At 44.1% G+C, this 209229-nt stretch carries 173 protein-coding genes, 3 tRNA genes, 1 pseudogene and 2 riboswitches; of the genes and pseudogenes, 101 read left to right on the forward strand and 76 right to left on the reverse strand.

The window, feature by feature from the left end; all coding sequences use genetic code 11:
- Window positions 1-84 precede the first annotated feature (84 nt).
- Entirely contained in the window at window positions 85-1263 is a 1179-nt protein-coding gene (locus FOR85_RS05535; RefSeq protein ID WP_306767969.1) for a sugar transporter, read from the forward strand.
- Window positions 1264-1380: 117 nt separating this feature from the next.
- Here the strand turns inward: FOR85_RS05535 and arfB are convergent, their stop codons facing one another.
- Window positions 1381-1794 (reverse strand): alternative ribosome rescue aminoacyl-tRNA hydrolase ArfB, encoded by a 414-nt coding sequence (gene arfB, locus FOR85_RS05540; RefSeq protein ID WP_144297062.1) that lies wholly within the window; start codon window positions 1792-1794, stop codon window positions 1381-1383.
- A gap of 330 nt (window positions 1795-2124) precedes the next feature.
- On the opposite strand from arfB, the gene uvrA reads away from it, so the two are divergent.
- Entirely contained in the window at window positions 2125-4692 is a 2568-nt protein-coding gene (gene uvrA, locus FOR85_RS05545) for an excinuclease ABC subunit UvrA (protein ID WP_144297063.1), read from the forward strand.
- Window positions 4693-4841: 149 nt separating this feature from the next.
- On the opposite strand, the gene FOR85_RS05550 is transcribed toward uvrA, so the two are convergent.
- The 4 genes from FOR85_RS05550 to FOR85_RS05565 are packed head-to-tail and all read right to left on the reverse strand — an operon-like array spanning window position 4842 to window position 9316.
- On the reverse strand, window positions 4842-5606 hold the full coding sequence (locus tag FOR85_RS05550; protein WP_223808527.1) for an SDR family oxidoreductase: 765 nt from the start codon (window positions 5604-5606) through the stop codon (window positions 4842-4844).
- Window positions 5607-5648: 42 nt separating this feature from the next.
- Complete coding sequence (locus FOR85_RS05555; RefSeq protein WP_144297064.1) at window positions 5649-6431, reverse strand: SDR family NAD(P)-dependent oxidoreductase; 783 nt, start codon at window positions 6429-6431, stop codon at window positions 5649-5651.
- A gap of 3 nt (window positions 6432-6434) precedes the next feature.
- Window positions 6435-7454: an NADP-dependent oxidoreductase gene (locus FOR85_RS05560; protein WP_144297065.1), complete on the reverse strand. Its 1020-nt coding sequence runs from the start codon at window positions 7452-7454 to the stop codon at window positions 6435-6437.
- A 56-nt stretch (window positions 7455-7510) separates the two neighbouring features.
- Complete coding sequence (locus FOR85_RS05565) at window positions 7511-9316, reverse strand: acyl-CoA dehydrogenase (RefSeq protein WP_144297066.1); 1806 nt, start codon at window positions 9314-9316, stop codon at window positions 7511-7513.
- A 201-nt stretch (window positions 9317-9517) separates the two neighbouring features.
- Between FOR85_RS05565 and FOR85_RS05570 the strand changes: the two genes are divergently transcribed.
- Window positions 9518-10540, forward strand: a complete 1023-nt coding sequence (locus tag FOR85_RS05570; protein WP_144297067.1) for a GlxA family transcriptional regulator — start codon at window positions 9518-9520, stop codon at window positions 10538-10540.
- A gap of 54 nt (window positions 10541-10594) precedes the next feature.
- Here the strand turns inward: FOR85_RS05570 and FOR85_RS05575 are convergent, their stop codons facing one another.
- Window positions 10595-11824 (reverse strand): LD-carboxypeptidase, encoded by a 1230-nt coding sequence (locus tag FOR85_RS05575; RefSeq protein WP_144297068.1) that lies wholly within the window; start codon window positions 11822-11824, stop codon window positions 10595-10597.
- Between the two features lie 259 nt (window positions 11825-12083).
- Here FOR85_RS05575 and FOR85_RS12965 point away from each other — a divergent pair, with 259 nt between their 5' ends.
- The gene (locus FOR85_RS12965; protein ID WP_144297069.1) at window positions 12084-12536 is read left to right on the forward strand and encodes a YkvA family protein; all 453 of its coding nucleotides are present in this window, start codon (window positions 12084-12086) and stop codon (window positions 12534-12536) included.
- A gap of 117 nt (window positions 12537-12653) precedes the next feature.
- On the opposite strand, the gene FOR85_RS05585 is transcribed toward FOR85_RS12965, so the two are convergent.
- Window positions 12654-12959 (reverse strand): hypothetical protein, encoded by a 306-nt coding sequence (locus FOR85_RS05585; protein ID WP_144297070.1) that lies wholly within the window; start codon window positions 12957-12959, stop codon window positions 12654-12656.
- A 57-nt stretch (window positions 12960-13016) separates the two neighbouring features.
- Entirely contained in the window at window positions 13017-13574 is a 558-nt protein-coding gene (locus tag FOR85_RS05590) for a hypothetical protein (RefSeq protein WP_144297071.1), read from the reverse strand.
- A gap of 286 nt (window positions 13575-13860) precedes the next feature.
- On the opposite strand from FOR85_RS05590, the gene dnaQ reads away from it, so the two are divergent.
- The 10 genes from dnaQ (at window position 13861) to FOR85_RS05635 (ending at window position 23294) form a co-directional block, all read left to right on the forward strand.
- Window positions 13861-15465, forward strand: coding sequence for a DNA polymerase III subunit epsilon (dnaQ, locus tag FOR85_RS05595; RefSeq protein ID WP_144297072.1), 1605 nt, complete (start codon window positions 13861-13863; stop codon window positions 15463-15465).
- Window positions 15466-15645: 180 nt separating this feature from the next.
- The gene (locus FOR85_RS05600) at window positions 15646-17328 is read left to right on the forward strand and encodes a hypothetical protein (protein ID WP_144297073.1); all 1683 of its coding nucleotides are present in this window, start codon (window positions 15646-15648) and stop codon (window positions 17326-17328) included.
- A 125-nt stretch (window positions 17329-17453) separates the two neighbouring features.
- Entirely contained in the window at window positions 17454-18512 is a 1059-nt protein-coding gene (gene nudC, locus FOR85_RS05605) for an NAD(+) diphosphatase (protein WP_144297074.1), read from the forward strand.
- A 121-nt stretch (window positions 18513-18633) separates the two neighbouring features.
- Window positions 18634-19485, forward strand: a complete 852-nt coding sequence (locus FOR85_RS05610) for an RnfABCDGE type electron transport complex subunit B (RefSeq protein WP_144297075.1) — start codon at window positions 18634-18636, stop codon at window positions 19483-19485.
- 65 nt (window positions 19486-19550) lie between these two features.
- Window positions 19551-20246: an endonuclease III gene (gene nth, locus FOR85_RS05615; protein WP_144297076.1), complete on the forward strand. Its 696-nt coding sequence runs from the start codon at window positions 19551-19553 to the stop codon at window positions 20244-20246.
- A 79-nt stretch (window positions 20247-20325) separates the two neighbouring features.
- Window positions 20326-20706 (forward strand): DJ-1/PfpI family protein, encoded by a 381-nt coding sequence (locus FOR85_RS12770; protein WP_223808528.1) that lies wholly within the window; start codon window positions 20326-20328, stop codon window positions 20704-20706.
- The gene (locus FOR85_RS12775) at window positions 20707-20922 is read left to right on the forward strand and encodes a hypothetical protein (RefSeq protein WP_223808529.1); all 216 of its coding nucleotides are present in this window, start codon (window positions 20707-20709) and stop codon (window positions 20920-20922) included. It begins immediately after the preceding gene.
- A gap of 144 nt (window positions 20923-21066) precedes the next feature.
- Window positions 21067-22233, forward strand: coding sequence for a methionine adenosyltransferase (gene metK, locus FOR85_RS05625; protein WP_144297077.1), 1167 nt, complete (start codon window positions 21067-21069; stop codon window positions 22231-22233).
- Between the two features lie 216 nt (window positions 22234-22449).
- Window positions 22450-22746 (forward strand): DUF3144 domain-containing protein, encoded by a 297-nt coding sequence (locus FOR85_RS05630; protein ID WP_102077162.1) that lies wholly within the window; start codon window positions 22450-22452, stop codon window positions 22744-22746.
- Window positions 22747-22964: 218 nt separating this feature from the next.
- Window positions 22965-23294, forward strand: coding sequence for a hypothetical protein (locus FOR85_RS05635; protein WP_144297078.1), 330 nt, complete (start codon window positions 22965-22967; stop codon window positions 23292-23294).
- A gap of 355 nt (window positions 23295-23649) precedes the next feature.
- Here FOR85_RS05635 and FOR85_RS05640 read toward each other — a convergent pair whose 3' ends face one another.
- From FOR85_RS05640 to FOR85_RS05670, 7 genes are all read right to left on the reverse strand, one after another.
- A complete protein-coding gene (locus FOR85_RS05640) occupies window positions 23650-25245 on the reverse strand; it encodes a BCCT family transporter (protein WP_223808530.1) in 1596 nt (531 codons plus the stop codon).
- A gap of 105 nt (window positions 25246-25350) precedes the next feature.
- Window positions 25351-26604: a PQQ-dependent sugar dehydrogenase gene (locus FOR85_RS05645; protein WP_144297080.1), complete on the reverse strand. Its 1254-nt coding sequence runs from the start codon at window positions 26602-26604 to the stop codon at window positions 25351-25353.
- A 189-nt stretch (window positions 26605-26793) separates the two neighbouring features.
- Window positions 26794-29391, reverse strand: a complete 2598-nt coding sequence (gene clpB, locus FOR85_RS05650; RefSeq protein WP_144297081.1) for an ATP-dependent chaperone ClpB — start codon at window positions 29389-29391, stop codon at window positions 26794-26796.
- 389 nt (window positions 29392-29780) lie between these two features.
- Window positions 29781-30344: a murein L,D-transpeptidase family protein gene (locus FOR85_RS05655; protein ID WP_144297082.1), complete on the reverse strand. Its 564-nt coding sequence runs from the start codon at window positions 30342-30344 to the stop codon at window positions 29781-29783.
- 131 nt (window positions 30345-30475) lie between these two features.
- Window positions 30476-31267 carry an SDR family NAD(P)-dependent oxidoreductase gene (locus tag FOR85_RS05660; protein WP_144297083.1) on the reverse strand — a complete coding sequence of 264 codons (792 nt, stop codon included), beginning with the start codon at window positions 31265-31267 and terminating at the stop codon, window positions 30476-30478.
- Window positions 31268-31490: 223 nt separating this feature from the next.
- Window positions 31491-33215, reverse strand: coding sequence for an AMP-binding protein (locus FOR85_RS05665; protein WP_144297084.1), 1725 nt, complete (start codon window positions 33213-33215; stop codon window positions 31491-31493).
- 209 nt (window positions 33216-33424) lie between these two features.
- Window positions 33425-33709, reverse strand: a complete 285-nt coding sequence (locus FOR85_RS05670) for a hypothetical protein (RefSeq protein WP_223808531.1) — start codon at window positions 33707-33709, stop codon at window positions 33425-33427.
- Window position 33710: 1 nt separating this feature from the next.
- Here FOR85_RS05670 and FOR85_RS05675 point away from each other — a divergent pair, with 1 nt between their 5' ends.
- Window positions 33711-34100, forward strand: a complete 390-nt coding sequence (locus tag FOR85_RS05675; RefSeq protein ID WP_223808532.1) for a GNAT family N-acetyltransferase — start codon at window positions 33711-33713, stop codon at window positions 34098-34100.
- Window positions 34101-34223: 123 nt separating this feature from the next.
- Here the strand turns inward: FOR85_RS05675 and FOR85_RS05680 are convergent, their stop codons facing one another.
- From FOR85_RS05680 to FOR85_RS05690, 3 genes are all read right to left on the reverse strand, one after another.
- Complete coding sequence (locus tag FOR85_RS05680) at window positions 34224-34508, reverse strand: pyrimidine/purine nucleoside phosphorylase (RefSeq protein WP_144297086.1); 285 nt, start codon at window positions 34506-34508, stop codon at window positions 34224-34226.
- A 212-nt stretch (window positions 34509-34720) separates the two neighbouring features.
- A protein-coding gene (gene prfB, locus FOR85_RS05685) for a peptide chain release factor 2 (protein WP_144297087.1) occupies window positions 34721-35816 on the reverse strand; the annotation gives its coding sequence in 2 pieces (ribosomal slippage) (window positions 34721-35743 and window positions 35745-35816; 1095 coding nt in all).
- 116 nt (window positions 35817-35932) lie between these two features.
- On the reverse strand, window positions 35933-36634 hold the full coding sequence (locus FOR85_RS05690) for an HAD family phosphatase (RefSeq protein ID WP_144297088.1): 702 nt from the start codon (window positions 36632-36634) through the stop codon (window positions 35933-35935).
- Between the two features lie 195 nt (window positions 36635-36829).
- Here FOR85_RS05690 and FOR85_RS05695 point away from each other — a divergent pair, with 195 nt between their 5' ends.
- Window positions 36830-37276: a hypothetical protein gene (locus FOR85_RS05695; protein WP_144297089.1), complete on the forward strand. Its 447-nt coding sequence runs from the start codon at window positions 36830-36832 to the stop codon at window positions 37274-37276.
- 19 nt (window positions 37277-37295) lie between these two features.
- Here the strand turns inward: FOR85_RS05695 and FOR85_RS05700 are convergent, their stop codons facing one another.
- Complete coding sequence (locus FOR85_RS05700) at window positions 37296-37832, reverse strand: gamma carbonic anhydrase family protein (protein ID WP_144297203.1); 537 nt, start codon at window positions 37830-37832, stop codon at window positions 37296-37298.
- A gap of 242 nt (window positions 37833-38074) precedes the next feature.
- On the opposite strand from FOR85_RS05700, the gene FOR85_RS05705 reads away from it, so the two are divergent.
- The 8 genes from FOR85_RS05705 (at window position 38075) to FOR85_RS05740 (ending at window position 49916) form a co-directional block, all read left to right on the forward strand.
- Complete coding sequence (locus FOR85_RS05705) at window positions 38075-38623, forward strand: phosphatase PAP2 family protein (RefSeq protein WP_144297090.1); 549 nt, start codon at window positions 38075-38077, stop codon at window positions 38621-38623.
- Between the two features lie 329 nt (window positions 38624-38952).
- The gene (gene carA, locus FOR85_RS05710; RefSeq protein ID WP_144297091.1) at window positions 38953-40185 is read left to right on the forward strand and encodes a glutamine-hydrolyzing carbamoyl-phosphate synthase small subunit; all 1233 of its coding nucleotides are present in this window, start codon (window positions 38953-38955) and stop codon (window positions 40183-40185) included.
- Window positions 40186-40347: 162 nt separating this feature from the next.
- Entirely contained in the window at window positions 40348-43602 is a 3255-nt protein-coding gene (gene carB / locus FOR85_RS05715) for a carbamoyl-phosphate synthase large subunit (RefSeq protein WP_144297092.1), read from the forward strand.
- 375 nt (window positions 43603-43977) lie between these two features.
- Window positions 43978-44454 carry a transcription elongation factor GreA gene (gene greA / locus FOR85_RS05720; RefSeq protein WP_144297093.1) on the forward strand — a complete coding sequence of 159 codons (477 nt, stop codon included), beginning with the start codon at window positions 43978-43980 and terminating at the stop codon, window positions 44452-44454.
- Window positions 44455-44948: 494 nt separating this feature from the next.
- The gene (locus FOR85_RS05725) at window positions 44949-45899 is read left to right on the forward strand and encodes a hypothetical protein (RefSeq protein WP_223808533.1); all 951 of its coding nucleotides are present in this window, start codon (window positions 44949-44951) and stop codon (window positions 45897-45899) included.
- A 230-nt stretch (window positions 45900-46129) separates the two neighbouring features.
- The gene (locus FOR85_RS05730) at window positions 46130-47398 is read left to right on the forward strand and encodes a putative DNA modification/repair radical SAM protein (RefSeq protein ID WP_144297094.1); all 1269 of its coding nucleotides are present in this window, start codon (window positions 46130-46132) and stop codon (window positions 47396-47398) included.
- Between the two features lie 57 nt (window positions 47399-47455).
- Window positions 47456-48328 (forward strand): TIGR03915 family putative DNA repair protein, encoded by an 873-nt coding sequence (locus FOR85_RS05735; protein ID WP_144297095.1) that lies wholly within the window; start codon window positions 47456-47458, stop codon window positions 48326-48328.
- 169 nt (window positions 48329-48497) lie between these two features.
- The gene (locus tag FOR85_RS05740) at window positions 48498-49916 is read left to right on the forward strand and encodes a glycosyltransferase (RefSeq protein WP_223808534.1); all 1419 of its coding nucleotides are present in this window, start codon (window positions 48498-48500) and stop codon (window positions 49914-49916) included.
- Window positions 49917-50036: 120 nt separating this feature from the next.
- Here the strand turns inward: FOR85_RS05740 and FOR85_RS05745 are convergent, their stop codons facing one another.
- The 3 genes from FOR85_RS05745 to FOR85_RS05755 all read right to left on the reverse strand — a co-directional run bounded on the left by FOR85_RS05745 (window position 50037) and on the right by FOR85_RS05755 (window position 54727).
- On the reverse strand, window positions 50037-51476 hold the full coding sequence (locus tag FOR85_RS05745) for an APC family permease (protein ID WP_144297096.1): 1440 nt from the start codon (window positions 51474-51476) through the stop codon (window positions 50037-50039).
- 344 nt (window positions 51477-51820) lie between these two features.
- Window positions 51821-53080 carry a 4-aminobutyrate--2-oxoglutarate transaminase gene (gabT, locus tag FOR85_RS05750; protein ID WP_144297097.1) on the reverse strand — a complete coding sequence of 420 codons (1260 nt, stop codon included), beginning with the start codon at window positions 53078-53080 and terminating at the stop codon, window positions 51821-51823.
- 174 nt (window positions 53081-53254) lie between these two features.
- Window positions 53255-54727, reverse strand: a complete 1473-nt coding sequence (locus FOR85_RS05755; RefSeq protein WP_144297098.1) for an NAD-dependent succinate-semialdehyde dehydrogenase — start codon at window positions 54725-54727, stop codon at window positions 53255-53257.
- A gap of 274 nt (window positions 54728-55001) precedes the next feature.
- On the opposite strand from FOR85_RS05755, the gene FOR85_RS05760 reads away from it, so the two are divergent.
- Window positions 55002-55766 (forward strand): IclR family transcriptional regulator, encoded by a 765-nt coding sequence (locus FOR85_RS05760; RefSeq protein WP_144297099.1) that lies wholly within the window; start codon window positions 55002-55004, stop codon window positions 55764-55766.
- Here the strand turns inward: FOR85_RS05760 and FOR85_RS05765 are convergent.
- Window positions 55763-56962, reverse strand: a complete 1200-nt coding sequence (locus FOR85_RS05765) for a CaiB/BaiF CoA-transferase family protein (protein WP_223808535.1) — start codon at window positions 56960-56962, stop codon at window positions 55763-55765. The genes FOR85_RS05760 and FOR85_RS05765 overlap by 4 nt on opposite strands.
- Before the next feature lie 171 nt (window positions 56963-57133).
- Window positions 57134-58318 carry an acyl-CoA dehydrogenase gene (locus FOR85_RS05770; RefSeq protein ID WP_144297100.1) on the reverse strand — a complete coding sequence of 395 codons (1185 nt, stop codon included), beginning with the start codon at window positions 58316-58318 and terminating at the stop codon, window positions 57134-57136.
- Window positions 58319-58492: 174 nt separating this feature from the next.
- Here FOR85_RS05770 and FOR85_RS05775 point away from each other — a divergent pair, with 174 nt between their 5' ends.
- The gene (locus FOR85_RS05775) at window positions 58493-59320 is read left to right on the forward strand and encodes an IclR family transcriptional regulator (RefSeq protein WP_144297101.1); all 828 of its coding nucleotides are present in this window, start codon (window positions 58493-58495) and stop codon (window positions 59318-59320) included.
- A 158-nt stretch (window positions 59321-59478) separates the two neighbouring features.
- Here FOR85_RS05775 and FOR85_RS05780 read toward each other — a convergent pair whose 3' ends face one another.
- A complete protein-coding gene (locus tag FOR85_RS05780) occupies window positions 59479-60237 on the reverse strand; it encodes a hypothetical protein (protein WP_144297102.1) in 759 nt (252 codons plus the stop codon).
- Window positions 60238-60323: 86 nt separating this feature from the next.
- The gene (locus FOR85_RS05785; protein ID WP_144297103.1) at window positions 60324-60776 is read right to left on the reverse strand and encodes a hypothetical protein; all 453 of its coding nucleotides are present in this window, start codon (window positions 60774-60776) and stop codon (window positions 60324-60326) included.
- A 146-nt stretch (window positions 60777-60922) separates the two neighbouring features.
- On the opposite strand from FOR85_RS05785, the gene FOR85_RS05790 reads away from it, so the two are divergent.
- Window positions 60923-61381 (forward strand): DIP1984 family protein, encoded by a 459-nt coding sequence (locus FOR85_RS05790; protein ID WP_144297104.1) that lies wholly within the window; start codon window positions 60923-60925, stop codon window positions 61379-61381.
- A gap of 43 nt (window positions 61382-61424) precedes the next feature.
- On the opposite strand, the gene FOR85_RS12630 is transcribed toward FOR85_RS05790, so the two are convergent.
- Window positions 61425-61577 (reverse strand): hypothetical protein, encoded by a 153-nt coding sequence (locus tag FOR85_RS12630; protein WP_190295508.1) that lies wholly within the window; start codon window positions 61575-61577, stop codon window positions 61425-61427.
- A gap of 523 nt (window positions 61578-62100) precedes the next feature.
- Between FOR85_RS12630 and FOR85_RS05795 the strand changes: the two genes are divergently transcribed.
- Both FOR85_RS05795 and FOR85_RS05800 read left to right on the forward strand, forming a co-directional pair.
- On the forward strand, window positions 62101-63903 hold the full coding sequence (locus FOR85_RS05795; protein WP_144297105.1) for an FMN-binding glutamate synthase family protein: 1803 nt from the start codon (window positions 62101-62103) through the stop codon (window positions 63901-63903).
- A gap of 56 nt (window positions 63904-63959) precedes the next feature.
- Window positions 63960-64802: a phosphodiester glycosidase family protein gene (locus FOR85_RS05800; RefSeq protein ID WP_144297106.1), complete on the forward strand. Its 843-nt coding sequence runs from the start codon at window positions 63960-63962 to the stop codon at window positions 64800-64802.
- Between the two features lie 130 nt (window positions 64803-64932).
- Here FOR85_RS05800 and FOR85_RS05805 read toward each other — a convergent pair whose 3' ends face one another.
- The 4 genes from FOR85_RS05805 to FOR85_RS05820 form a co-directional block, all read right to left on the reverse strand.
- Window positions 64933-66156: a VWA domain-containing protein gene (locus FOR85_RS05805; RefSeq protein ID WP_144297107.1), complete on the reverse strand. Its 1224-nt coding sequence runs from the start codon at window positions 66154-66156 to the stop codon at window positions 64933-64935.
- A gap of 81 nt (window positions 66157-66237) precedes the next feature.
- Window positions 66238-67101: a MoxR family ATPase gene (locus FOR85_RS05810; RefSeq protein ID WP_144297108.1), complete on the reverse strand. Its 864-nt coding sequence runs from the start codon at window positions 67099-67101 to the stop codon at window positions 66238-66240.
- Between the two features lie 258 nt (window positions 67102-67359).
- Complete coding sequence (locus FOR85_RS05815; protein ID WP_144297109.1) at window positions 67360-67977, reverse strand: hypothetical protein; 618 nt, start codon at window positions 67975-67977, stop codon at window positions 67360-67362.
- A 251-nt stretch (window positions 67978-68228) separates the two neighbouring features.
- Window positions 68229-68549, reverse strand: a complete 321-nt coding sequence (locus tag FOR85_RS05820) for a YcgL domain-containing protein (protein WP_102076631.1) — start codon at window positions 68547-68549, stop codon at window positions 68229-68231.
- A 236-nt stretch (window positions 68550-68785) separates the two neighbouring features.
- A riboswitch (glycine riboswitch) is annotated at window positions 68786-68922 on the forward strand.
- Window positions 68923-68974: 52 nt separating this feature from the next.
- A riboswitch (glycine riboswitch) is annotated at window positions 68975-69133 on the forward strand.
- Window positions 69134-69315: 182 nt separating this feature from the next.
- Here FOR85_RS05820 and gcvT point away from each other — a divergent pair.
- The 4 genes from gcvT (at window position 69316) to gcvP (ending at window position 74939) form a co-directional block, all read left to right on the forward strand.
- Window positions 69316-70503 carry a glycine cleavage system aminomethyltransferase GcvT gene (gene gcvT / locus FOR85_RS05825; RefSeq protein WP_144297110.1) on the forward strand — a complete coding sequence of 396 codons (1188 nt, stop codon included), beginning with the start codon at window positions 69316-69318 and terminating at the stop codon, window positions 70501-70503.
- Between the two features lie 69 nt (window positions 70504-70572).
- A complete protein-coding gene (gcvH, locus tag FOR85_RS05830; RefSeq protein ID WP_144297111.1) occupies window positions 70573-70953 on the forward strand; it encodes a glycine cleavage system protein GcvH in 381 nt (126 codons plus the stop codon).
- A gap of 259 nt (window positions 70954-71212) precedes the next feature.
- The gene (locus FOR85_RS05835) at window positions 71213-71971 is read left to right on the forward strand and encodes a nitroreductase family protein (protein ID WP_144297112.1); all 759 of its coding nucleotides are present in this window, start codon (window positions 71213-71215) and stop codon (window positions 71969-71971) included.
- Window positions 71972-72041: 70 nt separating this feature from the next.
- Window positions 72042-74939 carry an aminomethyl-transferring glycine dehydrogenase gene (gene gcvP / locus FOR85_RS05840; protein ID WP_144297113.1) on the forward strand — a complete coding sequence of 966 codons (2898 nt, stop codon included), beginning with the start codon at window positions 72042-72044 and terminating at the stop codon, window positions 74937-74939.
- Window positions 74940-75051: 112 nt separating this feature from the next.
- On the opposite strand, the gene FOR85_RS05845 is transcribed toward gcvP, so the two are convergent.
- On the reverse strand, window positions 75052-75417 hold the full coding sequence (locus FOR85_RS05845; RefSeq protein WP_144297114.1) for a hypothetical protein: 366 nt from the start codon (window positions 75415-75417) through the stop codon (window positions 75052-75054).
- A gap of 215 nt (window positions 75418-75632) precedes the next feature.
- On the opposite strand from FOR85_RS05845, the gene FOR85_RS05850 reads away from it, so the two are divergent.
- On the forward strand, window positions 75633-76355 hold the full coding sequence (locus FOR85_RS05850) for a triacylglycerol lipase (RefSeq protein ID WP_223808536.1): 723 nt from the start codon (window positions 75633-75635) through the stop codon (window positions 76353-76355).
- A 17-nt stretch (window positions 76356-76372) separates the two neighbouring features.
- Here the strand turns inward: FOR85_RS05850 and FOR85_RS05855 are convergent, their stop codons facing one another.
- The 4 genes from FOR85_RS05855 to FOR85_RS05870 all read right to left on the reverse strand — a co-directional run bounded on the left by FOR85_RS05855 (window position 76373) and on the right by FOR85_RS05870 (window position 80283).
- The gene (locus FOR85_RS05855; protein ID WP_144297115.1) at window positions 76373-77701 is read right to left on the reverse strand and encodes an HRDC domain-containing protein; all 1329 of its coding nucleotides are present in this window, start codon (window positions 77699-77701) and stop codon (window positions 76373-76375) included.
- A 142-nt stretch (window positions 77702-77843) separates the two neighbouring features.
- A complete protein-coding gene (recR, locus tag FOR85_RS05860) occupies window positions 77844-78437 on the reverse strand; it encodes a recombination mediator RecR (protein ID WP_144297116.1) in 594 nt (197 codons plus the stop codon).
- A 121-nt stretch (window positions 78438-78558) separates the two neighbouring features.
- A complete protein-coding gene (locus FOR85_RS05865) occupies window positions 78559-78888 on the reverse strand; it encodes a YbaB/EbfC family nucleoid-associated protein (protein WP_068404078.1) in 330 nt (109 codons plus the stop codon).
- Window positions 78889-78978: 90 nt separating this feature from the next.
- Window positions 78979-80283 carry an O-succinylhomoserine sulfhydrylase gene (locus tag FOR85_RS05870; RefSeq protein WP_190295509.1) on the reverse strand — a complete coding sequence of 435 codons (1305 nt, stop codon included), beginning with the start codon at window positions 80281-80283 and terminating at the stop codon, window positions 78979-78981.
- A 511-nt stretch (window positions 80284-80794) separates the two neighbouring features.
- Between FOR85_RS05870 and FOR85_RS05875 the strand changes: the two genes are divergently transcribed.
- The 3 genes from FOR85_RS05875 (at window position 80795) to dusA (ending at window position 85097) form a co-directional block, all read left to right on the forward strand.
- A complete protein-coding gene (locus FOR85_RS05875) occupies window positions 80795-82465 on the forward strand; it encodes a phospholipase D family protein (protein WP_144297117.1) in 1671 nt (556 codons plus the stop codon).
- Between the two features lie 91 nt (window positions 82466-82556).
- Complete coding sequence (locus tag FOR85_RS05880) at window positions 82557-83858, forward strand: MFS transporter (protein ID WP_144297118.1); 1302 nt, start codon at window positions 82557-82559, stop codon at window positions 83856-83858.
- Between the two features lie 267 nt (window positions 83859-84125).
- On the forward strand, window positions 84126-85097 hold the full coding sequence (gene dusA / locus FOR85_RS05885; RefSeq protein WP_144297119.1) for a tRNA dihydrouridine(20/20a) synthase DusA: 972 nt from the start codon (window positions 84126-84128) through the stop codon (window positions 85095-85097).
- A gap of 98 nt (window positions 85098-85195) precedes the next feature.
- Here the strand turns inward: dusA and FOR85_RS05890 are convergent, their stop codons facing one another.
- From FOR85_RS05890 to FOR85_RS05905, 4 genes are all read right to left on the reverse strand, one after another.
- The gene (locus tag FOR85_RS05890) at window positions 85196-85984 is read right to left on the reverse strand and encodes a CPBP family intramembrane glutamic endopeptidase (RefSeq protein ID WP_223808537.1); all 789 of its coding nucleotides are present in this window, start codon (window positions 85982-85984) and stop codon (window positions 85196-85198) included.
- Window positions 85985-86058: 74 nt separating this feature from the next.
- On the reverse strand, window positions 86059-86946 hold the full coding sequence (locus tag FOR85_RS05895) for an alpha/beta fold hydrolase (RefSeq protein ID WP_144297120.1): 888 nt from the start codon (window positions 86944-86946) through the stop codon (window positions 86059-86061).
- A 126-nt stretch (window positions 86947-87072) separates the two neighbouring features.
- Window positions 87073-88128, reverse strand: a complete 1056-nt coding sequence (gene sppA / locus FOR85_RS05900; RefSeq protein ID WP_144297121.1) for a signal peptide peptidase SppA — start codon at window positions 88126-88128, stop codon at window positions 87073-87075.
- Between the two features lie 258 nt (window positions 88129-88386).
- Window positions 88387-91437, reverse strand: coding sequence for a ComEC/Rec2 family competence protein (locus FOR85_RS05905; protein ID WP_144297122.1), 3051 nt, complete (start codon window positions 91435-91437; stop codon window positions 88387-88389).
- Between the two features lie 287 nt (window positions 91438-91724).
- Between FOR85_RS05905 and FOR85_RS05910 the strand changes: the two genes are divergently transcribed.
- The gene (locus FOR85_RS05910) at window positions 91725-92303 is read left to right on the forward strand and encodes a DUF2062 domain-containing protein (protein ID WP_223808538.1); all 579 of its coding nucleotides are present in this window, start codon (window positions 91725-91727) and stop codon (window positions 92301-92303) included.
- A 109-nt stretch (window positions 92304-92412) separates the two neighbouring features.
- Here the strand turns inward: FOR85_RS05910 and FOR85_RS05915 are convergent, their stop codons facing one another.
- The 3 genes from FOR85_RS05915 to FOR85_RS05925 form a co-directional block, all read right to left on the reverse strand.
- Window positions 92413-92730: a hypothetical protein gene (locus FOR85_RS05915; RefSeq protein WP_144297123.1), complete on the reverse strand. Its 318-nt coding sequence runs from the start codon at window positions 92728-92730 to the stop codon at window positions 92413-92415.
- Between the two features lie 198 nt (window positions 92731-92928).
- Window positions 92929-93609 carry a lipoprotein-releasing ABC transporter ATP-binding protein LolD gene (gene lolD, locus FOR85_RS05920; protein ID WP_144297124.1) on the reverse strand — a complete coding sequence of 227 codons (681 nt, stop codon included), beginning with the start codon at window positions 93607-93609 and terminating at the stop codon, window positions 92929-92931.
- Window positions 93610-93660: 51 nt separating this feature from the next.
- Window positions 93661-94896 carry a lipoprotein-releasing ABC transporter permease subunit gene (locus tag FOR85_RS05925; RefSeq protein ID WP_144297125.1) on the reverse strand — a complete coding sequence of 412 codons (1236 nt, stop codon included), beginning with the start codon at window positions 94894-94896 and terminating at the stop codon, window positions 93661-93663.
- Window positions 94897-95357: 461 nt separating this feature from the next.
- On the opposite strand from FOR85_RS05925, the gene FOR85_RS05930 reads away from it, so the two are divergent.
- The gene (locus tag FOR85_RS05930) at window positions 95358-96338 is read left to right on the forward strand and encodes a hypothetical protein (protein WP_144297126.1); all 981 of its coding nucleotides are present in this window, start codon (window positions 95358-95360) and stop codon (window positions 96336-96338) included.
- A 107-nt stretch (window positions 96339-96445) separates the two neighbouring features.
- Here FOR85_RS05930 and FOR85_RS05935 read toward each other — a convergent pair whose 3' ends face one another.
- Complete coding sequence (locus FOR85_RS05935) at window positions 96446-96835, reverse strand: SCP2 sterol-binding domain-containing protein (RefSeq protein WP_068408139.1); 390 nt, start codon at window positions 96833-96835, stop codon at window positions 96446-96448.
- Window positions 96836-97684: 849 nt separating this feature from the next.
- Between FOR85_RS05935 and ccoN the strand changes: the two genes are divergently transcribed.
- The 6 genes from ccoN to FOR85_RS05965 all read left to right on the forward strand — a co-directional run bounded on the left by ccoN (window position 97685) and on the right by FOR85_RS05965 (window position 103840).
- Window positions 97685-99166 (forward strand): cytochrome-c oxidase, cbb3-type subunit I, encoded by a 1482-nt coding sequence (ccoN, locus tag FOR85_RS05940; protein ID WP_144297127.1) that lies wholly within the window; start codon window positions 97685-97687, stop codon window positions 99164-99166.
- A gap of 9 nt (window positions 99167-99175) precedes the next feature.
- Window positions 99176-99814, forward strand: coding sequence for a cytochrome-c oxidase, cbb3-type subunit II (gene ccoO, locus FOR85_RS05945; protein WP_144297128.1), 639 nt, complete (start codon window positions 99176-99178; stop codon window positions 99812-99814).
- A complete protein-coding gene (locus FOR85_RS05950) occupies window positions 99814-99996 on the forward strand; it encodes a cbb3-type cytochrome c oxidase subunit 3 (protein WP_144297129.1) in 183 nt (60 codons plus the stop codon). The genes ccoO and FOR85_RS05950 overlap by 1 nt, the downstream gene beginning before the upstream one ends.
- A complete protein-coding gene (gene ccoP / locus FOR85_RS05955; RefSeq protein ID WP_144297130.1) occupies window positions 99993-101138 on the forward strand; it encodes a cytochrome-c oxidase, cbb3-type subunit III in 1146 nt (381 codons plus the stop codon). The genes FOR85_RS05950 and ccoP overlap by 4 nt, the downstream gene beginning before the upstream one ends.
- A 509-nt stretch (window positions 101139-101647) precedes the next feature.
- Entirely contained in the window at window positions 101648-103060 is a 1413-nt protein-coding gene (gene ccoG, locus FOR85_RS05960; protein ID WP_144297131.1) for a cytochrome c oxidase accessory protein CcoG, read from the forward strand.
- Between the two features lie 198 nt (window positions 103061-103258).
- Complete coding sequence (locus FOR85_RS05965; RefSeq protein WP_144297132.1) at window positions 103259-103840, forward strand: FixH family protein; 582 nt, start codon at window positions 103259-103261, stop codon at window positions 103838-103840.
- A gap of 234 nt (window positions 103841-104074) precedes the next feature.
- Here FOR85_RS05965 and ttcA read toward each other — a convergent pair whose 3' ends face one another.
- Window positions 104075-105274 (reverse strand): tRNA 2-thiocytidine(32) synthetase TtcA, encoded by a 1200-nt coding sequence (ttcA, locus tag FOR85_RS05970; RefSeq protein WP_144297133.1) that lies wholly within the window; start codon window positions 105272-105274, stop codon window positions 104075-104077.
- A gap of 273 nt (window positions 105275-105547) precedes the next feature.
- Between ttcA and queC the strand changes: the two genes are divergently transcribed.
- The 8 genes from queC (at window position 105548) to FOR85_RS06010 (ending at window position 115434) form a co-directional block, all read left to right on the forward strand.
- Window positions 105548-106387 carry a 7-cyano-7-deazaguanine synthase QueC gene (gene queC, locus FOR85_RS05975; RefSeq protein ID WP_144297134.1) on the forward strand — a complete coding sequence of 280 codons (840 nt, stop codon included), beginning with the start codon at window positions 105548-105550 and terminating at the stop codon, window positions 106385-106387.
- Window positions 106388-106728: 341 nt separating this feature from the next.
- Window positions 106729-107058 carry a hypothetical protein gene (locus FOR85_RS05980; RefSeq protein ID WP_144297135.1) on the forward strand — a complete coding sequence of 110 codons (330 nt, stop codon included), beginning with the start codon at window positions 106729-106731 and terminating at the stop codon, window positions 107056-107058.
- 171 nt (window positions 107059-107229) lie between these two features.
- Complete coding sequence (locus FOR85_RS05985) at window positions 107230-107727, forward strand: peroxiredoxin (RefSeq protein ID WP_180952531.1); 498 nt, start codon at window positions 107230-107232, stop codon at window positions 107725-107727.
- 73 nt (window positions 107728-107800) lie between these two features.
- Window positions 107801-109297: a dihydrolipoyl dehydrogenase gene (locus FOR85_RS05990; protein WP_144297136.1), complete on the forward strand. Its 1497-nt coding sequence runs from the start codon at window positions 107801-107803 to the stop codon at window positions 109295-109297.
- A 224-nt stretch (window positions 109298-109521) separates the two neighbouring features.
- Window positions 109522-110709 (forward strand): mechanosensitive ion channel family protein, encoded by a 1188-nt coding sequence (locus FOR85_RS05995; protein ID WP_223808539.1) that lies wholly within the window; start codon window positions 109522-109524, stop codon window positions 110707-110709.
- Between the two features lie 204 nt (window positions 110710-110913).
- Window positions 110914-113220, forward strand: coding sequence for a bifunctional 23S rRNA (guanine(2069)-N(7))-methyltransferase RlmK/23S rRNA (guanine(2445)-N(2))-methyltransferase RlmL (rlmKL, locus tag FOR85_RS06000; RefSeq protein WP_144297138.1), 2307 nt, complete (start codon window positions 110914-110916; stop codon window positions 113218-113220).
- 297 nt (window positions 113221-113517) lie between these two features.
- Window positions 113518-114093, forward strand: coding sequence for a TerD family protein (locus tag FOR85_RS06005; protein ID WP_144297139.1), 576 nt, complete (start codon window positions 113518-113520; stop codon window positions 114091-114093).
- Between the two features lie 279 nt (window positions 114094-114372).
- Window positions 114373-115434 (forward strand): DUF475 domain-containing protein, encoded by a 1062-nt coding sequence (locus FOR85_RS06010; protein ID WP_144297140.1) that lies wholly within the window; start codon window positions 114373-114375, stop codon window positions 115432-115434.
- Between the two features lie 161 nt (window positions 115435-115595).
- Here FOR85_RS06010 and FOR85_RS06015 read toward each other — a convergent pair whose 3' ends face one another.
- A complete protein-coding gene (locus FOR85_RS06015; protein WP_068408071.1) occupies window positions 115596-116255 on the reverse strand; it encodes a 7-cyano-7-deazaguanine/7-aminomethyl-7-deazaguanine transporter in 660 nt (219 codons plus the stop codon).
- A 327-nt stretch (window positions 116256-116582) separates the two neighbouring features.
- On the opposite strand from FOR85_RS06015, the gene FOR85_RS06020 reads away from it, so the two are divergent.
- The 3 genes from FOR85_RS06020 to FOR85_RS06030 all read left to right on the forward strand — a co-directional run bounded on the left by FOR85_RS06020 (window position 116583) and on the right by FOR85_RS06030 (window position 118831).
- A complete protein-coding gene (locus FOR85_RS06020) occupies window positions 116583-117158 on the forward strand; it encodes a TerD family protein (RefSeq protein ID WP_068408073.1) in 576 nt (191 codons plus the stop codon).
- Between the two features lie 184 nt (window positions 117159-117342).
- On the forward strand, window positions 117343-118095 hold the full coding sequence (locus FOR85_RS06025; protein ID WP_068408074.1) for a TIGR00266 family protein: 753 nt from the start codon (window positions 117343-117345) through the stop codon (window positions 118093-118095).
- A 127-nt stretch (window positions 118096-118222) separates the two neighbouring features.
- Window positions 118223-118831 (forward strand): TerD family protein, encoded by a 609-nt coding sequence (locus FOR85_RS06030; protein ID WP_144297141.1) that lies wholly within the window; start codon window positions 118223-118225, stop codon window positions 118829-118831.
- A gap of 106 nt (window positions 118832-118937) precedes the next feature.
- On the opposite strand, the gene FOR85_RS06035 is transcribed toward FOR85_RS06030, so the two are convergent.
- Window positions 118938-120191 carry a TerD family protein gene (locus tag FOR85_RS06035; RefSeq protein ID WP_144297142.1) on the reverse strand — a complete coding sequence of 418 codons (1254 nt, stop codon included), beginning with the start codon at window positions 120189-120191 and terminating at the stop codon, window positions 118938-118940.
- Window positions 120192-120491: 300 nt separating this feature from the next.
- Between FOR85_RS06035 and FOR85_RS06040 the strand changes: the two genes are divergently transcribed.
- From FOR85_RS06040 to FOR85_RS06060, 5 genes are all read left to right on the forward strand, one after another.
- Window positions 120492-121655, forward strand: coding sequence for an ATP-grasp domain-containing protein (locus FOR85_RS06040; RefSeq protein WP_144297143.1), 1164 nt, complete (start codon window positions 120492-120494; stop codon window positions 121653-121655).
- 43 nt (window positions 121656-121698) lie between these two features.
- Complete coding sequence (locus FOR85_RS06045) at window positions 121699-123003, forward strand: phosphoribosyltransferase domain-containing protein (protein WP_144297144.1); 1305 nt, start codon at window positions 121699-121701, stop codon at window positions 123001-123003.
- A gap of 121 nt (window positions 123004-123124) precedes the next feature.
- Window positions 123125-123943 (forward strand): HAD hydrolase family protein, encoded by an 819-nt coding sequence (locus tag FOR85_RS06050; RefSeq protein ID WP_144297145.1) that lies wholly within the window; start codon window positions 123125-123127, stop codon window positions 123941-123943.
- A 61-nt stretch (window positions 123944-124004) separates the two neighbouring features.
- Window positions 124005-125204 (forward strand): cysteine protease StiP domain-containing protein, encoded by a 1200-nt coding sequence (locus FOR85_RS06055; RefSeq protein WP_144297146.1) that lies wholly within the window; start codon window positions 124005-124007, stop codon window positions 125202-125204.
- Between the two features lie 149 nt (window positions 125205-125353).
- Window positions 125354-126430 (forward strand): HpcH/HpaI aldolase/citrate lyase family protein, encoded by a 1077-nt coding sequence (locus FOR85_RS06060; RefSeq protein ID WP_144297147.1) that lies wholly within the window; start codon window positions 125354-125356, stop codon window positions 126428-126430.
- Between the two features lie 165 nt (window positions 126431-126595).
- Here the strand turns inward: FOR85_RS06060 and FOR85_RS06065 are convergent, their stop codons facing one another.
- Window positions 126596-127408 carry an alpha/beta fold hydrolase gene (locus FOR85_RS06065; RefSeq protein ID WP_144297148.1) on the reverse strand — a complete coding sequence of 271 codons (813 nt, stop codon included), beginning with the start codon at window positions 127406-127408 and terminating at the stop codon, window positions 126596-126598.
- Window positions 127409-127736: 328 nt separating this feature from the next.
- On the opposite strand from FOR85_RS06065, the gene FOR85_RS06070 reads away from it, so the two are divergent.
- Complete coding sequence (locus tag FOR85_RS06070) at window positions 127737-128534, forward strand: enoyl-CoA hydratase/isomerase family protein (RefSeq protein WP_144297149.1); 798 nt, start codon at window positions 127737-127739, stop codon at window positions 128532-128534.
- Between the two features lie 97 nt (window positions 128535-128631).
- On the opposite strand, the gene FOR85_RS06075 is transcribed toward FOR85_RS06070, so the two are convergent.
- On the reverse strand, window positions 128632-129078 hold the full coding sequence (locus FOR85_RS06075) for a PACE efflux transporter (RefSeq protein ID WP_190295510.1): 447 nt from the start codon (window positions 129076-129078) through the stop codon (window positions 128632-128634).
- A 230-nt stretch (window positions 129079-129308) separates the two neighbouring features.
- The gene (gene acnB, locus FOR85_RS06080; protein WP_144297150.1) at window positions 129309-131912 is read right to left on the reverse strand and encodes a bifunctional aconitate hydratase 2/2-methylisocitrate dehydratase; all 2604 of its coding nucleotides are present in this window, start codon (window positions 131910-131912) and stop codon (window positions 129309-129311) included.
- A 335-nt stretch (window positions 131913-132247) separates the two neighbouring features.
- On the opposite strand from acnB, the gene FOR85_RS06085 reads away from it, so the two are divergent.
- The gene (locus FOR85_RS06085) at window positions 132248-132643 is read left to right on the forward strand and encodes a carboxymuconolactone decarboxylase family protein (RefSeq protein ID WP_144297151.1); all 396 of its coding nucleotides are present in this window, start codon (window positions 132248-132250) and stop codon (window positions 132641-132643) included.
- A 196-nt stretch (window positions 132644-132839) separates the two neighbouring features.
- The gene (gene lipA, locus FOR85_RS06090) at window positions 132840-133883 is read left to right on the forward strand and encodes a lipoyl synthase (protein WP_144297152.1); all 1044 of its coding nucleotides are present in this window, start codon (window positions 132840-132842) and stop codon (window positions 133881-133883) included.
- 118 nt (window positions 133884-134001) lie between these two features.
- Here lipA and FOR85_RS06095 read toward each other — a convergent pair whose 3' ends face one another.
- From FOR85_RS06095 to FOR85_RS06105, 3 genes are read right to left on the reverse strand one after another with little or no spacing between them, the layout of a single operon-like run.
- Entirely contained in the window at window positions 134002-136083 is a 2082-nt protein-coding gene (locus FOR85_RS06095) for a TRAP transporter permease (RefSeq protein WP_223808540.1), read from the reverse strand.
- Window positions 136055-136600, reverse strand: coding sequence for a DUF1850 domain-containing protein (locus tag FOR85_RS06100; RefSeq protein ID WP_144297153.1), 546 nt, complete (start codon window positions 136598-136600; stop codon window positions 136055-136057). Before FOR85_RS06100 ends, FOR85_RS06095 begins: the two co-directional genes overlap by 29 nt.
- Window positions 136578-137594, reverse strand: a complete 1017-nt coding sequence (locus FOR85_RS06105; RefSeq protein ID WP_373681942.1) for a TAXI family TRAP transporter solute-binding subunit — start codon at window positions 137592-137594, stop codon at window positions 136578-136580. The genes FOR85_RS06100 and FOR85_RS06105 overlap by 23 nt, the downstream gene beginning before the upstream one ends.
- Before the next feature lie 701 nt (window positions 137595-138295).
- On the opposite strand from FOR85_RS06105, the gene FOR85_RS06110 reads away from it, so the two are divergent.
- Both FOR85_RS06110 and FOR85_RS06115 read left to right on the forward strand, forming a co-directional pair.
- The gene (locus FOR85_RS06110) at window positions 138296-138682 is read left to right on the forward strand and encodes a hypothetical protein (RefSeq protein ID WP_144297155.1); all 387 of its coding nucleotides are present in this window, start codon (window positions 138296-138298) and stop codon (window positions 138680-138682) included.
- 159 nt (window positions 138683-138841) lie between these two features.
- Window positions 138842-140524 carry an alkaline phosphatase gene (locus FOR85_RS06115; protein WP_144297156.1) on the forward strand — a complete coding sequence of 561 codons (1683 nt, stop codon included), beginning with the start codon at window positions 138842-138844 and terminating at the stop codon, window positions 140522-140524.
- A 146-nt stretch (window positions 140525-140670) separates the two neighbouring features.
- On the opposite strand, the gene FOR85_RS06120 is transcribed toward FOR85_RS06115, so the two are convergent.
- From FOR85_RS06120 to uvrB, 3 genes are all read right to left on the reverse strand, one after another.
- Window positions 140671-141048: a hypothetical protein gene (locus tag FOR85_RS06120; protein ID WP_144297157.1), complete on the reverse strand. Its 378-nt coding sequence runs from the start codon at window positions 141046-141048 to the stop codon at window positions 140671-140673.
- Between the two features lie 238 nt (window positions 141049-141286).
- Window positions 141287-142357 carry a histidinol-phosphate transaminase gene (locus FOR85_RS06125; protein WP_223808541.1) on the reverse strand — a complete coding sequence of 357 codons (1071 nt, stop codon included), beginning with the start codon at window positions 142355-142357 and terminating at the stop codon, window positions 141287-141289.
- A 225-nt stretch (window positions 142358-142582) separates the two neighbouring features.
- Window positions 142583-144694: an excinuclease ABC subunit UvrB gene (uvrB, locus tag FOR85_RS06130; RefSeq protein ID WP_144297158.1), complete on the reverse strand. Its 2112-nt coding sequence runs from the start codon at window positions 144692-144694 to the stop codon at window positions 142583-142585.
- 424 nt (window positions 144695-145118) lie between these two features.
- On the opposite strand from uvrB, the gene dps reads away from it, so the two are divergent.
- Window positions 145119-145604 (forward strand): DNA starvation/stationary phase protection protein Dps, encoded by a 486-nt coding sequence (dps, locus tag FOR85_RS06135; protein ID WP_068406213.1) that lies wholly within the window; start codon window positions 145119-145121, stop codon window positions 145602-145604.
- Between the two features lie 259 nt (window positions 145605-145863).
- Here dps and FOR85_RS06140 read toward each other — a convergent pair whose 3' ends face one another.
- The 3 genes from FOR85_RS06140 to FOR85_RS06150 all read right to left on the reverse strand — a co-directional run bounded on the left by FOR85_RS06140 (window position 145864) and on the right by FOR85_RS06150 (window position 148553).
- Window positions 145864-146553 carry a DUF2059 domain-containing protein gene (locus FOR85_RS06140; RefSeq protein ID WP_144297159.1) on the reverse strand — a complete coding sequence of 230 codons (690 nt, stop codon included), beginning with the start codon at window positions 146551-146553 and terminating at the stop codon, window positions 145864-145866.
- Window positions 146554-146605: 52 nt separating this feature from the next.
- Window positions 146606-147760: a cation diffusion facilitator family transporter gene (locus tag FOR85_RS06145; protein ID WP_144297160.1), complete on the reverse strand. Its 1155-nt coding sequence runs from the start codon at window positions 147758-147760 to the stop codon at window positions 146606-146608.
- A 184-nt stretch (window positions 147761-147944) separates the two neighbouring features.
- Window positions 147945-148553 carry an acyl-CoA thioesterase gene (locus FOR85_RS06150; RefSeq protein ID WP_144297161.1) on the reverse strand — a complete coding sequence of 203 codons (609 nt, stop codon included), beginning with the start codon at window positions 148551-148553 and terminating at the stop codon, window positions 147945-147947.
- A gap of 329 nt (window positions 148554-148882) precedes the next feature.
- Here FOR85_RS06150 and FOR85_RS06155 point away from each other — a divergent pair.
- The 8 genes from FOR85_RS06155 (at window position 148883) to FOR85_RS06190 (ending at window position 156813) form a co-directional block, all read left to right on the forward strand.
- A tRNA-Asn gene (locus FOR85_RS06155) sits at window positions 148883-148958 on the forward strand.
- A gap of 369 nt (window positions 148959-149327) precedes the next feature.
- The gene (locus FOR85_RS06160) at window positions 149328-151079 is read left to right on the forward strand and encodes an amidohydrolase (RefSeq protein WP_223808542.1); all 1752 of its coding nucleotides are present in this window, start codon (window positions 149328-149330) and stop codon (window positions 151077-151079) included.
- A gap of 111 nt (window positions 151080-151190) precedes the next feature.
- On the forward strand, window positions 151191-152129 hold the full coding sequence (locus tag FOR85_RS06165; RefSeq protein ID WP_144297162.1) for an alpha/beta hydrolase: 939 nt from the start codon (window positions 151191-151193) through the stop codon (window positions 152127-152129).
- A gap of 74 nt (window positions 152130-152203) precedes the next feature.
- The gene (gene dapD, locus FOR85_RS06170) at window positions 152204-153025 is read left to right on the forward strand and encodes a 2,3,4,5-tetrahydropyridine-2,6-dicarboxylate N-succinyltransferase (protein ID WP_144297163.1); all 822 of its coding nucleotides are present in this window, start codon (window positions 152204-152206) and stop codon (window positions 153023-153025) included.
- 246 nt (window positions 153026-153271) lie between these two features.
- A complete protein-coding gene (gene queE, locus FOR85_RS06175) occupies window positions 153272-154012 on the forward strand; it encodes a 7-carboxy-7-deazaguanine synthase QueE (protein ID WP_144297164.1) in 741 nt (246 codons plus the stop codon).
- A 219-nt stretch (window positions 154013-154231) separates the two neighbouring features.
- Complete coding sequence (locus tag FOR85_RS06180) at window positions 154232-155410, forward strand: multidrug resistance efflux transporter family protein (RefSeq protein ID WP_144297165.1); 1179 nt, start codon at window positions 154232-154234, stop codon at window positions 155408-155410.
- 14 nt (window positions 155411-155424) lie between these two features.
- Entirely contained in the window at window positions 155425-156060 is a 636-nt protein-coding gene (locus tag FOR85_RS06185) for a trimeric intracellular cation channel family protein (protein ID WP_144297166.1), read from the forward strand.
- A 90-nt stretch (window positions 156061-156150) separates the two neighbouring features.
- The gene (locus tag FOR85_RS06190; RefSeq protein WP_144297167.1) at window positions 156151-156813 is read left to right on the forward strand and encodes a trimeric intracellular cation channel family protein; all 663 of its coding nucleotides are present in this window, start codon (window positions 156151-156153) and stop codon (window positions 156811-156813) included.
- An 18-nt stretch (window positions 156814-156831) separates the two neighbouring features.
- Here the strand turns inward: FOR85_RS06190 and recJ are convergent, their stop codons facing one another.
- Window positions 156832-158667 (reverse strand): single-stranded-DNA-specific exonuclease RecJ, encoded by a 1836-nt coding sequence (recJ, locus tag FOR85_RS06195; protein WP_144297168.1) that lies wholly within the window; start codon window positions 158665-158667, stop codon window positions 156832-156834.
- Window positions 158668-159056: 389 nt separating this feature from the next.
- Here recJ and FOR85_RS06200 point away from each other — a divergent pair, with 389 nt between their 5' ends.
- Window positions 159057-159572: a hypothetical protein gene (locus tag FOR85_RS06200; RefSeq protein WP_144297169.1), complete on the forward strand. Its 516-nt coding sequence runs from the start codon at window positions 159057-159059 to the stop codon at window positions 159570-159572.
- Window positions 159573-159724: 152 nt separating this feature from the next.
- Here the strand turns inward: FOR85_RS06200 and FOR85_RS06205 are convergent, their stop codons facing one another.
- The 4 genes from FOR85_RS06205 to FOR85_RS06220 form a co-directional block, all read right to left on the reverse strand.
- Window positions 159725-160738 carry a hypothetical protein gene (locus FOR85_RS06205; protein WP_144297170.1) on the reverse strand — a complete coding sequence of 338 codons (1014 nt, stop codon included), beginning with the start codon at window positions 160736-160738 and terminating at the stop codon, window positions 159725-159727.
- 245 nt (window positions 160739-160983) lie between these two features.
- Window positions 160984-163263, reverse strand: a complete 2280-nt coding sequence (locus FOR85_RS06210; RefSeq protein WP_144297171.1) for a nitric-oxide reductase large subunit — start codon at window positions 163261-163263, stop codon at window positions 160984-160986.
- Window positions 163264-163794: 531 nt separating this feature from the next.
- Window positions 163795-164718, reverse strand: a complete 924-nt coding sequence (locus tag FOR85_RS06215) for a CoA ester lyase (RefSeq protein WP_144297172.1) — start codon at window positions 164716-164718, stop codon at window positions 163795-163797.
- A 109-nt stretch (window positions 164719-164827) separates the two neighbouring features.
- On the reverse strand, window positions 164828-165235 hold the full coding sequence (locus FOR85_RS06220) for a DUF1971 domain-containing protein (protein WP_144297173.1): 408 nt from the start codon (window positions 165233-165235) through the stop codon (window positions 164828-164830).
- Between the two features lie 321 nt (window positions 165236-165556).
- Between FOR85_RS06220 and FOR85_RS06225 the strand changes: the two genes are divergently transcribed.
- Window positions 165557-167035: an MFS transporter gene (locus FOR85_RS06225; protein WP_144297174.1), complete on the forward strand. Its 1479-nt coding sequence runs from the start codon at window positions 165557-165559 to the stop codon at window positions 167033-167035.
- A gap of 132 nt (window positions 167036-167167) precedes the next feature.
- On the opposite strand, the gene FOR85_RS06230 is transcribed toward FOR85_RS06225, so the two are convergent.
- The 4 genes from FOR85_RS06230 to FOR85_RS06240 all read right to left on the reverse strand — a co-directional run bounded on the left by FOR85_RS06230 (window position 167168) and on the right by FOR85_RS06240 (window position 171427).
- Window positions 167168-168118 carry a cytochrome P450 gene (locus FOR85_RS06230; protein ID WP_223808543.1) on the reverse strand — a complete coding sequence of 317 codons (951 nt, stop codon included), beginning with the start codon at window positions 168116-168118 and terminating at the stop codon, window positions 167168-167170.
- A 29-nt stretch (window positions 168119-168147) separates the two neighbouring features.
- Complete coding sequence (locus tag FOR85_RS12780) at window positions 168148-168417, reverse strand: hypothetical protein (protein WP_223808544.1); 270 nt, start codon at window positions 168415-168417, stop codon at window positions 168148-168150.
- 165 nt (window positions 168418-168582) lie between these two features.
- The gene (narL, locus tag FOR85_RS06235) at window positions 168583-169242 is read right to left on the reverse strand and encodes a two-component system response regulator NarL (RefSeq protein WP_144297175.1); all 660 of its coding nucleotides are present in this window, start codon (window positions 169240-169242) and stop codon (window positions 168583-168585) included.
- 133 nt (window positions 169243-169375) lie between these two features.
- Window positions 169376-171427 carry a histidine kinase gene (locus tag FOR85_RS06240; RefSeq protein ID WP_144297176.1) on the reverse strand — a complete coding sequence of 684 codons (2052 nt, stop codon included), beginning with the start codon at window positions 171425-171427 and terminating at the stop codon, window positions 169376-169378.
- Window positions 171428-171715: 288 nt separating this feature from the next.
- Here FOR85_RS06240 and FOR85_RS06245 point away from each other — a divergent pair, with 288 nt between their 5' ends.
- From FOR85_RS06245 to modB, 16 genes are all read left to right on the forward strand, one after another.
- Window positions 171716-173095, forward strand: a complete 1380-nt coding sequence (locus FOR85_RS06245) for a NarK family nitrate/nitrite MFS transporter (RefSeq protein WP_144297177.1) — start codon at window positions 171716-171718, stop codon at window positions 173093-173095.
- 385 nt (window positions 173096-173480) lie between these two features.
- The gene (locus FOR85_RS06250) at window positions 173481-177239 is read left to right on the forward strand and encodes a nitrate reductase subunit alpha (protein ID WP_144297178.1); all 3759 of its coding nucleotides are present in this window, start codon (window positions 173481-173483) and stop codon (window positions 177237-177239) included.
- Window positions 177240-177312: 73 nt separating this feature from the next.
- Window positions 177313-178851, forward strand: coding sequence for a nitrate reductase subunit beta (gene narH / locus FOR85_RS06255; protein WP_144297179.1), 1539 nt, complete (start codon window positions 177313-177315; stop codon window positions 178849-178851).
- Between the two features lie 46 nt (window positions 178852-178897).
- On the forward strand, window positions 178898-179707 hold the full coding sequence (narJ, locus tag FOR85_RS06260; RefSeq protein WP_223808545.1) for a nitrate reductase molybdenum cofactor assembly chaperone: 810 nt from the start codon (window positions 178898-178900) through the stop codon (window positions 179705-179707).
- A 14-nt stretch (window positions 179708-179721) separates the two neighbouring features.
- Window positions 179722-180447: a respiratory nitrate reductase subunit gamma gene (narI, locus tag FOR85_RS06265; RefSeq protein WP_144297181.1), complete on the forward strand. Its 726-nt coding sequence runs from the start codon at window positions 179722-179724 to the stop codon at window positions 180445-180447.
- A gap of 216 nt (window positions 180448-180663) precedes the next feature.
- Complete coding sequence (locus FOR85_RS06270; RefSeq protein ID WP_144297182.1) at window positions 180664-181845, forward strand: globin domain-containing protein; 1182 nt, start codon at window positions 180664-180666, stop codon at window positions 181843-181845.
- 422 nt (window positions 181846-182267) lie between these two features.
- A complete protein-coding gene (locus FOR85_RS06275) occupies window positions 182268-183167 on the forward strand; it encodes a peptidylprolyl isomerase (RefSeq protein WP_373681943.1) in 900 nt (299 codons plus the stop codon).
- Between the two features lie 206 nt (window positions 183168-183373).
- On the forward strand, window positions 183374-184669 hold the full coding sequence (gene glp, locus FOR85_RS06280; protein WP_144297184.1) for a gephyrin-like molybdotransferase Glp: 1296 nt from the start codon (window positions 183374-183376) through the stop codon (window positions 184667-184669).
- 272 nt (window positions 184670-184941) lie between these two features.
- Entirely contained in the window at window positions 184942-186045 is a 1104-nt protein-coding gene (moaA, locus tag FOR85_RS06285) for a GTP 3',8-cyclase MoaA (protein ID WP_144297185.1), read from the forward strand.
- 67 nt (window positions 186046-186112) lie between these two features.
- Window positions 186113-186643 (forward strand): molybdenum cofactor biosynthesis protein B, encoded by a 531-nt coding sequence (gene moaB / locus FOR85_RS06290; protein ID WP_089555991.1) that lies wholly within the window; start codon window positions 186113-186115, stop codon window positions 186641-186643.
- 3 nt (window positions 186644-186646) lie between these two features.
- The gene (locus FOR85_RS06295) at window positions 186647-187387 is read left to right on the forward strand and encodes a molybdenum cofactor guanylyltransferase (protein WP_144297186.1); all 741 of its coding nucleotides are present in this window, start codon (window positions 186647-186649) and stop codon (window positions 187385-187387) included.
- 78 nt (window positions 187388-187465) lie between these two features.
- A complete protein-coding gene (gene moaC, locus FOR85_RS06300) occupies window positions 187466-187987 on the forward strand; it encodes a cyclic pyranopterin monophosphate synthase MoaC (protein WP_144297187.1) in 522 nt (173 codons plus the stop codon).
- A 79-nt stretch (window positions 187988-188066) separates the two neighbouring features.
- On the forward strand, window positions 188067-188357 hold the full coding sequence (locus FOR85_RS06305; RefSeq protein ID WP_144297188.1) for a MoaD/ThiS family protein: 291 nt from the start codon (window positions 188067-188069) through the stop codon (window positions 188355-188357).
- 134 nt (window positions 188358-188491) lie between these two features.
- Complete coding sequence (locus tag FOR85_RS06310) at window positions 188492-188983, forward strand: molybdenum cofactor biosynthesis protein MoaE (protein ID WP_102077822.1); 492 nt, start codon at window positions 188492-188494, stop codon at window positions 188981-188983.
- Between the two features lie 173 nt (window positions 188984-189156).
- Window positions 189157-190062 carry a molybdate ABC transporter substrate-binding protein gene (gene modA / locus FOR85_RS06315; RefSeq protein ID WP_144297189.1) on the forward strand — a complete coding sequence of 302 codons (906 nt, stop codon included), beginning with the start codon at window positions 189157-189159 and terminating at the stop codon, window positions 190060-190062.
- Window positions 190063-190272: 210 nt separating this feature from the next.
- Entirely contained in the window at window positions 190273-190974 is a 702-nt protein-coding gene (modB, locus tag FOR85_RS06320) for a molybdate ABC transporter permease subunit (RefSeq protein WP_144297190.1), read from the forward strand.
- Between the two features lie 49 nt (window positions 190975-191023).
- Here modB and FOR85_RS06325 read toward each other — a convergent pair whose 3' ends face one another.
- The 5 genes from FOR85_RS06325 to FOR85_RS06345 all read right to left on the reverse strand — a co-directional run bounded on the left by FOR85_RS06325 (window position 191024) and on the right by FOR85_RS06345 (window position 194378).
- Window positions 191024-192040, reverse strand: a complete 1017-nt coding sequence (locus FOR85_RS06325; protein WP_144297191.1) for a D-cysteine desulfhydrase family protein — start codon at window positions 192038-192040, stop codon at window positions 191024-191026.
- Between the two features lie 189 nt (window positions 192041-192229).
- Window positions 192230-192306, reverse strand: a tRNA-Asp gene (locus FOR85_RS06330).
- Window positions 192307-192357: 51 nt separating this feature from the next.
- A tRNA-Val gene (locus tag FOR85_RS06335) sits at window positions 192358-192433 on the reverse strand.
- Window positions 192434-192592: 159 nt separating this feature from the next.
- On the reverse strand, window positions 192593-193018 hold the full coding sequence (locus tag FOR85_RS06340; protein WP_144297192.1) for a glutathione peroxidase: 426 nt from the start codon (window positions 193016-193018) through the stop codon (window positions 192593-192595).
- 52 nt (window positions 193019-193070) lie between these two features.
- Complete coding sequence (locus FOR85_RS06345; protein ID WP_144297193.1) at window positions 193071-194378, reverse strand: RNA-guided endonuclease TnpB family protein; 1308 nt, start codon at window positions 194376-194378, stop codon at window positions 193071-193073.
- 437 nt (window positions 194379-194815) lie between these two features.
- Here FOR85_RS06345 and FOR85_RS06350 point away from each other — a divergent pair, with 437 nt between their 5' ends.
- Window positions 194816-195697 carry an IS982 family transposase gene (locus FOR85_RS06350; RefSeq protein WP_144297194.1) on the forward strand — a complete coding sequence of 294 codons (882 nt, stop codon included), beginning with the start codon at window positions 194816-194818 and terminating at the stop codon, window positions 195695-195697.
- Window positions 195698-195738: 41 nt separating this feature from the next.
- Window positions 195739-195906: pseudogene (locus FOR85_RS06355) on the forward strand (transposase); the annotation flags it as partial.
- 254 nt (window positions 195907-196160) lie between these two features.
- Here the strand turns inward: FOR85_RS06355 and msrB are convergent.
- Window positions 196161-196583, reverse strand: coding sequence for a peptide-methionine (R)-S-oxide reductase MsrB (gene msrB / locus FOR85_RS06360; protein WP_144297195.1), 423 nt, complete (start codon window positions 196581-196583; stop codon window positions 196161-196163).
- Between the two features lie 424 nt (window positions 196584-197007).
- Between msrB and FOR85_RS06365 the strand changes: the two genes are divergently transcribed.
- Window positions 197008-198639 carry an aminotransferase class I/II-fold pyridoxal phosphate-dependent enzyme gene (locus FOR85_RS06365; protein WP_144297196.1) on the forward strand — a complete coding sequence of 544 codons (1632 nt, stop codon included), beginning with the start codon at window positions 197008-197010 and terminating at the stop codon, window positions 198637-198639.
- Window positions 198640-198738: 99 nt separating this feature from the next.
- Here FOR85_RS06365 and FOR85_RS06370 read toward each other — a convergent pair whose 3' ends face one another.
- Both FOR85_RS06370 and FOR85_RS06375 read right to left on the reverse strand, forming a co-directional pair.
- Window positions 198739-200346: an inorganic phosphate transporter gene (locus tag FOR85_RS06370; protein ID WP_144297197.1), complete on the reverse strand. Its 1608-nt coding sequence runs from the start codon at window positions 200344-200346 to the stop codon at window positions 198739-198741.
- Window positions 200347-200998: 652 nt separating this feature from the next.
- On the reverse strand, window positions 200999-202651 hold the full coding sequence (locus FOR85_RS06375; protein ID WP_144297198.1) for an ATPase: 1653 nt from the start codon (window positions 202649-202651) through the stop codon (window positions 200999-201001).
- A 282-nt stretch (window positions 202652-202933) separates the two neighbouring features.
- Between FOR85_RS06375 and FOR85_RS06380 the strand changes: the two genes are divergently transcribed.
- The 5 genes from FOR85_RS06380 (at window position 202934) to FOR85_RS06400 (ending at window position 209188) form a co-directional block, all read left to right on the forward strand.
- A complete protein-coding gene (locus tag FOR85_RS06380; protein WP_144297199.1) occupies window positions 202934-203644 on the forward strand; it encodes a hypothetical protein in 711 nt (236 codons plus the stop codon).
- 412 nt (window positions 203645-204056) lie between these two features.
- Entirely contained in the window at window positions 204057-204905 is an 849-nt protein-coding gene (ubiE, locus tag FOR85_RS06385) for a bifunctional demethylmenaquinone methyltransferase/2-methoxy-6-polyprenyl-1,4-benzoquinol methylase UbiE (protein ID WP_373681944.1), read from the forward strand.
- A 230-nt stretch (window positions 204906-205135) separates the two neighbouring features.
- On the forward strand, window positions 205136-205831 hold the full coding sequence (locus FOR85_RS06390) for an SCP2 domain-containing protein (protein ID WP_144297200.1): 696 nt from the start codon (window positions 205136-205138) through the stop codon (window positions 205829-205831).
- A gap of 90 nt (window positions 205832-205921) precedes the next feature.
- A complete protein-coding gene (locus FOR85_RS06395) occupies window positions 205922-207580 on the forward strand; it encodes an AarF/ABC1/UbiB kinase family protein (protein WP_144297201.1) in 1659 nt (552 codons plus the stop codon).
- 180 nt (window positions 207581-207760) lie between these two features.
- A complete protein-coding gene (locus tag FOR85_RS06400; protein WP_144297202.1) occupies window positions 207761-209188 on the forward strand; it encodes an FAD-binding oxidoreductase in 1428 nt (475 codons plus the stop codon).
- Window positions 209189-209229 lie beyond the last annotated feature (41 nt).

Here is a 209229-nt window from a genome sequence, read left to right on the forward strand (position 1 = left end):
TTTTATGCCATTTTTCTTTAAACTGGGACTGTGACAGTCGGGGCAGCTGATATCTATTTGTGTCTTCATAACCTCAAATATATCATCTTGCTTCGGCTGTCACTCTCCTTTATTACCTCAGCATACTTTCTGATACACCACCTTATTATGAATACCACCGAATTTGTCCCCGTTGCCCTATTAAGCGACATCGCCCATGATTTTTCTATTACCACGGCTGAGACTGGCTGGATGTTGACGCTATATGCGTGGATTGTCGCGGCGATGTCATTGCCATTGATGCTGCTCACCAGCCGTTTTGAGCGTAAAAGCTTACTTTTGGGCTTGTTTGTGGTGTTTATTGTCAGCCACGTCTTATCCGTATTTGCGTGGAGCTTTGAGGTATTGCTGATTAGCCGCGTGGGTATTGCGCTATCACACGCGATATTTTGGTCCATCACCGCCGCGATTGCGATACGCGTAGCACCGGAAGGTAAAAAAGCACTGGCGCTTAGTGTGCTTGCGACCGGTACTTCATTGGCGATGGTACTTGGTGTGCCATTAGGGCGCTTGGTCGGTCAATGGTTTGGCTGGCGAGCGACCTTTGGCGGTATTGGCGTGATTGCTTTTATCGTCTTTATCTTGCAAGCAAGGCTATTACCAACGTTACCCAGTATGTTTGAAGGCTCGTTTAGAAAAATTCCAGAATTGCTTAAGAATCCGTTATTGGTCTGTTTGTATTTGCTGATTTTATTAGTCTTTACCGCTCACTATACCGCTTATTCTTATATCGAACCTTTTATGCGCCAAGTCGGTGCTATTAGTGAAAATTCAGCTACTTTTATACTGCTCCTGTTTGGTATCGCTGGGATTGCGGGCAGTGTGATTTTTAGCCGTTGGGGTGATCGTTTTAATACCAGATTGATGCTGATATCGATCATATTAATGCTGCTATCTATGCTGGTACTATTGTTTGCCGTGACTTCTATCTGGGCGCTGAGTTTCATTGCATTACTGTGGGGCGCGGCGCTGATGCTGCTGATTATCTCTATGCAAGCCAAAGTCATTATGGTTGATGTCACTGCCCAAGACATGTTGATGTCGATGTTCTCAGGGATTATTAACTTAGGCATTGGCGCAGGTGCGCTATTCGGTGGTTATGCAGTGACGCATATTTCCATATCAAGTGTCGGCTATGTCGGCGCCGCTATCGCTGGTGTGTCGCTGCTCTTGATGTTATTTATGATAAAGCGCTTTCCCGAATTAAGCAGAAGACTTGGTTAATTAGAAGGCTTGGATAGCTAAAAACTTGATAGTAAATAAGCATAAAAAATGCCAGCCACTTAAATGGGCTGGCATTTTGCTGTTTGCTTTATTAAAAATACCGAGTAAGCCGTTTATTTAATAATCCACTTTACCGCGCAAGGCTTTTGTTTTGCCGCGCTGGGTTTTTTCATCAACGCGTTTACGTTTGGCATTTCTACTCGGTTTGGTCGGCCTGCGAGTTTTATTGACATGAGTGGCTTTGGTAATAAAGCTTTGCAGCCGCTCAAGCGCATCAATTCGATTACGTTCTTGGGTACGAAACTGCTGCGCCTTAATAATAAGTACGCCTTCTTTAGTCATTCGGCTGTCTTTACTGTCCAATAAGCGCTGCTTGATAACATCGCTCAAGCTTGAAGCATGAATATCAAAACGCAGATGAATCGCAGAGGACACTTTATTGACGTTTTGCCCGCCTGCCCCTTGCGCGCGTATGGCGCTAATGTCCACTTCGCTGTCATTCAGACTGATATTATTGCTGATAAAAATCATAAAACACTTTTATAAATGATTAATAGATAAGGTTAATGATAAAGCATTCGCAGTTAACACGCTACTTGCCCGCTTAATAGCGGTCAAAACGTCATATTTTTTAACCTCTATAATCCGCAATTTGTCGGGTAAACCTTATAAATGTTATCGTTTGACGTTGCTGTGTCTATCCTCTGTCTATAAAGCGTAAGCCTGCGCAGGGTTTTGATTTTAAGGTGATAGGATGACGTTAAGCAGACACGATATTAAAAGAACACCGTATTAAATAAATACGGTATTGTTGAATCAAAGCGTTGACGAGCTGATTTTAGTCAAAGGAATAAGCGTTGTATGACAACCAATAATAAGAAATCTAATCATAAAAAATCTAACACTTCTCTCAAAACTCACAACCTTACCGCTGATGAAAGCATTCAAGTCAGGGGCGCGCGGGTGCACAATCTCAAAAATGTCGATGTGGATTTACCGCGTAATGCGTTGGTCGTTTTTACCGGTATATCAGGCTCAGGCAAGTCATCACTGGCATTTGGTACCTTGTTTGCTGAGTCGCAACGCCGCTACCTTGATTCGGTATCGCCTTATGCACGGCGCTTGATTGACCAAGCTGGCGAGCCTGATGTCGATTCGATAGAAGGCTTGCCGCCCGCCGTCGCCCTGCAACAGCAGCGCGGTACGCCGTCGGTACGTTCATCAGTTGGTAGCGTGACGACGATTTCAAATGGTCTGCGTATGTTGTACTCGCGAGCGGGCGAATACCCTGCTGGGCAAGATATGCTGTATGCTGATGCTTTTTCGCCAAATACGCCAGAAGGTGCTTGCCCTACTTGCTCAGGTATTGGCCGCGTGTTTGAGGTCACAGAAGATTTGCTCGTACCTGACAAGACGAAAACCATTAGAGAACGCGCCATTGTTGCTTGGCCACCAGCGTGGCAAGGGCAAAATCTGAGCCGGATATTGACGACACTTGGCTACGATATCGACAAACCTTGGAACACGTTATCCAAGGAAACCCGCGATTGGATTTTATTTACCGATGAAACCCCAGAAGTGCCAGTTTACCCAGAGTACAATCTCGAGCAAGTACGCGAGGCGATTAAAAAAGGCGAAAAAACCAATTATAAAGGCACCTATGCCAGCGCAAAAAATTTCGTCTTACATTCTTTTGCTACGACCCAAAGTCCACGTACCAAAAAACGCGTGGCGCAGTTTATGCAAATTTCAGAATGTCCAAGCTGCCATGGCAAAAAACTCAAAAAAGAGTCGCTGTCGGTTAAATTTTCGGGGCTTGATATTGGCGAATTGTCTCAATTAACCTTGACTGAACTGGCGCTAAAACTTAACGACGCTGCCAATAAAAAACTCAGCGATGATATGCCCGACCGTGAAAAAGCCATCGTCGCCAAGCGTATTTCCAGCGATATTTTATCGCGTGTAGAAGCGTTAACCAGACTTGGGCTAGGTTACTTATCGCTTGAACGTACCACGCCTACCCTATCGCCCGGTGAGCTACAGCGCCTAAGACTTGGCACCCAAATTCGCTCTAAGCTATTTGGCGTAGTTTATGTACTCGATGAACCGTCCGCTGGCCTGCATCCTGCCGATACTCAGGCGCTATTAGGCGCTCTAGATGAACTGGTAGCGGCGGGTAATTCATTATTTATTGTCGAGCATGATGTCAGCGTCATTCGCCACGCCGATTGGATCGTCGATGTCGGACCAAAAGCAGGCAGTCATGGCGGTGAAATCATCTATAGCGGCCCTGTCGCAGGCTTGCGAGATATCTCTGATTCTTATACAGGGCAATATCTCTTTAGTAAAGACACAGCAACTCAAAAGTTAAAAACCGAGCAACCAAGACAACCTACTCATTGGCTAAAACTTGCCAATATCGAGCGTAATAATTTACAAGGGTTAGAAGTGGCATTTCCTTTAGGGGTATTAACCACAGTAACGGGCGTTTCAGGTTCGGGAAAATCGAGTTTAGTCAGTCAAGCGTTGGTTGAATTGGTCTACAATGCGCTTGGGCAAAAAACCGTGATTGAAGCGCCCACCGATGAAGCGGCTTTACTGGAGCAAGAACAAGAAACGCCAATAGGTGGAGAGATAGTCAGTGGTATGGAATATATAAAACGCTTAGTCACTGTTGACCAAAAAGCCATCGGGCGCACACCGCGCTCAAATCTGGCCACTTATACTGGACTGTTTGACCATGTGCGCAAATTATTTGCCACCACCAAAGAAGCAAAAGCAAGGCACTATGATGCTGGACGCTTCTCATTTAACGTAAAAAAAGGCCGTTGCCCAAATTGCGAAGGCGTCGGTTTTGTCAGCGTTGAGCTGCTATTTCTGCCGAGTGTTTACTCGCCTTGCCAAGTGTGCCATGGTCAGCGCTACAATAACGAAACCTTAGAAATTACTTATCAAGGTAAAAATATCGCCGAAGTGCTTGATTTAACAGTTGAAGCCGCTGCTGAATTTTTCATTGATGATGCCCCAATTATGCGCGCCTTAGATGCCTTGCTAAAAGTTGGGCTTGGCTATCTACGGCTTGGGCAACCAGCGACCGAGTTGTCTGGTGGCGAAGCACAGCGTATCAAACTTGCTACCGAACTGCAGCGTACCCAGCGCGGCGATACGCTGTATGTGCTCGACGAACCAACGACTGGCTTAGACCCTTCTGATGTCGCGCTGCTGATGGCACAGTTAAATGGGCTGGTCGCAACTGGTAATACGGTGATTATGGTTGAGCACGATATGCAAGTCGCTAGCAACAGCGATTGGATTATCGATATGGGCCCGGGTGCTGGCGATGAAGGTGGGCTTATTGTCGCAGAAGGCACACCTAAAGAGGTGGCGAAATCCAAAAAAAGTCGCACTGCACCTTTTTTATTGACTTAGTATTAATATAGTAATGCAAGAAGTAAAATGGCTGAATAAAAATATCAGTATAAAAACATCGGTATAAAAAAACCGCATCACTATGAAAGTCATGCGGTTTTCTATTTTTAAACATTAATGATTTCGACGCTTTAAACATGCATTGCTAACTAAGCAAGCATGCCACCATCGACAACCACGGTTGCGCCCGTCGTATAGCTTGAGGCGTCAGACACAAGATACAATACCGTGCCCGCCATCTCATCAGGATTAGCCACGCGCCCTAACGGAATCGCATGTAGCGCCATCTTTAAGACTTTATCATTGGTCGTTAACGCCGAGGCAAACTTAGTATCGGTTAACCCTGGCAGCAGCGCATTAACGCGAATGTTTAATGGACCACATTCTTTGGCAAAGGCTTTGGTCATGCTAATCACCGCAGCTTTAGTGATTGAGTAAATACCTTGCTTGTCACCTGCGACCAACCCATTGACCGAAGCGGTGTTTAAAATCACCCCGCCGCCCTGCTCGCGCATCATCTTACCGGCAGCCGTCGACATAAAGAAATAACCGCGAATATTGACTTCAACGGTCTTATCAAAAGCCGCTAGATCCGTATCTAAGATATGCCCATAATAAGGGTTTGCCGCGGCGTTATTGACCAAGATATCAATTTGACCAAATTCGCTTTTGATATGCTCAAAAATTGCCTCAATCTGATCCATATCGCCCACATGACAAGCAAAGGCGCTGGCTTTGTGACCATCAGCGACAATGCTATCGGCGACCGCTTGGCACGCGTCAATTTTTCGGCTAGAGACAATCACATGCGCGCCTCTTGACGCTAGTAAACGGGCAATAGATTCGCCAATACCGCGGCTCGCACCCGTAACCAAAGCAATCTTACCTGTTAAATCAAATAAGTCTTTCATCATTATTCCTTATATTTTTAAATATTTTAATAAATACTTTTGATGTTAAGCCAACATGCCGCCATCAAGGGTAAAGGCATGACCATTCATAAAGCTACTTTCATCACTCGCCAGCCATGCAATGGCGCCAGATACTTCATCGACATCTCCCAAACGGCGCATTGGGCTGGCTTTGATGGTGGCTTGCTGGGCGCGCTCGTCCATTTTCGCCATGGTATTACGGACCATCGGCGTATCGATAAAGCTTGGGCAAACGGCGTTAAAACGAATATTGACGCGGGCGTATTCATGAGCAGCGGATTTGGTCAGTCCCATGACGCCATGTTTCGCAGCGCTATAAGCTGACAGTAGCGGCGCTGAACGTAAACCAGCAATCGAGGCCACATTAATCACATGACCACCGCCATTAGGTGCCATGCAAGCAACAGCAGCGCGCATACAATGCCAGACGCCTTTTAGGTTAACGGCAATATTACGGTCAAAGTCCTCGTCACTTAGCTCATGCATCGGCGCCGGTTTATGGTCAATACCGGCATTATTTATCACCACATCAAGGCCGCCAAGCGTTTCCATAGCAAAAGCAAAGAGCGCGCGCACTTCATCACCACTACTCACGTCAACCTTTTTAAAGACGATACTATTGCCCGCGGCTTGCCCTTGCTGAGCAACCGCCTCCCCAAGCGCTTCTGCCAAATCACCAATCACCACTTTCGTACCGCGACTGGCGAGCAGTAGCGCACTTGCCGCACCAATACCAGACGCACCGCCGGTGATTAAAATACGTTTACCAGTGACGTCTGATGCAATTCCATTTGTATTCAATGTCATAATTTATCCCTCTACCTTAAGTACCAGTTTACCGAAGTTTTCACCTTTAAAGAGCATCATCAGGGTATCTGGGAACGTCTCGATACCTTTGACGATATGGTCTTTTACTTTAATGTCGCCTGACCCAATCCAGCCAGCAATATCTTTCATCGCCGTCGGATACTCTTTAATATTATCAAAGACGACGATGCCTTCCATACGCGCACGATTGACCAATAATGACAGATAATTTGATGGCCCTTTGACTTCTGTGGTGGTGTTATATTGGCTAATCGCACCGCAAATGACGATACGCGCATGCAGATTAATTTGCGTGAGTACGTCATTTAAAATATCGCCGCCCACATTGTCAAAGAAGACATCGACGCCGTTTGGACAGGTTTCTTTTAACGCTTTTTTTACATTTTCATTCTTATAGTCGATTGCCGCATCAAAACCCAGCTCATCGACTAAAAATTTACATTTATCACTACCACCAGCGATACCCACAACGCGGCAGCCTTTGAGTTTGGCAATTTGCCCAACTAAGCTACCAACCGCGCCCGCAGCGCCAGAAATAACCACAGTCTCGCCAGCTTTTGGTGCGCCGGTTTTTAATAAGCCAAAATAGCCCGTCATACCCGGCATACCGAGCACGCCCAAGTAATAAGACAATGGCGCAAGGCTTGGATCGACTTTATGTAGCCCTGTACCATCGCTGACTGCATACGACTGCACGCCGTTATGACCTACGACATAATCGCCAACAGCAAACTTCTCATGCTTACTTTCAATGACTTTACCCACCGTTCCTGCACGCATTACCTCGCCAATCTGTACGGGCGGTATATAAGATTTTGCATCGTTTAGCCAACCACGCATTGCAGGATCCATCGAAATATATTCAATTTTTATCAGCAGCTCACCATCTGAGATAGTCGGCAGTTCTGTCTCGGTATATTCCCACGTATCAGCGTCTGGTGCGCCCACAGGTCTTGCTTTTAAGCGCCACTGCTTATTGATCTGTTTGTTATCAGCTGCCATTATTTATTCCTTTAACGTTGTATTTATTATTCATACCAAACACGATGCAAAATTGATTAAAACCATTCTACTTGCATATCGGTACAGACCGCATTGTCATTATTTAGCAGCTCAATATCGCGCTTGATTAACGGCAATTCCCAATCAATAAAGTATTTTGCTGCTTGGATTTTTCCATGATAGAAGTTTTGCTTATCGACGTCGGCCGTATCATTTAATAGTTGCTCAGCTTTGCTGGCTTGGCGAATCCAAATCCAACTGACCACGATGGAGGCAAAGATATTCATCAAGGCCTGCGCATTACCCGTCAGCGTCATGGCTTTTTCCGTTTGTAGAATTTTGCTTAAATGCACGAGCACTTCATGTAAATGACCCATATAAGGCATCAACTTACCTGCCAGTTTTGCGCTCTCTGGCGTACTAATGCTTTCTATGTCTTGGGTGATTTCACGCTTGATAATTTGAATACCAAGCCCTTTGTTTTGCCATAACTTACGGAATGACAAATCTAGTGCCTGTACGCCATTTGTGCCTTCATGAATGGGATTAAGACGGTTATCACGCCAAAACTGCTCGGCTTGATACTCACGCGTATAGCCTGCGCCGCCCAATACTTGAATGCCTAAATCATTGGCTTTGGGGCCGTATTCAGATGGCCATGCTTTTAGTACTGGCGTCAGCAGGTCTAGCAACTCTGTCAATTCATTTTTTAACGTGGCATCTTCACAGGTGTTGATACGGTCAATCAGATTTGAGCCATATAGACAGAGTGAAATACCGCCCTCGCTATAGGCTTTTTGCGCAAGCAACATACGTTTGACATCACCATGCTGAATGATTGCGGTTGCTGCATCTTCAGGTTTATTATTGGGCGCAATTCTGCCTTGCGTTCTGTTTTTGGCATAATCGAGCGAATATTGATAACCGCGATAGCCAATCATCGCTGCACCAAAACCAACTGCAATGCGCGCTTCGTTCATCATTTTAAACATATAGCGCAGCCCAAAATGCTCTTCACCGATCAAATAGCCGTGACACTCGCCTGCATCACCAAAACTCAGTGCCGTAGAAGTCGCACCGCGATAGCCAAGCTTATGAATAAGACCCGTTAAATGGACGTCATTACGCTCGCCGACTGATAAGTCATCGTTTAAACGATACTTGGGTACGGCAAACAAAGAAATCCCTTTGACGCCAGCAGGACCGCCCGGTACTTTGGCTAAAACCAAATGCACGATGTTATCAGACAACTCATGATCGCCCGCTGAGATATAAATCTTGCTGCCTTTGATACGGTATGATCCGTCTTCTTGTTTAACGGCGGTGGTTTTGATATCGGCAAGTGACGAGCCTGCATGTGGCTCAGTCAATGCCATGGTGCCTGTGAATTCACCCGTTAGCATACGCGGCATAAAGGCATTTTTAATCTCATCACTGGCGAAATGAGAAATGACATTAATCGCCGCCGTGGTCAAAAATGGGTAAGCGGTGGTCGATGGGTTGGCCGCCATAAAATAGCCTGCTACCGCCGTCATCACGGTTTCGGGTAATTGCATGCCACCATCGTCAAAGCTATAACGACCCGCGATAAAACCCGACTCGCGAAAGGCGTCAAAAGCGACTTTGACATCGTCTATCATGCTGACTTTTTTGCCATCAAACTGCGGCTCGTTTTTATCGGCGACATGGTTATGCGGCAAAAATAGCTGAGTGGCGATTTTATTGGCGGTGTCGAGTACCGCATCAAAAGTTTCGCGGCTGTGTTCTGCAAACTTTGGATGCTCGGTTAAATGCTCAACCCCCAATACATCGTAGAGTTGGAACGGTAATTCAAAGTCATTGATAAGCGTATCGGCTGCCATAGTCATTTCCCTATTATGATAATGATAAATAAGCGGTGATGAATAATTGATGCATTGATATTAATCTAATTTAACGCTTTACCGTATTGTCATTTATGACATAATTATGGTCAAATAAGACAAAACTGATAGACAAATTTGGGAAAAACTGCTAATAAACTGACATTTTAAATACGTCTTTTCATAGGAAAATAAGCACTTATGCCCTACTTCAAACCCTTTAAAGTCATCATCGTTGGCTTCGATGGCGTGCTTGGCAGCGCTTTGACAGGCGCATTAGATTTATTTTCGTTTACCGGAGTGAGTTGGCAGCGGTTTTTGGATGAAGAAGTAGAACCAAGATTTAATGTGCAAATTGCCAGTCTTGGCGGCGTTGATATCAGATGTAGCAACCGCTTAATCATGCAAGCGCATAGCGATATTCAGGAAGTCACAGAGTGCGACTTACTATTAATTCCAACCATTGGCGATTCCATCGATAAAGTCTTGAGCCAAAATAACGCTCTAATTCCGCATATCAAGCGACTGGCAAATACCAAAGCCGATATCGCTAGTAACTGTAGCGGCGCGTTCTTTTTAGCAAAAGCAGGCTTGCTCGATGGCAAAGTAGCTACCACCCATTGGGGTTATGCCAGTAAGTTTAAGGCAGATTTTCCACTGGTTGATTTGCAAGAAAACCAATTTGTCACGCAATCAAAAAGCCAGTCAAAAGAACAATCGGGCAATATATTTTGTGCGGCAGGCGGTAGCGCCTTTTATGACTTGGGATTATTGTTAATCGAGCGTTATTGCGGGCGTGAAATTTCTACCCAAGTGGCAAAAACTCAGATTATTGATAGTAAACGCGGTAATCAAAACAGCTATACCAATGTGACATTGCATAAACCGCATGCGGACCAATTGGTTCAGCAAGTACAAGAGTTTATTGAGGAAAACTTCAAACAACCCATTCAAGTTAGCGGTTTGGCAGCGATGGTCAATATCACCCCGCGCACACTGAATAGACGCTTTCAATCCTGCGTGGCGATGCGCCCGATTGAGTATATTCAAGCAGTGCGCATTGAGCAGGCAAAGCGTTTATTAGAATTGGGCGATGTGACGATTAAGTCACTCGCGGAGCAAGTCGGCTATGATGATATCTCATCATTTACGCGGCTGTTTAAACGCGCGACTGAGCTGACCCCAAAAGAATATCAGGATAAATTTTCACGACTGGCGATTTAAAACCTTTCATACTTAGCTGACACTTTATTCCTATTTATAAGGTTTTTCTGACTGCTAAACGTTTTGCCACAACCCTTCGACATGAATCGCATCAGCTTTAATCGTTGGATAGTCGCTAAACATCAATTGATAGCCGCCCGCAGTATTTGTGCTTATCTGACACGTGGCTCCCAGTGGAAAGCTGTGTTTTTGGGCAATATGACCAAAGCGCATGCCGCTATAAATCGGCAATCCTGTCAGCTGATGCAATTGACGAATCACGGTGGCGACATCATAACGCTTATCATAACTGTCCTCACCGCTACCCGATAACGCACCAAATACAATCGCTTGCTGACCTTTAAACACCCTTGCCAAATACAAATCATATAGCATGCGCTCGATGCGGTAAGCTTGCTCGCCGACGTCTTCTAAAAATACGATACCATCTTTGATCCGTGGCAAATACTCACTACCTGCCAACGCCGATACTACGCTGAGATTGCCGCCCCAAATGGTGCCGGTTAGCGTTTTAGGTTCAGTGTTTGTCAAAATACTGGGTAAATTTACACTGGTTAAAGACGCATCTGCTATATTAATCGTCAAATTAGAATTGGTTAATGCTTCTACGAATTGGCGACAGCTGACTTGATCCGGTTTGGTTTTGCCAAACTCGCTATAAAGCATTGGCGCCGCAAGCGAGCTCATGCTACCTTTTGCCAGTAGCGCACACTGGATCGCCGTCACATCGCTAAAGCCCGCCAGTATCGTACCGCGCTCCTTCATAATACGCCCAAGCGTTGACCAATCCACCATTGGTAATACTCGCACTGCACCGTAGCCACCACGTACCCCAAGTAGCAGTTTAGGTGCTTTTATCGCACCCGTAGCGATGTTTTGCAAATCACTGGCACGCTGCGAATCCGTACCCGCAAAGCGCAAATACTGCCGTTTGGTAATTGCCGGATTATCCACTTTAAAACCCGCGCAGGCTAAACGCTCTAACGCCAACTCATTACGTTCGTCACTACCACCGACATTAGAGCTAGCAAAAAGCCGCGTTTCAATCGTTGGGACGATACATCTTGCTGGCGCTGGTTGTGCCTCACCTTTAAAAGACAAATGCTCATCTGAAAACGCTGTTGGTAAATCATCCTTGGTAAGCTGCGTACCGCTATCTTGCTCAATAGCATTTGTAGCCAACGCCCGAGTGATATTTTGCGTCGCTAGAAGCCCTGCTCCGGCACCAATACCAACGTGACATAAAAACTGGCGACGATTGAGCTCGGATGAAATCTTAGTCATGATGCTACCTTTTTTACCGTTAAATCGCTGCTTATCCTAGCAACCATTACTGAAACAAAGCGCGTATTATAACGCAGGTTGGGATACTATTTAGTACTCGAGCAGTATAGAACGCTTAAGTCAGGAGCATTTGGCATTTTAATAGACAACAAAACGATACAGAGTTACTTACCGTGTTATTTGGCTACAGACCCGACTCTTGCTATAGTAAAAACGCGTTGAACAATAAACAATAATGATAGATAAAAGGATTACAAAGATGGCTGACCAAGAAAGCGCAAAAGAAAAAGACAATAAAAGTCTGATGGATAGTATTAAAATCATCTTGGGTAAAGAAGATAAGCTCAATGACCAACTCGAAAAAGAAAAAGGTCTTGAGAGTTATGCTAAGGACTTGCTCCTGCTGATGAGCTTAGTCAAGGACTACTATAAAGGCAACTATCGCAATATCCCTTATAAAACCATTTCAGCAGCCGTGGTTGGACTGCTTTACGTGATCAACCCTATCGATATCATTCCTGACTTTATCCCCTTTATCGGTCATATCGATGACGTCTTGGTACTCAGATTTTGTCTAAAACTTGTAGAAAAGGATTTGGCAAAATACAAAAGCTGGAAAAATGAGCAAACAGCGTCGAAAGACGCAACTTCAAAGCATAGCGATAAAAAGTTAGAGGATAAAAGTAAACGCTTAAAGAAAACAGATAAATAATCTGGTAAGCAATCCCATAAAAAACACGGTCAATGACGCATGCACTGACCGAGTTTTTTATAGACCTAAAATAGAAAATTTTAAATGTATTTAAGCACTCAGCTTTTTAATTTTTTATTAATCAGGCACATCATAGCTTGGCTTTTCCGGGTTTAGACCAAACGAGTAGACAAAGGTGCCTATAAGGCTATTAATGATAATAAATGGCAAATCAATGGCCACATGGCCGAGTAAATAGCGGCCGATGAGCCACGACACAATCAGCATAATTATGAAAAATGCACCGAGATATCCTAAGATAGTTGGATGTTTGAGATGATAAGGCTGCTCAGGTTTTGGCTGTTTATCGAGAATATAGGTTCTTACTGCCCAACCGGCCGCGTAACAAAATCCACCCAACACCACATAACTAAAAAAATTCATATTGCCCGACTCTGATTAGAGGGTTGTTTATCATAAATACTGCTTTATAAAGGCCAATTACATACCGTCATTGACGTTATCAATAACGATATTGGCGTGAGGATTGGCTAAAATATCGGTATTAACGTCATCACATTCGACGCGATAAATGGTATTGGCACCGCGATAAATGTAAGACAAGTACTCACTATCTAGTAGCGGATCGATATTGGCATAAACAGGCTTCACATGCGCCAACACCAGCACTCTGTCTGGACGACCAATCACCGCATCGACATTATCAGGGTCGATAGAAAAATACGTCGGGATATCACTTTTTGCAAGCACTTCTAACGGTTCAGCGTCATCCCAAACGCGCTTAGCGCTAGCAGGCTCTTTCATTTGCATGACCCAACCGCCGCCCTGTTGGCTAACTTTTATTTGCGCCGGCTCATCATGACTGACCGTATAGCAGCCTGCAAATATGGATAAATCCGCTGGCACCTCAGCTTTTTTGGCATCAGCTGGCGTATTACTGTCATTACAGGCACTCAAAAACAGCGCGCTACTTGCGACCAGAGCAACCATTAAAGACGTTAATTTTTTATTCAAAACACTCGAGCTTACGGACATCATCGATTTATCCTGCATTGGTACATAAAAGCTTATATTGTGCATATTGCGCTAAGGTATGTCCGCACAATCACTGCTATTTTAACAGAAAACGGCAACGTTACCGCTATGATATGTGCTTTTGCCCTTTTATGCTTTTTATTCCTAGCAGTATCTGATAGATAAGCGAGATTAGATAAGCAAGATTTGCTATACTCAACCCTAAAATAGACGGTGCTAGCTTGCGTAAAGATAACGCTAGAAACCCCCTTTGCTCGATGTTTATTACTTATTAGGCTCATACTTTTTTATGTCAGAAAATTCTATTTCAGCGCGTTCATTTAATACGAGCAATCCGCTTGCTGCCAAAGCAAATACGACGGTTGCCTATACCGACGGCGCTTGTAAAGGCAATCCAGGTGCTGGCGGCTGGGGCGCGCACTTAATATTTAGCGATGGGCAGACGCAGGATTTGTATGGCGGTGAACAAGTAACCACCAATAATCGTATGGAGCTGATGGGTGCGATACAAGCATTGACCCATAGCCCGCGTGAGCAAATCCTTGAGATTTGGACAGACTCAAGCTATGTGAAAAAGGGTATCACCGAATGGATTGAAGGCTGGAAAAAACGCGGCTGGAAAACGGCCAGCAAAAAACCGGTCGCCAATCAAGACCTTTGGCAGCAATTAGATGCGCTATGCCAGCAGCGCGATGTCGCTTGGCACTGGGTGAAAGGTCACGCCGGACACGCGGGTAATGAAAAAGCTGACGAGCTAGCAAACTTGGGCGTGACGTCTAGCAGTGAAGATTTGAAAACCGCTAGCTTGCAAGATTCTGCTAAAAAAAAAGACCGACTGATGACTGATAACAAGCAGAGTCCGAGCAATGATTGGTTAAAGTTTGACCCATTAGGCTTTGATATGATGGATGATGAGCTTGATGAGTCGCTATTAGATGGTCAAAATCTTACTGGCGATATGGTAAATACAATAACAAATACAATGGCAAACACAGATATGTTAGTGGAAGAGAATCACAATCCGTACAATGCTAGCGAACCCATGAGACACACCGATATGCCAGATATAAATACCAATATGGATACTGAAGTAGAAACTAAAACGGAAGCTCGCATAGACACGGACACACCGACATTCGATGGTGACACTAGCCGAGCCAATCCGTATTTTATACCCCTGCTACCCAAACCTATCCACCGCCATGAATCTGACCGCCAGCTCATTATGGATACGGAGACCACCGGTCTTGACCCTATGAAGGGCGACCGCATTATTGAGGTCGGTATCGTAGAGTTAGTCGGGCGTAAATTTACTGGGGAGAAACTGCACGTCTACATCAATCCGCAGCGCGGAATGGATGAGGAGGTGATTCGTATTCACGGAATCTCTGAAGCGTTTTTAACCGATAAACCGACCTTTGATCAAGTGGCTCAAGCGCTTTATGACTTTATGGACGGTGCCGAAATCATCGCTCATAACGCTACCTTTGATATGAACTTCTTAAATATGGAGTTTGCCAAAGTTGGCATGCACGACTTTGCCGAGCGCGTACGAGTGACCGACTCTTTGATGATGGCAAAACAGCAATATCCGGGGCAAAAAAATACCCTAGATGCTCTGGTTCGTCGCTTAGATGTCGGTAAACAAGACCGTACTTTCCACGGCGCATTACTTGACTCGGAGATTTTGGCGGAAGTTTATCTGGCGATGACCGGTGGGCAAGTCACGCTGGCGATTGAGGAAGATACCCAAGCCGATGGCGGGCATACTGCCCATGCAAACTTTGCCGATTTGGCGGCTTTATTGCTCGAGTCAAGCAGTAATGAGAGCGCCAATCAAGGCTGGTATGCGTCGCTTGCGGACGATTATCCTGCGCTTAAAGATAAAATGTAACCCGTGAAGCATAAGTCATTAAAACGGTTTTTTATATGAACATAACGCCTTATACTGACCGTTAAGTAAGTAAATCTTGATTGTTATGCCGATAAGCGTTAAAACCTTATTTATAGACATTTTCAAATGCTCATCTAAACCTTTGCTATTTTCATCAGTACGTCATGGAAAAAAACAACTATGAATCCTTCTACACAAATGAAATTAACCGCCCCGACCTTGAGTGTGACTGATTTTAACCTACCATCGCTGCATTTATTGCACGATGAGATTAAGGTTATTTTAAAAGATACTGAAATTCATTTGGGCGAATTTAATGATGATGATAGCCAAGCGCCTTTATTGTTAGACTCTATTATTGTCCTAAAACAGCTGTCTTGTATTTTTCAGCTGATATCTTTGGTCGGGGCAGAAGTGCTCAATAACGCCATCGTCAATGGCTTGCAAAAACTTTATGACAGCCGTGATAATAATGATAATGCTTTGATTATGGATTTATCAGAAGCCATTATGACGCTTGATCGTTATATTGAGTTTATTTTGCTGACCGAATCGGTAGAGCCGACTTTACTCCTGCCTATCATCAATAGACTCAACGCTCATGGGCAAGCAGCACCGATCGATGCCGATTATTTTGCCGCGTTTGGTCATAGCAGCGTCATTATCGCTAATCCTGAAAACAACTTTCAACCGCTTAACGAGCTCAATCTTGATAGCGAATTATTAACTTATGCTTATCGTAGTGGACTTGGCGTTGCCTTATTAAATCAAGACGGTAAGGTAAGTGAGGATGAGCAGCAAAAGCTCGATGCGATGTCGGCAGCGTGCGCCTTGATAGCAGCAAATACCAACAGCCTGTTTTGGCAAGCAGCCACCGCTGCCGTTACGGATATTGCCAGCATTTTGCCGCTAAGCTTAAGCCAAAAACACACGCTTATTTATTTAGAGCAGCAGTTTCAAAGCTATCTGCCAGTAATGGACACGCGCTTTGCGCACTTGGTCAGCTTTGCCTGCCAGCGCGATACCAAAGAGGCACAAACGCTGCGTGAACTATATGCCGCCAATCAATTGGAAGACTCACAGCGCAAACAAATGGCGCAGTTCCTATTTGGACCCAATCGTGCTTTAACCGATACCTTAAACACCATTATTCAAGCGCAAATCAACACCATCAAAGAAAATGTCGATATCTACGCACGCGGTGATTCTATCAACCCTGTCGATATGCAAACCTCGCAAATCACCGAGCAACTGACTGAGCTGCGTTCAGCTTTTCAGTTATTGGGTCTGGCAAATGCTGCAAACAGTCTCAATGCTGCCGCAGAAGCGGTGAAAAAATGGCGCGCGCCTACGCCAGAAGATTTTGACCATTTATTACTCGCTTTGATGCACGCAGAAAACGCCACTATCGCCATGGCAGAGATGCATACCCCTGGGGCAATCTATTTACCTTTGAATAATCCGCATATATCATTGCATCAGCTGAATACTGCCTATGATACCCTGATACAAGAAAGTCGTACGGCGATTGCCAGCGCCGAACAAGCCATCACCGATTATTTGGCTGAGCCTGAGCGCGATGTATTAAATATTCAAAATATTCCTGAAATGCTGCGCCAAGTGTCAGGTGCAGTGCGCTTTTTACAGCTGCCAACGCCCGCCAGTATGCTTAGCCAATTGGCAAGTTATTTGCAGCAGCGTATCGGCAACGGCGCCCGCTTAGATGATGGTACTTTGGCTTATATTGCTGATGTCATTATGGCCGTTGACCATCATTTAGATGGCTTTGAAAACAATCGCCCAGTCAGTAAGCAAGCGTTAGATGTTGGGCAACAAAGCTTAAGCCAACTGCTTGCGGCATAATTTTAGCGTACTAAATAAGTAGATTAGATAGCTTACTTATTTAGTTATCATCTAACTGCTTATTTTAAACAGACTCCTACCCAAACGGATAAGAGTCTGTCTTTGATTGTTTGGAAACTGAACCTATGAGCCACGCCTTTATACTTCGTGACGAGACGATTTTATGTCGTCAAACGCCTCATGGCTGGTGGCCTATGCAGGTTGAGTTACCACAGTCTGATATCGATAACCCAGCGTTAAACACTCATGACACTCATAGCACGCAGCGAGCCTATCAAGTTGGCCGAGTGACACTATTTGAAAGCTTAGCGCCGACTCATTGGCTACCTAATGATGATAGCCGTCAAAACAAAAACAGCTTGACTGCTTTTGAAAGCGAAACTGCTAATACATTTACTACTAATGCTTTTACGTCAAAAGCTACCTTAGCAATGACTTATGATTATGCGATAGCAAATCATGTTACGTTGCCTAAAATTTTAGAAAATGCTGAGTTAGAAAGTCGCGGTTTAACAAGCAATAATAAAGAAAAAAATACTTTAGGTAATGACGAGTGTGCTTTTATTGCGTATCGCCTGCTTATTACACAGCTGCCATTTGCCTTATCTGACCAACTTAGCCAAGCCATACAGCTGCTTCGCTGGCAAGCAGACACACGGTTTTGTAGTCGCTGCGCAGCTCCTGTTGTCCATGCCAACCACGGTGAGCGCGCGATGGTCTGTCCTGTTTGCCGCTTACGTCAGTATCCACGTGTGCAGCCGTGTATCATCACCGCTATTACCCGACCCAATCCACAAACGGGTGCCATGCAAATTTTATTAGCGCACCATCATCGTTATGGGCAACAAAAAACTCCTCAACAAGCGCTACAATATGGTTTGATTGCCGGTTTTGTAGAGGTCGGTGAAAGTTTAGAGCATGCGGTGGTACGCGAAGTGGCAGAAGAGGTAAATATTAGTCTCAAAGACATTCGCTATGTCAGCAGTCAACCTTGGCCATTTCCGTCCAATTTGATGCTCGGCTTTCGGGCGGCGTATGCGGGTGGAGATATCGTCATACAAGAAGACGAGCTGTCACATGCCGATTTTTTTGACCTGACAAATTTACCAAAAATACCGTTTAAAGGTAGTATTGCCTATGCGCTGATTGCACAAATTGCTCATGAACAAGGCATCTCGCTCTAATCGATATTTAATTTGTAAGACCAAGATGTCTTTTATTAAATATCAATGCCCTTAATAAATAACGCCATTACCCTATTTTTTCATATTAGCACTTAGTACTAATATAAAGGTTTTACATTAAATGCAAAGCACTACCAGTAACAACAGCAATCTTATCCGTCTCGCCAATTTGCCTATCTTGTTCGATAGCTTGGACCTAGAGCGCTTGCCTACCGCAACCCAAGCAAAGATTGCGCGTATTGATGCCTGCCTACCGCAAACCCAATGCGGGCTTTGTGACCATGCCGATGGCTGCTTGCCGTACGCGGTGGCGATTGTTATTGATAATGAGCCTTATAATAAATGTGTGCCCGGCGGTCAGCCGGTGACCGATGCGATTGCGCAAATCATCAATCAAGATAGTAGCGATACACAACCACTTAACGCTGAGCCGTCAAAATGGCCGATAGATGTAAGCTCGCAGCGTCCAGTAGAAGTGCGCGCGGTGATTCGAGAAGATGATTGTATTGGCTGTACCAAATGTATCCCCGCCTGCCCTGTTGACGCCATCGTCGGGACTGGCAAGCATATGCATACTATTTTTACGGACTTATGCACGGGCTGTGAGCTATGTATCGCGCCCTGCCCAGTTGATTGCATAGACTTAGTCACCGTTGAGCGTACCCAATCGACAGCTGAACGCACGCTTGAACAAGAGGATTTGCGCCAACGTTATCATACGCATTTAAGACGCGTTAGTAAGCAGCTAGCGGATAGCAGCAATAGCAAGCCGGTGGTCAGCATGGTAGAAGCCAAGCTAAATAATGCCGCCAGTCAATCGTTAAATATCAGCGAAGAACAAGCAAAAAATACCATTGCCGCAGCTAAACTACGCAGTAAAATCAAGAAGTTAGAAAAGCAGCTGAGCGTACGGCCTAATGAGAGCAAACAGACGGAGCTTGAAGCATTACAAACTGAGCTTGCCCAACTTTAATAACCCATCTCTAATTTTGAATAACCAATGAATAAAATAATGAATAAAACAGTGCTAACAATGCCATGAGTAAAACCGTTAAACATAAAACTGCCGATACGCCGCCATCGAGGCGCATGCCCAATCGTGATGTGCGGCCGTTTTTTGAGAAACTGGCAGCGACGATTGATGAGCCAGTGACTGAGCTCAATTATAACAGCAACTTTGAGCTGCTTATCGCCGTCATATTATCGGCGCAGGCGACCGATGTCAGCGTCAATATCGCCACCAACCAGCTTTATCCGGTTGCCAATACGCCTGAGTCTATTTTGGCATTAGGCGAAGAAGGACTGAAAGCGTATATTAAGAATATCGGTTTATATAACGCCAAAGCCAAAAACGTTATTAAAACTTGCCGTGACTTGATTGAGAAGTTTGATAGCACCGTTCCTGATAACCGTAAAGATTTAGAATCTCTAGCAGGTGTCGGGCGTAAGACGGCAAACGTGGTGTTAAATACCGCCTTTGGACAGCCGACGATGGCGGTCGATACCCATATCTTTCGCGTCGGCAATCGTACAGGACTTGCCACGGGTAAAAACGTCTTAATCGTTGAAAAGAAACTGGTCGAACGTATCCCAGACGACTTTATCGTAGATGCGCATCATTATTTGATTTTGCATGGGCGCTATACTTGTCAAGCTCGCACGCCAAAATGCGGTGCTTGCCCGGTTTATGATGAGTGTATGTTTAAAGACAAAGCCAAATTTGTAGAGCTTTAAAGGCTTTGAGCACCTTAAAGATTTTCAAACATCTCCTTTCTAAATACTTCGCCTTAATACTTTAATTTAAGGAAGCAGAATGCAGACCTTGACCGCACTCGTATTTGACGACTTCGAAACTTTAGACTTATTTGGGCCTATTGAGCTATTTGGTAGCTTACCTAACGAGTTTCGCATTCAGTTTGCGTCAATGAAAGGTGGTATCATTCATAACCATCATGGTGTTGCCTTGCAAACTGTCGCAGTAGCAGAGTTAGCTCATCAAACGAATATACTATTGGTCGTCGGCGGTAAAGGTACACGTCCACTGATTAATGATAGTCATTTTTTGCAGACCTTGACCATGCTCGCTGACAATGCCGACTGGGTACTTAGCGTCTGTACAGGTAGCGCTCTATTGGCGAAGGCAGGTGTTTTGGACCATAAACGAGCGACGTCGAACAAGCGTGCTTGGCAATAGGTGACCGAACAATCAGATCAGGTGGATTGGATAAAGCAGGCGCGCTGGGTCGTAGATGGCAAGTTTTACACTTCTTCAGGCGTCACAGCTGGCATGGATATGGCGCTCGGCTTTATTGCTGACAGACAAGGTCGCGATAACGCAAAAGAAGTTGCTGTCTATACAGAATACTGTTGGCAAGAAGATAGCCGCCTCGATGATTTCTACAATAGTTAGGCGTCATGGCTGACACTAGAGTTTTAGCTCGATTCACGTTAAAATACCATAATTTTTTGATTCACTTTTACCTTCTATTTTCCGTTAACATTTAATAATGACTGAGTTTATATATTACAGTCCCTGCAATTAAGCGATCCCATTATGCGCGAATACAACTTATTTACCTCAGAATCTGTGAGCGAAGGTCACCCTGATAAAATGGCTGACCAAATATCAGATGCTATTCTTGATGCCATTTTACGTGAAGACCTTCATGCCCGCGTTGCCTGCGAAACCTTGGTTAAAACAGGTGCGGTGATCTTGGCAGGCGAAGTGACCACGACTGCCAATATCGACGTTGAGCGTATCGTCCGTGATACGGTAAATGGCATTGGCTATCATCACTCAGACTTGGGTTTTGATGGTGAGACGTGTGCCGTTATTAATATGCTCGGTAAGCAGTCGCCAGAAATCGCTCAAGGGGTCGATCGTAGCAGCCCTGAAGAACAAGGTGCAGGCGACCAAGGCTTGATGTTTGGTTATGCCAGCAATGAGACTGAAGTATTGATGCCCGCGCCTATCGAATATGCGCATCGCTTGATGGAGCGTCAATCTGAGCTGCGCCGCGCTGGTGAATTGCCTTGGCTACGTCCCGATGCCAAAGCACAAGTGACCCTCAAATACGACGGTAATAAACCGATTGCCATTGATGCCGTGGTGTTATCAACGCAGCATGATCCAAGCATCTCGCAAACCGATTTGCAAGAAGCAGTCATGGAATCGATTATCAAACAAGTATTGCCGGCGGACTTATTGCACGCTGGTACGCGCTATCATATCAACCCAACTGGCAAATTTGTCATTGGCGGCCCTGTTGGCGATGCTGGTGTGACTGGCCGTAAAATTATCGTCGATACTTACGGCGGTATGGCGCGTCATGGTGGCGGTGCCTTTAGTGGTAAAGATCCTTCAAAAGTCGATCGCAGCGCTGCCTATGCAGTACGTTATGTGGCCAAAAACATCGTCGCTGCCGGCATTGCCGATCGCTGTGAAGTACAAGTCAGCTACGCGATTGGCGTTGCTGAACCGACTTCGATTTCAATTAATACTTTTGGTACTAATAAAATCAGTAACGATGAAATCATCAGCTTGATTCGTAAACATTTTGACCTACGTCCTTATGGTATTACGCGTATGCTCAATTTATTGCAGCCGATGTATCAGCAAACCGCAACTTTTGGACATTTTGGTCGCCAAGGCTCTGAAACTGCTTTTACGTGGGAAAAAACGGACAAAGCGGAAATCTTAAAAGCCGATGCAGGTTTATAAGACTGTTCACTTGTTTCCATTTTTTAGATGTATTCGGTCTTCATACTTATCAAGTTTAAAGACCGTCATGATATATTCAAATTTACTTACCATTCTTAGGAGTCGCTTATGTCTCAAGACAATATGCCAGACAATGCTCAAAATGACGCGCTAAACGACGCTTTAAATAATAGCCAAAATGACGAAATTGATACCACTCTTGAAATCACTCCTGAAATGCAAGCGTTCTATCAACGTGCTGACGAAATCATTGGCGTCGCCAATAGTCAACTGGGCCCTAACGCTCACTCAGGCCAAGTTGGCGCGTCATTGCTGTATGCAGCAGCGCGTTATAGTGCGTCAGTTGCCTCGATTGGCTTTGTAAAAGGCGATGATTTTGCTAAAGAAAAAGACGATATCGTTGAGTTTTATACCAAACAATATCGCCAAATGTTAAGCGACAACTTGACTGATTACGCACAAAACTTTGATAAATATGTGCAGCTTAATAAAGAGGATAAACCTGCGCAGTAAGTTTATAAAAGCTCTAAGTTTATAAAAGCTCAGTCAAGAAACGTATAAGAATTAATATCAAAAGCCCAAGCCTTCGTAGCTTGGGTTTTTTGTTACTCTAATAATATGCTTATTAAATATCAGCGACGAATTAAAAAACGAATAGCACATTTGCTTTTTGTTTGAAACTGGCGTTTAATGCAAAAATAAATGATAAAAACGATATAAGGATATTTATTATGCGCGCGCTCTCTACTTTCAAACTTACAGTCACCATAAGCTTTATGCTAGCTTTAGCAGGTTGTAACAATATTAGTTCTAACTCAAACCCGATGCCTGATAGCACGCCCATTCAGCCGCCCGCCTCTAACACCAGTCAACCCCCAAAAGGCCTTGTAGCACAGTGTCCAACCTTTGACCCTGCAAAAACCATGTGTACAGCGCAATACGATCCGGTCTGCGTAAAAACGCAAGTCGGCTCAGTGATAAGCTATCGTACGGCGGGCAATGCTTGCTCAGCTTGTAGCACTCCTGAAGCCGTCAGCTATGTCAAAGGTGAATGTTTATAGTGACAGTGTGGCTGTAAAATTGTCGTTGTGAAAATTACCAGTTTAAAACCTATAAATTATTAAATGTCCATAAAAAATCCTAAGACAACGATGCATCTTAGGATTTTAAATGACAATTATTATATTGTGTTTTTAAGTAAAACCAACGGCAGCTAACTACATTATTGGTTTAATAAAAATGATTTTAAAGCCGATATTTTTAGAACCGCTAATAGTAGGTTCTCTTTAAATCAATCAGTGCGACTGGGATGAATTTTGCGTAGCCTCTGTGATAGCGGCAAGCAAGGAAAATTATACCAGTTGCACGTGCTAACTCACGTATCTATTGATTTCAAACCGACTATACGCAGCTTAATTAATCACCTTTAACAATTTTAGGCGGACCTTTTAATAAGTCCTCATCGACAAACTCACTGGCCGAATTATGGTCAGCTGACTCATCGGTAATATAACGCTGCTGATTGCGATATAAGATAAGTCGGTCGCGGCTCATACCGCGCAGTAACGCATACATCATCACAAAGATGACCAACGCAAAAGGTAGACCTGCCACAATAGCCGCCGCTTGAAGGGCATCTAAACCGCCCGCTGCCAATAATATGGCAGCAATCAAACCTTGCATCAGCGCCCAAAACAAACGCTGGATTTTGGGTGGATTGGTATCACCGCCCGCCGTCAGCATATCGATGACAAAACTGGCTGAGTCTGATGAGGTCACAAACCAAAGGACAATCATCACCACAATTAATAAGGTAATCGGTTTGGTCAATGGATAATATTCAACCAGCTTAAAGATGGCACTACCGTAATCGGCTTGCACTGCCGCGACCAATCCTGGGCTAACTACCTCAGGATTCATGCCGGCGAGCAGCTCCATCTGTATCGCCACACCGCCAAAAGTCGTAAACCAAAAAAACAAAATCGTCATCGGAATCAGCAGCACGCCAAATACAAACTCACGAATGGTACGTCCACGGCTGATACGCGCAATAAAAACACCGACAAATGGCGACCAGCTGACCCACCATGCCCAATAAAATATTGTCCACGCGCTTTGCCAATCGGTATTACTATAGGCTTCGCTCCACGTCGACAACGTGACAATGTTTGCCAAGTAGTTGCCTACGTTTTCTATAAAACTGTCAAAGATAAATAGCGTCGGGCCTAAAATTACCATAAACGCCAATAAAATACCGGTCAGCCCCATATTAATATCACTAAGACGTTTTATGCCTTTATCAAGACCGAGCATCAGTGAACCACAAGCTAATGAGGTCACAAAAGCAATGATAATAAACTGTATCGTTAAAGTAGAGGGAATACCAAATAATCCCTCAAGGCCCGCGTTAATTTGCATAACGCCAAGACCTAAAGAGGTCACCACCCCAAACATCGTCCCAAACACGGCTAAGACATCGACCGTATGCCCCCATTTACCATAAATCCTTTGTCCAAGAATAGGATAAAGGGTTGAGCGTATCGATAATGGCAGGCCACGGCGAAAATGGAAATACGCGAGCGACAGCGCAACGATAGTATAAATCGCCCATGCATGCAGCCCCCAATGCAAAAACGACAGATTCATCGCTTGTTTTGCCGACTCAAGGGTTTCTGCTTCCCCAAGCGGCGGTGCCATAAAATGATATAAAGGCTCAGCCGTCCCCCAATACACCAGTCCAATCCCGATGCCCGCCGAAAACAACATTGCAATCCATGAAAATAAGCTATATTGCGGTCGCTCCGTCTGTTTGCCTAGACGTATATCACCGTAGCGACTGGCAGTCAGATAAATACAGAATACCAATGCCATATTGAATAAGATGATAAACAACCAGCGGAATTTTTCGGCGATAAAGGCCTGTAAGAAGCTAAAAAGTGTTGCTGCCGTTTCAGAAAATAACGAACCAAAGATAATAAAACCGACGATTAAGACACTTGAGGTAATAAACACCGGTTTATTTACCTTTGGAAAGGGTCCAAGTTTACTTACTTTATAAGGGCGACTAGACTCTTTTATTAGTAATATGACTCGCAGTCTAATTAGTTATTTAAATGGCTATCGAGGTAGTAATTGCAGCAGCCTACCTTTATCGCCATCTTCTAATAACCACACTTGCCCATCGACAGTTAACACACTACGAATTCGTTCACCCATATCATAGCGGTAGCGTTCGGCAGCGCCGTTATTGTCAGCAAACTTAACCACGATAAGCGCTTTTGATGACAAGCCGCTGATAAGGGCATTACCTTGCCACGCTGGAAAATCATTATATTTACCAGTCTGATAAATGCTCATCGACGACGGTGATATTACAGGCGTCCACGATATTTTTGGCGCGACGAAATCAGGGCGCGTATCATGATCAGGGATATCCGTCCCGGAATAATTGCGTCCGTTCGAGACCACGGGCCAGCCGTAATTATTGCCTTTTTCTATCAGATTAAATTCGTCACCACCGCGCGGCCCCATTTCATGCGCCCACAGCCTACCTTTATCATCGAACGCCATACCAAGTATGTTACGATGACCAATCGTCCAAAATTGGGTAGCAATATCGCTGCCATTTTGTGCAAATGGATTATCGGCTGGCACTGAACCATCAGGATGTAATCTGATAATTTTACCCAAATTCACACTCATATCTTGTGCTGGTGTTTTTTCTTGGCGCTCGCCTGAACTGATATATAAATATTTTCCGTCAGGTGAAAAAAGCAAGCGATGGCTATAATGTCCTTGTCCTTTTAGTTTCGGGGTTTGCTCCCAGATGGGCGTTATGGCTTGCAAGCGTGGCGCGTCAGTATCTAAGCCCGTTAATGTGGCTTTGATAACTTTTGCCCCAAATTTATTACTGTCGCTTCCTGTGCCCGCCTCGACATAGCTGATATAGATATTATTAGAAGTAGCAAAATCCGGCGCAAGAATGATATCGCCAAGGCCGCCCTGCCCGCCATACGCTACTTTTGGCACACCATTAACGCTTGTCTTGACACCTGTTGCCGTATCAACAATGAATAACTCGCCTGTCTTTTGGGTGACAAGTAATTTAGGGGGCTCATTATTAACGGTAGGTAATGCTGTCATTGCCCAAGGCTCATCAAACGTAGCAGTTTTTTTGGTGATAAAGGTGGGCTTTTCGGTACTTGCTAGCGATTCACTAGCAGAGGCTTGTCCTTCTCTATAGTCTGTCAGGTCTTCATGGGTATTGACGGCAGTTTGATTGGAGCAAGCGGGAGCACTAAACAGCAGTGCGCTGATCATTATCGGTAACATTAATGGCGTGCTTAGGTGCTGCATACTGATGATCGTCATTTTGTCGTCTCCGTAACTGTTGATGTCTTATTCCTAGTGTTTAGTTTTTAGTGCTTAGTTTATTTATAACATAGTCAAAGCACCCAAACCGTAAATAATAATAGCGCACAAAAAAACCCCTTACCTGCCTGTAGAAAAAATAGGCAAGTAAGAGGTTAGTTTTAAAACACGGTCAGTTAGGGTTAGATATTAATTCATGCTACGTTTCTCAAACACCAACTTATCATCTGCGCCGACATCGACTTTGATGATATCTCCTGCGCCAAAATCACCAGCCAATAGCTTCAATGACAATGGGTTTTCAATTTCCTGCTGGATCGCACGTTTGAGTGGGCGTGCGCCATAGACAGGATCATAACCAATAGCAACTAGTTTGTTCATCGCATCGGCTGACAGCTCGATATCCATCTCACGCTCTTGGAGACGCTGACGTAGACGCTGCAACTGAATGTCAGCAATACCTGACATCTGCGACATGCCAAGCGGATGGAATACCACAATCTCGTCGATACGGTTGACAAACTCTGGGCGGAAATGCTGCCCAACTGATTCCATCACCTCAGCTTTGATGTCTTCGTAACTTTCACCGACCATCTCTTGGATTTTGTGTGAGCCTAAGTTACTGGTCATCACAATCACCGTGTTTTTGAAGTCCACCACGCGGCCTTGTGAGTCCGTTAAGCGTCCATCGTCTAACACTTGTAGCAAGATATTAAACACATCAGGATGCGCTTTTTCGACCTCATCAAACAGTATCACGCTATAAGGCTTACGGCGTACCGCTTCGGTCAAGGTGCCGCCTTCTTCATAACCGACATAGCCTGGAGGCGCGCCCACTAAGCGGCTGACGCTGTGTTTCTCCATATACTCACTCATGTCGATACGGATGATGGCATCCTCACTATCAAACAAGAAGTTGGCCAGTGATTTGGTCAGCTCAGTTTTACCAACCCCCGTAGGCCCTAAAAATAAGAACGAACCCAATGGGCGGTTGGGATCAGACAACCCAGCTCGGCTACGGCGCACAGCGTTGGCGACTGCTTTGACCGCTTCATCTTGACCGATGACGCGCTCATGCAGCTTCTCTTCCATCGCCAGCATCTTGTCACGCTCGCCTTGCAGCATTTTGCTGACAGGAATACCCGTCGCGGCTGCCACCACCTCTGCGATCTCGTTGTCCGTGACTTTGTTACGTAGCAGTTTGGCACCGCCATTATCACCTGCCAGCTCTTTTTGCTCGGCCAAATCAGACTCAGTAATGCGACGCTCTAGCTGCGGAATCGTTTCATACTGCAGCTTACTCATGGTCTCGTAATCACCTTCACGACTGGCTTTGTCATAGGCAATACGCGCTTTATCCAGCTCGTCTTTTAGCTGCTGACTGCCTTTGACCAAGGCTTTTTCTGCTTGCCAAATCTCATTAAGGTCAGCGTACTCTTTTTCTAGCTCTTCAATTTGTGCATCGAGCACTTTACGCTCGGCTTGCGCACCAGCGTCTTCTTCATTTTTGAGCACTTCGCGCTGCATTTTCAACTGAATCAAGCGACTATCAAGCTTACCTAAGGCTTCAGGCTTGCTGTCCATCTCCATACGTAAACGACTGGCCGCTTCATCAATCAAGTCAATCGCTTTATCTGGCAGCTTGCGATCGGTAATATAACGATGGCTCATCCGCGCAGCAGCAATAATCGCGCTGTCTTGGATATCAACACCGTGATGCAGCTCATAACGCTCTTTTAGACCACGTAAAATCGCAATGGTGTCTTCGACTGTTGGCTCATCGACCAGTACCTTTTGAAAACGACGCTCAAGAGCCGCATCTTTTTCGATGTACTGGCGATACTCATCAAGAGTTGTCGCACCGACACAGTGTAACTCACCACGCGCAAGCGCAGGCTTTAGCATATTACCGGCATCCATCGCACCATCGGCTTTACCAGCACCTACTAAAGTATGCAACTCATCGATAAATAAGATGACATTGCCTTCTTGCTTTGATAAATCGCTAAGTACCGCTTTGAGTCGCTCTTCAAACTCACCACGGAATTTTGCCCCCGCAATCAATGAGCCCAAATCTAACGACAACACTTCTTTGCGGCGTAGTCCTTCTGGTACGTCACCATTGATGATTTTTTGTGCTAGGCCTTCGACGATGGCTGTCTTACCGACACCCGGTTCACCGATGAGCACGGGGTTGTTTTTGGTGCGGCGCGAGAGCACCTGAATGGTACGACGAATCTCTTCATCGCGACCAATCACAGGGTCAAGCTTACCAAGTTCCGCCTGTTCAGTTAAGTTAATGGTATATTTATTCAGCGCATCACGCTGATCTTCAGCATTTTGATTATTCACGGTTTCATCACCACGCAATTGTTCAATCACTGTTTTTAGTTTGCTCGCTGTTACGCCAGCACTCTCAAATATCTTTTTGGTTTCGCCTTGTTCAGCGAGTGCCAACATCACCCATTCAGTCGCGATAAAATCATCGCCTTCTTTTTGTGCTTGACGATCTGCCAAGTTCAAAATTTTAACCGAATTCGGGTTTAAATTAACGTCACCTGTTGGCTCACTAATCGTTGCTTGATTGTCAAGCGCTTTTGCCACGCCATTTTTTAATGCTGGAATAGACGCGCCGGCTTGCTGACAGATAGATAAGTTAGACTCATCTTGTAGCAATACGGCCAGCAAATGCACAGGGTCAATCCCAGTGTGGTCGCGACCTAGCGCCAAACTTTGGGCTTCTTGAATCGCTGATTGCAATTTTTGGGTAAATTTCTCGAATCTCATAGTGTGTCCTTTAATCATTAATAGTCGTTTGTATCTGCTAGTCGCTGCGGCTTTTTATAAGTATTAAGATGCCGTAAGCTTTTCGTTGTTATCTATATAAGGTTTGTTGAGTAATATTTCAATGTCATTTTAACTATTGTCAATAGTATTTATTGACTTGTTGGTATCGACCTATGCAGCACATATATGAGCAAAGGTAAAATCTGCAAAAAAAATTAAACCTTATTCATAACAATGATATCACGTTAAAGTATTAATAGGCACATTTATAAGAGATTTCAAGAGAGATTAGTAAAGAAAAATTAGGAAGTTTTGAGGCTGTACGGACACAGAGAAATATATTTTAGCGGACGACTAAAACAGTTAAATGCGGGAGATTAACAAACTATTTATTCTACAATTTCGATCGGTGTACCAACATTTACCGCAGCTATGATTTCATCCATCTCATCATTGGTCACGGCTATACAGCCTTCCGTCCAATCGCGTTGCTGGTTCAGTAGACCCAATGCCCCAAAACCATTTTTTTGCCCATGAATCATGATATCACCGCCAGCACTGACACCTCGCGATTTGGCTCGGGCTTTATCGGTAGTATTGGGGTAGCTTACGTGAATAGAGCGATAGAATTTAGATTTTTCATTTTTATAATCGAGTGTATAGCTGCCAACAGGGGTACGCTGGTCGCCTTGTTGTTGCTTATGTCCAATAGGATTACCACCGAGCGCAATATGATAAGATTTAATCACCTTATCATCACTTAGTAGCTGCAGGGTACGAGCAGATTTATCGACAAAGACTTTATCAATCACAATACTTGTAGGCAAGGCTTGCTTGTTCTCTGAATTACTCTCAGCAGCAACGGCACTCGTGCTAGTCATGATAGCGAAGCTAATACCCATGACAATAAATAACCAAGGTGAATATTTACTATTTATATTGAAAAAAGACATAGCTTTTGCTTCTTAAAGGTAAGCGTTCATTGATAAAATCATCTTTAATAAGATAGCAAAAGACTATGCCAAGTTTATGCGAACGTTATAAATTAAACTTAAATTTGCTGCAATCAAAATCTAAAATCACTTTACACCATACGAATTGCACCATCTAGGCGAATCACTTCACCATTTAGGTAAGCATTATCAATAATGTGCGTGACCAATTTAGCAAACTCACTAGGGTTGCCCAAACGCTTCGGATAAGGCACGCCTGCTTCCAACTGCTCGCGCGCTTTTTCAGGGATGGTCTCCATCATCGGCGTGGCAAACACACCAGGAGCAATCGTCATGACGCGAATACCGTGACGTGCCAGCTCACGCGCTAGCGGTAAAGTCAGGCCAACGACGCCCGCTTTTGATGATGAATAGCTTGCTTGCCCTACTTGCCCATCAAAAGCAGCGATAGAGGCAGTATTGATAATGATGCCATTATCAGCATTCTTCTCATTAGCGCTTTCTGTATTGTCAATATTAGCAACCCGCTTAGCAATACTGGCCGCCACCAAACGCGCGACGTTAAAAGAACCCACGAGGTTGATATTAACCCCGCGACTAAAAGCATCAAGATCCGCTGGATTGTTTTCACGATCAAGCAGCTTTTGTACGACAGCGATACCTGCACAGTTAATGGAACCTTGCAGACCGCCAAATTCTTTTTCCGCCACTTCAACAGCCGCTTGCACCTCATCGCCACTGGTCACATCACAACGTGCAAAGCGTACATTATCACCCAACTCATTAACCAAAGCTTGCCCAATTGACTCGTTCAAATCAGCAATGACGACCTTGCCGCCTTGAGCGACGATAGCGCGAACCACTGACTCACCTAAACCTGACGCACCGCCGGTAACCAAAAAACTGTGTTGTTCCATTTGCATAATTATTCCTTTAATCGAGGTTTTTACTGGTATTTTTTAAGCTAACCATAATGAATTCACTGTAAAATAGATACAGTGCGACTGGGATGAATTTTTCGTAGCCTCTGCGGTAGTAGCAAGCAAGGAAAATTTATACCAGTCGCACATAACTATTAGCGTAACGATGTTATCTTGAATGGACTATACTTTATTGTCTTAAACGGCTATCGAAATCTCCAATAATCTATGCCGCAGACAAACTGCGCAGCAAGAAACGCTGGATTTTACCGCTTGGCGTTTTTGGTAATTCCGCGACAAATTCAACCTCACGCGGATACGCATGAGTTGAAAGACGTCTGCGAACCAAATCTTGAATTTCCTTGGCAATCTCATCTGTCCCTTTAATGCCTTCTTTTAGCACCACATAAGACTTAATCGTATGACCGCGCACTTCATCTGGCACGCCAACGGCGGCGGATTCTGCCACTGCCTCATGCTCAAGCACGGTATTCTCCACATCTGTCGGCCCTACGCGGTAACCTGCCGTTATAATAATGTCATCATCACGCCCAGAGAACCAATAGCTGCCGTCACTATGGCGCTCGACCACATCGCCAGTCAAATAGTAATCATCCACAAAGGCGTCTTTTTCATTCCAGCTATAACCGCAGAAATAAAACGCAGGCGATTGGCTAACCACTACGGCAAGCTGTCCTTGTTCACCATCAGTCAATACTTGCATGTCATCATCCAATACGACGAGTGTGTGACCCGGTAGCGCCATGCCCATCGAACCAGTAGGACATTCATGTGCTAATGCATGGTGCGCACAGCAGGTCATACCCGTCTCTGTTTGACCATATTGGTCCTTTACTTGGCAGTTCAAATACGTCTCGACCCAGTTGACGACTTCAGTATTTAAAGTTTCGCCCGCTGAGTTGGCACAGCGCAGTGCTAAACGTGCGCTAGCATCGTCATGTGATTTCTCAAACACACCGCTCGATTTCATCATCCGAAACGCCGTTGGCGAAGAGGCCAAATTGGTAATCTTATGACGTACCATAAAATCGTGGGCATTGGCAGCATCAAAGCCCGCCTCGTTAAAGTAAGTCGTGACGCCCATCAGTAAAGGCCCCGTAATCGCGTAATATAGCCCATATGCCCAGCCGGGATCGGCCATATTCCAGTAGTTATCATCAGCGCGCAAATCAATCGCATAGCGCATATACAGATAAAAAGCAGATAACGCTGATAACGGCACACTGACGCCCTTTGATTTACCGACCGTACCTGAGGTAAACATTTGCAAAAACGGCGCATCTTCATTGAGAAAAACAGCCTCTAGCGTTTGCGGCTGGGTCGCCATCATCTGAGCATAATTATCATCAGCCCATTTGCTTTCACTATCAGCTTGCGCATTATTCTGACTGCCCACCATGACCATTTTGGTCTGCTCGGCTAAGTCTTCGAATTTACTGCGGTTATCAATATTGGTAAAAACCACTTTGGTATTGGCTTTATCCATGCGGTATTTAATCGAATCATAGCCAAAAGCGGTAAATAGCGGTTGATAGACTGCGCCAATCCGCCAAGTCGCTAGTACGATGGTGAGCAGCTCAGGGGTACGCGGTAGCATGGTCGCCACTTGGTCGCCGACTTGTACGCCGTAGGATGTTAATAAATTGGCCACTTGCGCACTGGCTTTATCAAGCTCTGCAAAAGTCATGCGCGTCACATTACCAGCGGTATCTTCATGCACTAAGGCTAGATTATCGCCGCGCCCGTCACGCACATGACGACCACAGCAAGCCATATAAGCATTTAAACGGTCATCTAAATGCTCGCCATAGATTTCTGCCAATAACGCATTCATATCAAAATTATGATAGTAATCGTTGTAGCTCGTTGGTGTGTGGGTAGTATCTTTAGTAGAGTTTGCGGACGAATGATTGGAAGATGTGGTGTTCATAAGCTAATCCTTTAGCAATAGAGAGTCGCTGACGATAGACGATATCAGCACTTTATTAGAAGTCAAACAGTCCTATCCTAGTCACTATTTGCTCTTATGTTTTGCGCATATAAAAATACGTATACTCTATTAGTAACGCATTTTAATATTTATATCAATACATAACGTATCATTTTCAGAAATCAATAGGAGTTTTGCTAAAAATAGATTTATTGGATAGCATTTAAAAAGCCTAGCAGCGCTTTCTCTTCGCAGCTTTGATATTGTTTGGTACGGCCACGGCGTGCTTGTTTATAACACTCAAAAAACTGCCCTGCTAAAAAGCGCTCGATAATAATAGGATTGATATAAGACGCTCGGCAAACAGCAGGCGTATTGCCAAGCTCTTCTGCGACTTCTTTGACCATATCAACGACCAGCTGCTGGCGCTCATTGCTATTAGGCTCACTGGCTAATATTTCTCTGCCATTCGAGCTCTGCAGCTCATCGTACAAATTGTGGCAAAATTATTTAACCTTTTATGAAACTCGTCTGCCGCCAAGTACCACAGAAAAGACATGGCACAACCTACTTGAAAGCGATGTGCCGATTTATGGTTTTGGCGCTTGGCAGGATGAAATGCTAGTCGGTATCACGCATGTGGTACTACATCCCAATACTTGGAATACGACAGAATGTTGTTACTTAGAAGATTTATACGTTAGTGATGCGGTTCGCGGGCAAGGCGTTGGACGCGCACTGATTGAACAGGTGTATGAATTTGCCAATAACAAAAACTGCAACCGTGTTTATTGGACGACGCAAGAAGACAATGCGACGGCACGCAATCTCTATGATGTAATCGCTACTCAAACTGACATGGTGCAATATCGCAAAGACTTATAACTTTGATTGGCTCTATGTTGTCAGTCTACTATCTTTAAATTTATTCAGAATAATACGCACAAAAAAACGCCAAGCGTTAAGCACTTGGCGTTTTTTTACGACACAAATCTAAACTAAAAATGATTATTTACCATAAGTACATAAATAAGCACTTTCAACGTCTACTTTTACTTGAAACTTCTGGTTGGCTTCAACGGTAAATTGCTCGCCTGCATTAAAGGTTTGCCACTCATTACTTTCTGGCAACTTCACCGTCAATGCACCACTCACCACACTCATGGTTTCAAATTCGCTGGTGCCAAATTCATACTCGCCAATTTCCATCACGCCAACAGTAGCTGGCAGAGTTGCCGTTTGAAAGGCGATAGAAGTCACTTTATTATCAAAATAGTTATTAACGCTTGGCATAATTTTCCTTAAGTCGTTTCGTTTAAAGTCTGATTAGTGATTAAATAGCAGTAATAGGCTATCTATAACAGCATAGCAATTTAATAAAGAACACTCGGCTCTGTTGTTCGTAAACTCTCAAAGTCGCTCGTTTATCTTTATTAAATCGCCTTTATAATAGGCTATTGCTGTTCCTTTTATGTATAGCAGTCGATAGTATTTATGGACTAAATTTACAGCCCAGCTTTTAAGCTTGCTACAATAAATTGATCGAGGTCACCATCGAGTACCGCGCCAGTATTAAAGGTTTCAACACCAGTACGCAAGTCTTTGATACGCGAGTCATCGAGTACATAAGAGCGGATTTGACTGCCCCAACCGACATCAGATTTATTATCCTCGACCGCTTGCTGGCTCTCCATACGTTTTTGCATCTCAAGCTCATACAACTTGGCGCGGAGCATTTTCATCGCCGTCGCTCTGTTTCCATGTTGGCTACGCTCGTTCTGACACGTGACCACCACGCCACTTGGCTCGTGAGTAATACGCACCGCAGAATCGGTGGTGTTCACGTGCTGACCACCCGCGCCTGATGAGCGGTAAGTATCGATACGCAAATCGGCTGGATTGATATCAATTTCAACGTTGTCATCGATTTCAGGCGATACAAAAACGGCGGCAAAGGAAGTATGACGACCATTATTACTATCAAATGGTGACTTACGCACTAAGCGATGCACGCCAATTTCGGTACGTAACCAACCAAAGGCATAATCGCCTTTAATCTCAATCGTCGCTGACTTAATGCCAGCGACACTACCTGACGATACTTCGATAACTTCGACTTTAAAGCCATGAGATTCGGCCCAGCGCGTGTACATCCGCAGCAGCATTTCTGCCCAATCTTGCGCTTCGGTGCCACCACTACCCGACTGGATATCCAAGTAGCAATTGTTCGGATCCATCTCACCGCTAAACATCCGGCGGAACTCTAAATCCGCAACGCGTTTCTCCGCATTGTCGAGCTCTGCTTGCACATCAGCAAGCAAGGATTCGTCTTCTGCTTCTACTGCTAAATCAAGCATGGCAGCGGCATCTGCTAAAGTCGTTTCAAGCGAAACCACCACGTCGATGACGCCATCAAGCTGGCTTTTTTCTTTATTAATCTTGGTCGCGCGCTCTGGGTCGTTCCACAGCTCAGGGTTTTCCAACTCTAAATTGACTTCCTCTAAGCGTTCTTGCTTACCGTCGAAGTCAAAGATACCTCCGAAGGTCCTGTCCACGCTCAGATAAATCTTTGATACGTTCTTGATACGGATTGATTTCCATAAAGTTTCCTGTCTTTTTAAATAAATATTTTACTGATATGGCGCTATTTTAAATGAGATTGATGCTAAATAGTTGGCTAATTAATACTGCCTTTATATTAAATAGCTATAGACCAGCTAAATCGTCCAATCTTCTACTGCCCAGCGATGGGCAAGCGCGTGCGCATGTAGCGCATCATCGGGTGACACGCAGATAGCCACATCCGCCCATTCGAGTAATGGGATGTCATTTTTGGAATCTGAATAGGCATAAGTTTTATCAAAAGTGATACCCGCTAATTGCTTTTTATTAAGCCACTTGTCTAGATGGTAGATTTTACCTTCTTTAAAATTGGGCTTATCGGTTAATTTACCGGTATAACGCTCGTTTTGTATCTCAAGTGGCGTCGAAAGCACATTGGCGTCTTCAATACCGAAACGCTTAGCAATCGCCGACACTACAAAATCATTGGTGGCAGAAATAATCACCACGTCGTGACCCTGCTCAACGTGATGACAGAGCGCCTCCATGGCTTTTGGGCGAATATGCGGCTCGATTTCCGTTTTAATATAGTCTTCGCGTAGCTCATGTAATCTGTCCATCGGTAAGCTACTCAAAAATTGCGCGACAAATTCATTGTATTCGGTCGCATCGAGCGTACCTTCGATATAATCTTGATAAAACTTTTGATTGGCGGTGCGATATTCAGCTTCGTCAACCAGATTATGCTTGACGATATACTCGCCCCATAGGTAATCGCTATCGACATCGAGTAACGTATGGTCTAAATCAAAAAGTGCCAACTCTTTTGGAGCTTGTCCCGCTTGTGTTGCCTGCATAATGGAGCCTTGTTTTTATTAATTAAAGGAATGATTTTTTGACTATAAAATATGTTAGAAAATTATTGGATATAAAACGTGTTGCATCATGCGCTATAAGTCTACTGTTTACTAAACATAATTATGCTAACTTATTTACTTTAATATCTCATTACCTTATCTTTAATCTGCTTGATAATAACAATAGAGAACTGTATGAAAGCGCCTGATGATAAAACTGCTTTGTCCAACCGACCGCGACGTCCTGCCCGCTCCATCAGAGAAATCAGGCGACGGCAGTTAGGCAAAAGCTATCAATCGCCTTTAGAGCGTCTACTTTATGCGCTGTTAAACGCTCTGTTATATGGTTTTGGCGGCTTACTTATCGACCTTGCCATCGTTGTTATTCGCTCCATCGTCGGTATGGGCAATGGCGAGATATTCTGGCTATTCACGCCGTTTATGCTAGTTTTGGGGGCGTTAACGGGTTTTATTGTCGGTAAAAGCGCCGGCGCTGAAAGCGTCAATGCTTTAAATATCGATGATACGAGTAATAATCATTACCTTAATGACCACTCTATACGCCATGATATCTTCCGCGGACTGATTATCGGTATTATCATTTTTGCCGTTATTTGGCTTATCATGATGCTAATGGCATAAAATTCCGCTTTCTGATGCCTCAATCAGGCATCGCTATTTCTGTTAGGCCGGTTTTAAATTTCTGACAGCGCTCCGCATAATGCATAGCTGATAGCTTTAACATTGCCGCTTGCTCATCGCTTAAGGTTTTGACCACTTTTGCCGGCGCGCCCATCACCAGCGAATTATCCGGTATCTCTTTACCTTCGGTGACCAAGGCTTTGGCACCAATGATACAGTTTTTACCGATTTTGGCATTATTCAATACCACTGCGCCAATACCAATCAAGCTATTATCACCAACTTCGCAGCCATGCAGCATCGCTAAATGGCCAATGGTGACGTAATCGCCGATTTTAACTTCAATCCCTGCATCGGTATGAATGACGCTGTTTTCTTGCACATTACTATAATCACCGATATGAATGCGCTCGTTGTCACCGCGGATCACCGCGCCAAACCAGACGTTGGCCTTATGACCCAAATACACATCGCCTATCACCTGTGCGGTATCAGCAACCCAACCATTAAATGGTACGGCAAACTCTGGCGTTTTGTCTAAATATTGATAAATCATCATCCATCCTTAGTGGTTATTTTTATACAAGTTTATATATGGTAAAAAGCGTGCCACAAATAAATGTGACTTAAAGCATGATAGTTGTAAAGAAAGATAAAAACTTTATAGTATAATGCTACCGCCAATCAATAGAGCAATTAGAATTTAGAATAAAGCCGTATGCCATTTATCCCTATAAAATAACTATAGAATTTTATAGAGACAATCAACGCTCACCAACCTTTTTTAGGATCGCAGTGATGATCAGCAAAAAATACGCCCCTATCGTTTTATTATCGACCAGCTTGATGGCTGCCATCCCTGCCCACGCTGACAGTAGCACTACTAGTAAGGTAGGCGATGTACTGGCCTTTGCCATTCCAGCTGCTGCTTACGGTAGCACTTATTATATGGATGATAAAGAGGGTCGTCAGCAATTTTACTATTCATTTGCGACCAACGTTGCTACGACGCAAGTCCTAAAGTCGATGATAGACAAAGAGCGACCCAATGGCCGTGATGAGGATTCCTTCCCTTCTGGCCATACCTCGATGGCGTTTCAGGGTGCCAGCTTTATCCATAAACGCTATGGCTTAGAATATAGCATTCCTGCGTATATTGGCGCAGGTTTCGTGGCTTATAGTCGTGTTGAAGCCGATGAGCATGATGTGGCCGACGTGGTGGCAGGGGCAGCATTAGGAATTGCCAGTAGTATGTATTTAACCAAAAGCTATTATGACGACCAAGTGCACATCGCCACCAATTTAGCACCCGACTATTATGGGGTATCGGTGCATTATAATTTTTAATAGCACTTATTTATCCCATTTGAAAGCACTAAATACAGACATTAGAAATAACAGAAGAGATAAGATGCTAGCCCTTAACGCAAAACTCTAGTATAATGCGCAAAATCTGTGCCAAAGCGAGCGGACATGATGCAAGTTACTCATTCACCCTTAGTGAATCCTGTACCTTTTCATCTATGATGTCTTCTCGCTTTTTTGTGGAAAAAATTTGGCTTCAGCCCTTTTTTATGTGTATTTAGCAGTATTTAAATACCTCTAAAAAGCCATTTTAGAACAAAATTTTTATCATAAAACATCACGGCACTCACCCATAACAGCGGAGGCAACCCTTGAATTCATCGGCAGAAATACAAGCAATTTTGGCACTAGCAGACGGTACTATTTTTCGCGGTTTGAGTATCGGTAGTCTTGGTCATCGTGTCGGTGAGGTGGTATTTAATACAGCCATGACAGGGTACCAAGAAATTCTAACTGACCCAAGTTACGCGCGCCAGCTGGTCACGCTTACCTATCCGCACATCGGCAATACTGGCACCAACGCTGAAGATGTCGAATCTGGTAATGGCCATCAAGTATGGGCTGAAGGGCTTATCATTCGTGACGCGACGATGGTCACTTCAAACTTCCGTAACTCAGAGTCATTGACGGATTATTTACAGAACCATGATACGGTCGCCATTGCTGATATCGATACCCGCCAGTTGACGCGCTTATTACGTGATAAAGGTGCACAAAACGGTTGTATCATGACCGCTTCTAACGGCGCAACGATTAGCAGCGAAGATGAGCAGCAAGCGATTAAATTGGCGCAAGAATTCGCTGGTATCGAAGGCATGGACTTGGCAAGAGAATGCTGTACGCCGAAGACGTTTGAATGGACAGCAGGCAGCTGGGATTTGTCAGACACCCTACTCAACCGCGATATACCGGGCAGCCATGATAGCGGTACGGGCGGCTTTTTTAAACAGCTTGGCACCCATATTGACTCAAAATACAACGTTGTCGCCTACGATTTTGGTAGCAAAACCAATATCCTACGTATGCTCGTAGACCGCGGTTGTCATGTGACCGTTGTCCCCGCACAAACGCCTATTGCAGATGTGTTAGCAATGAATCCTGACGGTATCTTCTTATCAAATGGCCCTGGCGACCCAGCGGCTTGTGATTACGCTATCGATGCGGTCCGTCATATCATTGAAGAAACCGACATTCCAACCTTTGGTATCTGCTTAGGTCATCAGCTCATTGGTCTTGCCAGCGGTGCCAACACTATCAAAATGAAAACCGGTCATCACGGTGCCAACCATCCAGTACAAGACTTGGCCACTGGTACGGTGATGATTACCAGTCAAAACCATGGTTTTGCCGTTGATGAAGACACCTTGCCTGATAACGTTAAATCTACCCATCGCTCATTATTTGATGGTACCAACCAAGGGATTGAGCTGACCAATAAGCCGGTCTTTAGTTTTCAAGGTCACCCAGAAGCCAGCCCTGGTCCACATGATGCTGCGCCACTGTTTGATAGGTTTGCGGATATGATGGCAGCGGCAAAAGCGTAACTTATCAATAGTTAACCGCAAACAGAGAATAAATATAAGTATAAAGCTTGAAGCACAGATGGTGGTTCAAGCTGCACCCTAGCAGACACGATAAGTATTATCGAATATACCGTTAAAATACAGATTACTCAAAATATCACCCAAACGAAGGTAGCCCTAACTATGCCAAAACGTACCGACATAAAAAGCATTCTTATCATTGGCGCAGGCCCTATCGTCATCGGCCAAGCGTGTGAGTTCGACTACTCAGGCGCGCAGGCGTGTAAAGCGCTAAAAGAAGAAGGCTACCGCGTCATCTTGGTCAATTCAAACCCTGCAACCATCATGACTGACCCTGTCATGGCTGATGCGACGTACATCGAGCCGATCACGTGGCAGACGGTTGAGCAAATCATTGCTAAAGAGCGTCCGGATGCTATTTTACCAACGATGGGCGGACAGACAGCGCTAAACTGTGCTTTAGACCTAGACAAACATGGCGTCTTGACCAAATACAACTGTGAATTGATTGGCGCGACCAAAGACTCAATCGAAATGGCAGAAGACCGCAACTTATTTGATAAAGCCATGAAGCGTATCGGCCTTGAGTGCCCGCGCGCTGAAACCGCTGAAACCATGGAAGAAGCCTTTGCAACCCAAGAAAAAATGGGCTATCCGTGCATCATTCGTCCGTCATTCACCATGGGCGGTTCAGGCGGCGGTATTGCGTACAATCGCGACGAATTTATCGAGATTTGTGAGCGCGGTTTTGACTTATCACCAAACCATCAACTACTTATCGATGAGTCTCTCATCGGTTGGAAAGAATATGAGATGGAAGTGGTTCGTGATAAAAACGACAACTGCATCATCATTTGTGCGATTGAGAACTTTGACCCAATGGGCGTTCATACCGGCGACTCAATCACAGTCGCCCCAGCACAAACTTTAACCGACAAAGAATACCAAATCATGCGTAATGCTTCATTAGCCGTACTGCGTGAAATCGGTGTGGAAACAGGCGGCTCAAACGTCCAGTTCGGTATCAACCCTGACACGGGTCGTATGGTCGTCATCGAGATGAACCCGCGTGTCTCACGCTCATCGGCATTGGCATCAAAAGCAACCGGCTTCCCGATTGCTAAAATCGCTGCCAAATTGGCGATTGGTTATACCCTAGATGAATTGCAAAATGACATCACAGGCGGCAAAACGCCAGCGAGCTTTGAGCCGGCGCTCGATTATGTTGTGACCAAAATACCTCGCTTTAACTTTGAGAAATTCCCACAAGCCGACAGTGTGTTATCAACCCAGATGAAATCGGTTGGTGAAGTGATGGCAATCGGTCGCAACTTCCAAGAATCGATGCAAAAAGCCCTGCGCGGCATGGAAACCGGCAATGATGGTTTTGATGAGCAAATCGACTTAGCAAAAGTCAGTATTGAAAAAGCCCGTAGCGAGATTAACAATCGCTTAACCATTCCAACACCTGAGCGCATTTATTATCTTGCCGATGCTTTCCGTATCGGTATGAGCGTCGATGAAGTGTTTAATTTAACCAAAATCGATCCATGGTTTTTGGTACAAATTGAAGACATTGTTAAAACCGAAGCACAAGTTAAAGCCTTAGGCTTTGGCGGTTTAACTGAGCAAAACCTGCGTAGTTTTAAGCGTAAAGGCTTATCAGATTTGCGTTTGGCAAAATTGCTTGGCGTCTCACAAAAGCAGCTACGCAAAAAGCGTTGGGATTTAAACGTTTATCCAGTATATAAACGCGTCGATACCTGTGCAGCAGAATTTGCCACCAGCACCGCTTATATGTACTCAACGTACGACAGCGAATGTGAAGCCAATCCAACGGATAACAAGAAAATCATGGTTATCGGTGGCGGCCCAAACCGTATCGGTCAAGGTATCGAGTTTGACTATTGCTGCGTCCATGCGGCACTTGCGATGCGCGAAGACGGCTACGAGACCATCATGGTCAACTGTAACCCTGAAACCGTTTCGACCGATTATGACACCTCTGACCGTCTGTATTTTGAGCCAATCACGCTTGAAGATGTACTTGAAATCGTCCGTATCGAAAATCCAGACGGCGTGATTGTGCAATTTGGCGGTCAAACCCCATTAAAACTGGCGCGTGCGCTTGAAGCTGCTGGCGTCAAAATCATCGGTACCAGTCCTGATGCGATCGACCGCGCTGAAGACCGCGAACGCTTTCAGCATATGATTCAGCAATTGAACCTTGTGCAACCAACCAATGCGTTAGCGACAAGCTTAGAAGATGGTTTGGTCAAAGCCAAAGACGTTGGCTACCCACTAGTAGTCCGCCCATCTTATGTACTCGGTGGTCGCGCGATGGAAATCGTCTATAATGAAGATGAGCTCAAACATTACTTGCGTACGGCTGTTCAAGCGTCAAACGAAGCGCCTGTACTCCTTGACCGCTTCTTAGATGATGCCATCGAAGTCGATGTTGACTGTGTCTGCGACGGCACTGACGTGGTGATTGGCGGTATCATGCAGCATATCGAACAAGCTGGCGTGCACTCTGGTGACTCGGCTTGCTCATTGCCGCCTTACTCATTATCAGATGAGCTTTGCGATAAAATGCGCGCGCAAACGGTTGCGATGGCAAAAGAGCTTGGCGTCGTCGGTTTGATGAACGTTCAGTTCGCGGTAAAAGGCGAAACGGTTTACATTCTAGAGGTGAACCCACGTGCAGCCCGTACCGTACCTTTCGTATCTAAATGTATCGGTACGTCATTAGCACAAGTCGCGGCGCGCTGTATGGCTGGTACGTCATTGAAAGATCAAGGTTTTACCACTGAAATCGTCCCAGCATTTTATGCGGTCAAAGAAGCGGTATTCCCATTTGCTAAATTCCCGGGTGTTGACCCAATCTTGAGCCCCGAGATGAAATCAACCGGTGAAGTGATGGGTGTGGGTAAAACCTTTGGCGAAGCATTCTACAAAGCGGTTATCGGTAGTAATGAGCGCCTGCCAGGTCTACCAACTGAGGGCGAAACCAAAACTGTCTTTATCTCGGTGCGTGATAGCGATAAAGAACAAGTCACTCCTATCGCTCGCCAGCTTCTAGATTTTGGCTTTAACATTGTTGCCACCACTGGTACGCAAAAAGTACTGGCGGAAAACGGTATTGAATGTAAGCAAATTAACAAAGTCACCGAAGGTCGCCCACATATCGTCGATGCCTTGAAAAATGGCAAAATTGACCTTATTATCAATACTACTGAAGGCAAACAGGCGCAAGAGGATTCATTCTCTATCCGCCGCAGTGCCCTACAAGGTAAAGTATTTTATGTCACGACATTAGGCGCGGCAGATGCAGTTTGTAAATCTTATGCGATTGACCTACCGTTTGATGTGTATAAGCTACAAGATTTGCATGAACAAGCAAAGACTATCGCTTAGCACTATTGACTTGGTAGTATAATTTCAGTAGATTAAGCATCATAGTGACGTTTATTTAAAAGCGTTGGCAAAAATTATGTCTGGTTTTTATACGACTATAGTACTTAAAAAAATTGTACTTTAGAAAAATAAATTTTTTAAAAGATAAACCTAAAAAGCATAGTGGCTGAACTGCGACTATGCTTTTTATTACGTCAGGTTAAGGCGTCTTTTCGGTAAGTGTATCCGTACTGATAGTTAATCGCTAAGTGTGCAGTTACTTACGACGCAGCCTCAACCTCATTCTTTTTATATTACATACTCATTGCAACAACACTGACACCATCTCACTATTCACTAGGAGATGGTGTGGTGTTATTGGTTTAAGGAAAAAACATGCAACGTTATCCCATGACTCCACAAGGACATGCGGCGCTAGAAGCCGAACTAAAACAGTTAAAAAGTGTCGACCGTCCACGTATTACAGCGGCCATCGCTGAGGCGCGCGAACACGGCGACTTAAAAGAAAACGCTGAATACCATGCCGCTCGCGAACAACAAGGTTTTTGCGAAGCGCGTATACGTGATATCGAAGCCAAGCTTGGCGCTGCACAGGTCATCGACCCTACTACGCTACCAAATGATGGCCGAGTGGTATTTGGCGTGAGTGTGGTCATTGAAAATATGGATACCGAAGAAGAAAAACAATACAAAATCGTTGGTGATGACGAAGCTGACTTTAAAGCTGGCAAAATCTCAGTCAACTCGCCGATTGCGCGTGGTTTGATTGGCAAGTCTGAAGGCGACGAAGTCCGTATCGAAACGCCCAAAGGCATAGTCGAGTATGAAATCATGAAAGTGATTTACGATTAATCTTGCTTATTTTGTAGATAAATAGATCACCTTAAAAAAGCTTTTGATAACAAAAGCTTTTTTTGTAGATAGGTATAGTTAATTAGATATAAAAACGATACAACTTTTCATTGAACGATTTGATAGCGACGTATCTAATTTATTTGTATTCAACTATATATTTTTAGTGCAACTTATAGATGCAAAAAATAGTACACAACGTCATTATTAATAAAATATTAGTTACACAATGCAGCTTTTTTACTCAATTCTTTTTAGCGCATAATTGTTCACACATTAAGTGCTAAGCATTTGACTAAAATAATGATGGAATGATAGCAAGTGTTGGCTATCATAAGTACCTTTGCCCTCGTTATTTGACATGGTTTACATGCTCATTTGACGAGGGTTTTTTCTTATATAAGCGTTGTTTTTCTCAACCTTGTTTTTTTAAATTTTATTTTTTTGCTACTTCATTAGCGGCTTTATTTACTGCTACTTTAAAGGAATCTATTATGACCACGCCAATCAATACGCCAGCATTTCAGGCTACGAATAAAAAAGCGCTTAAACATGCCTTCATTAAAAAAAACACTATTCCTACAGCCATATCAATGGTCTTAGCGGGTAGTTTTCTGACGCTAACTGCTGCCCAAGCTGCACCTGAAGTAACGGTCGTACCATCTGTGAGCAACAGCACCACAGTGGTCGAAAGTTACTCAGACGGCAAAACAGCGGTTATCACTGCGACGCCAAATGGCATTACCATGCAAGATGGTATGCCGTTTTACAGTACACAAGTGAGCAATGTGCCCCGTTATGTGGTTCGCTCAGGCGCTAATACTGTCGTTACTCAAGGCAATGCCACGGTCACGAGCGTACCTGTGACAAACCAAGTCACCAATCAAACCAGCAGAGTTGACGTCATAGCGGTTCCAACGACCAGCGTGACCGAAGTCTTGCCGGTGACGCCGGTGACCCAGTTGCCCGTCATCAATGCACCAACGACTACTATCGTCACTAACCAACCGGCAACGACGCAAATCGTTTCTACCTCTTTAGATACTTTGCAATTAACCCCAACTTTTAGCACGCCTGATGTGGTTAATGCTCAAACCAAAGTCATGAAAATATTAAAAAATAAAGATGGTCGTGAAGTGGCCGTACCCGCCAATCATATCGCGCCTGGTGACGTCATCGAATATCACACCACTTATACCAATACCACCGCGCAGCCTGTTACCGATATCAATGCCATGGTTTCTCTGCCAAATGGCGTGCAATTAGTGTCACTAAACAGTCCGTTACCAACGCTTGCCACCATGGGCGGCGATAGCTATCAAACTATTCAGCAAGTAGGCAATACTGTGGTTGTAAAAGAAAACTATTCTGGTCTTAAGTGGAACTTGGTTGACCTAAGTCCAAATGCTGCTCAGACCGTCGTTATACGAGCTAAAGTTCAGTAATGACTATCTCATAAAACATCATATTTTACTAAATAATTACTTTAAAGCCTTGCAAACGCGGGGCTTTTGTCATCTTAAAGAAGTATGAATACCAACTATTCTTGTTAATATTTTTAGTGTTCTAGCGACACTAGTTGTCGTCTTGTTTATATAATTATCCTACCTTTACAATGACTTAAGCTTAATTTTGCTAAAATACATACCTATAAATGATTTGGTAAATAGCGCTTATGGCAACCATCAATTATGAACGCCTGCAAGGCAAGCTCAATATCTTAGCAGACGCTGCTAAGTATGATGTCTCTTGCTCATCCTCCGCTGGTACGCGCAAAAACCAAGGCGGTGGTCTTGGTGATGCCTCCGCAACGGGTATTTGCCACAGCTATACCGAAGATGGTCGCTGCGTCAGCCTCCTTAAAATCCTTTTGACTAATCACTGCATCTACGATTGCGCTTATTGTACCTCGCGTAAGAGCAATGACACGCCGCGCGCCGCTTTTAGTGTCGAGGAAGTTGTTGATTTGACCATGCAATTTTATCGTCGTAATTATATTGAAGGGCTTTTTCTCAGCTCAGGTATCTTTAAAAGCGGCGATTATACGATGGAGCGCTTGGTCGAGGTCGCCAAGATACTGCGGACACGTGAGCGCTTTAATGGCTATATTCACCTTAAGACTATTCCGGGCGCGTCAAAAGAATTGCTACTAGAAGCGGGATTGTATGCCGATCGCCTTAGCGTCAATATTGAGATTCCAACCAAATCAGGATTGGCTTTGCTCGCTCCAGAGAAGTCGCATGATGAATTAAAAGCGCCAATGGAAACGGTTAAAACTGAAATTATCACCATCAAAGAGAGCCGTAAAACCCATAAAAAAACGCCTAAATTTGTGCCAGCGGGTCAGACCAGTCAGATGATTGTTGGCGCCAGCAATGAGACCGATTTGCAAGTCATACAGCTATCGAGCCATTTTTATCAGCAATATGATTTAAAACGTGTTTATTACTCAGGTTACGTGCCGATGTTGTCCGATAGTCGTCTGCCAGCGATTGGGACGCCTGTACCGATGATACGTGAAAACCGTCTGTATCAAGCGGATTGGCTGATGCGTTTTTATGGTTTTGGTGCGCACGAAATCGTTGAGCCTGACTCGCCGTTCTTAGATTTGGACTGTGATCCAAAGCTGGCTTGGGCAATCCGCCATCGTGAGCACTTTCCCGTTAATATACAAACCGCCACTTACGAGATGATTGTGCGCATTCCCGGTATCGGTACTAAGACCGCTAAGAAGATAGTCAAAGCGCGTAAGTTTAATCAGTTGACGCTTTATCATTTAAAAAAAATGGGCGCGGCGGTCAATCGCGCTAAGTACTTTATCGCAACAACGGGTAAAAACGAGCATTTGGCGCATTTAACGCGTGATAATTTCCGTCAATATGTACTGGCGCAAACGCAAACCAAATATAAAGATCAGCGCAATGGTCAATTGGCGCTGTTTTAATCAACATGGTTTTAGTCGGCATAGTTTTAATTGTCACTATTTTAAATGGAAACATAAATGTCACAGCTGACGCAAAGTCAAGATTACATTGTCGGTCACTTAACACCCAGTATTGTGCTTTATGAGCCCAGTTTTGAAGGTTGGCTCAGTGCCGTCTTTTATGTCTATACCAATAAGTTACAGGACGATGAATCCCTACAACTAATTGCTCACGACTGCTATATACCATCGTTGATTGCACAGGCAACAAGCGTAGCAACGGATGCAGACAACGCCGAACGTGTACTAACCAAGCTGCATAAACTCTTAGGTCGCTCAGGTATGCGCAATATCCTCTGGGGATTTTTATCAGAAAAAGCTCATATCGGCACCACTTTATTTCAAGTAATCAAATACGCCATTGACTACCCTAGCCGCCATATTATGGAAGATTTGGGTAACCTAAATGTTTTAGAATTGGTACAAACCGTCAAATCGGTCGGCCGAGAAAAACACCGCATGGAAGCCTTTGTGCGCTTTGAGCATACCACTGACGATATCTACTTTGCCCGCGTTGAGCCTGATTTTAATGTACTGCCTTTGATTGGTGAGCATTTTCGTCAGCGCTACCAAGACCAGCATTGGGCGATTTATGATGTGGCGCGCGGCTATGGCATTTATTATGACAAAAGTAAAAGCACGCCGTCGCGCCCTGCTGCCCTGCAAACCATCACTAACCTAGATGATGCGGTACTGCGTAATCCTGCCAGCATTCATAGTAAGGACGAACAGCGTTATCAAAAGTTTTGGCAAGGCTACTTTACTAATGTCAATATCAAGGAGCGTAAAAACCCACGGCTACATAAGCAATATCTGCCGCAGCGCTATTGGAAATATCTTAGTGAAAAGCAAGTGCTACCAAATGCTGAGCATTTACAAAAACGTCGCTAGTTTAGTAACGTTACCTATTGCCAACTGCTTATTCTTAGCTAAAAAACTCTTACTCTCAGCTAAAAAAGTATGGCAAATTTGACCTTATCTTTTTATCTTGGTGGTTGAGTTTTCGGCACTTTTAACTGACAATAGCAGCTTGATATCCTATTTGGTGACCGACGCTATTATGAAAGTTATGCGCTTACTGTCGTCCTTAAAGCATGATGAATCCGAGCGCGGCATTTTTCATCTGGGTCGCGCTTTGGTTAAAAATGGTCATACTTCCATTATCATTGCCAGCGCCGATGAAGAAAATGACTTGGTCAAACGCCTAAAGCGCGATGGTAATATTTACCATCAGCTGTATATGAATAAGAAATCTTGGCTGTCGCTGCTACAAGTCGCCCCGCTGCGCCGCCTGATTGAAAAATACGATCCTGATGTCATTCATGTGCATTCGCGCACCCCTGCATGGATATTGCATTTGGCCTTGCGCCGCGCCCGCCTCAAGCGTCGTCCCAAACTGGTCTCGACCATGTACGGTTTTTATCCGATTAATAAGTACTCGCAAGCGCTGCTCGATGTCGATACCATCATCACGGTCTCCGATAGCGTCACCAATTATTTAAAAAAAGGCCTACGCCGTGAGGAGCTAGAGCCTAAAGTTATTAAGCGCATCTACCGCGGTGTCGATACGCGCCGTTATCCGTATCGACACAACCCTTCTGTGTATTGGCTGCGGCATACGTTTGCCGAATACCCTGAACTTGAACATAAAAAATGGCTGGTTTTTCCGACCATTATTGGCAATGAATATGGGCAGGAATGGCTGATTGATATCTTGGGTAATCTGCAAGAACAATTTCCCAATATTCACGTCATTATTATGGACGATGATTACCGCGAAGGTGATGTGGCGCATGAAGATTTTCGCCAACGCAGCAATACGCTTGGACTGTCTGAGCGCATAACTTACGTCGGCAGCAAACGTAATGACATGCGCGAATGGCTGTCGGCGGCCAATATCGTCATGGCGTTGGCCAACGAGCCAGAATCGATTGGCATCAATGCCCTGCAAGCAATTCACTTAGGTACGCCAGTCATTGGCTGGGATCAAGCGGCCTTTAGCGAGATACTACAGCCACTTTATCCGCAAGGATTGGTCAAAAAATACAACGCCAAAGCGCTCTGTAAAGCGGTGCGCAACCAGCTAGAGAGTGTCACCCGTCCTGAGATGACCAATAAATTCACCATGCGTGAGATGATTGAACAAACCCTACTCGTCTATCAAGAGTTATATGACCAATCGCTTGCAGAAGAACAAGCGCAGGCGGATGCAGCGGCGATTAAAAAAATTAAGAAAAGTCTGAAACCAATGACAAAACCTTTTGATAAACCTTCTGATCGTTTAGTCAATCAAGAGCCTGCGCTACCCATTACTCTCAAAAAGGATAAAATAATAGCGCAAGATAACGCGGTTATGAAATCTGATAAAGAAGTTGTGCAACATAAAGACAGTATCACTTTAAAGGATAAAAAACTGGATAATGCCTCTTTAGATAAGCACGCTTTAAAGAATGATGCGTTAGATAATAAACCGTTATAAAATGCCAATCTCGCTAACGGTTTGGTGCAAGATTATTGGTTGATAAGATTGATGCTGTGAATATGTAAAGAAAGCCTAACGCTTACGCTAGGCTTTCTTTATTTTGAACAAATCTTATTTTTATTTAGGCGGATTATCTTTCAACCATAGCTGATTGACGATTTTTAACTCGCGTAGCTCTTCTGCCATAATAGCTTCACTGATGCCTGGATATTTGACGACGGCATAGCTATAAAGACCGATACCAAGCGCTGTCCAACCAAAGAAAATCCACCACTCGATAGCGCTCAGCGCTGACGGCATGCCCGGCATATATAAGATGAGCAAGCCAATGCCCAGTACGATGGTAAACATACCGACCAATTTACCCGCTGGCACTCTAAACGGGCGCACCATATCTGGCTCACGGTAGCGCAAGACTAAGAAAGAGATGGCGACACAGGTATAAGCAATCACGATACCAAAACCACCAGCATCAACAATCCATACTAGCATCTTACGACCAAATAATGGCGCAAGCGTCGCTAGACCACCAATCAATAAAATGGCGTTTTTTGGCGTCTTATACTTCGGATGTAGCTTACCCAAAAATGCAGGCAACATATGGGCTTTTGACATGGCATAAAGTAAGCGACTGCCACCGATTAAAAACGCGTTCCAACTCGATAAAATGCCTAATACACCGCCAATGACTAGTAAAATACCCGCCCATTTGCCATGCCACGCATTGGTCATCGCGTCAGCGGTCGCCAAGGTTGAGCCTTGTGCTTGAATGAGCGGCAAAGTGCGACCGACACTCCATGCTACGCCGACATACCACATCACCGCAATAATAATAGAGACAATCAAAAACTTACCGATATTAGGACGGGTCAGATCAATCTCTTCGGCCGCTTGCGGAATCACGTCAAAACCAACAAACATAAACGGCACCATGACAATCACCGTCATCATACCGCCGATACCACCGATAAAGGCAGGCGCTTGCACAGCGGTTGAATTTGCAGGATTGTAAATTACCGCACCAATAAACAATAACGTACCGACAAATAAAATACCGAGTACGGCTGTTTTTTGGAACCAAGCGCTGACTTCCATGCCGCGAATATTAAGCCAAGTGACGATGATTGAGCCTAGCATACCGACGCCAACCCACGTGGCATAAACGTCCCAGCCCGCTATCGTCCACAGATAGCCTTGGTTGTAATTGGGAATAAAATACTCGACCACCGTTGGCAGGGCGACCGCTTCAAACGCCACCACCGAAAAATACCCAAATAAAATGCTCCATGAGCAGATAAAGGAGATATTTACCCCCAGCGCTCGATGCGTATAAGTATGCTCGCCGCCTGTAATCGGCATAGAAGCGGCCAGCTCAGCATACGTCACACCGATTAGTATCACGGCCAAACCGCCTATCAAAAACGCCAGCATTGCGCCCCACGTTCCTGCAGACAAAATCCAACCGCCAGCCAAGACTACCCAGCCCCAGCCAACCATAGCACCGAATGCTAAGGCAATAATATCTAGCGTCCCTAACGATTTTTTTAATTCAGACATAACCTACTCCTTGTCTGTGTGTCATCCGTGTGAACCTTTGATGGTTACACTATCTTTTGTTTAGCGGGATAGTACCCTTCATAATTATCATATATCCCTTTTTGTCCATGCCGTCGTTTGTATCTTGCTTAATAGGCAAACGACAAAAACAGCAACGGCGTCTTGACTTGCAAGACGCCGTTAGAAAAAATGTACTCAAAGCGAGTGCCATCATGGGCAATCTTGCTGTATAGACCTAACCCTACCAACCAAGAACACCGCTTGATTGACAAGGGTACATCACACCATACAGGATTCAATCGTAAGCCAAGGTAGATGACCACCGATTGAGTTAAAAACATAAACTAGGCGGTTAAGATATTTTTGATGATATCTAGGCCTTCTTGGAGTACTTCATCTTCGACTGTCAGCGGCACCATCACACGGATGGCATTGCCGTACATGCCGCAAGAGGCAAGCAGCAAGCCTTGCTCAAAGGCTTTGGCTTTTAGATCAGCAGTTGCTGCGGCATCCGGCTTGCCATCTCTGTCGATTAGCTCAAACGCTAACATCGCGCCTTTATGGCGAATATGACCGATGCTGCTTAGGTTCAAATCTTTTAAAAATGCTTCGATTTTGTCACCAATCTCGATACTGCGCTCAAGCAGATTTTCTTCTTCAATCACTTCCATGACAGCAAGCGCAGCCACACAAGCCAATGGGTTACCAGAATACGTACCGCCCAAACCGCCGACTTGCGCGGCGTCCATGATATCAGCGCGACCGATAACGGCAGAAATAGGATAGCCACCCGCTAAGCTTTTAGCACTGGTCATCAGATCCGGCTCAACGCCCAATTGCTCAGACGCAAACAAGGTACCGGTACGAGCAAAACCACACTGGACTTCATCAAAAATCAGCACGATACCATGCTCATCGCAAATCTCGCGCAGCGCTTTGGCAAACGATGGTGTCACTTGATGGAAACCGCCCTCGCCTTGTACGGGCTCAATAATCATCGCCGCCACTTCACTTGGATCGATGTCCGCTTGGAAAATCATCTCAAGGCTATGCAATGCTTGTGCCTCGGTAACGTTTAGCTCTTCTGCTGGAAATAACGCATGGAACACAGGACCTGGCATCGGACCAAAGTTCTTTTTGTATGGCAATACTTTACCCGTTAGGCTCATGCACATTAGCGTACGACCATGCCAACCACCAACGAAAGAGATGACACCCGGACGACCGGTTTTTGCACGGGCAATTTTGATACAGTTTTCGACCGCTTCTGCGCCCGTAGTCAAGAACAGGGCTTTTTTCGGACCGCTGATAGGCGCTTTTTCGCAAAGCTTTTCAGCAAGCTCGACGTAGCATTCATAGTTAACCATTTGCGCGGCAGTATGGGTAAATTTGTCTAGCTGCTCGTGCACACGCTGGGTGATTTTTGGATGGCTGTGACCGGTATTCAGTACTGAGATACCACCGACAAAGTCAATATAACGATTGCCTTCGATATCCCACACTTCTGAGTTTTTTGCTTTTTCGGCAAAAATAGGAAAGGCAATGCCAAGGCCTGTTGGCAAAACAGCTTTACGGCGCGCAAGTAATGATTGATTGGTAGTCATAAGAATATCCTTTTCTTTTTTCTTTACGTAGATGCCAATGATGGTATGGCGGTTTATAAAATAAGCCGTGGCTAAATTTAGGATTTATGCTATTGAATCCCGTTAAATGCTAGGTGAAAATCTATAAAAAACAAATGGTTAAAATATAAAACAGCTAACCATTAGCTTTAACTATTAACTAATATCAGAGCACCAATATTTGGTCACGACATATTCTTCAATGCCGTATTTTGAGCCTTCACGGCCAAAGCCTGATTGCTTAACGCCGCCAAATGGTGCGACTTCGGTAGAGATAAGCCCAGTATTATGACCGATGATGCCGTACTCTAAACCTTCAGTGACACGCCATGACCGTGCATAGCTGCCGCTGTAAAAATATGCAGCCAAACCATAAATGGTATCGTTGGCTTGACGAATGACATCGGCTTCATCTTTAAAGGTAAAGATAGTAGCGATAGGACCAAATATTTCCTCAGAAGCGATATCCATGTCACTGCTGATATCGGTAATCACGGTTGGGTTATAAGACAGCTCTGATGCGCCGTTGGTGCTACCGCCTGTGATAAGGGTTGCGCCTTTATCTAGCGCGTCTTTGAGCAGCGCTTGAACTTTATCCAACGCTTTTTTGTTAATTAAAGGACCAATATCCACGCCTTCATCCATGCCGTTACCGACATTAAGCTCAGCGACTTTTTTCACAAAGACGTCGAGGAATTTGTCTTTGATACTATCTTGCACGTAGACACGGTTGGCACAAACACAGGTTTGACCCGCGTTACGATACTTAGACGCAATTAAGCCTTCAGCAGCTTTTTCAAGATCGGCATCATCAAAGACGATAAATGGCGCATTGCCACCGAGCTCTAATGACAGTTTTTTGATGGTTGGGGCACATTGTGCCATCAAGATTCGACCGACTTCAGTAGAGCCAGTAAATGACAGTTTATGAATGCGTGGATCGCCGGTTAGAATATCGCCGATGGTTGAAGATTTGCCCGTGACGACTTGAATAACGCCTGCTGGAATACCGGCTTGCTCAGCCAATACCGCTAATGCCAATGCAGAAAATGGCGTTTCGGTCGCAGGTTTGATAATCATGGTACAGCCTGCCGCTAGTGCAGGAGCTGCTTTACGGGTAATCATCGCTGCTGGAAAGTTCCAAGGCGTGATGGCCGCGCAAACACCGACCGGCTGTTTTAAGATGACATGGCGCAATTGGGTTTGATTGGCAGGGATAACATCGCCGTATACGCGCTTACCTTCTTCAGCAAACCAGCGGATAAAGCTATTGGCATAACCAACTTCCCCGCGTGATTCGGTTAAAGGCTTGCCTTGCTCGGCGGTCATAATGATGGCCAAATCTTCTTTATTGGCATCGATAAGGTCGGCCCACTTTTGCAGTAGTTCCGCACGCTCTTTGGCTGTTTTGGCCGCCCACGTGATTTGCGCCTCATGAGAAGCAGCAACCGCGTCATTGACATCATCGGTCGTCAGGCTTGGCACGTTACCGATAATATCTCCGCTAAAAGGATTGCTCACCTCAAGAGTAGTAGCATCGCTGGAATCAAGCCAACCGTCTTTGATAAAGCACTGCTGTTTGAGTAGGTCTGGGTTTGATAGTTGTAGCGTATTTGACTGTTGTGACATGTTGACACTCCTTGTCAGTGTTATTTTGCAAATAAGGTTTGCAGATTTATAGTGATAAACGAATAGCTAAAAATAGGAATGAAAATAAAAGGTTATGACTTAAATAATTATTGATAACTTGTTATTTGTTCAATATAATGAACATGTATTCTATATATGAGACATCATTATAAGAATGATAATCCCCTATTTGCAACCTTTATTATCAATTTTGTGCTGATTTATCATTTTATTTTGCTACTCCCTTAATTTTATCGTCTTTTATAGGTTTCTTATGAGCACCACTGCCGTTCCTGCTTTGGACAAAACTTTTCAGATTTTAGATTTAATAACTGACAGCGCCCAACCTTTAACGGCGGCGCATATTGCAAAAGCGCTTAACCTGCCTCGTAGCTCAACCCACAATATTTTGCAAAGTTTATTAGCCAAACATGTCATCTATAAAGACAGCGACAGCCGCTTTCATTTGGGCTCGTATTTGATGTATTGGGCGGGCAAATATGAGCAGCAGCAAGGCGTCATCCAGCTATTCAAAGACCTTATTGTCCAGTATCCTATTCTACTTCAGCATACCGTTACCTTATCCAAGCTCGATTTTGGTGAAGTGGTGTTTTTGGCTTGTCATGAAGCGCCGGCGCCGCTTGGCTTTACCTTTCGCGCTGGTGTGCGCGTACCGGCAGTATTCTCTGCCACTGGTAAAGCCATGCTTTCCACCTTTTCTATGGACAGCATAAAATCCATTTATGCCAGCGGTTTCCCTACGCCTATTACCAAATATGGTGTCGATAATTTTGCAGATTTATCCACCGAGCTGACGGCTATTAAAAACAGTCGTATCTCACTTGATGATGGGCAACTGCGCGAAGGTATGTATTGCTTAGGTACTTATATTCGTAACGCTTCAGGTAATGCGATTGCCGGTATGGCAGTCAGCTTTTTGCAAGCAGAATATGAATCCAAGCGAGCTGAGGTCAGTGCGGTACTGATTGAATTGGCAGAGCAAATTGAGCAGCGTTTGGGTTTTAAGGACGAGCATTAAACAATTCCATCGGCTTTAAGCTTGGCAATCATCTCGCTGTCATAGCCCAAATCAGCAAGTGTGCTATCGGTATGTTCGCTCAATTGCGGTGGCGGCGACCGATAAGTAATCGGTGAGGCGGATAATTTAATCGGGCTACCTAGTGCTCGAACAGGGCTACCTTGCGCAGCAAAATCAACCACCATCTCACGTGCCAGCGCTTGTGGCATCGCCAATGCCTCAGCGATATTATGAATCGCCCCGCACGGAATACCTGCTTTATCTAACACCTCTAACCAATAGCTGCGCGGTTGCTCGGCAAACTGCTTGCTCAGCTCATCACAAAGTAGTTCACGATTGGCAACGCGCTGTGGATTGGTCATAAAGCGTTCGTCCGTATTCCAATCAACGCCCAATACGTTACAAAGCTTGGCAAACTGACTGTCGTTACCGCAGGCTAAGATAAAGTGCGCGTCACCCTCCCCAGCAAACACTTGGTAAGGGACGATATTGGGATGCTGGTTACCAAGTCTCGGCGGGATTTTGTCGGATGCCAAATAATTCATACCGACGTTGGCCAGCATCGCAAGCGCGCTATCAAGCAATGCCACATCGACATGCTGCCCAAGTCCGGTATTTTGACGGGCTAATAGAGCGGCTTGAATGCCAATGGTCAGCTGTAACCCTGCAAACAAATCAACGACTGCCACGCCTACCTTATGCGGTTCGCCATCGCTTGGACCGGTGATGCTCATCAGCCCTGATAGACCTTGAATAATATAGTCATAACCGGGACGCTTGGCATCAGGCCCTGTCTGGCCAAAACCAGTCAACGACGCGTAAATCAAGCGCGGATTGTCTTGTTTTAGACTGTCGTAATCTAAGCCGTATTTTTTTAGTCCGCCAACCTTAAAGTTTTCAACGACAATATCGCTGCTAGCGACAAGCTGTTTGATAATGGTTTGTCCGGCAGGTGTGGTGATATCGACGGTGAGGGATTTTTTATTGCGGTTAATAGTGGCGTAATAAGCAGAAGTGTCATCGCTGAATTTTGGCGGCGCCCAATGCCGCGTTTCATCTCCAATATGCGGACGTTCGACCTTGATGACTTCAGCGCCCAAATCTGCAAGTACTTGGGTACAAGAAGGACCGGCCAATACTCTCGATAAGTCGAGCACCTTAATACCGTGCAATGCACCTTTTGCCATATCCGTCATAATAATCCCTTATTGTGTCGCGTATTTTTTGATTTTTTGATGATAAAATTGTTCTTCATCATTTAATGGCCAAGCAGTTAAATGATGAAAAACAACTGAAAAACGTACGCTACTGTTTAAAATCTGCTTATAGGAAGCCAAACAGTAGCGCACGTAATTAGCTAATAACGCTTAATAAAACGCTTGAATACCCGTCTGCGCACGACCTAGGATAAGCGCATGAATATCATGTGTACCTTCGTAGGTGTTGACCGCTTCTAAGTTCATGACGTGACGGATAATATGGAACTCATCCGAGATGCCGTTGCCGCCGTGCATATCACGCGCAACACGCGCGATATCGAGCGCCTTACCGCAGTTATTACGTTTAATGAGTGAAATCATCTCAGGCGCGGCATTGTCTTCATCCATCAGACGACCGACGCGTAACGCCGCTTGTAAACCTAAAGCGATTTCCGTCTGCATATTGGCAAGCTTCAATTGCACAAGCTGGGTTGCGGCAAGTGGACGACCAAATTGCTTACGGTCTAGCGTGTATTGACGCGCCGCTTTCCAGCAAAATTCAGCCGCGCCCATTGCGCCCCATGCAATACCATAACGGGCTTTATTTAAGCAACCAAATGGCCCTTTTAGACCACGGATATCTGGGAAAGCATTGGCCTCAGGGACAAATACCTTGTCCATGACGATCTCACCAGTCACTGAAGCACGTAGTGAAAACTTACCTTCAATCTTCGGCGCTGATAAGCCTTTCATGCCTTTATCTAAAACAAAACCGCGAATCTCATCGGCGTCGTCTTTTGCCCAAACGACAAATACATCAGCGATAGGACTGTTGGTAATCCACATCTTATTACCCGTCAGCTCATAACCGCCATCAACTGCGCGCGCACGGGTCGACATCGAGGCCGGATCTGAGCCTGAATCTGGTTCCGTCAGACCAAAACAGCCGACATACTCGCCAGTGGCAAGCTTCGGTAGATACTTTTCTCTTTGCTCTTCGGTGCCATATGCCCAAATAGGATGCATGACTAAACTCGACTGCACGCTCATCGCCGAACGATAACCTGAATCCACCGCTTCGACCTCTTTGGCAATCAGACCGTAGGCAACACTTGATAAACCGGCACAGCCATAACCTTCAATCGTTACGCCAAGTAAACCCATCTCACCCATTTGACGCATGATATTACGATCAAAGTTCTCGTTACGATTGGCCTCTAAAATGCCAGGCATCAGCTCTTTTTGAAAAAACTGACGGGCGCTGTCCGTGACCATGCGCTCTTCATCAGTTAATTGGTCGCGTAATAAAAACGGATCTTCCCAATCGAAACTTGGACGCTTAGATGTTGCCATGTAGAACTCCTTGTTATCAGTCTTCCTGACCGATGAGTAGTGATTAATGAGTAAATCGTTTGTATAAATGATTGACTTGTTAATTCTGCTGTGCGAAACTTAGTTTCATAATTAAATCTATTTAAGCAAAGTTTTATGACGCTGTAAACCTTTATCAAAAAAAATGAGCATAAAATGACAGAGAATATATCGGCAGCTCTGCCACTACTCGATCGAATGACCACTATTCTTGAGCAAAGTAAGGACGATAACGATAGGCAGTTTGTCACCGCACTGGGCCGTGGACTGACTTTATTGGCAGCCTTTGAGCAGCATGAGCAGCTTAGCCATCAGCAATTGTGCCAGATGACCGCCTTGCCAAAAGCCACTATTACTCGGCTTATTCATACCTTGATGACGCTTGGGTTTTTACGTATAACCGAGCACGGACAATATCAGCTGGGCAGTAGCGCGGTGCGATTAAGTGCCACCGCGTGGAGTCGACATGACATGGTGGCAACTGCTGAACCATTGCTGCGGCAATTTGCAAGTAGCAATGAGGTATCGGTGAATTTGGCAACCGAAGTCGAAGGAGAAATGCGCTATCACGCTTGCTGTCGTAGCCCTGCTCGCCTGTCGGTCAATTTGCAAGTCGGCTCAGCCGTGCCTGTCGCCCGCACTGCCATTGGTCGCGCTTTTTATGCAGCGAGCTCGCCAGCGAGAAAGGCGGTGATTCGTAGTAATCTACAAGAGCATTTATCTAAAGAAGAGTATGACCGCGCGCAATCTGCGTTAACCGAGGCGACAGAGCATTATGCAAAATACGGCTATACGGTATCAGATGGTGAGTTTTCTACCGATATATTGGCAGTTGCTGTTGGCGTCTTTGACATCGCAACTGGGCAGTATGCATATTCACTCAATGCCAGTGTGCCAAGTGCCAATTGGCAAGCGGAAGAATATGCAGCAATGATTGTGCCGAAATTGCAGGTGTTGGCTGAAAGGGTTGGCAATGGGGTTTAGAAAAGCTGAGTGGATTTATTTATTTTTTAGCGGCGTATAAAGGTGTTGGTAATGCGATGAGACACAAAATGATTTGGTGGAAGTGCTATATAGTTTTCGGCATATAAAAACAATCTAATACAATTAAAATACTATAGATCTATCATTTAATAACTAATTCAATTTAGATCGATCACATCATAAACATTGTAAGTCGTTTGAGCGATAGGTTTTAAATCTGAATCAAATTGATAAAAGCGCACATCGTAACTACCTACTTGCCAACCATCAGTCGGGACAAAGCTTACCCAATTATGATCACTACTTGCTGAGATGTTTTTCTTTTCAAACAAGAGAACTTGTCCCGTTTGGTTATTTATCCATTTGACGAAGACGTATTTATCAGCAGGTACCTGACCACGGGTATCAAGATGCGCGTATATTTTCGCAAACTTAGTGACTTGGTTGGTATCGGCACTTACTTCTGGCATAAAGTAATCAAAACTTACTTTAGCAGTGCCAACTAGTTTTTGATTATCGTTTGGGTTATAAAGCTCTTCAATAGCACGTTCTGCAAATCGTCTTTTATCCTGAATAACATCAATTGAATCAACTGTCATAAATTTATTTATATATTGTTCAAGCGCATAATCAGGCATATTGTTTATAATTGCTTTGGCTTGCTCCTCAGAGTAATCATTAAGAATGATTTTACTACTATCGCTCTTATTAATTATTTTCTGCGGTAATGTACCAATATCCATATCATTCTGATCGCCATAATTATCAGCTAACTGACTAAATTGCGTTTCTTGATATATTGCTTTATTAGTAAATGCAGTATCCATTTGTTGCTTACTCATCGCAATATATGTGACAAAGACACCGAACAAAAATGAGAACAGAATAGTAGAAAATGTAAAGACGGTATTTTTCATAGAAACAATTACTTAAGCGCAAATGATAAGTATAAAAAAGGCACAACAGAATGGTTGCACCTTTTTATGAGCTACAAACTGACAGATTAACGACAACTAAATTTGTAGCCATTTAAAGTAATGCTACCGCCAGCTTTGATATTGTCACCTATACTAGCTCCACCACTAGCTGAACAATTTAAATTATATCTTTTGCCTTGGCTATTATTGAAGCTAGAAATAGGAATTAAACAAGCGCTACCCTTTTTACCATATACATTGACACCTTCTGTTTCACAAGGATTGGTAACAGAAGGATCAATAGGATTTGCTGGGTTGGCATTGGTAGCAATTAGCTTACAGTTAGCGGTGCAGGTTTTGTCATCGTCGCATAAACTATAAGCTTCTCTAGTAGAGCAGGTATACCTGTTACCACTTACCAAGGTCTTATTACCAATAAAACCCTGATTACTTGCATCTGACGAGCTATCACTATCACCGCCACAGGCTGATAAAAACAGTGCAGAACAAATGACAAATGAACTAAAAATATTTTTCAATTTACATTCCTTATAAAAAGTATAGGGCTAGAATTATGTTGATTATACTTCTAAACTTTTTCAAATTGAACTTCATTATGAAATTAATTTTTGATATCAATAATAAGTAAGAGTTAAAAACCTATAATAAATAAGAGAGAATAACCATGAAACTCGCCGAAGCCCTCCTCATCCGTAGCGATATGCAAAAAAAGCTCGCCCAAATTAAAGGGCGTATTCGTAGCAATGTCAAAGTCCAAGAAGGCGATACGCCAAACGAAGACCCAAACGCGCTGATGATTGAAGCCAGTCAAGTCATTACTGAATTATCGGCTTTGATTGAACGTATTCACCGAACTAACGCTGTCGCTCAGTCCAATGAAGGTCGATCGATGCTGACACTATTGATCGAACGTGATACCTTAGAGATGCGCCATAAGCTATTGATTGAGGCCATTGAAGCCACTGATACCGAGGTTGACCGTTATAGCCCTCGCGAGATTAAATGGCATATCATGGTTTCGGTTGCCGGTTTACAAAAACAAGCCGACGACATCGCGATGAAGCTGCGCAAAATTAATATTTTCATTCAAGCCAATAACTGGCAAATTGACCTTGTAGAATAAGTATTTTTAAACCATTGATATGAGAATTTTCTGTCCGTTTTATTTATTTAACAATACTATTCGATAATAAACGGATAGACTGCCCCTTTGGAACCGACTGGGCGAGTGTCAGACCCCAAACCGCCACAGCAGGGGGTTGAAAACATACTGTAGTGGCTGCTACGCGTTGCGGGCAAACGCTTTTTTTACCATTCATGCCCTGCACCCGTCACAACCCACAAGGCACTATTTAGACCTTACTACCAGACACTGACAGTCGGTTTCAATCTTATTTTTAATGCTTTTCGTTATTGCCATTGAGTGCCTTTTCCTTATCTTCGTAGCCAAATCATCAGCAGAAAATCATTTGAAATAATCAATCAGAGCCGATTACATCTAAAAACTGTTATAGTAGAATCACTTTAAAATTGATACAGTGCGACTGGGATGAATTTTTCGTAGCCTCTGTGATAACAGCAAGCAAGGAAAATTTATACCAGTCGCACATAGCTATAACGTATCGCTTTTATTTTGCACTGACTATATTTCGAGCGCAAAATTAGCACTCTGTTACCCAATTAAACCATCGCAGTGATATCATATGTGTATGATGTACGCGATAAATTTAAGCATTTAATCCATTCTTAATAACCATGTTTATGACATGGTTATTTTGTTATGGATACTTTGTTTTTTATCATTGCGTTTTTATTATTTACGTAACACTGTTGAGTATCGTTATGCCCCAATCTCGTACCAATCTAAACCCAAAACCCAAACAGGATTCTCCTTATTTAGTTGGCGTCATGTTGCGCTACAGTACTTTTGCCGCTGCGACCCTGCTGTTTATAGCAGGGCTGTTATTGATGAATTGGTGGCTGATTATTCTTGGCGGATTGGGTGTGGGTTTGGGGATTTATGATGTCATACAGGCAAAGCATGCCATCTTAAGAAACTATCCAGTCGCCGGGCATATTCGCTATGTGCTTGAAGATTTTCGCCCTGAAATTCGCCAGTATTTATTAGAAAATGACAAAGAACAAGTGCCGTTTTCACGCCAGCAGCGCGCACTGGTGTATCAACGAGCCAAAAACGTCAGTGATACCAATGCTTTTGGTACGCTTGATAATTTATACGCGCACGGTAAAGAATGGTTTTTGCAATCAGCGGTCAGCCAACCGTTAGAAAATAAAGACTTTCGTATTATCGTGGGCGGTGAGCGCTGTCAACAGCCGTATGATATGTCGGTATTTAATATCTCAGCGATGAGCTTTGGGAGTTTATCGGCCAATGCCATTATGGCGCTTAATCAAGGCGCTAAATTGGGCGGCTTTACTCATGATACTGGCGAAGGCGCCATCAGCCCTTATCATCGTAAGTTTGGTGGCGATTTAATCTGGGAGCTGGGCACCGGTTATTTTGGCTGCCGTGATGAGCTTGGCAATTTTGATCCGCAGTCCTTTGCCGAACAGGCAACCGATCCGCAAGTAAAAATGATTGAGATTAAACTCTCACAAGGTGCAAAACCTGGTCAAGGCGGCGTACTGCCAGCAGAAAAAATCACGCAAGAGATTGCCGATACGCGCCACGTACCGATGGGCAAAGACTGCGTGTCGCCCTCGTCACACAGTGCTTTTAGCACGCCGCGCGAGTTGGTGACTTTTTGGCAGCAGCTGCGTGATTTATCAGGTGGCAAGCCCGTCGGCTTTAAGCTGTGTGTCGGTCAGCCGTGGCAGTTTATGGCAATCGTAAAAGCCATGATAGAGGTGGACAATTACCCTGACTTTATCATCATTGACGGCGCAGAAGGCGGTACAGGTGCAGCGCCCGTTGAATTTATGGACAACGTCGGTATGCCGATGGTTGAAGGCTTTATGCTCGTGCATAATACTTTGGTTGGTGCGGGTATTCGCGATAAGATTAAGCTTGGCGTTAGTGGTAAAATCGTCTCAGGCTTTGATATTGCGCGTATGATTGCGTTGGGTGCTGACTGGTGTAACTCGGCGCGCGGCTTTATGTTTGCCGTTGGTTGTATCCAATCGCGCTCATGTCATACCAACACTTGCCCGACTGGCGTTGCTACCCAAGACCCGTATCGCCAAAAAGCTCTTGATGTACCAAGTAAAGCTGAGCGCGTGGCAAGTTTTCATAAAAATACGCTAAAATCACTTGCCAGTATCGTTGGTGCGGTTGGTCTTCAGCATCCAAGCCAATTACAGCCGTATCATATCGCCCGCCGTTTAGACGATGGCCAGATTAAGCTGTTATCGAAGTTTTTTTACTTTGCCGACCAAGGCGCCCTGCTTGAGGAAAATGCTCGCGCCGACGTCTTTAACCAAATGTGGGTGATGGCAAATCCTGATAGCTTCCTTGCCAATAACGATGCGCTGATTGCTTATAACAAAGACTCGCGTGATAAAGGTAAAGAAACCAATGCCCCAACCACCCAGCACCCCGATGATTCGGTAGATCTCATCGATGGTGGTCTGTTAATTGGTAACGTCAATAATACTTTCCGCGAAATTCCGCCATTAGACGACTAAGGATTATGGCGTTTTTTAGACCATCTAACGTTATCCTATAAAAAGATAAGTCATCGATGCCAAGTTCTATATTTAGGTTTCCTTACTCATTGTTGGCGGCAGCGCTGGTTGCATTAAGCATCAGCGCTTGCCAGCCGACAGAAGATAATAACCATGACGCGATAAGTAGTGATGGCAAAAATTGGTCATGTCAGGCGCAAAACACGCCCTTTGCCTATAGCGTTTGCCGTATTGATGCAAAGGCGCTGACCGACACGCGTTATTCATTACAGCTATTTTGGCAACAGAGCGATAGCAATGCTGATAACAACCAGCCGCTACTGACTTTTGATGCTTTACTAGCGGCGCTACCTTCTAACCAAACCCTTAACTTTGCCATGAATGCTGGCATGTATAATGAAAATTATGCGCCGATTGGCTATACGGTTATCGAAGGTAAAGAGCTGCGCGCATTAAATATCAAAGAAGGCGGCGGCAACTTTCATCTGTTGCCCAACGGCGTCATGTGGTGGGATAAATCTGGCAAAGTACAGATTACCGAAAGCAAAACGCTAGACAGCCAGCTCAAAAATGGCAATACGCAGCCTTGGTATGCGACGCAATCGGGTCCTATGTTAGTCATCAATAATGAGATTCACCCGCAGTTTAAGCCTAACAGCACTTCGCTTAAGCTACGTAATGGCGCAGGTGTTTGCAGTGATGGCAGCATACAATTTGTCAATAGCGAGGCGCCGGTGAGCTTTTATCAATTTGCCGCGCTGTTTAAAGATGAATTAAGCTGCCCAAATGCCTTATTTTTAGATGGCGGTATCGCTTCGGCACTCTACGCACCGACTATTGATAAGCACGATAAAAAAGACATGGGCGTGATGATTGGGCTGATAGAAACGAAAAATTAGAAACAAAGAATTAGCAAAGCAAGAGTAAAAACAGAAATTAGAAATGAAAAAATAGCCGCTATATTTTATAACGGCTATTTTTATGCGTGTTTACAAAATAAATAAAGCAAATGATTCTTACAACTGTCCCTTAGCGCGCCAGATAATTGGTCATCTCTTCCACACCATGTAAGGTCATCGGATACATTTTATTGTTGAAGATTTTTTTAATCTCAACGATGGTTTGGGTGTAATTCCAATACGCAGGATTTTCAGGATTGAGCCAAGCGACTTTATCAAAATGCGCCAGTACCCGTTTTAGCCAGACGATGCCCGCCTCATTATTCATATATTCGACACTACCGCCAACCGTCATCAGCTCATACGGCGACATCGACGCATCCCCGACAAATATCACCCGATATTCGCGACCATAGGTATTGAGCAGCTCATAAGTCGGCATCGGAGCGCTGTGGCGACGATTATTGTCTTTCCAGACATAATCATATAAGCAGTTATGAAAGTAAAAAAACTCTAAGGTTTTAAACTCATTTTTAGCCGCAGAAAACAACTTTTCCAATGCTTCGACGTGAACATCCATACTGCCACCAACATCAAATAGCATCAGCACTTTGACGCGGTTGCGGCGCTCAGCTTGCATATGAATATCGAGCACACCTTTTTTGGCGGTACGCTTAATGGTTTCGTGAATATCTAGCTCATCGGCGCTGCCGGTACGGGCAAACTGACGCAAGTTGCGCAGTGCCATTTGGATTTGGCGCGTGCCAAGCTGATTGTCATCATCGAGATTGCGATATTTACGCTGCTCCCACACTTTGGCAGCGCTGCGTTTACGTGACTCACCGCCGACGCGCACGCCTTCTGGATGGTCGCCATAGGCACCAAATGGTGACGTGCCGCCAGTGCCGACCCATTTACTGCCACCTTGATGACGCTCTTTTTGCTCTTTAAGACGCTCTTCAAGCGCTTTCATCAGCTCTTCAAGCGAGCCGTATTTTTTCAGCAAGCGCCGCTGCTCTTCGGTCAGATTTTTTGGATCAAGCTTTAAATCTAGCCACTCTTTCGGAATATCCGTCAACTTTGCGAGCAGCTCATCCATATCAAGACTATCGACGCCCTCAAAATAATCTGCCATAGCACGGTCAAATTTATCAAAGTGACGCTCGTCTTTGACCATACAAAGCCGAATCAGTCGATACATATCCTCGCGACTGGCAAAAGTAGATAGCTCTGGGTTTTCAGGATGCGGCTGCATCATCAGCCCTTGATCTAAGGCCGCGTTTAGGTCAAGCAGCTCACGCGTACTGACTGGCACGCCGTAGGTCCGCAGGGTATAGAACAATTTGATAAACATAAAAGTCGCATCACTTATTGGCTGATAGAGTTACGAGTTGGACTGCTTCATTAGCGTCAATTATGACAAACGAGCTATCGCTTAACGACGCATCATATTGGCAAAACGCTGCAATAAACTCACATCGGCTTCGTTTTTCAGCAGCGCACCATATAGCGGCGGAATAGACTTTTCCCCGCGTAAGTTTTCTTCCAGCTCGTTTTGTGCCATATCATCAGCGAGCAATAACGTTAACCAATCGACCAATTCTGAGGTTGATGGTGGCTTTTTAAGTCCTTGGATGTTACGCAGTTTATAAAAAATATCGAGCGCATCATTGACGAGTTTTTCTTGGATATTCGGGAAATGCACCTCAATGATTCGGCGCATGGTATCTTCTTCTGGGAAATCGATATAATGGAAGAAACAGCGGCGCAAAAACGCATCTGGCAGCTCTTTTTCATTATTTGAGGTGATGATAACCACCGGACGCTGCTCAGCAGTGATGGTCTCGCCCGTTTCATAAACGTAGAAAGACATTTTATCGAGCTCATGCAGTAAGTCGTTTGGAAACTCGATATCGGCCTTATCAATCTCATCAATCAATAACACACTGCGCTCACTGCTCGTAAAGGCTTCCCACAGTTTACCAGGCTTGATATAGTTGCCAATCTCATACACCTTGTCGTCGCCCAATTGCGAATCACGCAAGCGCGATACGGCATCGTACTCATACAGCCCTTGCTCAGCTTTAGTGGTCGATTTAATGTGCCACGTAATCAGCGGCATCCCTAAACTCTCCGCCACTTCTTCAGCCAGTAACGTTTTACCCGTACCCGGCTCGCCCTTAATAAGTAGCGGCTTTTGTAACGTCATTGCCGCATTAACGGCCAGCTGCAAATCATCGGTAGCAATGTAGTTTTGCGTACCGGTAAAGCTTTTTTTCGTTTTATCAGTCGTGCTCATAATACATTCTCAGTTATTAGAAAAAGTTATTAAAATCAGTTATTGTTATCCGTTAAATATAGTAGAAAGCTTAGAGAAAGTCGTTAGCAGATACCTAATTATTTAGATTAGCACAGTGCCATTAATTGCCAAAGTACTCATGCGTTCGTAGTTATCATTGACTGGCTGTACAGCCGATAAATGAGTATAAAAAAAGACACGCAGGGTGTCTTTTGTCTAATAAATATCTACAGCAAAAAGCTTTATTACTCATATCTATTATTTGCGGTCTTTCTTTAAGCTAACCTCAGCTTTAGGCTTACTTAATTCAGTCCTAGCCAATTCAGGTTTAGACGACAATGCTGAATGGTCAAACGACTCTGATAAACCCGCGTCGTCTGCTAAATAATTACCAGTAGTCAATTGGGCAGTCGCTTGCGCATCATCCGCCGTACGGCTGCGAGCTTTATCTAAGCTCGACTCAAACGCGCCGCGAATCAGTTGCCAGACAAAACCCACAAACAAGCCCACGACCAACACCACTAAAATCGGCAGCATATTGGCTATCGCGCCAGCCGTATCTTTCATCATAATCGCATAAACGACACTGATACTCGCCGGCGCAATCACACTAGGATCACCAAGCGCCGTACCAGGCGCGAGCAAGACGGCAAACAATATCATCCAACTCATACCACCAAGCGGGCGCGGCAAAATACGAGCAACCAACAACCAGAGTATCAAAACGATAATGACGCCGCCAAGATACGCATACATAGGTAAGTCTGCGGGTGGCACATCTTTGACCAGTTGCCCCCACCAAATCGTAATCTCACCGAGGATATCACTGATAGCGCCTATCGGTAAGCTGTCTATAATGCCTTTTAACCAATCCATGCGTGTTTCTTTACCTGCGTTTATTACCTGCGGCGCGTAAAGCGTCAAGCGGTATAGGGTAAGTTTTGTCAGACTAACAGTGCGACAAAATACATAATCATCAACTGCACTTAATTATGCGTGTCTAATGGCGATTAGTTTATCATGACTTGCTAGCAAAATGCATGAGCGCAAATGTTTCGTCGCTTTTTTGATGCATTTAAGCGAAGTTTCTTAATTTTAAAAAAAGTTTCTTAATTTTAAAAAACCTGTTAATCGTAGATATTATCCTGCGCTTCACGAGCGCGTAGCTCCGCTTGACGGCGCATGACATCTTGCGGCGGCAACTGCACGAAATACCCTTGCGACTTTAGTTTTGTCAGCACTTCTTCTTTGTCAACGCGCGCCAATTTTGGCGTGCTCGCCAAGTCTAAATGCATGACAAACTGACTACGCCCTAAGCTTGCCCGAAACTCTTTTGGCAGTACACCAAGCCAGTCTTTAATCTCATCGGTATCATCAGGATAATCAGGGCGAGCAATGTAAACATACATATCGTCGTGTTTGGGAAATTTATAAATATCGCAATGCATAAAAACAACCTATCAGAAACTATCGCCATAGATTAGCATATTTGCGGCTGCAATCAGTAGTCGCTTTACGTTTTGCTATGGTAAATCACTGTAAAGTCCGCTAATTTAATAACCTTTTACACATGCTATTTATTCATAAATTTGTCAGCGCTGCTGCTAAAAAGTTGTTTTTAACAACATTATCGACTTTAATGCGGCAGATGGCTTGTAAAAACAGCCTGAACCTTTCATAATAAAAGCGTTTTTCAGGAGAGAGTCTTGGGCATGATATTAAGTGCGCTTATATTTACGAGCTGCGCTAATCACTGCTTGATGACCACCGAAGGCGCATACACCCTGCCAATCGCTCAGGTAAAAGGACTGAAAAACATATGTCATAACTGTTTTACTGCTATCACAACTGCATAGCATTCCAAAACATAAGACATAACAAATCTGGAGAGCGGTAAGGACGGACGACGCCTTACCCACCGAAGGGGAGAAAATGCGACATCATTTGCTTGGGCTTTTTAAGGCTTTGGCTTTAAAAAATCACAATAATGGTTCGTGTTGAAAATCTCAGGTTACAGGACAGATAGGGCTTTTGCTTAAACCGACGTTTGGCGTCTGTTTGGCTGATTGTTCTATTTTTTTGTACGGCCCTTGGTTGCACTGCTTGCGCCCTGCAAGATTGCTACTCACTACTATGATAATGCACATCTGCCCTGCTACTTTGATATTTTACACCTGATTATCAAGTGCTGCTGATGTTCCATAAGGATTTGTTATGACCGACACTCACAATACCAATTCTCACAATACCAGCGCTTCCGCCCCTAAACGCACGCCCCTTTACCAGTCGCACCTTGATAGCGACGGCAAACTGGTGGATTTCTCTGGTTGGGAATTGCCAATCCATTATGGTTCACAAATCGAAGAACATGAAGCTGTGCGTACCGATGCCGGTATGTTTGATGTCTCGCACATGGTCGTTGTTGATGTTAAAGGCTCTGATACCAAAGCATGGTTGCAAAAGCTCCTTGCCAATGATGTCGATAAATTAAAAACCGTCGGTAAAGCACTTTACTCTCCGATGCTCAATGAGCAAGGCGGTATCATTGACGATTTAATCGTTTATCTGATGAATGAAGACGCCACCGAATATCGTATCGTGTCAAATGCGGCTACTCGTGATAAAGACATGGCACAGTTTAATAAAGTTGCCGAAGGTTTTGAGGTTGCTTTAACGGAACGTGATGACTTAGCTATGCTCGCGGTCCAAGGCCCGAATGCCGTTGCAAAACTGGCAGAAGTCAAACCGAGTTGGGCAGATACACTGGCCGCCCTTAAGCCTTTCGTTGGTGCTGATTTAACCGATATCGAATGCAAAGATTGGTTTGTGGCGCGTACTGGCTATACAGGCGAAGACGGCGTTGAAGTGATCATGCATGGCGATGATGCACCAGCATTTTTTGAGCAATTAAAAGCCAATGGCGTTAAACCTGCTGGTCTTGGCGCGCGTGATACCTTGCGTATGGAAGCGGGCATGAACTTGTATGGTCATGATATGGACGACAACGTTAGCCCTTACGAGTGCAACATGGGCTGGACACTGGCGCTAAAAGACGAGCGCGACTTTATCGGCCGTGAAGCCTTAGTAAATAAGCGTCAACAAGCAAAAGATGACAACAGTGCCATGAAGCAAGTCGGTTTGCTATTGACGACGCGTGGTGTGTTGCGTGAAGGCATGACCGTGACCATCAATCAAGGCACGGATAATGAACAAACGGGTCTTATTACCAGTGGCACTTTCTCCCCTAGCCTAAAAAATTCGATTGCTATTGCCCGTGTGCCTGCCAGCTTATCAGATGACGATAGCGTTCAAGTCGATTTGCGCGGCAAAGGTAAGTTTGTCGATGTACGTGTCCTTAACCTACCGTTTGTCCGTAATGGCAAGCAGCAGTTTGACTCGTAGTCATTATAAATTCTATTATTAGCTTTCACTATTTTTGTTAACCATCCTCTATCACTTAGGAGAGAGACCATGAGCAATATCCCAGCAGAACTAAAATACATCGCCAGCCACGAGTGGCTACGCCTAGAAGACGACGGTACGATTACAGTTGGTATCACTGACCATGCTCAAGACCTATTGGGTGACGTGGTGTTTGTTGAATTACCAGACGTTGGCGATATCATCGCCGTTGATGACGAAATCTCAGTCGTAGAATCAGTAAAAGCGGCCTCTGACGTTTACGCGCCTCTCTCAGGTGAAGTCGTTGCCATCAACGAAGCATTAGAAGATGATCCAGAAATCATCAACTCTGACCCATACGGTGAAGGTTGGTTCTTTAGAATGAAGCCTGACAATATCGCTGACTACGAAGCGCTGCTAACTGCTGATGAGTACGAAAACGAGCTGTAATAGTAAGCTAATAGGCGCTAATTAATTAAGCTATCGCTATTTTTAATATTAAAAACACAACTTGTTATGACAGATATTGGCGTCAGCTGGTATCTGTGCGCTTTTTCTTAACATACTTAGCCTTAGGGCTTAATTTAGCATTTGCAATCGCCCGCTCATTTTTGGGCCGTACTCATTGAGCAAAGAATATTAACCACGCACTTCAAGTATCTCGACACACAAACCTGACCACGCACTCAATCCCAGCATGGATTTTCATATGACCCCTGATACTAATAAGCAAACCATTATTGCGACGCCCGATCATACCCCGCAACTGCAAGCGTTTCGCGATGTGGTTGAATCACGCCGATCTGTGCGTCGTTTTACCGATACCAAGATACCAGATGACGTTTTAGCAGATTGCTTACGTTTGGCTATGCTCGCGCCAAACTCGAGTAATCTGCAGCCGTGGGAATTTTATGTGATTGACGATGCTGACAATCGCAAACGCGCGGTAAAGAATTGCATGAATCAAAACGCGGCAAAAACCGCCGCACGCTTAATTGCGGTCGTTGCGCGTACCGATATCTGGCAGGATCATGCTAAGCAAATATTGCGTGAATACCCTGACACGCCCGTGCCCAAAAAAGTCAAAGACTACTACACCAAAGTCGTGGCTATGGATTTCTTACGCGGACCAGTCAACGTAATATCAGCGGCCAAATGGGGCGCAACGCAAGTCGTCAGACGCATAAAAGGTCCGATTAAATCGCCTTATTATACCTTTGAAGACACCAAAAACTGGGCAACCAACAATACTGCTCTTGCAGCCGAAAACTTAATGCTTGCTTTACGCGCGCACGGTTTTGATAGCTGTCCGATGGGCGGCTTTGATGAGCCTGCGATGAAACGCTTATTAAATTTAAGCGACGATCACCATATCATTATGATGATTGGTGCCGGTGAGCGCGCTGATAATGGCGTCTACAACACCCAGTTCCGCTTTGACCAAACTCAATTTGTCCATTACGTCTAAACCGTAAACCGTTATTATTTATTCGTTATTTTAGCCATCTCCTTTATCATCCCTTTTATCAAGGACTGTTATGACTATCTCTCAAAACCCAACGTTTGATACCTTTCAAGGTTTATTCAACGAAGCTGAATTTGTCTATCGTCATTTAGGCTCAAATGATGCCAAACAAGCCGACCTATTAAATGCCGTTGGTTATCAAGATATGGCAAGCTTTATCAATGATACCGTGCCTGAACCTGTGCGCTTGCATAAAGAGCTAGATTTGCCTGTGGCCATGAGTGAACACGCCGCGCTTGCTAAACTACGTACCATGGCAGACGATATCACGGTTAATAAGAGCTATATTGGTCAAGGTTACTCGCCTGTGCGTATGCCAGCAGTGATTCAGCGCAACGTCCTTGAAAATCCAGGTTGGTACACTGCTTACACGCCTTATCAAGCAGAAATCGCCCAAGGTCGCCTAGAAGCACTGCTTAACTTCCAGCAAGTTTGTATTGATTTAACAGGTTTGGAGATGGCTGGCGCGTCATTACTTGACGAAGCAACGGCTGCGGCAGAAGCGATGGCCATGTCGAAGCGTGTGAGCAAAAGCAAATCAAACCAGTTTTTTGTGGATGAGCGTATCTATCCGCAAACCTTAGATGTCATCAATACTCGTGCCAAATATTTTGGTTGGGAAGTGGTGGTTGGTGATTTCGAACTGGCTAAATCAGGTGATTATTTCGGTGCTATCTTCCAATACGTCGGTGTTGAAGGCGATGTAAAAGACTTAACCGATGTTATTGCGGCGGTAAAGAAAAACAAAACTTATGTGAGCGTTGTCAGTGACATCATGAGCTTGGTGCTATTAAAGTCACCAGCCGATATGGGCGCAGACGTAGCACTCGGTAGCACTCAGCGTTTTGGTATTCCGATGGGTTTTGGTGGTCCACACGCCGCCTACTTTGCCTTCTCGGATAAAGCCAAGCGTTCAGCACCTGGTCGTATCATTGGTGTCTCTAAAGACTCACAAGGCAATACCGCCTTACGTATGGCACTGCAAACCCGCGAGCAGCATATCCGCCGCGAAAAAGCCAACTCAAACATCTGTACCTCACAAGTATTACTTGCCAATCTAGCTGGTATGTATGCCGTTTATCATGGTCCAAATGGCGTTAAGCGTATCGCCACTCGTATCCATGCGTTTGCGACTGCCTTTGCTGATGTTATTAAAGGCGCTAACGATAGCAATCTAAACGTCGTCCATGATCAATTCTTTGACAGTGTCGTCGTTGATTGTGGTTCAGAAAAAATGGCAACGCAGATTTTTGAAAACGCCGACAATATTGGCTACAACTTATGGCGTCTTGGCGACACCAAATTAAGTGTTGCCTTTAGTGAGACTAGCGATGCGCAAGATTTTAATGTCTTAACGCAACTATTTGTCAGTAAAGCTCATGACTTGCCAACAGAAGCTCGCGTGTCACTCGATGGCGCTCACTTGCGTAGCGATGACATCTTGACCCATCCAGTCTTTAACTCGCATCATACCGAACATGAAATGCTGCGCTACTTAAAATCGCTTGAAGACAAAGATTTGGCGATGAACCGTAGCATGATTTCACTCGGTAGCTGTACCATGAAATTGAATGCGACCAGTGAGATGCTACCGATTACGTGGCCTGAATTTGCCAATGTGCATCCATTTGCGCCACGCGGTCAAGTGACTGGTTACATTGCAATGATTGATAGCTTGCAAGAGCAACTCAAAGCCATCACAGGTTTTGATGAAGTGTCTATGCAGCCTAACTCTGGCGCTTCAGGCGAATACGCTGGTCTCTTAGCAATCCGTCGTTACCATGAGTCATTGGGCGAAACGGACCGTGATGTTTGCCTAATTCCAATGTCAGCGCACGGTACCAACCCTGCTACCGCCATGATGATGGGCATGCAAGTCGTCGTGGTGAAAACCGATGAAAACGGTAACGTAGATATCGATGACTTGACCGCCAAATGTGAAGAGCACAGCGCGCGTTTAGGTGCCTTGATGATTACTTATCCATCGACACATGGCGTATTTGAAGAAGGCATTCGTCATATTTGTGATTTGATTCATAAGCATGGCGGCCAAGTCTATATGGATGGCGCCAACATGAACGCACAGGTCGGCATGATGCAGCCTGCTGATGTCGGTGCAGACGTACTGCATATGAACTTGCACAAAACTTTCTGCATTCCACATGGCGGCGGCGGTCCTGGCATGGGCCCTATTGGCATGAAAGCACACTTAGCACCATACATGGCCAACCATACGTTGAGCCCTGTACATAATGCGCAAAATGATTGCTCAGCGGTATCAGCAGCACCTTATGGTTCAGCGAGTATCTTACCTATCTCATGGATGTACATCGCGATGATGGGCCGTGATGGTCTGCTAAAAGCCACTGAGCTTGCATTATTAAATGCCAACTATGTTGCCAGCCAGCTGAAAGACCACTACCCTGTTCTTTATACGGGTAAAAATGGCCGCGTCGCTCACGAATGTATCATCGATATTCGTCCATTGAAGGAAGAAACTGGCATCAGTGAAAGCGATATTGCTAAGCGCTTGATGGATTATGGTTTCCACTCACCAACGATGAGTTTCCCAGTTGCAGGCACCTTGATGATTGAGCCTACTGAATCTGAATCGAAAGAAGAGTTAGATCGTTTTATCAGCGCGCTACAATCTATCAAAGCTGAAGCGATGAAAGCCAAAGCTGGCGACGATGGTTGGACATTAGAAGACAATCCACTGGTCAATGCACCGCACACTGCGGCGATGATTACTAGCAGCCAATGGTCACATCCGTACAGCCGTGATACCGCTGCATTCCCACTGCCTTACATCCGCACCCATAAGTTCTGGCCGAGTGTGGCACGTGTTGATGATGCTTACGGCGACAAGAACCTCATGTGTTCTTGCCCAAGTATCGAAAACTATATGTAGTTTTCAAACAACTATAAACAGTTAATATAAAAACAAACCTCCAAGTCAGTAGCCGATCTGGAGGTTTTTATTTTGCCTATAAATTGTCAACGTTTTTCGCTGTTGCTTAGGCCTAACTACCCAACCAACCTTTATCTAAACCACATTCTATCCAGCTCACTTTTACCTGATCTGTAATGTTAGCATTAGGATAAGTAAATGCCCCGCCACCAAGATAAAGCTCATCGCCAATCTTATAGGGTTTTCCTTCAAACAACAGAATCTTTTTATCTACATCCCACGAAAATGAATCATCCGCTAATACCAATAAATATGTATTGTCTTTCGTCGTTAGCTCTTTACTATCCCTAGTCAAAGCAAGACAGTTATTAACAACTGTTAAATATCCAGATACCATAGCTGTAAACCGACCGTTATATTTAGTTGGTGACCAAGTAGCAATTTGCAGAGGTGACTCAACTACTAACGGTTGGCTCACTATTGGTACGCTTGCCAGAACAGACACAGGCTTTTCTAACTCTTGACTAACGCATCCTGATAGCGATAGGACCGCGGATATTAAGAAAAAACGCCCTAGATAATTTGACAACCTTTACCCCTAAAGAGTTAATATAAAAGAACCTGTCTGCCCGTTTATTTTAGTAAACAAGCGTCGGTGATAGATCTTATGATATTACTGATTTGGATATTTTTATGCAACAAAAAGATATGCAACAAAAAGCTTCGAGACAAAAAAGCCGCGTCATTCTGATTCATGGTCTGCATCAAACCGCTTGGATTATGCGGCCATTAGCCAAACGCTTGCAAGTAGCAGGGTTTGATACCCACCAATATGGCTATCGCAGTATGCGTGATGGCATCAAAACCAATAGCGCCCGCCTAAATGACTGGCTAGAAAACCATCATCATCCAGACCAACCGATAGATTTGGTCGGTCATAGTTTGGGTGGTTTAATTATTCGTGATTTCGTTAATGAATATCCACAATGGCAAATTGGGCGCTGCGTAACGCTCGGGACACCGCATTTAGGTAGTGTTTGTGCAGATTATATTTGGCGCTTATCCCCAGTGGTAGTGGGGCGTTCGTACGTCGATGCGCTAGATGGAACCGTCGCGCCCTTACCGGAGCATATTACCTTAGGCGTGATTGCCGGTAATCGTCCTTATGGCTTAGGGCAGTTATTTTTGCAGTATCATAATCGCAAACTTTGTAAGACAAATAATATGCCATCAGCAGAACATCTACTACACGATGGCACAGTATATATAGAAGAGACTAAAATAGAGGCAGCCACTGATCATATTGTCTTGCCCGTCTCGCATACTGGCATGCTGGTCGATAAAACAGTGGCCGCACAAACCAAGTATTTTTTACAACATGGACAGTTTAACCATAGCGAGCTTAAACACTTATAAACGCTATTCTTTATCGCTTAGCGAACATTGATACCCATACCCTGCTGCAACTCGATTTTATGTTCCTCAATCACTGGAATCAAGGTTTGCATCACCCACTCATTGCGCCAACCTTTTAAACCTTCTGGTAATTCGCTTAAATCTTTATCAAAGGCAATTACTTCATAGAGCTGCGCGAGCCATTTTTTACGCATCAAGACATTAGCAGGCACACCGATTTTTTCTGCTTGCGCATCGATTGCTTGTTGCACTGCTTTTGATAAGACTTTGTTTTTGGAGCGATACGGTGGCAGTAGACAATCCGGATGCTCAGCAGGATGCAGGTTTTTGGCTTCTTTAATGACCTTGAGCAACTCTTCACCATAGAGGCGTAACATGCTACGGTGCATCGTGGTTTTGTGCGCAAGCTCGCGCATACTGCTTGGTTTTTCTGTAATAATCTCACGTACCGCTTGTTTTTTTATCACAAAGGTACGCGGCTGATTGGTCGCGCGTGCTAGCTCCTCGCGCCATGTTGCCACTGCTTGCAATATCGCCATCTGCTCAGAGGTATAACGATAATCTGCCATCGTTAGATACATCTCATCATCGGCTACATGCTGCGCGTCATATAAATCACTGGCATAAAGCTGACAATCTGCCCATACATATTCAAACAGCCCTTGTTTTTTTAGCTCATATTCAAGGCTTAGATAAAGCGCTGGCAAAAAACGCACGTCATCTATCGCATACTGCTCTTGCTCATCTGATAGCGGACGCTGTAGCCAGTCCGACTGACTTTGTTCTTTATCGATATGCATATCTAATTGGTCATCAAGCGCCTGCTGATAGCCCATTTGCAATTGGCCAGTTAAATATGACAGGGCAATTTGCGTATCAAAAATATTGGTCAACGGCGGGCAGTCAGACAATAGATAAAAAATCCCCAAATCTTCACCGCAGGCATGCCAAGTCGCCACGTCTACTTTAGCCAACGCTTCCCATAGCTCGGCCAATTGCAACTGCGGCGCATCTAGTAAATACACATGATTGCCAGTATTCAGCTGCACCAGTGCCAAGCGCGGATAGTAGGTATCGCGCTTGATAAATTCAGTATCTAACGCCACCCGACCGCAAGTTGCCAACGCTTCGATAACTTCAGCCAAATCATCCTGCTTACGTACCCAGGTAACAGCCGCGTCATCGGCAGCATCTAACAAGGCATCGATATCAGGCTCGGGTGGCAAATCTGTGGGCGCTACCTCGTCATTGACTGATGGTTTTGATAGCTCATCATCAGTAGCAGTATTATCTAAGCGGTTTGATTGGTTAGAAGTAGTTAAAGCTGTTGAAACATGGTTTGACACGGGCAGATACCTGCTGAAATAGAAGAAAATAAAACGCTAAACCGCGCCTTAATACAATGAAAAAAGAACTATAACAATATCATAAAATCAGATGAACAAAATTTTGTTTTAAAAAAGCAGTAATACCAAAGAGACAGAAATACTACAAAAATGAGCGATTTTGCATGGCTTGCCCAAGGGTCATACTATCAAGGTACTCAAGCTCGCCGCCCATCGGTACGCCTTGCGCCAAGCGGGTGACTTTATTGACATGACGACCAACCGCCTCACTGATAAAGTGTGCCGTCGTTTGACCTTCGACCGTCGTACCAGTCGCTAAAATTAGCTCTTCAACCGGCTCTTGCTTCACCCGCCAGACCAGCTGATCGATATTTAGATCATCGGCGCTGATACCGTCTATGGGCGATAAATGCCCGCCCAACACAAAATAACGCCCACGATAGCCTGCGGTTTGCTCGATAGCCATCACATCGGCGGCGGTTTCGACCACGCATAACAAGCCATCATCACGCCGTGGATCTTGGCATAATGGACAAACTGCCTCGTCGCTAAAACTATGGCAGCGCTGGCATTCGACAATATCACGCATCGCCTCATCAAGTGCTTGCGCGAGCGCCATGCCTTGGGGGCGTTTTTTGGTAAGCAAATGCAATGCCATACGTTGGGCACTTTTTTGCCCCACGCCCGGCAAAATACGTAGCTGTTTGACCAGCTGATCAAATTTGGCTGTCAGCAAAGTAACTTCCTTTATTTAACTTAATTTATAAATCGTAGCTATAAAAATGGGGTCGTATCGTGTCGATAACAACCCCATTTTTGTGGTCAATCAGCAGTTTTTAGCGCTTATAATTCGCTATTTAGAACAGACCTTGCATACCTGGTGGTAAGCCCATACCTGAGGTCGCACCAGCCATTGTTTCTTCATACAGCTCATCCGCTTGACGCACCGCATCATTGATGGCAGCAGCGATTAGGTCTTCAATCATATCTGGCTCGTCTTCCAATAAACTTGGATCAATGGTCAAACGCTTAACGACGTGGCGACCAGTCATAGTGACTTTAACCAGACCACTGCCCGCTTCGGCTTGCACTTCTTTATTGGCCAATTCTTTTTTAGCGTTTTCAACGTTTGCTTCGACTTTCTTTTGCATCGTTTGTGCTTGTTGCATCAATGCTTGAATATTCATAGTTGCCTCTTTTATTTTGTCTTAATGCGTATCATTATAAAACGTGATTCATCACTAAATCTGATGTTAATGGCGATTATACCTTGATCTTTACAAACTGTCTAAACCACGCGCCAAATCTTTGATGATATCTTCCACATCTTCTAAGCCTACTGACAGACGGATGAGACTATCATTAACGCCTGCTTCTGCGCGCGCCTCAGGCGTCAAGCGAAAATGGGTAGTGGTCGCGGGATGGGTAATGGTGGTTTTAGCATCGCCCAAATTATTGGTGATAGAGACCATTTGCGTTGAATCAATCACATGCCACGCTGCGGCTTTTGAATCAGTACCCTTTGAATTAGGGCTAGTCGACGATTTAACTTCAAAACCCATGATAGCACCATAGCCACCTTTCATATGATGTTGGCGCGTTGCCAATTCATGAGCAGGATGGTCGCTTAATCCTGAAAAGTGCACGGTGCTGACGTTAGGATGATTGACCAAAAATTCTGCTATTTGATTGGCATTTCGACAATGCGCTTGCATACGTAATTTCAGCGTTTCAAGCCCTTTAGTAAAGACCCATGCGTTAAATGGGCTCATACTGATACCACCTGAACGAACCACAGTAAACGCCTCTTGCATCAGCTTATCGCTACCGACTAAAGCGCCGCCCAATACCCGACCTTGACCGTCTAAATATTTGGTTGCAGAGTGAATGACCACATCCGCGCCCAAATCTAATGGGCGCTGCAAGGCTGGTGTGGCAAAGCAATTATCAACGACCAATAAGATATCATTGGCTTTACACAGCTCGCTCAGATAGCCGATATCACAAATTTGTGCAAGCGGATTGCTCGGGCTTTCACAATAAATAACCTTGGTATTTGGCCGCACAGCTTTTGCCCAAGCGTCATTATCGAAGCAATCGACATAGCTGACTTCAACGCCAAACTTTGCCATATAGTTATTAAACAAACCAATCGATGAGCCAAATAATTGATTGGCGGCGAGCAAATGATCGCCAGCTTTAAGATACGCCAAACACATGGTCAAAATCGCGCCCATACCTGAGGCTGTCGCCACCGCACGCTCGCCGTTTTCGAGCGCCGCCAAACGCCGCTCAAAGGTGCGCACGCTCGGATTGGTATGGCGCGAGTAAACGTTACCCGTTTTGCTACCATTAAAATGCGCGGCAGCGTCCACCGCTGATTCATAGACATAAGAGCTTGTGGTAAAAATAGCCTCTGAATGCTCGCCTTCATCAGTGCGATGCTGCCCTGCTCGTACGGCGATGGTTTGCATGCCATAATCGAGTTCTAGATTGAGCGCGTCATCGCGCCAGTTAGGGTCTACTTTATTTGTCTCTGTTTTATTTGCATTGCTATCATCATGCATTTGCGACTGGCTCATAAATTTTCCATTGCACTGGTTATTATTAAACATACGGCTTATTTTGACTATAAACAGCATTTGTTCGCGTTATCATAGCATGGCAACTTATTCCAAACAGCTGGTTTCAAAGGCTTGCTAAATATTATTTTTGAATACTAGAGGTTTAGCACTTAGTATTAGGTTTAGCACTTAGTGTTCAGAAATTATTATTAAATATTTAGAATTAACTATTAACGACTTAATACTAAAAACACCGATGCATTTATAAGGATAAGATGCAAGCGCAGACGATGACTAGACGATGTGGTTATCATGACCAAATAACGTGCCGTATCTAACAAAAATAACGTATTTATAATAGGCACAGATGACAACAGCTGCTAAGCTTAGCCGCGCTTTGAATATTGCTTTGAGCGATATTATGATCCGCTTCATAATCAGTGCTATCATCGGTAAAAACAGCAAGCAAAGTTAAGTCCATTATTCACCAGTATATCATTACATTCAGGCTCATTAAGGTATCTCATTTATGTCGATGTTTAGTATAGAACCAAGCAACTTAGCGCTGAGTCTAACACTGGGACTCACCTTAAGTCTTAGTGGCTGCCAAACTTTACCAAAGCAGCCGCATTTGCCTGAAAGCCAAGCTTTATCCGCGCGTATCGACCCTTTATATCAACAAGAGGGTCGCGAGCAAAATAGCAATCAGAAAGACGGCCAACAAAACAGCCAAACTACCAATACAAAAACGGATAGCACTGACTTAGTCGCCGCTATCAGTGAACAGAACGAGATTCACCCTGATTTATCGGGTTATCATCCGATTGTGACAGGTGCCAACGCTTTTGCTTCACGCAGTATTTTGACCAGCATGGCCACGCGTAATATCGACGCCCAATATTATATCTGGCACGATGACCAAGCTGGACAACTGATGCTAAAAGACTTATGGGACGCGGCCGAGCGCGGCGTCATCGTTCGTTTGTTGTTGGATGACTTTAATAATAGCGCCAAATTTGATCAGCATTTATTACGTTTTGCCAGCCACCCAAATATCGCTGTACGTATTATCAACCCATTGATGTACCGCAAATTTCAAACCTTAAACTTCGTGACAGGTCTACCGCGCATCAATCGGCGCATGCACAATAAAAGCATGACCTTTGATAAGCAAATCACCATTATTGGTGGGCGTAATATTGGTGATGAATACCTAAGCAATGACAAAAACAGCCAATTTGCCGATTTAGACGTTTTGCTCATCGGTAAAGTAGTCGCTGACATTGACAATAGCTTTGCCAGTTACTGGTCAGCGCCAATTTCATTTGATATCCAAACCCTTGCCACCCTTGATAAAGGTGAAACCACGGATTTTTTGGAAGGTTTGGACAAACTCAGAGCTGATGAAAAAAACAACAGTAAGAGCAGCTTAGACGTCTATAAAACCGCTATCGAAGATTCCTCTATTGATAGTGACTTAATCAATAAGCGCGTGCCCTTTCGCTGGACTGACATGCAGTTTTTAAGCGATGACGTCGGCAAATTGACCAAGACTGTCCCAGCCAATACCAATTTGGTACATCAGCTGCGTACTTTATTGGGCAGTCCAACCAAACGCCTGACGATTATCTCATCCTATTTTGTCCCCACCAAAGACGGGGTCAATACACTGGTCGAGCTGGCAGAAGCTGGTATTGATATTAAGATCTTAACCAATTCCTTTGACGCCACTGATGTGACCGCGGTGCATTCTGGCTACAGTCAATGGCGCCCAAGCTTATTGCGAGCTGGGGTAAAAATCTACGAGCTAAAATCAACCGCTTCTGAAGAAAAACGCGAAAACAAGCTTTGGAAAGCGCGCAGTCAATCGTCTACCAGCCTGCATGCCAAGACTTTTGCCGTTGACGACTACCAAGTATTTATTGGCTCATATAATGTCGATCCGCGCTCCGCCAATATTAATACCGAGATGGGCGTCATTATCAATGACGAGGAGCTGGCAAAACAATTACATAGTGCGCTCAGCGATGAATTATTGGGTCAAGCCTATGAAGTTAAGTTGTTAGAAAATGGCAGCTTGCAATGGCATACCGTAGAAGCTGGTGAAAAGGTTGTTTACGATTCAGAGCCGCGCGTCGATATTAGTGATCATGTTTGGTTGACCATCATGTCATGGCTACCGATTGATTGGTTGTTATAGATAGCCAATACTTTTATCGCACGACTGTTATTTCATACGCTTTATTTACCCATTTTAATAAACCCCTCTTTATGTGGATGCGTGATCTATTATGCCTTCTCGTTCTCAATATGCTCTGATGTCTTCTAAAGATAGAAATGCTGTGCTTTTTATCTGCTTTAGCAGCGCAGTCGCGTTCTTTGATTTTTTGATTTACTTATATCTTGCTGATATCATAGCCGCTGCCTTTTTCCCTGCTAATACCAGCGCGGCGATGGCAAAAATACAAGGGCTTGGGCTATTTGCGATTGGGTATTTGGCACGTCCGTTTGGCGGGGTTATTTTTGGGCGCTTTGGTGATATCAGTGGACGAAAATCGATATTATTAATGAGTATTTTGGTGACCGCTGCAAGCTTGTTGGCGATGGCCTGCTTGCCAACCTATGCGCAATGGGGTATGGCTGCGCCTGCTTTATTCATTATTTTACGCCTAATACAAGGGATGGCGTTTGGGCTTTTTGTGCCGCTGGCTTGGGTTTTTGTGTCAGAGCATGTACCGCGCCAATATTTGTCAGTCGCCTGTAGTTATGTGACGGCAAGCTTTTTTGTCGGTGTACTATTTTCCAACGCCTTTTTTCTTTGGCTAACCAACTCCATGACCACCGAGCAACTGGCCGCTTATGGCTGGCGGGTACCATTTTTTATGGCGGCCATCCTAAGCGTGCTGCCTTTATTGGCATGGCGCTGGATAGATGAATCGCCATTTTTTATCGCCATGAAGGCTGCAAAGCCGCGTGATTATATTGCCAGACCCTTTATCCTGCTCTTTAAGCACTGTAAGCATTCTATCTTTATCGGCTTGCTACTCACCTTTATCATAGCCAGTATCACCACCGTTATCATTCTACTCCTACCCGATTTAATTGAGCTGCGTTTTACTTTGGATAATGATTTATTTGGCTTTTCACACAGTTTAGGCATCGTATTTATGATTTTCGGCTGTGTGTTTTACGGAATCATATCCAACCATCAAAACTTTGGTAAAGTATTGGCCATTGGTTCTATCTTGTTGATTGCGCAGATGTTTGCATTCTTTTATCATCTACAAGCAAGTGGCGATTACATTCTTATCATGTATGCGCTGTTAGGGTTTTGTGCGGGTATTGTGGGCATGGTTCCGGCCATTTTGGTACAATTATTTCCCACCAACGTGCGCCTGACAGGTATGGCACTTTGTTATAATGTTGCTTATGGGATTGTCGGAGTGTTGGTGCCTTTTGGGCTTGGTTACGCCACTTCATATATCAGCTTTTCGCCTGCGCTATACATTGCCTTTGTAGGCTTTATCGGCATTATCATGGGCATTTATTTTTATAATTTGCCTGAATTCAAAAAAATTGATGAAGTGATTTAGAGAATAATTACTGAGCTTTTCCCTATTTTTGCTTTGTTATTGATTTTCCTATTATTTAACTTATATAGATAGAATAATCAAAAAGCGTCATGAAAATAACACTCATGGCGCTTTATCTATTCTCCTTTTAAACACATTTAAAAATGCACGTAAAAGTAAGGTCGGTTCGCAATAAAATTGGCAAATTGATGAATATCGACGTGAGACTGGTATAACGATTTTAAAACGACCTACTATATGCATGCATAATAACGAGGCTTTACCCTAATGGCTGATATGACCAACAAACGACTCTCTGTTGCGCCCATGATCGACTGGACAACGACAGATTATCGCTACTTTGCACGGCTGTTTAATCCGCATGTTTATCTTTATACCGAGATGATTAGTACTGGTGCGCTGCTCTATGGCAATCGCGCGCGGCATCTGCGCTTTGATACGCTTGAGCATCCACTGGTGCTACAGCTTGGCGGTGCCGATAGTAGCGAGATGGCCCAATGTGCCCAATTTGCGCAGCAGCATGGCTACGATGAGGTCAATATCAACGTCGGTTGCCCCTCTGATCGCGTCCAGCACAATAAAATTGGCGCCTGCCTCATGGCAGAGCCGCAGACGGTTGCTGATTTGGTCAAGCACATGCAGGCAGCGGTCGATATTCCGGTGACCGTTAAACATCGTATTGGTATCGACGATTTTGATAGTTATGAGTTTATGGTAGATTTTGTCGAAAAAGTCGCAGCGGCAGGTTGTACACGCTTTATTGTTCATGCCCGTACGGCGTGGCTACAGGGCTTGAGCCCGAAGCAAAATCGCGAAATACCGCCACTGCGTTATAATGATGTTTACCGTCTCAAACAAGACTTTCCAACGCTTGATATAGAAATTAACGGCGGTATCGAAACAGTTGCCGATATTAAAACGCATTTACAGCATGTCGACGGGGTGATGATTGGACGAGCGTTTTATCACAATCCGTACCTACTGGCAGAAGCCAACAGTTTATGGGGCGCGCCGATTACTAAGCGCTCGGATATTTTAGCGCAATTGTACCCTTATCTAGAAAAACAAAGCGCTAAAGGTGAAGCACTACCAACGATGACGCGGCATTATTTAGGGTTGTTTCAAGGCTTAACAGGTGCGCGCAAGTGGCGACAGGCATTGAGCGGTAAACCGCAGCTAACGATAGACGATATTAAACGAGCCGCTGAAGAAGTCTTAGCCTTAAATCCAGATGCCTAGTCATCAATCACTATAAACATAAAATAACAGCTAATGGGTGCATAGCTAGTTGATAAAGACATTCATCAATTAGCTATTTGACGTTTATATATAAACCTTTAACTAATTTCCGCTAAATACTGCGCCATCGCGGCGCCATTATTAACAACATGTAACAGCATCGGTAATACTAGCGAGCCTGATTTGATACGCGCATAGCAAAATATCAATGCCAATACCACAATGGTGCCGATTTCATAAATACCATATTGCAAGTGAATCACCGCAAATATCACGCTGGTCACTAGGCTTGCGACTATTGCGCCGCGATGCTCTGCGTTGGCTACGTTTGAGAACTGCTCAGCAATAGCCGACCATAATAATCCACGAAATATAAGCTCTTCATAAATCGGCGCGACAATCACCATGGCAAATATCAATAACCAGACTGAGCTGACAGACTGATATAAAGGGTCGACGAAGACCAACGGTGATTCATTGAGCAGGTAAGTTAACGCTTGACTGCCAATCATAAATATCAGCAATAACCCTAACATACCGATGCCAACCGACCATGAAAATGGCTGTAGCGCCAGATACTTCCTTACATTGCCGCCTCTCACCCGAATCAATAAAGCGCTGACTGCCACCAGTAATACACAGCCGATAATGATAGAAAGACTGACCACGGTGCCATCATTGCTGCCGAAAAAGAAAATATCACCCATAGTGGCATTCTTAGTAGCGGGCAATACCATTTTGCCGGCGATATAGACGCCGATTAATTGACTGATAAAGAAAGTCACTACCATGCCTATCACTAACAACAACGCACCCAAGCGTGAAAATAGCGGCGCAGGTTTAGACACTGTGGTCTTAATAGATGCGGTGGTCGCTTTTTTTAGCATAAATCGTCACTCAAAAAAGTGTGCTAGCTGCTCACATTACATTTATCCTAACCTCTAGGATTCACAACCATCGTTTATTTTGGCAACTGCTTTTTGATAAGCTCAAGCACTTGACGCGCCACCGACTCTGGGTGCTCAAGCGGGAACATATGTCCGCCAGTGTGGGTTTCATAATCGATATTCAGGCGTGATTTGATTTGCTGCGGGAAGCGGCGCTTAAGAAAGATACTGCCTTCACCAATGATGAGCGTCACTGGCGGTTTAGGTGCACGGTTTGGGGTCAGCCAATACCATGACGGATTGGTACGAAACACCTCAACTTCACTGGCTTTAGGGATTGCCAGTGTGACTTTGCCGTCCGCACGCTCATGTAAACCATGCTCGATATAGCCTTGAAAACTACGCTCATCGAAATCTTTAAAAAAGCCTTTATGACGCAGCTTATCATAGGCCTCTTCGCGGCTATCCCAAACATCACGGCGATGCTTAGACACGCCCGCTGGCGAGAGCTTATCCATCAAGCGATTATTCATCAGCGGTAATCTATCGGCGTTTTTTGCCAAATGCCACAGCAGGCTTACTTTGCCATAAATCCACGGTGGATCCATCAGCACCGCTTGCGCAAATATCTCCGGCGCACGGTATAACGCCTGCATAGTACACATGGCACCAAGCGAATGCCCAACGCCTACTAACTGACTCACCCCATGCTGCTCACACGTGCGTTTAACGCTATCAATAATCTGCTGGGTCAGGCTTTGCCAATGGTTATCTACTGGATAATCGGGCGTATTACCCAGCATAGGGATATATTCAATGGTAAAAAATTCAGCAAGCGGGGCAAAAAACGGCGCATAAACGGCGCTTGGCATACCATTGGCATGGGCAAAATGAATGACAGGTTTTTGGGTTATCTTAGACTTGGGTAGTGACGCAAAGGTCTGTGGATTAATGGCACTCATGACAAGTTCTCAGTAATTTAAATAGCTGTTTATTATAATAATCGAAATTTATATACAATTAAGGCTGAGCATAATCATATACTCAGCCTTAACAATCATACACATTAAATCTAAAATATAAAGCGCTTAGCGCATCTGCGCTTGACTCTCTTCTTGTGGTAACACGTCAAGCTTGATACTTGAACCAAGACCGGCGCCTAACTTAACGGCAAAGCGATCCATAAACAAGCTAAATGGGTCGGTTGGCGTATAATTAACGACGTTATCAAGCTTCAGCTTCTTCTCTAAAGTCGAAATACTGCCCTTTTTGTCAGCTAAGCCAAGCTCAATCGACTGCTCACCGGTCCAAAATAGCCCTGAAAACAGTTTATTTTCCTCAGGATTTTTTAGACGATCGCCGCGACCTTCTTTGACTGCATTGATAAAGTGCTTATGAGTATTGTCCAAAACTTTTTCGACGTGCTGCTCTTCATAGTCAGTGAGCGGACGTGACAAGCTTAAAATATCTTTATACTCGCCTGCGGTAATGGTGCGGTCTTTAACGCCAAATTTATCCATTAAGCCTTCGATATTATAGCTTGGCATAATTACGCCAATCGAACCGACTAAGCTTGATGGATTGACATAAATCTCATCCGCAGCTGAAGCGATATAATAAGCGCCCGAAGCACCCATATCACCAATCACAGCGTAGAGTTTTTTATCAGGATATTCTTGACGCAAATCCATCATCGTCTGCCAGATTTCATCAGACTGTACGGGTGAGCCGCCGGGTGAGTTGATATCAAGCGCCACGGCTTTGGCATTACTGTTTTCAAAAGCGCGAGTTAAGGCCTCATTAACATCGTAAGCATTGGCGACATCACCACTACTAATCGTTCCTTGGATTTCAACCACCGCCAAATGCGGCTTACTGGTATCCACGCCTTCAAGCCCGGACGGTGTTTTGGTACTACAACCGCGACCAATGGTCAAAAATATCAATAAAATATAACCAAAGGTTAATAACTTAAAGAAAATACTCCAGCGACGGGCGCGGCGCTGCTCAACCACACTGGCTAATAACGTATTTTCAAGCAGTCGCCACTCTTGTCCGCTCGGCTGATTTTGCTGCTGCATCGGCGTTGGCTGGTTGGCCGAGTTGTCAGGACGTTTGTTAGGGTCTGGTGGCCAGTTGGGCATATAACTTCCTAAGTCAGAAACAATGTAAAATGATAAAAGAGAGAACTAAAAACTTGATATAGCAAAAGCGTGATAGCTATTTTTACTTGTATCAATGCTTTTATAGCGCTTTGATAAAGTTGAATAAGCTACTAAGTATGGTGGCATTTCGCTCATGGTTCAATAGCAGAACTGTGAAATAGCTTGATATTATAAAGGCGACAGGTTATAGGAGCGAGGTATTTTATAAGGATAATACCAATAAGTCAGATTATAAGGTTAATCCTTACTATCGGCCTCAAAAGCTAGAGCGGCATCTAGTGGCTTATTATCATAAGTGATTATCTCATGGATTTGTTGCTGAGTTATTACCTCAGTAGAGATATGCGAGGCACTATGTCCAAGCCATGTTGTGCTGTTTATGACATTACCTAAGGTGTTGTTTAATGAGTTTTTTAAAGTGTCATTTTTAGCATTCGGTTCAATCGCACATAATAACGCCCACATTTGCCACACGCGCGGATGGGTATCGACATTTAAAATCAAACGTGATTGAGCATTTTTTGTATGAGAAGGTGGCGCTTTGTTATCGGACTGAAGTGTTTGTACTTTAGTAGCTAATGATTTGAGCGGGTCAGCAGCATTATAACTGACAATTTGAATAGGTAATCGACTGTCAAGTTCAAGCGTACAGTCCCAGACACTGGCATCGTTTATTTTGCTCCAACCTGTGATAGCTTGCAACGTTAAATCACCATTGGCGAGTTGCCAGGTTTTACCTTGCTCACAAGCTTGGGCACTGATGGTTGCCTGAGTTTTATTTTTACCAGATTGACTGGTCAGTTGATAAGCGCGCTGGAGCTCGGGCCAACGCTCACTACGCCCGGCTTGCCAATACTGAGCGGTTGGGAGACGTTGACTTAACTCAGCGACGGTCATTGGTAGCAGCTCAGAGTCGTTTGGCTTATAGATGGTCGGCTGCAATGACTGACGGTTGTTATTTGTTAATGTCGCTAAAGATGTCGTCAAGGCCGCGCTACTGCTTTGGACTACCATACCTTCTAGACGCTTGATAGATAAGCTGCGTAGTTGTTGCTCTAATGTCGCAGATAGCTTGTCAGCGGTTAGCGTGCTTGGCATCGTACGAGTATCATAAGGCCTATGATCGGCTAAAATTAACCAGCTAACGTTTGTCTTATTATCTTCATTATTTAGCACAGGGTATTGTAGCACCGCCGCGCTTAAATATTGGTCGCCCGTTGGCAGAATATAGAGAGTCGGAGTCATGGTTAACGACTGCTGATTGGCGTATACCGTCATAACCAGTAGCGTTAACGGTGCTAGCGCGAGCCAACGACTGATAAGGCCGCGCGCTAATAGCCACGGCAACATCGCCAATAATACCATCAGCAAAATTGCTATATTCACTGGCGTATAAAGCCATGCCCCTGAGAATATCGGTAACGCCGTTAGCGACGTGATAAGCTCGTGTAAATGAGCGACGAGAGCAATCACCAGTGCCCAAATAGTATCAGCTAGCGCAGGCGAGATAAGATAGCACAGCCCAGCCAGTAAATTTAGCGGTACAATCACCCAACCAAATAATCCAATAGCAAATAAATTAACGATAAGCCCTAACAGTGATGCCTTACCGAATAACAATAAGGTTATGGGTAATAGCGCAATAAATAGCCAAAACTGTAACTTAAACAACCTTTTAAACCCTAGCCATAAGCGTTGAATTATCTTCGCATTTTTATTGTCATTAGAGTTCGTGGTCGTTAAGCTTGCAGACTCTGCTTGACTCCATGCTACTGAACTATCTTCGTACTTTAATAGCAGCGCTACCGCTATAAAGGACAGCCAATAACCAGCCTGCCACAGTACATACGGGTCGAACCATGCCATCAGTATCGCCAGCGCCAACAATATACGCATGGTACTAATTGGCAGTAGCGTTGAGCGTATCAAACCTATGGCTAATAACATCCACGCGGTACGCGCAGCAGGTACATCAAACCCAGTAAATAAGGCATAAATAAAAGCCGCGCTCATCATAACCCACCAGCGCAATTGCCAGCGCGGGATATGACGATAGAGAGAGGGGTAAAAACGATTCAACAGTAAGACTGCCAATCCCGCTAACACAATCGCTAAAAATAAAACATGCGTTCCTGAGATGGCCAATAAATGAGAAATACCTGCCAGCTGATATAAATCTTTGGTAGCGCGATTGATTAAACTGCGATCACCGGTCAGTAAGCTTAAAGTCACTGCTTTTGCTTGCTGCTCTGCGGGAGTTTGCCCTGCCCAATCTTGATAAAAATGCTGACGTAGTTGCCAACGTCCTTGGTCGATAGCGGTACGCAAACGGTATAGATAAGAATCTTCCGCTTTAGACAATGCTGCTGAGTCATTAAACGGAATAGTTGAGGTACTGGTCGCTAATATCGTGGCAACCCCATCGATATGTCGCCCTCGCAACCACCGATAACTATCAAATCCCGTTGGATTGTTCAACGCTTGCTCAGAGTTAGCAAGCGGCGCTAGCGTCAAAGTCATCAATAACTGATCACCTGGCTGCAAATCATTTAAGTCTATAGTCTGCGATTTATTGTCAGTACTTTTTTTAGAAGGTTTTTTAGAGAAAGATTTTTTTGGATAAGCATTTAGCAGTATACGATATTGTTTATTTTCGAAATATTCGAGATTATCTCCGTTTAAGTTATTTTCTTTATTGCTTAGGCTATTATTAAAATATTCTCTGTAATTCACACTCAGTTTGTCCAAATTCTGCGACGTTAGCTCGGACAGTAAAGGCGATATATGGCTAATGGTAGCAACCTGCCGATAGCCACTATTACTTGCGTCATCATAGACACTGTCACTGATGCCTTCGATGCTCACCAACGCTTGCACGCGCACAGTTTGTTTGATGGCATTACTTTGCGCCTGTTGCTGATTTATCAAAGCGAGCAGCCCACTACCAGTAATCAGCGCTAACGCTAATACTGTCGTTAATAAATAATGAGCAAATTTATAGAGTAATGGTGATGTAGAAGATGGGGTTTTAGCAGAATTTTGAACAGCAAGATTTTGAGCAGAGGAATTTTTAGAAACCCCTTTTTTAGCGTCAATCGAAGGTGCAAGCGCAATGTAACGCTGATTAATAAATAGCAGAACAATGGTCAAAGCCATTAATAATAACGGCAAGATAGAAGATGGGCTGAGGTCTGGTAATAAGGAGCCAATAGGCAGCGGAATAGTATCCGCGACGGCCAAAACCCCCATCATAACGATGATTATCAAGCTACCAATTAACCAGTACACCAGCGCTCCTCGCTTGCTTGATAGCTCGTCCATTGCATATAATTTGCATGATGGATAATGACCGTTCTAAACATTGAACCAACCACCAAGTGCGCAAACCGTCAAGCGATGGCATTTATGTGGCTATTACCCTATACTTACCAGAAATATTGCAATAGTGATTATTCAACATTATCTAGCCGCTTTTCTGATAACATTTATAGCTATATTTTTTATTAATAATATCACTGTATATCCGCCCATCAATATGATTGAGCGGGCTGAAGATAACATGTAAAGGCGATTCTGTGCCAAACAAACGTCTAAAAGACCTACTCCCTACCCCTGAAAAAATCTTAGAAAGTCGCTCATTAAAACTATTTGCGCCGCAGCTTGCCGACCCGCGTTTATGGCATTTTAATCGCCATAGTTTAAATAAAGCGGTTTATATCGGCGTGCTCAGCGCATTTTTCCCGTTGCCAGGACAGATGTTGCTGGCGTTAATCGGCGCGCTTATTTTTCGTGCCAATGTGCCGATGGCGCTTGGTCTGACTTGGATTACTAACCCGCTGACGACCCTGCCGGTGTTTTATGCTGGCTACTATATCGGTGCCAAAATCCTTGATGTGCCGATGATAAGCTTGCGCATTATCGGTCGCATGATTTCAGATTTTACCTTATGGATTATCTCTGATGGCGCCAATCCTTTTATTACTTATAAAGGTACGGTATCTATCGCCGCTTTTTGTCTAGGGCTAACAATTTTAGCGGTCATCAGTAGTATTGTCTGCGGACTGGCGTTTAAAGCCATCTGGCGCTATAAAACTGTCACCAGCTGGCAAAAACGTCAGAAAGACTCTGCTGAAAAAACCAGCAAGCATGAATAGCCTTAATTATTAATAATCGATCTTGTCGCGTCAGTCATCTTATAAAAATAGCAGCATTCTATAAAGTTGGAAATATCTTATAAAATCATTACCCAATTCATAAGCGACCTTATAACTCGCCTTCTTCCTCTTTATGCTTGTCGATAGCGTTTTTAACATTATCAGCCAGATTATTATCCATCACAAAGATATCTATCACCTTCTCATCTTTTAGCAGCGTATAACGTTTTCCCGTGGCGCTATCTTGCGCCTTTAAATCGTAATCTGCACCCGCTAAGGTAATTGAGTCAAAAACCGGCGTCAGCAAGTCTATTTGTGCTTGTTTATCAATGGTGTCAAACAGCGTCGGATCCATATAAGGCTTTAGTGGCTCATTCCCTTCTTCAGCACTGCCAAACGCTTCAATCGGATCATCATTTTTATCCATTTCATTATTCCTTATTTAGCATTTTAGTTATGATTTTATCTACTTGTTAAGGCTGCTAGATACAGTCTGTTTTTTTCGTCGTTTTTATCAGTAATTTTTATAGTCAGTAACTTTTATAAAAAAGTTAACCGTATCATGCTGCTGTTCAGTAACAGCAGTTCTACAGTTTATTGAAAAAAAGTATTAAAAATGACGCCTTTAGTAATCTTCCCAATGCCCATTACGGAGTAGGAGCTGACGGTCAGCAAGGCCTGCCAAACTACGGTCATGCGTCACCATCAATAGCGCCGTTTGCATGGTGCTTTGTAGCTCGGATAACAGCCCAAACACACTTTGGGCGTTGTCATAATCTAAGTTACCAGTCGGCTCATCGGCCAGAATAAGTGATGGTTTGGTCACAAGCGCGCGAGCAATCGCCACACGTTGACGCTCACCGCCTGATAGCTCACCGGGTCTGTGGGCCAAACGATGCTCCAAACCGACACTTTTTAAAATATCTATCGCTTGTTGACGTGCCTCGGTCGTCGATACTTTTGGGCGCATCAGTAGCGGCATAGCAACGTTTTCAACCGCGGTAAATTCGGCTAACAAATGATGAAACTGATAAATAAACCCCAAGTGCTTATTACGCATCGCCCCGCGCTCGGTCTCATTCATACTATTTAATAGCTGCCCATGTAGCCAAACCTCCCCGCTACTGGGGGTATCAAGTCCGCCGAGTAAATGCAGCAAGGTACTTTTTCCCGAACCACTGGTACCAACAATCGCAATGCGCTCACCGGCATTGACGGTCAAATCCAGACCGGTCAATACTTGCGTGCTCACCGCCCCTTCATCATAAATTTTATTAATATTGGTCGCTTTTAAAATTTCAGACATGGTACTTCCTTTGTTTTATTTATCATAGCATTGACGATTGACGCCTGTAGATTACTCGTAACGCAACGTTTGCGCAGGCTGAATTTTCGCTGCTCGGCGCGCTGGATAAATGGTCGCCAAGAAGCTCAGTATAAATGACGCACTGGTAATCAGCACTACATCGGCCAAACGCAGCTGCGATGGCAGATAATTTACAAAGTAAGCATCAAACAAATTGAGGCCAAAGGTTTGATTGATAAAGCCCAAAATATCACTGACGGTCAGGGCAAAGATAACACCAAGTATCGTGCCCGCAATGGTACCAATAAAGCCAATAACGATGCCCTGTACCATAAACACATGGGTAATCAGACGCGGTGAAGCGCCAAAGGTTTTTAAAATAGCAATGTCTGCTTTTTTGTCAGTGACTAGCATCACCAAACTTGAAACGATATTGAAAGCGGCTACAAGGATAATTAAAAACAGCAGCAAGCCAACCATGGCTTTTTCCATTTGGATGGCACCAAATAAGTTGCCGTGCGTTTGCGTCCAATCGCTAGGATAAAGCTTGTCAGGCGCAATAGCAGCGGCTTTTTGGGCCGCCATCGGTGCGTTAAAGATATCATCAAGCTTCATACGTATGCCCTGCGCGCCCTCTGGTAGACGCAGTAATTTTGCCGCATCGCCCATCGGAATAAACGCCATCAAACTGTCCACTTCGGGACTGATGGTAAAAATACCTGTCAACGTAAAACGCTTAAAGCGCGGTATCACACCTGCTGGCGATGGCGACGCTTCTGGCAGCACCAAGGTCACTTTATCGCCTAAGCGCAGCCCCAACGATTGCACCATCTCTTCACCAAGGACAATACTGAACTCACCGTTTTGCAGCGTATCAATACTGCCTTCTACCATGTGCTCGTTGATGATAGAAACGTTTTTCTCATACTCTGGATCGACGCCGGTGACCATAATCCCAGCCACTTGACCGTTGGAGGTCAGCATACCTTGCAGCTGAATAAAGGGTGCGACGGCAGCAACTTCGGGATCTTCTTTAATTTTATCGGCCACCTCTTTCCAATCACCGATAATCTCGGTTGAAATTACCGTCGCTTGTGGCACCATACCCAAAATACGCGTTTTGAGCTCGCGATCAAAACCATTCATGACCGATAGCACCGTAATCAGTACCGCCACGCCAAGCGTCAGTCCAATCATTGAAATCAGCGATATAAAGGAAATAAAACCATTACTACGCTCTGCTCGGGTGTACCGTAAGCCGATAAATAACGCTAAAGGACGAAACATATTCAAACTCTTTATCTTATCTACGTGCGACTTTATTTATGTTATAAAATCCAATGCAGCAACCGCCTTTTAGTATGACACTCACTAAGGCTGTTGCCGCAAAAACATATCAATCGAACAAAAAACAGGGGATTATGAGCAGCAAAATACCGCTGTCAAAAGGGAGCTAGTTTGACACAATTTGACTTATATGTGCCAGTCATTAGCGCAAACTGCCGGTATTTTTTAATAAAAATTCAACTTTTCATATTATTTTTCGCGAGGGGCTTGCTATTAGTTGCGTCTATACCTATATATTGTATGCTAAGGACAATTGTCATTAACCCCTCATTGTTGTTTGTTGCCTCTTTACTGACGACATTGCTGGTTATCATAAACCAATCCGCTCATATATTGGATAATGGTCAGCAATCACAGTTTTAGACCCAAACCTCATGGCTGACTTAAGTTTGAGTATATTCATGACCATTAATTATCAATATAAAAACATCCAATCTCCCACCAAAATCACCTTAACTGACGAGCAATCTGCCGGTCACGCCGATCATTGGCGGATTTTGACCGATGACATGAGTCAAGACGTGCCAGAATGGCTACAAAAGATGATTGAAAAAGCGGCGATGCCAAAAGGGCTCAACAGCAATGTCAGCGCTAAAGACAGCTGCTTATTGCTATCTGAAGACCAGCCTTGTCATATCAATCAAGTGCTGGCGATGAAAGACGGCAAGCCTGAATGCTTTATTAATGCTTACCCTTGTGTCGATAGCCCTTATGGTTTGATGTGCAAAATCGAGCGCATGATTGTCAATGACAACACTCACGATGCGGTCTTACGCTTACGCACCGCTGATGGCAGCATTATTTATGCTTTCGACCAGCTATATACCGCTAACCGCCATTTATATCAGCAAGATACCGCCTATTATGTGAACTTTAGTGCGTGGGCGCATGAGATTAAGCTGAGTGAACAAGACGAAGTGATTATGGTCGAAGACCAAGAAGCCATTCGCTACCATCGCGCTTTTAACGACATCGTCGCCGCTAATGATGGAAAAATGCCTGACGATTTACAAGAGCAAATCAAAGCATGGCAGCCTCAAACCAAAGAACAAATGGCGCCCGTCGAGATTAATCTCGGTCATATGTGCGCATATTTGTTCGGCGATACCATAGGGCAAGAAGATGAAGCGTGGTGTCAAGGTCAGGTGCTTGGTAAGCAAGAAACACTATTTAATGGTCAGACCATTATCTTATTTGATGTGGTGGTACTGCGAGAGCAAGATGCAGATCCTTTTGTCATTCGTATCGGCGCACCTAAAACCGAAGCCACCGCTGCTATTGAAGTGCATGACTATGTACAGGCCAATATTTGGTTACAAGCGGCGATTTACAAAGAAAATCAAAAACCACAAACAACTGCGCAACAATCAAAAGCCAGTTAATTTAGAAGTTACTTTACTGTTAAATTCTCCGACGAAAAAGCCCTTAATGTGAATTAAGGGCTTTTTTTATGCTAAACGTTATTGATACAAAAATGAAAAACAAGTCATTAAGCTAAGGTAGTCATTGACTTGATATTACTATAAAGCTCTTTTTGCTCAGCACTTGGACGCGCGGTTTGTACTGCCATCAATTGTGACATATCACCTTCGACACGAATTTTACCGGCCATAAAAGCGCCCATGATTTCATTGGTATCAAAGTTGGTAATGATAGATTGCAGCAGGCTACGATCCAACAATAAGGTTGTGGTTGCCTTATCATTCAGACCGCGATGCAGTAAGCCGTCAGCAAAGCTTGCTTCGATATCTTGCTCCGTATCGGTAACTTTTAAGTTCACCACCATATTAGCAAGCGCTGGTGGTAAATTTAATTCACCGGCTTCTTGACCCATTTTCTCAACTTGCTCAAACCATTCGTCTGTCAAAAAAACTGCCATATTATTATCCTTAATACCTATTACTTATGAGGTTATTTATGAAGGTAGGCTTGTGCCAGCATACGGCTAAGCCTAACCACTATTTAAAAGTTCAAAATATTCGTTAATATCAGTATAAAGCACTTGGTTAGCGATAATACAAGGCGTCATTATAAGGTGCGATTCGATGATAAGTAAAACTTATTTATAGCGCAAATGCTGCTATTGTTACAAAACCACCGCTTAATTGTATTTTTTGCGCCAAAAAGCACTATCTTTTTTCACCCCTAGAATAGTAGGGAAATTGGGTATAAAATAGGTGTATAACGCTGAAAGATTATATCGTTCATAACTATTTTTACCAAAGAGTTTGTATTTTGGCGCATAGTTCTGATGATATTTGATTAGGTTTGCGTTACAATACCCTTAAACAGAGTCGGGAGTTTTAACTAAACATTACGTAAACATGGTTTTTGTCAGCCGCCGCTAGCATACATCTACGGTCAGTAAGCTTTAGGACCTTATGGATATTGGTATCTATCTTCATTGGTACAGCGTTTTTAGTAATAATTAAGATAAATACTTTGCCTCATTAGATGTTTGATGCTCAAAACGGCGCATCTGCTTATTTATTTTGACAGGTTGTTAACAATCCTACTATCGAGCAGCTACAAACCTTTGGCGTCAATACGCTTTGGTCTTTAATACCCGCTGCTATTAAGCGCAAGCTTAGACAGATAGGTGATAATCTAAGGATAATAGGCAGACCAAAAACAGCATGTACCGCTAAGTTCATCTAAGAGATAGCTCTAGATGGTGCGGAGCGTTAGTTAATTCTGTTGATAATTCGGGCTGTAAAGGAATCATCCAATGAGTTTACAAAACACAGCAGTCGCCCCAGTGGACCGTGAGTACGAAATTACTATCGTAAGATTCTTTACGATAATGGCCGTGATATGGGGCATCGTCGGCATGAGTATTGGTGTGTTCATTGCTTCACAGTTAGCATGGCCAGCACTCAACTTTGACATTCCATGGCTGACGTTTAGTCGTTTAAGACCGCTACATACTAACGCGGTCATTTTTGCGTTCGGTGGCTGTGCCCTGTTCGCAACGTCTTACTATATTGTTCAGCGTACCTGTAAAACGCGCCTATTTGCACCGTACTTAGCTTGGTTTACCTTTTGGGGTTGGCAAGCGGTTATCGTAGCAGCCGTTATTACCCTTCCTTTAGGTTTAACATCAACCAAGGAATACGCTGAGCTTGAGTGGCCTATCGATATTTTGATTGCATTGGTATGGATCTCTTATGCCATCGTTTTCTTCGGTACGCTAATCAAACGTAAAACCTCACATATTTATGTGGCTAACTGGTTCTTTGCAGCTTTTATTATTACGATTGCACTACTACATATCGTAAACAGCATGGCGATTCCTGTTAGCGCGTTCAAATCTTACTCGCTGTTTGGCGGTGCAACTGATGCCATGGTGCAGTGGTGGTACGGACATAACGCGGTAGGTTTTTATCTAACGGCAGCGTTCCTTGGAATGATGTATTACTTCGTTCCAGTACAGATTGGTCGTCCTATTTATTCTTACCGTTTGTCTATCGTTCACTTTTGGGCATTGATTGCTTCATATATGTGGGCTGGTGGTCACCATTTGCATTATTCAGCGCTTCCAGATTGGACGCAGTCTCTAGCAATGGTATTCTCAATCATCCTATTTGCGCCATCTTGGGGCGGTATGATTAACGGTGTCCTAACGCTATCAGGCAGTTGGGATAAGCTGCGTACCGATCCGATCATTCGCTTTATGATTGTGGCATTGTCGTTCTATGCAATGTCAACGTTTGAAGGTCCGATGATGTCTATTAAGACCGTCAACGCGTTATCGCATAACACGGACTGGACAGTCGGTCACGTACACTCAGGTGCGCTTGGCTGGGTTGGTATGATTACCATTGGTTCGCTATATGTATTGTTACCACGTATCTATAACAAACCAAAAATGTATTCTATTAGCTTAATCACCACGCATTTCTGGTTAGCAACAGCGGGTACTATCTTCTATATCGTTTCTATGTGGATTTCAGGTATCGGCCAAGGCATGATGTGGCTTGCGACCAATCCAGATGGTACGTTGGTATATAGCTTCGTTGATACCGTTGAGTTCTCACATTTCCCATATATTGGTCGTGCTTTTGGTGGCCTATTGTATGTATCGGGTATGTTTGTTATGGCATATAACGTTTATAAAACACTTAAAATGCCAGAAGGTAAGCCTGTAGATATCGCTGACCCAACGGATCATGAACCTAGTGTTGATAAACCTTCGGCAGCTAACGTATAAGGAGCGATCATGTCTGGTACACCGCATGAAATTATTGAAAAAAATACAGGCTTATTGGTCATCTTTATTGTTATCGCAATCAGCTTTGCAACTTTGGTAGAAATCGTACCACTGATTTATGATAACAAAAGCCCTGAAGAAGGCGGGGTAAATGCTCCCCTGCCTGCTATGGAGCCTTGGACAGCGCTTGAGTTTGAAGGGCGTGATATTTATATTCGTGAAGGTTGTCACGTCTGTCACACTCAAATGATTCGCCCATTACGTGCTGAAGTTGAGCGTTATGGACCGTACTCACGCGCTGCTGAGTCAACATGGGATCATCCCTTCTTATGGGGATCAAAACGTACTGGACCTGACCTGGCACGTGTTGGTCAGCGCTACTCTGAAGAGTGGCAAAAGCAGCATCTGATAGACCCGCAATCACTCGTTCCTGAATCAGTGATGCCAGGTTTCCCTTGGCTTGCAACCAACGAAGTCAATGGGTCAAACGTTCAAACGAAAATGCGTCTATTCCGCGATCGCTTCGGTGTTCCTTATACTGAAGAAGATATCGAAGGAGCTCCCGATGCTGTTCTTGGTGCCACTGAGCTTGACGCTCTTGTTGCCTATCTACAACAGTTAGGCACCGCGATGGAAGGACAGCGCTAATGGGTATTGGTGAATTACAAACAATTGCGACCGTTTCTGCCTTCATTGCGTTTATAGGTGTTGCATGGTGGGCGTATTCGCCAAAAAACAAAAAACGCTTCGAAGAAGATGCACAACTTGCGCTTGATGACGAGGATATTAAGTCTCTGTCTGAAGAGCAGCGCAATAAGGATAAACGATGACATTTTTTTGGAGTTCTTGGATCACCATACTAAGTATTATGTGTTGGGCGGGTATCCTCGGCGTCTTACTAATGGTGTTGAAGTACAAGCCAGAAGTAGAAGAAGACGGTACTACTGGGCACACTTACGACGGTATTCAAGAATACGATAAGCCACTGCCTAAATGGTGGTTGGTAATATTTTTTGGCTCAATCATTTGGGGTGCTGCATACTGGGTATTTTTCCCAGCTATTCAACCAGCAAACTGGGACGGCATCGCAACGGTAGAAGTCGATGGCGAGACTGTACCTTGGTCGTCAAAAAATGAGTTATATAGTGAACTTGAAAGTAATAACAAGGTGTTTACCGATAACTTTGAGCAAAACATTTTGGCCAAAGCAGATGCTAGCGGTGCGACTAAAACGCTAGCAACGCTGTCTGAGATGCAAGCAACCCTGCGTCATAGTGAGAAGCCACCAGCAGAGCTACAGGCTCAAATCGACGAGAAAGTGGCCGAGTTGGCACCTTATGTCGAAAAGCTGGCTGAAAACCCGAATGCATTGAAGGTTGGTAGTCGCTTGTTCTTACAGAATTGTGCTGTCTGTCACGGCTCTAATGCGAAAGGTGCGCTAGGCTATCCTAATTTGACCGACAATGACTGGTTATATGGCGGTGAAGCTTCACATATCCTAACGACGCTACATAATGGTCGTGTTGGTGGTATGACAGCTTGGCGTGACCAACTTGGCGAAGATGGTGTGCGGGCAGCGGCTGAATATGTCTTGTCAATCTCTGGTAACCAACCAGGTTATGAGCTTGACCAAGCTAAAGTTGCTCAAGGTGAAGTGATATTCAATGAGCCTACCAACTGTGTGCTGTGTCATGGTAATGATGCTAAAGGTATGATTTCTACTGGCGCACCAGATTTGACTGATAATATTTGGTTGTATGGTGGTGATCGTGAAAGTATCCGCGAAACCTTGCGTTATGGTCGTGCTGGCGTCATGCCTGAATGGCAGACTAAACTAGGTAATGAGCGTATTATGCTACTTGCTGCTTATGTTTATTCTCTATCAGACAGAACGCCTCAGCCTGCTAAAGCGCAGCCTGTTTCTGCCGCTGCACCAAAAGCAGCCACACCTGAAACGGCAGTTGCAAACTAAGCACATTTAGTCAGTTGTATATCGTAAATAAGTAGTGTTTGACAAAGGGAGGACTGTGATTGCAGTTCTCCCTTTTTAGTTATTTATCAGCTTTATGTTTTATTAATAAACTCTGTCTACGAGCAACTCGCAAAATCAAACTGCCGATAGATTTAATACGTTTTATGCTCTATCACCACTGGTTTTAATATTTATCAAGCTTAATAATGATACGCACTTCGTCTATCAATAAGTCGCAGATAAGTATTGCTTTTTAGCATTCTCACCCCATTTATAGTAGGGAAACTGCTAAAATAGTAATCTATTAGAAACACTATAGAATCATCTATTTAAGCATATTTTAATCCTTTATTTACAATCGCTCATTTGGTAGCAAGTTTGGATACTTTTTTTGGTATGAGACTTGCTACTTACTGACATTGATAACATCGCACATCCATATACCCAGGTATTAAAGGTATTTGTTCATCATGCCAGCAGACTGATTCTTTTTTTAAAGAGGCACGTTTATGTCAGCACAACCATCCAATAAAATTCCTGTCGTTGAGGTGGATCTTAACGCCAATAAAAAACGCGTTCACCCTAGGTTTATCACTGGATTTTACCAAAATATCCGCGTGATTAGCATGTATGCGTTATTGGCATTATTTTTGATTTTACCGTGGATAAGGTATAACGGCAGGCAAGCTATCTGGTTCGATGTGCCGTCGCAGCATTATTATATTTTTGGTATGACGTTTCTGACACAGGACTTTTACTTTCTTGCCGTCTTTGCGCTTATTGCGGCTTTTGCGCTATTTATGGTGACGGTATATGCAGGGCGGGTTTGGTGTGGTTATGCCTGTCCGCAAACCATCTGGACGCATATGTTCCAATACGTTGAAAAAATAGTCATCGGCGATCGCAATAAACGTATCAAGTTTGATAAAGAACCTATGAATGCTAAAAAAGTCTTCAAGCGTTTTTTAATCTACTTTATTTGGTTTGTATTTTCGATGATTACGGCGATGACGTTTGTCAGTTATGTATCAGGGACAGAAGCTCTATATGGTAGTTGGCAAATGTTAGGGGGTGTTATCCCCTTCCCTGAGTGGTCAACGTGGATATGGGTATCGATATTTATTTTCGCTTTTTCAACTTACGTCAATGCAGGCTATATGCGCGAGCAGATGTGTATCCAAATCTGTCCGTATGGCCGTTTCCAAAGCGTGATGTTTGATAAAGATACCTTGATTGTTTCTTATGATTATGAGCGCGGTGAACCTCGCGGCGCCCGTAAAAAAGGCACCCATCCTGAGAATTTAGGCGACTGTATTGACTGTACGATGTGTGTGCAAGTATGCCCAACAGGTATCGATATTCGTGATGGTTTGCAGGTTGCCTGTATTCAGTGTGCCGCCTGTGTCGATGCTTGTAATGATGTAATGGATAAAGTTGGCTACCCACGTGGCTTGATTCGTTATACTACAGAACGGCAATTGGTCGAAAAAGAGCCAAGCCGTGTATTGCGCCCGCGCTTTTTTGCTTATTTAACCTTGCTTGCGGTACTTTGTGGCGGTGTGGTTTATGCATTGACAGACCGCGTACCGTTAGAGATTGATATTCGCCGTGACCGTAATCAGTTGTCGTCATTGAACCAACAAGGCATGATTGAAAACAGCTATATCGTTAAATTGACCAACAAAACCCAAAGTGCGCACACTTATAAAATAAGCCTTGAGCCACAAGAAGGCTTGAGCTTAGGCGTACGCTTCAACGATGTGCCATTAGAAGCAGGCGAAAGCTTTGATATGCCAGTCAGTATTTATGGCGACCCTGAGGTGATTGAGTTTGGTCAAACGCCGATTACTTTAACAGTAGCCAGCGAAGACGGTAAGTATAATGTGAGTAAACAAAATATCTTTACCACGCAAGGGCAGTAATTATTGAGTATGTAGTTGCTTTTATCTATTCATCCGCTCGTTAGTGGTGCTTGGTCAAAGGCTAATCATCACTGACTGGCAGCTGAAGTATTTATCATTAAACTGGCTGCTCTGAGCCGTCGGTTTATTTTTTGATAGCGTTTATAATAAGCTGACAAACCGCACTTTATAAACGAATATCTGATTAATAGGTATGTTATGTCTAGTCCAACACCGAACTTTAAGCATCAAGACAGCCAACCATGGTACAAAAACTATATGGTGGTTATCTTTGTCATTGGCATGCCAGCTTTTGTAGTAATCGCTTGCATTTGGTTTGTTTATTATTCTTATCAAATCCGTGATAGCGTGGTACGCGACGATTGGTATATGGATGGCAAAACCCTATATCATGACGTCTCACGCGACAAGCTCACCTATGATTTAGATTTACATGGCAAGATGCAGTTTGCCGATAATGGCGATGTCGTTTTTTATCTCAATTATCCTGAGCAAAGTTTGCAGTCTGGTAAATTATTAAACGGTGAGCCTTTAACCTATCCTGACTCTTTAGAGTTGTCTATCTCGCACGCCACCGACATTAAAAAAGACCGCGATGCGGTACTCAAACATCAAGAAGGTAACAAGTACACGGCGCAAGTCGATTTGGATGACGTAAAAGGCAAATATTATTTGCAAGTCAGTTATGATGGAAAGAATGATTGGCGTATGCAGGATGTGGCAAAATTACCACGCCCTGAGGTGAGTTTTAACCCTCTACCCGTTTTTGCCAAAAGTTAATTGTTAAGGTTAAATAAATACAAAAAAAACCAGCCATTAGTGAATAATGCGCTGGTTTTTTTTGGTGGTAATTTTATAAAAACATAGTGAGTAAAAAATAATATCGATACATCACGCACTGTTGATATCAGTTTTTCTTGCTTGCTGTGCCTGCGCAGACAGAGGCCACAAAAAATTGATATCAGCAATACCGTCGCGTTTTTAGGATATTTTGACTATAGCTATCTATATGATTTAAATCACCGGATTAATCGTGGGGATTTTTTGCGTGGTACGGCTAGTTTTTGCCATGCTATCGGTGCTTTCTGCCTGCTGATCATGGTCGTGGTCGTGGTTGTGATGACTGGCAAACTTCGGATTAAAAACTTGAGTTTTTGGCGCTACTGGTAAACCAATCTCAGCCAAACTGTCGGTCTGCCCTGCTTGGATATTATCGCCTTCAAATAAGCGCTCATTGTCATCGCGCTCTATGTTTAAAGTTTCAAAGTCAAACAACTCGCGATCGGCCAATTGTGACGGCGCGACGTTTTGCATCGCTTTAAAAATAGACGCCAAACGCTGTGGATGGGCGTTATCCCATTCGCGTAGCATATCATTGATAATTGCGCGTTGCAGATTGGTTTGGCTGCCGCATAGATTACACGGAATAATCGGAAATTCTTTTAAACGTGCGTATTCAATGATGTCTTTTTCTTCAACGTAAGCAAGCGGACGAATCAGTAAGTTTTGCTTATCATCGCTTAGCAGTTTTGGCGGCATGGATTTCAGCGCGCCGCCGTGGAATAAATTTAAAAAGAACGTCGCGAGCATATCATCGCGGTGATGACCAAGGGCGATTTTGGTGGCGCCGATTTGTTTGGCAAAACCATATAGCGAACCGCGACGCAGGCGTGAGCAGGCTGAGCAGTACGTTTTACCTTCTGGCACCACGCTTTTGACGATACTATAGGTATCTTTTTCTAAAATATAATGGGCAATACCTTGCTCATTCAAATAAGCGGGCAAAATATCTTCGGGATAACCGGGCTGCTTTTGGTCAAGATTTACCGCAACGATATCAAAGCTAATCGGGGCAATGCGCTTGAGCAGCAATAAAATATCGAGCAACGTATAGCTGTCTTTACCGCCTGAAACGCAAACCATGACCACATCGCCATCTTCAATCATATTAAAATCGCGAATCGCCCATGATACTTGGCGACGTAGCTTTTTTTGTAGCTTGCGAAATTCTGCCGTTTCAGTCGGTAAAATTTGCGTAGAGGATGTTTGCTCAGCGGTATTATTACTTATAGCCGCGCCAGCAATGTCGTCATACCCCATACTATCAGTATCTTCAGCATCACTATCCCAGCCAGTATCGGTAGAACTGGTTTTCGAAGAGGCTTCATCAAACTGGGAAGGGATTTTAGGCGTAAACAAGGTCGCGACGGTCATAAGGTACTCAATATCTTTACAAAGTTAATTTTACTACAAAGCAATTAGCAATATTTTTCAGCAGGTGGGCTTTAAAAGCAGCGATTATAACAAATTTTGCTAACAGATTGAAAAGTCGCACAAAATTAGTGGCTTTTTGTGCCCATTTTTATCGCAACTTATGCGCAATTAAACATATCTTCAGAGTTATGTAATAATGCCACCTTAGTTAAAACAGCCATTTCTCAGAAACTCAAATTTTTCAAATTTCTTAAACCAACAATAGACAATACTATGACTCAAATAACTGCGCCAACCTCCTCTCCCAGTCTCAAAGACAATGCTGATTTAGCAGCACTACATAAAAGCCAAAATGCCGTGGTGCTGCTATCAGGCGGGCTTGATTCCGTGACGTGTTTGTATTGGGCAAAGGCGCGCTATGCGTCTGTGACGGCGGTCAGTTTTAACTATGGTCAACGCCACAATAGCGAGCTTATCGCTGCCAAAACCATTGCAAAGACTGCCAATGTTAACCATCGCATTATTGATATCGATATCGCCCAGCTTGGTGGCTCCTCACTCACCGACCACAGCATGACTGTCCCTGATGGCGATACTGATAAATTCCCGAGTAACGATAGCGATGGCAGTGATGTCAATAATATCGATAACGTTGATAACGTCGATAACGTTGATAACGTTGATAATGACGCCATTCCAAATACCTATGTGCCGGCGCGTAATACCATATTTTTATCTTATGCTTTGGCAGTCGCTGAAGTCACTGATGCCAACCATATCGTCATCGGCGTCAGTTCAGTCGATTATTCTGGCTACCCTGATTGTCGTCCAGAATATATCGCTGCCTTCGAACACATGGCAAACCTCGCCACCAAAGCCGGCGTTACTGGTCATCATTTATCCATTCAAACGCCGTTGCAGCATTTAAGTAAAGCCAAAACCATTGAGCTCGGTTTAGCGCTCGGGGTCGATTATGGACAGACGATTTCTTGTTATCAGGCAGATGCCAATGGTCTTGCTTGCGGTATTTGCGACAGCTGCGTCCTACGTCGCCAAGGATTTGCCCAAGCTGGGGTTGCTGATCCAACGCGTTACCAGTCTAATGAGTCTTAATAAACCTTTGGAAATATTCTGTTAAGTATTTGAAAATGGCGCTATTATTGTCTTGGCGCGGCCGCTCATTAAACATTTGCGCAACATTTGCTTGCATTAACACAGCACGCTAGCGTTGTATTTTAGACGATTTACTTGCTATGGTATGGGCGACTATGTCAGTCACAAGCGACATGTACTGCTGGTTTACTAAAATATAATGAGTGACATAGATAAAAAAGCTTTTATAGTTACCTATACTTTTATCATCACTTATATAAGCCATAAAACCTGTGACCATATAACACTACCAAGATTTTATATAAAATCTGAGAAATTGACACGACCCGTAGAGGATGTTTATGAAGTTTTTGCCCGTTTTACCCCTAGCTCTTGCTGCGCTGTTTGCCTTACCACAAGCGAATGCAGCCGACATCAAACAAGACAATATCAATACCTGTGTCAAAGGCGCGGTCAAATATAAAGTCGCTAATAAAAGCGATGCTACCAAACTTTGTAACTGCACCATCGGTGTCCGTAGCAATATGACCATCGGTCAAATGTGGGAAATCGAAAGCTATGCAAAAAGTAAAAAAGACCCATCAGGTCTTCCCTACGTGAAAAAAATGCAAAAAGACTTGCAGCAATGCACCGTGGGCTTGGACCTAAAACAGCCACAAAAACCTGCCTAAGCTGCTTAAGAAAATATTTGCTACAAAATACAAAAGACTGGTCATCGCCAGTCTTTTTTGTTGCGAATGAATAAGTGAAGTGTAAAACGGAGTATTTATTTCTGCCAAACTGCCTATAATAAGACCACCTACTATAATATACGCATAACCGAAACTAATAAGGATTTTATAATGGCTAAGCCCACTACAGAGAACCTTGCCCTGCCCGATTTTCCGGTCACTATCGTGCGCGAGCTAGACGGCAATTTTATTTATGACGATATCAGCCTAAAAGAGCTGGTTGCCCATACCGATAAGGGGCTTATCTTATATTTTTATCCAAAAGACAATACCCCAGGCTGTACCACGCAAGCGACAGAATTTACTACTCATATCAATGCGTTTGATGAATTGGGCTACGATATCATCGGTGTGTCGCGCGATAGCGTTGAGTCTCACGAAAAATTCATCGCTAAGTACAATTTGCATATTCCTCTGATTAGCGACAGTGATGAGAAATTATGCCAATATTTTGATGTAATTAAAGAAAAAAATATGTATGGCAAAGTCAGCTTAGGCCTTGTACGTTCAGCCTTTGTCTTTAATAAAGATGGCATACTTACTCATGCACAGCGCAATTTACGCGCAGCTGGCTATACCGAACGCTTACTCGCCACGCTCGCGCCATAATATTTTTATGATTATTTGGTAATTTTATTTATCTCTATCGACTACGATAAAATCTTTTTAATTTGAGAGTAATATGAACCAACAGACTGACAGCACCGCCGATAATAACACTGATAAAGAAGCGACGCGCAAGGTATCGGTGGCGGTTATCGGCGCTGGTACCGCCGGTCAAAACGCCTTTCGCCAAGCCAGAAAACTAAAAGACGACGTCCTCATCATTAATGACGGCTATTGGGCAACGACTTGTATCGCCGTCGGCTGTATGCCGAGTAAACTTCTCATCGCTGCTGCCGATCGCGCCCATGACACCAACCATTCTGGCGAGTTTGGTATTCATGCTACTGCTCAAATAGATGGCAAACAAGTGATGGAGCGGGTTCGCGCCGAACGCAATCATTTTGCCAGTTACGTCCAAAAGCAAGTAGAAAGCTGGCCTGCTGAGACAAAAATAGCGGGTCGCGCTTACATCAACCAACAAGGTCTCATTGAGGTCAATGATGAACTCATCGAAGCCGATAAAATTATCGTGGCGACTGGTAGTAAGCCGTTTATCCCTGATAACTGGGCGGATAAACTTGGCAAAACATTATTGACTTCCGATACCGTCTTTGAGCTAACTGATTTACCAAAGTCTCTCGCCGTCATCGGCGCAGGGGCTATCGGCTTGGAGCTCGCCCAAGCCTTTACACGTTTGGGCGTCGAGGTGACACTTTTTAATCGCGACAAACGCGTCGCCGGTTTAAAAGATGAAGATATCAATAATAAAGCCATTGATTGCTTAAGTCGTGAGATGACCATGCATTTGGGTAGCAAGATTAACGACGTCGGTCAGCAAGCAGCAGATAACGAAGGCTCAGCGGCTTTTATCGATTACGAAGACAGCGCTGGTGAGACGCGCCAGTGGCAGGGCGATTATGTATTGGTCGCTACGGGCCGACACAATAATATCGCAGCCCTAGGCGTTGAAAACGTAGGGGTTGAGCTTGATGACAAAAATCGTCCAAAGCAGCTCGATAAAAAAACGGGTAAAATTGGCAATTTAGAAGTTTATATTGTCGGTGACGCCAATGCCAATCTGCCTTTATTACACGTTGCCAGTGATGAAGGTTTTAGTGCGGGTAGTATGGTCTGTAACAACAATAGCGATGCTTATATCCGCCCAACTGCCGCGCCGTTTTCTATCGTCTTTTGCTCGCCACAAATCGTGAACGTCGGCATGTCGCTACCTGAAATACAAGCCGATCCAGAGCTTGAATATGTGATTGGAAAAGCCAGCTTTGATAATCAAGGTCGTAGCCGCGTGATGGGTGTCAATTGCGGCCTACTGTACATTTATGGATGCAAAAAAACAGATAGAATTTTGGGCGCAAGCATGGTGGCGCCTGATGCTGAATATATCGGTCATATATTGGCGATGGCGATTACCAATGATATGAGTATAAAGGACATGCTCGATACGCCTTTTTATCATCCGACGATACTAGAAGGTCTGCGTACGGCGTTACGCAACGTTCAGCGCATGATGAAAATCCCTTATCAGTATCACGATACTCAAGAAGGGACTTTTTAATCGACTGATAAAACCATTTTTATTAAAATTAACGTTAATATGGTTCAAATTATCACGCGCAGGTAAGATTAGATTGAGAATGAGCTGCGCGGTTTGCGCTGATTGTTCCTTAAAATTTTAGCGTTAAAACTTTATTATTAGATGATTTTATAGCTGAATTATCTTAGTATAAGCTCTTTTTACGATTCATTTGATGTAGACCCAAACTTTGCATGGATAAAACAATGGCAATCGCTGGTATTACTGACTTCTTTCAAGAGATTGTTCGCGACCTACATACCAGCTTATATATTGCTATCGGCGGCTCCATCGAAGAAGACTCACTCGACTGGACTTCTAAATCAGTAGAACTGGTGAGCACGGCCATCAAAATCCTAATACTGCTGGCGGTATTGGGATTTTTTTATTGGCTTGCCATCTATCTTATCAAGAAAAGCAAAAGCCGCATTGGGCTCAATGAACGCCGCTCTAAAATCGCCCGCTCGGTATTACGCTATATTTGGATAGTCAGCAGTTTAATCGCTATTATGAGTCAGCTAAGCTTTGAACCAGATACGGTCAAAGCCACGGCCAAAGCCAGTACGTGGGCGGGAATTTACTATGTGTTATGGGCGTCATCTGGACAAATTATACATAAGGTTTTACAGCATTATGGTCTAAACGCCTCTATTGAGCAGCTGCTTAAAAATATTTTATCGGTGCTATTATTGGTATTCGGGCTTGCCAGCGTTATGGCACAATTTGGCTTTGATATCGTATCTTTGGTAGCAGGTCTGGGGATTGCCGGTATTGCCGTGGGTTTTGCCGCCCAATCGACGCTTGCTAACTTTATCGCCGGCATTACCATTTTACTTGAGCAGTCCTTTCAAGTCGGTGACTGGGTCAATATCAATGACAATGAAGGGCGGGTTGTGGTCATCGCGTTACGCACGACCCATATTTTAACCCGTGATAACATCACCGTCATCATCCCCAACTCCAATGTCGCCTCATCAGTGGTCACCAATTTAACTTCAAAAAACTTTATTCGTTTTGATATCCGTATGCGCATTGCTTTTGAAGATGATGTCGATAAGGCGCGCGAGGTTATTTTACAAGTATTGTCTGATAGTGAAGTAGTACTCAAGCGCCCTGAAACCTCAGCGACGGTAGACGAGATTGGCGAATATGGAGTGTTTTTTGTCATACGCTTTTGGGTCAAGCCTGCCGCCGTTGCGCGTATGCCAAAAATTAAAGAAGGTTTACGAGAGAATATTAAACGCGCGTTTGATGCCGCGGATATTTCAACCCCTTACCCTCATATGCGTTTGCTGATGCCAAAAAACGTTGATTCTCCTATCGACACCAAGCCCTTTGCAACCACGACCAAACTGATTACTGAAGACAACTCATTAAAAAAAGATGCTGAATAACGGCTCGATAATCTCAAAACCCAGTAAGTCATCATTTTTTCAACTTAGCTTTTAAACACTGCACCATAAACACTGCCACTTTAAACTATCAACTTCGTAATTATGGTAAAATTGCCAGTGAAACCTCATAATTTTAAGCCTTAAGATTTTAAACATCAGGGTTTTGAGGTGCATTATTTATCAATTTAGCCCACAGGTAACCGTATGACCGAAACTACCACGCCCAACTCCTTATCAACCGCTGCAGCCGAGTTGTCGCTTGACCTTATTATTACTTGTGCCGATGGGCTTGAAGCACCGCTACAAATTGAGCTAAGCAGCTTTGGCATTGCAAGTGAGATGAAAAGTACAGGACGCTTAGCGGTCACTGGTAGCTTGCGCGACCTTTATACCATTTGTTTATGGTCACGGGTGGCGTCGCGGGTATTGATGCTGATTAAACGTAAAAATATCAATACTGAATACGATGTGGCAGAACAGCTGTATGGCTTGGCAAAATCGGTCAATTGGACCGAGCAATTTGGCTTAGAGCAGACGTTTGCCATTCGTCTGTCTGTCGATAAGCGCGTTGCCGTCAGTCAACAATTTGCCATGCTGCGGATCAAAGATGCGATTGCCGATACCTTTAATGAAATCTATGACAGCCGTCCTAATGTCGATAGTAAAAACCCAGATTTTTCAGTCTTTGCGACGGTCAATGATAAGCAGGCTGAGCTGTATTTAGATTTATCAGGTACCAGTTTGCACCGCCGTGGCTACCGCGTTGCCATGACTGAAGCGCCGCTAAAAGAAAACTTGGCAGCGGCGCTACTTTATAGCGCGGGTTGGCATAAGAAAAATGATGCCGGTAATGCCCCTTTTTATAATGCCCTAATCGACCCGATGTGCGGCTCTGGTACTTTCATCATTGAAGCGCTACTCATGCACTGCGATTATGCTGTCGGTATCGATAAAGCGGCCAATCAATTTGGCTTTTATCAATGGCAACATCATGATGAAGCGCTATGGCAACAGATGATTGACGATGCGCAGACGCGTTTTCGTGAAGCTTTAGAGATTATCAACGAACAACCTGATACATTGCCGCTCGTTTTGGGATTTGATGCCGATAGTGGCGCGATTTTGGCGACAGAAAAGAACTTGATTGCCGCAGGTTTGCAGGATTTATTACCGCTACTTGACCTTGAAACCCGCGCCCTCAATCAGCTCAGCCACGTTTTAAAGCCATTAGCCGATGATGGCCGCTTAAGCAATCCTTTGGTCATTACCAACCCACCTTACGGTGAGCGCTTGGGCGATGAAGAGATGATTAAGCCATTATATCAAGCGCTTGGGCTTATCTTACAAGACAGCTTTGCGGGTAGTGGCGTCAATCCGATGCTTGGTATCTTGGCAGCCAATGTCGAACAGGTTGATATCTTGCCCATTAAAGAGCCAAAAACTTTGCGCTGCCATAATGGAGCAATCACGGTTTATTTCCGCTACGGCACCTTGATTGCTGGGCAAACAGGTAGCCTTATTAGTCGCTTTGAGAAGCGCGAGATTGCCGTGGAAGAAGGACAAGACTTTATTAACCGTTTGCAAAAAAATCTGGGCAAACTTAAAAGACTCGCTAGCAAAGACACTGTCAGCAATATTCGCGTCTACGACGCTGATTTGCCTGATTTTAAAGTGGCGATTGATTTGTATGGCGATTACGTACACGTGCAAGAATATGCGCCACCAAAAACCATTCCGGTAGAGACCGCAAAAAAACGTTTTAATTTGGCCTTGATGGGCATTCGCGAAGTGCTCAACATTAACCGCGAACAAGTTTTTATCAAAACTCGGGCACGCCAATCGGGCAACGATCAATATAGCAAGCAAGGCAGTAGCGAAAAACGCGGTAAATTTTATGTTGCGCGTGAAAATGGCGCCTATCTGTACGTCAACTTTACCGATTACCTCGATACAGGCTTGTTTATTGACCACCGCAATATGCGCGCCCGTATCAAAGACAATAGCCGCGGCAAATCGGTGCTGAACTTATTTGCTTACACTTGCACGGCAAGTGTGCACGCAGCATTGGCTGGCGCGAAGAAAGTCACCAGCGTTGACTTGTCGCAAAACTATCTTGATTGGGGCAAGCAAAACTTTGCTTTAAATGGTTTAAATGTCAGCAGCAATAAATATCAATTCGTCGCCGCTGACATTTTTGAGTGGATTAAAGGTAATACGGAACAATTTGACATTATCTTTATCGATCCGCCAACGTTTTCAAATTCAAAAAAGTTCCAAGGTACCTTTGATGTTCAACGTGACCATGCTGCCCTTATTAATCGTGCGATGAACCGCTTAACCTCTGATGGCGTGTTATATTTTTCCAACAACTTCACGCGCTTTGAGCTTGATGAGCAGTTAACCGAACGCTATGACATTATCGATATCACGCCACAAACGATAGGCTTTGATTTTAATATCAAAAAGCCGATTCATCAAAGTTTTGAGATTCGCCATCGTCAAAGCCTATAATTTAGGTTTCTAGATGCTGGTAAAGGTTAAGCACCGCATTTAAATGCTGTCCTTTATCGTCAGTCTTATCGTACGCATAACCGTACACATAACAATGACCCAATCGGCTTTGATTGGGTCATTTTTTGTTGTTATGATAGAGCGTCATTAAGTAATGGTTAGACAACCGTTAAACGATAGTTTTACGAACAGTTTAATCCCGCTATCGCTTATATTTATAGACTTTGACTTTTATAGCATTCCTTCCTAACGCTTTAATAGTTAAACCTTCCCTACTCTAATAACAAGGACAATTCCATGGCATTATCCCTTAATAAAGGCGGTAACTTATCGCTCACTAAAACTGACCCAAACTTAACCAAGCTGCTTATCGGTCTTGGCTGGGATGAGCGCGCAACCTCTGGCGCTGAGTTTGATTTGGATGCCAGTGTATTTCTACTCAGCACTGTGGGTAAAGTACGCGGCGATCATGACTTTATCTTTTACAACCAGCTAAAATCTGACAATGGCGCAGTTGAGCATACTGGCGACAACCGTACTGGCGAAGGCGACGGCGATGATGAAGTCGTTAAAGTAAACCTAACCCAAGTGCCTGCTGATGTCGATAAAATCGTCGTTACGGTCACGATTCATGATGCCGCTGCCCGTAGCCAAAACTTCGGTCAAGTCGCCAATGCCTTTATCCGAGTGGTCAATGAAGAAACTGGCACGGAAGTGGTACGTTTTGACTTAGCAGAAGATTACTCGGTGGAAACGGCAATGGTGTTTGGCGAAGTCTATCGTCATAACGGTGAGTGGAAATTCCGCGCCGTTGGTCAAGGCTATTCAGGCGGCTTACAAGCCATGTGTCATCAGTATGGCGTCAATATCTAACTCGATATTAACCTCTGCGAAAAACTTAGCCCATACTAAAAACAATGCCTAGACATAAATACTTCCGAAACTTAGGACAATATGGCAGCGTTATCACTTGTCATTCTGCCAGTAAAATATGGTTGCAAAATAGTCACAATTATTCCTAGCTAAAAGACTGGTAATGCTTTAAGTTTCGTTTAAAATTAGGCAAAAAAGTGGTTAGCGATAACCACTTTTTTTGTGGTTTGTGTTTATAATAGACCGACTTTAGCTTTATGCAACCAGACAGGATATGTCATGAGACATTTTTATTTAGACTTTATCTTCACCGCCATTGCATTAGCGATCGCGGCATGGTGGGGATATTCACATGGCGGGATGGGTGGTTTGATCGCAACCTTATCTATTACCGCTATTTTGGCCGTCATGGAAATCTCATTATCATTCGATAATGCGGTGGTTAATGCCTCAGTCCTCAAAGGCTGGGATGAATTTTGGAAAAAGATATTTTTAACCGTTGGTATTTTGATTGCTGTATTTGGGATGCGCTTGGTATTCCCAATCGTTATCGTAGCAGTGACGGCTGACCTTGGGGTTATGCAAGTGGTCGATTTGGCCTTAAACGATCCTAAAGAATACTCAGCCAGACTATTGGCACACCATGCTGAAATCTCCGCATTCGGTGGTATCTTCTTATTGCTCGTCTTCTTAAACTTCATTTTTGATGAAAAAGAAGTGCACTGGTTTAACTGGCTTGAAAGCCGTTTGGCAAAGCTTGGCAAAGTAGATGCCATGAGCGTCTTTGTGGCGCTTATCGTGTTGATGATTGCCGTATCATTTGCTGACCCTGAGCAATCCACTGCGGTCCTAATCGCTGGCGTTTGGGGTATCTTGGTATATCTTGGCGTACAAGTGGTCTCGGGTATGCTAGAAGGCGACCTTGAAGAAGACTTAGAAAACGCTGAAGCTGGCTCAGGTGCAGCAGCGACCAGTGCGATTATGAAAGGGGGTATTATCGGCTTCTTATACCTAGAAGTCCTTGATGCGTCATTCAGTTTCGATGGTGTGATTGGCGCCTTTGCGATTACCAATGACGTTATCGTGATTATGCTCGGTCTAGCAATCGGTGCGATGTTCGTGCGTTCGATGACTATTTTCTTAGTCGATAAAGGCACGCTTGATGAGTTTGTCTATCTTGAGCATGGCGCGCATTATGCCATCGGCGCTCTAGCCATTATTATGCTATTGTCGGTGAAATTCCATGTACCAGAGCTTATCACAGGTTTGATTGGTATTGCCTTCATTGGTTGGGCGTTGGTCGCGTCACTCAATTATCGCAAACGCCAAGCGCTCGAATAACGTCGTAATTTTAAGCGTAAGCATTAGACTCAGTTAAGTTGTTCAATGACAGGTCATAGCCATTATTGGTTATGATCTGTTTTTTTATAGTGAGTATAATATAGTGGTTGTAGATAATAGAATTATGCGCAAGGCATTAGCTTGAACCATTACCTTATGCGCTACTTATCGGCTAGCATTTTTTGCAATTTCGCTAGTATCACGCCATATAAAGGTAAAAAGATAAGCACGCCCATCACTATTTTAAACAGATAGTCCATCGCGCCAATCTCAACCCAGTGCGTTGCCATAAAAGCATCTGGGCTTTTATAAAAAGCGATGGCAAAAAAGCAGAAGCTATCGACCAAATTACCAATAAACGTTGATGCTAGGGGTGCAATCCACCACGTTTTAAGCTGGCGTAACTTATTAAAGACTTTAATATCTAACAGCTGTCCAATGACGTAAGCACTAAAGCTGGCGAGGACAATGCGAAAGACAAATAAATTAAAATCGAGCAGATGCTCATGACCGACGAACTGTCCATCTGCAAATACGACAGAAAAATAGTAAGAAATGGCGAGCGCTGGCAGCATGGCAAAGAAAATAATGCGTCTAGCGAGATGTTGACCAAAGATGCGTACGGTCAAATCTGTAATCAAAAAGATAAAAGGAAAAGTTACCGCGCCCCATGTCGTAATAAAGCCAAATAGCCCGACCGGTATTTGCACTAAATAATTACTAATGGCGATGATAAAGATATGCAGGCTGACAAGCCAAAATAAAGCACGGCTGTAACGAATGGATGAAGCGGGATTGGTCGAAATGGTACAGGTATTCATAATAGAGGCCTTTTTTTGAGTCAGGGTGGAGGGAACCTGAGCGCGCTATTATAAATGATAATAAGATAAATAGCTAAAATAGGACAGACATGCTCGTAACATCCTCTTATATAAGCAAAAATATAACTGTCAGATAGGCACACAAAATACACCTTGCTTAGTAAGCAAACGCTTAGTATAGTAAAACGTAATGATAGGCAGGTTATGGCGTACAGGTCGATTTATTGACCTTTTTGCGCTGAAATACTTACGCGTAAATAGCATGACTGCCCTATTTTTATTTTATAAAATCAAATCCACTTAATTATTAATCCAAAGGATATTTATATGGCTATTAGCTTAACAAAAGGCGGCAACGTAAACTTATCAAAAGAAGCCCCAGGCTTAACCAACATTACCGTTGGTCTTGGCTGGGATCCACGCGCTACTGATGGTCAAGAATTTGACTTAGACGCCATTGCCTTTTTGGTCAACGAAGCAGGCAAAGTGCGTAATGACCAAGATTTTATTTTCTTTAACAATCTAAAGTCGGACAATGGCGCGGTTGAGCACACAGGTGACAACCGTACGGGCGAAGGCGACGGTGATGATGAAAAAATCAAAATCAATCTTGCTAGTATTCCAGCAGATGTGAGTAAAGTCGCTATCTGCGCCATCATTTATGAAGGTCAAGCGCGTAACCAAAACTTTGGCCAAGTTGGCGACGCTTATATCCGTGTAGTCAATGATAATGGTCAAGCCGAAATCGCCCGTTATGACCTATCAGAAGATGGTAGCACTGAGACAGCGATGATTTTTGGTGAGTTATACCGTCATAACGGCGACTGGAAATTCCGCGCTGTTGGTCAAGGCTTTAGTGGTGGTCTAGGCCCATTAGCCTCTTCTTATGGCGTCAACGTTTAACGCTCTATAAGATATTTGTAAGACTACTATCGCAATCGACTATTTGATTGCAATAATCAATAAGCCATCAGGTGTGCCTGTCTAAAGCATTTGATGGCTTTAAATGTAATTGGTAGGCTTAAATTACAGATGCTCATTTTTTATAAAAAAACATTCAAGATATTAGAATAAGGATTTGCACCCCATGGCAGCGACGTTTAGCTTAATCGGCACCATTGAACCTTTTTTGCATTGTAACTTAAAAAAAGGCGATTCGATTTATTGTGAAGCCAATGCCATGGTGATGATGGAGTCGAACCTTGAGCTTAAAGGTAAGCTACAGGGCGGTCTTATGCAATCACTGATGCGCCGCTTTGCCAACGATGAATCCTTATTTCAACAGCAGATTGAAGCGGTCAATGGTGAAGGTGATTGTCTACTAGCCCCGACGCTTGATGGCGATATGCAAATCATCGATTGCGGCGCGCAGCAATATACCTTGAGCGATGGCGCGTTCGTTGCCGCACAAACAGGCGTCGATATCAGAGCCAATATCCAGCGTAACCTCGGCGGCGCGGTCTTTGGTGATACGGGCGGCTTTATGGTGATGCAAACCCAAGGTCAAGGTCAGGTAGTGGTGTCAGGTTTTGGTTCGCTATTTGAGATTGATGTGACGCCTGATAAAGACGTCATCATTGATAATGGCCATGTGGTCTGTTGGGATTCAAACCTTGATTATAAGCTGTCAGTCTCGACCAGTAAGAAAAAAGGCATCATGAGCAATATTATCAATTCGGTCACCAGTGGTGAAGGCATGGTTTTAAACTTCTCAGGAACGGGCAAAGTTATCATCTGCTCACGTAATCGTGACAGCTATCAAGGCTGGTTACAAAGCATCTTAGGTACGAGCTCAGGCGGTCGCGGTGGCAGCGGTGGTTTTTTAGATAATATTTTATAATTGAAGTTGCATTCTATCATTAAAGTCATCGCCAAGATTGAAGCTCTAAAGCAGTGCAGAAATGAAGAACTAAAAACAAACACTAAAAATTCATTAATCCCCTCACAATTATTATAAGGATTTTACCATGGCAGTTAGTTTACAAAAGGGTCAAAAAATCTCCCTCAGCAAAGAAGCTGGCGGTGAGCTTACGCAAGTAAAATTGGGTTTAGGCTGGGACGTCTTTCAAGGACCACAAGAGAAAAAAGGCGGCTTCTTAGGCAAGTTATTTGGCGGCGGTACGGGCGGCGACTCGATCGATTTAGACGCTTCATGCATTATGTTTGATGCCAATAAACAAGCGGTCGATGCGATTTGGTTCAGTCAGCTAAAATCAAAAGATGGCAGCATCGTCCATACTGGCGACAACCGCACAGGTGACGGCGACGGCGACGACGAAGTCATTAACGTTGATTTATCAAAAGTGCCAGCGAACGTAGTATCGTTAGTATTTACCGTTAATAGCTTTACTGGTCAGACCTTTGAAACGGTAGAAAACGCTTTTTGCCGTATCGTCAATGCCAATAACAATCAGGAAGTTGCCCGCTACAATTTATCAGCGCAAGGTGGACACACCGCAATGATTATGGCAAAAGTCTATCGTCATAATAACGAGTGGAAAATGCATGCCATTGGCGAAACTGCTTCTGGACGTACCTTTCATGATTTGATGCCTGCTATCACGCCGCATGCTTAATTCATTGCAGCTCCACTCGTAAGACTGTTAGTAATCTATAAGCAATCAGCCCGTCTATTACAGTAGACGGGCTGACTTTTTTTATTAAATAATACTCTTAAAGCACTTATTTACGCCCACGCTTCCAGCTAAAACCCCAATTAAAAGCTTTGTCCATTTCTTGGTGACCTTGAAAATATTGATTGATACGCTCAACATTGATACTGCCTTGCTGATTGACCAAACGCGCAATTGCGCACATCGGCAAATTACTTGTGCCTTCTGTCAAACGAGTTTCAATCGGTGGCTGCTCGGGTACATGAATGGTCACGACACCATCGGTTTGCGCCCAATTTGGTACGCCTTCGTAAATAAAAGCAAAGATAAAGACTTCTTCAATCTGCGACCACTGTTGCCCGTTGATATCGAGCCACTCACCGCCGCTGACTTGTCCGGTTCTATCATCGGCACGGAGCAACACATAAGGCGCTGATTGTAAGTTACCAAAGCGATTGCCCAAGGCCTGAATCAGCGTCTTTTCGCCATTTTTCAGATGAATCATCGCCCCGACATCAAGGTCAATACCACTAGCTTTATGCTGTTTGAACAGATCACCAAGCAAGCCTTTTTTGGGGACTGATTTATCGCTATTTGGGCGCTGATTCCAGTTAAGGTTGACAGAGATTTTACCAAAATCATCGCGTTTCTTTAGATTGATGCTAGATTGGTTCTTGGTTAAGGTGATTTTACTGAGATTGATTGACGGATTTTGAGCAGCGCTAGGAATTGGCGGCGGCGTAGTTGTTTGCGGCGCACTACCCGCTTTTTGCGTGTTGATTGGCTTCTGCGTATTGATTGGTTGAGCTTGAGCTGGCGCTTCATCAGCAATCTCTACACCGAAATGTTCAGATAAGGGCTTTAGACCACCTTCAAAACCTTGGGCGATAAAACGGAACTTCCAGCTACCTTGGCGACGGTAGCATTCTGCAAGGATAATGGCTTTTTCATTACGTCCAGCAGCACTTAACTGACAAGTCATCAGCACTTGGCTGCCTTGCAAGACTTGAACATCCACATCGCCGACTTGCGCCAGTGTTTGCGCACTAGAAAACGCAAGGGCTATCTTGTCAATACTCGCTGGCTGTACAGGTAAATTAATATCAAAAAATCCATCGCTATCATGTCCACGGAAGCTTACACTGCCATCATCGCTACGCGTCTGCCCATAAAATATCATGTCGCCATCGCCGCGTACTTTACCGTCAGTCGTCAGGCGATAAGCGGCGCAATCGATGGCGCTTTGGCTTAAAATACGGATGCTAATGTTATCGGTTGGCAGCGGCGCATTGGCACCAGCAATCAGTTTTTGAGGTTGACTCATCATTTATCCTTTAGGTTATTTATTATTTGTTGATATGGATGCTGTTGACTATCGCACTATAGTAGCATGGATAACAGCTGATTTTTACAGCGCACGCCCGTTCAACAAAGCGTTAACCAGCCGGCAAAAACATTTTTACAAATCCTTAATGCTATTTTGTTAGCAGCATTTATAACGCTTAGCATTTGTATATAATAGTCTCTATTTTAGGTAATATGATAACGCGCTGAACGACTGACCCTCTTCAAGACTCAATTCTAGTTGTTGCACTCTATAAATTTTAATAACGCTGAGAGAATTATGAAATCCCCTGCTAACCAAAGCCCTCACACAACGTCTACTACGCCATCTGCCGTTTGGTTAGCGGAAGGTCAGTCAAGCCAGCGTGATATGCTCGCCAGCCTACAAGCATTAAAAGCCCAATCTGAGACGCCATTTAACATTATTGCTTCACACCGTCATAATAGACCTGAGATTTTTGAATTTGCCGATAGCGTATATATTGAGCCGTCTGCAAGTGCCACAGATAGCGATGAGCAAGCAGAGCTTGAGTCTGCTGAGCCAGTAATGCCGCGTTGGCAGTTTGTTTTAGAGCAAGCCAAAAATAATAACGTTAAAGTGCTACTCACGGGGCGCAATGGCATTGATTATGAAGCGCAGCGGGAAGCATTTGACGCGGCGGGTATTCGTTTATTGACTGGCGCGACAAGTGTGGCGGCGTTAGAAGCGATAGATGATAAGTTTGCCTTTATGCAGCAGTGTCATGAGCATGATATTCCCGTCGCCGAAGCGTGGCGCTTTGATAATGTCGCAGAGCTTGAATCACTCCTTGCTAGGCACGGTCATCAGCCTTTATGCGTCAAACCGGTCACTGGTATTTTCGCTCAAGGGTTTTGGCGACTTGATACCGACAAGGAAGCTGACGCACGATACGATAGCTTTGAACATTTGTACTTTACCGAAGAGAAAAAAATCAATACCACGCAGTTTATCAATGCTTATGCCAACAGCCTAATGGTGCACGAGCGCCCAATTCCTATGTTGCTGATGCCTTATTTGTCAGGGCAAGAATACTCTATCGATGTCGTCTGTGAATACGGCGAAGTATTGGCGGCTGTTACCCGCTATAAAACGGGTAAAATCCAGCATATCGGCTACGAGCAAGCGGTCATGGATGTGGTTACTCCACTGATTAAAGCGTTTGGCTGTGATGGTATCGTCAGCGTACAAACCAAGGCCGACGATGACGGGCAGCACCGCGTACTTGAGATTAATAGTCGTCCCTCTGGTGGTATCGGTTACACCACTCATAGCGGTGTAGATTTAACCCAAGTTGCATTTGGCAATTGGCTTGGCTTAACCGCTAAGCCAAAGCTTGCAGATATTGCACAGCAAATCATGCCCTGCCAAGTACGCTCAATTATGGTTAGCGTAAAGATTGAAGCAGAAAATGCTAGCGAGTAAGTAAAAATAACGATTAACAAATTGCAAGACCAAAGGAAAATAAATGCTAAATAAGCAATACAGCACAACCATTAACTTACCACGCGGCACTCTTGATCTGACTTATCAAACCAATTCAGCCACTGCAAAAGATGGAATAGAACAAAGCAAGCACTATCAATTAGAAGACTTGCTTGGATTTGCGCAGCGCATTAATCCTAAACGCGCATTTCTATTTGTATCAAAAGTCTTAGGTCGCCATATTCCAGTCGCGCCTAGCACCATGCGTCATGCTTTTACTGATTTGGCAAACCTAGTACCAGATGATTTGCCTGAACCTATTTTGGTCATCGGTATGGCCGAAACTGCCGTTGGCTTATCTGCTGGCGTACATCAAGCGCTACAAACGCGTTACCCCAATGCGCTACTGTTAAATTCTACCCGTCATGCGCAACATGATGGCAATCATGACAAAAGCAGCCACTCTTTATTGACCACGTTTAGCGAAGATCACAGTCACGCAAGCCAGCATCTGATTTATCAAAGTGCAGATAAAGCGACCCAAGCACAGCTAATAGCGAGCAAAACCTTGATTATGGTCGATGACGAAGCGTCAACGGGCAATACTTGCGTCAATGTCGTCACGGCCTTACGTAACGCAGGGCTTGATCAATTAGAGCAAGTACATCTGACCACTTTAGTTGATTGGTCCCTAAATCAGGAACGACATCAGGATACAGCTGACTCGGATGACGCTGTGTCTGACCAAATCGCTAAACGTCTACCTAATATCAAGTTTCAACGTCATCACTTGTTATCTGGTGCATGGACATGGACGGATGCGCCCAATCCTGAGCCGATTACCATGCCATCGGTCGATACCACTGAGGCTGGCAGTCATACGCTAGGTGATACTGGCAATTGGGGACGCTTCCCAACCCTAGACAGTACCGACGGCTTTGATAATTACCTTTTGAAGTTTCAAACCGCATTCAAGGTGTTTAATAAGCAAGCCCAATCTGAGAAAGAACAATTTGAGAAAAAGCAGTTGCCCAAGCGGATTTTAGTATTGGGCAGTAATGAGTTTGTCTGGCTGCCGTTTTTATTGGCTGAATGGCTTGAGACGCAAACTCAAAACTCTACCGTTAATTTTAGCGCGTTAACACGTTCACCGATTGCCCTTGGTGGCGCGATTACCACTATGCTAAGTTTTAGCGACAACTACGGGCTTGGTATGACCAACTTTGCTTATAATGTTGAGCCTAACGATTGGGACTTAATTGTTTTGTGCGTTGAAACATCAGCGGATAGCGTCGATGATATGTGGAAAGATTTGGATAATGTGTTGGTGGTGAGTCCGACGCTTTAAGCTGTTTTATAAAAGCTAGCTTACAAAGGCTATCTTATAAAAGCTGTCCCATTAAAACTATCCTTTAAACCCTACTTTGATTTTCACATTTAACCCTTACGCACGCTTTATGGCAAATACTATGACTAGCCCATTTTTTCAAGCCAATCCCGATATTATCAAACCCTACGCGCTGATGGATTTGGACGATACGCTTTTTCAAACCCAACGTAAAATTGATGCATGGGATTTGCCAACGTCTGAACCTGAAAACTTAGTTTGCGCGACCGTTAATAAACAAGGTAAGCCACTAAGTTTTATGAGTCAGCGCCAAGCCGCATTCTTTAATTGGCTGCTGCTTAGTACAGAGCTGATAGTGGTCACCGCACGCGACCGCAGTGAAATCAAACGCGTTAAGCTGCCTTTTGATAGCTGGCAGGTCTTAACCCACGGTGCGATTATTCTTGATAGAGACGGTGCGCTACAAACCCAATGGCAACAGCATATGCATAGTCAGCTTGCACCACTGCAGGATAAATTGCAGCAGCTAAGCCAATTATTTGCCAATCACAGTAAAAATGACAACAGTCAGCTGGTATTTACACCGCATATCGATCACTTTAATAATGGTTCTGCTAATGAAAAATTGACCATTTATCTGGCTATTAAGCATGCGCAAAAGGACCATCAAGCGTTAGTAGAGCTAGCTAAAAAGTTACCAACGTTAATACGTGATTTTGAGCAAGATTTTTATGTGCATGTGAATGCCAATAATCTGGCGATATTGCCGCACGCGGTTCATAAACGCCATGCGGTGCAGTTTTTATTAGACCAGCATTTAGACCATCAGCGTCCAAGCTTTGGTTTTGGTGATAGCTTGGCCGATTTGCCATTTTTGCAACTACTTGACTGGTATGGCATGCCCAATCATGGTCAGCTACATGCGCGCTTTAGCTCGTAATAGTTTTTAAATAATAACAATAGTAGTAGTAGAACTCATTTTTGTAAGTAGAAACCATCTTATGACCCATCCTATAACGAACCCTAATATTCAAAAAATGCAGGAATACGGCTCGGGCAGCTATCTTGCTAGCGATGTGACTGTGCTGCTTAATATCGTTGATAAAAACGCCGTTGCTGATGTGCCCGTCAGTCAAAAAGAAGCGCTCATTCAAAGTGGACAGCGCCACTATTCAGATATGTTAACCTTAGAGCATGCGCCAACTGCCATGCATGAGCAATTGTATCAGCAGGCATTAGCGCAAGGTACCACCAGAACCGCAACTGATATTGCTAACTTGGCTTATACGCTACATCATATTTTTCAGCAAACGGTAAGTCTTCAATGTCCATTAATATTAGTCAGCTTAGTACGCGCAGGTTTACCCATTGGCGTATTGTTGCAGCGGGCCCTATCAGATAATGAAAGGTCAGATACCGATAGCAGCTATGCGCTGCCAAGTGTGCATTATGGTATCAGTATCATTCGCGATCGCGGACTTGATCCAGTCGCGCTACAGATGATATTGGATTCTTATCCAGAAAGTCCCATCATATTTGTCGATGGCTGGACAGGCAAAGGCGCTATTTATCAAGAGCTGGCGCGTAGCTTAGACGCCTTTAGTGACCCTAATCATCCAAATTTTGCCAATATTTTTCATCAAGGTGAGAATGTTATTCCGCTACTGACCCTTGCTGACCCCGCAGGCGTTGCTTGGTTGGCGGCAAGTGAGGAAGATTGGCTGATTCCATCAGGGTTATTAAACAGTACGGTATCTGGGCTGATATCACGCAGTTTATATACCGAGCCACAATCGGGACTACATCGTAGCGTCTTTTACGATAATTTGGTTACGGTAGACCATAGCCTAGCCTTTGTTGAGCAGATTGATAGCACGCGGCGTTCATTGTCTACATCTCCACAATACTTACAAACGTTTGAGCAACCACGCTATCAGACAGCTGCTTTAATTGATACGCTGGCAGCAGAGTATGACATTAGCAATCGCAACCGTATTAAGCCGACCATTGCAGAGGCGACACGGGCGATATTACGCCGTGATCCTGAATGTATCTTACTGGCCACCGACGATCACCCTGGTACGGTGTTGTTGCGGCATTTATGTAGCGAGCGTAATATCAATATCACAGTATTAGGTGCTAAAATACTTCCCTATCAAGCGATTACGCTGATTAAGCAGCGGGCAACAGATCGCTCATGATTCATTAATGTATTGATGCCCTGATATAATGATGCCTTGCGAAAGAAAGGCATCAATACTGCATCAGCACCGCTGTTTTTATCATCCGTCCTTACGCTATGAGCCTCCCTCTATAAACCATTCATTTATCACTATTTACGATGCCAACTATGTCCGATATACCGCACAACGAGTCCAACCTTTATAACAACAATCAGTCTTACGCCCACCTGATTACTGAGCGTCATGCGATGCTTAAGCCGCTTACCCATCATCCGTATCAGTTGGGTGCCAGTCTTTACATGCCTGCGACGCGGCAAGATATTTGGCAGGTCATTACGCGTGAAAAATTACCGACCATTAACAGTATTATTATCTGCTTAGAAGATGCGGTCAGCCATGGCGATGTTGAGCTGGCGCTCATACGCCTGCAAACGCTGCTACATACGTGGGCGGCGCATGTCGATAGTATCAATGACCCTGCAAAAAAAGAGAACATTCAATCAAAAGCGCAAACTGCTCAACCAACCAGACCGTTAGTATTTATTCGCCCGCGTCATCCCGCTATGCTAGAGCAGCTGGCAGATTTTGCTCATATTGATTTGGTCGACGGTTTTGTGATGCCAAAAGTTGATATGTATAGCTTGTCTAATTGGCGCATGGCGTCTCAGAATTTAAGCACTGAGCAGCTATTGATGCCGACGCTTGAGACGGCAGCGCTCTTTAATCCTCATCACAATCAAGAATTGGCGATTGGCTTTAAAGAAGCCTTCAGCCAGCCCGTTTTTGCCCTGCGTATCGGTGGTAACGACTTATTTGCCGCACTGCGTTTACGCCGTCCTAAAAATAGCATCGTTTATGATACCCCGATTGGTACGCTCGCCTATCAGCTGCTTGGCTGCTTTGTACCGCATGGTTTTTATCTTACCGCACCGGTATTTGAATACTTAGAACAGCCAACACTGTTTATGAAAGAGCTGATGCGTGATGTAAACTTAGGACTGGTCGGCAAAACGGTCATTCACCCAAGCCAGATTGCGTTGGTACAGCAAGCGTATTGCGTGCCTTTAAGTACCTTGGATGAAGCGCAGGCAATCTTACATAGCGAGGCAAAAGCGGTATTTAAATATAATGATACGATGCTCGAGCCTGCCACGCACCGTGCATGGGCCACCGAAATAGTCAATCGCGCTGAGGTTTTTGGCACCCTTGATGATATTAATAGCGACTATACGACCCGCTTATAAATAAAGACGTTAGCCTGACTCTTTTATAGTATTTTTTAAAACTGCCGCTTTAACGTTAATCTGTTAGTCTAAGTTTCAATAAAAAAGCCGTTATCCTATTTAAGTTAACGGCTCTTTTTATAAATACTTCGCTTCATTCAAGAAGACTTCTACTTTAGCTACAACCTAAACACAGTTTGCTAAAAAGGTATTAATCACTTTATTTACTTGCTCAGGCTCTTCTACCGTCGCTGTATGTCCAGCGCCTTTAATAACCGCAAGCTTTGAGCCTTTAATGGCAAAATGCATGCGCTCCGCTTTTGAATAAGGCGTTGCCACATCTTCATCACCAACGATAATCAATGTCGGCGTGCTAATCTCGCCTAGCTGATCGTAAGTGCCCGAGCGCTCAATGACACCTGTGGTCGCCTTTACGACGCCACCTTTACGATTGCCTTGTAACATCGTGAGCCACGCTCTACGGTAAGCCTTACGCGACTTATCGTTCAAAAAGCTACTGCCAAACATAATAGGCATGACTTTTTGACTGACGCGTTTCATACCCAGCCAGCGGATAGCCTTCATCAATTTGCGATACTGCGGGACGTTTTTTGGGTCTTCAGGGTCTGCTGACGTTTCAAGTAAGGTCAGCGATAACAGTAGCTCCGGACGTTTGAGCGCGATACGCTGAGCGACAAAACCACCCATCGATAACCCTAAAAAATGGCATTTATCAATCTTAAGCGCATCCAATAACGCTAGCGTATCTTCGGTCAGCGTCTCCATATCATAGCCCGATTTGCTAATCTCCGACTGACCTTGTCCACGAAAATCAAACGCAATACAGCGGCAGCCAGATTTAAAGTACTCCACCTGCTTATCATACATCCGCGTATTCCACAGCAGCCCATGGGCAAAGACCATCACTGGCTTTTGCTTATCCTCCGGCGCGCTGTCTTCATAATAAATATCAACGTTATTCACATTTATCATTGGCATAATTACTTCCTTGTTTGTTGCTTGTTGATTGCTTGTTTGGTTAACGAAATCCTTAACATTACTGCCATTTAGCATAATGCACCAAGCGGATACTTCATAGCGTTATTTTTGCACGGCAGATAATATATATTTATTAAATCAAATATAAGACAAAATAAGGAAAACTCACATATTTTTGTCCGTGCCTTTAGCGCCCACAAAACCCGCTTTTATAATCATAACAAGCTGCTATAGTAATCAGCTTGCATGACTTGTTACACCTTGTCCATTATAACGTCCATTGTTATCCGCAATGCTTATCTAGAATTTCTTACTAAGGAAACCAACCATGTCACAACCTTTGGTCGAATATCACAGCGAAAACCATATTGCCACCATTACCATGAATGACCCTAAGACGCTAAATGCCTTTAGCACACCATTAAAAGGCGCGGTTATGGATGCGCTTGACAAAGCTGATCAAGATGCCGACGTACGCGTGATCGTGTTGCAAGGATCAAACAATAATTTCTCTAGCGGCGGTCATATCGGTGAGATGTTAGAGAATGGCATGGAATCAGAAGCACTTGTGGCAAAGCTTGATTTTATGCTCAGAGAAGTGGCAGAAGTGAGTTTAAAGTTACGGAATATTCATAAACCCATTATAGCCAAATTAGAAGGTGCAGTCGCGGGTGCTGGGATGAACTTGGCATTAACCTGTGATTTCCGTATTGCCGCTGACAATGCCAAATTCGTGCAAGCATTTGTTAATATCGGTTTGATTCCTGATGCGGGCGGCATTTACTTACTCAATCAATTGATTGGCGCGGCGAAAACGACTGAGCTTGTGATGCTGGGTGAAAAACTCACTAGCGAAGATGTCGCGCGTCTAAACTTAGTCAATAGTGTCGTGAGCATAGATGAGCTTGACGCCAGCGTACTAGCATTGGCAACGCGCCTAAGTAATTTACCAGGCAAGGCGCTGGCTTCGATGAAGCATATGATTAACGTACATGCTTTTTCAGGTTTAAATGAAGCGCTCGATATGGAAGTTGACCAACAAACTATGATGGCAAAAACCGCTGACTTTGCTGAAGGCATCACCGCCTTTATGGAAAAACGTCAGCCCGTTTATCAAGGTAAATAAAAGTTTATAACGCTATCTTCTGGACTATCAACAAAAAGGCTGCCTAATTTAATAGCAGCCTTTTTGTTGGGTCATTTAATACGATTCATCTCTGTATTTATGAAGAAGCAGAAGCGCTCTTATCGTAATGCGGTAAGGTGAATATCTTGTCAAAACCTAAGGTAAATACAAAGGTATAAACCAAGAAAAATAGCAGTAACGCCGCCTCCATCATAAAGGCTTTGATTAAACCAACGTCATACCAAATCATATATAGCGGTAGGCAAATCAATACTAGACCGCCTTCAAACCCTATCGCATGAGCGCTGCGGATTAATAAGGTACGCTTTTTAACCTGCTTGCGCCGCTCCCACGCTTCAAAAGCAGTATTGTATAAAAAGTTCCAAATCACAGCGGCTAATGACACCATCACCGCAACGGGTAACGACTCTGCCGCATCGCTACCGCTAAGTTTCATTAGTACAAAGGTAGAAGCAATAATAGCGATAATTTCAAAGATGGTCACATAGACAATACGACGTTTGAGTGGGGATAAAGTAATCAACCAAGACTCCAAAACACTTAGCACTTAAGTATAAACAAAAAGTTGCTTAGTAAAGTATCGGTCCGTCCCGAGATAGAAATGAGAAAAAAGTGCAGAGCCACGGTTTCCGCCTGCTCCTATATTATACATAAGATAGTATGGAAAATCAGCCATCACTCATAGCAAAAAACCCCGTATCATCACGATACGGGGTTTGTTTTCAAAACATTAAGTAGCTTTCGAATGAAAAACTAGGTCAACTGAGCCACGTTAATTTTGTCCGCTTCTTCAGTGTAATCTTCCATACGGTCGAAGTTCATGTATTTATAAACTTCATCACCCATGCTGTTTAGCATGCCAGCGTATTGCTGGTATTCGTCGTTGGTTGGCAATTTACCAAGCACCGCCGCTACCGCTGCAAGCTCTGCAGACGCGAGATAGACGTTTGCGCCTTGACCTAGACGGTTCGGGAAGTTACGGGTAGACGTTGATACCGCCGTAGATTTCGGTGCGATACGTGCTTGGTTACCCATACATAGTGAACAACCTGGCATTTCAGTACGAGCGCCGGCTTGAGCATAGATGTTGTAATAACCTTCTTCCATCAACTGACGCGCATCCATCTTAGTCGGTGGCGCAATCCATAGACGAGTCTTGAGGCTTCCTGCTGGTACGTCTTGTAGCAGTTTACCTGCAGCACGGAAGTGACCAATGTTGGTCATGCATGAACCAATGAATACTTCATCAATGGTATCACCAGCGACGTCAGCCAATGTCTTAGCATCGTCTGGATCGTTCGGGCAGCAAAGAATTGGCTCTTTGATCTCGCTCATATCGATAGTCATATCGATGGCGTATTCTGCATCTTCGTCAGCACGCATGAGGCTTGGGTTCGCTAGCCATTCTTGCATTTGCTCAACGCGGCGGCTGATGGTACGCGCGTCACCATAACCTTCTGAAATCATCCACTTAAGCAAGGTGATGTTTGAGTTTAGGTACTCAGTTACTGATTCTTCAGACAAAGTAATGGTACAACCAGCAGCACTACGCTCAGCTGACGCATCAGATAACTCAAACGCTTGTTCAGCGGTTAGGTCTTCTAGACCTTCGATCTCTAAAATACGACCATTAAACTCGTTGATTTTACCTTTCTTATCAACGGTCAAATAACCTTCTTTGATGGCTTGATAAGGAATCGCATGGACCAAGTCACGTAGCGTGATACCAGGTTGACGCTCGCCAACGAAGCGCACACGCACAGATTCAGGCATATCAAGTGGCATCACACCAGTTGCCGCTGCGAATGCAACCAAGCCAGAACCGGCTGGGAACGAGATACCCATTGGGAAACGCGTGTGCGAGTCACCACCAGTACCAACGGTATCTGGAAGTAGCATACGGTTCAACCACGAGTGAATGATACCATCGCCCGGACGTAAGCTGACGCCGCCACGGTTCATAATAAAGTCAGGTAGTGTATGCTGAGTCTCAACGTCAACTGGCTTTGGATAAGCAGCGGTATGACAGAATGACTGCATCACTAGGTCTGCTTGGAAACCTAGGCAAGCCAAATCTTTTAGCTCATCACGAGTCATCGGACCAGTAGTATCCTGACTACCAACTGTGGTCATTTTTGGCTCACAGTACATGCCTGGACGCACGCCTTCTAGACCACACGCTTTACCAACCATTTTTTGTGCTAGAGTAAAGCCTTTACCAGTATCAGCGGGCTCTTCTGGCTTAGCAAAGACGTCTGAATGACCAAGACCCATATATTCACGAGCACGATTGGTCAAACCACGACCAACGATTAATGGAATACGGCCGCCTGCGCGCACTTCGTCAAGCAAGGTTGGCGAGTTTAGCGTAAAGGTTGACAATACTTCGTCAGAGTCGTGCTTAGTGATTTTGCCTTCATACGGATAGATGTCAAATACATCGCCCATGTTTAGGTTATCAACGGCAACTTTTTCGATTGGCAAGGCGCCAGAATCTTCCATGGTGTTAAAGAAGATAGGAGCGATATTGTTACCAAGCACTAAACCGCCACCACGCTTGTTTGGTACGTTCGGAATGTCTTCGCCCATTAGCCAAAGTACCGAGTTGGTTGCAGACTTACGGCTAGAACCGGTACCGACCACGTCGCCAACATAGGCAAGTGGATGACCTTTTTCTTTTAACGCTTTGATTTGCTTCATTGGACCAACAACGCCCTCTTCGTCAGCAATAATGCCGTCGCGAGAGTTTTTGTGCATGGCTAATGAATGCAATGGAATGTCGGGGCGGCTCCACGCGTCTTGGGCTGGTGACAAGTCATCGGTGTTGGTTTCGCCAGTGACTTTAAAGGTGGTATAAGTGGTTTTCTCTGGCACTTCAGGACGGCTTAAGAACCACTCCGCGTCAGCCCAAGATTGCACCACTTCTTTAGCAATAGCATTGCCAGCTTCGGCTTTTTCGGTCACGTCATTGAACGCGTCAAATACGAGTAATGTTTTCTTTAACGCATCAGCAGCTTCTTGTGCGACTTCCGCGTCGTCTAATGCTGCAACCAATGGCTGAACGTTGTAACCACCTTGCATAGTACCTAAGATTTCAACGGCTTTTTTCTTGCTGATAAGTGGTGAAGTCGCTTCGCCTTTAATAATAGCAGCTAAAAATGCAGCTTTAACATAAGCGGCTTGGTCAACACCGGCAGGAATACGGTTTTCTAACAAGTCCATCAAGAACGCATCTTCACCCGCTGGTGGGTTTTTAAGTAGCTCTACCAATTCTGCTACCTGCTTCTCATTTAGTGGAAGTGGTACAGTCCCTAGCTCAGCACGTTCTGCGACATGTTTACGATAAGCTTCTAACACAATAGTCGTCCTCGTCGGTTGGTGACCAGTACATCACGTGAGTAGTCAGGATGACAGCCTACATCGATGTACTGCATTGAATAATTATCCATGCAATCATAGCTCAAAACGCTCAAAATGTTAATGGCTGAGCCGTGAAAAGGCGCAGAATAACGCCATATTGGACATTTATTATAAAAATAGTGCCATAACCAATATGATTGACGCGGTTAAATAAAAACCGTGTGCCTGCTATACTCTGACAACCTCAAAACCGATCAGATATTTTTTATCAGCGAATTTTTAGATGCGACTTGATAAAACACACTTTACCAATAAATATTAAGGATAATAAGATGGACGATAATGCCAATTATCATAAGGGTCTAAAAGTTCGTACCGAAGTGATGGGCGAGCAACATGTCAAACGCTCGCTCGATTCGGCGTCCCCATTTACCCAGCCGCTGCAAGACTGGATTATCGAACATGCTTGGGGCAGCACGTGGCAAGACGACACCATATTACCGCGCAAATATCGCTCATTAATTACCATGGCTTTCTTAATTGCGCAAAAAAGCCCAAATGAGCTCAAGGGACACATCCGAGGAGCAATTAATAATGGCGCCAGCGTCGCTGAAATCCGAGAAGTACTGATGCATAGCCTGCCTTATTGCGGCGCACCTGCTACCCAAGAAGCGTTTCGCGCAGCCATAGATGTGCTAAATGACATGGACATTAATATCAATAAATAAAACTAGGGTAAAGGTGCGCTTCGTAGTAGTCTTATTAGTGATAAAACCTTATTTAGCCTTAGTAGCTTTTTTGATTGTCTTAACAAGATTGCCCAAAAAACCTTGAGCCATTATCTGCTATAATAGCTGCATCCATAAAACATTCTAATAATGCCAAAAACCCTTATCATATCAAGGGTTAAGAGAATATTTGATTATGACAAACGCCGTACAAACCCATGTCCCCGCTGCCCGTGCAAAACCGAAAAAAGCCATCCAAGGCGAAAAGCTACGTGGCTACGATAAGGTCGCGCGTATCCCAATTAAAGTGATTCCGACCGTCGAGGCAAAGAAAAAGCCTGATTGGATTCGGGTTAAAATGTCGTCACCTGCGGAAGTAGCTCGTATCAAAGCCACTCTTCGTGAACAAAAACTTTATACTGTCTGCGAAGAAGCCGCTTGCCCGAATTTGCCGCAGTGCTTCGCTGATGGTACGGCAACCTTTATGATTATGGGTGATATCTGTACCCGTCGCTGCCCGTTTTGTGATGTCGGTCATGGTCGTCCAAATGAATTGGACAAAGACGAGCCACGCCATACCGCTGAGACCATTCAAGGTCTAGGTCTGAAATACGCAGTGATTACTTCAGTTGACCGCGATGATTTAAAAGACGGCGGTGCTGGACATTTCGTTGAAGTTCTCAATGAATCGCGCGCGCTAAGCCCAAATTGCTTGATTGAAATACTAGTGCCAGATTTCCGTGGGCGTATGGAAATAGCCTTAGATTTATTGACTGAAACCGCGCCAGATGTGTTTAACCACAATATCGAAACCGTGCCGCGTCTGTATAAAGCCTTCCGTCCAGGCTCTGACTATCAGCATTCATTAGACTTGCTCAAGCTCTATAAAGAGCGCCGTCCTGATATCGCCACCAAATGCGGTTTTATGGTTGGACTTGGTGAGACCGAAGAAGAAATTTATGCGCTGCTTGATGATTTAAAAGCCCATGACGTCGATATGATTACCATCGGTCAGTACCTGCAACCCAGTAAAGACCATGCGCCAGTTGATCGTTACGTACATCCAGACGAATTCCAGCGTTATATGGACTATGGTAAAAAGATTGGTTTCTTTAGCATTTGGGCCGGCCCAATGGTACGTTCAAGCTACTTTGCCGATCGTCAATACTATGGCGAAGATTGCCCAGCGCCTATCCGCAGCAAAAAAGCGCTTGAAGCAGAAGGTAAGCTTGGCTGCTAAGTAATATTCGTCACGATACCAAAGTAGGATGACGAATCTTAAAACATATAAAGGGCGAATAGTAGATAGTTACTATTCGCCCTTTTTTTATGCTTATACACTTAATCCCTAAATAACGTCAAACATTTAGAGGTTGGACTGCTGTTTTACTGTTTTTCATATTTAACAACGCGATACCAAGGATGATGACACCGCCTATCAAACCTGTGATAAGACCCGGATAAATCAGCAGTAAAGCACCAATTGCCAAAATGATGCGCGTGATTGTATTCATACTGCCTTTAAAATACCCTTCTAACGCCGCACTAAGGCCAATCACACCAATCACAGACGTCACAACGGCCGTAACAATATCGATGATTGGGGGCAATGGGAATTCTTTTGCCGTAACCGCAAGACCTGTCGGGTCAATCATCAACATTGCAGGATTATAAATAAACATAAATGGAACGATAAATCCAGCCAGTGCCAACTTTAACGACAGAAACCCTGTTTTCATAGGATCGCCACCAGAGATACCAGCGCCAGCAAAGGCTGCCAAACAGACCGGCGGAGTAATATTGGCAAATACGCCAAAATAGAACACAAACATATGAGCCGCCAAAATAGGAATATTGAATCCTGCTAATGCGGGCGCCGCCATCGTTGCCGTAATAATATATGCAGGAATCGATGGTAATCCCATTCCTAAAACCATCGACGCCAGCATGGTTAAAATCAAGGTGAGCAATAATGAGCCTGCTCCTAAAGTGACAATCGAAGAGGTCATCACCGTACCAAAGCTCGTTAAGCTGACTACCCCAATAATAATCCCTACGACCGCACAGGCCGCCATGACCGCTAACGACTGGCGTGCACCGTCTTCTAGCGCGCCCAAAATGTCCTTAAAACTCATGCGCGTCTCAGCTCGCAGCATACTGATGACAACAGTAAAGCCAATGGTATAGGCAGCGGCATACCCTACCGGTACATTCTTAATCAATAAAAAAATCAAAAACACAATGGGTAGCAGCATATGTCCGCGCGCTTTTAATACTTCTTTTACTTGCGGCAAACTCTCTTTTGCCATACCTTTTAAGTCTCGGCGGCCTGCGCGAAAATGCACCTGCGCGATGACGCCTAAATAATACAAGATAGCAGGTAACAATGCTGCCAAAGCAATAGTGCTATACGGTAGACCTGTGGTCTCGGCCATGATAAAAGCACTAGCACCCATAATTGGCGGCAATATTTGACCACCGACTGATGCACTTGCCTCTACAGCACCCGCAAAATCTTTATGATAACCAACCTTTTTCATCAATGGGATAGTAAACGCGCCGGTACTGACTACGTTTGATAAGGCAGAACCATTGATACTGCCCATAAAGCCACTTGAGATGACAGCCACTTTAGCAGGGCCGCCTTTTTTATCGCCTGCCAGCGCTAATGCCAAATCATTAAATAGCTGACCCATGCCTGAACGCGCTAAAAATGCGCCAAAGAGGATGAATAAAAAGATAAACGTAACTGAGGCACCGATGGCAACCGAATATAGGCCTTCGGTTTTGAGGAATAACTGACCAAAAATATCGCCAAAATCATAAGGACGAGTGAGTAGCCGGTCAGGCATAAAATTCATATGGCTGATAAATGGATATAACAAAAATATTGACGCCAATATCGGTAATATCCAACCAGTAATACGCCTACTGCCCTCGAGTACACAAATCACCGTGATAATAGAGAACAATACATCCGTTTGATTGGCGATGCCACCACGTGAGGTCACAATATCTTGATACTCATAGATAAGATATGCCATTCCAGATAAAGATAACACGAACCAAACCCAGTCATACCAAGCCACCCGCTTGCGGCTACTCTTCTTACTGGCTGGAAAAATCAGAAAAATCAATGCAAAACCAATACCTACATGCACAGAACGCTGTAACAATGATGGCATAGGATTAAAAGTAATATATAGATGAAAAAGTGAATATAAAATACAAATCGCAGCGATAATATATTTTACTGGCCCTTGAGTGATATGACGCGTAATTGACTCTCGGTCGTACTTTTCTAGTATTGCTTGTGTGAGGTTAGGATCAACGTCGTCATCGATATCAGTGCTATCATGAAGGCCAGGTTGCTTAGACAACTTAGCCTCATCGCTAGAGACAGTAGTCCCGCTATTGTGATCCATCACTTGAGAGTTCATGACAAAAATCCTTATTAAATCTATCTATTAGACTATACGATTTGGGCGTAATAGTTACTGCAGAATAATCAGGCACCCATTGATGAATTAAAATACGATGACCTGCATAATCAATCTCACCTTCAGTGCGCCTTGAAACAACCCAGTTAAGACTGGGGAGTCTTTCGTTGATTTGATAGCCAACATAGCCTGGTTTTCTTATTGGAGCGACATTTTCAGTAGATGGGGTTCCCGCCCCAAAAGCTTGTAGATAAGTAGTGGTTAGCAATAAACCTTGATTCTCACGAACATATTGCTCCTCCCACCATTGCTTTTCTACAGAATGAATCCAGCGCAATTGGAAATTAGGCTCAACGAAATAACATACTTTTTTATCAGATTCAGCAACATCATCGACGCGCACCTCGATGACAGACTGGCGGGTAAAAATTACCCAGAATATTAAAACCGCTAGCGCAGCAGTCACTGCTGCGCCGATTGTTAAACTTAAGCGTTTACTTAGCTGATTGCTCTTCATAGTATTTCTTAGCGCCTGGATGGATAGGAGCTACCATTCCTTCTTGAGCAGTCTCTAAGCTAATATCATTAGCTGCTTGGTGGGCATTTTTTAGGCCATCCAAGTTTTCAAACAGCGCTTTGGTCAGTTTATAGCCATCCTCTTCAGAGATGTCAGAACGAATCAACAACGCATTCATCACGGCAGTCGTTGGAATGGCGGCATCGTTACCATATGTTCCAGCAGGAATCTCGAACGTCTTAAAGTAAGGCTTGTTTTCGATAATTTGTTTAAGCTTATCTTGATTGATGGTGACCAGCTGCAATTTGATACCCTGCTCTAGCTCTAACAGTGAAGAGTTTGGTAAGCCGCTACTAAAAAACGCCGCTTCAATCTTACCCGCTTTCATCGCATCGGCTGCATCGGCAAACCCTAGATAGTCAACTTTGACATCATCATAAGTGATACCAAAACCTTCTAACAACGTCCGAGCATTGACTTCCGTTCCAGAACCTTGATCACCAACCGCAATACGCTTACCTTTTAAATCTTCGATATTTTTGATACCAGATTTTTCTGAAGCGACTATCTGAATCACATTTGGATATAGAACGGCAACTTGTTGAATATTTGTTATCGGTTCTTTAAAGTCTTCAGTACCTTCAACCGCATTAGTGACGACATCACTAAGTGCTAGCACCATGTCGACTTTACCTTGCGTGAGTAGATTGACGTTTTCTACTGACGCCCCCGTGGTTTGGGTCTTAGCATTAACGCCAAAGGTTTTGGCGTAGATTTCTGCTAAAGAGGTGCCAATAATATTATAAGGACCTGATGCGCCCCCTGTTGCGATAGTGACAAACTTGGTTTCAAGCTTATCACTCGCCGCTGAAGCAGCAGTATTGTCCGTGGTAGCGCTATCATTGGTATCAGTCGCCGTGTTGTCTGAACAGGCAACCATCGTCATACTTAAGGCAACAATTGCAGCTAGGAGAGGAGTTTTACTAAAAAACATCATTATTTTCATCCTTGATAAAATAAAGCGAATTGGATTTATAAAATATTACTTAACTATGTCACTGTAATAGTAACTAATCCGTGTTGAATTGTGAGCTTTATATACTATATTAATTTTTGAAAAGTGTAGCGTCCCATTGATACAATCAAAAGTATCCATGTAATTAAAGCATGAGGTGTCATACATTGCTATCTTGTTTTATGCGATAGCAAACATTGGCACGCATGAATCGTAGTTTATCTCTTCAAATTTGCTAAACCAAAATAATTAGACTAGCTAGTGTTTCGCTACGCGGTACTAAGTTCCATATTCTTACGCCAATCTCAACTTATCGTAGGCTTTTGATTTTTATAGAATTTAAAATTTTAATTGTTTTAACTGAAATGTTAAAAACTAAGTAAACCAATACCTTAGAAAAATAAGTTGAGAGTGGGGTATATTCTTATCATCATTTAAACAGACTTTATGCACCTTGTAAACTTCTATTAACATTTCCCTTAATTGTTAAAATAACTTTGATTCTTGCCATGCGCAGCCGACGCGTGATTACTGCTTGAATAGTTAAAAGAACACTTACTGCCAATGATTATCTTTTTTACTAATACGCAGATATTATAATTGTTCACTACTATAATTGGTCTCTATTACATATAATCGCTAATAACATCAATAGAATCGATAACCTTAAAGGAAAACTTATGAAAAAACTATTTGCTTCGAGCATCGTTTTTGCCACATTTGTCCTAGCTGGCTGTGCCACTTCTGATATGAATACCAATGCTGGCACGGCCATCGGTTCGGCAAACGAGATTGGGATGAATATCTTTAAAGCGGCTATTGATAACCAATGCCGCAGTCAGATTGAAAAACAAAATGCTTGGCGCATTGCTAGTGTGGCGATGACGGACGCCCAAGATGAAGAGATAAAGGGCCGAGTTTGCGGCTGCGTCAGCGAGCAAGCGCCGCAGCAAGTGACCCTTGTTGAACTTGGCAATGCGGCAATTGATGCCAACTATCGCACACAGCTGGTCACTAAAGTGGTAGCAAAAACGCTGCAAAGCTGTTATGGCAGTATCGTTAAATAAGTAGCTGGAAAATAGATGCTGGATCAGCGACTTGACTAAAAGGCTTATTTCACGAAATAAGTTGGGTTATTAATTGCACAACCCAACTTATTCATATAGATTATTTACTATTGTGAATGATAAATGGAATTTATCTTTAACCCATGTCAAGGATGACTGATGAAAAGACGTGCATTTATAAAACTTGGTGGTCAGCTAACGGTAGCCGGCACTGTGTTGACTCAGCTCAGTGCTTGCTCATCAGATGATGATGACGTCAGGCCACCAAATAACCTCGATGGTTTAGATGGTTTAGGCTATCAAGGCGCAGCACCTTTTGTGCATGGCATTGCCAGTGGTGACCCGCTCCAAGATCGGGTCATACTATGGACACGAATTACCAATGACGGCAGTATCCAAGCCACCAGTATTCCTGTTGCTTATAGGGTAGCAACAGACCCAGCGCTGAAAAACATCGTTACTCAAGGTCGCGCAATAGCGACAGCGCAATCCGACTTCACCGTAAAAGTCGACCCTAAAAACCTACAACCCAATACCACTTATTATTATGCTTTTAAAGCACTAGGCTATCACTCTCCTATTGGTCGCACACGCACCATACCACAAGCAGACTTGCCAGCAAGCGCAGTTGATCGTGTGCGCTTAGCCGTGGTTTCCTGCTCAAACTATGGCTTTGGCTACTTTAATGGTTATGCCAATATCGCCAAGCAAGCCGATATCTCTGCCGTCATACATTTGGGTGATTATATCTATGAGTATCCAGAAGGCTTCTATCGCGATAACGATTTAAAAGAAGAGCGACCGCTAGAGCCAAAAAGCGAGATTATCAGCTTAGAGGATTATCGTCGCCGCTACGCTTGCTACCGTACTGATGTCGATTTGCAAGAATGTCACCGTCAGCATCCGTTTATCGCTGTTTGGGACGATCACGAAATCGCAGACAATTCATGGAAAGGTGGTGCAGGTTTTCATACTGAGAGTAAAGGCAGCTATATAGAACGCAAAATGTCGGCCGTGCGCGCTTATCATGAGTGGATGCCTATCCGCGATGACAGTAGCAACGAGCTAGACAGTCAATTACGCATCTATCGACGTTTTGAGTTTGGTAAATTATTCGATTTAAACATGCTAGATACGCGCATATTTGGTCGCGAAAAGCTTGATGCCAAAGCCAGCAACGAGCCTGAACGTCAATTATTAGGTCTTGAACAAGAAAACTGGCTCTATTTAAAGATGCTCGAAGGTAAACGCCGACAAGCAACATGGCAAATACTCGGGCAACAAGTTATTTTAGCGCCATTTAAAGGCACTTTTGCCACCAATTCTGGCGATATTTGGAATGGGTATGCCAGTGCACGCACACGTTTGCTCAACTTTATCGAAGAAAATAATATCTCCAATACGGTTGTTTTAACTGGGGATTATCATGCTTCCTTTGCTTTTGATATCGCAAAAAACCCTTTTGAAGCAAGTAGCTATAATCCTCTAACCGGCAAAGGTTCTTTAGCTGTAGAGTTCGTCTGTCCGGCATTGACGTCTTCGCCCTTTCCTGAAACCGCAGGTGTTGAGCTAAACCCGCATCAGAAATTTAACAATCAGACCGAACGTGGTTATATGCTCCTCGATATCACTGAGCAGGCGTTTCAATGTGAATGGTATTATACGGACACCTTAAAAAAACGAGATGATAGCGTAAAATTTGCAAAAAGCTTGCTTACTAAAACACAGACTAACCACTTGATTGACGGCAGTCAATCGCGCCCGCTTACTAACGTCGCTGCCCTATCTGATGCTAACAAATCTATGGCAGTGAAAAAGTCTGCCGTTTTAAGTGGCGCTTAGCACAATATGCTCCGCACAGTATTTTGCATACTTAAGGTAAAAAAATAGTAGCCAAAAAAAAGGGTGAGTCATATGATTTACCCTTTTTTATTACTCATTTAGCTAATGGGATTTATGAAATACTGACGTACTTATGATTAGTCAATTTATAACTCATTGCTAGGCGTTGGACGAACGGGCAAAGACGCGGTCGATGGCAATATTTTACTGCGATGAAAATACTTAGATGAGCCGTCGATTATCTTATTTACTTCTTTGACCAAAGCATGGATGACATCATCATAAACGCCATGATATAACTCGGTCTCAAACGCTGTAAAAGGATGCTTACGCGATGCCGAACTGACTTCTGTCACGCCCTGCTTACTATAAAAAATGTCGACGCGGCCATCACTATTTAACACACAATTCAACTCTCCGCCTTCAAGCGCCATCTCGATACGCTCAGGCATAAAAATATAATCCTCCACATCCATGAGCTTTTTTTCTACTTCTCTCTTAAAAAAAGATTTGATATCAAACATACATACACCCTTTGTCTTAAAATTTTAAAAACCTTTAGCACGTCTATTCTTATGGTCTTTATGGTATGCGTCTCGCATATCTGCTTATGATAGATCATGCTTTATTAACTTATCCTATAAGGTGTACGGATACTTTTTAAGACAGTATATGTAAAACTGCGTTTGATGTTGGTAAAAAAAAGACGCCGTCTAAGCGTCCCTTCTTTTTTGGTAAATCCAATCATACGATTGTGCGTAATTACACCCAGCCTTTTTCACGAAATAACTGTAACGTCTTAATAACGACTGTCATCTCTTCGGGTGTGCCAAGTGTGATGCGGTTAAAACCTGGTATCGAAGGGAACTCGCGACCAACGGCAATACCATGTTCGAGCATACGATCGATATAGGTTTGCACGTCACCCTTGACTTCATAAAAAATAAAATTGGTTTGCGAGGGCAAATAACGCAGCCCCAGCTCATCGAGCGCTGTCTGCATCATTTTTCTTGCTTGATTGGTGGTTTGTAAGCTATGCGCCAAAAACGCCTCGTCTTCTAGCGTTGCTATTGCTGCAACCGCACCTAACATGTTGATATTATCCGTAGACATCAAAGACCCGATTTCTGCAATCATCGGTGGATTGGCAATCGCATAACCGACGCGCAAGCCTGCTAGCCCAAATAATTTTGAGAAAGTGCGCACGACAATCAAGTTATCTGATAGTTCCTCTTTTATCCATTCAACGCCGCTCACAAAACTTGGATCGGTGATATAGCCAAAGTAGGCTTCATCCACTAAGAAATAGTGGTTTTTCGGCGCATTTTTTACCCACGCTTTGAGCGTATCCGTTTCGGTAATGATAGCCGTTGGATTATTAGGATTGCACAAATAAAAAAGACTGATACCGTCAAATGTAGCAGCCACTTTTTGTAGGTTATCAAAGTCTAAATCATAGTCATCGCGCGTTAATGGCACTTTGACTACTGAAATACCTAAGGAGCGTGCATACAGCTCGGCACAGCCGAAAGTTGGGTCTGGAATGATTAGCTGAAACCTTGTATCTGTTTTTAATGCTTTGTCATGCAGCATTTGCACCACTGCTCTGATACTCTCGATTGAGCCATTGCCCAATAAAACCTGATTTTCAGATACGCCGTTGAGAGCCGCTACTTTGCTCAGCAGCGTAGCGCGATGTTTATCAGGATAGCGAGCAGCGCCAGCCAAAGCATTAGCGATGGCTTCTTTGGCAGAGTCTGATATGCCCAAAGAGTTTTCATTAAAGTCTAACTTCAGTAATTTATGACTGTTGTTATCGATATTATTATGCATGATAGGTAATCCGCCTACGTCGTCCGTGAGTGATATAGCGCATGCCGCTGCGTCATATCATCTTAAGTGGCGTTTATCATAATTACAAGTTATCTAATAGCAAATTATTAGTTATTAATATACCTAGATAGAAGTACGTTTAACTTTAAATATCCCGTAAAAAAAGGTGAGCTGCAGCCTATGCAACTCACCTTTCTACGTCTACATTCAGTCGGAATTAAACCATTAAATCAAATGCGCTTTTAATTCCAATACTTTATCACGCGTTTTTGCCGCCTCTTCAAATTTCAAATCTCGTGACATTTGCTGCATTTGTTTCTCGAGGCGTTTGATTTCTTTGGCCAGTAAATCAGGACTGCGCAAAATGCTGATATCAACATCAGGCAGATTGCTTTTTACAGGAATTACTTGATTGTCATTGGCATCAAGGTTTTCACCCGTGTCAATTTTATCGGTAATACTACGGCGCGCACCTTTTGGCGTAATATTGTGCTCAAGATTAAAGGCGACTTGTTTTTCGCGGCGACGGTCAGTCTCCTCTATCGCTTTTTCCATACTCGGCGTAATGCGGTCGGCGTACAAAATCGCTTTACCGTTTAAGTGACGGGCAGCACGGCCAATAGTCTGAATCAGCGAGCGCTCAGAACGCAAAAAGCCCTCTTTATCAGCATCAAATATCGCCACTAATGACACCTCTGGCATATCAAGCCCTTCACGCAACAGGTTAATACCGACCAACACATCATGAACGCCTGTCCGCAGCTCATGAATGATCTGCATGCGCTCAACCGTATCGATATCTGAATGCAGATAAGCGACTTTGACATCGTATTCTTTAAGGTAACTGGTCAAATCTTCTGCCATACGCTTAGTTAACGTGGTGATAAGCACGCGCTCGTCAAGCTCACGGCGTTTGGTAATCTCCGATAACACATCATCAACCTGCGTCAATACCGGACGAATCTCAATCTCAGGGTCAATCAAGCCGGTTGGACGCACAACTTGCTCGACCACCTGCTCGCTATGCTCAAGCTCATACTGTGCTGGCGTTGCGCTAACATAAATGGTCTTTGGCTTGATACGCTCCCACTCTTCAAACTTCATCGGGCGATTATTCATGGCACTTGGCAGACGAAAACCATAATTAACGAGGTTTTCTTTACGCGACCTATCGCCTTTATACATCGCCCCAATTTGCGAAACCGTTACGTGCGATTCATCGATAAACAGCAGCGCATCTTCTGGAATATAATCAAACAGTGTCGGCGGTGCTTCCCCTGATGGACGACCAGATAGATGCTGCGAGTAGTTTTCGATACCATTACAGTAGCCAAGCTGCTGAATCATTTCAAGGTCATACTGAGTACGCTCTTTTAGACGCTGCGCTTCAACCAATTTATTATTGTCGCGAAAATACTCTAAGCGCGGCTCAAGCTCGGCGCGAATAGTATGACTTGCCGCTTCCAATTTATTGCGCGGGGTCACGTAGTGCGATTTTGGATAAATGGTAATACGCGGCACACTTCGGACGGTTTTGCCGGTTAACGGGTCAAACCAAGTAATTTTTTCCACTTCATCATCAAATAAATGCACGCGCACCGCTAGCTGCTCAGATTCCGCAGGATAAATATCTAACAGCTCACCGCGCAAGCGATAGGTACCACGACCAAAATCTAACTCATTACGGTTATATTGCATTTCAACCAAACGCTTAATGGTCGCCGTCCGATCGATTTTGTCACCGACGACGACATGCAAAAGCATTTTTAGATAGCTTTCTGGATCGCCCAAACCATAAATACAGGAGACCGAAGCCACGATAATCGCATCACGGCGCTCAAGCAGCGCCCGCGTCGCTGATAGGCGCATTTGGTCAATATGGTCGTTGATGGCACTGTCTTTTTCGATAAAGGTATCACTCGCCGCAACATAGGCTTCCGGCTGATAATAATCGTAATAACTGACAAAATACTCAACCGCATTATTTGGAAAGAACGCTTTAAATTCGCCATAAAGCTGGGCGGCAAGGGTTTTATTGTGCGCCATAATAATGGTTGGACGTTGGCATTCAGCGATGACCTTTGCCATGGTATAAGTCTTACCAGAACCGGTCACACCGAGTAATAATTGCTCATCCATGCCTGATTTGATGCCTTTGACCAACTTTTCGATTGCTTGTGGTTGATCGCCTGCCGGCTCAAAGTCGGTGACCATCTCAAAGGCGCGGCTTGATATTTGCGTACCAGACGCGTTGACACCACTGATTTCAGCTTCGCCTTGCAGCTGAGTGGCCAATTGGTTTAACTGACGCGACGAGCGCGGTTCAGGCATTCGCATAATGGCTTTCTTCCTGACATTTATAAAAGGTTATAAGAATTTGGATTTATAACAATGTGGGGTCTAAAGCTCAGTTTTTAAAGGATAATCGTGAGTTTGATTTCCTATTTACACACATAATTAACAGCTAAAATTTGCGCTACATTGGTGGTAATTTTAAAACGACTACTATTCATTTAATGTCTATTATTTATAGGAAAGGCACAGAATGGCAGCTAAACTTACAAAGCTTTTCACGATTAACAAAGTCATTACACGACCACTTAATAAAGCCTAAAACCTAGGGGTTCAATCGCGCTCATAAATTGCTACTATGGGCACTGAATTAATGAACAAGCAGTATTAAGAAGCGATAAATACAAGCAACAACACGCTTAAAAATTAATCCAATAACTAATAAAAACTTAAAATAATGGAGTAAATTATGAGAGAACGTTACGCAAGTGGTATTGATGATAAAACCGCTGAAAAAATGGTTGAATTGTTAAACGCTAACTTAGCCAATCTGATTGACCTAAGTATGGACAGCAAGCAGTGCCATTGGAACTTGCAAGGTACTGGCTTTATCGGTGTGCATCAATTGTTAGATGAGACTTATGAGCGTTTGACTGAAGCATTTGATACAGTTGCCGAACGTATCGTTATTCTTGGCGGTAAAGCCAACGGTATCTCTAAGCGTGTGGTTGAAGACTCTATCCTAGAGACTTATCCAACTGATATCACAGAAGTTGATGAGCACGTACGCGAGCTTACCAATCGCTATAAAACCATTGCCGCTTCACTGCGTGAAGGTATTGATACCGCGGGTGATGCAGGCGATGAAGATACGGCAGATTTATTGACCGAAGTAAGCCGTATTGTCGATAAAGACGCTTGGTTCATCGGTGCTAATGCCCCCAAGAAAAAATAACAATGACTGAATAAATCTATGAATGATATTTAGATAAGTATGAAAAAAGGTCACTTTTATAGTGACCTTTTTTTATACCCTAAAACTTATTTTTATAAATTGCTGTTATAGTCAAAACATCCTAAAAACGCGACGGTATGGCTGATATAAATTTTTTATAGACTCTGTCTGCGCAGGCACAGCAAGCAAGCAAGCAAGAAAAATTGATTTTAAAGACGGGTATTAAAACGGGTTAGAATTAGACTAAAAAATAATGACTTTAAAATACGCCTTTAATAATCTGCTTCATTTGCGGCAATAGCTCGCTTAATTGCGCTTCAGTCTCGCTGGTATCTTCAGGCAAGGATTGCTGTAAAAAAGCCGCGGTAATTTGTGGCTGCTTGGCAAGGATACTTTGCCCTACCGCCGTATCGTAGAATTTAATCTGGGCATCGACTTCAGCCTGCGTATAGTAAGTCTTAGCGGCACTGATATAAGCTTGCGTCAAAGTTTGTGCGTCGGCTGCATTGCCGATACCCTCAGTCATAATCTTGGCATATTGACCTAACACGCTTTGAATTTGCTCTTGTAGCTCGCGTTGGCGCTTGTTTAACTGTTGGTCACTGGCGCGCTGATTACTGCTTTTATTCTGGTTTTTGGTTTGCGTATTAATGGCATCAATAGCCGCTTGTTGACCATTGACGATAGACTGAATCTGCTCGTCGATATGCATGACTTGCATCAGTTTAATGATTGACACATCAGTTGGTGCTTGCTTGTTCATTTGCTGCTTGGCAATATTCTTGGTGTCCTTACGAACTGTATTAGGCTCACTATGGACAATCAATTCTGCATTGGCATTGACGATAGGTGCTGATAGCAGCGTTGTCACCACCAAAGTAAGCAATGGATTGATGCTAGTAGGACGCCGACTGGTATTTTTTTTGGAAGATTTTAGGTAATTTTTCATATAAGACTCTTATTATTATAGGTGACGATTATTTATTATGCGGCAAATCTTATTAAGCACACTGCTCATCCGGTAAACGTAAAACCTCAGCATTGGGAACGGATAATGTCAAAATCGCTTCTTGAAATAATGGATTGGCACGGAATTGGTTTTCAATATCTTCAAATTTTTGCGCGATTTGCTGTTCTTGTTGATTGCCGGTGATATCGACCGCTGCCACCATAAAGATTTTTTTGGGTCCGACCCACTCTAAGTGTAAATAAGAGACGCTGTCGATATCAGGATGATTTAATAGCTCCGTTAAGATATAGCAATGGGTTTTTTCTGAGACTTTATAGCCAACCAAAAAATCACGATTGCGATTGATTAAAAAGATGGCAACCATACCCAATAATATGCCAACGATAATAGAACCAAGGGCATCCCAGAACGGCTCACCCGTATAGGCATGCATGCCCATCGCTGCTGCTGCGACCACTAAACCGATAACCGCTGCCAAATCCTCAAAAAACACCCCGCGCAACGTTGGGTTTGAAGTATTCACCACATAACCTAACGCACTGACATTGATAGCCTGACCATGCTTTTTACTTTGTAAATACGCCTGCACTAGAGAAAAACCTTCGAGCACAAAGGCCACTGCCAAAATAATAAAGCCAATGGTGTAATTGGTTTCTGTTTCAGGCGCATTCCACTCGGTGATACCGGTATAGATAGAAACAATCGAGCCTGCCATAAAAACGCCAAAAGCGGCAATCATAGACCATACGTATGACTCTTTACCATAGCCTAACGGGTGACTGTTATCGGCAGGTTTGACCGCTTTTTTCTCCGCCACGATGAGTAGAGTGCCATTACCTGCATCTGCCCACGAATGCGCTGATTCAGCAATCATAGAAGCAGAGCCGGTCATAAATGCCGCAACGGTTTTGGCAATGGCAATAATAACATTCGCTCCTACGGCAATGAGCACAGTAACCAGCGATGAGGATTTCTCGTCTTCCTGCTTCTTGTCCTCCTGAATGTTTTCGGGGCTTGTGACGTTAGTGAAATTGAGGTTAGGATTGATACCGTCTTTAGAATTGCTAGTATCTTTGGTCAAATTGGCAATAGAACGCGCACTGCCAGCACCGCGGGTACGAACGGCTTGCGGTGCTGGCTGATCTTTGGAAGGAATGTTTGATGATTCAGTGTTTTTTGAACTCATATGAGGCTCAATAAATGGTTAATATAATGAAGTTAAACAGCCATCAAAAAAGTTAAGCCATGAGCGCTAACTATTTTTAACTGCCTTACTTATCATTAAATTTAACCAAATAGCCGCTACTGGTCAGTAAGGTTTTCGTGAGACTTTGTTTAAGTATTGATGATTTTGCTAGGTAAAATACGCCTTATTTGGCATTGCTATGCTGAGCAAGCTCGCCAATCATATCATTGTCGTTGCCGCTTTTATCCGTCATCTTATCAGCGCCTAGACTTTCGCCAATCATTTGATTGATGTCGCAGCTCGGGCGATGCGAGCTTTGCATGCGTAGCTCTTTACGCGCCAAGCCTGCGTCAAAACGGCACTGCTGCATGGCATTTTTAATCTCAAGCGCAGGCACAGGCGTCGGTTTACCGTTATCATCAATCGCCACCATAGTAAAATAGCAGCTATTGGTATGACGAATCGTACGGGCGCGAACGTCCTCCGCTTCAACCCGAATCCCCACTTCCATAGACGTTCTACCGACATAATTGATACTAGCGGCAAAAGTAACCAACTCGCCCACATAGATAGGCTCGCGGAACATCACTTGATCGACTGATAGCGTCACGACATAGCTACCACTGTAGCGACTGGCGCAAGCATAAGCGACTTGGTCAAGCATCTTGAGCAAATCACCCCCATGGACGTTGCCGATGAAATTGGCCATATCTGGCGTCATCAGCACCGACATATACAATTCATGATTTAAAGGGGCGCTTTTAGCAGTAGAGCTGGTATTGTATTGCGACATAATATTCCTTGCTGTTATCGTAAAACCTGTCTATTTTAAATATCCGTTATACAGTAGCCTCTGCTAAATCGCAAATAAAGACTGTTAGAGTGAGTGTAGGAGATATTTTTTACTTAGATGCCTATAATTTTTCTCATGGTTTTATGATTAGATTTTGACTAAAAGGTGTGTAAACGCTGTGATCTACCCCGTAAAAACGCAATCTTTTTAAAATCTGCAAAAAAAAGCTTGACGTATTTTTTATCTTTGCTAGAATACGCCCCACTTAGCAAGAACTCATTAGAGACTTTACTAAGCTCGCAGTAAGTCATAAAACCCTTACCGCTTATTCTCCAATAGCTCAGTTGGTAGAGCAACGGACTGTTAATCCGTGTGTCCCTGGTTCGAGCCCAGGTTGGAGAGCCATATTTTAGTCGTAAATCTTTTGAATCATTTTTGATTCGATTATGGCATTTGCCAAGACCCTCATCACTTTGATGGGGGTTTTTTTATGGCTGGTGTTTTATTTCATAAGCCTATAAATAGCAAAAACCTTTCTCTTTTCTTCTTCTATTACCAGTCTTGCAGTGCTTGGTTAATCCACAAAATAAAATCTACAAATAAAGTCAGCTTAGCTTTTATCATCGCCCTCAGTTATTGACTTATCGACCTTATATTAAACCTGCTATATTGTTGGCCAACGATAAATTCATAAATAACATTGACCCTTTAAAGCTTTATCGCTACATTGGATAAAGCTCTTATTTATGTGAAAAAACTATTAGGGATAGCGCCATGACTATAGGTATTATTAAGCCGACGTTACTGAGTATTGGACTGATGAGCATGATTGGTTGTACTGCCCTGCAAACCACCGCAAAACAGCCAAATGCAGAAAAAACAAGCGATTCAGCAACGGTTTATTACAATGGCGATATCATTACCATGGAAGGTGAGCAACCGCAGATGGTCGAAGCTTTGGTCACGCAGGCTGGCAAGATTGCTTATGTTGGCAATTTAAATAAGGCGCAATCAAAATATAAAAATGCCGCTCAAGTGAATTTAAACAGCAAAACCTTGCTACCGGGTTTTATCGATCCGCACAGTCACTTTGATATGGTGTCAAACACCATGGGCCAGGCAAATTTGAACCCACCGCCAGTTGGCAAGATAGATAGTATGGATAAATTACTACAAGCCTTAAAAGACTATAAAAAGGACAATAACATCGCCGATGATGAATGGATCTATGGTTGGGGTTATGATGAGAGTCAATTAAAAGAAGGTCGTCATCCAACCAAAGCAGATATCGATAAAGTATTGCCTAATAACCCTGTATATCTGCAACACACCAGCGGTCATATGGGTGTCGCCAATAGCAAAGCCTTGGCAGCCCTGAACATTACCGCCGATACTAAAAACCCAGAAGGTGGTAATATTGCACGGGTTAAAGGTTCTAGCGAACCAAATGGTCTCGTCCAAGAAACCGCTATGTATCCATTTATGCGGCGAATGCTAGAGGTATTAGAGCCCAATCAAGCCAAATTCTTTGAGCAAACCCAAGATTATTATGCCAAAAATGGTCTGACTACCGCCCACAACGGTTCAACAGCTCGTAATACTATTCAGTTTTTCCAAAAACAAGCCGATGCTGGCAAGCTGAAAATCGACTTAGTCGCATTAGCAGGTAGCAGTGATTTAGATGAAAACTTAGCGGACAAAGACTTTGTTTGGAAGACCTATCAAAACGGTTTTAAAGTTCAAGGAACTAAAATCATAGCCGATGGCTCGCCGCAAGGTAAAACAGCTTATTTCAGTCAACCTTATTTGACGCCAGTGCCAGACTGCAAAAAAGACTGCCGCGGTTTGCCGAGTATCAGCCAAGATGCGCTCAATGAGATGTTTGCCAAGGCTTATAAGCACGATAACCAGTTGTTTATCCATAATAATGGCGATGGCGCGACAGATATGATTATTAAAGCCCACGAATATGCGGTCAAAAAGACCGGGCAAGCCGCTGATAAAGATCGCCGTACGGTGCCTATTCATGCTCAGTTTGCGCGCCCCGATCAGCTAGAAGCCTTTAAAAAATATAAGATGTTACCGTCATTTTTTACCAATCATGCCTATTTTTGGGGTGATGTGCATGTGCAGAATTTAGGCAAAAAACGCGCTGATTTTTTAAGTCCGATAGCGACAGCGGATAAAATGGGGTTAAAATACACCAACCATTCTGACGACACTGTGACACCTGTCGACCCGTTATTTACCGTTTGGTCAGCGGTTAATCGCACCTCGCGCTCAGGCAAGATTATCGGCGCCAATGAGCGCGCGACCCCTTATCAAGCGCTCAAAGCCATCACGACCAATGCCGCTTATGAGTATTATGAGGAAAATAGCAAAGGTACCTTAACCAAAGGTAAGCTCGCTGATTTGGTTATATTAGATGCCAATCCATTGACGGTAAGTGCAGATAAGCTTAAAGATATTCATGTGGTCACTACCATTAAAGAAGGTAAAATAATCTATCAGCGCCCGACGAAGTAAAACTATAATGACAGCATACTAAGAAAAATTTTAATGCTTTATAGTCAAATTCCTATAATTTTGACTATAAAGTTTTTTCTGTCTCTTTTATATCAATATTAGGATTCGTTTATGAGTAACACCGAGCAAATCACCTCCTCTGACAACACCCATTATCTACACCATACTTTTTTTGACCCAAGCGATAATACCACACCGATTACTGCTACCCTACTGATCGTGCATGGGATGGCCGAGCACAGCGGTCGTTATGCAGAGCTTGCGCAGTTTTTAGCAGATAACGGTATTGCGGTCGCCACTTATGATCAGCTGGGTCATGGGCAGACGGTCAAATCAGCCAATGATTTGGGTTTTTTTGCTGAAGAACATCCGGTGCAATCGTTATTAAAAGACGTTATTATCATGGCGGACAGCTTGAAAGCGCGCCATCCTAATGTGCCGCATTTCGTTATGGGTCATTCAATGGGCTCGTTTATCGTGCGCAATGTTCTCAAACATCACGCGCAGAACTTTACTGGTGCAATTTTAATGGGTACCGCTGATGCCAATCCATTGACCAAAGTGCTATTACCCATTAATAAAGTACTGGCAAAAGTAGCGCCCAAAAAGCCAAACCCAGTTTTCGCCAATGTGATGAATAAGGTACTCAATAGTAAACTTGATAATCGTATTTCTTCTTCAGAATTTGCTTGGCTTAATGAAGACCCTCAAGCTATCGAAGCTTATGAAGCCGATCCATTGACGGGCTTTGATTTTACCAACAATGGATTTTTAACCTTGTTTAGCTTAATGGAAGCGGGTCTTAATAAAAACTGGGCAATGACCATTGCCAAAGATTTTCCGATGTTACTGGTCAGTGGCGAGAACGATCCGATCGGCGATATGGGCAAAGGTATTCGCAAAATTGCCAGCCGTTTAGAAAAACAGAATTTTAGCAATATCACGCTACAGCTCTACCCGCACATGCGCCATGAGCCGATTCATGAACAAAATAAACAGCAAGTTTATCAAGATATTGTAGACTGGATAAATAGCAATACTGCTGCCTAGTAACAAAATGCTTGATTAATTTAAACGACTACTTTTATTATTTTTTTTACCCTTCACCAACTTTAGGAATATTTATGACATTGCAACAAACCATCGAGCAAGCCTTTGAAAATCGTAACGATTATAGCCCAGCAACCATGCCACAAGACATACGCGACGCTATCAACGCAGTGCTTGAACAATTAGACAACGGTAGCTTGCGTGTTGCTGAGAAAAAAGATGGCGAATGGGTGGTCAATCAATGGGCTAAAAAAGCGGTATTATTATCATTTCGTTTAAACGATAACTATGTGCAGGCGGCGGGCGAACACGTGCAGTTTTATGACAAAGTGCCGACGAAGTTTGCTGACTGGACTCAAGAGCAGTTTAAAGCAGCTGGCGTACGCGTGGTACCACCAGCGGTTGCTCGTAAAGGCTCATACATCGCAGCTGGAGCAGTATTGATGCCATCGTACGTCAACATTGGCGCTTATGTCGACCAAGGCGCGATGGTAGATACGTGGGCGACGGTTGGTTCGTGCGCCCAAATCGGTAAAAACGTGCATCTATCAGGCGGCGTCGGTATCGGCGGTGTCTTAGAGCCGCTGCAAGCCAGTCCAACGATTATCGAAGACAATTGCTTTATCGGCGCGCGCTCTGAAATCGTTGAAGGCGTGATAGTAGAAGAAGGCTCAGTAATTTCTATGGGCGTGTTTATCGGGCAATCAACGCGCATTTATGACCGTGAAACGGGCGAGATTCATCGCGGCCGTGTACCAGCAGGCTCAGTCGTTGTACCCGGTAGCTTGCCATCAGAAGACGGCACTTACAGCTTATATGCTGCCATTATCGTGAAAAAAGTCGATGCGCAAACCCGAGCCAAAACCTCGGTCAATGAGTTATTACGTTTGGCCTAGTGATGTAATTTTCCTAGAGCTTCCATAGATATTAGATATCAGGCAATCAAAAAGATGTTGAAACCCAATTTCAGCATCTTTTTTAATGTTCAATATCAGTTTAAGTTTAACTTAATACAAGACATTACGTTATAATCCTTGCCTCGTTTGGGCGCTAGAAATATTAGCGCTAAACAAACTACTAAACCCTTTTTTATTTGGTCAATGCGTGCCGCATTATCAATCTTTATCTGTATTTGACATATTATGAGTGAGTTATCTTTACGCACCTCGGCAATTCCTGTCACTGATCCCGAAGCAGGGCTACGTTTGACCGAGATTTTTTATTCCTTGCAAGGTGAAGCGCTGACCTCAGGCTTGCCGACGATATTTGTACGCTTGACTGGCTGCCCGCTACGCTGCGTGTATTGTGATACCGAGTACGCCTTTAGTGGCGGTGAGCGGCAATCGTTAGAAGCCATTATCGCCACCATCAAAAGCTATCCGTGTCAGCGTATCTGCTTGACTGGTGGCGAGCCATTAGCGCAGCCAAATGCCATTGAATTAATGCAGCTTCTGTTAAATGACGGTTATGAGATTTCACTTGAAACCGCAGGCGCGCTGACGGTAAAAAATGTACCGCCTGCGGTCAGCAAAGTGATGGATCTGAAAACGCCAAGCTCAGGTGAAGTCGATAAAAATCTTTGGTCAAACCTCGACTATCTCACCCAGCACGACCAAATCAAATTTGTCATTATGAACCGCAATGATTATGAGTGGGCAAAGGCAACACTGTTTGAGCATCAACTTGATAAATTGGTCGGTACGGTTTGGTTTTCACCAATGTTTACTGTCGCAGAAGAAGTCGTTGCTAGTGAAGCATTGAGCAGCCCCGATGTGCCAGTATTGGCGCGTGAGTTAGCTGAATGGATACTGGCTGATGCCTTGCCTGTACGTTTTCAACTACAACTGCATAAGATTATTTGGGCCGATGCTAAAGGTAAATAATGGAATGAGCTTTGCGCAAATTGGGCAAATCAATAGATCGGATAAATAAGCAATCCAAATTCCAAACTAAACATCCTCTGAATATAGTCAAGGGATTTTAGAATCGCTACAAGGCGACCGACCGCAGATAGTACATTGAGTACATCTAGGACAGGTAACACCGTAGCGGTTTAAAAGTGCTCTGACTATAGCTAACCAGCTGACTGCAAGGACGCATACATGGTTAAACTGATTTTACTGGGCTTATTGGCGGGGGCGTTCTTTAGCTCGACATTTATTTTAAATGAGCTGATGAGTAATGCCGGTGGTCATTGGTTTTGGTCAGCGAGCCTACGCTATGTCTTTATGTGGCTGATTATCAGCGCCGTTATTATCCTGCAACATGGCTTTAGGCGTATTGAAGCACTTGCGAGCATTTTTCGTCAGCACTGGCGCTTTTGGTGTCTTACCGGCAGTATTGGCTTTGGGGTATTTTATACCGGTATTTGCTATGCAGGCGACCACGTGGCAGGCTGGGTCGTGGCTGCTACCTTTATGTTTACCGTCGTAACCAGTTTGTTCGTACTATTGGCATTTGGGCAAAGGTTTGATAAGAAATTTATTATTTATGCCTTTTTGGTGTTTATCGGGGTGGTATTGGTCAACGTCAGCGAAGGCTTGCGCGCCTCTGCCGTCGCTGGCATTGATAGCGCGCCGATGGCAGAAATGCTGCTTTACGGTGCCCTCCCTGCGCTAATTGCGGCTTTTAGTTACCCAATCGGCAATCAGCTGGTCTGGCAAGTCTCACACAACTCGCGCAAACACCATCCCCATAAAGATAAGGCTAAAACGCAACAAGCAAAAGAAGCAAATAAACCCAATCGCGAACAAAGTTATCACGAGAATGCTAACCAACCGCTTGTCTCAGAAGCTTTCGATTTGTCTGCTGTCATGTCTAGCACTTCGGATAACAACGCTACTCTAAAAACCCTCTCTAGCATCGAAGTTAAATCCTCCTCTCCTCCACAAAACCTCCTTGCCCGCATTCCAGTTATCGAGACGAGCTTATTACAAAATGCCTTTAATAAAGTCTGGCTAATGACCTTGGGTAGCTTTCCATTTTGGCTGGTTTTAGGCGCTTTTATCCAGCCTGAACCACCTGCAACCACCCAGTTATTTAATACCTTGCTAGTAGCATTACTGGCTGGAGTAGCGGCGACAAGCATATTTTTTTATGCGCGTGAGCAAGCGGTGACGTCAAGCGAAGTCGCAGGCGTTGACTCCACCCAAGCCAGCGAGGTAATCTTTGCTTTGATTGGTGGTATACTATTGTTGGATAATGCCATACCATCAGCAATGGGATTGGTCGGTATTGGGCTAATTATTCTAGGACTGATTTTATTTGCAAAAGACGGTTGAGGCTAAAATAAGTCATGATGAATCACTTTATTTTCCCCGATGTTTTGCTGTATTTATTAGATATGGTAGGCGTCATTGCTTGTGCCATTGCCGGCACTTTGCTGGCGCAGCATAAAGGCTTTGATATTGCGGGCTGTATTTTGGTTTCTATGGTCAATGCCATTGGCGGTGGTACATTGCGCGATATGGCGCTCGATCGTCATCCGCTATTTTGGATGACTGACCTCAACTATGTCATTGTCATTACTATTACCTCGCTTATTCTACAAATTTTCTTTCATCTGTATCATAAGATTGATAAAGCCCTCAAATTCTTTGACGCGATTGGTCTAGCGGCTTTTAGTGTCATTGGTTTTAAAGTGGCGTTGGCGCAAGATATATCGCCGGTTATTGCGGTTATGATGGGAGTTTGGACGGCGATTATCGGTGGTTTATTGCGTGATATTATCTGTAATGAAATACCACTGCTGCTACAGCGTGAGATTTATATCACCGCTAGTATTGCAGGATCCTTGAGCTATTTGGCGCTTGATTACTGGGGCGTTGATGCGGTTGCCAATGAATTTATGATGTTATTTATCATCTTTGCCGTGCGTATGCTGGCGCTTAAATTCGATTGGCACCTGCCCTCTATTCGTTTGGTCGATTAACTCTTCGTTTTACCGCTTAACCTCATGGGCAAAAAATACCAGTGCTTTGATATTGATGTTTTAATATAAGGGATTTAATGAGAAAAATGCATGCTCACCATCGCTTTAGATTCTGAATTGATGACTACTTTTGACCCGCGTTCACTCATTTATCTGTTTGATATGATTGGGATTGTCGCTTGTAGTATTTCGGGAACGATATTGGCCAAGCATAAGAACTTTGATGTCTTTGGCTGCTTATTGGTATCGATTGTGACTGCCATCGGCGGCGGTACGGTGCGCGATGTCATTTTGGATCGTCATCCACTGTTTTGGATGGTGGATATGAGTTATTTGACGCTTATTACTGTTTCGTCGTTAGTGATGCAGATATTCTTTCATCCCAACTCTAGGCGCGTTGATAAATTTCTCAAGCTCTCCGACACTATTGGCCTATCAGCTTTTACTTTAATCGGTATCAAGGTTGCTGATAGTATGGGTGCCAATGTGCCAGTGGCATTATTACTCGGGGTGATTACGATTATTGTCGGCGGTATCATCCGCGATATGATTTGTAATGAGATTCCGTTGGTGCTACAGCAAGAGATTTATATTAGTGCGTCTTTAACGGGCGGCATTCTTTATTTTGCCCTGCACAATCTTGGCGTAAGCGCTTGGATTGCCGATATCTCAGCAATGGCGACGATTTTTACTTTGCGGATGCTTGCCATTCGTTATGACTGGCAATTTCCAACCATTGAATGGAAATATTAAAGTATTCAAGCCTAGCAACTACTTGCTTTCCTCTACTGTCTCTTTTACCAGCGCCAAATCTTTGACCATCAACTGCAGGCTTTGTTTACCGTTCCACTCGTTAATGTCTAGCTGAAATAATACATGCACTTTTTCGGCGCGGTAATCCCAAGCACTACTATCAAAATTAAATTGGATTGCTTCAATTGGATATTGCACCTCAGGATAACGTAGCGACAATTTAAGATGTTTGTCTTTTAATATCTTAAAGCTCAATACCTCAAATACGCCGTCAAATATCGGCGGCGCAAAGCCATGACCCCATATACTGGCATTCGCTAGATGCTCTGCAAAGTACAAGCTAAAGTCAGCCGCTTGCAAGAGTCCGTCGGTAAATTTCTGCTCGGCAAAGACTTCCTCATCCATCTGCGCCATCACTTCGTTAAACGCGGTTACGAAGCCATCGAAATGACGCCGTTTGATGGTTAAACCTGCCGCCATAGCATGACCACCAAAGTGGCTGATTAAATCAGGGTAACGTTCGGCCACTTGCTCAATCGCATCTCGAATATGCACGCCTGCGATAGAGCGCGCCGAGCCTTTGATGGCATCGTCGTCACCCGTGCGTTCTGTATCCGCTGGCGCAAAAACGATACTGGGCAGATAGTGACTTTCTTTTAAACGACCAGCGACAATACCGATAACCCCTTGATGCCAATCGTCTTGATATAAAATGATGCTGCGGTTTTGATTATCAATAGCCGACTTTTCAGTTTTAGGCTGGATAAGAGTTTCATCGCTCTCGTCAGCATCATTCTTAGCATTAGAGTCAGCAGTAGCTAACGCTTGCACAATGCTATCTGCTTGCGCGCGCATCTCACCTTCGACATGACGGCGCGTACGATTAAGCTGCTCAAGCTCTTGAGCCAAACGCTGGGCGGTACTCCAGTCATCGGTCAATAAGCATTCGATACCGATGCGCATATTATCCATGCGCCCCGCAGCATTGATACGCGGACCTAAAACAAAACCAAAATCTTGCGCCTGTAATTGTTTTGGGTCGCGACCTGCTTGTTCAAGCAGTGCCAATATCCCAAGCGAGCAGCGACCTTGGCGAATGGCGTTTAGACCGTGATGCACTAAAATACGATTGTTTTTATCAAGTACACCCACATCGGCAATCGTCCCAAGCGCGACCAAATCTAAATATTGGCTGACTTGCACGCTAGACTTGCCTGCTTCGCGGCGCAGTTTCGCCAAGCGTCCGAGCACATAAAACGCCACGCCGACGCCAACCAAGGCTTTACTACTAAAGTTGCAATCAAGCTGATTGGGATTGACCACCGCTTCGGCAGGCGGCGTTTCTTTAGTAGTCAGATGATGATCAGTAATAATGACAGTGATGCCATCAGCCTGCGCCCGCGCCACGCCGTCATGGCTTGAGATACCATTATCGACCGTCACAATCATGTCGGGCTTATAAGTCTGGATACCTAATTCAACAATCTCTGGCGTTAGACCATAGCCATATTTAAAACGGTCAGGGACTAAAAAATCAACCACCGCGCCCATCTTTATTAGCGCGCGCATCATCAATGCGGTACTGGTTGCCCCATCGCAATCAAAATCACCGACGATTAATGTACGCTGACCTTCGTCGATGGCGACATCTAACAAACGCACCGCTTCGGTGACGCCATGCAGCATTTCAGCAGGTAATAAACCAGATAAGCCAGTCTCTAACTCATCAGGCGCAGTGATACCGCGACCGGCATAAAGCCTAGCAAGGGTAAAGGATTGGGCGGCAAGTGGTTGCAACGCGGCGGGCAACTCATCGATGCGAGTGCAGGTATAACGGGGGGTCAAATTTAGCATAGTGCTATTCTACTGGCTTTGGCACATAGCCACAATGGGAATTTTTAGCACTATCGTCTAGGTTGGGCGATTGCCCAATTATGCCTTATGGCGTAATTTATATCACATATCATGTAGGAAAAATAAAGGCTATATATGGCGAATGTTTAAACGCTTGCTTGCCAACTTGCTCTTTATTTACAAAAACGGTGCAGAGAGCCTGCAATTTTCTGCATTTTGCTACAAAGCAATGATTGTATGCCGTTTATAAAGCCATAAAATGGTAAACATTGAAGATGAGTTATGCGAAGATGACTTATTTGAAAATTATAAGATACTCATCATTTTTGCCATGTTTGCTTTTGTTATATTAATTACTTTCTATTTTTTAAACATTTTAAGGACGCGTTATGAAAACCACCCCAACCGCTGAAAAACTGCCTAATACTATTGACCCTAATTTAGATCTAGATAAAGTCAAAAAAGACTGCGAAAAATTGGTCAAAAAACGTGCCAAACTTTCTGCTGGTGTCGCTATCGTACCTATTCCATTTTTTGACGTGGCAGTTGATGCCAGCATGCTGACCGTCCTGCTACCTGAGATCAGTGAGCGTTTTGGACTGATTGAAGGCCGCCAGTCTGCCGTCGATTTAGAATCACGCGCCATTCATTGGGCTGCGCTAAAAGACCGTACCGTTGATTTTGCAGGCTTAATGGCGACACGTGGTATCGTGAAGAAGACCGTCCAAGGTTTTGGTGGTCGTATTGCGGCGAAGCAAGTGACCAAGTTTATCCCATTGGGCGGTCAAATGGTTGCGGCAACCATGGGTTATATGATTTTCAAAAAAATCGCCACTGACCATATCAATGAATGCTATAACTTGGCAAAAGACATTCAGCAAAAGCAACATGGTAAAAATGTCTAACAGCATGCCATCATTGTTTAAAGTTTAAGAAATTGTCATTCAAAAAAAACCCAGCTAAGAGATTTATTAGCTGGGTTTTATCTTTGTTATTGAACAATCACAAGATATCAATCAATAAATTCTTTTATATACTGTCCTTCTAAGATATTAATCTATTCAGTTTGTTCAATTACAATGAGTATGTGTGGTGTTTTATCCTCTCTATCAACGTGCACGATAGCTTGCCAGCCACTATATAGAGATATTTCCTCAGCAAATTTTAGCGACGAGCGTTTTTCTAACGATTGCAGTGTCTTTAGCTGCTTAGTATGATGCGCCACAGGTATTAGAGTCTTTAGCACCTCTGAAAACACAGGTAAAGACTTTCCTTCTTGTGGCTTAACATAGTATGAAACGCTACTTAAGTCACACCCTGATAAGGTCGCTTGAATATTTAAACCATTTATCTGAATGGACTCAGTTATCACCTGAGTATAGTCATGTATATCGATATCTTTCTGACTGGTCCCACCAAGACTAAGGTCTAATAAGCTCTTATCTTTGATACGAGATAGTCGGCAATTATCCCGATAAACACTACTAACAGGACTACCCTTCTCCCAATTTAGCGTAAACTCAAGCGCAGGCTCTAGCAGCTCACCATCCTCATATGCCTCAGGATGTGAGCGAAAGTTAGGCACGGCACTATAATGAATTTGTTTACCTTTTACTTCATAATCAACGATATGCTCGCTAAAGGGCGCATATAGCAATATCTCATGTTCAGTGATAATATTTTTATTCTTATTTAACAGCAGATAATAAATCGCACTATTGGAATAAACACTACCGCCCAATGGACCCATAGATTCGATTTCTAAGGCGATATCCTCAAGGCCATCGCCATTAAAATCCTCTTTTATCAGTGGTAATAAGCGCAGACTATAATCCATGCTCTGCTCTTCACCATCTGCGTCTTCATACTTATCCGAACAGTCGTATTCAAGAGAAGGACTTACTTTGGGATTAGGCTTTGGTGAAGAACAGCGTCTTTCTATCAATTCGACAATGAGATTTTTTGGCAGCACAACCTTATTAGTTTTATTGCTAGCAGCCTTAGTACTTGCCTCAGCCAGCGATAGCGGCATTATCAATAGCAAAAGTAAAACGCCTAAATAGCGTGACATTGTCATCTCCTTTAACCTTTGAGCGATAAAATTAGCATAGCATGCCTTTATAAAATAAATAATAAATATAGATCATTCTAGCGGCATCGAATGAAGTAAGTGATGTGTATTTCTACGAAAAATGGAACCTTCAATAGACTAAATGATAAAAGATTTTTAATAGAAAAGACTTTTAGCCAGTCAATAAAAAGCCCTGAATTTTCAGGGCTTTTTATGGTTACGCTAGCTTATTAATCATTAACTTATTAATCGTTCACGGGATTATCAGGTTGATAGTTTGCATGTGAGGGTTTGGCAAAAGCAAACTTGACGACCTGCAGTGCCACACAAACCGCACCAGTAATAAAGATCACGTCAGCAAAGGTACGAATCCAGCGCAGTGTTACTAAGAAATCTTGTTGTAAGAAGCCTTCACTACGTGCGTACCATAGACCTTCGGTCATTGACGCGTGCGCTTGGAAAATACCAATCGGTAATAAGCTAGTGACAATCATCAATACCAAGCCTGCATTTAGTGCCCAAAAACCAGTTTTGATAAGGTTTTCACTAAACACATAATCAGGACGGATATAGCGCATGACCAGTAATACAAAGCCGATTGCTAAGAAGCCATAGACCCCAAACAGTGCAGCATGTGAGTGAGTGGCGGTAGTATTTAACCCTTGTAAATAGAACAATGAGACTGGTGGGTTAATCATAAAGCCGAACACCCCTGCACCCAACATATTCCAGAATGCGACTGCAACGAAACACATGATAGGCCATTTAAGCTTATTCATCCATGGCGCTTGACGCTGCATCGACCAATGCTCATAACCTTCATAGCCTAGCACCACTAAAGGTACCACTTCTAAAGCACTAAATGACGCGCCGATTGCCATGACTGGTGTGGTTGTACCAGAGAAATATAAATGGTGGAACGTACCTGGCACACCGCCAAGCATAAATAGAGCTGCTGAAGCGATGGCAGAACCGGTGGCGATTTTTTTGTTGACCAAGCCTAAGTTGTAGAAAATAAATGCGAGTGAGACGGTGGCGAATACTTCAAAGAAGCCTTCTACCCATAAATGTACCACCCACCAGCGCCAGTATTCCATGATGGTTAAGTGGGTACGCTCGCCGTAGAACAAGCCTGCACCGTAGAATAAACCCACGCAAACGACTGATGCAAAGAAGATGGCCAATAAATTTTTATCACCGCCCTCTTTTCTTCTAAGCGCTGGTAAACAGCCACGGGTCATCAATACCAACCAGAATAAGATACCAACCCATTTTAAAATCTGCCAGAAGCGACCAAGGTCAATGAATTCATAGCCTTGATGACCAAACCAGAAGTTGTATTTTGCAGGCATAATACCGGCAATCGCAAAGTACTGACTAACAAATGAGCCTACAACCACGAGTATTAATGCCACCCAAAGGATGTCTACGCCCAATTTCTGGTATTTAGGATCTTTACCGCCATTGATAAGTGGCGTTAAGTACAAGCCTGCCATCAAGAAAGCAGTAGCAATCCAAAATAGTGCTGCCTGAATATGCCACGTACGTACTAAGGAGTACGGGAAGTAATCGGATACGGCGATACCATAAAACTCTTGCCCTTCAACGGTATAGTGCGCGACAAAGCCACCAATAAATACCTGAAATACGAATAGAGCAACGACTAGTACACCGTATTTTGCCAAGGCTTTTTGTGACGGTGTTAACGCCACTTTGGTTAATGGATCAGAACTTGCCGTTGCTTCTTTGACGTCTTCTTCTTTACGTAAGAACGACCAGCCCCAAATAAGAAAACCAACCCCAGCGATTAAGAACACCACACTGGCGATAGACCACATGATATTTTCAGAGGTTGGGACGTTATCAATTAAAGGCTCATGCGGCCAGTTATTGGTATATGTCGCATCAGTACCCGGACGGTTGGTAGACGCAACCCAAGTGGTCCAAAAGAAAAAGTTAGTCAGTTTTTGTCTGTCTTCAATATCTGCCAAAGTATTGTTTTTCATGGCAAAATTTTCACGCGACTTTTGCAATGAAGGCTCATTACCGTAGAGACCGATATAGTAAGGCGCGACTTCATTAATAGCGGCGATACGCGTATCTGACAGTACCACTTGATTGTTAGCATTGGTATTGCTGCCACGATATTCTTTTTTCAGTTGCGCGCTAAGTACCGCTTTTTGATCATTCGTTGCCGCGGCAAAATCATGTCCATATAACTCTTGCGCCCGGATATCTAACCACGCCACAAGCTCTCTGTGTAACCAATCTGCGGTCCAGTCAGGCGCTTGATAGGCACCATGTCCAAGTATCGAGCCAAGCTGCTGACCACCCGTGCGCTGCCAAGCAGATTGACCATCTAAAATATCTTCTTCTGTGATTAATGCCTTTCCGCTGCTATCAATATACTGATCAGGGATAGGAGGTGCGGTGCGATAGACTTCCACGCCGCCCCAACCTAAAAAGGTAAAGGTAATGACGAGGACGGCGATTAAGCCCCACCAATACTTTTTATATTCGCCCATATCTTGCTCCTACTGGCTAGATAGATAAACTGAACGCTTAACATTCATTTTAAATGAATTTTTATAAGCGTAATTATAATTCCATAAATGATTAATACCGCTGCCTGTTACGATAAATCTATCAATCATCTGGTGAATATTAAGCCTGCTGCCTGAGTGATACTTTAGTCTTGGGATTAAGAATAAAGCACAATAAAAGCTGGGATTAAAGGCTTAAATCTTTGATGACATTAGAGTTAATGAATAGATTTTATCGCTTCATGCGCTAAACCTATTTGATGTATATTTACATCTAGCATCAAATTGGAAACATTTTAACATTCATTTAATATGAATGTTAAGAGTTATTTTTGCTTATTTTTATCTTTCTTATAAACTGCGCGGTTCACTTTTATCAAATCACGAGTGAAGTCCTTCATTTATAACCAAATTTAGAGAGAGAAACTCGAGTAGCAAGTTACTTATACCTAATGCAAAAACATAAAAAAACCAGATAAATGAAGTTATCTGGTCTTTTATTAGGAATACTTATTAATTACTCAGACGATTTAATAGTAGCTGATGACTGCGCTCAATCACCGGCGCATCGACCATATTACCGTCCACTTTAAAGATGGCTTGCCCACTGCGTTCGTATTCTGCGACTACTCGCTGCGCAAATTCAATCTCACTCTCAGTTGGTTGCAGGGCTTCTTTAACAATATCGACTTGCTTAGGATGGATACAAAGCATGCCCGACATACCCATCTGTGACCATAGCTGCACACGCTTGTGCAGTCCCGCGCTGTCATCAAAGTCCGCATACACGCTATCAATCGGTGCGAGCAGTTGATGGACTTTTGAGGTTAAAATAAGCTGATAACGAATTTGATTGGCGATGATATCGGCTGATGCTGTGCCCACCTGTACCTGTAAATCATTGCATAGGTCTAAAAAGCCGTAGCTAAATGCCACCATACCACGCGCTTTTGCTATCTCATCGGCACGATATAAACCAATAGCATTTTCTATCACTGCAATCACCGGCAGACCCGTTTCTTGGTTAACTTTCTCTATATCTGCTGCCTGCTCCGCTTTTGCTAATAGTACGCCTGCCAGCTTAGGCAGCTGCTGACATAGCGCTAAGTCTTTGGCAAATTCAGCACTACTCGCTTGATTGATACGTAGCCAAAACGGGCGATAGCTTTGCGCCTCATGCTCAGCAGCATAGTAGGCTTTTAATGCTGCGCGAGCTTGGGCTTTGTCTGCTTGCGCAACCGCATCTTCTAAATCAACAATCACTGCATCTGCCCCGCTAGCAAAGGCTTTTTCTACCCGATCTATGCGCGTTGCTGGCACAAACAACCACGTCTTAGTATCAGCAAGTGATTTGATAACAGCTCGGTAACTTGGCGATTCGATATTGGTATCGATACTCGTATTTTTATGGGCAGATGGATTGCTAGAAGGTGACATGCTCGATTCCTAGAGGTAGATATTCATCATATAAACACTTAACGTTATTGTGCCACGACAAAAGCGCTTGTCATAGCCTAATAACGCTAGTTGGTTATAACGCTGGATATTAAGATTCCTCTGGTTTATCAAATAACTTTTCGATAGGTTTACTATGGATTTTCGAGCTGTTAAACATCGATTTATTGCCAGTATCGCCTTCTGTCCAAAAGTTGATATTAAACTGAGCATCATCGCTTAACTCTACGCGGTGCCAATATTGCGGTGGACTGACCGCAAACTGTCCGGCGTTGATAACGACTGTTTTTTCTGGCTCAGTGGCCGCTTCGTCAGCGAAACCATAAAAAGTCACCGTACCTTGCATGACGCAGATTTGGCCGTAAACGCCCTCAGCCGTATTGTGATGGGTCAATAAAGCATTGGGTACTTTATCTTTGGTGAAGAAGTGTGTCGAACGTTTGATTTTCCAATGGCTTGGAATGACGGGATTAGGATTGGTTTGGGTATCAGAACTCATGATAACTCCTTAGCTGGTTTGCTGAGTATAGATTTTTATCTCAATCTGCCTTAAAACCAATATGCAGTTAAGTGCGCAATTGAGAATAATTATCATTAATATAAAATAGCACCTTTTAAATGCTTTTACTAGCTTTGTATGTTTTGACTATCTATAAAAATGTAACACCTTAAATGCGATCGCCGCCCCATTAACGGTCGCCCTATCCATAAGTAGTATACAAACTACGCTCTATACTGCTTTCGCTCAATGGTGATGCTGCCTCATTATTGCTATTTTGTTTCCATTACCAGCATCAGAATTTATAATGGGGACATTATTATGCATGCCAAAGAATTACTTGAGCTTGAGCGCCGTGATATCAGGGCGCTGCACTATACGTGGATTGCTTTTTTCCTCACCTTTTATGTCTGGTTTAATATGGCACCGCTGGCAACATCGATGCTACAGACAGAAAGCTATCTGACCCCTGACCACATCAAATTATTTTTAATCGCCAACGTCGCGCTAACGATTCCTGGGCGGGTTATCGTCGGCATGGCATTGGACCGTTTTGGTCCGCGGCGTGTGTTTTCTATCCTGATGGTCGTGATGGCGATACCGACGTGGTTTTTTGCGTTTGGTAACTCGGCAACCCAGCTATTCGTCTCGCGCTTATTTATGTCGATCGTCGGAGCCGGTTTCGTCGTCGGTATTCATATGACCACTTTATGGTTTAAGCCAAAAGACATCGGTTTTGCCGAAGGTTTTTATGCTGGCTGGGGCAACTTTGGTTCAGCGGCAGCGGCGATTACCATTCCAACCGTTGCTTTGCAGTTCTTTGGCGGTGACGATGGCTGGCGCTGGGCAATTGCGCTATCGGGTTTGTTAATGGCCTTATACGGCGTGGCCTATTGGTTTTTGCTTACCGATGGGCCAGAAGTTGGTACGCATAAAAAATCTCGCAAAGCGGGCGCGTTAGAAGTCTCAACATGGAAGGATTTGTGGTTATATTGCTTGTTTATTATTCCTTTATACGGCGTCTTATCGCTGCTGGTGTATCGTACGCAAGCGATGGGTTTTTTAAGTGCCACTGGCGGGATTATTTGTTATAGCGTCATTATAGTGATGGTCATTTACCAAATTTATAAAGCCATTAGTGTCAACGTACCTGTGATCAAAGCGGGTATTCCAGAAGATGATAAATATCCCTTTAAATCAGTGGCGGCGCTAAACGTCAGCTATTTTGCTAACTTTGGCGCAGAACTGGCGGTGGTTTCTATGCTGCCGATGTTCTTTGCCGCGACTTGGAAACTTGATCCAACGGCGGCTGGTTTGATTGCCTCTACCTTTGCCTTTGTTAACTTATGGGCGCGGCCACTTGGCGGCTATATCTCTGACAAAATCGGTAATCGCCGTTTGGTGATGTTGGTTTATATGTTTGGTATCGGCATTGGTTTTGTGCTGATGGGCGTGCTTAATGCCGAGTGGCCGTTATTTATCGCCGTGGTGTTTACCATCTTGTGCTCGGTATTTGTACAAGGGGCCGAAGGCGCGACCTTTGGTATCATTCCCTCGATTAAACGTCGTCTGACCGGTCAGATATCAGGTATGGCAGGCGCTTATGGGAACGTGGGCGCGGTATTTTACTTATTTATTTACACCTTTGTAGAGCCCAATCAGTTCTTTTTTATCATCGCGTTTGGCGCATTTGTCGCGTGGATTGTGTGTTATTTTTGGTTGGCAGAGCCCGAAGATGCCTTTGGTGATGAATATAAAATGTCCTCTGTCGATCGTCAGATTGCTGCAGAACAAGGCTAATTATTCATAATAGCTTTTTATCGAAAACCAAAACCCACTTAGCAAACGTTAAGTGGGTTTTTTAATGGGGGCGATATTTATCTCAATATAAGATGAAACGATTTAACCTAACATGATTTAAGCTAATATAATTTAAGCTAGCACCACAGGCACATGACTATAACCGCCCAATGGTGGCTGCTCACGCTCCAAAGAAAAACCCGCCGCTAAGGTGATATCTGTGAAATGGGCTAATAGTGCTTGAGTAGCAATTCTAAGCTGCCAAGTAGCAAGCAGGCGTCCTGGGCAAACGTGCTTGCCGATACCATAAACCACGTTAGCAGCGGCTTGCTTTTGAGGGTCGAAATCATTATCACCAAACACGGCTTCGTCGCGATTGGCTGATGTCCAGTTTAACTGTACGCGCGCGCCTTTGGGTAGCTTGTGCGCACCGATAGATACGGGACACGTAGTGATACGGCGGTTTGAGACGAAAGGATCGTCAATTCGTAATATCTCATCGATGATAGTCTCAAGTTCGCTATCAGTAGCTTGTAACCAGACGCTTACTTGCTCAGGATGCTTGACAATATGAGCGATGATAACGCCGACACACAAAGCGATAGAGCCCAAATCGCCGCCGGTCCAATTACGCAAAATAGAAACCAGTTCGGCTTCGCTCAGCTCACGCCCATCGATGTGCTCGCGGCACAATTGAGCGGTGACGCTATTCATATCAAGGCTGTGGTTAACATTGTTAACGATGTTGTTTTCAGCAGTTTTGGTTTCAGCAGGGCTCGCTTTAAACATGCCAGCCACTTCGTCAGTATTACGATATGGCTGTATCACAGAACGGATAATATCATCGAAGTCTTGTGCGACTTTTGCCATTTTTACGTTGTCTTTTGAGCGAGTAGCGCTGTGATTGTCGCGCATCCACTGTAAAAGCCTTGGTTCTAATTTAGTAGGCCAACCAAGCCACGCGCATTGGGCGCGTACCGCAAATACCGCGCCGATATCATCGACTGCATTGAGCATTTTGCCTTTTGGTAGCTCACTCATTAATTCGGTTGCAACCTTGTCAAAAACAGGGACATAATCCATCAGCGCTTCTTTACTAAGATAACCATCAATCAGCGCCTAAAATGCTCGTGCTCTGCGCCGTACAAACCATTGGGTACTTGCAAAAAACGCGACACCTGACTGGAAAAACGCTTATCATCTAAAGCCGCCGCCACCACATCAGCATGGCGTAGTAACACCCACTCCCCTGCGTCACTTTTTATCACATCATGCGCTTGCCGTAAGTTATCGGTCAGGGCGCGCAAATCACTGTCTTTACAAATAGTGACCTCAGCAGTCGCATGAGCGGTTTTTTGATCAAATAAGTTAGATGTCATCATAAATCCTTACAGCAGGTATTCGGTTTTGTAGCGCCTCTCAATTCTCTACATGTTGAGTTTATACTGCTAGGCAGCTTTATAAACAATAACCATCATACACGCAAATCCATAAGTTTTTAATGAACAAGGAAGTAATGGATAAGGAAGTCACGCTTAAAGCTTTCTTTATTTAGATAAATGATTGACCGTCCACACCGCCGCTTCTACACGCGTGCGCAGACCCGTTTTATTGAGGATATGTTTGACATGGACTTTTACTGTCGACTCGGCAATATCTAAGTTATTGGCAATCATTTTATTACTCAGCCCTTCAGCAATCATCTGAATCACTTGCAGCTCTCGGCTGGTCAAATTACTGGCGATATCTTCGATACTGGGTGTGCGCAAGGTTTGGGCAAGTATCGAGGCAAGGTTTGGACTAATGACCAGCTCGCCGCGCAGGATTTTTCTGATATCAATGATAATCAGCTCAGGCTCCATATCCTTTAACAAGTAACCATCGACGCCCAATTTTAATGCCTCTTGGACATCCTCGCCGCTATCTGAAACCGTGAATAACACGGTCTTGGTATTGATATTTCTGGCTTTGATTTCTCGTAAAGTTTCGATACCGGTCAGTACCGGCATTTTATGATCAAGTATCACCAAATCCACGTCGTTATTTTCTAAAAATGCCAATGCTTCTTGACCGTTGCTGGCTTCGCCAACGACTTTGACATCGTCCTCAAGGCTTAGTAATTCAGAGATACCGCGGCGTAACATCGGATGGTCATCGACCAATAATAGACGCGCAGGCGACGTGCTGGTATAAACTTTAGTACTCATAACATACTCACAAATTAGAAAAAATGGTACAAAAACTCTCTTACTCAAAAAAACTGCTTAAAAAATCAAAAAATGGCAAAGTAAAAACAGTGCAAATGATAAATCTATTCTCTAAAAGGGTGATTTTATTCGATTATAAATAAGCGTCTTGGGTATACTTTTCATCAAAGAAGTTGGGCGCAAATCTAACCGTAACGATGGTACCCTGCGGTTGATTGTCTGTGACAATAAGCTCACCGCCGATGTTATGGGCGCGCTCTTTCATAATGATGAGGCCGTGGTGTTGGGTTTTATCGACACTTCCTGACATGCCAACACCATCATCGATGATACTCATAACGATATATTTATCACCGTCCTCGTACGCCAATTGAATCTCTACATTTTTTGCTTTGGCATGACGGCTGATGTTTGATAACGCCTCTCTGGCAATCTGTATCAAATCTATCTGTTCAGTGGCGCTTAAATTGAGCGTCATAATCCGATTGTGCACGGTCATATTAAAATTGCCTTTTGAGGCAAACTCACTGGCAGCATCACGCAGTGCTTCATCAAAATTATCATTATCAATAGTCAAGCGGAACGTCACCAACAAGTCTCTTAACTGCTGATAAGCGGAGCCCAGACCTATTTTTATCTGCTCAATGTTTTGATAAACAGGCGCTTGTACTGGCTCGCTACCCGCATTTTTTAGATGTCTCTCAAGAACGCTGACTTGGATTTTTAAATAAGACAACGACTGCGCCAAGGAGTCATGCAATTCTCTGGCAATGGTTGAGCGTTCTTCAAACAAAATCAGCTGATGCTCTTGCTGTCTTTGTTTGCGCAGTGATAAGGCGGTACTGATTAAATTGGTCAGCGCCACGATGAGCTCGTCATTTTGCGCATCCAACTCGGCACTGACAAACGGAAAAATATTGCCCACTTCGGTCATTTGAATACGCTGTTCTGGTGTTATATTGCTATGACTATCAGCATTATCGTCGCCATCCGTGACAAAAGAGCGATTCATGACCAGTGTCGACTTTGGACATACACGCAACTCCCCAAAGGTTTCTTGTTGATGGACGATAGGATAAGACTTGGTATGTTCGCCATTTTTAATGCCACAGCTTTCACAGCTCAGCTTTTTGCACAGCTCTTTCATTTTTTCGCCGTGCAGCACGATAGCATTTTTATTGGTGATATATTTATTTTGAATACACAAGGTAAATTCTAAATGCGGCAGCGCTTTGCTAAAGTCTGCAATCAAGTCATCGAGCTGGTATAAGCTCACTTGGCTGGTGGTCAGCGATTTTGAAAAGTCATAAAACAGTGATAGCACTTGATTGGCTTTGACCAAATGCTGGGTTTTTATTTGTACTTCACTCTCAAGCGAGCGCTGATAGGTTTCAATCGTGCCTGCCATGTCATTAAATGAGCTGCCCAATACTTCAAATTCTCGGTAGCCTTTGATGGATACGCGCGTCTGGGTCTGTCCTCGTTTAAATTGGTTATTGGCTTTAATCAATTGCTGAATGGGCAGGAATACCGATTTTTGCAAACGGCGCATGCCGATTAATACGATAATAGCGATAAGCAGCAATGAGAGGATTTGTAAGTTTTGTTGCCATGTCTGGCGCTGCTCGTTTCGGTATTGCAGCTCACCGACGAAGTCATTGACATCTTCGATATAACGCGACGAGACGCTATAAAACCCTTGCTTATCTTGCGCCAATAACGCTGGCTTTAAATCTTGATACCACTGCTCTTTTATCTCTTTAAGCTGCTCATTGATGCGCACATGTCGATTGGCGCTCGTCAGCTGATAGACCTGTAATTCTTCGAGACGATTTTCCATATCGCGGCTGAGAATATCTATCTTTTCAGCGGTCGTTTTATTGGCAAAGTCTAATGTATCCTGTTTGGCACTCTGCTCATTGGTTTTATCGCCTACGCTGTTTTGTCCAACATGTAAACTTGGACTAAAAGGATGGTCATCTGAAAAATCCGTCGCTATCTGAAAATTGAGACGGTAAGTTGCCATACGCACCGAACCTGCCACATTAATGGCCTCAGCATCCGACCTTGCCACCCATGCCAGCGCGCCACTTCCTAGCGTAGACATCACCGCTAAGGTGGCTATGATCAAAATAGCGCCCCAAGCATGCAGCGATAAAGACTGTCTGTGTTGTTTAGACCTCATGAATGGCATTCACCTAGCAAATTAGCGAAAACAGGGAGTAAATAACACTATTAAAATCGTTCATTTTAAAACCGTCGACATTCAAAACCATCCGTATTTAAAATAACAAATGCGCTTATTAATCATTAAAAAACCAAACTTTTGGTAATAATTCTATTACTACTATACCCCTTTTAGCCATCAGTATACCACTATGTATGAATACTCATTATCCCGATAACAAAGTACCGTGAGTTATCATTTTTTATAAATACTTATTTTTTATAAAGACAATAAGTGAGGAAGAGTATGGGCAATAAATACAACTTCAAAGGTGGTACGCTCATTACTGACTGGCGACCTGAAGTAGAAGAGTTTTGGCAAGGCGGCGGTAAAAAAGTCGCCACGCGAAATTTATGGATATCTATTCCATCTTTGCTATTGGCGTTTGCAGTATGGATGGTATGGAGTGCGGTCATCGTTCGCTTGCCAGAGATTGGCTTTGATTTTGATGGCGGACAGCTATTTTGGCTAGCCGCGCTACCGGGGCTGTCAGGGGCGACGCTGCGGATTTTTTATTCTTTTATGGTACCTATTTTTGGTGGACGTCGTTGGACAGCGATATCCACCTTATCTTTATTAATACCCGCGCTATGGATGGGTTTTGCGGTACAAAACCCTGATACACCATTTATTATATTTGCCATTATCGCCCTACTGTGCGGCTTTGGCGGTGGTAACTTTGCGTCGTCTATGTCCAATATTTCGTTCTTTTATCCAAAAGCCGAACAAGGTACAGCGCTTGGCCTAAACGCAGGTTTGGGTAATCTAGGCGTCTCTGTCATGCAGTTTGTGGTACCGATGATTATCTTGGTTGGTGCTTTTGGTAGCTTGGGCGGCGATCCACAAGTATCTGACAGCGGTCGATTATTTTATCTACAAAATGCAGGCTTTATTTGGGTACCCTTTATCTTGCTATTTACGGCATTGGCTTGGTTTGGCATGAACGATATCGCCACTGCTAAAGCGTCGTTCAAAGACCAATCGGTTATCTTTAAACGCAAACATAACTGGATTATGTGTATCCTTTATATGGCGACGTTTGGCTCTTTTATTGGCTTTTCTGCTGCCTTCCCGATGTTGATTAAAAACTCCTTCCCTGCTATTGACGCACTTAAATTTGCCTTTTTAGGGCCTTTGGTTGGCGCGTTATTTCGCCCATTAGGGGGCTGGATATCTGATAAAACCAGCGGCGCAAAGGTCACGTTTTGGAACTATATCGTGATGGTACTAGCGGTACTAGCGGTGATGTACTTCTTACCTAGTGAGACCAGTGACGGCAGCTTTGTCGGCTACTTTATCTCCTTTATGGTGCTCTTTATTACCACTGGTATCGGTAACGGCTCAACCTTTACCATGATTCCGGTTATTTTTAGAACCTTTCATGACCGCCGTGAGCCTGAAAAAGCGGGTACAGAAGAGCTGTTTGTCGAGATACGTAAAGAGTCAGCAGCAGTAGTCGGCTTTACCTCAGCGGTTGCCGCTTATGGCGCTTTCTTTGTGCCAAAAATGTTCGGCTCAGGGCTGGGTATCGATGGCACCTTTATCTCCTTAATCATCTTTTATGTCCTCTGTATTGTGTTGACATGGTGGTATTACAGCCGCCCGAATGCTGAGATTCCTTGCTAAAACGGCTGTGTTATAAGTCCTTTAAAGCGACTTTTATACAAGCAAAACTAAATCTATAAAGTGCTATTTGCCCATGTAAGTAGCACTTTTTTTATTTTAAATTTTTACTGCTCATGATTGGCTTTATTATCAGCGTCACACGCCGTCACTGAGCAGCTATTTAGCCGCCATTTTCCAGTGCTTTCATTTTTAGCAGCTACTACTAAGGTGGTAGTGCTCTGCTCATGTTAGCGGATAGTAAGGGTGCTATGGCTTACTTAAAATGACGCTATTGAAATAATATTTACGGCTTAGGTGCATATCAATATCGAATCAAGTACGACGATACCAGCATGCGGCACTCAGCTTTAGATACACCATAGGCAATAAAACAGAGGATAGCGAAATGAGCCATTTACTCGACCAATTCCGTTTTTTTAAACGTAAACAGGGCGAATTTTCCGATGGGCATGGCGAGACGCGTGATGAGTCTCGTGACTGGGAAAACGTGTATCGTAGCCGTTGGCAATACGATAAAATCGTGCGCTCAACGCATGGCGTCAACTGTACCGGTTCTTGCTCGTGGAAGATTTATGTGAAAAACGGCTTGGTGACGTGGGAAACCCAGCAAACCGACTATCCTGAAACCCGCCCTGACTTACCAAACCACGAACCACGCGGCTGCCCTCGCGGCGCAAGCTACAGCTGGTACATGTACTCAGCGAACCGTGTCAAATATCCAAAGGTACGTAAACCGCTACTAAAATTATGGCGCGAAGCCAAAGCTCAGTATCCTGATCCTGTCGATGCGTGGGGCAGTATTGTCCAAGACCCTATCAAAGCAGAACAGTACAAATCTAAGCGCGGTTTGGGTGGCTTTATCCGCTCTACATGGGCGGAGGTCAATGAAATCATCGCTGCCAGTAACGTTTATACAGCCAAAACCTTTGGGCCGGACCGTATTATTGGTTTCTCACCGATTCCTGCGATGTCGATGGTCAGCTACGCAGCAGGCAGCCGTTATCTATCGCTTATCGGCGGGGTATGTTTGTCGTTTTACGATTGGTATTGCGACTTGCCACCAGCCTCTCCTATGACTTGGGGTGAGCAGACGGATGTACCAGAGTCCGCTGATTGGTACAACTCAGATTACATCATTGCGTGGGGTTCAAACGTGCCGCAAACGCGGACGCCAGATGCGCATTTCTTTACCGAAGTACGTTATAAAGGCACGAAAACCGTCTCTATCACCCCTGACTATGCAGAAATCTCTAAGCTCACCGACTTATGGCTCAATCCTAAACAAGGTACCGATGCGGCAGTGGCGCAGGCGTTTTGTCATGTCATTATCAAAGAGTTTTATCTCAAACAGCCAAGCGATTACTTCTTAGACTACGCCAAACGTTATACCGATTTGCCGGTGCTTGTAATGCTAGAAGGTGAAGATGGCGCGCGCCGTGCGGGTCGCTACCTGCGTGCTTCTGACTTAGTCGATGACTTGGGTCAAGAAAACAATCCTGAATGGAAAACCATCGCTTTAAATAATGACGGCGAATTGGTCTCTCCGCTGGGCTCAATCGGCTACCGTTGGGGCGAAAAAGGCAAGTGGAATCTTGAGCAAAAAAACGGTACCACGGGCGAAGATATCGATCTGACGCTAACCTTAAAAGACAGCGCTGAAACTTGTGTCGTGGGCTTTGACTACTTCGGTCATGTGGATCATCCGCATTTTACCTCGGTACCAGGCGAGCCTATCCAGCAAAAAACCGTCCCTTGCAAAACCATTACCCTTGCCGATGGCAGCACCGCTATCGTAGCCACTGTATTTGATTTAACCGTTGCCAACCTTGGTGTTGACAATGGCGTCGGCGGCGAGCACGTCACCGATGATTATAACGATGCAAGCGTACCGGGCACGCCAGCTTGGCAAGAAGTGATTACCGGCCTTAGCCGTGAGCGCGTGATTCAAGTGGCTCGCGAATTTGCTGAAAACGCCCATAAGACTCATGGTAAATCGATGATTATCATCGGCGCAGGTATGAACCACTGGTATCACCTCGATATGAACTATCGCGGCGTGATTAACATGCTCATGCTTTGCGGCTGTATCGGTAAATCTGGTGGCGGCTGGGCGCACTATGTTGGTCAAGAAAAATTACGCCCTCAAACCGGCTGGTTGCCATTGGCATTTGCGCTTGATTGGCATCGTCCGCCGCGTCATATGAATGGCACGAGCTTCTTTTACAATCACAGCTCACAGTGGCGTCATGAAACCATCTCAGCTCATGAGATTCTCTCGCCAAATGCCAATAAAAAATTCTTCCCAGAGCACATGCTTGATTACAACATCCAAGCAGAGCGCGCAGGCTGGTTGCCATCAGCGCCGCAGCTCAACCGTAATCCATTGACCATAGCCGCCGCCGCAAAAGCCAGTGGTAAAGACGTAGAAGAGTATGTGGTTGACTCATTAGAAGACGGCAGCTTACGCTTTGCTTGTGAATCACCTGATAACCCGGTGAACTTCCCGCGCAATATGTTTATTTGGCGCTCAAACCTCTTGGGTTCATCAGGTAAGGGTCATGAATATATGCTTCATTACTTCTTGGGCACCAGAAACGGTCTGCTTAACGAAGAAAACCCGACGGGTCACCTGCAGCCAAAAGAAGTCGATTGGGTAGAAAAAGGCCCTACTGGCAAGCTTGATTTGGTCGTAACACTTGATTTCCGTATGTCCTCGACCTGTTTGTACTCTGATATCGTCCTGCCGACCGCAACTTGGTATGAAAAAGACGACATGAATACCTCAGACATGCACCCGTTTATTCACCCATTAACCGCCGCCACCGACCCTGCTTGGGAATCTAAATCGGATTGGGAGATTTATAAAGGCATTGCTAAGAGCTTCTCTGAGATATCAAAAGGCCATTTGGGCGTGGAAACCGACGTGGTTACTCTGCCTATGCAGCATGATAGCCCAGGCGAGCTTGCGCAGCCATTTGGTGGCACCGACTGGAAAACCGCTGGCGAAAAACCCGTTCCGGGCAAAAACTGCCCGATGATTAAAATCGTTGAGCGCGACTATCCCAATACCTATAAGAAATTCACCTCTATGGGTCCGGCTTTAGAAAAACTGGGCAATGGCTCAAAAGGTTTGAATTGGGACATGAAAACCGAGGTCAAACAACTGGGTGATTTAAACCACCGTGTCACTGAGCCGGGTATCTCTGAAGGTCGTCCTCGTCTAAATACCGCGGTGAATGCGTCTGAGATGATTTTGATGCTGGCTCCTGAAACCAATGGTCACGTCGCCGTTAAAGGCTGGGCAGCACTGTCTGAATTTACCGGTCGCGACCATACGCATTTGGCGAAATCCAGTGAGCATGAAAAGATTCGCTTTAAAGATATCGTTGCGCAGCCACGCAAAATCATCTCAAGCCCGACGTGGTCAGGTATTGAATCTGATGAAGTGAGCTATAACGCCGGTTATACCAACGTCCATGAGCTGATTCCTTGGCGTACGATTACCGGTCGTCAGCAATTTTATCAAGATCACCCTTGGATGCAGGCGTTTGGTGAGCAAATGCAGCAGTATCGTCCGCCTATCGACACCAAGACGACGGAGATTATCCAAAATACCAAGCCCAACGGTAATAAAGAGATCGTGCTGAACTTTTTAACACCGCACCAAAAATGGGGTATCCACAGTACCTACTCTGAAAACTTGCTCATGCTGACATTGAGCCGCGGCGGTCCTTGTGTGTGGTTATCAGAAGTCGATGCTGCAAAAGCCGGTATCGTCGATAACGACTGGATTGAAGTCTTTAACGCCAACGGTGCCATTACCGCGCGTGCCATCGTTAGTCAGCGCGTCAAAGAAGGCATGACCATGATGTACCACGCCCAAGAAAAACTGGTCAACATTCCCGGTTCTGAGCAAACAGGCACGCGCGGCGGTATCCATAACTCGGTCACTCGGACGATTTTGAAGCCGACCCACATGATTGGTAGCTATGCCCAGCAATCTTATGGCTTTAACTATTATGGCACCGTTGGTTGTAACCGTGATGAGTTTGTCGTGATTCGTAAAATGTCAAAAATCGATTGGCTAGAAGATAAGCCAGATGACTCATTACCGCGTCCATTACCAACCACCCTTGATGGTTAATAGCACGTTTATACATTGCTACTGATAAGTACTTATATTAATTGCTTTTATACAAAAGCTTGGAGCACACCCCATGAAAATTCGTTCACAAGTCGGCATGGTGCTTAACCTCGATAAATGTATCGGTTGTCACACCTGCTCGGTCACCTGTAAAAACGTTTGGACCAGCCGCGAAGGTATGGAGTACGCGTGGTTTAACAACGTTGAGTCAAAACCCGGTATCGGCTACCCCAAAGAGTGGGAAAACCAAACCAAATGGAAAGGCGGCTGGATACGTAATGCCAACGGCACCATCAATCCGCGCATCGGTGGTAAATTTCGAGTATTGGCCAATATCTTTGCCAACCCTGATTTGCCAGAGATCGATGATTATTACGAACCCTTTGATTTCGATTATCAGCATCTACATACCGCCCCTATCAGCAACCATCAACCTATCGCCCGCCCGCGCTCAGCCATCACTGGTAAGCGTATGCAAAAGATTGAATGGGGTCCGAACTGGGAGGAAATCTTAGGTTCAGAGTTTGAAAAACGCCGTAAAGATAAAAACTTTGACAACATTCAAGCGGAGATTTATGGCGAATACGAAAACACCTTTATGATGTATTTGCCGCGTCTGTGCGAGCATTGCTTGAACCCTACGTGCGTCGCTTCATGCCCAAGTGGCGCGATTTATAAGCGTGAAGAAGACGGTATTGTCTTGATTGACCAAGAAAAATGTCGCGGCTGGCGCATGTGTATCTCAGGCTGCCCGTACAAAAAGATTTACTACAACTGGAAATCGGGCAAATCTGAAAAATGTATCTTTTGTTATCCGCGTATTGAAGCTGGTCTGCCAACGGTTTGCTCTGAAACCTGTGTTGGCCGTATCCGCTACTTAGGCGTCCTACTTTATGATGCCGACAAAATCGCCGAAGCCGCTAGCACCCCGAATGAGCAAGACCTTTATCAAGCACAGTTGGATGTGTTCTTAGATCCTAATGATCCTGCGGTCATCGCCCAAGCACTAAAAGATGGCGTACCGCAATCGGTGATTGATTCAGCCCAGCGCTCGCCTGTTTATAAACTGGCGATGGATTGGAAACTTGCTCTGCCATTGCATCCTGAATACCGTACGCTACCGATGGTTTGGTATGTACCGCCATTATCACCGATTCAGAACGCCGCCGAAGCCGGTAAAGTTGGTATGGATGGTCTGATTCCGGATGTTGACAGCTTACGTATTCCGCTGCGCTATCTTGCCAATATGCTAACCGCAGGCGATGAAGAGCCAGTACGTTTGGCGCTAAAACGTCTACTTGCGATGCGTAGTTATAAGCGTATGCAATTGGTAGAAAAACAAGAAGTGCAAAGTATCTTGGACGATGTTGGTCTGACCAAACTGCAAGTAGAAGAGATGTATCGCTACTTGGCGATCGCCAATTACGAAGACCGTTTTGTCATCCCAACCGCGCACCGCGAAGAAGCTTTAAGTGACGCTTTTGCTGAGCGTAACGGTTGCGGCTTCACCTTTGGCGAAGGCTGTTCAGGACATTCTGACAACAGCATGTTTGGACAACGTAAAGCCAATCGCCGTGATTTCATCGATACCGTCCAAAAATGGGAGTCATAAGATGCAAACTACTCAATTTCCTAACAGTCATTCCGTGCATGAACCTATGACGCCCCCGACTATTGGTGCTTCGGATTTGATGATTCTCAAGGTGTTAAGCTTACTGATAGATTATCCAAACAATGAGCTATTTAGTGGTGATACCCTCGCCGATTGTACCGAAATTGTCGCGCGCTCGACGCTAATTAGCCCAGAAGTACGCACCCAAATCACCGAATTAATCGAAGATTTAATCGATACCGGTTGCCTTGAGGCTCAAGCGCGTTATGACGGTCTGTTTGAGCGCGGTCGTTCGCTATCGCTGTGGTTGTTTGAGCACGTACACGGCGAATCGCGTGATCGCGGTCAAGCGATGGTCGATTTGATGGGTCAATATGAAGCAGCCGGTTTTGAGATTAGTGTTAAAGAATTACCCGACTATCTGCCTTTATATCTTGAGTTTTTAGCCTATCAAGCGTCGGTGATTAATGACGATATTCAGATTCGTATGGATATTGCCGATGTTAGCCATATTATCGCCCTGCTTGCTGCTCGATTAGAAGGTCGCGGTAGCTTGTATAAAGGCTGCTTTAATGCGCTATTGCAAATCGCTGGTAAACCGCTCGATATCGTTGAAGAGTACCAAGAGCAAATCAGTAAAGAAAAGCGTGATGACAGCTTTGAAGCATTAGATAAAGAATGGGAAGAAGAAGTGGTGACGTTTTTGGATGCGCAACAAGAAGAGCGCTGCCCGTCACAAACAAGTACCCAAAATCTTGCAGCAAAAGCTGGTATAAAAAATACCTCTGCTACAAATGCGGTCGATGCTCCAGTGCACTGGGTAGATTTTAAAACCAACCAACCGGTTAAATCATAATAAGGAGAAAGGACATGAATATCGCAGATCCTAGTGTGCAGTCTTTAGCCAACTTAAACTGGCTACAAATTTTCCTTTTTGGCGTTTATCCGTATGTGGCATTGACCATCGCTATTATTGGTACTTGGGTACGTTTTGATTTATCTCAGTATTCATGGAAGACAGGCTCAACACAGATGCTCAGAAGCAAAAACATGCGCCTTGCCAGCAACTTATTCCACGTTGGCATTATCGTGGTCTTGCTGGGTCATTTATTTGGCATGTTGACACCGCATTTTCTTTATGACAGATTTATCAGCGCCGGACATAAGCAGATATTAGCGGTGGTGGTCGGTGGTATCGCAGGGGTGTTTTGTTGGTTTGGCTTAGTCATGCTCATGTGGCGACGCTTTACCGATGACCGTATCTCAAACACCTCATCGTTCTCAGACAAGCTGGTACTGGTGCTGTTATTTATCCAGCTGAACTTAGGTCTGCTGTCCATCTTTACGTCAGTGAAGCACTTAGATGGCTATACCATGATGAATTTGGCCGGCTGGGCACAAGACATTACCATTTTAAGACCTTGGCAGGCAGCGGCGCGTATCGAGCAAACCGACTTGATTTATCAGCTGCATATGGCGCTCGGTATTACACTGATTGCGATATTCCCGTTCACACGGCTTATCCATATTATCAGTGCGCCAATCTGGTATTTCGGTCGCCGTTATCAGATTGTGAGAGAGAAACGTTCGCAATAGAAATAGCCACAATAGTGATACAGCATTCAAGTTTAGATAAAGCTACGATACCATAAGATTCATTTCTAATGAATCTTATGGTAAAATCTTAACTATTAGACCGCTAAACGCTCAAATCCCAGCGTTTTTTAAAGCAGTTTAATGAAGGTTATTACGCTCATGCATTGAGCTAACGCTTCTAAACTTATCACTGTGTAAATCACTAAAGGATCCACCATGGCGTCACCAAAAACACTAGAGATCGTAAAAGCAACTGTTCCTGTACTTGAAGAACATGGCACAGCAATTACGACCGTCTTTTATAAAAACATGTTCAACCAACATCCTGAACTCTTAGATATCTTTAACGAAACCAACCAAAAACTAGGTCGCCAGCAGACTGCACTGGCTATGACGGTTTTGGCCGCAGCAAAGCACTTGGATAAATTGGCTGTACTACTACCACAAGTCACGCAAATCAGCCATAAACACTGCGCCTTACAAATTTTGCCAGAGCACTACCCGATTGTTGGTCATCACTTAATAGGCGCTATCAAAGAAGTATTGGGCGAAGCCGCCAACGATGACATCATCGATGCGTGGACTGAAGCCTATGATGAAATTGCTGATGTCTTTATTCAGCTAGAAAAAACCATGTATGAGCAAGAAATGTGGGAAGGCTTTGCACCGTTTAAAATCACTGAAAAAGTAGAAGCCGCGACAGATATCGCCGCCTTTACTGTCGTTCCCGCAAACGACGATATCGATTTAAGCAAATTAAGCCTGAGCGCCGGTCAATACATCACGGTCAAAGCCGACCCAGAAAACAGCGACCATCTTGCTCTACGTCATTATTCTTTATACTCAGCCACGAGCGATAAAGGTATCCAATTTGCTGTTAGACGCGACAACCGTAATGAGCATTATGGCTTGGTATCAAACCACTTACATGATCACTTAGACGTTGGTGATACGATCTTATTATCTGCCCCAGCTGGTGATTTTGAGCTTAACCAAGACTTAATTCAGCAAAATGATATTCCGTTGGTACTGGTGAGCGCAGGCGTTGGTGTCACCCCGATTTTGTCGATGTTAGAGGCGCAAGTCACCGCCAATCCAAAACGTCCTATCGTTTGGGTTTATGCTTGTCAGAATAAAGAGCATCATGCCTTTGATAGTAAAGTTAATGAATTACTTGCCGCCGCCGACAACGTAGAAAAGCACATTTTTTACTTTGAATCTGGGCAAATCCTAGATGAAGCATGGCTTGCTAACTTACCAAAGCCTGCTGATATTTATGTCTGTGGTTCTATGATGTTTATGGAAAGCATCATCGATGGTCTAATGGCCTTAGACCATGGCGTTGATAGCGTTCATTATGAGCCGTTTGGCCCTAAAATGAGCCTAGAGCTGGCTTAAATGATCCATTTAATAAAGTATTGAGGGTGCGAAAAATACGCTCGATACTTTGTTAAAGAAATATAAAGTCAGTGAGCAATTGCCATTAGAGTCACCTTTAAACGCTTCATTAGTGAGTAAATATTTAAAGGTGGCTCTATTTTTTTGTTTATACCTTTATAAATAGTCTTAATACTTATGGTTTTTATAAAGCTTGTTTTAAAGATAATCGTTATTAGCCATATTTTTTACAGTAACATGATATCGTATTTTAAAATTTCTATTACCAAAATCCTTAGTGGAGTAACGCCATGACTGTCAGTACTTATAATCCAGCCGACCATGCAAATTATCAACACGCTCATGGGCATGGCAGTCACGACCATGACCATCATAGTCATAGCCATGCTCCGACGGGTCGCGGTGATGATATCTTGCGGGTTATGCCAACCTTAAATGATTTGCAAAAACCGCATTCTGACCAAGAGTTTATCGAAAAAGCCATGGCAGAAGAACGCAGCAACCATAAAAATCTGATTGCCTCTAGCCGTGATGAATTGCCATCGGTGACCGTCAATGGTGTGATGATAGATAGAACCGCGATTGCCCAAGAGCTGCAATACCACCCTGCCCCCAATAAAGAAGATGCGGTGTTTCTAGCGACGCAAGCCTTGGTGGTGCGTGAACTCTTGCGCCTTGCCGTTTTAGATGAGCCAAGCCTTGGCGAGACAGCATGGCTTGACGATGAAGAAAAAGCCATCTCTGACTTAATAGAAAAAAACGTGCAAGCAACGATGCCCGATATGGCAACCTGCGAGCGCTATTATAAGCAGAATATCACTGACTTTAAGACCGACCCTATTATGAATGTCCGTCATATTTTGTTGGCATGTCCGCCAGAAGACGGCGATGAACGATTAAAACTTAAAAAAACCGCCTACGAATTTATCGAACAAATCAAAGATAATGCCAACCCCGATGCCGAGTTTATCCAACTGGCGCGCCAGCATTCCGCTTGCCCATCAAAAGAGCAAGGCGGCGAGCTTGGCATTATTAATAAAGGTCAGACTGTACCAGAATTTGAAGGCGCGTTATTTAAAATGGATGCAGGACTGGCGCCAAGCCCTATCGAGAGCCGTTACGGTTTTCATGTTGTCGACGTGCTAACCAAAGAGCCTGGCATTCAGATGACTTATGAGCAAGTCAGCCCTGCGATTCATAATAAGCTGAGCCAACAAGCCTTTCACCAATCCTTGTGCGATTACTTATTTACCTTAGCAAACGATGCCGATATCGAAGGTATCGAGATGTCGCTTGAACAAGAAAACATATTCCGCGGCTAAACAATCTATTTTCATTCAATTAATTTTCATATGTAAAAGCCGCATTGATGATAGGTAGTGATGATATAAAATAGCTCGTATGGTATAACGTATCTTGTTAGGTTATACCATCTCGATAGCTAGATGACTTTAGCCGTTGTATAAGCTAAATAGCTATCTCAGTTCAATACCAGTTCAATATATATAAATAAAATAAGTAGGGATTTATGATTACTGTCGCAGGGCTTACCGCAAAAATAACGCAGCGTATAGAAACGTATAACAATGACGATTTTCCGCTCCTCAAAAGAGATATCGTAAGCTATGATCTATTAGACAGTCGCAATCATATCTTGGCAACGGATATCGTCTCGCCGTTTGCTGTCCCTAGACAAAATCTGTCGGCGATGGATGGTTATGCGTTGGCACAAGGCAGTACGCTTGACGCCGAAAGCACGATTGCGATCGTCGGTGAGTCGCAAGCGGGCAGTCCTTATCGTGGTGACATTGTCGCAGGACAAGGGGTGCGCATCTTTACGGGTGCCGTCGTTCCTGACAGCTGCGATACGGTCGTCATGCAAGAAAACACCAATTTTGCCGCTATAAAAGACCATATTGATAAATCAAAGCCTTATGATATGACGCTTAGCAAAGCTGCTAAGGCCAATGACAATATCCGCAAGCAAGGCGAAGAGATTGAAGCTAAGGATGTGGTATTACAAAAAGGTAAACGCTTAAATCCTACTGATATCAGCCTATTAGCGAATTTAGGCTTTGATAAGGTCGATGTTTATCAGCCTTTAATCGTTGGTGTACTCGCAACGGGCGATGAATTGGTGGCGATTGGCAATGAGCTAACCAGCCTAGCGCAAATCTATAATTCCAACACCCCGACGCTAAAAACCTTACTCTCAAGCTTACCCGTCACTGTCCGCGATTATGGCATCATTGCTGATGATTTAGATAAAACCACCGCTGCCGTAGCCCAAGCGATGCAAGAGTGCGACGTCCTTATCTCTACCGCTGGCGTATCGGTTGGTGACTATGACTTTTTAACCACCGTCATTGAGCAGCTAGGGCAGATTAATCATTATAAAGTCGCCATGAAACCCGGCAAACCGTTTGTCTTTGGCGAGCTGACGCAAAATCTTGCCAAGCCGGTACTATACTTTGGTTTACCCGGCAATCCCCTATCAACTGTCGTTGGCAGCTTACAATTTGTCATTCCCGCTTTGTGGCAAATGGCAGGCGCTGCACCACAAGAGCGACCCATGCAGCTTAGCCTGACCGCTACCCTTAAAAACGATATCAAAAAATCAGCCGGACGGATGGACTTTCAAAGGGGCATTATGTCGCAGAATGCAGCTGGTGAGTTTGAAGTAGAAAGCTTTAGCAAGCAGCAATCGCACCGTATCAAACAGCTGAGCCACGCCAATTGCTTTATTGTCTTGGCGCAAGATTCTGGCAATGTAGCCGCTGGCGAGCAAGTATTGGTTCAGCCTTTTCCTTGGTTATATAGCTAAACGCTGTGTTATTAATAAGGACTGCACTATTAATCCTTACATAGCGGATTAATGGTTACATAGTTAATAACTCTTTATGCCATTAATCGTGAGAAACTGAGGGTTTACTATCAAGTGCTATCTACTACTTTGGTGGTAGTTTTTAGCTCACTTACGGTGAATGGTTATTTGCGCGCAAGCTGTCATAATTAACTATAAATGGAATTTCCCACTCACAACCTGAGGCAACGCCTAAAAGTACACACTATACTTAATATTAATGGTAATCATCTATGAACCATCTTGCCCCCAACGCAGGCAATGTGCAATTGTACTCGCCTGCCGCTGCACCTGCTATTTTTGACGGTGACTTATCGTCGAAAACGGCTCTCTCGTCGACGTATTCTCCGGTCACGCTCTCTCAACCATTAACCGATGGTTTCGCACGACGTCTTACCTATTTGCGTTTATCGATTACTGATTTCTGTAATTTTCGCTGTGAATATTGCCTGCCAGATGGCTATCAAGGCAAACCCCCACAAAACGAGCTCAGCGTCACTGAAATTGCTACCTTAATCCGCGGCTTTGCCCAAGTTGGCACCAAAAAAGTCAGGATTACCGGCGGTGAACCTTCTATACGCCGTGACGTGGTAGACATTATTAAAACCATCAAAAACACCGAAGGTATTGAAACGGTTGCTATGACCAGCAATGGCTATAAACTTGGCAAGCATTTGGCTAACTGGCAAGGGGCTGGACTGAATCAAATCAATATCAGTATGGACAGCTTCGATGCCGCTACTTTTCATAAGATGACAGGCTTCGATATGTTGCCACAGCTGTTGGCTGATATGGATACTTTACTTGCAACTACAGATATTAAGCTAAAAATAAACAGTATTTTAATGGCAGAAACCGCCTTTGAAAATCTGATGAATGCGATCGACTATGTCAAAGACAGAGCGGTCACCTATCGCTTTATCGAATTTATGCAAACCAGCGACAACAGCGATTTGTTTTTTGCCCAGCACGCACAGTCTGACATCATCACCAATTATCTAATCAAACATGGCTGGCAAACCCATGTCCGTGGCAGCAATGACGGTCCAGCGATAGAGTATAGCCATCCAGATTATAAAGGTCGTATCGGCATGATTGCTCCTTATGCTGCCCATTTTTGTGACAGCTGCAATCGTTTACGGGTTAGTAGCCAAGGTAAGGTGCATCTGTGTCTATTCGACCAAGGTAATTACGATATTCGTCCGTATCTCGAGCAAGACGATGTTGCAGGGCTTGTGAATACCCTGCACAGCTTTATGCCGATTAAACCTGAGCATCATCACCTTCACGAATCAAACAGCGGCATGATGAATAACTTGTCGATGATTGGCGGTTAGAATCAAAAATATACTAATAATCAAATTTTTCATTTTTTATCACAAGCGTATTTATTAAGGAACATTCATGAGTAAGCTGCAAGCACCCTTTACCCCGCTTAATATCGCCATCTTAACGGTTTCTGACAGTCGTACTCTTGCAGAAGATACTTCAGGGCAATATTTGGTCGATCAACTGACCGCAGCAGGGCACCAGCTGGCAGATCGTCAGCTGATTATTGATGATATTTATAAAATCAGAGCCGTTATCAGCGGTTGGATTGCCGACCCAGATGTGCACGCTATTATTACCACGGGCGGTACTGGTTTTTATATCCGCGACAGTATGCCAGAAGCGGTTGGCGTATTATTTGATAAATCAGTCGATGGCTTTGGCGAAATGTTCCGCTTAATCTCAAAAGACGATATCGGCATGTCTACCATCCAATCTCGCGCCGTGGCTGGTATGGCAAACGGTACGGGTATCTTCTGCCTGCCCGGTTCATCAGGTGCTTGCCGCACTGCGTGGGAAGGTATCTTACAAGAGCAGCTCGATAGCCGCACGCGTCCTTGTAACTTTGTGCCGCACTTTATGCGCACCAATCCAGGTCACGATTGATTGATGCTGGAAGTTGCAGACAGCTTAATCAAAGATGATGAACTCAGCCGCTTAGCAGGTATTGTTATTTTAGCGGGCGGCGCCTCCAAACGTATGGGGTCGCCAAAAGCTGAGCTTATCTTGCCAACGGGTGAGCGTTTGCTTGATTATCATGTCAGACAAGCGCTTGAATTAAGTGCTGCGATGACGAGCGATCTACCTATTATGATTGCGGATAATGGGCGTGGTTTTAGCGTCCATGCAGACTTAATGAAGAAAGATCTGCAGTCGTCAATTTTTCATATTGGAGATTATCTTTCTAGTAATGATAACAAACAAATTGAAACCGGCGGCGCATTGGTAGCGATTGAGGCAGTGCTGCAATCATTAAAGCATTTGGCAAATTCAAAGCAATTAACGAAAGAGGCAAACTGGCAACAATCTTGGCTGCTGGTCATTAGCTGTGATAGCCTGATTCCTATCAGCGATTTATGGCAAAAACTGCAACCTTATATCACGCAGGCTGACGGCAAGTCTGTCATTTGTCTAACCGATGACAGCCACTTATATCCATTGTTAGGTTTATATCGTTTAAGTATTGAGCCTGAGTTAAAGCAGTATATTGACAATGGACAGCGGCAGGTCATGAAATTTATTAAGCCGATTGTGCAGCCTGTTCCCTTTACCCAAGCATGGCAAGCGTTAACCAATTTTAATACGCCTAAAGATTTTGCCCGTGCTTGTTTGGCTTTAAACGTCTCATGAACCAAGCGACTTATAAAAAAGTTTATTGAAAAAAAACCGACCGTTTAAGAGAAATTTGTTTTCTAAGAGAAATAAAGAATGAATAGTGACAATCCAAAAACCAATAATCAACCAAGCAATCAGTCTGGTTTATCGCATTTAGATAGCGACGGTGATATCACCATGGTTGATGTGAGTGGCAAGACAGCCAGTACCAGAGAAGCGTATGCAAGCGGACAAGTGGTTTTTCCTGCGGACATCTATACGCAAATCAAAGCCGCGGACGGTATGACCAAAAAAGGCAGCATTACTCAAACGGCTCATATTGCTGGTATCATGGCAGCCAAACGTACCCATGACCTCATTCCACTTTGTCACCCCTTGCCCTTGGATAAAATTGGTCTAAGCTTTGCATACGATGATGTCCACCATAGTATTACCGTCACCGCCACGGTGAAAGTCACCCATAAAACTGGAGTAGAAATGGAAGCGTTAACCGCCGTTAGCGTCGCCTGCTTGACCATTTATGATATGACCAAAGCCATCTCGCATGACATTGTGATTGATAATATCCATCTTATGAAAAAAACCGGCGGTAAATCCGATTATCAGCATAAGTAAGAATGATTTAAAAAAATAAAGTTCTGAAAAGCCTACCGTTAGACAGTGAATAAGCAGTTTATCAATAAGGGAGATTGCTATGAGCACCTTAGTAGAAAGCAATACAGACTCTAAATTAGAAACCATGATGAATATTAACGTCTTATATTTTGCCAGCTTAGCCGATGAAGCCAATTGCCATGAAGAAAAAATCACGGTGCCACAGTCGACTTCATTGACCGAACTCTATGAGCAGCTGCGCCAAAAGCATCTTTTTAGCCGTCCGCAGTCGGAGCTACGCGTGGCGGTAAATGACTATTTTGCCAAGTGGACGGATGAGATTTATGACGGCGATAGCGTGGTTTTTATCACGCCAGTGGCTGGTGGTTAATTTAACATAGCTTTTTATTAACCTACTTATTTATCCTTTTTTATAAATTCACTTTTTATGAGCGCCGTGACTTTACGCGATGCTTAAAGTTAAAAATCTCGTTATACAATATTGTTAAATAATAGGCAGAAAAAATGACAGACAACGTACATGGGCAATCTATGAGTATCAAACGTAGCATCGATGAAGCGTACCTCATCGCTGAACGTGATGGTTTTGCGCTGTTAGATACCGATATTGACGAAAGTCGCCTTAAAAAGACGCTCGATAATGACAGCTGCGGCGCCTTTGTCTGCTTTGAAGGCCGCGTACGCAATCATAATAATGCCACGAGTGTTAATCGTCTAACCTACTATGGCTATGAAGATTTGGCCATCAATCAAGGCCGAGCCATCATTGAAGAAGCCAAAAAGCGTTTTGAGATTCTCGATGCCATTGCTATCCATCGCATTGGCGCGCTAGAGATCGGCGATGTGGCAGTTTGGGTTGGTGTGGTTTCTGCCCATCGCTACCCTGCTTTTGACGCTTGCCGCTGGATATTAGATACAATTAAAGCCGATATTCCGGTGTGGAAACAGGAATACTATCAAGATGATTCTTCAAAATGGCTGAGCAATAATGGCTAATTAACGGTTAATTAATGATGACTCACTCAATAACATTGATGAAAAATAGGTAGTCATGATATGCACATCGTTTAGAAAATAATTGAGCCAATAACGATAAAAAACTGATGTATACTGCAAAATTATTCATTTTTACTGAGTATTGTTCTTTTTTAAAGTAGAGGATGTAGGTTATGCTATCAAAACCATCAAATGCTCAGCATTACCCCATTACCAATTTGTCTTATTTAAAACGGTTTAAATCGATAGCAACATTGGGCGCATCTGCGTGCTTGGCCTTAATACTCAGCGCTTGTAGCCAAGAAAACAGCCCTAATGAAACCGCAGTGGTTACAGAAAACGCACCACAGACCACTCAACCTAGTGACGCCATTCGTATTGCTGCCGCCGCCAATTTATCAGACGTATTGCCTGAAATCATCGAAGGCTATAAAAAAGATAAGAACCTGCCAAATCAAGAGATCGAAGTTACCTTTGCTTCTTCAGGTAAACTATATTCGCAAATCACTGCCGGCGCACCTTACGATATTTTTTTAGCCGCCAACCAAGAGTTCCCCGCTAAATTGGTCGATGAGATGTTTAAAGGTGACAGCAGCCATACGCCGTTTACCTATACTCAAGGCCAACTCTCCATTTATAGCGCGACCAAGCCGGTTGATAGCTTGAATCAGAGTACACTGACGGAGCTATTAAAGCGTGATGACAAGACGAAAATTACTATTGCCAACCCTGAGCTTGCGCCTTATGGCGAATCTGCCAAGGCTTATTTACAAGCACAAAACCTTTACGACTCTCTAACGGCACAAAAGCGCATCATTCAGGCGGAAAATATTGGCCAAGCTTTTCAATATGCCCATACGGGTAATGTCGATTATGGTTTTGTGGCTCAGTCGCAAGTGACCGCCACCAAAGCGACGCCCGAGCAATTTTATATTTTACCAGCCGACTCTTATCCTGCTATCCTGCAGGACGGTATCGTTATTACCGATATCGCTAGCGCAGCAGATTTTACCGATTATCTGCGCTCGCCTGCTGGACAGGCTTATTTTGCTAAAGCAGGTTATTTGGCTGTTAAGTAGCTTGTTTGTAGCAATCTATCGAGAGAATAAGTACGGCTTAGGTTTGCTCAAGTGAATACTTTAGCCCTTTGATAAGCTTGCCTGCGTGAAATAAGTGAAATGTGACATAAGTGACACGTTATCAAGGCAAGCGATCTATAAATAAAGTAGCAGCATAAATAATGTCCTATCAGCGGCGCACTGGATAAAAGGTAGATAGATAATCACGCTATGATGTCCCAGTTTCTTATCTCAGACATGCTGCTGCCGGTATGGGTAAGCATCAAGCTTGCCAGCATTACCACCCTTTGCTTATTGTTATTTGCAACGCCACTCGCCTATTGGCTTGCCAAGCCTAGCCGCGGAAATGTCGCTGGGCGTATAAAGATTCTATTGATGGGCATTATTGCGATGCCGCTTGTTTTACCGCCTACCGTCATTGGTTTTTATTTATTATTACTGCTAAGCCCGAGCGTCGGTATTGGACAATGGCTTATCGAGCATAATATTAGCCCTTTGGTTTTTACCTTTGAAGGGCTGGTGATTGGCTCCATCATCTACTCCCTGCCTTTTTATATTCAGCCTGTCTACGCTCAGTTTTTGCGTATTCCCCAAAGCGTGATGGAAGTGGCAAGCTTATTAGAGCCTAGCCGTCTTAGACGTTTTATAAAAATTGTCCTACCGCAAGCGCGCATTGGCATCATTCTAGGAGGCTTAATCAGTTTTGCGCATACCATTGGCGAATTTGGCGTGGTACTGATGATAGGTGGCAGCATTTCAGGTGAGACCAAGGTTGTCTCTATTGCGATATATGAGCAAGTAGAGGCGCTAAATTATGAAGCAGCGCACCTGATGTCGGGGATTCTTATTATTATGGGGGTTATTATGGTGGCGCTGATTGCTGCTGTCAGTCGGCTTAATCAGCGCCCATAAGCACTTGTTTTATAAACCAATAACAAGTCAAATTTCTTTCTTTAAGCAATCAAACTTCTGGCTTACGGCTTTTTTTCGCCAAATCCAAATCGTTGGCATAAGCAAATAAAGCCGGCGCACCACCAGTATGCCAGAATAAAACGCTGTCAGTTTCTTTGATTTTTCCCGTACGAATCATATCGATAAGCCCGCCCATCGCGCGACCAGTATAAACAGGGTCGACCAATATCCCTTCTGTTTGCGCCGTTAAAGCAATCGCCTCATTTTCTAATGCGCCCACTACGCCATAGCCTGCGCCAACATAATCAGAGTTAAGAATCAAATCTGACTCGGTAAATTCATAATCTGTCTTGATTAATTTTGCCGTATTATTAGCAAGCGCCAAAGTATATTGATCAAAGGCGACTTTATCGGTTTCGCCTTTATCAATATTAATACCGACGATTTGATAAGGTGAGTTAAAGATTTTGTTGCCAAGCATTAGGCCTGCTTGCGTGCCGCCAGAGCTTGAGGCAAACACGATGTGGGTCAAGGAGAAGCCCATGCTTTGACGCTGCGATTCTAGCTCTTTAAACGCCTCTACAAAGGCTAACGCCCCAAGCTCGCTTGAACCACCGTACGGCACCACGTAGACGTTTTTACCTTGGTAGGTTAATTGCTCAACGATGCTAGGAATGTCCTCGCCTTTGCGATGATTGCCTGCCCAGTGGATATGGCAACCAAACAGCTTATCTAGCAAGAGATTCCCATTTGCCTGCGCCGGCTCTTCACCGCCTAACACTAAATGACACTCTAGTCCTAAGCTTGCCGCCGCCGCTGCCGTCTGACGGCAATGGTTTGACTGTATCGCGCCCGCAGTGATGATGGTATCAGCACCTTTGGCAAGCGCGTCACCGAGGATAAATTCAAGCTTACGAGTTTTGTTGCCACCCAATGCCAGCCCCGTATTGTCATCTCTTTTCATATAGATTTTGGGACCGCCCAAGGCTGCACTCAATCGTTTCAGCTCAACCAGAGGGGTTGGAAAAAAGCCTAGCAGCTCTCTAGGTATGTGGTTATATTCCATGTTATTTTCTATCCCTATTATCAATAGCCATGTAGAAATTATCTGTTAGCACAGCATACAATAGAAATATAAGTCACGCCGCTACTATTTAAAACGAGCAGACACAAAAAAACCCCAAACAATCTAATGTTTGAGGCGAAACTTGCTTAGACTTAACAGTCTAAATTCGTTTTCTAATACTACAGAAAATGGCGCAGCGGACGGGACTCGAACCCGCGACCCCCGGCGTGACAGGCCGGTATTCTAACCAACTGAACTACCGCTGCTTAGGTCGTCTTTAGCATGTCGTCTTCTAAAAGACCCACTCGCTAAATGAGTGGTGGGTGATGACGGATTCGAACCGCCGACATTCTGCGTGTAAGGCAGACGCTCTACCAACTGAGCTAATCACCCTTGCTGTGGGTGTGTATTATATAGATTTACACATGGCTGTCAAACCCTATTTGCCTTTTTCTTGCGTATTTTTTCCTAATTTAGCGGCAATTTATGCAAACCTATGTTTTTATTGGCTTTATATTTTATATAAAACCAATAATTTCTCTAGCTTATTATTTATTTGGCCGCCAATGCTTGTTCGATATCTGCTTTTAAGGCATCAGGCTTGGTGGTTGGCGCATAACGGTCAATCACTTTCCCATCGGTGCCAATTAAAAACTTAGTAAAATTCCATTTGATACCATCTGTCAGCAGCCCGCCTTTTTGGTCTTTAAGCCAATCAAAAATCGGATGGGCGTCTTTACCATTGACATCAATTTTTGCCATCATTGGAAAGCTGACGCCGTAATTTTTTTGGCAAAACGCGCCAATCTCCTCGTTAGTACCGGGGTCTTGCGCGCCAAACTGATTACAAGGAAAGCCAATCACCACCAATCCTTGCTCTTTATATTGTTGATACAGCGCCTCTAGGCCTTCAAACTGTGGCGTAAAGCCACATTTGCTGGCGGTATTGACGATTAATAATACTTGCCTTTTTGACATACTCCCGCCACTTTCGACAAGCTCAAGCGGGGGATTCTAAAAGCAAAAGCTTTTAGGCGACTTTCTCACGACCGTCGCAAGTTTTCTGTTTCAACGGGCGACCTTTACCGCATCCTCCCTCCGCAGACAAAACGGCATGTCCTGCCGCAAGAATATTTTTAGCTGCATTCACATCAGCATTTGCTTTATGCCCGCATTTGACGCACTCAAATTTAGCCTGAGTTTGTCTATTCTCTTTGGTAATATGCTGACATTGGGAGCAGGTTTGGCTGGTGTAGCGTGGGTTTACTTTAATGAGCACCCCGCCTTGCCAGTGCTGCTTGTACTCAAGCATATCAATCATCATGCCCCAGCCTTGATCCAAAATGGATTTATTCAATCCTGACTTGGCTTTGACGTTACGCCCTTTGTTTTCTAACGTACCACTTGCAGACTTCGACATATTGGCTACTTTTAAGTCCTCACAAGCAATCATGGCGTGGTTTTTGCTGATCGCGGTGGTGATTTTATGCAAGTAATCATGGCGAATATTGGCGATGTGATGGTGTAATTTTTGAATCTTACGGTTCTGCTTTTTCCAGTTTTGACTGAATAAGACTTTTCTACTTAATTGGCGCTGTAATGCGGCCAGTTTAATTTGATTGGCTTTAAAGCTATTTTTGGGTTTGATGTGCTGACCGTCTGAGGTAGTAATGAGTTTAGTGACACCTAAATCAATACCTATGGCGCTTGTAGAGGGGTGAATTGGGTTTTGATCCAGTGCTCGCTCACACCCAAAAGACACGTACCAGTGCCCTGATTTCTTGCTGATGGTGATGTTTTTAATGGTGCCGATGATGTCTTGCGATTTTCTAAACTTCACAAAGCCAATACCGCTAGGTAGTTTGATGCGATTGCCTTCAATACGGCAATACTTATCAAACTGAACAAGCCTGATTGAGTCGCAGCCATCGGATTTACGTTTAAATCTTGGCATCAGTTGTCGTAGTTGAATCTCTGTGCCATCGCTTAGCTTAAAGAACTTGGGTTTTCGGAGCTTCTTTTTATTTTCTTTGAGCCTAGCATGAACTTTAGGGTCGAAAAATCGTGACCAAGCAGAGGCGAGATCACGTACTTTTTGTTGTAAGGACACGGCATTGGCATGGGTTCTTAAGAAGTCAAAATCAGGATTGTTCTTTAGATCCATGATTTTATTAACCAAGTTGGTGGCATTAATAAATTCATTTTTGGCAAACATCTCAAATGAGATCGCTAGTATTTGATTCCAAACAAAACGTGCAGAGCCGACAAGACTATTTAGAATAATCTGTTGCTCTGCATTAGGCTCAAGCCTAAATTTATACGCTTTGTTGATTTTCATGGAATAGTCTTGGCGAGTTTATTAATATAACGCCAATCTCAACTTATCGTAGGCTTTTGATTTTTATAGAATTTAAAATTCTAATTGTTTTAACTGAAATTTTAAAAACTAAGTAAACCAATACCTTAGAAAAATAAGTTGAGAGTGGGGTTAATATAACAATACTTAATAAGTATATCAAATTCACGGTCAGGATGTGTAAATAAACAGTAACAATGAGGCGAAATTCACCTCCACCCTAATGTCGGATGGAGTCCTCTTTCGCGGTTTGATAGATATTATTACTAACTTCTACCAATAAGGGCAATCACTGCTTTCAGTGACTGCCCTTATTTTAACCCCAATTCGGGATAAGCGCTCAAAAAAAAGATAAAAAAGAAGTCCAAAGTTGCTAAAGTGAGTTTACCAAGACAAACTTCACAACAAGGACTTCTTACATGGACAACCTAACCGAACTATACTGCCATATTGACGACTTTTATCAGCAATTCAAACCTGAGTTTGACGCTCATTTAATCGCAACGGGCCGTCAACGGCTAAGAGCATGCCAGATAAGTGTAGCAGAGATGATGACCATCTTGGTACTGTTTCATCAACTGCGTTATCGACCGTTTAAGTCTTTTTACTACCATCACATGCTTGGCATGATGAAACGGGAGTTTCCAAACCTGCCGAGCTACTCGCGATTTATAGAGCTTGTGCCGCGCAGTATCATGCCACTGTGCAGCTACTTGCAAAGCATGATGGGCGACTGTACGGGTATCAGCTATATTGATTCAACCAAGATAGCAGTTTGTCATAACAAGCGTATCTACCGTCATAAAGTCTTTGAAGGACTTGCAACCCGAGGCAAAAGCAGCATGGGCTGGTTCTATGGCTTTAAGCTGCACGCCATTATCAATCATAAAGGTGAGCTGGTCTCCGTCAAAGTCACTGCGGGCAATACGGATGATAGAGTGCCTGTTAAGGATATGGCAACGTCTGTGTTTGGCAAGGTGTTTGGGGATAGAGGTTATATCAGTAAAGCCCTAAACGAGTGGCTCACAAAACACAGTGATACCACGTTGATAACCAAACTTCGGCGTAATATGAAACCCCAATTACTTGAGCCTATGGATGAGGCACTACTCAATCATCGCTCTTTGGTTGAAACGGTGTTTGGAGAGCTTAAAAACTTGTGCCAAATCGAACACTCACGCCATCGTAGTGTCACGGGGTTTATCACAAACTTGCTGTCGGGTTTGATTGCTTATTGCTGGTTTCCCTATAAACCCACCATCAAAAACATGCCTCAGCAGGGACAGGTAGCGACATTGTAAATAGTATCAATGAGTTACAATGTGGCTTATCCCGAACTGGGGTTAATAATCTAAAGTCGGTCACAAGCCGGCGCATGAGAGCTAACTTCATTGACTTAAGGGCGGCTTATAATAAGCCTGTTTTGTGGTCACGCTCTTACTTTGCCGGCTCATGTGGCGGAGCGCCGTTGGAGATTATTAAGCAATACATTCAAAATCAGCAGAGTTAGGCTATACGAAATTCACCTCCACCCTAGCGTCGGGTGGAGTCCTCTTTCGTTAGATTGATAGTCAGCAAAGGCTTGCGAGGTGCCGTCCATACATTCAGCGGTAAAATCGTAAATAGTGCTCATGATTCATCCTTAAATTGATTGTTTTATTATTTTTACTATTAACATGCGTACTGATAAGAAAAAAGGAAGCACTGCGTACTTCCCTTTTATCATGCCAACTTTGGCTAAAACATTAATTATATTAATACTTATTATTCAGCTTTATCCAAATCGATAGACACTGAGTTGATACAGTAGCGCATACCGGTGGTCTCACGTGGACCATCAGGGAATACGTGTCCCAAATGCGCGCCGCAATTGCTACACGTCACTTCGGTACGGCGCATGCCAAGTGAATTGTCTTCGTGCTCATCGATAGCGCTATTATCGATACTCTGATCGAAGCTTGGCCAGCCGCAACCGGCGTCAAACTTATTGTCCGACTCAAACAAGCTGGCACCGCAGCCTTTACAGCGGTAGATACCTTTATCATTGACGTCGTTATAAACGCCAGTAAATGGGCGCTCTGTGCCCTTCTCGCGCATGACGTGATACTCATCGGCAGTGAGGCGCGCTTTCCAATCTGCGTCGGTCAATTGGCTGATTTCTTCTTTGCTTAATTGATTGTCTTGCATCTTTTATCCTTATTAAATGATTGGTTATCTCATTTGCGGTGTGTCAGTTACTGACCAATTTATCGTACGTTTTTATAAAAACGCTAGGCTTTATCTGCTGCTGATTGTCTGACTATTCAAGGTAGTGACTATAAAAGTCCTCAATCTAGCAGTGTAAAGTTTCAGGTTTAAAGAAATAACATTAGAGATAGAAAGATAAAATATAGCAAATTACGCTGCCGCCTCAATCATTAAAGTTGTAATTTTATTAAACGAGCATTTGGCTCATTTTTTCATTGTTGAAAAATCACAATAGATTGCAAGTTACTCTTGCATTAAATATCAACTTTATAAAAATTCTGTCTTTAGGCTTGCATTAATAAAGTGTATGCAATAATATCTTGCATTAGGAATAGATTATCTTTAATAAAAGGCTTAAACAACAATGGCTGATAGCGAATTTTCCCAAACTTCTCAAAGCACGCAAGCCGAACGACTGGTACAGCTGCGCCGCGATAAAGGCATGACCGCCGAGCAATTGGCGCAGGCGATGACGGCAGCAGGTGCCAAGGTGAGTCGCGGTGCTATTTCTAATTGGGAGCGCGGCACCAATGGCATCGTGTCATCGAAGCTGCCGACCCTAGCGCGTATCTTAGGCTGTAGTGAAGGCTATTTATTACGTGGCGATTTACAAAACGACATGGATAGCGTTGCTAATTCAAATCAACCTATCAATTCTTATAATAAAACCAATAATCATAATAAAAACGAAACGCCTAGGCAGCAAAGCGTATCCCCTACTTCTACCGCAAATTTACAACCCAACCCGATAAGTGGTCACTCTATGAATCCAATTAAAAAATCCGATAAATTACAAAACGTTTGCTACGATATTCGCGGTCCGCTTTTGCAAACAGCCAATAAAATGGAAGCTGAAGGTAAGCGCATTTTAAAACTCAATATTGGCAACCCTGCGCCATTTGGCCTTGAAGCACCGCATGAGATTTTGCGTGATGTGGCGATGAACCTGCCAGAAGCGACAGGATACTCGGACTCGCAAGGGATTTTTGCGGCACGTAAAGCGGTCTTGCAATATTATCAATCAAAAGGTCTGCTATCAGCTGTCGATGTGCGCGATGTATATTTGGGTAATGGTGTTTCTGAGCTGATTGTGATGACCATGCAAGCACTCATGAACGATGGCGATGAGGTGCTTGTGCCAATGCCCGACTACCCGCTTTGGACAGCCGCGGCCAACTTAGCAGGCGGTACAGCGGTACATTATCGCTGTAATGAAGACGACAATTGGCATCCTGATATCGAAGACATTAAGTCTAAAATTACACCCAAAACCAAAGGCATTGTGGTGATCAACCCCAATAACCCAACGGGCGCGCTGTATAGTGATGAGGTGTTATTGCAAATTATCGAAGTCGCCAAAGAGCATGATTTAATCATCATGGCCGATGAGATTTATGACCGTATTCTTTATGATGACATGACGCATACGCCGATGAGCACCTTGACCGATGATGTACTGGTGCTGTCTTATAACGGCTTATCAAAGTCGCACCGCATCGCCGGTTTCCGTGCTGGTTGGATGATGGTGTCGGGTAAAAAAGACCACGCTGCCGACTTTATCGAAGGCTTAGACATGTTGGCGTCTATGCGTTTGTGCTCAAACGTTCAAGGTCAATATGCCATTCAAACGGCAATGGGCGGCTATCAAAGTATGAAAGAGCTCACTTCAAAATCAGGACGGCTATCAAAGCAGCGCGAACTGGCCGTTTCACGTCTTAACGCAATAAAAGGTATTTCTTGCACCATGCCGCAAGGGGCGTTTTATTGCTTTCCAAAGATGGACCCTGAGGTTTATCCTATCAAAGACGATATGCAGTTTATGATGGATTTATTGATAGAAGAAAACGTCTTAATGGTACAAGGGACCGGTTTTAATTGGGATGCACCTGACCACTTCCGCTTGGTGTTTTTGCCCAATCTGCATGATTTAGAAGATGCCATGGATAGATTGGACCGCTTCTTTGCCAAAAAACGTAAGCAGTTTGGTACCGAGTAATCATTCAAACTTGTATAAAAAAACGCTTATCAGCAGCTGCCGATAAGCGTTTTTTATTCTTTAATAAAACACTATAATAAAAAACAATAGAACTTTTATTTAAAAAATATTACTTAATAACAGATAGCTGATAGCCGACATCGAAGCCGCCGCAGGCAGGGTAATTACCCATGCCAAACCGATAGGCTTCATCAGCGCCCAATTGGTATCACGATTAACGATACCGATGCCAAGTACTGCACCAACCAGCGTATGCGTACTGGATACGGGCAGACCCATGGTCGATGCGCCCATGACGACGGCAGCCGCAGCCAATTCCGCTGAAAAGCCTGAAGCTGGATGCATTTTTGCTAGATTAGTACCGACGGTTTGAATAACTTCTTTACCGATAAACCAAAGGCCAACGATAAGCGCCACACCAAAGGTCAACATCACCGCAGGCGGCACGGCAGCCTCGGTCGCTATGCTATTGGTACGGATAACGTCCATAATCGCGGCAAAAGGACCGACGGCGTTGGCAATATCGTTTGAACCATGACTAAAAGCAAAGGCGGACGCGGTAAAGACCTGCATCCAGCTAAACATAATAAACGTCGCTTTGGTCAAATCTTCTTTATGCTTACCGCGGATACTCTTGGTATAAATAAAGGTCGCCAGCCACACCAGCGCCGCTATCATACCCATGATAAAAAAGCCTTGCAGCGTCGTCATGTTGCTGTTGACGTTTTTTAGGCCTTTGAACACCACCAACGAAGTCATGACCGCGCCGCCTGCGCCAGCGATGAGCGGTACCCATTGTTTAAGGGCTTTTAGGGTATCAAGGTTGCTACGTTCGTGCTCAATCTTATAAAGCTGTTTGTAATAATCGGTTTCTAAATCCTCGATGTCACAATCATCATCTTTATAGATTTCTTGATCGCGCAGCATCGCTGAGGTATACGCCAATTGCTCTGACTCGGTTAGACTTTCTAGATACTCTTTATGGTTTTGCTTGACAGTTTTTTTATCGTCTTTTAGCGTCGCAATATGCGCTTCGGTTCGATCATTATATTCAATGATTTTTTTCTTAATTTGACCATATAAAAGGTAAGAAAATACGCCGCCTAACACGGGTGAGATGACCCAAGAGATAGCAATTGTTCCAATCGTACCCCAATCGACGGTCGATAGTGCCATGTCGGTACCACCTAAAGAGATACCGAGTACAATAGAGCTACCAACGACGCCGCCAATAATGGCATGGGTGGTCGAAACAGGCAGACCTTTTTTGGTGGCAAACAACAACCAAAATGCCGCCGCGATAAGCGCTGAGAGCATGACATAAATAAACTGATTGGGCGAAACCGATAAACCATCTAAGTCAACGATGCCGCTGCGGATGGTATCGGTAACTTCACCGCCCGCCAGCACCGCGCCCGACACTTCAAATATCGCGGCGATACCCAAAGCTTGCGGAATCGTCAATGTCCCTGCGCCCACTGAAGTACCGAAGGAGTTGGCGACGTCGTTACCGCCGATATTAAATGCCATAAAGACACCAAAAGCCGTCGCTACGATAAATAGCGTCGTCTGCTGATGCATGGTGTAATCTAGACCCCACCATAAAAAGTAAGCGGTCATCGCAATCAGTAAAATGGCAAAAAATAGATTGATTCTCATAGAACCGACTGCTTTGGTTGGTCCTGTAGAACTGCTGCTAATACCCATACGTTGATACGTCCTGCGTAAGCTGATTGAAATTATAGGTGATTGATGCCATTGCGGCGCTATTGATGGTGTCGTTTTTACCACCCAACATTATGATAGCGTGTCCGCAACGTGGTTTTGTCATACTGTTTTGAATATGTTTCTCGAAATACTGTTTTGAATGTACGAATTTGAAAATAGGGTTATAAAAAGTTACTATCTACTGCGCTCTATATTGTCCTGATAGCTCTGCGTGCTTGTAAATATTTACGCGCAAGCTTGCCCACCTATCAGCGAAAAACCTAAGCCACAAAATGCCATAAAGCCGCAAGTAGTCTTGCCAAATCGTCCGATTACAGCAGCTTGCGGCTTAGGTTTTATAGTGATAGCGTCGATTATAAAAAATCTGTTGTTAATAACTAAAACATTTATAGGATAAATACCATCTCTGCCTGTGCAGCTATTTTGTGAGCAGGCAGAAGTTGTTACGCGCCTATTATATTAAATATAGACACAGATTGCATGATGATATTACGAGATTTGTAACTTTGAATATATCACTCAAAAAAGCTGCTTATTTAGTAGAAAAATGTTGCTAATTTTCCCTAACATTTCAAACAAAAAAGATACTAATTTTTAAGTTCGTATAAAGCCTTCATCACTTATTATCCATTTATTTAGTATCAGTAGTAATAGACAATGCCGCGGATAGCTGTTTAATAGCGTGGTCTAATACCTCTAGGCGCGCTTGGCGCTTTTCATTAGTCGCGATGATTGCCCAAGGTGCATCCTTAGTATCGGTACGCACCAACATATCAGCCGCCGATTGCACATAATCCACCCATTTATCACGATTACGCCAATCATCATCGGTCAGTTTAAACTGTTTATGCGGCGTCTCTTCGCGCGCCTCAAAGCGTTTGAGTTGCTCCCCTTTATCAATAGCGAGCCAATATTTGATAACTATTGTGCCAGCAGCGACCAAATCTGCTTCAAAACGATTGATTTCGTCATAAGCGCGCTGCCATTCTGCGTCAGTCGCAAAGCCCTCGATACGTTCGACCAATACGCGCCCATACCACGTACGGTCAAAGATGGCGATACGACTGATACGATCGATTTGCTCATTGGGCAGTTTGGTCCAAAAACGCCATAAATAAGGATGCTGCAATTCATATAACATCGGTACGCCAATATTATAAATCTGATATTCGCGCGGATCGAGTGGCGCAACCAGTCTTTTGATCGCGCCGCCTTTGCCAGCAGCGTCCATCCCTTCAAAGGCAAAAACCACGTGCCGCCCCTGACGCGCCCGCAGCAATTTGGCAAGGTGTGCTTGCTTGTCAGCAAGCGCTTTATGATAGTCAGATTTCTCTATCTCGGTATCGTCAACATTTATCAAAGTTTTAGGGACTGCTACAGGCTCGAATTTTGCTGCTTCTTTTATATTCTGACTTTCTACTTTACTGCTTACTAGCGCCTTTTGCATCGCCTGCAATACTTCATGACAAAAATGAGTGGCAGCCTCTGATTTATCATCACCATTGATAATAATCCAGTCATTCTGCTGGCGTAATAGCGCGGTTGCTACCTTATTAAAAGTATCGACGACCTGTTTACTTTTCCAATCGATTTGATATAAAAACTCTGGATCAGCTTCATCGTCATTTAGGCGCGCCTGCAAGGTTTCGATATCGACATGAAACCAACATTTAAGCAACTTGGTTTGATTAGCAGCAAGGTCTTGTTCAAAGGCTTGTAGTTTGGTGAGTTCTTTCTTTAAATAGTCTTGCCATTGGGCAATAGGCAAGGCGTTATTTTTCAGCGTCTTATTATTCTTATCTTCACTTTTTTTCACCTTATCGTCATCATCTAGGGTCGCCATGCGCATGACGTTATAGAGTAAGTCGGCATACCAGTTGCCAAAATACACCATCACATCGCCATGACGTGGCAGCGCTTTGGTATGCGCTTGCCAAATCGGCTGATGCTCTAAGGGACAATCTCCGATAGTCGCCTCAACCTTGAGTAAGCGCGGGTCAACCCATTGCCGCAGCTGGGTGACTGCGGTGCCCTTGCCCGCTTGCTCCATGCCGTTGACCAGCACCAAAAGCCCAGTTGGTTTATTGGTAGTCGGCGGTGTTTGCTGCCGCGTGGCGCGTAGGGCAAACTGAGCGGTGACTAACGCCAAGCGCAATGTATCTTTGTCCATAGCAAAGATATTTAACGGATTGGGCGTCAAACGCTGCTCAACGACTTGCTTACTAAACTGGTCACTTACCGCTTCTGGCGCTTGGCTTTCAGTCGATTTATTTTTTTTGCTCATGTCCATACTCGCTTTATTGTTAGATAATTTTTATACATCTCTTATTTGTAGTTTTTATAAGCTGTCTTATTTATATAGTGAATCATAGCATTGCGTAAAACCAGTAAATAACCCTGCTATGTAACAGTTTGGCATTTGTATTCTGTGGTATTTTCTTTTAAGGTGAACAAAATCTTGCGCGCATGCTTTAATAGCTGCCCACAAAGATAAGAATTTAGTATCATTTCCACTCTTTTATTAGCAATTTTATTGCCATTTTTACTTTTTATAGGATTACCTGCCATGTCTGCGTTAGCCAATTTACAACAGCACTTAAACCGTTTTTGGGCGCTGCCACACCATAAAGATGCTGCCTTAAATACCAAGCTCAAAGAAGTGCAAGCATGGCAACAGGCACGTATTAAGCATACCCATAGCGCGCTGTTTGAACAACCAAAAAACAAACCGATGGCAGAGTATTTTTTAACCCAGCTATACGGTGGTGATGAATTTAAAGTATTGGCAGAGCAGTTAGATCGTATTCTTCCCAAAGCCAAAAAACTTGAACGCCTTGCTAAAGAAGCTTCTTTAGAAGCGGGCAGCATGGGCATTCAAGCGTCTATCTTGGCCATTGAGCTGGATTTACATTTGGCCGAGTGGTTGGTTGCGCAAGATTTAGCAGTCAATGAAGAGAATATGCTTGCCGCTTACCGCGCAGTCGATGAGGCCAATGAGCGCCGCGTGCAGATTAACAATCTAAAAGAGGTCTGCTACCGTACCGATAAAGATTTGAATTCATTTATGCTCAAAAAAGCCTTTGGTCTCGCAAAAGGCACGGCTTATCGCCATAACTTCCAGCCGCTTTACGACTTTATCGATTCAGGCTTTAAAGCGATGAAACCGCTAAAAAGTGTCAGCAGCTTTATTGAACCGTTTTGTGAGCGCGAGCTTGAGATTATTGACGAAGTTCATGACACCAATAATGGCGGTAAGGCAGTAGCGTTTGGTGTATGATAGGGTCAATAATGCCCGTGGCTAACTGACCGCTATAGTGCTTAAATAGGGTTTAAACCGTATGCAATCGGTGTTTAAACCCTATGCAAACAACGCTTAAATACGCCATCATAAAAACAAATAATAGGATAATCGTATGACTGATAACTCAAATAACAACCCTAGCCAAGCCGATCAATCCCATACTGATAACCCTACTTCTCATGGTCATCTGCAAGATAAATTGGTTAAAGACAGTATTGCTCATAATCAAAGCATCACCGCGCAAGTAAAAGCGCGTCAAAACCAAAGCGCTAGTACGACGCTGAATGCCAATGCTGCAGCTGATAGCAGCAATAATAATGACTTCACCCAAGTACAAGACTTACCAACCGGAACCCCACAAGGTCAACAAACGACTATGCCAAACACCATAAATAACAGCGCCAATCCTACTGCTGCGCACGCACAAACGGCCAAACAAACGCTATTTAACCAACGTGATGACATCAATAATCCCCATACGCCTGATACCGATGGTAATGAGCAAACACATTTCGGCTATAAAACGGTCAATAAAGCAGAAAAACAAGCGCGCGTTGCCGATGTTTTCACCTCAGTTGCGAAAAAATACGACATCATGAATGACTTAATGTCGTTTGGTATTCATCGCTTATGGAAGCGTTATGCGATTAGCTTATCGGGTGTACGCGCCGGTCAGCAGGTGCTCGATATCGCTGGTGGTACGGGTGATTTGGCCAAAGTATTTAGCCGTGAAGTGGGTCGCAACGGCCATGTGGTATTATCAGATATCAATGCGGCGATGCTAGAAGTTGGCCGCGAACGCCTCATCAATGCCGGCTGTAATAACGTTGATTTCGTCTTAGCAAACGCTGAAACTTTGGCGCCATTTGATGATGAAAGCTTTGATTTGGTGACTATCAGCTTTGGTCTGCGTAACGTCACAGACAAGGATGCAGCGCTAAAATCTATGTATCGCGTCCTCAAGCCAGGCGGTCGTTTATTGATTTTAGAATTCTCAAAACCCGTGTTTGAGCCATTATCGAAAGCTTATGATTTGTACTCATTTACGGCGTTGCCGATTATGGGTAAATTGGTTGCCAATGACTCTGAGAGCTATCAATACTTAGCAGAATCAATTCGTATGCACCCTGATCAGCAAACACTTAAGCAGATGATGCAGCAAGCAGGCTTTGAGAATTGTGATTATCATAACTTGACCGCTGGTATCGTTGCAGTGCATCGCGGCTTTAAAGCTTAGTTTTAAAAAATCACAGTTTTAGAAAAGCACAGTTTTAGAAAAGCACAGTTTTAGAAAAGCACAGTTTTAGAAAAAGAATAGCTTTAGCGCTTTTCAAAAGCTGCTTAGATAAACACGCTTTTTATAATACAAAAACGTCTGTCGTTGAGCAGGCGTTTACATCGTTATAACAGCCAATATTGAAATATGCGCCGCGCTTATGGCGCTCAACCAAACATTGTGAGGGCCTTATGCTGACTGTGTTACTTTTGGCAGGTGCCGAAAAGTTTATTAATATCGCCATTGCCAGCGATGAGATTACCAAAGCTGGGCTAGCGCCGCTTGCGGGCAAAATGCTGCGTCTCAATATGGGCATGCCCGAGATTAATCTAGACGTTTTATTTACCGAAGATCGTTTGCGCTTTGAGCCCGTCATGACAGAAGGCGTGTTTGAACCAAGCGGCAGTATGAATGAGCGCCAACAGGCCAGCCTAGAGCGTTCGCGACTTGGCCATAGTCGACCAGATTGCACCATTACCGTTGATAATCCTGCGCAGCTGCTGAATCTTATGCGCGGCACAGAAGGCAACTTACCGATTGCTGGTGATTACAAAGTGCTGATGCAACTTAAGCAGCTGGTTGCAGGATTTGACCCTGATGTTGCCGGCCAGCTTGAGCCGTTTATTGGGAAACCGATGGCCAGTCAACTTCATTTGCTGATATCACAACTAAAAGGCAGCTGGCGTCATAGTGCCAAACGCGCCTTTAACGATGTCAGCGACTGGGCCAATGACGTAGCGGGTAATGTTACTCCTGACCCGATGGAAGCCGCCGAAGTCAATGATCTAAAGCAGCAGTTATTAAAACTGCGTGCGGATATCGAACGCGAAGAAGCCAAGCTTGCCGCTATCAAAGATGAGCAAGCACGTTTAACCAATCATAGATAATAATAAATAGAGTCTATGACTGTCTAAACGTTCATCACACATAGGCATAGACTCTGCCCTATTTTCGACTTTTTAGAGTAACCCTATCTCATGCTACTATCCCATCGCGCCCGCTTGCTTGAACTTTGGCGTATTGCCGCCGCTTATCGCATTGATACCCATTTGTCTGTCGAAGAAGCGCCGCAGCTGCAACCGTTAGCGCGTTTAATCCGTTTACATCCGGCGGCTTGGGGTAAAAAACATCAGCCCAATGCGATTAAGTACGCGCTTGAGGACATGGGGACATTATTTTTAAAACTGGGTCAATTGCTCTCGACGCGCCGCGATTTGGTGCCGCCTGAGATTATCGAGCAATTGGTGCAACTGCAAGATAAGGTCAAGCCTTTTGACTCTGACGTTGCTATTGCCCAAATCCAAGACCCAAAACATGGTTTAGGTCAATCTATCGCAGCGCTATTTGCCCGCTTTGATGTTAAACCATTAGCAGCAGCTTCTATCGCTCAAGTACATACGGCGGCTCTGCACGATGGTCGTGAGGTAGTAGTGAAAGTGGTTCGCCCTGATATTCGCACCACTATCGTGGCAGACTTTGAGCTACTGCGTGAGCTTGCTAATTGGGCATCGGCGCGTATCGAAGCGGCGCGTGCTATCCATATCGTTGATATTGTCGAAGACTATCGCCAAGTCATGCTTAATGAATTGGATTTGACCTTAGAAGCGGACAATACCACGCAGATGCGCAATAACTTCTTAGGTTCAGCACTGATGTATGTGCCTGAAGTCTATGACGCTGCCCAAAACGTCATGGTCATGGAGCGTATTCAAGGCGTTCCTATCTCACAAGTCGAGGTGTTTGATAAGCTTGGTTATGACCGTGCGACACTAGCAGAAAAAGGCTTAACGATATTTTTTACCCAAGTATTTCGCGATAACTTTTTTCATGCCGATATGCATCCGGGTAATGTCTTTGTAGAAACGCCGCCGGTTAAAATACTCACGACAGATATGACAGCGGTCAATTTGGGTCATGAGCCACGCTATATCGGGCTTGATTGTGCCATTATGGGTACGCTATCAAAAGACGATCAGCTTATCGTCGCGCGCATGCTGTTGGCGGTAATGAACAATAACTTTACGGCGATGGTTGATATCGTCAGTAGAGCTGGCTGGATACCGCCCAATACCGATAAGCATGCACTCATGCGTGATATGAAACGCACTGTCGGTCCGATGCTGCAAAAATCCATTAACGATATCGACTTTGCTGGTGTCTTGATGCAAATTCTGGATATCGCGCGACGCCATCATATGAGTATCCCGCCGCAATTGATGCTGCTGCTGAAAACCTTGGTGCATGTTGAAGGACTCGGTCGCGACTTATACCCTGAGCTTGATATTTGGTCACTTGCTAAGCCCATTTTAAGTGGCTGGATTAAAGAGCAACTCGATCCGATGCGTAATTTACAACATCTGCGTCAGCAGTTGCCAGAGATTTTATTATCAACGACTGATATTCCTAAGCTACTAGATCAAGGATTGCAAAGTCTTGCTTCACAAGGCTCGCGCCAATACAGTCAACTACGAGAAATCCAGCAAATTCGCGCCGATATGCTAAACGACCGTCGCCGCGATTGGTTAGCGCTATCAGGTTTTGCAGTATTTATTGCTATCGCCACCCAAGTTGGTTGGTTTGCGCCTATTTTTTACCTATTGGCTATCATCGTCGTTATTTGGCGGGTTTTAGCTTAGGTTATTAATTTTTAACGAAAAAATATCCGTTAATCATTATCAAAATATCTCACTTGAATAAGCTCTAATGCATTTTAATTGCCCTTTAACGACAATTAAAATGCATTAGAGCTTAACTTTTTATCTTATTTAGCATGTCGTTTACCCAGTAAATATACGTCTTATATGGAGAATTTACCTATGTCGACCATATCATCTATATCGCCTTCCAAATCTCATGATTTAATTAAATCAGACCATAGTGACGCTATTGCCGCTTTGCAAACACGCTTTGGCAAACAACTTAGCACCAATACCACTGTACGTGAACAGCATGGTCATACCATGACCTGGCTTGCTAACCAGCCACCCGACGCGGTATTGACCGTGCAGGATAAACACGAGGTTGCTGCAGCCGTCGAGATTTGCAATCAGTATCAGATGCCAGTCATTGCCTTTGGTATTGGCTCATCTTTAGAGGGCCAATTGAACGCTCCCTATGGCGGTTTATGTATCGATATGCATGCCATGGATGCGATATTACAGGTTAACAATGAAGACCTGACCGTTACCGTACAACCTGGGGTCACGCGCGAGCAGCTCAATCATTATTTACGTGATACTGGACTATTTTTTCCAATAGACCCCGGTGCCAATGCCAGTATCGGCGGTATGGTCGCGACCCGTGCTTCAGGCACCAATGCCGTCCGTTATGGCACCATGAAAGATGTGGTACTCGCCCTTGAAGTGGTGACCGCCAGCGGAGACATTGTGCGCACAGGTACTCGCGCCAAAAAGTCGGCCGCTGGTTATGACTTGACGCGCTTAATGGTAGGCTCAGAAGGTACGCTTGGTATTGTCACCGAGGTTACGCTTAAACTATTTGGTATTAGCGAGTGTATTGGTAGCGGTATCTGCCATTTCCCAACGGTTGAGGATGCTTGTCAGGCAGTGATGTTGACTATTCAAATGTGCTTGCCAATTGCCCGTATCGAGCTGCTCGACGCCATGCAAATCAAAGCGTGTAACCAATATGCCAATTTGAATTTAACAGAAACGCCTACGCTATTTGTAGAATTTCATGGCACAGAAGCCAGCGTCGCCGAGCAAGCGCAAATCTTTACCGACATCATCGAAGAGTTCGGCGGTACAGATTTTGCTTGGGATACCAACGAAGCCGAGCGTAAACGTCTGTGGCAAGCGCGCCATAACGCCTATCACGCTAGCTCTGCACTACGACCTGAAGCCAGCGCTCTATCGACTGATGCCTGCGTGCCCATTTCACGCTTGGCAGAATGTGTCAGCGCTACGGCAAAAGACATCGAAGCATCGGGTATGATTGGACCTATCGTCGGTCACGTCGGCGATGGTAATTTTCATGTTCTTTTATTGGTCGATACCAACAACCCTGAAGAAGTCGCTACCGCTGACGGCATTATCAGCCGCCTTGCCTCGCGTGCGATTGAGATGGAAGGTACTTGTACCGGTGAGCACGGTATTGGACAAGGTAAGCAAAAATATATGGAGCAAGAGCATGGTAATGCCTTATTGCTGATGCAAGCGATTAAATCTGCCCTTGACCCTAAAAACATTCTTAGATTAACAAATGAAGTGCAATACCAAATGTGAGGTGAAAAAAAGACCTAGATGCGCTAGCATCAAAGTTTTTA

Source organism: Psychrobacter sp. YGAH215, from assembly GCF_007280595.1.
In the GTDB taxonomy this organism is placed as follows: Bacteria; Pseudomonadota; Gammaproteobacteria; order Pseudomonadales; family Moraxellaceae; genus Psychrobacter; species Psychrobacter faecalis.

What these genes read in the sequence shown, in the direction of transcription:
- arfB (WP_144297062.1), bottom strand. Translation starts at nt 1,794, where the DNA reads ATGATTTTTATCAGCAATAATATCAGTCTGAATGACAGCGAAGTGGAC.
- uvrA (WP_144297063.1), top strand. Translation starts at nt 2,125, where the DNA reads ATGACAACCAATAATAAGAAATCTAATCATAAAAAATCTAACACTTCT.
- FOR85_RS05550 (WP_223808527.1), bottom strand. Translation starts at nt 5,606, where the DNA reads ATGATGAAAGACTTATTTGATTTAACAGGTAAGATTGCTTTGGTTACG.
- FOR85_RS05555 (WP_144297064.1), bottom strand. Translation starts at nt 6,431, where the DNA reads ATGACATTGAATACAAATGGAATTGCATCAGACGTCACTGGTAAACGT.
- FOR85_RS05560 (WP_144297065.1), bottom strand. Translation starts at nt 7,454, where the DNA reads ATGGCAGCTGATAACAAACAGATCAATAAGCAGTGGCGCTTAAAAGCA.
- FOR85_RS05565 (WP_144297066.1), bottom strand. Translation starts at nt 9,316, where the DNA reads ATGGCAGCCGATACGCTTATCAATGACTTTGAATTACCGTTCCAACTC.
- FOR85_RS05570 (WP_144297067.1), top strand. Translation starts at nt 9,518, where the DNA reads ATGCCCTACTTCAAACCCTTTAAAGTCATCATCGTTGGCTTCGATGGC.
- FOR85_RS05575 (WP_144297068.1), bottom strand. Translation starts at nt 11,824, where the DNA reads ATGACTAAGATTTCATCCGAGCTCAATCGTCGCCAGTTTTTATGTCAC.
- FOR85_RS12965 (WP_144297069.1), top strand. Translation starts at nt 12,084, where the DNA reads ATGGCTGACCAAGAAAGCGCAAAAGAAAAAGACAATAAAAGTCTGATG.
- FOR85_RS05585 (WP_144297070.1), bottom strand. Translation starts at nt 12,959, where the DNA reads ATGAATTTTTTTAGTTATGTGGTGTTGGGTGGATTTTGTTACGCGGCC.
- FOR85_RS05590 (WP_144297071.1), bottom strand. Translation starts at nt 13,574, where the DNA reads ATGATGTCCGTAAGCTCGAGTGTTTTGAATAAAAAATTAACGTCTTTA.
- dnaQ (WP_144297072.1), top strand. Translation starts at nt 13,861, where the DNA reads ATGTCAGAAAATTCTATTTCAGCGCGTTCATTTAATACGAGCAATCCG.
- FOR85_RS05600 (WP_144297073.1), top strand. Translation starts at nt 15,646, where the DNA reads ATGAATCCTTCTACACAAATGAAATTAACCGCCCCGACCTTGAGTGTG.
- nudC (WP_144297074.1), top strand. Translation starts at nt 17,454, where the DNA reads ATGAGCCACGCCTTTATACTTCGTGACGAGACGATTTTATGTCGTCAA.
- FOR85_RS05610 (WP_144297075.1), top strand. Translation starts at nt 18,634, where the DNA reads ATGCAAAGCACTACCAGTAACAACAGCAATCTTATCCGTCTCGCCAAT.
- nth (WP_144297076.1), top strand. Translation starts at nt 19,551, where the DNA reads ATGAGTAAAACCGTTAAACATAAAACTGCCGATACGCCGCCATCGAGG.
- FOR85_RS12770 (WP_223808528.1), top strand. Translation starts at nt 20,326, where the DNA reads ATGCAGACCTTGACCGCACTCGTATTTGACGACTTCGAAACTTTAGAC.
- metK (WP_144297077.1), top strand. Translation starts at nt 21,067, where the DNA reads ATGCGCGAATACAACTTATTTACCTCAGAATCTGTGAGCGAAGGTCAC.
- FOR85_RS05630 (WP_102077162.1), top strand. Translation starts at nt 22,450, where the DNA reads ATGCAAGCGTTCTATCAACGTGCTGACGAAATCATTGGCGTCGCCAAT.
- FOR85_RS05635 (WP_144297078.1), top strand. Translation starts at nt 22,965, where the DNA reads ATGCGCGCGCTCTCTACTTTCAAACTTACAGTCACCATAAGCTTTATG.
- FOR85_RS05645 (WP_144297080.1), bottom strand. Translation starts at nt 26,604, where the DNA reads ATGACGATCATCAGTATGCAGCACCTAAGCACGCCATTAATGTTACCG.
- clpB (WP_144297081.1), bottom strand. Translation starts at nt 29,391, where the DNA reads ATGAGATTCGAGAAATTTACCCAAAAATTGCAATCAGCGATTCAAGAA.
- FOR85_RS05655 (WP_144297082.1), bottom strand. Translation starts at nt 30,344, where the DNA reads ATGTCTTTTTTCAATATAAATAGTAAATATTCACCTTGGTTATTTATT.
- FOR85_RS05660 (WP_144297083.1), bottom strand. Translation starts at nt 31,267, where the DNA reads ATGCAAATGGAACAACACAGTTTTTTGGTTACCGGCGGTGCGTCAGGT.
- FOR85_RS05665 (WP_144297084.1), bottom strand. Translation starts at nt 33,215, where the DNA reads ATGAACACCACATCTTCCAATCATTCGTCCGCAAACTCTACTAAAGAT.
- FOR85_RS05680 (WP_144297086.1), bottom strand. Translation starts at nt 34,508, where the DNA reads ATGCCAAGCGTTAATAACTATTTTGATAATAAAGTGACTTCTATCGCC.
- FOR85_RS05690 (WP_144297088.1), bottom strand. Translation starts at nt 36,634, where the DNA reads ATGCAGGCAACACAAGCGGGACAAGCTCCAAAAGAGTTGGCACTTTTT.
- FOR85_RS05695 (WP_144297089.1), top strand. Translation starts at nt 36,830, where the DNA reads ATGAAAGCGCCTGATGATAAAACTGCTTTGTCCAACCGACCGCGACGT.
- FOR85_RS05700 (WP_144297203.1), bottom strand. Translation starts at nt 37,832, where the DNA reads ATGATTTATCAATATTTAGACAAAACGCCAGAGTTTGCCGTACCATTT.
- FOR85_RS05705 (WP_144297090.1), top strand. Translation starts at nt 38,075, where the DNA reads ATGATCAGCAAAAAATACGCCCCTATCGTTTTATTATCGACCAGCTTG.
- carB (WP_144297092.1), top strand. Translation starts at nt 40,348, where the DNA reads ATGCCAAAACGTACCGACATAAAAAGCATTCTTATCATTGGCGCAGGC.
- greA (WP_144297093.1), top strand. Translation starts at nt 43,978, where the DNA reads ATGCAACGTTATCCCATGACTCCACAAGGACATGCGGCGCTAGAAGCC.
- FOR85_RS05725 (WP_223808533.1), top strand. Translation starts at nt 44,949, where the DNA reads ATGACCACGCCAATCAATACGCCAGCATTTCAGGCTACGAATAAAAAA.
- FOR85_RS05730 (WP_144297094.1), top strand. Translation starts at nt 46,130, where the DNA reads ATGGCAACCATCAATTATGAACGCCTGCAAGGCAAGCTCAATATCTTA.
- FOR85_RS05735 (WP_144297095.1), top strand. Translation starts at nt 47,456, where the DNA reads ATGTCACAGCTGACGCAAAGTCAAGATTACATTGTCGGTCACTTAACA.
- FOR85_RS05740 (WP_223808534.1), top strand. Translation starts at nt 48,498, where the DNA reads ATGAAAGTTATGCGCTTACTGTCGTCCTTAAAGCATGATGAATCCGAG.
- FOR85_RS05745 (WP_144297096.1), bottom strand. Translation starts at nt 51,476, where the DNA reads ATGTCTGAATTAAAAAAATCGTTAGGGACGCTAGATATTATTGCCTTA.
- gabT (WP_144297097.1), bottom strand. Translation starts at nt 53,080, where the DNA reads ATGACTACCAATCAATCATTACTTGCGCGCCGTAAAGCTGTTTTGCCA.
- FOR85_RS05755 (WP_144297098.1), bottom strand. Translation starts at nt 54,727, where the DNA reads ATGTCACAACAGTCAAATACGCTACAACTATCAAACCCAGACCTACTC.
- FOR85_RS05760 (WP_144297099.1), top strand. Translation starts at nt 55,002, where the DNA reads ATGAGCACCACTGCCGTTCCTGCTTTGGACAAAACTTTTCAGATTTTA.
- FOR85_RS05765 (WP_223808535.1), bottom strand. Translation starts at nt 56,962, where the DNA reads ATGACGGATATGGCAAAAGGTGCATTGCACGGTATTAAGGTGCTCGAC.
- FOR85_RS05770 (WP_144297100.1), bottom strand. Translation starts at nt 58,318, where the DNA reads ATGGCAACATCTAAGCGTCCAAGTTTCGATTGGGAAGATCCGTTTTTA.
- FOR85_RS05775 (WP_144297101.1), top strand. Translation starts at nt 58,493, where the DNA reads ATGACAGAGAATATATCGGCAGCTCTGCCACTACTCGATCGAATGACC.
- FOR85_RS05780 (WP_144297102.1), bottom strand. Translation starts at nt 60,237, where the DNA reads ATGAAAAATACCGTCTTTACATTTTCTACTATTCTGTTCTCATTTTTG.
- FOR85_RS05790 (WP_144297104.1), top strand. Translation starts at nt 60,923, where the DNA reads ATGAAACTCGCCGAAGCCCTCCTCATCCGTAGCGATATGCAAAAAAAG.
- FOR85_RS12630 (WP_190295508.1), bottom strand. Translation starts at nt 61,577, where the DNA reads ATGAATGGTAAAAAAAGCGTTTGCCCGCAACGCGTAGCAGCCACTACA.
- FOR85_RS05795 (WP_144297105.1), top strand. Translation starts at nt 62,101, where the DNA reads ATGCCCCAATCTCGTACCAATCTAAACCCAAAACCCAAACAGGATTCT.
- FOR85_RS05800 (WP_144297106.1), top strand. Translation starts at nt 63,960, where the DNA reads ATGCCAAGTTCTATATTTAGGTTTCCTTACTCATTGTTGGCGGCAGCG.
- FOR85_RS05805 (WP_144297107.1), bottom strand. Translation starts at nt 66,156, where the DNA reads ATGTTTATCAAATTGTTCTATACCCTGCGGACCTACGGCGTGCCAGTC.
- FOR85_RS05810 (WP_144297108.1), bottom strand. Translation starts at nt 67,101, where the DNA reads ATGAGCACGACTGATAAAACGAAAAAAAGCTTTACCGGTACGCAAAAC.
- FOR85_RS05815 (WP_144297109.1), bottom strand. Translation starts at nt 67,977, where the DNA reads ATGGATTGGTTAAAAGGCATTATAGACAGCTTACCGATAGGCGCTATC.
- FOR85_RS05820 (WP_102076631.1), bottom strand. Translation starts at nt 68,549, where the DNA reads ATGCATTGCGATATTTATAAATTTCCCAAACACGACGATATGTATGTT.
- gcvT (WP_144297110.1), top strand. Translation starts at nt 69,316, where the DNA reads ATGACCGACACTCACAATACCAATTCTCACAATACCAGCGCTTCCGCC.
- gcvH (WP_144297111.1), top strand. Translation starts at nt 70,573, where the DNA reads ATGAGCAATATCCCAGCAGAACTAAAATACATCGCCAGCCACGAGTGG.
- FOR85_RS05835 (WP_144297112.1), top strand. Translation starts at nt 71,213, where the DNA reads ATGACCCCTGATACTAATAAGCAAACCATTATTGCGACGCCCGATCAT.
- gcvP (WP_144297113.1), top strand. Translation starts at nt 72,042, where the DNA reads ATGACTATCTCTCAAAACCCAACGTTTGATACCTTTCAAGGTTTATTC.
- FOR85_RS05850 (WP_223808536.1), top strand. Translation starts at nt 75,633, where the DNA reads ATGCAACAAAAAGATATGCAACAAAAAGCTTCGAGACAAAAAAGCCGC.
- FOR85_RS05865 (WP_068404078.1), bottom strand. Translation starts at nt 78,888, where the DNA reads ATGAATATTCAAGCATTGATGCAACAAGCACAAACGATGCAAAAGAAA.
- FOR85_RS05870 (WP_190295509.1), bottom strand. Translation starts at nt 80,283, where the DNA reads ATGAGCCAGTCGCAAATGCATGATGATAGCAATGCAAATAAAACAGAG.
- FOR85_RS05875 (WP_144297117.1), top strand. Translation starts at nt 80,795, where the DNA reads ATGTCGATGTTTAGTATAGAACCAAGCAACTTAGCGCTGAGTCTAACA.
- FOR85_RS05880 (WP_144297118.1), top strand. Translation starts at nt 82,557, where the DNA reads ATGCCTTCTCGTTCTCAATATGCTCTGATGTCTTCTAAAGATAGAAAT.
- dusA (WP_144297119.1), top strand. Translation starts at nt 84,126, where the DNA reads ATGGCTGATATGACCAACAAACGACTCTCTGTTGCGCCCATGATCGAC.
- FOR85_RS05890 (WP_223808537.1), bottom strand. Translation starts at nt 85,984, where the DNA reads ATGCTAAAAAAAGCGACCACCGCATCTATTAAGACCACAGTGTCTAAA.
- FOR85_RS05895 (WP_144297120.1), bottom strand. Translation starts at nt 86,946, where the DNA reads ATGAGTGCCATTAATCCACAGACCTTTGCGTCACTACCCAAGTCTAAG.
- sppA (WP_144297121.1), bottom strand. Translation starts at nt 88,128, where the DNA reads ATGCCCAACTGGCCACCAGACCCTAACAAACGTCCTGACAACTCGGCC.
- FOR85_RS05915 (WP_144297123.1), bottom strand. Translation starts at nt 92,730, where the DNA reads ATGGATAAAAATGATGATCCGATTGAAGCGTTTGGCAGTGCTGAAGAA.
- lolD (WP_144297124.1), bottom strand. Translation starts at nt 93,609, where the DNA reads ATGTCTGAAATTTTAAAAGCGACCAATATTAATAAAATTTATGATGAA.
- FOR85_RS05925 (WP_144297125.1), bottom strand. Translation starts at nt 94,896, where the DNA reads ATGTTTCGTCCTTTAGCGTTATTTATCGGCTTACGGTACACCCGAGCA.
- FOR85_RS05930 (WP_144297126.1), top strand. Translation starts at nt 95,358, where the DNA reads ATGACCATTAATTATCAATATAAAAACATCCAATCTCCCACCAAAATC.
- FOR85_RS05935 (WP_068408139.1), bottom strand. Translation starts at nt 96,835, where the DNA reads ATGGCAGTTTTTTTGACAGACGAATGGTTTGAGCAAGTTGAGAAAATG.
- ccoN (WP_144297127.1), top strand. Translation starts at nt 97,685, where the DNA reads ATGAGTTTACAAAACACAGCAGTCGCCCCAGTGGACCGTGAGTACGAA.
- ccoO (WP_144297128.1), top strand. Translation starts at nt 99,176, where the DNA reads ATGTCTGGTACACCGCATGAAATTATTGAAAAAAATACAGGCTTATTG.
- FOR85_RS05950 (WP_144297129.1), top strand. Translation starts at nt 99,814, where the DNA reads ATGGGTATTGGTGAATTACAAACAATTGCGACCGTTTCTGCCTTCATT.
- ccoP (WP_144297130.1), top strand. Translation starts at nt 99,993, where the DNA reads ATGACATTTTTTTGGAGTTCTTGGATCACCATACTAAGTATTATGTGT.
- ccoG (WP_144297131.1), top strand. Translation starts at nt 101,648, where the DNA reads ATGTCAGCACAACCATCCAATAAAATTCCTGTCGTTGAGGTGGATCTT.
- FOR85_RS05965 (WP_144297132.1), top strand. Translation starts at nt 103,259, where the DNA reads ATGTCTAGTCCAACACCGAACTTTAAGCATCAAGACAGCCAACCATGG.
- ttcA (WP_144297133.1), bottom strand. Translation starts at nt 105,274, where the DNA reads ATGACCGTCGCGACCTTGTTTACGCCTAAAATCCCTTCCCAGTTTGAT.
- queC (WP_144297134.1), top strand. Translation starts at nt 105,548, where the DNA reads ATGACTCAAATAACTGCGCCAACCTCCTCTCCCAGTCTCAAAGACAAT.
- FOR85_RS05980 (WP_144297135.1), top strand. Translation starts at nt 106,729, where the DNA reads ATGAAGTTTTTGCCCGTTTTACCCCTAGCTCTTGCTGCGCTGTTTGCC.
- FOR85_RS05985 (WP_180952531.1), top strand. Translation starts at nt 107,230, where the DNA reads ATGGCTAAGCCCACTACAGAGAACCTTGCCCTGCCCGATTTTCCGGTC.
- FOR85_RS05990 (WP_144297136.1), top strand. Translation starts at nt 107,801, where the DNA reads ATGAACCAACAGACTGACAGCACCGCCGATAATAACACTGATAAAGAA.
- FOR85_RS05995 (WP_223808539.1), top strand. Translation starts at nt 109,522, where the DNA reads ATGGCAATCGCTGGTATTACTGACTTCTTTCAAGAGATTGTTCGCGAC.
- rlmKL (WP_144297138.1), top strand. Translation starts at nt 110,914, where the DNA reads ATGACCGAAACTACCACGCCCAACTCCTTATCAACCGCTGCAGCCGAG.
- FOR85_RS06005 (WP_144297139.1), top strand. Translation starts at nt 113,518, where the DNA reads ATGGCATTATCCCTTAATAAAGGCGGTAACTTATCGCTCACTAAAACT.
- FOR85_RS06010 (WP_144297140.1), top strand. Translation starts at nt 114,373, where the DNA reads ATGAGACATTTTTATTTAGACTTTATCTTCACCGCCATTGCATTAGCG.
- FOR85_RS06015 (WP_068408071.1), bottom strand. Translation starts at nt 116,255, where the DNA reads ATGAATACCTGTACCATTTCGACCAATCCCGCTTCATCCATTCGTTAC.
- FOR85_RS06020 (WP_068408073.1), top strand. Translation starts at nt 116,583, where the DNA reads ATGGCTATTAGCTTAACAAAAGGCGGCAACGTAAACTTATCAAAAGAA.
- FOR85_RS06025 (WP_068408074.1), top strand. Translation starts at nt 117,343, where the DNA reads ATGGCAGCGACGTTTAGCTTAATCGGCACCATTGAACCTTTTTTGCAT.
- FOR85_RS06030 (WP_144297141.1), top strand. Translation starts at nt 118,223, where the DNA reads ATGGCAGTTAGTTTACAAAAGGGTCAAAAAATCTCCCTCAGCAAAGAA.
- FOR85_RS06035 (WP_144297142.1), bottom strand. Translation starts at nt 120,191, where the DNA reads ATGAGTCAACCTCAAAAACTGATTGCTGGTGCCAATGCGCCGCTGCCA.
- FOR85_RS06040 (WP_144297143.1), top strand. Translation starts at nt 120,492, where the DNA reads ATGAAATCCCCTGCTAACCAAAGCCCTCACACAACGTCTACTACGCCA.
- FOR85_RS06045 (WP_144297144.1), top strand. Translation starts at nt 121,699, where the DNA reads ATGCTAAATAAGCAATACAGCACAACCATTAACTTACCACGCGGCACT.
- FOR85_RS06050 (WP_144297145.1), top strand. Translation starts at nt 123,125, where the DNA reads ATGACTAGCCCATTTTTTCAAGCCAATCCCGATATTATCAAACCCTAC.
- FOR85_RS06055 (WP_144297146.1), top strand. Translation starts at nt 124,005, where the DNA reads ATGACCCATCCTATAACGAACCCTAATATTCAAAAAATGCAGGAATAC.
- FOR85_RS06060 (WP_144297147.1), top strand. Translation starts at nt 125,354, where the DNA reads ATGTCCGATATACCGCACAACGAGTCCAACCTTTATAACAACAATCAG.
- FOR85_RS06065 (WP_144297148.1), bottom strand. Translation starts at nt 127,408, where the DNA reads ATGCCAATGATAAATGTGAATAACGTTGATATTTATTATGAAGACAGC.
- FOR85_RS06070 (WP_144297149.1), top strand. Translation starts at nt 127,737, where the DNA reads ATGTCACAACCTTTGGTCGAATATCACAGCGAAAACCATATTGCCACC.
- FOR85_RS06085 (WP_144297151.1), top strand. Translation starts at nt 132,248, where the DNA reads ATGGACGATAATGCCAATTATCATAAGGGTCTAAAAGTTCGTACCGAA.
- lipA (WP_144297152.1), top strand. Translation starts at nt 132,840, where the DNA reads ATGACAAACGCCGTACAAACCCATGTCCCCGCTGCCCGTGCAAAACCG.
- FOR85_RS06095 (WP_223808540.1), bottom strand. Translation starts at nt 136,083, where the DNA reads ATGAACTCTCAAGTGATGGATCACAATAGCGGGACTACTGTCTCTAGC.
- FOR85_RS06100 (WP_144297153.1), bottom strand. Translation starts at nt 136,600, where the DNA reads ATGAAGAGCAATCAGCTAAGTAAACGCTTAAGTTTAACAATCGGCGCA.
- FOR85_RS06105 (WP_373681942.1), bottom strand. Translation starts at nt 137,594, where the DNA reads ATGTTTTTTAGTAAAACTCCTCTCCTAGCTGCAATTGTTGCCTTAAGT.
- FOR85_RS06110 (WP_144297155.1), top strand. Translation starts at nt 138,296, where the DNA reads ATGAAAAAACTATTTGCTTCGAGCATCGTTTTTGCCACATTTGTCCTA.
- FOR85_RS06115 (WP_144297156.1), top strand. Translation starts at nt 138,842, where the DNA reads ATGAAAAGACGTGCATTTATAAAACTTGGTGGTCAGCTAACGGTAGCC.
- FOR85_RS06120 (WP_144297157.1), bottom strand. Translation starts at nt 141,048, where the DNA reads ATGTTTGATATCAAATCTTTTTTTAAGAGAGAAGTAGAAAAAAAGCTC.
- FOR85_RS06125 (WP_223808541.1), bottom strand. Translation starts at nt 142,357, where the DNA reads ATGCATAATAATATCGATAACAACAGTCATAAATTACTGAAGTTAGAC.
- uvrB (WP_144297158.1), bottom strand. Translation starts at nt 144,694, where the DNA reads ATGCGAATGCCTGAACCGCGCTCGTCGCGTCAGTTAAACCAATTGGCC.
- dps (WP_068406213.1), top strand. Translation starts at nt 145,119, where the DNA reads ATGAGAGAACGTTACGCAAGTGGTATTGATGATAAAACCGCTGAAAAA.
- FOR85_RS06140 (WP_144297159.1), bottom strand. Translation starts at nt 146,553, where the DNA reads ATGAAAAATTACCTAAAATCTTCCAAAAAAAATACCAGTCGGCGTCCT.
- FOR85_RS06145 (WP_144297160.1), bottom strand. Translation starts at nt 147,760, where the DNA reads ATGAGTTCAAAAAACACTGAATCATCAAACATTCCTTCCAAAGATCAG.
- FOR85_RS06150 (WP_144297161.1), bottom strand. Translation starts at nt 148,553, where the DNA reads ATGTCGCAATACAATACCAGCTCTACTGCTAAAAGCGCCCCTTTAAAT.
- FOR85_RS06160 (WP_223808542.1), top strand. Translation starts at nt 149,328, where the DNA reads ATGACTATAGGTATTATTAAGCCGACGTTACTGAGTATTGGACTGATG.
- FOR85_RS06165 (WP_144297162.1), top strand. Translation starts at nt 151,191, where the DNA reads ATGAGTAACACCGAGCAAATCACCTCCTCTGACAACACCCATTATCTA.
- dapD (WP_144297163.1), top strand. Translation starts at nt 152,204, where the DNA reads ATGACATTGCAACAAACCATCGAGCAAGCCTTTGAAAATCGTAACGAT.
- queE (WP_144297164.1), top strand. Translation starts at nt 153,272, where the DNA reads ATGAGTGAGTTATCTTTACGCACCTCGGCAATTCCTGTCACTGATCCC.
- FOR85_RS06180 (WP_144297165.1), top strand. Translation starts at nt 154,232, where the DNA reads ATGGTTAAACTGATTTTACTGGGCTTATTGGCGGGGGCGTTCTTTAGC.
- FOR85_RS06185 (WP_144297166.1), top strand. Translation starts at nt 155,425, where the DNA reads ATGATGAATCACTTTATTTTCCCCGATGTTTTGCTGTATTTATTAGAT.
- FOR85_RS06190 (WP_144297167.1), top strand. Translation starts at nt 156,151, where the DNA reads ATGCTCACCATCGCTTTAGATTCTGAATTGATGACTACTTTTGACCCG.
- recJ (WP_144297168.1), bottom strand. Translation starts at nt 158,667, where the DNA reads ATGCTAAATTTGACCCCCCGTTATACCTGCACTCGCATCGATGAGTTG.
- FOR85_RS06200 (WP_144297169.1), top strand. Translation starts at nt 159,057, where the DNA reads ATGAAAACCACCCCAACCGCTGAAAAACTGCCTAATACTATTGACCCT.
- FOR85_RS06205 (WP_144297170.1), bottom strand. Translation starts at nt 160,738, where the DNA reads ATGTCACGCTATTTAGGCGTTTTACTTTTGCTATTGATAATGCCGCTA.
- FOR85_RS06210 (WP_144297171.1), bottom strand. Translation starts at nt 163,263, where the DNA reads ATGGGCGAATATAAAAAGTATTGGTGGGGCTTAATCGCCGTCCTCGTC.
- FOR85_RS06215 (WP_144297172.1), bottom strand. Translation starts at nt 164,718, where the DNA reads ATGTCACCTTCTAGCAATCCATCTGCCCATAAAAATACGAGTATCGAT.
- FOR85_RS06220 (WP_144297173.1), bottom strand. Translation starts at nt 165,235, where the DNA reads ATGAGTTCTGATACCCAAACCAATCCTAATCCCGTCATTCCAAGCCAT.
- FOR85_RS06225 (WP_144297174.1), top strand. Translation starts at nt 165,557, where the DNA reads ATGCATGCCAAAGAATTACTTGAGCTTGAGCGCCGTGATATCAGGGCG.
- FOR85_RS06230 (WP_223808543.1), bottom strand. Translation starts at nt 168,118, where the DNA reads ATGGATTATGTCCCTGTTTTTGACAAGGTTGCAACCGAATTAATGAGT.
- FOR85_RS12780 (WP_223808544.1), bottom strand. Translation starts at nt 168,417, where the DNA reads ATGATGACATCTAACTTATTTGATCAAAAAACCGCTCATGCGACTGCT.
- narL (WP_144297175.1), bottom strand. Translation starts at nt 169,242, where the DNA reads ATGAGTACTAAAGTTTATACCAGCACGTCGCCTGCGCGTCTATTATTG.
- FOR85_RS06240 (WP_144297176.1), bottom strand. Translation starts at nt 171,427, where the DNA reads ATGAGGTCTAAACAACACAGACAGTCTTTATCGCTGCATGCTTGGGGC.
- FOR85_RS06245 (WP_144297177.1), top strand. Translation starts at nt 171,716, where the DNA reads ATGGGCAATAAATACAACTTCAAAGGTGGTACGCTCATTACTGACTGG.
- FOR85_RS06250 (WP_144297178.1), top strand. Translation starts at nt 173,481, where the DNA reads ATGAGCCATTTACTCGACCAATTCCGTTTTTTTAAACGTAAACAGGGC.
- narH (WP_144297179.1), top strand. Translation starts at nt 177,313, where the DNA reads ATGAAAATTCGTTCACAAGTCGGCATGGTGCTTAACCTCGATAAATGT.
- narJ (WP_223808545.1), top strand. Translation starts at nt 178,898, where the DNA reads ATGACGCCCCCGACTATTGGTGCTTCGGATTTGATGATTCTCAAGGTG.
- narI (WP_144297181.1), top strand. Translation starts at nt 179,722, where the DNA reads ATGAATATCGCAGATCCTAGTGTGCAGTCTTTAGCCAACTTAAACTGG.
- FOR85_RS06270 (WP_144297182.1), top strand. Translation starts at nt 180,664, where the DNA reads ATGGCGTCACCAAAAACACTAGAGATCGTAAAAGCAACTGTTCCTGTA.
- FOR85_RS06275 (WP_373681943.1), top strand. Translation starts at nt 182,268, where the DNA reads ATGCCAACCTTAAATGATTTGCAAAAACCGCATTCTGACCAAGAGTTT.
- glp (WP_144297184.1), top strand. Translation starts at nt 183,374, where the DNA reads ATGATTACTGTCGCAGGGCTTACCGCAAAAATAACGCAGCGTATAGAA.
- moaA (WP_144297185.1), top strand. Translation starts at nt 184,942, where the DNA reads ATGAACCATCTTGCCCCCAACGCAGGCAATGTGCAATTGTACTCGCCT.
- moaB (WP_089555991.1), top strand. Translation starts at nt 186,113, where the DNA reads ATGAGTAAGCTGCAAGCACCCTTTACCCCGCTTAATATCGCCATCTTA.
- FOR85_RS06295 (WP_144297186.1), top strand. Translation starts at nt 186,647, where the DNA reads ATGCTGGAAGTTGCAGACAGCTTAATCAAAGATGATGAACTCAGCCGC.
- moaC (WP_144297187.1), top strand. Translation starts at nt 187,466, where the DNA reads ATGAATAGTGACAATCCAAAAACCAATAATCAACCAAGCAATCAGTCT.
- FOR85_RS06305 (WP_144297188.1), top strand. Translation starts at nt 188,067, where the DNA reads ATGAGCACCTTAGTAGAAAGCAATACAGACTCTAAATTAGAAACCATG.
- FOR85_RS06310 (WP_102077822.1), top strand. Translation starts at nt 188,492, where the DNA reads ATGACAGACAACGTACATGGGCAATCTATGAGTATCAAACGTAGCATC.
- modA (WP_144297189.1), top strand. Translation starts at nt 189,157, where the DNA reads ATGCTATCAAAACCATCAAATGCTCAGCATTACCCCATTACCAATTTG.
- modB (WP_144297190.1), top strand. Translation starts at nt 190,273, where the DNA reads ATGATGTCCCAGTTTCTTATCTCAGACATGCTGCTGCCGGTATGGGTA.
- FOR85_RS06325 (WP_144297191.1), bottom strand. Translation starts at nt 192,040, where the DNA reads ATGGAATATAACCACATACCTAGAGAGCTGCTAGGCTTTTTTCCAACC.
- FOR85_RS06340 (WP_144297192.1), bottom strand. Translation starts at nt 193,018, where the DNA reads ATGTCAAAAAGGCAAGTATTATTAATCGTCAATACCGCCAGCAAATGT.
- FOR85_RS06345 (WP_144297193.1), bottom strand. Translation starts at nt 194,378, where the DNA reads ATGAAAATCAACAAAGCGTATAAATTTAGGCTTGAGCCTAATGCAGAG.
- FOR85_RS06350 (WP_144297194.1), top strand. Translation starts at nt 194,816, where the DNA reads ATGGACAACCTAACCGAACTATACTGCCATATTGACGACTTTTATCAG.
- msrB (WP_144297195.1), bottom strand. Translation starts at nt 196,583, where the DNA reads ATGCAAGACAATCAATTAAGCAAAGAAGAAATCAGCCAATTGACCGAC.
- FOR85_RS06365 (WP_144297196.1), top strand. Translation starts at nt 197,008, where the DNA reads ATGGCTGATAGCGAATTTTCCCAAACTTCTCAAAGCACGCAAGCCGAA.
- FOR85_RS06370 (WP_144297197.1), bottom strand. Translation starts at nt 200,346, where the DNA reads ATGGGTATTAGCAGCAGTTCTACAGGACCAACCAAAGCAGTCGGTTCT.
- FOR85_RS06375 (WP_144297198.1), bottom strand. Translation starts at nt 202,651, where the DNA reads ATGAGCAAAAAAAATAAATCGACTGAAAGCCAAGCGCCAGAAGCGGTA.
- FOR85_RS06380 (WP_144297199.1), top strand. Translation starts at nt 202,934, where the DNA reads ATGTCTGCGTTAGCCAATTTACAACAGCACTTAAACCGTTTTTGGGCG.
- FOR85_RS06390 (WP_144297200.1), top strand. Translation starts at nt 205,136, where the DNA reads ATGCTGACTGTGTTACTTTTGGCAGGTGCCGAAAAGTTTATTAATATC.
- FOR85_RS06395 (WP_144297201.1), top strand. Translation starts at nt 205,922, where the DNA reads ATGCTACTATCCCATCGCGCCCGCTTGCTTGAACTTTGGCGTATTGCC.
- FOR85_RS06400 (WP_144297202.1), top strand. Translation starts at nt 207,761, where the DNA reads ATGTCGACCATATCATCTATATCGCCTTCCAAATCTCATGATTTAATT.